The sequence below is a fragment of the Streptomyces sp. CY-1 genome, assembly GCF_047218265.1.
In the GTDB taxonomy this organism is placed as follows: Bacteria; Actinomycetota; Actinomycetes; order Streptomycetales; family Streptomycetaceae; genus Streptomyces; species Streptomyces niphimycinicus.
The window spans coordinates 4,570,109-4,797,168 of sequence record NZ_CP178393.1 but is presented as its reverse complement, the minus strand read 5'-3'; the positions used below and the strand labels follow the sequence as shown (position 1 = coordinate 4,797,168).

General features: G+C 70.7%; 209 protein-coding genes, 3 tRNA genes, 1 other RNA gene and 5 pseudogenes (2 of these 218 running past the window's edge). 117 read left to right on the top strand and 101 right to left on the bottom strand.

Translation table 11 applies throughout. The features are described from left to right. On the top strand, positions 1–1,166 hold the final stretch of the coding sequence (locus tag ACK1X7_RS20385; RefSeq protein ID WP_413115471.1) for a DUF262 domain-containing protein. Its footprint begins 1,291 nt before the window's first position; 1,166 of the gene's 2,457 nt are visible here — the last part of the coding sequence; the start codon falls outside the window, past its left edge; its stop codon occupies positions 1,164–1,166. Between the two features lie 34 nt (positions 1,167–1,200). Then, a pseudogene (locus tag ACK1X7_RS20380) lies at positions 1,201–1,287 on the top strand (transporter); the annotation flags it as partial. Positions 1,288–1,936: 649 nt separating this feature from the next. Here the strand turns inward: ACK1X7_RS20380 and ACK1X7_RS20375 are convergent. From ACK1X7_RS20375 to ACK1X7_RS20365, 3 genes are all read right to left on the bottom strand, one after another. Next, the gene (locus ACK1X7_RS20375) at positions 1,937–2,860 is read right to left on the bottom strand and encodes a hypothetical protein (RefSeq protein WP_413115470.1); all 924 of its coding nucleotides are present in this window, start codon (positions 2,858–2,860) and stop codon (positions 1,937–1,939) included. Then, positions 2,857–7,341 (bottom strand): SNF2-related protein, encoded by a 4,485-nt coding sequence (locus tag ACK1X7_RS20370; protein WP_413115469.1) that lies wholly within the window; start codon positions 7,339–7,341, stop codon positions 2,857–2,859. The genes ACK1X7_RS20375 and ACK1X7_RS20370 overlap by 4 nt, the downstream gene beginning before the upstream one ends. Before the next feature lie 385 nt (positions 7,342–7,726). Beyond that, positions 7,727–8,467: a zinc finger domain-containing protein gene (locus ACK1X7_RS20365; protein WP_413115468.1), complete on the bottom strand. Its 741-nt coding sequence runs from the start codon at positions 8,465–8,467 to the stop codon at positions 7,727–7,729. A gap of 257 nt (positions 8,468–8,724) precedes the next feature. Here ACK1X7_RS20365 and ACK1X7_RS20360 point away from each other — a divergent pair, with 257 nt between their 5' ends. Continuing rightward, positions 8,725–9,324, top strand: a complete 600-nt coding sequence (locus ACK1X7_RS20360; protein WP_413115467.1) for an SLOG family protein — start codon at positions 8,725–8,727, stop codon at positions 9,322–9,324. Here ACK1X7_RS20360 and ACK1X7_RS20355 read toward each other — a convergent pair. The 4 genes from ACK1X7_RS20355 to ACK1X7_RS20340 all read right to left on the bottom strand — a co-directional run bounded on the left by ACK1X7_RS20355 (position 9,218) and on the right by ACK1X7_RS20340 (position 13,311). Next, entirely contained in the window at positions 9,218–9,715 is a 498-nt protein-coding gene (locus tag ACK1X7_RS20355; RefSeq protein ID WP_413116977.1) for a hypothetical protein, read from the bottom strand. The genes ACK1X7_RS20360 and ACK1X7_RS20355 overlap by 107 nt on opposite strands. Positions 9,716–10,058: 343 nt before the next feature. Next, the gene (locus ACK1X7_RS20350; protein WP_413115466.1) at positions 10,059–11,174 is read right to left on the bottom strand and encodes a DnaB-like helicase N-terminal domain-containing protein; all 1,116 of its coding nucleotides are present in this window, start codon (positions 11,172–11,174) and stop codon (positions 10,059–10,061) included. Beyond that, positions 11,174–12,496 carry a DNA cytosine methyltransferase gene (locus tag ACK1X7_RS20345; RefSeq protein ID WP_413115465.1) on the bottom strand — a complete coding sequence of 441 codons (1,323 nt, stop codon included), beginning with the start codon at positions 12,494–12,496 and terminating at the stop codon, positions 11,174–11,176. The genes ACK1X7_RS20350 and ACK1X7_RS20345 overlap by 1 nt, the downstream gene beginning before the upstream one ends. Further along, positions 12,436–13,311, bottom strand: coding sequence for a hypothetical protein (locus ACK1X7_RS20340; RefSeq protein WP_413115464.1), 876 nt, complete (start codon positions 13,309–13,311; stop codon positions 12,436–12,438). The genes ACK1X7_RS20345 and ACK1X7_RS20340 overlap by 61 nt, the downstream gene beginning before the upstream one ends. A 955-nt stretch (positions 13,312–14,266) precedes the next feature. On the opposite strand from ACK1X7_RS20340, the gene ACK1X7_RS20335 reads away from it, so the two are divergent. Next, the gene (locus ACK1X7_RS20335) at positions 14,267–14,821 is read left to right on the top strand and encodes a hypothetical protein (protein ID WP_413115463.1); all 555 of its coding nucleotides are present in this window, start codon (positions 14,267–14,269) and stop codon (positions 14,819–14,821) included. 24 nt (positions 14,822–14,845) lie between these two features. Here the strand turns inward: ACK1X7_RS20335 and ACK1X7_RS20330 are convergent, their stop codons facing one another. From ACK1X7_RS20330 to ACK1X7_RS20280, 11 genes are all read right to left on the bottom strand, one after another. Then, positions 14,846–15,574, bottom strand: a complete 729-nt coding sequence (locus ACK1X7_RS20330; RefSeq protein ID WP_413115462.1) for a DUF317 domain-containing protein — start codon at positions 15,572–15,574, stop codon at positions 14,846–14,848. Beyond that, positions 15,571–15,777 (bottom strand): hypothetical protein, encoded by a 207-nt coding sequence (locus ACK1X7_RS20325; protein WP_413115461.1) that lies wholly within the window; start codon positions 15,775–15,777, stop codon positions 15,571–15,573. Before ACK1X7_RS20325 ends, ACK1X7_RS20330 begins: the two co-directional genes overlap by 4 nt. 26 nt (positions 15,778–15,803) lie before the next feature. Further along, positions 15,804–16,193: a hypothetical protein gene (locus tag ACK1X7_RS20320; protein WP_413115460.1), complete on the bottom strand. Its 390-nt coding sequence runs from the start codon at positions 16,191–16,193 to the stop codon at positions 15,804–15,806. A gap of 258 nt (positions 16,194–16,451) precedes the next feature. Further along, positions 16,452–18,245 (bottom strand): type IV secretory system conjugative DNA transfer family protein, encoded by a 1,794-nt coding sequence (locus tag ACK1X7_RS20315; protein ID WP_413115459.1) that lies wholly within the window; start codon positions 18,243–18,245, stop codon positions 16,452–16,454. A gap of 30 nt (positions 18,246–18,275) precedes the next feature. Then, positions 18,276–18,848 carry a DUF317 domain-containing protein gene (locus tag ACK1X7_RS20310; RefSeq protein ID WP_413115458.1) on the bottom strand — a complete coding sequence of 191 codons (573 nt, stop codon included), beginning with the start codon at positions 18,846–18,848 and terminating at the stop codon, positions 18,276–18,278. 208 nt (positions 18,849–19,056) lie between these two features. Further along, positions 19,057–19,356, bottom strand: coding sequence for a hypothetical protein (locus ACK1X7_RS20305; RefSeq protein ID WP_413115457.1), 300 nt, complete (start codon positions 19,354–19,356; stop codon positions 19,057–19,059). Positions 19,357–19,646: 290 nt separating this feature from the next. Continuing rightward, a complete protein-coding gene (locus tag ACK1X7_RS20300) occupies positions 19,647–20,471 on the bottom strand; it encodes a DUF317 domain-containing protein (protein ID WP_413115456.1) in 825 nt (274 codons plus the stop codon). After that, on the bottom strand, positions 20,468–20,824 hold the full coding sequence (locus ACK1X7_RS20295; protein WP_413115455.1) for a hypothetical protein: 357 nt from the start codon (positions 20,822–20,824) through the stop codon (positions 20,468–20,470). The genes ACK1X7_RS20300 and ACK1X7_RS20295 overlap by 4 nt, the downstream gene beginning before the upstream one ends. Positions 20,825–20,853: 29 nt before the next feature. Then, a complete protein-coding gene (locus ACK1X7_RS20290; protein ID WP_413115454.1) occupies positions 20,854–21,657 on the bottom strand; it encodes a DUF317 domain-containing protein in 804 nt (267 codons plus the stop codon). Further along, a complete protein-coding gene (locus tag ACK1X7_RS20285; RefSeq protein WP_413115453.1) occupies positions 21,654–22,037 on the bottom strand; it encodes a hypothetical protein in 384 nt (127 codons plus the stop codon). The genes ACK1X7_RS20290 and ACK1X7_RS20285 overlap by 4 nt, the downstream gene beginning before the upstream one ends. Positions 22,038–22,314: 277 nt before the next feature. After that, on the bottom strand, positions 22,315–22,722 hold the full coding sequence (locus ACK1X7_RS20280) for a hypothetical protein (protein WP_413115452.1): 408 nt from the start codon (positions 22,720–22,722) through the stop codon (positions 22,315–22,317). Positions 22,723–23,070: 348 nt separating this feature from the next. Between ACK1X7_RS20280 and ACK1X7_RS20275 the strand changes: the two genes are divergently transcribed. Beyond that, the gene (locus ACK1X7_RS20275) at positions 23,071–23,763 is read left to right on the top strand and encodes a hypothetical protein (protein WP_413115451.1); all 693 of its coding nucleotides are present in this window, start codon (positions 23,071–23,073) and stop codon (positions 23,761–23,763) included. A gap of 95 nt (positions 23,764–23,858) precedes the next feature. On the opposite strand, the gene ACK1X7_RS20270 is transcribed toward ACK1X7_RS20275, so the two are convergent. From ACK1X7_RS20270 to ACK1X7_RS20205, 14 genes are all read right to left on the bottom strand, one after another. Then, positions 23,859–24,620, bottom strand: a complete 762-nt coding sequence (locus ACK1X7_RS20270; protein WP_413115450.1) for a hypothetical protein — start codon at positions 24,618–24,620, stop codon at positions 23,859–23,861. 23 nt (positions 24,621–24,643) lie between these two features. Then, the gene (locus ACK1X7_RS20265) at positions 24,644–25,336 is read right to left on the bottom strand and encodes a hypothetical protein (RefSeq protein WP_413115449.1); all 693 of its coding nucleotides are present in this window, start codon (positions 25,334–25,336) and stop codon (positions 24,644–24,646) included. 537 nt (positions 25,337–25,873) lie between these two features. Beyond that, positions 25,874–26,299 (bottom strand): hypothetical protein, encoded by a 426-nt coding sequence (locus ACK1X7_RS20260; RefSeq protein WP_413115448.1) that lies wholly within the window; start codon positions 26,297–26,299, stop codon positions 25,874–25,876. Between the two features lie 1,379 nt (positions 26,300–27,678). Then, positions 27,679–28,176, bottom strand: coding sequence for a hypothetical protein (locus ACK1X7_RS20255; RefSeq protein ID WP_413115447.1), 498 nt, complete (start codon positions 28,174–28,176; stop codon positions 27,679–27,681). Beyond that, positions 28,118–28,720, bottom strand: a complete 603-nt coding sequence (locus ACK1X7_RS20250) for a hypothetical protein (protein WP_413115446.1) — start codon at positions 28,718–28,720, stop codon at positions 28,118–28,120. Before ACK1X7_RS20250 ends, ACK1X7_RS20255 begins: the two co-directional genes overlap by 59 nt. A gap of 555 nt (positions 28,721–29,275) precedes the next feature. Next, positions 29,276–30,466 carry a hypothetical protein gene (locus ACK1X7_RS20245; RefSeq protein WP_413115445.1) on the bottom strand — a complete coding sequence of 397 codons (1,191 nt, stop codon included), beginning with the start codon at positions 30,464–30,466 and terminating at the stop codon, positions 29,276–29,278. Continuing rightward, positions 30,463–30,924 carry a hypothetical protein gene (locus tag ACK1X7_RS20240; RefSeq protein WP_413115444.1) on the bottom strand — a complete coding sequence of 154 codons (462 nt, stop codon included), beginning with the start codon at positions 30,922–30,924 and terminating at the stop codon, positions 30,463–30,465. The genes ACK1X7_RS20245 and ACK1X7_RS20240 overlap by 4 nt, the downstream gene beginning before the upstream one ends. Positions 30,925–31,628: 704 nt before the next feature. Beyond that, positions 31,629–33,140 carry a VirB4 family type IV secretion system protein gene (locus ACK1X7_RS20235; protein WP_413115443.1) on the bottom strand — a complete coding sequence of 504 codons (1,512 nt, stop codon included), beginning with the start codon at positions 33,138–33,140 and terminating at the stop codon, positions 31,629–31,631. A 27-nt stretch (positions 33,141–33,167) separates the two neighbouring features. Continuing rightward, a complete protein-coding gene (locus tag ACK1X7_RS20230) occupies positions 33,168–33,632 on the bottom strand; it encodes a DUF6238 family protein (protein ID WP_413115442.1) in 465 nt (154 codons plus the stop codon). Positions 33,633–33,738: 106 nt separating this feature from the next. Then, positions 33,739–35,211 (bottom strand): SCO6880 family protein, encoded by a 1,473-nt coding sequence (locus ACK1X7_RS20225; RefSeq protein WP_413115441.1) that lies wholly within the window; start codon positions 35,209–35,211, stop codon positions 33,739–33,741. An 82-nt stretch (positions 35,212–35,293) separates the two neighbouring features. Then, the gene (locus ACK1X7_RS20220) at positions 35,294–36,673 is read right to left on the bottom strand and encodes an SCO6881 family protein (RefSeq protein WP_413115440.1); all 1,380 of its coding nucleotides are present in this window, start codon (positions 36,671–36,673) and stop codon (positions 35,294–35,296) included. Between the two features lie 33 nt (positions 36,674–36,706). Beyond that, positions 36,707–37,399 (bottom strand): hypothetical protein, encoded by a 693-nt coding sequence (locus ACK1X7_RS20215; RefSeq protein WP_413115439.1) that lies wholly within the window; start codon positions 37,397–37,399, stop codon positions 36,707–36,709. Continuing rightward, positions 37,399–37,713, bottom strand: coding sequence for a DUF6112 family protein (locus ACK1X7_RS20210; protein ID WP_237511551.1), 315 nt, complete (start codon positions 37,711–37,713; stop codon positions 37,399–37,401). Before ACK1X7_RS20210 ends, ACK1X7_RS20215 begins: the two co-directional genes overlap by 1 nt. A gap of 537 nt (positions 37,714–38,250) precedes the next feature. Then, positions 38,251–39,384 (bottom strand): C40 family peptidase, encoded by a 1,134-nt coding sequence (locus tag ACK1X7_RS20205; protein WP_413115438.1) that lies wholly within the window; start codon positions 39,382–39,384, stop codon positions 38,251–38,253. Between the two features lie 509 nt (positions 39,385–39,893). Here ACK1X7_RS20205 and ACK1X7_RS20200 point away from each other — a divergent pair. The 10 genes and pseudogenes from ACK1X7_RS20200 (at position 39,894) to ACK1X7_RS20155 (ending at position 46,855) form a co-directional block, all read left to right on the top strand. Further along, positions 39,894–40,649 carry a DNA-methyltransferase gene (locus ACK1X7_RS20200; RefSeq protein WP_413115437.1) on the top strand — a complete coding sequence of 252 codons (756 nt, stop codon included), beginning with the start codon at positions 39,894–39,896 and terminating at the stop codon, positions 40,647–40,649. Between the two features lie 250 nt (positions 40,650–40,899). Beyond that, on the top strand, positions 40,900–41,451 hold the full coding sequence (locus tag ACK1X7_RS20195; RefSeq protein ID WP_413116893.1) for a DUF4913 domain-containing protein: 552 nt from the start codon (positions 40,900–40,902) through the stop codon (positions 41,449–41,451). Continuing rightward, on the top strand, positions 41,448–41,933 hold the full coding sequence (locus ACK1X7_RS20190; protein ID WP_413115436.1) for a hypothetical protein: 486 nt from the start codon (positions 41,448–41,450) through the stop codon (positions 41,931–41,933). Before ACK1X7_RS20195 ends, ACK1X7_RS20190 begins: the two co-directional genes overlap by 4 nt. An 18-nt stretch (positions 41,934–41,951) precedes the next feature. Then, a complete protein-coding gene (locus tag ACK1X7_RS20185; protein WP_413115435.1) occupies positions 41,952–42,650 on the top strand; it encodes a hypothetical protein in 699 nt (232 codons plus the stop codon). A gap of 17 nt (positions 42,651–42,667) precedes the next feature. After that, complete coding sequence (locus tag ACK1X7_RS20180) at positions 42,668–43,411, top strand: hypothetical protein (RefSeq protein ID WP_413115434.1); 744 nt, start codon at positions 42,668–42,670, stop codon at positions 43,409–43,411. Between the two features lie 182 nt (positions 43,412–43,593). Next, positions 43,594–43,908 carry an SH3 domain-containing protein gene (locus ACK1X7_RS20175; protein WP_413116892.1) on the top strand — a complete coding sequence of 105 codons (315 nt, stop codon included), beginning with the start codon at positions 43,594–43,596 and terminating at the stop codon, positions 43,906–43,908. 98 nt (positions 43,909–44,006) lie between these two features. Next, a complete protein-coding gene (locus ACK1X7_RS20170; RefSeq protein ID WP_413115433.1) occupies positions 44,007–44,489 on the top strand; it encodes a hypothetical protein in 483 nt (160 codons plus the stop codon). Next, positions 44,486–44,929, top strand: a pseudogene (locus tag ACK1X7_RS20165) (hypothetical protein). The gene ACK1X7_RS20170 and the pseudogene ACK1X7_RS20165 overlap by 4 nt, the downstream one beginning before the upstream one ends. Positions 44,930–44,939: 10 nt before the next feature. Further along, positions 44,940–45,191: pseudogene (locus tag ACK1X7_RS20160) on the top strand (hypothetical protein); the annotation flags it as partial. Between the two features lie 20 nt (positions 45,192–45,211). Then, on the top strand, positions 45,212–46,855 hold the full coding sequence (locus ACK1X7_RS20155) for a hypothetical protein (RefSeq protein ID WP_413115432.1): 1,644 nt from the start codon (positions 45,212–45,214) through the stop codon (positions 46,853–46,855). Positions 46,856–47,006: 151 nt separating this feature from the next. Here ACK1X7_RS20155 and ACK1X7_RS20150 read toward each other — a convergent pair whose 3' ends face one another. The 4 genes from ACK1X7_RS20150 to ACK1X7_RS20135 form a co-directional block, all read right to left on the bottom strand. After that, positions 47,007–48,068, bottom strand: a complete 1,062-nt coding sequence (locus ACK1X7_RS20150) for an FkbM family methyltransferase (RefSeq protein WP_385140738.1) — start codon at positions 48,066–48,068, stop codon at positions 47,007–47,009. Further along, positions 48,041–49,885 carry a stealth family protein gene (locus ACK1X7_RS20145; protein WP_385140735.1) on the bottom strand — a complete coding sequence of 615 codons (1,845 nt, stop codon included), beginning with the start codon at positions 49,883–49,885 and terminating at the stop codon, positions 48,041–48,043. The genes ACK1X7_RS20150 and ACK1X7_RS20145 overlap by 28 nt, the downstream gene beginning before the upstream one ends. An 89-nt stretch (positions 49,886–49,974) precedes the next feature. Beyond that, positions 49,975–52,431: a bifunctional glycosyltransferase/CDP-glycerol:glycerophosphate glycerophosphotransferase gene (locus ACK1X7_RS20140; RefSeq protein ID WP_413115431.1), complete on the bottom strand. Its 2,457-nt coding sequence runs from the start codon at positions 52,429–52,431 to the stop codon at positions 49,975–49,977. 153 nt (positions 52,432–52,584) lie between these two features. Beyond that, on the bottom strand, positions 52,585–53,619 hold the full coding sequence (locus tag ACK1X7_RS20135; protein ID WP_385140729.1) for an Lrp/AsnC family transcriptional regulator: 1,035 nt from the start codon (positions 53,617–53,619) through the stop codon (positions 52,585–52,587). A 134-nt stretch (positions 53,620–53,753) separates the two neighbouring features. On the opposite strand from ACK1X7_RS20135, the gene ACK1X7_RS20130 reads away from it, so the two are divergent. The 6 genes and pseudogenes from ACK1X7_RS20130 to ACK1X7_RS20105 all read left to right on the top strand — a co-directional run. Further along, the gene (locus ACK1X7_RS20130) at positions 53,754–53,981 is read left to right on the top strand and encodes a hypothetical protein (RefSeq protein WP_385140726.1); all 228 of its coding nucleotides are present in this window, start codon (positions 53,754–53,756) and stop codon (positions 53,979–53,981) included. Then, positions 53,981–55,486, top strand: a complete 1,506-nt coding sequence (locus ACK1X7_RS20125) for a sodium:solute symporter family protein (protein ID WP_413115430.1) — start codon at positions 53,981–53,983, stop codon at positions 55,484–55,486. Before ACK1X7_RS20130 ends, ACK1X7_RS20125 begins: the two co-directional genes overlap by 1 nt. Positions 55,487–55,497: 11 nt before the next feature. After that, positions 55,498–57,216, top strand: a complete 1,719-nt coding sequence (locus tag ACK1X7_RS20120; protein ID WP_413115429.1) for an amidohydrolase — start codon at positions 55,498–55,500, stop codon at positions 57,214–57,216. Between the two features lie 163 nt (positions 57,217–57,379). Further along, positions 57,380–57,931: a TIGR03086 family metal-binding protein gene (locus tag ACK1X7_RS20115; protein WP_385140718.1), complete on the top strand. Its 552-nt coding sequence runs from the start codon at positions 57,380–57,382 to the stop codon at positions 57,929–57,931. Positions 57,932–58,006: 75 nt separating this feature from the next. Continuing rightward, positions 58,007–58,294 (top strand): hypothetical protein, encoded by a 288-nt coding sequence (locus tag ACK1X7_RS20110; protein ID WP_385140715.1) that lies wholly within the window; start codon positions 58,007–58,009, stop codon positions 58,292–58,294. A gap of 119 nt (positions 58,295–58,413) precedes the next feature. Continuing rightward, positions 58,414–58,473 (top strand): annotated as a pseudogene (locus ACK1X7_RS20105) (hypothetical protein); the annotation flags it as partial. 105 nt (positions 58,474–58,578) lie between these two features. Here ACK1X7_RS20105 and ACK1X7_RS20100 read toward each other — a convergent pair. Continuing rightward, the gene (locus ACK1X7_RS20100; RefSeq protein ID WP_385140712.1) at positions 58,579–59,175 is read right to left on the bottom strand and encodes a short chain dehydrogenase; all 597 of its coding nucleotides are present in this window, start codon (positions 59,173–59,175) and stop codon (positions 58,579–58,581) included. A gap of 70 nt (positions 59,176–59,245) precedes the next feature. Here ACK1X7_RS20100 and ACK1X7_RS20095 point away from each other — a divergent pair, with 70 nt between their 5' ends. From ACK1X7_RS20095 to ACK1X7_RS20085, 3 genes are all read left to right on the top strand, one after another. Further along, positions 59,246–60,112 carry a LysR family transcriptional regulator gene (locus ACK1X7_RS20095; RefSeq protein WP_385140709.1) on the top strand — a complete coding sequence of 289 codons (867 nt, stop codon included), beginning with the start codon at positions 59,246–59,248 and terminating at the stop codon, positions 60,110–60,112. 297 nt (positions 60,113–60,409) lie between these two features. Beyond that, positions 60,410–60,934: a hypothetical protein gene (locus tag ACK1X7_RS20090; RefSeq protein WP_413115428.1), complete on the top strand. Its 525-nt coding sequence runs from the start codon at positions 60,410–60,412 to the stop codon at positions 60,932–60,934. Beyond that, on the top strand, positions 60,921–61,241 hold the full coding sequence (locus tag ACK1X7_RS20085) for a winged helix-turn-helix domain-containing protein (RefSeq protein ID WP_385140703.1): 321 nt from the start codon (positions 60,921–60,923) through the stop codon (positions 61,239–61,241). Before ACK1X7_RS20090 ends, ACK1X7_RS20085 begins: the two co-directional genes overlap by 14 nt. On the opposite strand, the gene ACK1X7_RS20080 is transcribed toward ACK1X7_RS20085, so the two are convergent. Then, positions 61,242–62,207 carry a DMT family transporter gene (locus tag ACK1X7_RS20080; protein ID WP_413115427.1) on the bottom strand — a complete coding sequence of 322 codons (966 nt, stop codon included), beginning with the start codon at positions 62,205–62,207 and terminating at the stop codon, positions 61,242–61,244. A gap of 40 nt (positions 62,208–62,247) precedes the next feature. Here ACK1X7_RS20080 and ACK1X7_RS20075 point away from each other — a divergent pair, with 40 nt between their 5' ends. Further along, positions 62,248–62,772 (top strand): MarR family winged helix-turn-helix transcriptional regulator, encoded by a 525-nt coding sequence (locus tag ACK1X7_RS20075; RefSeq protein WP_385140697.1) that lies wholly within the window; start codon positions 62,248–62,250, stop codon positions 62,770–62,772. 554 nt (positions 62,773–63,326) lie between these two features. Here the strand turns inward: ACK1X7_RS20075 and ACK1X7_RS20070 are convergent. The 9 genes from ACK1X7_RS20070 to ACK1X7_RS20030 all read right to left on the bottom strand — a co-directional run bounded on the left by ACK1X7_RS20070 (position 63,327) and on the right by ACK1X7_RS20030 (position 76,490). Beyond that, positions 63,327–63,869 carry a DUF4232 domain-containing protein gene (locus ACK1X7_RS20070; RefSeq protein WP_385140693.1) on the bottom strand — a complete coding sequence of 181 codons (543 nt, stop codon included), beginning with the start codon at positions 63,867–63,869 and terminating at the stop codon, positions 63,327–63,329. A 177-nt stretch (positions 63,870–64,046) separates the two neighbouring features. Further along, entirely contained in the window at positions 64,047–64,460 is a 414-nt protein-coding gene (locus tag ACK1X7_RS20065; protein ID WP_390794947.1) for a Dabb family protein, read from the bottom strand. Between the two features lie 36 nt (positions 64,461–64,496). Beyond that, complete coding sequence (locus ACK1X7_RS20060; protein WP_385140687.1) at positions 64,497–65,108, bottom strand: ABC transporter permease; 612 nt, start codon at positions 65,106–65,108, stop codon at positions 64,497–64,499. Between the two features lie 252 nt (positions 65,109–65,360). Beyond that, positions 65,361–66,404, bottom strand: coding sequence for a medium chain dehydrogenase/reductase family protein (locus ACK1X7_RS20055; RefSeq protein WP_413115426.1), 1,044 nt, complete (start codon positions 66,402–66,404; stop codon positions 65,361–65,363). A gap of 312 nt (positions 66,405–66,716) precedes the next feature. Further along, positions 66,717–67,376 (bottom strand): TetR/AcrR family transcriptional regulator, encoded by a 660-nt coding sequence (locus ACK1X7_RS20050; RefSeq protein WP_385140681.1) that lies wholly within the window; start codon positions 67,374–67,376, stop codon positions 66,717–66,719. 203 nt (positions 67,377–67,579) lie between these two features. Beyond that, positions 67,580–68,461: a carbohydrate ABC transporter permease gene (locus ACK1X7_RS20045; RefSeq protein ID WP_078641777.1), complete on the bottom strand. Its 882-nt coding sequence runs from the start codon at positions 68,459–68,461 to the stop codon at positions 67,580–67,582. Next, on the bottom strand, positions 68,458–69,831 hold the full coding sequence (locus ACK1X7_RS20040) for a carbohydrate ABC transporter permease (protein ID WP_385140678.1): 1,374 nt from the start codon (positions 69,829–69,831) through the stop codon (positions 68,458–68,460). The genes ACK1X7_RS20045 and ACK1X7_RS20040 overlap by 4 nt, the downstream gene beginning before the upstream one ends. Before the next feature lie 24 nt (positions 69,832–69,855). After that, complete coding sequence (locus ACK1X7_RS20035) at positions 69,856–71,214, bottom strand: ABC transporter substrate-binding protein (protein WP_385140675.1); 1,359 nt, start codon at positions 71,212–71,214, stop codon at positions 69,856–69,858. A 308-nt stretch (positions 71,215–71,522) separates the two neighbouring features. Continuing rightward, positions 71,523–76,490 carry an FtsK/SpoIIIE domain-containing protein gene (locus ACK1X7_RS20030; protein WP_413115425.1) on the bottom strand — a complete coding sequence of 1,656 codons (4,968 nt, stop codon included), beginning with the start codon at positions 76,488–76,490 and terminating at the stop codon, positions 71,523–71,525. 523 nt (positions 76,491–77,013) lie between these two features. Between ACK1X7_RS20030 and ACK1X7_RS20025 the strand changes: the two genes are divergently transcribed. The 4 genes from ACK1X7_RS20025 (at position 77,014) to ACK1X7_RS20010 (ending at position 82,421) form a co-directional block, all read left to right on the top strand. Further along, the gene (locus tag ACK1X7_RS20025; protein WP_413115424.1) at positions 77,014–78,723 is read left to right on the top strand and encodes a serine/threonine-protein kinase; all 1,710 of its coding nucleotides are present in this window, start codon (positions 77,014–77,016) and stop codon (positions 78,721–78,723) included. 232 nt (positions 78,724–78,955) lie between these two features. Further along, positions 78,956–80,305, top strand: a complete 1,350-nt coding sequence (locus tag ACK1X7_RS20020) for a serine/threonine-protein kinase (protein ID WP_413115423.1) — start codon at positions 78,956–78,958, stop codon at positions 80,303–80,305. Positions 80,306–80,345: 40 nt separating this feature from the next. Then, entirely contained in the window at positions 80,346–81,458 is a 1,113-nt protein-coding gene (gene prfB / locus ACK1X7_RS20015) for a peptide chain release factor 2 (protein ID WP_237514878.1), read from the top strand. 291 nt (positions 81,459–81,749) lie between these two features. Next, positions 81,750–82,421 (top strand): hypothetical protein, encoded by a 672-nt coding sequence (locus ACK1X7_RS20010; protein WP_390794944.1) that lies wholly within the window; start codon positions 81,750–81,752, stop codon positions 82,419–82,421. 125 nt (positions 82,422–82,546) lie between these two features. Here ACK1X7_RS20010 and ACK1X7_RS20005 read toward each other — a convergent pair whose 3' ends face one another. Next, positions 82,547–82,741, bottom strand: coding sequence for a hypothetical protein (locus tag ACK1X7_RS20005; protein ID WP_014061128.1), 195 nt, complete (start codon positions 82,739–82,741; stop codon positions 82,547–82,549). A gap of 326 nt (positions 82,742–83,067) precedes the next feature. Between ACK1X7_RS20005 and ftsE the strand changes: the two genes are divergently transcribed. From ftsE to ssrA, 5 genes are all read left to right on the top strand, one after another. Further along, on the top strand, positions 83,068–83,757 hold the full coding sequence (ftsE, locus tag ACK1X7_RS20000) for a cell division ATP-binding protein FtsE (protein ID WP_078641768.1): 690 nt from the start codon (positions 83,068–83,070) through the stop codon (positions 83,755–83,757). Positions 83,758–83,766: 9 nt separating this feature from the next. Next, positions 83,767–84,678, top strand: coding sequence for a permease-like cell division protein FtsX (ftsX, locus tag ACK1X7_RS19995; RefSeq protein WP_020870885.1), 912 nt, complete (start codon positions 83,767–83,769; stop codon positions 84,676–84,678). Between the two features lie 68 nt (positions 84,679–84,746). Next, entirely contained in the window at positions 84,747–85,958 is a 1,212-nt protein-coding gene (locus ACK1X7_RS19990) for a S41 family peptidase (protein ID WP_385140659.1), read from the top strand. Positions 85,959–85,976: 18 nt separating this feature from the next. Continuing rightward, complete coding sequence (gene smpB / locus ACK1X7_RS19985; RefSeq protein ID WP_211125280.1) at positions 85,977–86,456, top strand: SsrA-binding protein SmpB; 480 nt, start codon at positions 85,977–85,979, stop codon at positions 86,454–86,456. Between the two features lie 190 nt (positions 86,457–86,646). Next, positions 86,647–87,016, top strand: a transfer-messenger RNA (tmRNA) gene (ssrA, locus tag ACK1X7_RS19980). Between the two features lie 67 nt (positions 87,017–87,083). Here the strand turns inward: ssrA and tgmC are convergent. The 3 genes from tgmC to tgmA are packed head-to-tail and all read right to left on the bottom strand — an operon-like array spanning position 87,084 to position 89,513. Continuing rightward, entirely contained in the window at positions 87,084–88,259 is a 1,176-nt protein-coding gene (gene tgmC / locus ACK1X7_RS19975) for an ATP-grasp peptide maturase system methyltransferase (RefSeq protein ID WP_398160320.1), read from the bottom strand. Next, the gene (tgmB, locus tag ACK1X7_RS19970; RefSeq protein WP_390794942.1) at positions 88,237–89,226 is read right to left on the bottom strand and encodes an ATP-grasp ribosomal peptide maturase; all 990 of its coding nucleotides are present in this window, start codon (positions 89,224–89,226) and stop codon (positions 88,237–88,239) included. The genes tgmC and tgmB overlap by 23 nt, the downstream gene beginning before the upstream one ends. Positions 89,227–89,234: 8 nt before the next feature. Beyond that, positions 89,235–89,513: a putative ATP-grasp-modified RiPP gene (tgmA, locus tag ACK1X7_RS19965; RefSeq protein WP_398160322.1), complete on the bottom strand. Its 279-nt coding sequence runs from the start codon at positions 89,511–89,513 to the stop codon at positions 89,235–89,237. 146 nt (positions 89,514–89,659) lie between these two features. Between tgmA and ACK1X7_RS19960 the strand changes: the two genes are divergently transcribed. Further along, the gene (locus tag ACK1X7_RS19960) at positions 89,660–90,952 is read left to right on the top strand and encodes a helix-turn-helix domain-containing protein (protein WP_398160323.1); all 1,293 of its coding nucleotides are present in this window, start codon (positions 89,660–89,662) and stop codon (positions 90,950–90,952) included. Between the two features lie 300 nt (positions 90,953–91,252). On the opposite strand, the gene ACK1X7_RS19955 is transcribed toward ACK1X7_RS19960, so the two are convergent. After that, on the bottom strand, positions 91,253–92,191 hold the full coding sequence (locus ACK1X7_RS19955; protein ID WP_385140646.1) for a zinc-binding dehydrogenase: 939 nt from the start codon (positions 92,189–92,191) through the stop codon (positions 91,253–91,255). 98 nt (positions 92,192–92,289) lie between these two features. On the opposite strand from ACK1X7_RS19955, the gene ACK1X7_RS19950 reads away from it, so the two are divergent. Continuing rightward, a complete protein-coding gene (locus ACK1X7_RS19950) occupies positions 92,290–92,982 on the top strand; it encodes a TetR/AcrR family transcriptional regulator (RefSeq protein ID WP_385140644.1) in 693 nt (230 codons plus the stop codon). Positions 92,983–93,001: 19 nt separating this feature from the next. On the opposite strand, the gene ACK1X7_RS19945 is transcribed toward ACK1X7_RS19950, so the two are convergent. Then, positions 93,002–93,403, bottom strand: coding sequence for a DUF3592 domain-containing protein (locus tag ACK1X7_RS19945; protein ID WP_385140641.1), 402 nt, complete (start codon positions 93,401–93,403; stop codon positions 93,002–93,004). 124 nt (positions 93,404–93,527) lie between these two features. Between ACK1X7_RS19945 and dacB the strand changes: the two genes are divergently transcribed. Further along, complete coding sequence (gene dacB / locus ACK1X7_RS19940; protein WP_385140638.1) at positions 93,528–95,102, top strand: D-alanyl-D-alanine carboxypeptidase/D-alanyl-D-alanine endopeptidase; 1,575 nt, start codon at positions 93,528–93,530, stop codon at positions 95,100–95,102. A 9-nt stretch (positions 95,103–95,111) separates the two neighbouring features. Here dacB and yicI read toward each other — a convergent pair whose 3' ends face one another. The 5 genes from yicI to ACK1X7_RS19915 form a co-directional block, all read right to left on the bottom strand. Further along, positions 95,112–97,379, bottom strand: a complete 2,268-nt coding sequence (gene yicI / locus ACK1X7_RS19935; RefSeq protein WP_385140636.1) for an alpha-xylosidase — start codon at positions 97,377–97,379, stop codon at positions 95,112–95,114. Between the two features lie 19 nt (positions 97,380–97,398). Next, positions 97,399–98,163, bottom strand: a complete 765-nt coding sequence (locus ACK1X7_RS19930) for a carbohydrate ABC transporter permease (protein WP_050994104.1) — start codon at positions 98,161–98,163, stop codon at positions 97,399–97,401. Between the two features lie 71 nt (positions 98,164–98,234). Continuing rightward, the gene (locus ACK1X7_RS19925) at positions 98,235–99,155 is read right to left on the bottom strand and encodes a carbohydrate ABC transporter permease (RefSeq protein ID WP_385140633.1); all 921 of its coding nucleotides are present in this window, start codon (positions 99,153–99,155) and stop codon (positions 98,235–98,237) included. After that, positions 99,152–100,456 (bottom strand): extracellular solute-binding protein, encoded by a 1,305-nt coding sequence (locus ACK1X7_RS19920; RefSeq protein ID WP_385140631.1) that lies wholly within the window; start codon positions 100,454–100,456, stop codon positions 99,152–99,154. Before ACK1X7_RS19920 ends, ACK1X7_RS19925 begins: the two co-directional genes overlap by 4 nt. A 182-nt stretch (positions 100,457–100,638) precedes the next feature. Continuing rightward, on the bottom strand, positions 100,639–102,075 hold the full coding sequence (locus tag ACK1X7_RS19915; protein ID WP_413115422.1) for an MFS transporter: 1,437 nt from the start codon (positions 102,073–102,075) through the stop codon (positions 100,639–100,641). Positions 102,076–102,189: 114 nt separating this feature from the next. Between ACK1X7_RS19915 and ACK1X7_RS19910 the strand changes: the two genes are divergently transcribed. Next, complete coding sequence (locus tag ACK1X7_RS19910; RefSeq protein WP_390794939.1) at positions 102,190–103,167, top strand: LysR family transcriptional regulator; 978 nt, start codon at positions 102,190–102,192, stop codon at positions 103,165–103,167. Between the two features lie 188 nt (positions 103,168–103,355). Here ACK1X7_RS19910 and ACK1X7_RS19905 read toward each other — a convergent pair whose 3' ends face one another. Next, positions 103,356–103,775: a DUF6247 family protein gene (locus ACK1X7_RS19905; RefSeq protein WP_413115421.1), complete on the bottom strand. Its 420-nt coding sequence runs from the start codon at positions 103,773–103,775 to the stop codon at positions 103,356–103,358. A gap of 409 nt (positions 103,776–104,184) precedes the next feature. Here ACK1X7_RS19905 and ACK1X7_RS19900 point away from each other — a divergent pair, with 409 nt between their 5' ends. The 6 genes from ACK1X7_RS19900 (at position 104,185) to ACK1X7_RS19875 (ending at position 112,218) form a co-directional block, all read left to right on the top strand. Next, positions 104,185–105,588: a nitrate/nitrite transporter gene (locus tag ACK1X7_RS19900; RefSeq protein WP_413115420.1), complete on the top strand. Its 1,404-nt coding sequence runs from the start codon at positions 104,185–104,187 to the stop codon at positions 105,586–105,588. 213 nt (positions 105,589–105,801) lie between these two features. Continuing rightward, positions 105,802–106,968: a uroporphyrinogen-III synthase gene (locus tag ACK1X7_RS19895; RefSeq protein WP_385140615.1), complete on the top strand. Its 1,167-nt coding sequence runs from the start codon at positions 105,802–105,804 to the stop codon at positions 106,966–106,968. A 547-nt stretch (positions 106,969–107,515) separates the two neighbouring features. After that, positions 107,516–108,118 carry a CGNR zinc finger domain-containing protein gene (locus tag ACK1X7_RS19890; protein WP_385156635.1) on the top strand — a complete coding sequence of 201 codons (603 nt, stop codon included), beginning with the start codon at positions 107,516–107,518 and terminating at the stop codon, positions 108,116–108,118. Positions 108,119–108,367: 249 nt separating this feature from the next. Further along, a complete protein-coding gene (locus ACK1X7_RS19885) occupies positions 108,368–108,889 on the top strand; it encodes a sigma-70 family RNA polymerase sigma factor (RefSeq protein ID WP_385156633.1) in 522 nt (173 codons plus the stop codon). Next, entirely contained in the window at positions 108,886–109,644 is a 759-nt protein-coding gene (locus ACK1X7_RS19880) for an anti-sigma factor family protein (RefSeq protein ID WP_385156630.1), read from the top strand. Before ACK1X7_RS19885 ends, ACK1X7_RS19880 begins: the two co-directional genes overlap by 4 nt. A 63-nt stretch (positions 109,645–109,707) precedes the next feature. Next, entirely contained in the window at positions 109,708–112,218 is a 2,511-nt protein-coding gene (locus ACK1X7_RS19875; RefSeq protein ID WP_413115419.1) for a HelD family protein, read from the top strand. 205 nt (positions 112,219–112,423) lie between these two features. Here the strand turns inward: ACK1X7_RS19875 and ACK1X7_RS19870 are convergent, their stop codons facing one another. Further along, on the bottom strand, positions 112,424–112,633 hold the full coding sequence (locus tag ACK1X7_RS19870; protein WP_014061093.1) for a cold-shock protein: 210 nt from the start codon (positions 112,631–112,633) through the stop codon (positions 112,424–112,426). Between the two features lie 268 nt (positions 112,634–112,901). Here ACK1X7_RS19870 and ACK1X7_RS19865 point away from each other — a divergent pair, with 268 nt between their 5' ends. Continuing rightward, positions 112,902–114,323, top strand: a complete 1,422-nt coding sequence (locus ACK1X7_RS19865) for an NAD-dependent malic enzyme (RefSeq protein ID WP_208519704.1) — start codon at positions 112,902–112,904, stop codon at positions 114,321–114,323. Positions 114,324–114,578: 255 nt separating this feature from the next. Then, on the top strand, positions 114,579–114,860 hold the full coding sequence (locus ACK1X7_RS19860; RefSeq protein WP_009717479.1) for an HU family DNA-binding protein: 282 nt from the start codon (positions 114,579–114,581) through the stop codon (positions 114,858–114,860). 380 nt (positions 114,861–115,240) lie between these two features. Here ACK1X7_RS19860 and murA read toward each other — a convergent pair whose 3' ends face one another. Further along, a complete protein-coding gene (murA, locus tag ACK1X7_RS19855; protein WP_385153111.1) occupies positions 115,241–116,584 on the bottom strand; it encodes a UDP-N-acetylglucosamine 1-carboxyvinyltransferase in 1,344 nt (447 codons plus the stop codon). Between the two features lie 254 nt (positions 116,585–116,838). Between murA and ACK1X7_RS19850 the strand changes: the two genes are divergently transcribed. The 11 genes from ACK1X7_RS19850 (at position 116,839) to ACK1X7_RS19800 (ending at position 130,074) form a co-directional block, all read left to right on the top strand. Further along, a complete protein-coding gene (locus ACK1X7_RS19850) occupies positions 116,839–117,426 on the top strand; it encodes a YqgE/AlgH family protein (RefSeq protein ID WP_078647448.1) in 588 nt (195 codons plus the stop codon). 21 nt (positions 117,427–117,447) lie between these two features. Then, complete coding sequence (locus ACK1X7_RS19845) at positions 117,448–117,735, top strand: DUF3039 domain-containing protein (protein ID WP_075200572.1); 288 nt, start codon at positions 117,448–117,450, stop codon at positions 117,733–117,735. A gap of 146 nt (positions 117,736–117,881) precedes the next feature. Beyond that, positions 117,882–118,292, top strand: a complete 411-nt coding sequence (locus tag ACK1X7_RS19840; protein ID WP_390794934.1) for a hypothetical protein — start codon at positions 117,882–117,884, stop codon at positions 118,290–118,292. 157 nt (positions 118,293–118,449) lie between these two features. Beyond that, a complete protein-coding gene (locus ACK1X7_RS19835) occupies positions 118,450–119,787 on the top strand; it encodes an extracellular solute-binding protein (protein ID WP_385153105.1) in 1,338 nt (445 codons plus the stop codon). Further along, the gene (locus ACK1X7_RS19830; RefSeq protein ID WP_413115418.1) at positions 119,784–120,782 is read left to right on the top strand and encodes a carbohydrate ABC transporter permease; all 999 of its coding nucleotides are present in this window, start codon (positions 119,784–119,786) and stop codon (positions 120,780–120,782) included. The genes ACK1X7_RS19835 and ACK1X7_RS19830 overlap by 4 nt, the downstream gene beginning before the upstream one ends. Then, positions 120,779–121,648, top strand: coding sequence for a carbohydrate ABC transporter permease (locus tag ACK1X7_RS19825; RefSeq protein WP_385153099.1), 870 nt, complete (start codon positions 120,779–120,781; stop codon positions 121,646–121,648). Before ACK1X7_RS19830 ends, ACK1X7_RS19825 begins: the two co-directional genes overlap by 4 nt. 99 nt (positions 121,649–121,747) lie before the next feature. After that, positions 121,748–123,403, top strand: a complete 1,656-nt coding sequence (locus ACK1X7_RS19820) for a beta-N-acetylhexosaminidase (protein ID WP_413115417.1) — start codon at positions 121,748–121,750, stop codon at positions 123,401–123,403. A 324-nt stretch (positions 123,404–123,727) separates the two neighbouring features. After that, positions 123,728–124,627 (top strand): FAD binding domain-containing protein, encoded by a 900-nt coding sequence (locus ACK1X7_RS19815; protein WP_385153093.1) that lies wholly within the window; start codon positions 123,728–123,730, stop codon positions 124,625–124,627. Then, entirely contained in the window at positions 124,624–126,792 is a 2,169-nt protein-coding gene (locus tag ACK1X7_RS19810; RefSeq protein ID WP_385153090.1) for a 2Fe-2S iron-sulfur cluster-binding protein, read from the top strand. Before ACK1X7_RS19815 ends, ACK1X7_RS19810 begins: the two co-directional genes overlap by 4 nt. Continuing rightward, the gene (locus ACK1X7_RS19805) at positions 126,789–129,110 is read left to right on the top strand and encodes a xanthine dehydrogenase family protein molybdopterin-binding subunit (RefSeq protein ID WP_385153087.1); all 2,322 of its coding nucleotides are present in this window, start codon (positions 126,789–126,791) and stop codon (positions 129,108–129,110) included. The genes ACK1X7_RS19810 and ACK1X7_RS19805 overlap by 4 nt, the downstream gene beginning before the upstream one ends. 163 nt (positions 129,111–129,273) lie before the next feature. After that, positions 129,274–130,074, top strand: coding sequence for a polysaccharide deacetylase family protein (locus ACK1X7_RS19800; RefSeq protein WP_385153114.1), 801 nt, complete (start codon positions 129,274–129,276; stop codon positions 130,072–130,074). Between the two features lie 52 nt (positions 130,075–130,126). Here the strand turns inward: ACK1X7_RS19800 and gntA are convergent, their stop codons facing one another. The 4 genes from gntA to ACK1X7_RS19780 form a co-directional block, all read right to left on the bottom strand. Beyond that, entirely contained in the window at positions 130,127–130,819 is a 693-nt protein-coding gene (gene gntA, locus ACK1X7_RS19795) for a guanitoxin biosynthesis heme-dependent pre-guanitoxin N-hydroxylase GntA (protein WP_385153084.1), read from the bottom strand. 273 nt (positions 130,820–131,092) lie between these two features. Further along, a complete protein-coding gene (locus tag ACK1X7_RS19790) occupies positions 131,093–135,148 on the bottom strand; it encodes an amino acid adenylation domain-containing protein (protein ID WP_413115416.1) in 4,056 nt (1,351 codons plus the stop codon). 319 nt (positions 135,149–135,467) lie between these two features. Beyond that, positions 135,468–135,542 (bottom strand) — tRNA-Cys (locus ACK1X7_RS19785). Positions 135,543–135,756: 214 nt separating this feature from the next. Continuing rightward, the gene (locus ACK1X7_RS19780; RefSeq protein ID WP_413115415.1) at positions 135,757–136,632 is read right to left on the bottom strand and encodes an alpha/beta fold hydrolase; all 876 of its coding nucleotides are present in this window, start codon (positions 136,630–136,632) and stop codon (positions 135,757–135,759) included. 202 nt (positions 136,633–136,834) lie between these two features. On the opposite strand from ACK1X7_RS19780, the gene ACK1X7_RS19775 reads away from it, so the two are divergent. From ACK1X7_RS19775 to ACK1X7_RS19735, 9 genes are all read left to right on the top strand, one after another. Then, positions 136,835–137,740 (top strand): LysR family transcriptional regulator, encoded by a 906-nt coding sequence (locus tag ACK1X7_RS19775; RefSeq protein WP_385154261.1) that lies wholly within the window; start codon positions 136,835–136,837, stop codon positions 137,738–137,740. A 100-nt stretch (positions 137,741–137,840) separates the two neighbouring features. Continuing rightward, positions 137,841–138,437, top strand: coding sequence for a cysteine dioxygenase (locus ACK1X7_RS19770; RefSeq protein ID WP_390794929.1), 597 nt, complete (start codon positions 137,841–137,843; stop codon positions 138,435–138,437). A 2-nt stretch (positions 138,438–138,439) separates the two neighbouring features. Next, positions 138,440–139,504: a YeiH family protein gene (locus ACK1X7_RS19765; protein ID WP_385154264.1), complete on the top strand. Its 1,065-nt coding sequence runs from the start codon at positions 138,440–138,442 to the stop codon at positions 139,502–139,504. 147 nt (positions 139,505–139,651) lie between these two features. Then, positions 139,652–141,175 carry an MFS transporter gene (locus tag ACK1X7_RS19760; RefSeq protein ID WP_390794928.1) on the top strand — a complete coding sequence of 508 codons (1,524 nt, stop codon included), beginning with the start codon at positions 139,652–139,654 and terminating at the stop codon, positions 141,173–141,175. A gap of 32 nt (positions 141,176–141,207) precedes the next feature. Next, entirely contained in the window at positions 141,208–141,405 is a 198-nt protein-coding gene (locus tag ACK1X7_RS19755; RefSeq protein WP_382955998.1) for an Arc family DNA-binding protein, read from the top strand. Then, the gene (locus ACK1X7_RS19750) at positions 141,405–141,779 is read left to right on the top strand and encodes a type II toxin-antitoxin system death-on-curing family toxin (RefSeq protein WP_385154253.1); all 375 of its coding nucleotides are present in this window, start codon (positions 141,405–141,407) and stop codon (positions 141,777–141,779) included. Before ACK1X7_RS19755 ends, ACK1X7_RS19750 begins: the two co-directional genes overlap by 1 nt. Positions 141,780–141,890: 111 nt before the next feature. Next, positions 141,891–143,687: a DEAD/DEAH box helicase gene (locus tag ACK1X7_RS19745; protein WP_390794927.1), complete on the top strand. Its 1,797-nt coding sequence runs from the start codon at positions 141,891–141,893 to the stop codon at positions 143,685–143,687. Between the two features lie 630 nt (positions 143,688–144,317). After that, a complete protein-coding gene (locus tag ACK1X7_RS19740) occupies positions 144,318–144,959 on the top strand; it encodes an IclR family transcriptional regulator (RefSeq protein WP_361495099.1) in 642 nt (213 codons plus the stop codon). Positions 144,960–145,065: 106 nt separating this feature from the next. Beyond that, the gene (locus ACK1X7_RS19735) at positions 145,066–145,851 is read left to right on the top strand and encodes a S16 family serine protease (RefSeq protein WP_361495097.1); all 786 of its coding nucleotides are present in this window, start codon (positions 145,066–145,068) and stop codon (positions 145,849–145,851) included. Here ACK1X7_RS19735 and ACK1X7_RS19730 read toward each other — a convergent pair. From ACK1X7_RS19730 to ACK1X7_RS19715, 4 genes are all read right to left on the bottom strand, one after another. Further along, positions 145,790–147,196, bottom strand: coding sequence for an MFS transporter (locus ACK1X7_RS19730; protein WP_390794926.1), 1,407 nt, complete (start codon positions 147,194–147,196; stop codon positions 145,790–145,792). The genes ACK1X7_RS19735 and ACK1X7_RS19730 overlap by 62 nt on opposite strands. Position 147,197: 1 nt before the next feature. Then, positions 147,198–147,413 (bottom strand): hypothetical protein, encoded by a 216-nt coding sequence (locus ACK1X7_RS19725; RefSeq protein ID WP_385154246.1) that lies wholly within the window; start codon positions 147,411–147,413, stop codon positions 147,198–147,200. A 23-nt stretch (positions 147,414–147,436) separates the two neighbouring features. Further along, a complete protein-coding gene (locus ACK1X7_RS19720; RefSeq protein WP_390794925.1) occupies positions 147,437–148,033 on the bottom strand; it encodes an ArsR/SmtB family transcription factor in 597 nt (198 codons plus the stop codon). Positions 148,034–148,128: 95 nt separating this feature from the next. Continuing rightward, positions 148,129–148,596, bottom strand: coding sequence for an Lrp/AsnC family transcriptional regulator (locus ACK1X7_RS19715; protein ID WP_216340813.1), 468 nt, complete (start codon positions 148,594–148,596; stop codon positions 148,129–148,131). A 157-nt stretch (positions 148,597–148,753) separates the two neighbouring features. Here ACK1X7_RS19715 and hppD point away from each other — a divergent pair, with 157 nt between their 5' ends. The 3 genes from hppD to ACK1X7_RS19700 all read left to right on the top strand — a co-directional run bounded on the left by hppD (position 148,754) and on the right by ACK1X7_RS19700 (position 152,569). Beyond that, complete coding sequence (gene hppD / locus ACK1X7_RS19710; protein WP_390794924.1) at positions 148,754–149,902, top strand: 4-hydroxyphenylpyruvate dioxygenase; 1,149 nt, start codon at positions 148,754–148,756, stop codon at positions 149,900–149,902. Between the two features lie 230 nt (positions 149,903–150,132). Next, the gene (locus ACK1X7_RS19705) at positions 150,133–151,128 is read left to right on the top strand and encodes a teichoic acid biosynthesis protein C (protein ID WP_385152351.1); all 996 of its coding nucleotides are present in this window, start codon (positions 150,133–150,135) and stop codon (positions 151,126–151,128) included. Positions 151,129–151,201: 73 nt separating this feature from the next. Then, the gene (locus tag ACK1X7_RS19700; protein WP_390794923.1) at positions 151,202–152,569 is read left to right on the top strand and encodes an FAD-binding oxidoreductase; all 1,368 of its coding nucleotides are present in this window, start codon (positions 151,202–151,204) and stop codon (positions 152,567–152,569) included. Between the two features lie 102 nt (positions 152,570–152,671). On the opposite strand, the gene ACK1X7_RS19695 is transcribed toward ACK1X7_RS19700, so the two are convergent. Both ACK1X7_RS19695 and ACK1X7_RS19690 read right to left on the bottom strand, forming a co-directional pair. Beyond that, entirely contained in the window at positions 152,672–153,721 is a 1,050-nt protein-coding gene (locus ACK1X7_RS19695; RefSeq protein ID WP_216340817.1) for an NAD(P)-dependent alcohol dehydrogenase, read from the bottom strand. Positions 153,722–153,894: 173 nt separating this feature from the next. Further along, the gene (locus ACK1X7_RS19690) at positions 153,895–154,815 is read right to left on the bottom strand and encodes a helix-turn-helix transcriptional regulator (RefSeq protein ID WP_385152345.1); all 921 of its coding nucleotides are present in this window, start codon (positions 154,813–154,815) and stop codon (positions 153,895–153,897) included. Positions 154,816–155,118: 303 nt separating this feature from the next. Here ACK1X7_RS19690 and ACK1X7_RS19685 point away from each other — a divergent pair, with 303 nt between their 5' ends. From ACK1X7_RS19685 to ACK1X7_RS19675, 3 genes are all read left to right on the top strand, one after another. Continuing rightward, the gene (locus ACK1X7_RS19685; RefSeq protein ID WP_398160337.1) at positions 155,119–156,873 is read left to right on the top strand and encodes an RDD family protein; all 1,755 of its coding nucleotides are present in this window, start codon (positions 155,119–155,121) and stop codon (positions 156,871–156,873) included. Positions 156,874–157,111: 238 nt separating this feature from the next. Next, a complete protein-coding gene (locus tag ACK1X7_RS19680) occupies positions 157,112–157,687 on the top strand; it encodes an RDD family protein (RefSeq protein WP_385152339.1) in 576 nt (191 codons plus the stop codon). 162 nt (positions 157,688–157,849) lie between these two features. Continuing rightward, a complete protein-coding gene (locus ACK1X7_RS19675) occupies positions 157,850–158,356 on the top strand; it encodes an RDD family protein (RefSeq protein WP_216340829.1) in 507 nt (168 codons plus the stop codon). Here ACK1X7_RS19675 and ACK1X7_RS19670 read toward each other — a convergent pair. Beyond that, positions 158,342–158,623, bottom strand: a complete 282-nt coding sequence (locus ACK1X7_RS19670) for a hypothetical protein (protein WP_385152336.1) — start codon at positions 158,621–158,623, stop codon at positions 158,342–158,344. The two genes, ACK1X7_RS19675 and ACK1X7_RS19670, sit on opposite strands and share 15 nt — an antisense overlap. Before the next feature lie 316 nt (positions 158,624–158,939). On the opposite strand from ACK1X7_RS19670, the gene ACK1X7_RS19665 reads away from it, so the two are divergent. Both ACK1X7_RS19665 and ACK1X7_RS19660 read left to right on the top strand, forming a co-directional pair. Further along, on the top strand, positions 158,940–161,327 hold the full coding sequence (locus tag ACK1X7_RS19665; protein WP_390794921.1) for an immune inhibitor A domain-containing protein: 2,388 nt from the start codon (positions 158,940–158,942) through the stop codon (positions 161,325–161,327). 133 nt (positions 161,328–161,460) lie between these two features. After that, positions 161,461–161,775 (top strand): hypothetical protein, encoded by a 315-nt coding sequence (locus ACK1X7_RS19660; RefSeq protein WP_216340832.1) that lies wholly within the window; start codon positions 161,461–161,463, stop codon positions 161,773–161,775. A 145-nt stretch (positions 161,776–161,920) separates the two neighbouring features. Here the strand turns inward: ACK1X7_RS19660 and ACK1X7_RS19655 are convergent, their stop codons facing one another. Beyond that, positions 161,921–162,505: a nicotinamidase gene (locus ACK1X7_RS19655; protein WP_413115414.1), complete on the bottom strand. Its 585-nt coding sequence runs from the start codon at positions 162,503–162,505 to the stop codon at positions 161,921–161,923. A gap of 71 nt (positions 162,506–162,576) precedes the next feature. Next, complete coding sequence (locus ACK1X7_RS19650) at positions 162,577–163,911, bottom strand: nicotinate phosphoribosyltransferase (RefSeq protein ID WP_385152327.1); 1,335 nt, start codon at positions 163,909–163,911, stop codon at positions 162,577–162,579. Positions 163,912–163,994: 83 nt separating this feature from the next. On the opposite strand from ACK1X7_RS19650, the gene clpS reads away from it, so the two are divergent. The 8 genes from clpS (at position 163,995) to ACK1X7_RS19610 (ending at position 169,584) form a co-directional block, all read left to right on the top strand. Further along, on the top strand, positions 163,995–164,306 hold the full coding sequence (gene clpS, locus ACK1X7_RS19645; RefSeq protein WP_203348453.1) for an ATP-dependent Clp protease adapter ClpS: 312 nt from the start codon (positions 163,995–163,997) through the stop codon (positions 164,304–164,306). Then, positions 164,306–164,917: a DUF2017 domain-containing protein gene (locus tag ACK1X7_RS19640; protein ID WP_385152325.1), complete on the top strand. Its 612-nt coding sequence runs from the start codon at positions 164,306–164,308 to the stop codon at positions 164,915–164,917. The genes clpS and ACK1X7_RS19640 overlap by 1 nt, the downstream gene beginning before the upstream one ends. Before the next feature lie 212 nt (positions 164,918–165,129). Next, complete coding sequence (locus ACK1X7_RS19635) at positions 165,130–166,542, top strand: amino acid permease (protein ID WP_385152322.1); 1,413 nt, start codon at positions 165,130–165,132, stop codon at positions 166,540–166,542. Between the two features lie 88 nt (positions 166,543–166,630). Then, entirely contained in the window at positions 166,631–167,056 is a 426-nt protein-coding gene (locus tag ACK1X7_RS19630) for a Mov34/MPN/PAD-1 family protein (RefSeq protein ID WP_385145563.1), read from the top strand. A gap of 91 nt (positions 167,057–167,147) precedes the next feature. Then, on the top strand, positions 167,148–167,264 hold the full coding sequence (locus ACK1X7_RS19625) for a putative leader peptide (protein WP_014061047.1): 117 nt from the start codon (positions 167,148–167,150) through the stop codon (positions 167,262–167,264). A gap of 93 nt (positions 167,265–167,357) precedes the next feature. After that, positions 167,358–167,690: a MoaD/ThiS family protein gene (locus ACK1X7_RS19620; RefSeq protein WP_390794920.1), complete on the top strand. Its 333-nt coding sequence runs from the start codon at positions 167,358–167,360 to the stop codon at positions 167,688–167,690. Then, positions 167,690–168,640 (top strand): PLP-dependent cysteine synthase family protein, encoded by a 951-nt coding sequence (locus ACK1X7_RS19615; RefSeq protein ID WP_361512525.1) that lies wholly within the window; start codon positions 167,690–167,692, stop codon positions 168,638–168,640. The genes ACK1X7_RS19620 and ACK1X7_RS19615 overlap by 1 nt, the downstream gene beginning before the upstream one ends. Before the next feature lie 191 nt (positions 168,641–168,831). Continuing rightward, complete coding sequence (locus tag ACK1X7_RS19610; protein WP_086706504.1) at positions 168,832–169,584, top strand: MBL fold metallo-hydrolase; 753 nt, start codon at positions 168,832–168,834, stop codon at positions 169,582–169,584. A gap of 81 nt (positions 169,585–169,665) precedes the next feature. On the opposite strand, the gene ACK1X7_RS19605 is transcribed toward ACK1X7_RS19610, so the two are convergent. Both ACK1X7_RS19605 and ACK1X7_RS19600 read right to left on the bottom strand, forming a co-directional pair. Next, entirely contained in the window at positions 169,666–170,907 is a 1,242-nt protein-coding gene (locus ACK1X7_RS19605) for an IS30 family transposase (protein WP_413115268.1), read from the bottom strand. Positions 170,908–170,993: 86 nt separating this feature from the next. Beyond that, positions 170,994–172,244 carry a PTS transporter subunit EIIC gene (locus tag ACK1X7_RS19600; protein ID WP_385145553.1) on the bottom strand — a complete coding sequence of 417 codons (1,251 nt, stop codon included), beginning with the start codon at positions 172,242–172,244 and terminating at the stop codon, positions 170,994–170,996. 198 nt (positions 172,245–172,442) lie between these two features. Between ACK1X7_RS19600 and ACK1X7_RS19595 the strand changes: the two genes are divergently transcribed. From ACK1X7_RS19595 to rdgB, 4 genes are all read left to right on the top strand, one after another. Further along, complete coding sequence (locus ACK1X7_RS19595; RefSeq protein WP_044574606.1) at positions 172,443–172,676, top strand: glucose PTS transporter subunit EIIB; 234 nt, start codon at positions 172,443–172,445, stop codon at positions 172,674–172,676. Positions 172,677–172,827: 151 nt separating this feature from the next. Next, complete coding sequence (gene rph, locus ACK1X7_RS19590; RefSeq protein WP_208519755.1) at positions 172,828–173,559, top strand: ribonuclease PH; 732 nt, start codon at positions 172,828–172,830, stop codon at positions 173,557–173,559. Between the two features lie 79 nt (positions 173,560–173,638). Beyond that, positions 173,639–174,034, top strand: coding sequence for a hypothetical protein (locus ACK1X7_RS19585; protein ID WP_413115413.1), 396 nt, complete (start codon positions 173,639–173,641; stop codon positions 174,032–174,034). Positions 174,035–174,057: 23 nt separating this feature from the next. Further along, on the top strand, positions 174,058–174,693 hold the full coding sequence (gene rdgB / locus ACK1X7_RS19580) for an RdgB/HAM1 family non-canonical purine NTP pyrophosphatase (RefSeq protein WP_385145549.1): 636 nt from the start codon (positions 174,058–174,060) through the stop codon (positions 174,691–174,693). A 66-nt stretch (positions 174,694–174,759) separates the two neighbouring features. Here rdgB and ACK1X7_RS19575 read toward each other — a convergent pair. Continuing rightward, positions 174,760–174,843 (bottom strand) — tRNA-Leu (locus ACK1X7_RS19575). Positions 174,844–174,901: 58 nt separating this feature from the next. After that, positions 174,902–175,369 carry a thioredoxin-dependent thiol peroxidase gene (gene bcp / locus ACK1X7_RS19570; protein WP_361495225.1) on the bottom strand — a complete coding sequence of 156 codons (468 nt, stop codon included), beginning with the start codon at positions 175,367–175,369 and terminating at the stop codon, positions 174,902–174,904. Between the two features lie 139 nt (positions 175,370–175,508). On the opposite strand from bcp, the gene ACK1X7_RS19565 reads away from it, so the two are divergent. Both ACK1X7_RS19565 and ACK1X7_RS19560 read left to right on the top strand, forming a co-directional pair. Next, on the top strand, positions 175,509–175,871 hold the full coding sequence (locus ACK1X7_RS19565; protein ID WP_216340847.1) for a DUF3618 domain-containing protein: 363 nt from the start codon (positions 175,509–175,511) through the stop codon (positions 175,869–175,871). Positions 175,872–176,020: 149 nt separating this feature from the next. Beyond that, on the top strand, positions 176,021–176,323 hold the full coding sequence (locus ACK1X7_RS19560) for a GroES family chaperonin (RefSeq protein WP_052393151.1): 303 nt from the start codon (positions 176,021–176,023) through the stop codon (positions 176,321–176,323). 128 nt (positions 176,324–176,451) lie between these two features. Here the strand turns inward: ACK1X7_RS19560 and ACK1X7_RS19555 are convergent, their stop codons facing one another. Further along, positions 176,452–178,794 (bottom strand): transglycosylase domain-containing protein, encoded by a 2,343-nt coding sequence (locus ACK1X7_RS19555; protein WP_385145547.1) that lies wholly within the window; start codon positions 178,792–178,794, stop codon positions 176,452–176,454. A 278-nt stretch (positions 178,795–179,072) separates the two neighbouring features. On the opposite strand from ACK1X7_RS19555, the gene ACK1X7_RS19550 reads away from it, so the two are divergent. The 4 genes from ACK1X7_RS19550 to ACK1X7_RS19535 all read left to right on the top strand — a co-directional run bounded on the left by ACK1X7_RS19550 (position 179,073) and on the right by ACK1X7_RS19535 (position 182,552). Further along, entirely contained in the window at positions 179,073–179,873 is an 801-nt protein-coding gene (locus ACK1X7_RS19550; protein ID WP_385145545.1) for an ABC transporter permease, read from the top strand. A 46-nt stretch (positions 179,874–179,919) separates the two neighbouring features. After that, the gene (locus ACK1X7_RS19545) at positions 179,920–180,684 is read left to right on the top strand and encodes an ABC transporter permease (RefSeq protein WP_385145561.1); all 765 of its coding nucleotides are present in this window, start codon (positions 179,920–179,922) and stop codon (positions 180,682–180,684) included. A gap of 19 nt (positions 180,685–180,703) precedes the next feature. Then, on the top strand, positions 180,704–181,672 hold the full coding sequence (locus ACK1X7_RS19540; protein ID WP_390793522.1) for an ABC transporter ATP-binding protein: 969 nt from the start codon (positions 180,704–180,706) through the stop codon (positions 181,670–181,672). Between the two features lie 76 nt (positions 181,673–181,748). Continuing rightward, positions 181,749–182,552, top strand: coding sequence for a DUF1707 SHOCT-like domain-containing protein (locus ACK1X7_RS19535; protein WP_398160340.1), 804 nt, complete (start codon positions 181,749–181,751; stop codon positions 182,550–182,552). 58 nt (positions 182,553–182,610) lie between these two features. Here ACK1X7_RS19535 and ACK1X7_RS19530 read toward each other — a convergent pair whose 3' ends face one another. Next, positions 182,611–183,918: an SGNH/GDSL hydrolase family protein gene (locus tag ACK1X7_RS19530; RefSeq protein ID WP_385145539.1), complete on the bottom strand. Its 1,308-nt coding sequence runs from the start codon at positions 183,916–183,918 to the stop codon at positions 182,611–182,613. A 277-nt stretch (positions 183,919–184,195) separates the two neighbouring features. Here ACK1X7_RS19530 and ACK1X7_RS19525 point away from each other — a divergent pair, with 277 nt between their 5' ends. The 6 genes from ACK1X7_RS19525 (at position 184,196) to ACK1X7_RS19500 (ending at position 188,682) form a co-directional block, all read left to right on the top strand. Beyond that, positions 184,196–185,518, top strand: coding sequence for a DUF445 domain-containing protein (locus tag ACK1X7_RS19525; protein ID WP_385145537.1), 1,323 nt, complete (start codon positions 184,196–184,198; stop codon positions 185,516–185,518). Positions 185,519–185,567: 49 nt separating this feature from the next. Then, a complete protein-coding gene (locus tag ACK1X7_RS19520; protein ID WP_413115412.1) occupies positions 185,568–186,332 on the top strand; it encodes a class E sortase in 765 nt (254 codons plus the stop codon). A 205-nt stretch (positions 186,333–186,537) separates the two neighbouring features. Further along, on the top strand, positions 186,538–186,858 hold the full coding sequence (locus ACK1X7_RS19515; protein ID WP_385145533.1) for a DUF6412 domain-containing protein: 321 nt from the start codon (positions 186,538–186,540) through the stop codon (positions 186,856–186,858). A gap of 167 nt (positions 186,859–187,025) precedes the next feature. After that, on the top strand, positions 187,026–187,184 hold the full coding sequence (locus tag ACK1X7_RS19510) for a hypothetical protein (RefSeq protein ID WP_413115411.1): 159 nt from the start codon (positions 187,026–187,028) through the stop codon (positions 187,182–187,184). Beyond that, a complete protein-coding gene (locus ACK1X7_RS19505) occupies positions 187,174–187,689 on the top strand; it encodes a YidC/Oxa1 family membrane protein insertase (protein ID WP_413115410.1) in 516 nt (171 codons plus the stop codon). The genes ACK1X7_RS19510 and ACK1X7_RS19505 overlap by 11 nt, the downstream gene beginning before the upstream one ends. A gap of 126 nt (positions 187,690–187,815) precedes the next feature. Beyond that, positions 187,816–188,682: a fumarylacetoacetate hydrolase family protein gene (locus ACK1X7_RS19500; RefSeq protein ID WP_413115409.1), complete on the top strand. Its 867-nt coding sequence runs from the start codon at positions 187,816–187,818 to the stop codon at positions 188,680–188,682. A 93-nt stretch (positions 188,683–188,775) separates the two neighbouring features. Here the strand turns inward: ACK1X7_RS19500 and ACK1X7_RS19495 are convergent, their stop codons facing one another. Next, positions 188,776–189,252, bottom strand: a complete 477-nt coding sequence (locus tag ACK1X7_RS19495) for a heme-degrading domain-containing protein (RefSeq protein WP_398160342.1) — start codon at positions 189,250–189,252, stop codon at positions 188,776–188,778. Next, a complete protein-coding gene (locus tag ACK1X7_RS19490; RefSeq protein ID WP_385145526.1) occupies positions 189,249–190,349 on the bottom strand; it encodes a Gfo/Idh/MocA family protein in 1,101 nt (366 codons plus the stop codon). The genes ACK1X7_RS19495 and ACK1X7_RS19490 overlap by 4 nt, the downstream gene beginning before the upstream one ends. 68 nt (positions 190,350–190,417) lie before the next feature. On the opposite strand from ACK1X7_RS19490, the gene ACK1X7_RS19485 reads away from it, so the two are divergent. Both ACK1X7_RS19485 and ACK1X7_RS19480 read left to right on the top strand, forming a co-directional pair. After that, on the top strand, positions 190,418–191,581 hold the full coding sequence (locus ACK1X7_RS19485) for an ROK family transcriptional regulator (RefSeq protein WP_385145559.1): 1,164 nt from the start codon (positions 190,418–190,420) through the stop codon (positions 191,579–191,581). Between the two features lie 116 nt (positions 191,582–191,697). Further along, the gene (locus ACK1X7_RS19480) at positions 191,698–193,494 is read left to right on the top strand and encodes a hypothetical protein (RefSeq protein ID WP_413115408.1); all 1,797 of its coding nucleotides are present in this window, start codon (positions 191,698–191,700) and stop codon (positions 193,492–193,494) included. Positions 193,495–193,518: 24 nt separating this feature from the next. Here ACK1X7_RS19480 and ACK1X7_RS19475 read toward each other — a convergent pair whose 3' ends face one another. After that, positions 193,519–193,707 carry an antitoxin gene (locus tag ACK1X7_RS19475; RefSeq protein WP_211125359.1) on the bottom strand — a complete coding sequence of 63 codons (189 nt, stop codon included), beginning with the start codon at positions 193,705–193,707 and terminating at the stop codon, positions 193,519–193,521. Positions 193,708–193,915: 208 nt separating this feature from the next. Here ACK1X7_RS19475 and ACK1X7_RS19470 point away from each other — a divergent pair, with 208 nt between their 5' ends. From ACK1X7_RS19470 to ACK1X7_RS19455, 4 genes are all read left to right on the top strand, one after another. After that, on the top strand, positions 193,916–194,698 hold the full coding sequence (locus ACK1X7_RS19470) for an HAD-IIA family hydrolase (protein WP_385145522.1): 783 nt from the start codon (positions 193,916–193,918) through the stop codon (positions 194,696–194,698). A 117-nt stretch (positions 194,699–194,815) separates the two neighbouring features. After that, positions 194,816–195,382 carry a hypothetical protein gene (locus ACK1X7_RS19465; protein WP_413115407.1) on the top strand — a complete coding sequence of 189 codons (567 nt, stop codon included), beginning with the start codon at positions 194,816–194,818 and terminating at the stop codon, positions 195,380–195,382. Positions 195,383–195,387: 5 nt separating this feature from the next. After that, positions 195,388–196,116, top strand: coding sequence for a class F sortase (locus tag ACK1X7_RS19460; protein WP_385145518.1), 729 nt, complete (start codon positions 195,388–195,390; stop codon positions 196,114–196,116). A 198-nt stretch (positions 196,117–196,314) separates the two neighbouring features. Next, positions 196,315–197,388 carry a glycoside hydrolase family 6 protein gene (locus ACK1X7_RS19455; protein WP_385145516.1) on the top strand — a complete coding sequence of 358 codons (1,074 nt, stop codon included), beginning with the start codon at positions 196,315–196,317 and terminating at the stop codon, positions 197,386–197,388. Positions 197,389–197,423: 35 nt separating this feature from the next. Here the strand turns inward: ACK1X7_RS19455 and ACK1X7_RS19450 are convergent, their stop codons facing one another. From ACK1X7_RS19450 to ACK1X7_RS19430, 5 genes and pseudogenes are all read right to left on the bottom strand, one after another. Further along, complete coding sequence (locus tag ACK1X7_RS19450; protein ID WP_390793526.1) at positions 197,424–199,373, bottom strand: galactose oxidase-like domain-containing protein; 1,950 nt, start codon at positions 199,371–199,373, stop codon at positions 197,424–197,426. Positions 199,374–199,376: 3 nt separating this feature from the next. After that, positions 199,377–201,218: a glycosyltransferase family 2 protein gene (locus ACK1X7_RS19445; RefSeq protein ID WP_390793527.1), complete on the bottom strand. Its 1,842-nt coding sequence runs from the start codon at positions 201,216–201,218 to the stop codon at positions 199,377–199,379. 548 nt (positions 201,219–201,766) lie between these two features. After that, complete coding sequence (locus ACK1X7_RS19440) at positions 201,767–202,447, bottom strand: FadR/GntR family transcriptional regulator (RefSeq protein WP_390793528.1); 681 nt, start codon at positions 202,445–202,447, stop codon at positions 201,767–201,769. Positions 202,448–202,537: 90 nt separating this feature from the next. Beyond that, positions 202,538–202,786 carry a DUF397 domain-containing protein gene (locus ACK1X7_RS19435; RefSeq protein WP_385144415.1) on the bottom strand — a complete coding sequence of 83 codons (249 nt, stop codon included), beginning with the start codon at positions 202,784–202,786 and terminating at the stop codon, positions 202,538–202,540. Beyond that, a pseudogene (locus tag ACK1X7_RS19430) lies at positions 202,783–203,616 on the bottom strand (helix-turn-helix domain-containing protein). Before ACK1X7_RS19430 ends, ACK1X7_RS19435 begins: the two are co-directional and overlap by 4 nt. Positions 203,617–203,723: 107 nt before the next feature. Between ACK1X7_RS19430 and ACK1X7_RS19425 the strand changes: the two are divergent. Next, positions 203,724–204,158 (top strand): ATP-binding protein, encoded by a 435-nt coding sequence (locus ACK1X7_RS19425; RefSeq protein ID WP_413115406.1) that lies wholly within the window; start codon positions 203,724–203,726, stop codon positions 204,156–204,158. Positions 204,159–204,729: 571 nt separating this feature from the next. Beyond that, positions 204,730–205,320 carry a choice-of-anchor C family protein gene (locus tag ACK1X7_RS19420; RefSeq protein WP_390793530.1) on the top strand — a complete coding sequence of 197 codons (591 nt, stop codon included), beginning with the start codon at positions 204,730–204,732 and terminating at the stop codon, positions 205,318–205,320. 102 nt (positions 205,321–205,422) lie between these two features. On the opposite strand, the gene ACK1X7_RS19415 is transcribed toward ACK1X7_RS19420, so the two are convergent. From ACK1X7_RS19415 to ACK1X7_RS19395, 5 genes are all read right to left on the bottom strand, one after another. Further along, complete coding sequence (locus ACK1X7_RS19415; RefSeq protein WP_385144423.1) at positions 205,423–206,199, bottom strand: hypothetical protein; 777 nt, start codon at positions 206,197–206,199, stop codon at positions 205,423–205,425. Beyond that, complete coding sequence (locus ACK1X7_RS19410) at positions 206,200–206,709, bottom strand: hypothetical protein (RefSeq protein WP_385144425.1); 510 nt, start codon at positions 206,707–206,709, stop codon at positions 206,200–206,202. Further along, the gene (locus tag ACK1X7_RS19405; RefSeq protein ID WP_413115405.1) at positions 206,706–208,949 is read right to left on the bottom strand and encodes a glycoside hydrolase domain-containing protein; all 2,244 of its coding nucleotides are present in this window, start codon (positions 208,947–208,949) and stop codon (positions 206,706–206,708) included. Before ACK1X7_RS19405 ends, ACK1X7_RS19410 begins: the two co-directional genes overlap by 4 nt. A gap of 30 nt (positions 208,950–208,979) precedes the next feature. Beyond that, on the bottom strand, positions 208,980–209,507 hold the full coding sequence (locus ACK1X7_RS19400) for a hypothetical protein (RefSeq protein ID WP_385144429.1): 528 nt from the start codon (positions 209,505–209,507) through the stop codon (positions 208,980–208,982). A 378-nt stretch (positions 209,508–209,885) separates the two neighbouring features. Beyond that, positions 209,886–210,536, bottom strand: a complete 651-nt coding sequence (locus ACK1X7_RS19395) for a TMEM175 family protein (RefSeq protein WP_390793532.1) — start codon at positions 210,534–210,536, stop codon at positions 209,886–209,888. A gap of 158 nt (positions 210,537–210,694) precedes the next feature. Here ACK1X7_RS19395 and ACK1X7_RS19390 point away from each other — a divergent pair, with 158 nt between their 5' ends. Then, positions 210,695–211,357: a hypothetical protein gene (locus ACK1X7_RS19390; protein WP_385144433.1), complete on the top strand. Its 663-nt coding sequence runs from the start codon at positions 210,695–210,697 to the stop codon at positions 211,355–211,357. Between the two features lie 19 nt (positions 211,358–211,376). On the opposite strand, the gene ACK1X7_RS19385 is transcribed toward ACK1X7_RS19390, so the two are convergent. Both ACK1X7_RS19385 and ACK1X7_RS19380 read right to left on the bottom strand, forming a co-directional pair. Beyond that, entirely contained in the window at positions 211,377–211,919 is a 543-nt protein-coding gene (locus ACK1X7_RS19385) for a PadR family transcriptional regulator (protein WP_398160348.1), read from the bottom strand. A 61-nt stretch (positions 211,920–211,980) separates the two neighbouring features. Then, positions 211,981–212,057: transfer RNA gene (locus ACK1X7_RS19380), tRNA-Lys, on the bottom strand. 173 nt (positions 212,058–212,230) lie between these two features. On the opposite strand from ACK1X7_RS19380, the gene ACK1X7_RS19375 reads away from it, so the two are divergent. Next, entirely contained in the window at positions 212,231–212,824 is a 594-nt protein-coding gene (locus ACK1X7_RS19375) for a lytic polysaccharide monooxygenase auxiliary activity family 9 protein (protein WP_385144437.1), read from the top strand. Between the two features lie 73 nt (positions 212,825–212,897). Here the strand turns inward: ACK1X7_RS19375 and ACK1X7_RS19370 are convergent, their stop codons facing one another. Then, complete coding sequence (locus ACK1X7_RS19370; protein ID WP_382956116.1) at positions 212,898–213,107, bottom strand: DUF397 domain-containing protein; 210 nt, start codon at positions 213,105–213,107, stop codon at positions 212,898–212,900. 17 nt (positions 213,108–213,124) lie between these two features. Continuing rightward, positions 213,125–214,009: a DUF5753 domain-containing protein gene (locus tag ACK1X7_RS19365; protein ID WP_385144439.1), complete on the bottom strand. Its 885-nt coding sequence runs from the start codon at positions 214,007–214,009 to the stop codon at positions 213,125–213,127. A gap of 154 nt (positions 214,010–214,163) precedes the next feature. On the opposite strand from ACK1X7_RS19365, the gene ACK1X7_RS19360 reads away from it, so the two are divergent. From ACK1X7_RS19360 to ACK1X7_RS19335, 6 genes are all read left to right on the top strand, one after another. Next, positions 214,164–214,565 carry an ATP-binding protein gene (locus ACK1X7_RS19360; protein WP_385144441.1) on the top strand — a complete coding sequence of 134 codons (402 nt, stop codon included), beginning with the start codon at positions 214,164–214,166 and terminating at the stop codon, positions 214,563–214,565. A gap of 49 nt (positions 214,566–214,614) precedes the next feature. Then, positions 214,615–215,004 (top strand): hypothetical protein, encoded by a 390-nt coding sequence (locus tag ACK1X7_RS19355; RefSeq protein WP_385144443.1) that lies wholly within the window; start codon positions 214,615–214,617, stop codon positions 215,002–215,004. A gap of 391 nt (positions 215,005–215,395) precedes the next feature. Beyond that, positions 215,396–216,217 (top strand): helix-turn-helix transcriptional regulator, encoded by an 822-nt coding sequence (locus tag ACK1X7_RS19350; protein ID WP_413115404.1) that lies wholly within the window; start codon positions 215,396–215,398, stop codon positions 216,215–216,217. A gap of 53 nt (positions 216,218–216,270) precedes the next feature. After that, positions 216,271–217,215 (top strand): helix-turn-helix transcriptional regulator, encoded by a 945-nt coding sequence (locus tag ACK1X7_RS19345; protein WP_413115403.1) that lies wholly within the window; start codon positions 216,271–216,273, stop codon positions 217,213–217,215. Positions 217,216–217,703: 488 nt separating this feature from the next. After that, complete coding sequence (locus tag ACK1X7_RS19340; RefSeq protein WP_253209705.1) at positions 217,704–218,267, top strand: ABC transporter permease; 564 nt, start codon at positions 217,704–217,706, stop codon at positions 218,265–218,267. Positions 218,268–218,351: 84 nt separating this feature from the next. After that, positions 218,352–219,353: an ABC transporter substrate-binding protein gene (locus ACK1X7_RS19335; RefSeq protein WP_385144449.1), complete on the top strand. Its 1,002-nt coding sequence runs from the start codon at positions 218,352–218,354 to the stop codon at positions 219,351–219,353. Between the two features lie 31 nt (positions 219,354–219,384). On the opposite strand, the gene ACK1X7_RS19330 is transcribed toward ACK1X7_RS19335, so the two are convergent. The 4 genes from ACK1X7_RS19330 to ACK1X7_RS19315 form a co-directional block, all read right to left on the bottom strand. Further along, complete coding sequence (locus ACK1X7_RS19330) at positions 219,385–220,662, bottom strand: MFS transporter (RefSeq protein ID WP_413115402.1); 1,278 nt, start codon at positions 220,660–220,662, stop codon at positions 219,385–219,387. Continuing rightward, positions 220,659–221,441, bottom strand: a complete 783-nt coding sequence (locus tag ACK1X7_RS19325; protein WP_385144453.1) for an LLM class F420-dependent oxidoreductase — start codon at positions 221,439–221,441, stop codon at positions 220,659–220,661. The genes ACK1X7_RS19330 and ACK1X7_RS19325 overlap by 4 nt, the downstream gene beginning before the upstream one ends. A 123-nt stretch (positions 221,442–221,564) precedes the next feature. Next, entirely contained in the window at positions 221,565–222,581 is a 1,017-nt protein-coding gene (locus ACK1X7_RS19320) for a zinc-dependent alcohol dehydrogenase (RefSeq protein WP_413115401.1), read from the bottom strand. A 75-nt stretch (positions 222,582–222,656) separates the two neighbouring features. Beyond that, positions 222,657–224,222 carry an MFS transporter gene (locus ACK1X7_RS19315; RefSeq protein WP_385144457.1) on the bottom strand — a complete coding sequence of 522 codons (1,566 nt, stop codon included), beginning with the start codon at positions 224,220–224,222 and terminating at the stop codon, positions 222,657–222,659. 346 nt (positions 224,223–224,568) lie between these two features. On the opposite strand from ACK1X7_RS19315, the gene ACK1X7_RS19310 reads away from it, so the two are divergent. The 3 genes from ACK1X7_RS19310 to ACK1X7_RS19300 form a co-directional block, all read left to right on the top strand. Continuing rightward, complete coding sequence (locus tag ACK1X7_RS19310; RefSeq protein ID WP_385144459.1) at positions 224,569–225,318, top strand: helix-turn-helix transcriptional regulator; 750 nt, start codon at positions 224,569–224,571, stop codon at positions 225,316–225,318. Positions 225,319–225,604: 286 nt separating this feature from the next. Beyond that, entirely contained in the window at positions 225,605–225,856 is a 252-nt protein-coding gene (locus ACK1X7_RS19305) for an acyl carrier protein (protein WP_216347199.1), read from the top strand. A gap of 38 nt (positions 225,857–225,894) precedes the next feature. Further along, positions 225,895–227,060, top strand: partial view of a beta-ketoacyl-[acyl-carrier-protein] synthase family protein gene (locus ACK1X7_RS19300; RefSeq protein ID WP_385144461.1) — the 5' portion only. The gene runs 76 nt beyond the window's last position; 1,166 of the gene's 1,242 nt are visible here — the first part of the coding sequence; its start codon is at positions 225,895–225,897; its stop codon lies off the right edge, out of view.

The following is a 227,060-nucleotide window of genomic DNA, read 5'->3' as shown; positions in this document are numbered from 1 at the left end:
ACCTACGCGACACTGCGGCCTTTGTTGGGAATACGTGGGAGCCTGCGAACAACTCTCCTCGCGCGCTACCCGGGCTAGAAGCGGCCGCCATGACGGACACCGTGAAATTGTGTCTGGCCTTCCTTAATTCGCTCAATCACACCATTGCCATCGCGCCGCTCGTGCGCTTCTACTCCGAGGCTGTCCACGCGGACGAAGGGGAGGTGAGGGAAAAGCGCATCGCTGAATTCGAGAAGGCGATCAAGGCAATCACTGCCTTCACGGTCTTCTGGCGAGCAACCCGACGGGGCACGGGCAACATCGACAGCCAGTACCGGGCGGTCATGGCTGGCCCCTCGCTCACGGGAATGAGTCCGCTCGCTCGCCAGTCGGCAGGGTCCGGTGCATCGAACTCTGCTTCGGTCGTCGACGCCGAGGCGCTGAAGAAGGAACTTGCAGCGCGCTTGTTGCACCCTAAGCACGGCGCCATCCCAAACTTGCCCTCGTTCCTGGCGGATGCTTCTGCGCTGCCGCTCTACAAAATTGCCCGCCCGCTGACGCGTTTCCTCCTTCTGGCTGCGTATCACGACACAATTGAAGATCCGGGGAATCCGGGACTGATCATCCAAGGCAAGGCGGGGGTCGCCTCGTGCTTCACTGCAGACGGTTGGGCGGACGAGACGCACCTCACGGTCGAACACATCGCACCGCAGCAAGCCACGAGCGGGTGGGACGAGGAGTTCTACAGCGATAAGGAGACCGTCCACAAGCTGGGCAATCTGGTCCTGGCACCAAACGCTGCCAACGCGTCCCTCAGTTCACGGCCTTGGAATGAGAAGAAAGTCCTGTATACGGCACTTGGTGCCCCGACGGCCGACGACGCCAAGTCGATCCTCACCAGTTCCGGCTTGACTTTCGCGCAGTCGACTGAAGATCTCGCGGCCCTGTCGCGTTACCTCCCGCACCTGCGTGCACTGGGCCAGTGTGAGGACGAGTTGAATCCAGCGTTCATGGATCAGCGCGCTGAAGTCCTCCTGCGTCTGGCCTACACACGACTCAAGGGGTGGCTCGGCCTGGAGCTGTCTGACTCCAGTAGTGATCTGGTGGTCAAGGTCGACGACGTGGAAATCGAGAACGGTGAGCTCGACGAGAGTGAGGATGCCGGTGCAGCGGTTGGAACGGCTTAGCTCCACGGGCCAGGTGGGTGGCGCTACGGCCCGGACGGGTGATCTTGAGGTCCAGCTTCGTACGTCGAGGAACTTGGAGCGGGTGCAGGATCTGTTCCGGGCCAGCTACGCGGCGGCGTGATCGGCTGCCGGTGCCGGCCTCTTGGCGGCTGCGTTTCGCGACGTGTCTGTGGTCGTAGGTGAGCCTCTCGGCATGCGGGCAGGGCGTCGCGGTGGACGAACAATGGTGCGCGGGATCGCTGGTTTGGCCAACCGGCGATCCCGCGCTATGTTGCCCCGCTCTTGTGTGCCAATGATCAGCGTGAACCGCTGGCGGCTGGGCTGGCCGCGACCGCCGGTCGTCCGACCAGGTCCGTTCTCTGTCAAGTTCTACCTGTCGAGCCCTCAGTGGCTCAGGTGGTGGTGCCGGGGGACTGAGGTGGCGTCGGGGTGGAGGCGACTACGTAGGGGGCTGTCCTCGTGGGGCACCAACGCCTTCTTGCAGTCTGTTAGGGAGCCTGACGGAGCGCTTGTTCGCCGAGCATCGTGTCCTGCCAGAAGGAGATGTCTTTCAGGGTTCGGTCTGGATGTGGCCAATGACGTCCTGTTACTCCTGCTGCCCGAGCGAAGAGTTTTTTCAACGGTCCCGAGCGGCGCGCGATCGGTGTGAGCCCGAGGAAGGCGTTCTCCTCGGGTATGGGTCGTCGGCGGCCGACCAGAGCCACCCGACTTTTCCTTTAGCATCTGCTCCATCCTGTTTAAGGGAAGTGGCGCCTGGGATGAGGCGACCGTCACGCAGTAGGTTTCTGCTGGACGCCACCGCAGCTGGATGTGTACGCCGAGATCTGTTCTCGTAGATCGGCGATGTCGATGCCCAATCGCTCGGCCATCTCGGGTAGCCGGATGCCGGGGACTGTTGCGGCGAGGCGGAGTGCGTCCTCGTGCAGTGCGCACTCCAGCGGGGTGGCGTCCCGTAGGTGTGCCCGTGCCTGTGACGCGGCGTCGCTGATGAGTGCATGGATCTGTTCCGGCTCGGGTGCAGGTGCGGGAGGAGCCGTGGGTGCCGGGAGGCTGGGTACCGGTTTGTCGGTCAGATCGGGTGTGTAGGCGGGCAGCAGGGGTGGTTCGGCGCATTCGCGATACCAGGCCCATGCATGGTGGGCGGGGATGCGAACCTTTCCGCCGGGCCTCGTGCCGGTGGCAGTGACGGGCTGGTCCGTGCCGGTGGCGGGGTGCTCCGTGGGGTGTTTGGGGAGTCCGCGCAGAGTGGCGAAGTCGGTGGGGCGGGCGGTCAGGCGTGCGGTGATGGCATGGGTGAGGGCGGCAATGTGGCGGCACGGTGGGGTTCCGCAGTTGCAACTGAGGGAGAACTCTCCGGACGCGGGCTGGGTAGGCACACCGCCGGTGTGGTCCGGGTTCGTCAGGCATTCGGGGAGCTTGCCGGTGCGGATGGCTTGGTGGTGGCCGCAGGTGGGTGAGGCCGCTTGCCAGGCTGTGATCTGAGTGTCGGTGAGGACTGGCAGGTTGATCGTCGGGTGTGCTGGTGTGGTGTGGTGGCGGTCGGTGGCGGTGGCGCTGACTCGGCCTGGGCTGAGGATGAGGTGGGTGAGACCGCCTGCGGACAGATCGTTGTGGCCGGCGAGCCAGAGGGCCTCGTCGTTGATGGCGGCGCGGAGGAGAGTTTCCCAGGCGTGGGCCCATGTGTTCGGGGTCATCGTTGTGCTCCCAGGGCGATCAGGTCGGTGATCTGTTCGTCGGTGAGTTCAGTGAGGGCGGAGTAGCCGTCGGCGAGGACGGCGTCGGCGAGGGCTCGTTTATGTTTGAGGAGCTCGTCGACGCGGTCCTCCAGGGTGTTCTCCGTGATGAGCGGGTGCACGGTGACGGTGCGCTGCTGGCCTAGGCGATGAGCGCGGTCGATGGCCTGGCTCTCCTTGGCCGGGTTCCAGGGGCGGTCGAAGAGCACGACGTGGTTGGCCTGGGTGAGGGTGAGGCCGGTGCCGCCGGCTTTGACAGTCATCACCATGAGCTGGCCGGAGCGGGCCTGGAAGGTGTCGATGATGCGCTGGCGTTCGCGTACGGAGGGGATGTCGCCGCTGTAGTAGAGAGGGTCGTGGCCGTGGGTGCGCAGGTGCCGTAGGAGGAGCTTGGCCATGGAACGGTACCGGGTGAAAATCAGCGCGGCTTCATCGGGCGCGGTCAGGACGGGCAGCAGGTCGTCGAGTGCGCCGATCTTGCCGGAGCGGGATGCCGCCTGCTCGGGGTCGTAGTCGTCCTCCAGGGGGTCCTTGTGGTACTGGGCCGGTGAGTTGCAAATCTGCTGCAGTTTGTTGAACAACTCCAGCAACAGACCTTTGCGGTGGACTCCTTGGGCGTCACGAATGGCCTGGAGCGTGTCGTCGGCGACCTGTTGATAGAGCTCGATCTGTTCGTGAGTGAGGCTGACGATGCGCGGCCGGATGTCCTTGGGTGGCAGCTCGGTCAGGATGCCCGGGTCGCTCTTGCGGCGGCGCAGCATGAACGCGCTCATAAGGCCGGACAGCCGTGTGGTGCGCTCGGTGTCGGCGATGTTGTCCTCGATGGGGCGGGCGAACTGGTCGCGGAAGACGCGCTGTGTGCCGAACAGCCCGGGGTTGAGCCAGTCCATGAGGGCCCATGCCTCGGTGAGGTTGTTCTCGACTGGGGTGCCGGTCAGTGCCACTCGGACGGTGGCCTTGATTCGGCGCAGGGCGCGAGCGGTTGCGGTGCGGTGGTTCTTGACCATCTGGGCTTCGTCGGCGACGACCAGGTCGAAGGGCATCAGGGCCAGCAGGTCGACGTCACGGCGGAGCGTTTCATAGCTGGTGATGACGATCATGCGGGAGGTGGCGTCTTCGAGGGTGCGGTCGGCTCCCAGGTAGCGCAGGGTCGGCACGGTCGGGGCGAATCGCTGGACTTCTCGTTCCCAGTTGATGACGACGGAGGCAGGGCAGACGATCAGGGTCGGCCCCGTGGCGGCGGACGTGGATTCCCGGCGGTGCAGGTGCAGGGCCAGAGCGGTTAGCGTTTTGCCCAGGCCCATGTCGTCGGCGAGCATCGCGCCGAAGCCCGCGTTGGTGGTGTTCGCCAGCCAGGCCAGGCCGAGCTGTTGGTAGTCGCGCAGGGTTGCCTGCAAGTCCCCCGGCTCGCGGACGGGTGTCGTGCGGGAGCCGGTGCGCAGAAACTCCACGAGGTCGGCGAGAGCGGCCGTCGGCTCGCAGGGCATGTCCTGCCCGTCGATGTTGATGGCTCCGGTTAGGGACGCGCGGAGGGCTTGGTCGGAGGAGATCGGGCCGATGTGACGGTCAGCTGCACGGCGGGCGGTGTCTTCGTCGACCATTACCCACTGATCGCGGACCTTGGTCAGCGGCCGCGGCGCCTGGCCGATAACGTCCATCTCCTGGTCGGAGAGGTCGTCGTCGCCGAGCGACATCTGCCACCGGCCGTCCAGCACGTCGTCGAGGGAAAACCGCGGCCGCGGCACGGCCGCAGACGCGTTGCCCCCTGCCCCGACCACAACTCGTGTGCGCAGCAGGTTGGTCCATTGCTGGGGCCAGTGCACGCTCAGGCCGACCCGTTCCAGTTCGTCCCGTGTGGCGCCCAGCAGCAGGACGGCCTCGCTGGCGAGCAGCGTGAGCCGGTCGGGCACCGGGCACTCCAGTAGCCGCCCGACCGGTTTCCACACCTCGGCGATGCGCCGCAACCGTCGGCGGATGTGCCCCAGCAGGGCCTCGTCTTCGGCCACCTTGGCGGTCTGCTGGAACAGCTGTTGCTGACGGCTGTGCGCGGTGGGCTGGGCGAACAGTAGCTCAGCCCACAACAGTTCCGTGTCGTCGGGGCTGGCCCTCTTCGGGGCGTGTACGGACAGCTTCAAGTCCACCGGCGGCACCTCGGCGCGATCGTCCTCGGCACGATCGGCCCACTGGTGCAGTGCGGCACTGCCCTGCTGCCGCGGAACGGGGGTGGCGAAGGGCGTGTTCCCCAAGACGGTTGAGGCGCCGGGGCCGCGCAGCATCGCTTCGGCGACGGCGTCGAGCCCGGCGTGGATCGCGACGCGCGGTGCCCACAATTGGTAGGGCCGGGCGTCAGTTGCTGCCCCGCAGTGTGCGGCGGGCATCATGACCTGACGCAACTGCCGTGCGCGGCTGCGTTCGTTCTCGTTGAGCGGGCCCAAGCGCCACACGTCGACACCGTGGCTGTTCAGCGTCGGATACACCCGACCGTCGGCCACCACGGCCAGCCCCAGCTGGATCGCCTGACGCCACAGCCGGACGGATGGGGCCATCCTTTCGCTGTCAGATGTCCGGGCCATGGCGTTGGCCAGCAGTCGCACAGGCACCTGCCAGCACTTCACCAGGCGGGGGCCGACCGCAATGCCCTGGCCGGGCAGGACGAGATCGGCCGTGCAGCATCTGATCGGCTTGTGGCAGGAACTCTCCACCGAGGTCCCGTCGACCCGGTAGAGCAGGAAACGGCCGGCGCCGTCCTGCAGATCAATGGTGATCTCCAGACCCTGCCGCAGCAGTTCGACCAGCGCGTCCTCGGCGGCTGCCGCCTCATCGCGGCCAGCGCGGGGACCGGCCGGATTCCGGTGGGCACCCATGGCTCCCGCGCCGGCGGCCGCCGCGGCCACCGACTCCGGAGCGGGGAGAGCACCGCGGTCACCGTTGTGTCCCTCCACCGGAGTGGCCAGCAATTCGATCATCGCCTCGGCGGCCTGGCGTTGCGCGTCGCGCTTGTTGGGCCCGTGGCCCACGGTCTCCAGCCACTCCGCGCAGACCTTGCAGGTGATCCGTGCCTCGAATCCTGCGGAGTCCTTGGCGGGGTCCGCGATGGTCAATTTGCTAATGTTGCCAGTCTGTTTTAGCTCGTTCAGGAGCATCAGCGGGTTTTTGCCGCCGAGTTCGGGCACTGGGATGCGACCCAGGCGCAGACCTCGGCCTGCCTTCACGGCACGCTGAACGGTCTCAAGCAGTTGGCCCGCGGCCGTCAACCGCGTGCTGGAGCGGCCGAGTCCTCGCCCGGTGACGGTGAGGAGTTCACCGCGGTGCACGCAGGCGGCAACGCACACGAACAACGGCTCAAGCCCTGTGATGCCGGGCGCGCTTTTGAAGACGAGCTCGCTGATCACACCGGATTCGGCCAGTGCCTTCAGCTGCTCCTGCGGATCCTTCTCCTGCGCGGGCCCGTTGCCCGTCGCAGCGTGGGGTCCGTTGCGCTGAACCGGCAGTGGCGCCTGCACCGGCAGGCCGGCCAGCTGGGCCAGCAGCCGGATTGCGGCAGCTCCGCGCGCCTGCCGCTTGTTGTTGCGCCATGGACCTAGCTCGCTGATCTCCTCCCCGTCGACAACGCAGGTCGCGCGCATCCTGAAGAGCGGCGGGCCGGGTTCGCTCTTGCGTACCTCTTCCGCATAGGAAGGCGTCGGCCCGTAGCGCAGTGACTGATGCAAAGTCAGCACAGCCACGGCGACGGCGGCATCGTGAGCCGCAGCCAAGGCCGCCTCGCGAGCGGGCTGCCATGCTGCCGCCCGGGCGGTGAACAATACGGCGTGCAGGTCGCGCGGGATCAGCTCTCCGGCGTTGATCCGCAGCACGATCTCGGCTACCTCCGCGGGCGCGATCTGGGGGCGGTCCAGAGCCTCCTGCAGACGGGTCGGGAAGGACACGTCCCGGGCTTGGGCCGGTGGCGAGGACGATGAGAAGCGGCCGGCCGGCACCCATCCGGACAGGGTGCTGTCCTGCTCGACTGGCTCGGCTCCGCAGAGGTGTCCGAGCAGACTCACGGCCGCGCTCTGATGGGCGGCCTTGCGGCTGGGGCGCGTCACTACGGCGCCATGGGCGTGCAGACCAGGCTGCCGCCACCCAGCTTGAGCGCTGAACATCTGCGGGTTCGAATCGGGTACCTCGCGGATCACGAAGGCCGACGGGATGCCGATGTCCTGGCAGTGGGTGTGGAGCACGGAGGCTGCCAGCTCAGGGCGTGCCGAGACGATCGTCCACGCACCGGAGACGGCCGCCTGGGAGGACGGGAGCGACGAGGCCCGCATCAACAGCAGGCGCAGATCCTTGATGCCGAGGCGTCCCGAGCCGCCACGTGCGGCGGCCTCAGCGGCGAGCTCGGCAGGCACGTGGCGGTTTTCCCACGCTGCCTCCAACAGCCTGGAGAACACATGCGGATCCACCGACTCAAGAGCAACACCGGAGTCGGACGCGGGATGTGGCACATGAACGGCGGAACTCGACGGACTTGGCGGTACGGAGGCCATCTCAACCCTCACGGAGAAACACGAGGAAATGGGACAGCAGATAGCAAAGCACCCTAGATATGCCCGGCCCCGGCAGACAAGATCCGCCGCGGTATCGAGCAGGACGCCGTCGACCAGCAAGTTCTTGCACGCGGCGGCCAGCAGGGAGAACCAGAACACGCCACCGGCGACCGACCCTTTCGGGGGACGGAACATCGGGACCGTGTGGTTCACCTGTCAGGAGGACCGCGCGCGGCGCGTCCTCACGCATGCCCCTGCTCCGGCAGCAGTCAGTGCACGCCAAAAGACGCCGCTGAACCGCTCATAGGCGCAGCCACTCGATCGTGTCGGACAGTTCTTGGTGCTCCGGTGAGCTCTGGACGGCGTTGACGCGCTTCTTGTGGAATGCGACCGCTTGGCCGTTCCTGTTCGTGCAGCTCTCGCCCAAGGCGGCATCGCAGTAGCCGCATCTCAGAGTCAACGGCAGCTGTTCGAGTTCGCTCTTGAGGCCCGTGAGTCGCGCATGCCGGTGGGTGTGGCACGCGAAGACTCCCTCGGCAGTCGTACAGGTGGTGCCGCCGTCTACGGGGTAGCCGCACAGTTCACCATCGCGCGGATCGTGATGTGCGCACCGTTCGCTTCCCCTGCGCCGCTTGAACGGGCAGCGCAGCCCGCCGGAGTACTCCACCCACCGGGAGTCCTCGAGTTCCTCGTCCAACGTCACGGTGCACCGCTCCGGGAAGGGATCCTGTACACCATCGGGCAGCGGCCACTGGTGCTCAACGCAACGCTGGTTCGCCGCGCTGACGAACACCCCGCACGGTCCCCATGTCGGGTGGTTGGAGTAGCGCCCCGTGCGCGACGACGCCCAGTGGCATACGGGCCGGAGAACAGCCTCCAACTTGTCCCGTAGCTGACGGGCCTCAGGAATGGGCACGTACTGCAGGAGCCGGAAGGCTTCCTCAACCTCTTGGGCGGAGATCTCGACGCGCCGAGCGGCACCATTGCGCCTGCGTGCGATCACGCGTGCCGGCTTGGGTGGAGTGGGGATGGTCCTCGACATGGAGGCGATTTGTACCGCAACGCGGCGATGCCGACGCGATGTACACGCCGACACCGCCCACGCTGCAAAAGATCAGCGCCTGAGCGCTGCAAGCGCATCTTAGCCGCAATTCTCGTCGAACCGATGGAAGGCGGGCGTGTCAAGCAGACCGATGGGCCGACTCGGCTGCTGGAGCAGGCCAGCCTGCTCGCCTTGACGCGGAATGCCCCGGCCCATCCCGGTCAGGAGACGCCCGAACGCTGACGACTGCACCCTCGATGTTCCGAAGTGCAGCGGACAGGGCCCGTGTTAGCCCAGCAGCCGCAGAGCCTCTCTTCGAACGATTCTGGGTCTCGCAGGCCAAGAGAAAGCGCCCAGCGCATTTCATTGGCAACAGACACCCGAATCGAGGCGCGGTGATGACGCTGGTGCTGGATGAGCCGCGGGTGCTGGTGTGCGGGAGCCTCCGATGGGCGTGGACGGAGACGGCCGAGACTGTGCGGGACCGCCTGCTGGCCCGTCATAGTGAGGACCTGGTCGTGATCGAGGGTGCCGCGACTGGGGCTGATACCGCAGCGCATGCCTGGTGTGAGCGGCAGGGCTTCAGCCTGAACCGGCATCGCTGTCGTCGGAGGCCGCCGCTGGCACTGCACAGTGCTGATCCGGGCTCAGCCCCGGCACAGAGCGGGCAACCCGCGCGGCATCGACAGCACGGGCCCTCGGCACCCAGGAGACGCGCCAGCCAGTCACAGTGCCTCCCTCCTGCTTCCTTCAACATGTTGAATGCAACAGGGAAGGTCCGCCACTTCTCCCAGTCGTCGTTTGCGGCGAGGAATAGGTCGAGGATGGCGTCGTGGTCGCCTGGGGCGGCGGCGTAGGCAGGCACGATTTTCGGTACGGTGTGGGAGATTCGGGTTCGCCGGGTGGTGTGCCGAGGGATGTGCAGGCTTCGGCGGCCTCGCGCTCGGTGTCGGTCGTCGGCGCGGGTCCGGGGCGCATGGTGGCGCCATGGAGCCGTTCGAAGGATGCCAGGGCCTGGGCCGGTGAGTCGAAGATGTCGGCGACTTGGCGCAGGTGGTTTTGCCCATGGAGGTAGACGCTTTTGCGGCTGTCGAGATAAGTGCCGACGGCGACGGTGGTGTGGCTGTCCTCGGCGTGGGCGTGGATGAGGAGCCGCCCGCGGCGGATGTCGTCGTACAGCTTTTGGGCCTCGCCTGAGACCTCACGGACTTCCCGGCGGGTGCACCAGGGCATGGGGTAGTTGGCCACTCCCAATCTTCGTCGATCGCCTCGCGGAGTCGGTCGGTGATCTCGATGGTGATCCCCTCGCTGGTCAGGGTGTGGGCGGCCTTCTCGGCCCAGTAGGGCTCCTCGCGGTCGATGCGGGCCATGACCAGAGTGTGGTCGTTGAGGGCTTCGAAACCGTGGGCGGTCAGGAGGCCGCGGGCCAGATCGTGCCGGGTGCCGGTGAGGGTGGCGGTCACGGCGCTGGAGTTGCCGGGGGTGGGTGTCGGGGCGGACGTGTGCGTCGATGGAGGGCATCGTCACGAAGGGGTGCTCTCTGCTGCCGGTGGCCGGACCATGAAGGCTCGGTCATCGGTGGGTTCGGGGGTCAGCGGGAGAGGCGGGTGATGGGTGGGGCTGTGGTCCGGGGCGGGCCGGCCCGAGGCGGCTTCGTTGCCTTGGTCGCCGTGGGTCTGGTCGTCAGTGTCGGTGAGGTGGCGTGGTGCCAGCGGGTGCGTGCGGCGGACAGGTCGGCGAGTGCGCGGCGGCTGCCGACGACGAGCTGGTACGGGGTGGTGGTCGGGTCGTCGGTAAACGCCTCGATGCGCCGGCCGACGTGGTGGGCGGTGGCGAGGAGGGAGCGCTGGAGTATGCGCTCGGCCCAGTGCTCCGGGGAACCGACCGGTGCTCCGAGGAGATCGAGCAGCTCGGTCGGTTGGGCACCGGAGGCGAGGAGGCCGCGATGCTGGGCTTCCCACAGGACTGTCACCGGGTCGACGGGGGAGTGGCGCCGGGCCAGGGCGGTCAGGCACTGCCAGAGCCCGGAGTGCAGGGGGCGGGTGAAGTCGTCGGGGGCCAGCCATCGCATCTGCTCGATGTCGCCGGGGTGTGCGGTCGCGGTCGCGAGCAGTAGCCGCTCTTCGTCGACCGCTTCCTCATCGTCAAGGGCGGTCGCTGGCGGTGAGGGCGTGCGGGGCAGCGGGATGGAGTGCTGAGGAAACTTCGCGGCGATGTCGCCCACGACGGCGGCGAGGGCGTCGGCTTCGGCGAGGGTGGTGGGCGCGGGGTGTGCGAGCGAGGTGTCCCGCGCGGTCTGTGCGAGGCGCTGGGCGGCGGCGCGCAGGAGGCGGCGTGCGTGCTCTGCCTCGATCATCCGGGCGTACGCGGGCGCGTGCCGGGGCCATGGGCAGACCTGGATCAGGCCGTGCAGGTAGGAGGCGGTCAGGCCGCGGGTTTGCTTGCAGGCGGTGGTGAGCACCGTGTTGAGCCACGTGGTGTTCTTGGCGTGCTGGGCCGGGTCGGGGGCTGGCAGGGAGCGGATTGCGTCGAACAGGGCGGTGTGTGCGGCGGTGGAGAACGCGTCAGGGTCGATGCCGGTCACGTTGTCTAGCTGCTGTGGTTCGAGGAGGAGGGCGCCGAGGAGAGCCTGCTCGATGTAGAACTCCGGCTGCGGCGACGGAATCGTGTTGAGGTCGTCCTCGTCGGGATCGGGAGTGCGGTGCATCAGGCGGCCAGGGTGAAGTCGTCCGGGTTGAGGGGAACGCGCAGGTGCGGGGCGAGGAGGTGGGCCGCCAGCAACGGAGGGACGGCGTTGCCGATCTGGGAGAACTGCTGGCCCTTGTTGCCGGCCCACGGGTAGTTGGCGGGGAAGGTCTGCAGCACCCCCGCCTCGCGGGCGGTGATCCGGATCGGCTCCGGCACAGATGGAGACTCCGCGCCCTCTGGCCGCGCGGCGTCGGGTTCGGCGACCCAGGTGCATTCGTTCGCGCGATGCCCGAAAAACAGCGTCCCCGCAGGCTCGGAGAGCGGCCGGACCGTGGCGTTGGCCTGGTTGTTGCTCCGCAGGGACCAGACCCAGCGGTGCGCCTCGGCCGTGAAGGGGGGCGCCTTGGCGGGCCGGTGGTCCCGGGGTGCGCGGCGGGTGGCCCAGGCGGTTTCTTCCCGGCGGGGCTGCGGTGCGGTCCCGTCCGGGCGCGGTGTCCAGGTGCCGCGGTCACGGGCGTTGGACAGGGCCTTGCGGGAGCCGGAGGGGAAGGGTTCAGGGCCGCCTCCTGGTCCGCCGCCGGCGCAGACGGTGGGGACGGGCCGGTCGGTGGCGCCCCAGCCCAGGGCGTCGGCCATGCTGGTCCAGCGGGCGCGGCCAGGCCCGAACAGGCTCTCGGGCTCGGGGACTCGGGCGTGGGTCGGCGCAGGAGGTCCGGCGGTCCGGAAGCGGGAGGCGATCAGGATCGCCCGTCTCCTGGTCTGTGGTACCCCGTAGTCGGCGGCGTTGAGGATGCCGGTCCATGCGGAAAAGCCCCAGCGGCGCAGTACCGCCGTGTAGTGCTTCCACAGGGGCAGGACGTCCGGTACCTCTTCCATGGCGACCCACTCCGGCTCGCCGGCCGTGTGCAGGGCGTGGAGGTAGCGCATGGGTTCGGCGGCCAGCAGAGAGCGTTTGTCCTGGCAGGAGGAGAGGAGCTGTTCGCGGGTGTCGCGTCCGGCGGCGAGGTCGTCGACCGCCTGGTGCACGAGCGGCTGGTCCACCAGGCCGAGGCGCTTGCCGGCCATCGACCATGCCTGACACGGCGGACTCGCGATCAGTCCTCGTGTCCGGCCGACCCACGGCCAGGTCGGATACAGCGCCACGTCGGTCTGGATGGTCAACTGCCCGGCGGCGGCGCGAGTCTTGCAGGCCCATTCGTCCCACTCCAGACCGACGTCCCCCATGCCCAGGACGGTCAGTGCGTGGCTCCACCCGCCCGGACCCGCGAAAAGGTCCAGGATCAAGAGGCCAGCCCGAAGTCGTCCCGCGTCAGCTCCGGTGCCTCGCTGCGGCAGGCCCATGAGGAACAGCCGTCGACCACACCCTGTTCCCATTGCTCCAGTGCTGGTTCGGGGGCGTTGATTTCCTGCTGCCGGGCGGCCCATTCGGAGGCGGTGACGTGATCGATAGGGGCTTCATCGAGGGGAAGGCGGGAGCGGTGGAGGAATGCTTCGCCCAGGAGTCGATTCCCGGTCGCGTTGGCGCGGGCGTTTCCCTTCCGGATGGCCTTGTCGAACGTGACGACATTCGTCCATTCCTCCGGTGAGGTGTCTCTGATGTGTCTCCACTGCGCGTTTCCGTGGAATGGGCATCCGAGACAGCTTGATTTCGGGGTGTCGGCCAGTCCGAGCGTGGTCAGGTAGCGGACGCAGTCAGCCCGAGACCATCCCATCTCGATGAGCGGATGCCGCTCGTCCATGTACTTGACGTCAGCGTCTTTGGCCCGGTGGAACTCATCGGTGGAGATGCCCACCCACTGTTCGACGAACACGCCCTTCGGGATGCGTGCCGGATAGGGGTATCCGAGAAGTTCCCGAACCTTCTTCTTGATCAGTTTGATTTTGTATTCGCCGGTGCACTGCCGTCGGGTCATCCCTGTTTTGCCGTCCTTGTTCAGGATATGGAGGGGCATAGAGGCGAACCGATGATCAGGGTTGAGCGCGTCCACTCGAATGTTTCCGGAGGAGACACGCAGGACGGGTATGCCTGCCGGTTCTGCAATCTCCCTTTCCAGACGGTCGAGGTGAGCGTAAACGGCTTTCGGTTCCCATCCCGTGTCGGCAAAAATAGCGTAGTCGACTTTAGGGAGGACTCCTTCGGCTGACAGTGCGAGCATGGCGCTAGATTGAATTCCTGCACCTCTGTCACCTATTCGGGGCTGTTGCATTCGGCTCTTGTAAATGGAATCTGGCATTAATGGTCACTCGGGTCTGTGAATGCCCCGCGCTATTGGGGGCGATGGGTCTGAGCTCTGGCAGCCGTTGAGGGCTTGCGATGGGGCTTCGAACCTGTTACTGGATCCAGCAGCACTACGGCATCAGGCTGGCTCGTCGCCCAGCGGCGGACCGAAGCCGAGGAGTTGCGAGCGGTCCGACGGAGCTGTCCGCGGCATCTGGAGCATCAGATGATTCCGATAGCCCCGGGTCTGGGCATCGGTCCGCTGTCGCGTGACGACGAGACTGGTAGCAACCGCCTGTCCTGCCCCGCCCCGCGCTACCGGGTATCCCTTCCGGGTAGCGGAAACCTCTTTGTGGTGGACAGATGCTCAAGGCCAACCGGCTGCCTGGCGCTCGAAGTTGGCGCTCGCTGTGCTGCCGCTCGTGGCAAGATGCGGCGTCGTGACGGTCATGAACGACAGCCGGCGTATCGACCGGCTCACCCGCGACTTGCGTCGGCTAGGTGTCAGTCGGCGGGTTCCAGGGCGTGTACGCGTGGCGATCAGGCGTCGTACGCACTTGCGGTCGTGGTTGCTCTACTCCAGCTTCGTCGCGGTGCTCGGTATTGCGCTATTTATCGGGTCATGGGCAAAGGGGGGAGTGAGAACGCCGCAGGCAGCGCACCGATGGTACCTATCGCCGTCGTTTGCTTCAGATCCGTCGGAGTCGTACGGCCAGGCGTATAACGGTGCGGCGTGGGTTCTTGCCTATCTCGAAATCCCCCTCGGACTCGTGTTTTGTCTGGCTCTCGTTTCGTTGGTGGCATCCAATGTGCTGGAAGGGGAGCGCAGAAGCCCCTGGGGAGGTCGCTCTGGTGTGGCGTGGCTGCGTGCCGCACGCAGATACGCACTCGTGATGGAGATCGCTGACGCCATATCCGCTTGCGCCGAGGCACGGGCAGCCGGTGGCGAGATGCGAGCTGTAGCGCTCCGGAAGGTGTCCAAGCAGCTGGGACCCGTCATGCGAGGACTGAGAACGGCGCACCGTCAGCGAAGCAGCGTGCCTCGATGGTCTCAACGCCGAAAAGCCCTTGATCTCCACGCAAGGCAGGTAACGGCCGCACTGCGCAAGGCGGAAGCCCGCCTCGACTCGGAACCCGACGCCGCGTTGAGGCATATGGCGGACATGCTCCTTACGATCGCCGAGCGGTATTGCGAAGCCCGAGTGGGAGCCTTGCTGGATGAGGCCCAGCTCGAAGACGTCCGGCCAGCACCTGACCGCGAGTGGATCCGCATCGCGGTCGCCGCCATTCTCGTGGCCGGTGCTGTCACCGGCATCGCCAAGCTTGGCCTGCCGGATAGCGCCGAGCCAATCGTCATGCTCTGCTCATGTCTACTCATCCTGGCGATCATCTGGAACCGCAAGGTCCGACGTGCACTCGATCTTCTGGGTCTCGTTCTGGGGCCGTGAACACGACCGGGGCCGGGGCAGGTGTCAGCGGCGGCGCGCGGCGCGGCCGAGCTGGACGGCGGCGTGGTGGACATGCGGATTCATGGCGGCGCCGCGGACGGGTGTGATGAGCGCGTCGTCCAGCTCCTGCACGAGGTAGGGGACGTCGCGGAAGGCCCGCTCCACGGGCGCGGTCGTCGCAAGGTGGGCGAAGAACTGAGTGACGAGCTGTTCGGGGGTGTCCTGTGTGAAGGTCGCCTGCCACTGGGTGTCGATCCCGTCGAAGACGGAGTGCTCGAATCGCCAAGAGGTCTCGTGTCCAGGGATGTGCTGCAGGCGGCAGTGGCCATCCGGTGAGGTGAGCGTGCCGTCGTCGGCCGGCTGCCAGTGGTTCAACTCGGCGATCAGGGCGGGGGCGCTGGTCGTGAGCGGGATCCGGTCGGCGTGGCGGCGGTCGCCGATCAGCTGGGGCAGGGACTGCGTGACAGCGGCGATGGCCTCGATCGGGGTCTGCCGACTGAACCGCGCCTCCCAGTACGGCTCGTGGTGAGCGATCGTCCACCATCTGCCACGCGGATGGCTGGGGTTGAAGTCGAGGAACAGACTGCCGTCAAGACTGTCGATGGCTACGTGCCCGGTCGCGGCGTCGTGCTGTGAGGGCCAGCCGAAGAGGTGGATCAGTGGGCCGAGGGCATCACCGAGCCGGTCCAGCCCGCTGCTGGCCAGATGACGCGGGGAGACAAGGACGCGGTCCGTCGGGGCGAAGCCGGTCACCGCGCGCGCCCCGTGGCCGGCGGCGCCGCAGCGGGAGCGTGTCTCACCAGCTTGTTCGCGGCCAGGATCTTTGAGGTGAGCTGATGCCGGACTTCGGTGCCGGGTGCAGGGGCGGGCGAGCGGACTGCATTGCACAGGTCCCCGAGCTCGCTGCCGAGGTCGCGCAGTGGGACGATCTCGGCTTGCAGGTCGATCTGGCGCATGGTGCTCCGGGCGGGATGGACGGTGGTCAGTGGCTGCGCCGCTTGGCCTGAGCGGCGGACGGCGGTGTGGGTGCGGCACCGGGGCGGGGCCGGGCTGGCGGGATGTCCTGCACGGTGGCCAGACCGAGGTCGATGCGCACGCTGAGACCAGCGGTGTAGAGGTGGGCCTCGGCGCGGACGACGGCGCCCAGTGCGTCGTGTTCGTCTGACCCGGGTGGCAGCTCGTACTGTCCTTCGGCTCCCGCGGGCGTGAAGCCGTACTGGAGGAGGATGGCGTGCACGCTGTCGGTGGTGGTGGTCGCGGTGACGGTGCCGTCAGCGAAGCGGATGGACACCTCAGGCCGTTCGCTTCGCGCGCCCGCGCCGTGCTGACGGGTGGTCCAGGCAAGGTCGACGAGATCCAGCGTGTGGGCCATCAGCCCGTAGACGGCGATGCCAGCGCGCTCGTGTGCGTCTTGGGTGGCTTCGGGCGGCAGGAGGTAGAGGGTGCGGCCCTGGTGCTCGCGAGCGATGAACAGCGGTCAGATAGCGGGCGGCGTTGTGGAGGGGCTGGTTGAGGACGACGAACGTGTGCCCGTCGCCGGCCGACCCGATGAAGACGTCGTTGTGGTCGGTGAGGGCCATGGTGCTCCGCGTGATTCAGGTCGGTGAACGGGTACCGAGGCCGAGCCCCGTTATGCGGCTGTGCCGTAGTCGCTCTGCTGGGGCGCGGACTTGGCGACGGCGCGGACGGTGATGGCCTTTGACGCGTGGGCGGACGCTGCGGACAGCTCCTCTGCTCCGGGCTCCAGGTACCACGGGCGCAGGTCGAGCATGGCGGCGCGCATGCCGGTGGCGAAGCACAGGGCCGTGCCCTTGGGCAGGGCGCGGATGGCGTCGGCGGGCAGGATCCGCTCCTGGCGCATCGAGACGGAGGTGGACTTGCCGGACTCGGAGTGGGAGGTGGAGGTGGTCTCGACGTCGTGGTCGCCGATCAGCCGGGACAGCTTGTCGGCGAAGTCCGGATCATCGATGCCGGAGCCGATGACCTTCACCGTCGAGGCAGACCACATGGCATCCATGCCCGCGTCCCCCCAGACCTTCTGTCCCTGCCGGTATGACTGCAGGATGGTGATCGGAATGATCCCGCGGCTGCCGAGGTGGGAATACAGATCCGGCAGGTCACTGATCTTGCAGACGTTGGCAGCCTCATCGAGGACCGCAAGCATCGGCGGGTCGAGGCGTCCCCCGGCGCGCTCGGCGCGGGCAGTCGCGGCACGCATGACGGAGTCCGCGCACGCGGCGATCAGCGCCGAGGCGCCGCCGCCTCCGTCCTTCGACAGCAGGTAGAGCGTGTCGGTGCTGCCCACGAACTCGGACGGCTTGAATTCCGGGGCGTCCGCTTGCGGGGTGACCCAGGCGGCGATCTGGGAGTTCAGCAGTGCCGCGGCGTACTGGCGGGCCGTCTCGTAGATTCCATCCCGTGTCTCCGGCGGGCCCTCGACGGTTCCTTTGAGCTGGGCTGCGACCGCGGTGAAACCGTGGTCACGCAGGATGTCCAGCGGGGTTCGGTCAGCGGGGGCGGCGAGCCAGGCCGTCACATCGGTGATCGGGCGGTCGTCCAGGGCAGCGGCGAGGAAGAGTTGGGAGAGGACGTTGGATCCGGCCTTGGACCAGAAGTCGCCCTGCTGGGAGGCGTCCACGGACGCGGCGAGGAAGTGGCCGGCGAGCCGGGTGGCACCGTCGAGGGTTTTGGCGTCCGCCAAGGGATTCCACCACATGGTGCGCTCGGCGTGGGCGATCTGCTGCGGATCCATCGACCACGTCTGGCCGGCCTGGGCCCGGGCGTCGAGTGTTGCGGTGTACGCGTCGCCCGCCGCTTTGTTCGAGGTCAGCAGGACCGGGCCGGGTGCGTTGAGGATCGAGGGAATCGCCAGCGCCGTGGTTTTGCCGGACCGCGGCGCCATGATCGCGACGGCGACGTCCTCGTAGCCCATGCGGACCTCGTGCTTCGTCCCCTGCAGGTTGCCAAGGAGGATGCCGGTGTCCTTCGCGTCGATGTGTTTGGCGGTCTTCAGACTCGGGCGCAGGGACCGGGCTTTGTCAGTGATCGCCTTGGCCATCAGCGGCTCGATGTCTCGGGCTTTGGCCATCCCGGCGATCTTCTTCCGGCCGCCGCCGCTGCTGTTCTTGTGCTGGGCCCACAGGAGGCCGACCGCAGTGCCCAGCACGAGGAGGACGGTGACGGGGACGATGCGTGCGCCGATCAGCAGGGACGTTTCCCCTGCGCCGGGCCAGACCTGCTCGGGGCGGAGCAGGGCGTTGGTCGGCTGGTAGGGGGCCCAGTCGGCGCCGGTGAGGTATGCGGCGATGTTGCCGGACAGCCAGGCGAGATGGGACAGGGGGACGACGACGGCGAGCACGCCGATCAGGAGGCGCAGGACGAGGTCGTACCCGTCGGTGTTGCTGTTGGAGGAGGAAGGGGGCACGGGTGATGTGCTTCCGGGAGGGGAGGGGGATCAGCGGCTGCGGTTGTTCTTGGCCGGCGGCTGCCGCGAGGGGACCTGGATCGTCGGCGGGGTGGTGTGCCGGGCAGCGAGGGAACGGACGCGTTCTTGCAGCGCCCTGGCGACGTACACGGCGGGCACGTCCGTGGTCCTATGGGTGACGATGTTCGGGTCGCGGGTCGGGAGACTGCGCCCGCTGTCGATGCGCGGCACAGGGGTGGGATCGGCGAGAGCGGTGGTGAACGCGGCGACCAGGCGGGCGGGAGAGTGCGCGCCGAAGCGGGCCTGCCACACCGGCCGGTCCGGGGCGAGCGTGGCGGTGACGAACCAGGCGCCCGGTTCGTCCGCGCTGCCCAGCCGCTGGAGGTACGCGGTGCCGTCGGGCGACACGAGGCCGTTGCCCGCAGCGGCGGGCGACCAACCGCTCTGTCGGAGCGGCTCCAACGGATCGGAGGGTGCGCCCGCCGGCGGGGCCGGGTCGGTGAGGGCGTCGGTGGTGGCGGCGATGAGTTCGACGGGGGTGCGGGCGCCGAAGCTCGCGTACCAACGGGCCTGTCCGGCTCCGCAGCGTGGCTGAGCGTCCACCACTGGCCGTCGGGGTCGGGCTCCAGGCGCAGGAGCGTCTTCTGGTCGGGGCTGGAGAGCAGGACGCGGGGCATCAGGGGGTCGTTGCCGTGGCTCCAGCCGCAGGCGTGGTGGAGGGGGACGGTGATCCAGGCGGGGTCACCGCCGCCGGCGAGGTGACGCGGGGAGATGAAGCCGACCTCGATGGTCTCGGGATTCAGGGGCATGCTCACTTCCGTGCCGCACTTCGCCGAACGGATGCGGAGGCCGGTATGGGGACCAGAGACGAACGGCCCTTGCGAGCGACGGTGTTGATTTCCCGGAGCGCCTTGCCGTGGGTGGCCCAGTCGTCGAGGTAGCTCCACGATTCGGCGTGATGCTCGGCGAGGGCGTCGTCGAAGTCGGCTGTGCCGGGCTTGGCGGTGGCGGGCAGGGCGTCTCGGGTCGCCAGCCACTGCTCGTGCAGTTCGTCGAGCCGGTCGAGGGCGGTGTGCAGGACACCCAACTGGTAGACCCAGCGGCTCTGCACGGTGTTCTCCGGCAGGTGGGCCAGCTGTGTCTCGGCCGTGGTCAGCAGGTGACGGGCGCCGTAGCGGAGCGGCTCGAATGCCGTGAGGGTGTCGGCGTCGCGTTGGCTCTGGCGGAGACCGTAGGCGTGGTCGTCGTGGGGCCAGCCGTCGAGGTCGGTGTGCTCCTCGGAGTAGGCGTCCCAGGCGTCGAGGATCTCCTTGCTGTCGCGGATGAAGCCGTCGAGGTGGCGCAGGAACTCGCGGTGGGCGGTGGGATCGAGGGAGATGGTGGCGGGGTCCTCTCGCGGGATCAGCGGCGAGCAGCAGGGCGGGGAGTGCCGACCGTGACTGGGGTGGCCGTTGTGGGGTTCGGCTGCTGTTGGCGGCGGGCGGCGCGTGCCTGCGCGCGGACGGTGTCGAGGCGGGCGGTGTGCGCCTCGACGACCTGTTCGGGGGTGAGGGGGCTTGGTTTCTGCACGACGCTGTGGTGGGCGGTGCGGTCGAACAAGCCGCGCCGCAGCGGGGCTTGGTTGGCGAGCGCGGCGACGAAGGCGTTCATCAGGTGAGCGGGTGCGTGGCCGTCGATCCAGGCGTGCCAGATCCGGGGACCCATCGAGGTGCCGTAACCCGGCTCGCGGGTTTCGACGTGCCAGTGCCACGCGTGGTGCCTGCCACCGTCGTGGCGCTGACGGACACTGCACATGCCGTCCGGCGAGATGGCGGCCTTCTCATCGTCGATCGTCCAGCCCGCGGCTTTCAGTACGTCGAAGGGGTCCGGCTGCTGTGTGGGCGGTGGGCCGATGAGGGCGTCGGTGAGGCTGCCGAGGATCTCGGCGGGGAGGAGTTCGCCGAACTCGGCATACCAGCCGCGCTCGGTGTCGGTGGACTCGCCCTGTAGCCGCCACCACGCGGAGGTGGCGGACTGCGGGTCGAACTGGAGGGTGAGCCGGTGATTCCGGCTGCGCAGGACGATTTCGGGGCTCAGCGGGTCGGATGTGCGGGTCCATCCGGCGGCGGCCAGGCCATGGGTGACGTGACGGGCATCCCCGGGGCCGGCCAGGTGACGGGGACTGGTATCGAACGGGACCCGCCAGAGGTGGGTGTCGGCGAAGGCGTCGAGCTGCCGCCTGTTCACCGGCACTGGCCACCCCCCAACATGGGCGACGGGGTCTTCGCGTACAGGTCGCGGAGGTCATCCAGGACGTAGTGGAGGGTGTACTGGTCGGCCTGCTCCCACGCGGCCGTGCGCAACTCGGTGATCAGAAGGTCGACCTGCGCAGTGCGCGGCGTGTCCGAGTGGTCCTGTACGGCGCGGGCGAGGGCGCGCAGGCCGTCGGCGAGTTGAACGGGCAGGCCCGTGTACTCGTCGAGAAGGGGCTCGACGAGGGCGAGGGCCTCCACGGGGTCGGGGTTCTCGCGCAGGTAGTCGGTGAGGTCCGACAAGGTCTCGGTCGCGATGCGGATGGTGTCCGGGGTGAGTACGGACATCGGGCTCCTCGGGTGATCGGTGTTGGCGGTCAGCGGCGGGTCCGGGCTCCGCCGGCCGTGGTGTAGGGACGGGCGGTGGTGCGTGGCCAGGTGCTCCGGGCGCTGTTGGCCGCCCAGGTGGCAGCGCGGGCGGCCGTGATCCGAGCCTGTTGCCATGCCCTGAGCTGGGAGGGTTTGACGGAAACCGACCAGGTGCGGATCTGCGCGCTGTGCGGGACGCGCCCGCGTGGGCGCATCACGGGATCGGGGCTGGCGAGTTCGGCCGAGAAGGCTTGCACCAGATGCATCGGGGTGGTGGGTGAGAAATGGGCTGTCCAGCCGTTGCCCTGCTTGTCCTTTGCTCCGGTCCACCACATCGCCGTGCCGTCGGGGCTGTGGTGGTACTGCATCCACGCGGTGCCGTCGGGGCTGGTCGCCGTGTAGTGCGCGTCCTCGAAGCGCGTGTGCCAGTTCTGTTCCTTCAGGGGTGCCCAGACATTGGGGGCGTGGGCGGAGCGGGGGCGGGTGAGGGCGTCGGTCAGGCCGGCGATGATCTCCACCGGTGTCTGCCGGGCCAGGTGCGCCGACCATTCGCCGTTGGGGCCGTCCGCTTGGCCGTGGATGGTCCACCCGCCGGGCAGGACGTAGGGGTCGTAGGCGACACGGATGGTGCGGTCCGGGCTCTCCATGAACAGGGGACCGCCCGTCTTGGATTTGTCGCGCCAGCCCGAGGCGCGCAGGAATTCCGAGACGTGCCGGAGGTCGCCGCCGCCGGCGAGGGCACGGGGCTGGACGAGGTAGTGCTGCTCGGCCTGCTCGCCTGGCCCCCAGCCTGGCCATTGCTTTTTCCTCACCGGTGCCGCCGGATGACCAGCGGTGCGGATGCTGGGGGCTTCGCCGCGGTGGTGGCGGGCTGGGTGCCGATGTGCTGGAGGGTGTCCTTGTGTTCGTCCAGGTCGAGGGCGACGTCGTGCAGTTCGTTCGAGGCGCGGCCCAGGGCGAGCCACACCTCCGCCGGGAGGGCGCCTCGTTCTGCCTGGTCCTTGGCGAACACGCTGCTGGTGGCGACGAGGCGGGTGATGCCACCGAGGACTCCAACGTCCGGGTCGAGGACGCGGGCGATGACCTGCGCTGCCTGGGGCGGGGGGAGCTGAGAGAGGTGGTCGGCGAGCTGGCCGAGCTGGCGGGTGATCTCGTCGGCCAGTCTCACCGGGCAGGGGGTGGGGTGGGACATGCTCCTCCGGGTCAGGGGGACGGTCAGTGGTGGTGGCGGTGGCCGACGCGTTGGGTCTCGGCGAGTGCGGCCTCTGGGCGAGCATCGGTCAGCGGGGAGGAGCGGTCGGGGCCGGTCGGGATGCAGGCACGCAGGTAGCGGCGGAACAGGGAGGTCGCGAGTCGGGGCTTGAGCCGGTGGCTGATCGGTGGGGGTGTGCGGGCTGCTACGGGTTTCTCCCGGAGATTGAGCGCTGTGGGGGGCGGCCCCGGCGGGTGCCGGGGCCGCCTGGGCGGTCTTACGGGGTGCGCCGGGCCGGTGCGGGGCGCGAGGGGGAGCTGGCCGGTGCCGGATGCTGCGCGGCAGGGCGGGCCGCGCGGGTGCGGACGTTGTGCACGGCCTGCCGGTAGACGGCTTCGTCGAAGACGTCGGGCGTGCAGTTGACCTCGTACCCGGCCAGGAGCAGGGCGGGGATGGCACGGGTCGCCAGGCGCTTCTGCTCGTCGGCACCGAGGTGTTCGGGCACGGTGTGCCAGATGTACAGCGGCGCTCCCGTGGGGTATTCGTGGCGTTCCAGGCCGAGCTGTTCCAGCAGGTCGTGGAGCTTGGCGGGGGCGCCGGTGGGGGTGTCGGCGTGGATGGTGGTGGTCAGGGGTTTGACGTAGATCTCGACGTCCGTGCCGTATTCGTCGGCCAGGTTGGCCATGTGGCTCTCTCCGGGTTCAGCGGTGCGTCCAGGTCAAGTTGCTGCTGCTCAAGTCGGTGCTGGGGGCGGTGGCTCGGCGCGACAGGTGTCGTGCACGTAGGTGGTTTCTGTTGGCAGCCGGTGGATTCCCCCACCCCCCACGCAGGGGCGGGCCGTCGTCGCTCCGCGCCCAGCCCGACGCGAGCTCGCTCACGACATGAGCGGAGCCCGGGATTGCCTCGAAAGGTTCGGCGATTCGGGAGGGGTCCCGTGGCAGGGCCGTACCGTCTGTGACGGAGGTGGGACATGGCCGGATGGGGCGCGACGGAGTGGGGCATGGCGCGAGGGCCGAGAGGTGGTCGGCTGCGGGTGGTGGTGAGCGTCGGGATGCTGGTGGCCTTGGCGGGGTGTTCGGGTGCCTCGGACGACTCGGACAAGGAGTCTCCCCAGGAGGCGGCCACGGCTCGGAAATCCCCGGTGACCGCTTCGCGTTCGCCTTCACCTTCTCCGTCTCCGACGCCGAGCGCCGAGTCGATCGCCCAGGCATGCGGTGATACGCGGTTCGACGCTGACGATGTCCTTCCCTGGAATCCGGCGGCGCCTGCCTACACCGGTGGCGGAACGCACAGCGTCACGTTGTTCAAGGGCGGTCCCGACTTTGACGAGTCGGGCACGGAGTCGGATGCCGAAGCCGATGACGAGCCGAAGTTGCCCGATAAATGGGCTTCTTTCGGTGATCCGGAGCTGATCGTCTGCGAATTTCTGGCTAAGGAATCCGTGGGGGGCCAGCTGATCACATGCGAGTACGAGGAGCTGGGTGGTGACGGATCTGTCAGCACCCGTGTGCCGGTGTACTCGGCGGGATACAGCTATCGGGTGCTCGAGGCCAAGACAGGCCGGTTGGTGGATACGTTCAACCTGAGCGGTTCAGTGAGTGGTTGGGATTCCTGCCCGGTCGAGCAGAGCGACATCGCGTCCAGTGATGCGGCGTATCAGCACGTTTCCAGCCGTGACTTGGCCAAACGACTGCGTTCCCTGGTCGAGGGGCCCACAGGGGACTGAGACGAAGGGCAGCCCGCCCCTGGAGGCACGGTCCGCGCCCCAGGGCGAGGCCAGGTCCCGGCGGTCCAGCACCCAGAAGTCGGGCTCCGTCTGTTTCATCGAGCCCTGGTGGCCGACGTACGGCTGCCGACTGCGGAGGGCGACGTGGAGGCTGGGGCGGGGGTGGGCGCGGTCCGGCCTGCGGGGTGCTGGAGGGCGGTGCCGATGCCGAGCGCGTCGAGCTGCGGGCCGATCGCGCGCAGGGCGCGCGCCTGCGCCCTGGTGTCATCCCCGCTGAGGCGGTAGATGCCGCTCGGCGGGTCCTGGATGAAGCCGTTGGCCACGAGGACGGCGCCGGCACGGTCGCCGACGGGGGCCGTGGCGACGCTGCCGTCTGGCTGCCAGGTCAGGACGACCCGGTCCGGCTGGGAGGGCCGGATGCCGCCGCCCAGGGCGTTGTGCCGGACCTGGGTGAGCGCGCTGTCGTAGCGGGCGAGCAGGTCGCCGGCGACCCGCTCGGCGCTCAGGAACGGGTCGTCCGCCAGGGCTATGCCGTTGGGCTCGGGAACGGCGCGGTATGCCTCATCGGGCAGGGCCGGTGGGGCGACGGCGGCGATGAGGTATCCGTTCTGCCGGTCGTGCCGGTCCAGCAGGACGAGCTGGGCGCCGTCGGAGCGGCTCAGGACAGCCGCCTGCTGAAGCGGGCGTTCGGCGAGGGAGGCGGCGACCAGGTCCAGGTCCCAGATGCGGTCGGCCAGTTCGGCGAGGTCGTCCTTGGCGTCCGGCGGGAGGTGCGTGCTGGTCCAGGCGTCCGGGAGTTCGCCGGCGAGGACGTCGGCGTACGAGGCGAGGCGCTCGGAGGTGTCGTGGTCGTGCATGGTGTCCTTGGGCGAGGTGGGAGTCAGCGGCGCAGTCCGGGGATGACCGCTGGCGGGGCCGGGAGCGTGCGCGGCGGGGGCGGGCAGGCGCACACGGCGGAGCGTTCGCGTTCGGCGGCGGGAACCTCGTAAGTGCAGGTGCTGCGGCCGGGGTGCGGGGCGTGCCGGTCGGCGAGCGTGTTGCGGGTGTGGGCGAGGTCGCTGCGGATGACGCGGAGGTGCTCGTCCGCGAGGTAGCGCAGGCGCCGGGCGGTGTAGGGGTCGGACGCCTGGCCGAGTCCGTCGTGGAAGTCGGCGGTGGCGGTGAGGACGTCGTCCAGAGCGGCGAGGATGCCGTCGTGGGCGGCGGTCAGCTCGGTCAGGGCGTCGGCCGCCTCGTCGGTGGTGGTGGCCTCGCGGATCCGCTCGGCGAGGTGGGCGACGGAGGAGCCCAGCGGCAGGTAACTGGCTGGACGGGCGTCGGTGTCGAAGTCGGTGTCGCAGTCGATGTGGTATCCGGCGGCCCGGAGGCGGGCGACGGCGTCGGTGGCGAGACGGGTCTCGTCGTCCTGGGTGAGGCCGGTGGGGGCGCGGTGGTAGGTCTCGTGGAGGCGGACGACGGCGATGAACCCCGCGCGCTGCAGGACGCTGTGTGCTTCGGAGTCACCGCCGCGGGCGAGGAGTTCATCGGAGTGCGGGTCGCGGCGGATGTTCAGGAAGCGGTCGGTACGGAGCAAAGAGATGTTTCTCCTACGGCGATCGGTGGGCGGTGTGCCGGGCGGCGAGCGGTAGGGCGGTGACCCGGGGCTGGAGCCGGTGGCCTGCGGTGGTGTCCAGGTCCTGCTGGATGGCGTGGAGGCGGCGGACGATCAGTTCTAGGCGGTGCGCCGTGTCGGTGCCGACGGCTCCCGGTTGGCGGGCGATCCGGTGCGCGGTGTGTTCGACGAGTCCGCGGACTGTGGCCAGTGGGCCGGCGTGTTCGTCGGCGAGCTGCGTGAGGACGCTTGCGAGCTGGGCCGCTGCCGTGGGCGCCGTACGGCTGGCGGTCCGCGCCGTGGGCCTGGTGCGTACCGGGGATATCAGATGCAGGTCCTGCTCGATACGGCGCGCCTCGTCCGAGAGGCGCCGCAGTATGTCCGCGGGCAGGGCTTGCCACGCGCCGTTGAAGGTGGATCAGGTCGAGGCGTCCGGGCTGGGCGTGAACGGCGATCCAGCGGGCTCCAGCGCCTCGGCGAGCGAGTCGTGAGTATGGGTCCGCTCGTGCAGGTGGGGGATCACCGGCCGCCCCGAATGTCGGCGATGTGCACGAGCTGGTTGAGGGCGGTGGTGGTGTACCAGCCGCAGTCGATCAGCTCGTCGCGGCTGGCGAACCGCGCAAGGAGCGCGTCCTCCATGGCCCGCAGGTAGATCAGGCAGTCCGGGCAGCGGCGCGAGAGGTGCACGAGGTAGCGGGGGTGGCCGGTGACGTAGGACTGGGCGCCGCCGGTCGCATCACGCAGCCGCCACCCGTCCTCGTCGGTCGGGGTGTGCCACGACGGGGCGACAACGCGCATCGCATCTCCCCACAGTTCCCCGCCGGCCACCCCCTTGATGACGACGACGGTGTCACCGGCCTGGAAGTGCTGGTGCGTGATGTCCCGGTCAGGGGTGAGCGGGTCAGGCGTCGGCGCGAAGGCCGAATTGGGCGGGGTCTGGGACACGCGGTTCCTTCCACGCGATCGGTGGCGGGGTGGGAGGAACAATGGTCCGGAGGAACGCCGGTTTGGCTAACCGGCGTTTCCCGGCTATGTTCCCCCGCCGTCAGCGGAACGGGTTCTCCGTACCGCGGTCGTTCTCGCCTGCGGCGTGGAGAAGTTTTTGAGCTGGTCAGTGCCGCCCGTGTCGCGCTGGTCGATCCACCTTGCGCCTGGGTGATCGCTCGGGCCTTCTTCTCCAACTCCGACCAGTCGGCTTCGTCCCAGGTGTCTCGACAGCGTGGATGTCGGCCGCTGCGTGGTCGATGACCCTGCCCAAAGCGCAGGCCAGCATAGGCGGCCCGTACGACGAGTGACTGTGATCCAATTCACTTACGTGTATGGGCGGGAAGGCCGGAGCCCGCTCGCCCGGATCCACGCTTGGCGCTTAATGCATGCAACAGGGTGCGTGACCTGCGGATTTTCATCAGGCCCAAAGGTGGTAATTATTTCGATGTTGCAAGGTGTGGTATCCGCTAATTTACCCACGGAGGTGGGGGCGTCAAGTTTTGCGTGTCATGCCACGCCGAGAGCCGTGCGGCCGTGAGTCGATCCGCGCCTCGGATGGTAGGTTAAGCCTGCCTACCTTTTCCGGGTGTTCTTAGGATCGGAAAGGGGGTGATAGACGTGCAGAGTGCTGGTCAAGAATCGCTTGTGGAGCCGAAGCAGTCACGGTCCTGGCGTCGCCTGTGGGCTCGCTGGCGCCGACGGCTGAGGTCTGCGGTTCTCGTAGCGCAACTCGGCCTGATCGCCGTGCGAATCGCACATACGATCAAGTCGTGGCTGGCTTGACCAGGATGTATTGGCAGGAGCCCGTCGCACGCGACGGGCTCCTGCGTCGCATCCACGTCTAGCCCTGGCGGGGCCTGTCGTTGCTTGGCGGCGGCGCAGGCCCCGTCTTCATGCGGATGACTCTTAAGACTCTACCACTCAAAGTCATTTTGCCTGAGATCCCCAAATTGATTTCCGGCTTCACTTTTCTTTGCCCCGTCGTCATAAATTACTGTCTGAAGCCGGATCTGTCCGTAAGTCTTCGTTTTTTGTCCCGCCGCGTGTGCGCCCATGGAAATTTCGGCGCAGTTTTCTCGCCCGCCATCCATTTGGGTGACGGGATGAGAATTCGTGCTGTCCCGCTATGCGCGATTGGTGCGGCGCCGGGGTCCGGGCCCGTCTTCGTTTGGGCGTCCACGGTTCCGTCTCCCCGCAGGTCTGACCCCTGCTCAAAGGAAGTTGTATGTACAGTCAGCCACGAGGCATCGGCAGCTCGGGCGGACGGCCTCACTCACCCATTGGAGTGATGGGTATTCATTTCCGCGCCGACCGACTTACCGCCGACGTGGTGGCGGTCAGCGGAACGGGTTCTGCGTCCCGCGGTCTGTCTCACCGGCTGCGTCGAGGAGTTCGAGCAGGTCAGTGTTGTCTGCGTCCCGCTGGTCGATCCACCAGCCGGCCCGGGTGATCGCTCGGGCTTTCTCCTCCAATTCCGCCCAGTCCGCCTCGTCCCAAGTCCCTTCGATGACCAGCGCGGTGTGCGCGGCCGTCATCAGCTGGTGGCGGGATCGCTCACCCCAGCCCAGGGCCTTGGCGGGGCCTTCCAGCTGCGGCATGTCGAACTGCTTGGCCCACGCGAGGGCAGCCTCCTGCTCGGCGGCGCGCTTGGTTGCGAGCCACTCTTCCTTGGACTCGGTGTCGGCGTCGCGCGCCGCCTTCCAGCAGTCGGTGCAGTCCCGGCCTGCGAGCCAGCGGGCGAATCCGGCCCGCTTGTCGGCAGGGCGGCCGGAGAGGTCATGAACCACCTGGTGGGAGCAGGCGTGCTCCACGGTCCATTGCGTACGGACGGCCATAAATGGATCTCCTCAAAAGGGTTGGGAAGTAGGGGAGCGCGGCCCAGATCAGGGCGTCTTGTGTCCGCCCTCGGAGCGGGCGGCGATGCCGGCCGCGCTGCACGTGCCGGGCGCAGCCGAGACGTCGGCGCGCGGTGAGAAGGACGGCGAGAGCGAAGGTCGCGCCGGTGGTGGGGAGTGCCGCGCTGGCGAGTGGCTGTTCGGCGAGGCGTCCGGCGAGGGCGGTGCAGGCGGACTGCCCGGCGCCGATCGAGCGGATCAGCCACGCGTACGCCTCGCTGGTGCGGTCCGCAGGGGTGAGGGCGTCGGTGGTGACGTAGGCGCAGGCGACCACGACGGTCAGGAACGCACCGGGCACCGTGACCGCGGCGGTGGCCGCGTACGGGCCCGGGAGGGCAAGCAGCGGCAGCCACCCGGTCAGGAACGCGGCTGTGTCGGTGATCAGTTGCCTGGTGGTGGTGCCCGACCAGATGCAGCTTCCGTGGATGAGGCCGCCGAGGAAGCTGCCGGTCGAGAACGCGGCGGGAAGGATCCCGGAGAGCATGTCCTGGTGGTGGTGCTCTCGGCCATGCGATGGACCACACGTTCATGGCGCCGATCGCAAACCCGATGCCGGTGAGTGCGGTGAACAGCAGCAGCACGGCGAGGGTGGCCAGCGGCCGTGTCAGGGCCGTCTCCTGGCTTCCGGATCGTTCCAAGGGCGGCGTAGTCAGGCCGCCGCCGCCGACGATGGCCGTGGCGAGGCCGGGTCCGCCGTAGGGTCCGGCCAGGGGCAGGGTCACCAGGAGGGCTGAGTTGAGCAGGGCGGCCGGGAGGTGCACCGCGCTTGGGCCGTGGCGGTCCATGAGGCGTCCCTTGACCGGCTGTGCGAGCGCGGAGGACAGTCCGTACAGGGCGCTGAGCATGCCGCCGAAGGCGATGCTGCTGCCGCTCGCGGTAGCCCACAGGAGGATGGCGACGGGCGCCATGCCCTTGGGGAGCCGGCCGGTGAGGGTGCCGCCGAGGAGGCGAGCGACGTCGGGGCTGCCCAGCACCGCGCCGTAGGTGATGCGCGGGGCCGGGGGTGCGGTTCAGGGACAACGGGTGCTTTCTCGGTGGCTTAGCGGTGGAGGGCGGGCGTGCTGGCGAGGGGCGGCGGCGTGGGTGGTGTGGTCTCCACGGCGGGGCGTGGGCGGACCCGCAGCACGGGGGTGCGGTGGGGCGGCAGGACGGCGACGGTCGCGCCGAGGTCCTCGGCCGCCTCCTCGACTTCGCGGGTGAGGAACTCGATCTGCCGGCCCAGAGCCGAGAGGCGTGCGGCGATCTGGCGGCCCTGCACGGTCTCCAGAGCGCTGGCGAACTGACCGCTCGTTTCCAGGAGTTCCTGTAGACGGACCATCGGGCCCGCGTCGTAGCCGCGCTGGGTGGCGCCGAGGAGGGCGTTGGACGCATCACCGGCGTGCTGGGCCTCGACGACATCCCGGGTGAGTTCCTGCAGCGAGATTTCGGGTGCGAGCGCTGGGCGGTTGAACTCTGATACATCGGCGCGCAGCACACCGGGCGGGACCGGTGCCGGCAGCGCCTGCCCCGCCTCGTATTCGTGGGCATAGTGCCCGATCACCTGGCAGCCCGGTACGTCCGGGTCGCCTCGCAGCGCGACCACAGTCGAGTCGTCGTCTTCGATCAGATGAGCCAGGGTGATCGGCTGCCCGTCGGCGGCATACCACGAATCGGTCAGCTCCAGCTCGCCTCGCCTCTGCGCGGCCTGGGCCCTCTCGGTCCACATCCGCTGTTCCTCTCCGGTCAGCGGGGCCTTGTGGTGCTGGCCATCGCTCTGCTCGGCGAGGTTGCTGGCGATGACACTGTGATCCGCCCAGGCGACGAGGTGCGGCCACAAGGCCGAGTGCTGCGCGCGTTCGGCTGCGGAGCCGGGGTCGGCCGGCTGGTCGAGGGCCCGGCGGATCTCGGCGGTGGAGGCGGCCAGGCCGTCCAGCACGGCCCGCCACCCGGCCAGGTGCCGGGCAGGTGGCAGCGCGTCGAGTGCGCGGCGTGCGGCATCGAGCAGAACGTCGGCGTGCGGGGCGAGGTGGGCGGTGTACGCCGCCACCGCCGCCTTGTCGCGGTGGGCGCGTGCGGCTGCCGCGGCACTTGCGTGGACGGTGCGGCCGTAGCGGTCGCGTGTCATGTCGAGCGCGGTTTCGGTCTCGTGGTCGATCCCAGCCATCCGCAGCCGGAAATCGCACGCAGCGTTGGCGAGTTCGGATGCCACCGGCAAGAGGCCGTCGGGGGCTGAATCGCTTGCGGGCGTCATCGGGACCGCCCGCCGCCCGAGGCCGTCAGGTGGACGGTCGGTGCGTAGGTGGGCTTCGACGGGACCGGCCGGGCTGCCGAAGGGGAGGTGGTGGGCGGTGTGGCGCGACGCTGAGTCGTTCGGCCGGCGGCGGCCTGGGCGAGACGGCTACGGCGCTCCAGGAGTCCGTTCGGCCGGACCGGGCGTGGCGGGGCGGCGGAGAGTGCCGGGTCGAGGCGAATGTCGGCCTGCACGGTGTAGCCCTGGCGGCGAAGATCGTGGACGGCCTGGCGGGTCCGGCGGGGACCGTCGCGCTCGGGCTCGCTGAGCCGGAACAGCCCTGGTTCACCGGGAACGGGTTCGAACTGCTCGCGCTCCAGGTACCAGTGGGCGAGGTGCGCGGGCATGGAGGAGGTGAAGGAGGCGACGAAACCGTGTTCCTCGTGGTCGCCGAAGGCAAAGTGGGTGCCGCGTTGCAAGGGGGCGGGGGCTCCTCGGGGCGTGGGGTGGAAGGGGCGGTGGCTGCGGCGCGCAGGCCGGGCCGCGGGGAGGAGGCGGGCTGGCGCGATGACGGGCAGGGCCGGGGGTTTCATGAGCTTCTAGCGGTTGCGGGTAGGGCCGTCAGCTTGTTCGTGCCCTGTCTGAGCTGGTGAGCTGGGGTTCTGCAGGTGGGGTCGGCTCGGGATGACTAGCGCCCCCGTCTTTGCGATGGTGCGTGAGGTGGCACCGGCGGTGAGGCCGCCGGGTGGTGTGGGGCAGACGCTGGGTGGGCCCCTTCCCCGCGGCCCGGGAGGGCCTGACCCTCTTCGCTGAACTGCATGTCCACGAACTCGGTGTGGGCGCGGCCGTCGGAGGTGAGCTGTGTGGATCCCCAACGCTTGAAGACGCCCTCGGTCTCCAGCCATTCCCCACCGGGGCCGGTGACTTCCGAGTGGACGACCAGCACCCACTCGCCTTGGACGGGCTCGGGGCGAGGAGGGTGGCCCCCGTGTTCGCGGTAGGCGGCGATCAGATCTTCGAGGGCGGCGATGTCATCTGGGGTCAGGGCGCGGTGATCTATGTAGGAGAAGGCCATCGACATATCCGTGTTGTCAGCGGTGTTCAGTTGCGGTGGCGGTGTGGTGGAGAGCCGGCCGTTCCGGTACGCGTCGCGCTGTGCGTCAACCGGAGTGAACTCAGCGCCTCAATTCATCCGCGCGTCCGTATCGAACAGTTGTGCCTCTTGAGGGTGGAGGAGGTGTTGGACGATGAAAGATCGTCCGGAGACTTTCCACAGGCCACGCCCTCGGTTGAGGTGGGCGATGGCGTCCATTTCGACGGAGGTCAGGCCGAGCAGCGAGGCCGCGGCGTGGAGTTGGTCGGTCTCCTGGCGGTAGATGATGCGGGTGGAGCAGTCCGCGAGGAGTCCCTCGGCCAGGGCCCGGCCGCGGGATCCGGCGTCGCCGGCGGCGAGCAGGTCGGACAGGCGGTGGATCACCATGAGGTTCGCGATGCCGAGCCCGCGGCTGAGCTTCCACTGGGCCTGCATGCGCTGGAGCAGACCGACGTGCCGCATCAACCGCCACGCCTCGTCGTACACGATCCAGCGTCGGCCGCCGTTCGGATCGGAGAGGGCGGATTCCATCCAGGCGGAGGCGCAGGTCATCGCCAGGACGAGGGCGGTGTCATCCCCGGAGCCGCCCAGCCGGGACAGGTCGATGGTGAGCATCGGCGCGGTCGGGTCGAAGGCGACGGTGGAAGGGGCGTCGAACATGCCGGCCAGGTCACCGTGGACGAGGCGGCGCATCGCGTGGGCCAGGTCGCGGGCGGCATCGCCGAGTTGGCCCGACATCATCCCGGCAGCCTCGTCGAGCGCACTGGGGTTGTTGAGGGTGGCGGCGACATCGCCGAGGAGCGGGGTGCGGCCGATGTCGGCGGCGCGGGCGACGACGGTGTCCAGGGCGACGTCCAAGGCGGTGTGCTCCATGGGCATCAGGTCCCGGCCCAGGACCGTCCGGGCCAGGGAGCCGAGCAGGAGCAGGCGCCGTTTGCGGATCTCGCCGACCCAGTCGGCCTCCGCAACGCTGGCCGGGCGCGGGGCCGCGTCCAGAGGGTTCAGGCGCCCGGGCAGGCCGGGGCCGAGAGCGACAGACCGGCCGCCGAGGGCTTCCGCCACCGGCGTCCACTCACCCTTCGGGTCGCACGGCACGTAGACGCGGTATCCGAAGGCCACCGAACGCAGCGCGAAGCTCTTGGCCAGCGCGCTCTTGCCCTGGCCGATCACCCCGGCGAGCAGGAGGTTCGGGTTGGTGAAACCCTCCACGCGGCCGTACAGCGCGAACGGATCGAACACAAATGACGCTTCCGCGTGGACGTCGCGCCCGATGTAGATACCCCCGGCGCCGAGTCCGCCCTCGGCCAGGAACGGATACGCGCCGGCTGCCACGGCCGTCGTCATGCGGTGGGCGGGCAGCTTCAGCCGGTTCGCACGCGCGGAGGCGGGCCCGGAACGTCCGCTCGGCGGGTAGAGCGCGGCGGGCATCTCATGCTTGGCGGATGTGCTCTCGGCCTGGTGGGCGCTGTCCGCTCGGGCCTTGGCGGTGGCCTCGGCGAGCTGACGGCGGGCGGCCTTGCGGCTGGCGCGGTTGGTGCCGTGGGGGGTGAAGAGCGGTCTGGCGGAGGCGCGGCGGGCACGCCGGGCGGGCCGGTGGGGCATGGGGGCCCTCGATTCTGCCGGTGGTGCTCATCGCACGCAGGCCGTGGTATGCGGGCGGAGGTCGGTGGGGGTGGTCTTGCGGCGGACGACATGCCCGGCGGCGAGGTGGCGCTGGCAGATCGTCAGCACGGGTGGTCCCTCGGGCAGCCGCTCGGGATGGCACGCGCTCGGCTCGGTGTCTGCTTCCGCTGCGATGCTGGGCAGCAGGTGGAAGGCGGAGTGGACTTCGCTGGTGGCCTGCCAGAGGCGGGTGTGCGCGGTGGCCAGGTGACGGCCGGCGGCGGGGTGTGTCGGCCGGGTGTTTTCGGCGAGGCGGTCCAGGAGCTGAAGGAGGGCGGTGAGGTGGGCGTGCAGCACGTCGAGGTGCAGGCGGTCCGCTCGCCGGGAGGAGTTCGCGTCCGACGGTGCCAGGGTCCGGGTGTGGTGGCGAATGCCGGCGCTCGCGGCGCGGAGGTAGGGGTGCGCGTCGTCCGAAGGTGTGCGGGAGGTCAAAGGTGGTGGTCCTTCCTGCCGGGAGGCAGGGGCGGCGATGGGTGGTTCGTCGCGGATGAGCGAAGAGCAGCGGGCCAGAGTGCTGGCCGGTGAGGACGTGCCCGGCTCACAGGGCGGTCCGGGCGAGCGGGAGCGCGGAGAGGACGAAGGCGTCCGGCTGCTGGTAGTGGAGCCGTCGCAGATCGACGCCGGAGGTGACGGCGTGGGTCTCGATCTGTGCGCAGGCGGCGTCCAGGAGGGCATCGGTCTCAGCGGTGACGGTGACCAGTCCGGTCAGGGCCACGTCCGCGTGCCCGGCGATGAGCTGCCGTTCCCGCAGTTTGACGTCGGCGTACTCGACGGAGTCTTCCTCGCTGTCGACTTGCCCGCGGCGGGCGCGCTCGTTGGCGTCGGCGATGATCGCGGCCTTCTTCCGCTGGACGTCCCGCAGCGCGGACTCGAGCCCCTGCGGCACGTATATAAGGGACAGGCTGCGCCGCACGCCGGCGGTGAACATGATCCCGTGCAGGAACCCGGCCCCCATCTCGGTCCTCGGCCAGTTCTCCACCCAGTACGTCGCGTGGCGTGCGCTGTCGGTGGCGAGGCGGTCGTACTCCTCGAACTGGACGATGGGCCCGGCGGCGGCGGGATCGGCCTCGGCACGGCCGGTCTCGGACCACTGATGGAGCGCGGCGAGCGCCTTCGGGTCGTAGGCGGTGCGGATGACGGCGGCGATCTCCCGCGCGGTCAGCCACCCGGTGACCTGGAGTCCGGCGTTGCGGGCGGCCTGGGCGATGGACGCGGTGGTCTGCTCCATGACGGTGAACGCCGCGGGCAGCCCTCCGCCGGCCTGGCTGATCAGGCGCCGGGCGGCCTTGAGATCGAGGGAGATGGCGAGGTAGGTCTCGTGCGGGGCGGCGGCGGGGCCGGCCGAGGCGACCAGGTCGGCATACACCTGCCCCGCCACCGGACTCTGGGGCTGGCCCTGTTGGGCCCAGTGGCGGGCGAGGGTGTCCCCGGAGTCGGGGACGGTGCGTTCCAGAATTTGCACGGTGGCGATGTGCCCGGTGCGGGCGATGCCCGCGAGCGCGCGTCCCCAGCTGCTCACGTTGTGGTTCTGGGTCGCGGGGTCGAGGAGGGCGAAGGCACGGGCGCTGACGCGGGCGATGGCGGTCAGGGTCTTTTGGTGCGGGTCGTGTACGGCGGCGGCGCCGTTGGCGGAGTCGCCGGGGGTGACCACTTTGAGGGAGGCGGCGGTGCCAGGCAGGTGGAGGACGCCGTCCTGTCGGGGCCGGGTGACGGGACGGGCGAGCCAGAGGGTCTGGCCGGTACGGCGGCGGTGTGCGTAGCGGGCGACGATCGGCGCCCAGTCGATCAGGGAGCGGCCGTGCCGGCGGATCGCGACGAGCGCACCGGATGCCACCCACAGCGGGGCCAGGGCGACGGCGCCGAGCAGTCCGGTGGAGACCACCGTCAACAGCAGAAGCGCCAACGTGCACGAAACAAGGATGAGCTGGGGCAGGGAGAGGCCGAGGAGGATGCCGCGGCGGGACCGGTGCGGGAACTTCACCGTGACCGGGGCGACCGAGAGATCAGTCAAGGGGACGGGTCCTGGAGGCGCGGGTGGAACCCGGGGGCGGGAGGTGGCGTGCACCTCCCGCCCCCGGTAGTCGGGTGGGGGATCACAGGCCGGCCGGAGGCGGCGGTGAGGCCGACCCGCTGGGCGTGGCGTTGTGTGAGCCTGGGGTCGGGGGTGCGCCCTGTGGCGGCGGGGCCGTGGTCGGCGGAGCGGACTGCCATCCACAGCCCTGGCCGGACGCGGCGCTGGCCCCGGATCCGCCCGGCCTCGGTGCGCCGCCCACCTGGCCACTGGTGTCGTCGGACACGCTGGTCGGCGCGGGCTGGACGGCCTTGTCGAGACCGGACTTGATGGCATCGCCACCGCCCGTGCCGCCGTCTTGTGAATCTTCCTTGCCGTCCCCGCTGCCACCGGTCGGGTTGGCGGCGATGTCGCCGGGGAAGCCGCCTGTGCCCGCGGCGTCGGGGCCTTGCGGGGCGATGCCTGTTCCGGCTGCCGAACTGCTGGTTCCGGCGGTGGCGACAGCGGCGGCGGCCTTGCGGGTGGCTTGATCGGCGTGCTGCTTGGCGAGCCGGGCGCCAGCGCCACCGGCACGGTGAATCGATTCTCCGTCCGTGCCCTCAGCCGCCCAGTGGACGAACTTGAAGGTGGCGTAGGGGCAGAGCAGCACGAGGATCATGATGACGATGCCGGACATGACGTCGGCGAGGGCGGCGGTGCCGTCCGTGGCCTCGGTCTTGCCCATGGCGGCGATGCCGAGGACGAAGATGACGGTCATCAGCAGTTTGCTGAACACCAGGGTGGCGGTGGCCTCGATCCATCCGCGCCGCCAGCGGCGGGTGACCTCCCACCCACCACCGGCACCTGCGAAGACAGCAAGGGTGACGAGGACGAGGATGCCGACCTTGCGGACCATCATCACGCACCAGTAGAGGAAGGCTCCGATCGCGGCGCCGATGCCGACGAAGGCGGCCACGAGCCATCCCATCGCGGAGAGGCCCGCGATCTGGGAGACCTTGACGATGCGGCGGACCGCGGATGCGATCGACAGGTGGGACGTTTGGAAGAGCCCGTCGGACAGGGCATCGGTGACTTCGATGGCGACGGTGGTCAGGGAGATGGCGCAGAAGACGAACAGAACGCCGGAGGCGGTGCCGCTGACGGCCTGGGTAAGGGCTTGTCCGTCGCGTCGGACGGCGGCTCTGATCAGCTGTGCGCAGAAGGTGCCGACGAGGATGGTCAGGCCGATCGGCAGCAGCATCTGATAGTTGTCCCGGAACCAGGCCGCGTTCAGGTCGACGTTGGTGGTGGTGTTCACGGCTTTTGCCGCGAGGTCGGCTGCCGCTGCGGCGAGTTCTCCGGCGCTCTTGGCCATCCAGTCGCCGATCACCTTGCCGGGATTGGAGACGAAGTCGACCGCGCCCTTGGCCCCGCTGCCGATCGCGCATACCTTGTCCGCGACGGGGAGGTCGCAGAAGCCCATGGGATGTGTCCCCCCTTTCTCAGTCGGGACAGGTCACTGGGTGACCTGGGGAGCGATGGCGGCCAGGGAGCAGTCGTGGCCTGGTCGGCACTGCACGGCCAGGGTCACGGCGCGACCCTCAGTGCCGCCGCCGTGCTGCTTCCAGCCGATGTGCTGCTTGCCGTTGACGGTGACGACGTAGATGTATGCCTCGGTGATCGCGGACGGTTCGTCGGCCAGGGCCTGCTTGAACGCGGAGGGGTAGTGGCCTTCGGCGACGCTGGCGGTGGCGTGCTGGTCCTGGTCGGCCATCCGCGACCACAGCACCGGATCGGGCACCTGGCCCGAGACCGAGGCCCAGTCGGCGTACTCGGTCTCCTTGGTCATCCAGGAGCGCATACCGGCGAGTTGCTGGTCGCGGCTGGTGTCGCGGGTGTCGTAGGACCACAGCATCTGCGCCGCCGCCTTGGCGTAGGCGACCGGCTCGGAAATCTGCGGAGCCTTGGGCACCGACCCGGATCCGGAAGAAGGCTTCGGGGCGACCTCGGAGGAGGACGGGCTGTCAGCCGGGAGGGGTACGGCGGTGTCCGGAGTCTGGTGGCCGTTCCCGCTGCCGGTCAGCAGGGCGACGACCCCGGCGATGGCGAGCAGGACGGCGACGACGGAGGCGACGATCGCGATGCGCCCCTTGGCAGACCAGCCCGCGCCGTACGAGGACAGCAAAAAGGAGGGGAGTCGTTTGCGCATCAGTGAACCTGCGACCCGAGGTCCGAGAAGAAGGCCACGATGCCGTTCGCGGCGCCCAGACCGAGCGCGGCGCCCGCGGCGACGACCGCGCCCTTCTTGCCGTTGGCTTCGGCCTGGTGGCCACCGGTGTGGTGTCCCCAGGCCCACACGCCGAGTGAGACGGCGAGGGCGCCGACGACGGCGATGATCCCGAACATGTTGATGCTGTTGACGACGTTCTTCAGCACGCTCAGGCCCGGTAGTCCGCCGCCCTTGGGCGAGATTCCTGGGTCGTAGGCGAGCTGGATGACGCGGTCTGCGAGAGGGACGGACATAGAGGTGGCGGGGGCTCCTTGCATACGCGGGCCAGGCGAGGGCCGGCAGGAAGGGAAAGCGGAGGGGGAAGTGCGCTCGGGGCGCGGAAGTGGCCGCGGCGGCGGCCCCCCGGAGCGGTGCCGGGCTGTAGGTTCCGGTCGGGAATATCAGTCGGCTGCGCTGTGACGAGCAAGGTTCGGTGACTGTCCGGCCGATTTGTCAGGATCCTCTGTTGATCGACCCCACAGGGCCCCGACCGATTTGTCGGCGGATCTGTCCGGCGGGTCTGTCGCTTCCTGCGCGTCGGCCGCTGAACGGGAGGGCCGGACCGGCGAACCGTCCGACCACTTGTCCACACGGAAGAGGGACTGCGGCACAGATACCGGTGTGTCGGCTTCCGACCAGGGGTAGCCTGCCGAAGAGACAGGACGCCCAGGTGGAAGCGGGGCTGACCTGCGGCGGCAGGAGCCGCCAACGGCGGCCCCAAACCGACAAGTTGCCGACAGAATGCTCGGACAACGACAACTTGAATCGGAACCTACAAGTGCGGGGCGGCGTCAGAGCACGCGGCGGGCGGCGAGAATCGTCCAGTCCTTGATCGGGGTGATCCGGACCGGCTTGCTGGTGCGCGGCGCCTCGATCGCGAGGCCCTCGCCCATGTACATGCCGACGTGCTCAGGCCGGGCGGCGGTGCCGCGGCTGAAGATCAGGTCACCCGGCTTAAGCTGGGCGGGCGAGACCGCCTTGCCTTCGTTGACCTGCGTGTACGTGGTGCGGGTGAGCGTGATGCCGGCGTGAGCGTACGCCTGCTGCATCAAGCTGGAGCAGTCGCAGCGGCCCATGGGGTCGGGGCCGTGCGCGTTGGTGCAGGACCCGCCCCACTGGTAGAGCGTGCCGAGCTGGTGCATCGCCCACGCGATGGCCTTGCGCGCCTTCGGGTCGGCGTTGTTCGGGATCGCATAGCCCTTGGGGACGCTTCCCTCGGGGATGCGGCCGAAGCCGGAACCGTCCTGGCCCGGCGCGCAGCCGCTGGTGCCGGTCGACGGTTGCTTGCCCTGGTCCGCATCCTTGCCGTCCGCGTCGTTACCCCTGCCGGGGAAGGTCTTGGCGATGGCCTCCTGCAGTGCGGTGGCCAGGTTCTCCCACTGCGCGTACGCGTCCGGCAGCCCGGACTTCTGCACGGCTTGGGCGGCCTGGGTGACGGTCATCTGCTGCCAGCCGTCCACCTTGAGCAAGTGCTTGTAGAACTGCTCGCTCGCGTAGACCGGGTCGCGGATTTGCTGGGCGCTGCCCCAGCCCTGGGAGGGACGCTGCTGGAACAGGCCGAGGGAGTCGCGGTCTCCGGAGTTGAGGTTGCGCAGCCGGCTCTCCTGCATCGCCGTGGCAAGGGCTACGACCTGTCCCTTCTTGGGCACGTCGAGCGAGAGGCCGGCGGCCACGATGGTCTGGGCGTTGGGGACCTGTTCGCCGGGCAGATCCAGGCCCTCGATGCGGATGTTCTTGTCGGACGCGCCGTCGAGGATCTTGGTGACCTGTCCGGCAACCTTGTCGGTGTCGATGTCGGTCAGGCAGTTGCTGAGGGAGCCACTGCTGTGCACGGCGTCGGCGGAGGAGACCAGCATCATGCCGGTGCCGGCGATCAGGATCGGGGAGAGGAAGACGACGCCGATGCCGGCGGCGAGCGCCTTCAACCGGAGCGGACCGCGCGCCGGTCAGCGATGTCGGGCAGGGGCGGATGGCGAGAGGTCATGGGCGTGTCCTTCGGGGTGCGGTGTCCGGCGTGCCGCGTGCGCGAGCGTGGTGGAAGGGCGCGGCGGGGGTGGGCGATCGAGGGCGGGCCGGTGTGGGCGAGTTGCCGCTCGCTCCGTGTGGCCGGGCCGTGAGCTAGGTGTGCCGGGGCAGGGGGTATCTCCGTGAGGCGTGGCGGGGAGTAGCCAGCGGCGGTGTGCGCCGGGCGGTTGAAAAACAGTAGGCGCGGATCGGCGGTTGACCAAAAAGTCGGCGTGAGGTGCCGGAATCCGGCACCCCGGCACGGCACTTCTTGGTCGTCAGCGGATTCGCCTCTACAGTTTTTGGACTCCCCCTTGCCCCTCCTCAGTCTGCGGCCCTGGGCTTCTGCATGCCCACTTCCGGCCCGCGAGGACTCCTGTGCGAGGCGGCTATTTTTCTCCGCGATTCCGACCCGAATTGGGGTTCCTCTTTGCCTTTTTCCCTGCACCAGGGTGACGCCCTGGCTGTTCTCGCCGGCCTTCCGGACGGCTGCGTCGACTCCGTCATCACCGACCCGCCGTACAACAGCGGGGGTCGTACCGCGAAGGAGCGCACCACCCGCTCCGCGAAGCAGAAGTACACCTCCGCCGATTCCAAGAACAACCTCGCCGACTTCACCGGCGAGAACATGGACCAAAGGTCCTACTCGTTCTGGCTGACGCAGATCATGACCGAAGCGCACCGTCTGACGAAGACCGGCGGGACCGCGTTGCTGTTCACCGACTGGCGTCAACTCCCGACTACGACGGACGCGATTCAGGCGGCCGGGTGGCTGTGGCGCGGTGTGCTGGCCTGGTACAAGCCGCAGGCCAGGCCCCAGAAGGGCCGGTTCACCCAGAACTGCGAATTCATCGTCTGGGCCAGCAAGGGGCCGATCGACGGTTCCCGGAATCCGGTCTATCTGCCCGGCATGTACTCGGCGTCGCAGCCCTCGGGAGCGAAGCGCCGGCACATCACGCAGAAGCCGGTCGAGGTGATGCGCGAGCTGGTCAAGATCAGCCCCGAGGGCGGCACGGTGCTGGATTTCTGCGCCGGCTCCGGCTCCACGGGCGTGGCCGCCCTGCTGGAAGGCCGGGACTTCATCGGCGTGGAGAAGACCGAGCACTACGCGTCGATCGCGGCCGACCGGCTCACCGAGACGATCCGCGCAACCCTCACCCAGGACGACGTAGTCCTCGCCATCTAAGCCGCGACCGCGCATTCCGCAACGCGAAGCCGCACACCTTTTCCGTCCTTGGCTGATCCCGCCGGGGCATGCGTGTAATCCGATGGCCGGTCCGTGCCTCACCGCTTCCACTTACCTGTCATTTCACCTCTCGTAGGAGGCCGTACTTTTCATGCCCGAATCTATAGAACCCGCGGCCGAGGGGGAGTTGGAGCCGGTTCGCGTTCCGGACCCGCATCTGGAGGGAATCGAGGCGAGCGTCCGGCGGCTCATGGAGCAGTCGGCGCAACAGGCCCAGCAGCTCGACCACCTCGCGTCCACCCCGGCGCCGGGCGGATCGCCGTTCGCCGCGTTCGGCATGCCGGGACTCGGCGGGCCGCCTCCCGCCGCTCCGCCGGAGCCCCGCCCGATCCTGGAACTCGACGGAGAAGAGCGCGAGGACGAACTCGACGCCCTGTCAGACTGGGTCGACGACTTCTTCCTCCCGGTCTACGGGGCGGAGGTCACCACCGCGGCGCCCTGGTGCCAGCAGTGGCAGGAGCACGACGACGTCGTGGCCTGGCTCCACGCCCTGTGGCTCGCCTACCAGCAGCACAAGGACCCCGAAGCCGGGCTCTCCGGGCTGTTCGTGTGGCACCGGGACTTCCTCACTCACGCCGTTGCGGCGATCCGCGCACCAGGCGGGTCGCTATCGGCCTGCATGACCTCTCCCGACCGGCCCGCGCACCGTCTTCTGCCCGGCCCGCCGCCGTCCGTGCGCGCGCAGACGGCGTCCACGGCGGAGGCCGCCGGGACCGCCGAGCCGGACGAGCCGACGGCATGACCGCGGAAGTGGGACAGCCCGCCTTCGGACTGAGCTTCGACCCCCGGGCGCTGACCGATCTCCTCCAGGCCCCCAGTGATATCCGCGACCTCACCCTCGCCTACCTACAGGACGTCGTGAACGCGCAGCGCTTCGGGCTACGCCTCGACGGCGACCTGGAGGGCTATCGCAAGCTGTTCGTGGACTCCCGGAAGGACTGGCGCGTCGTCTACGGCGTCCGTCCGGCACCCGCGGACTCCGCGCACCAGAAGGAGATCCACGTCGTCGCGATCCGGCCGCGTGCGGGCAACGACGTCTACGACGAGGTCGGCCGACGCCTGGGGATGACCCGCCGGCCGCTGAGCGCCCGCACCCACGCGGCCCGCTCCCGTTCCCCGCAGCTGACCACCCGCACTCCCGCGCCCCAGCCCGGTCCGCCGCCCACCGCACTGCCGGGCCTGCCCCCTCCCGCACAGAACCCCGCGCACCATCACACCCGCTGAACGCCCGGAGCGTCACCTATGCCCCCTGAACCCGCGCCCACACCAGCCCGGCGTGCGGTCTCCTCTCTCGACCATCGCATCGAAGCCGTCATCGGCCACGACATCGACACCCTGTGGGCCCACCGCGACCGCGGCGTCCTCGACGAGCCACACGCCCACCTGGTCGACCGGCACCGCGAGTTGGCCAAGGCCCAGACCGGCGTCATCTTCTACCTCCGCCTCCTCAACCGCCTCTCCAGCGGCGAGTTCGACGTCGATCACGCCCTGTTCACACGCATCGACCGGACCGTGGACCAGCTTCATGAGGCCACCGACACGCGGGAGGCTGCTGCCCGGAACGTGCTCGCCGCCCTGGAGCCGATCGAGGCCGCAGCGGCGGCCTCCGCACCCGACGCGCAGCAGCTCTCGACGGACGACCAGGCGGCGCTGCTGGCCATCGCCGGCGGCGCCAAGCTCTACGAACACCTGCTGACCGGCCGGATGTCCGTCACAGCCGCCTCCGGAACCCGCATCCTTCACGCCACGCTGCAGCGGCTGGAGGACGCCGGCCTGGTCGTCTGGAATACCGGCCACCCCGTGCACGCCGGCCAGCCGGTCTCACTCACCGACGCCGGACGCGCCGCGCTGTCCGCCGCCCGACGGACGCCCACGACCCAGACGCCGACGGCCCCGGCTCGACCCGGCACATCGCCCTCCACCCCGGCACAGCGGCGCTGAACTCCACCGAAAGACCCTTGTTGTCTCCTACCGGACCAGCGGCGGCTCGGAAGCCCATCTCGCACGTCGACTTCGAGCTGGATGAATTCGATGCCGACGAGGAGAGGTACCTCGACTTCTACCGCAAGGTCGCCGTCCACGAGGACATGCTCGTCCCCCTCGCCCAACACCACGACGGTGCGCATAGCTACTACGTCCTGTTCGACCGCACCGCCACCTGGGGGCACCCCGGCATGCCCCAGGTGCTCGCCGTACATTTGCAACGGGATTACGAGAAGCGGACGTTCAGCGTCGAGCAGGCCCCTCTGCCGCTGCCCGCGATGGCACAGTCGTGGCTCATCCACCGTGGCTGTCCGCACAGTGCCATCGGCCTCGACCCCGAGCTGGGCCCACCGCCGGCGGATGAGGCGACGCGTGCGCTGGAGCGACGCCTCGCGGGCGACGGCGACCACTACGCCATGGGCTATTCCTACACCTGCGACGACCCCGACGACATGGTCACCGTCGTGGCCCTGCGCGCCCTGGACGAGCGAGCTCCCAGCCCAGTCCGCGTCATCGTCGAAGAGGTCGACACCGACGCGTGGACGCACACCCTGCGTGAGGGCGGCTTCGACACGGTCGAAGACGCCTTGCAGTGGTGCGACGACCGGCTCACCGGCGAAGCCGGCCCCCTGCCACCGGTCCGCCCGGCAGCCGCAGCAAGCCGCCCAGCCCGTGTCGCGAAAGCCCCGGGGCCGCGCCCGCCCGGCCGATCGCGCTGAGTTCCGCAGCCTTCGAGAGCGGCGAAACATAGCCGACGATCGCCGGTTACCCAAACCGGCGATTCTCCGGACTCTTATACAGCCGCCGCGACAACTCCCGCGGGCGCCATTCCACGCAATCCTTCTGCCTTCACGGAGGTTTCTTCCGCATGCGCTCCACCCGAATTGCCATATCCACGGCCATGCTCGGCGCGCTCGCCCTGCCGGTGCTCTCCGCCACCACCGCCAGTGCGGCACCCGCCGCCGTCTCCGCAGCCCCCGCGAGTGACTGCTCGTCCCTGCCGCCACTGCCGTACGCGGTACACGCCAAGGCCGTGACCATCCGGTCCAAGGCCAGCTCGAAGTCCACCGCGCTCGGCGTGCTCTACAAGAGCCACAAGTTCAGCGTGTCCAAGAAGAGCGGCAACTGGCTCTACATCACGGACAAGTCCACCGGGGTCAAGGGGTGGGTGTCCGGCACGTACGTCTACCGCGACATCCAGATGTGCCTGGACTGACAGGAATTCAGCAGCCGCCCGTCAGTCGCTGAGCCGCCGGGTACGGCCGCCCCTCACATTCCCCCAGGCATCGGCCTTCCCAGAACAGGAGTTTCCCCTTGTCCGACGGAACATCCGATGAGGCTGAGGATGTCGTGGACGTGCTCACCGAACGGATCGAAGCGCGCTTCGCCACGGACATGGACCAGATGAAGGCGGCCGTCGCCGCCGCGCCGACCGCGAATCCTGACGCCACCGATGTCGTCAGGTGGCACGGCCTTCTCATCGAGGCCCAGTCCGATCTCGACCGCGCGGAAGACGACCTCCTCGCCGCGCTGGAAACCCAGCCCAGTGAGGTCGACGACCCGACGATGGACCTCGCACACCGTGTAAACGCGGCCGTCACTGCACGCGACGGCCGAGCCATGGTCGTGCGGTGGCTCCTCGACCCGGACGCTCCAGGCAAGAACGACCTCGCCGCCGAACGGCTCGCCCGCCTTCGCCATCGAACCGGGCCTGCGCTGCAGACCAGCGCTCCCCACCAACCCGCAGGTACACCCGCGCCGACCTCGGCGTGGCGGGCGGGAAAGCCCGTCCGATGAGCCGGGTCAAGGCCAGCACCATGGACGCCGATCTGCAGAAGCTCTTCGGGAAACCGGTTCCCGAGCTGTACGAGGCAGCAGTCGGCCCCGATGCCTCTCCTGCGCTCGCCCGTGCCCTGGAACTGCGCTCCTTCCTGGCTCTGACCGAGGAGCAGGTCGCCCGCGTCCGAGACCGCGTGCGCGCGGACATGGACCCGGACCGCGACATGGGCGAGCTGTCGGCGGACAAGCTCCGCTTCGACGCGCAATAGCTGGAAGCAGCACTAGACGCCCGCGACGGCTACCGCGCCGCGATCGGCGAGCTGCTGCGCACCATGCCCCCGCCCGACCAGCAGGCCCGGCCCGTCCGCACGACGCAGCTCAGGGCCACCGCATCCCTACCCCCGTCCGCCGCCCCGGCACCTCAGCGTGCCGGGGCGGCCCAGGCTCGTCGACCCTGAAAGCTCCCGCTTGTCTCACCTCACGTCCAGCGAGATAGCCGGACGGATCGAGGACCTGTACGGCGCGCCGCTCGCCGATCTCGAAGCTCACGCCCAGGACCAGCCGCCCGGCATGCTCTCCGCTCTGCTCGGTATGCACGACGATCTCGCCCTCGCCGAGCGCAGCATCGACTTCCACCGCGATCATCTCGCCCGGCTCGTCCACCCCGAGCGGCAGATCGGCCGGCAGGAGGTCTCCCACCTCCTCGACGGTTCACGTCGGACGAGTCCGCGACGTACCAGATGGCACGGCGGACCCTCCCTCAGATCCGCGACGCACTCGGCACCGTGGACGCCGTCCACGGCCTCTACTACCTCCTGATGCACCCGCTCCTGGCGCTGCACCCCTCCGAGGTGACCATGCGTCTGCCCTCGGTCCTGGCCGCCGTGGCCGCCTCGGCCCTGGTAGCGGCCCTGGGCTGCCGCCTGGCCCGCCCACGGGTGGGCCTGTGGGCCGGACTCCTCTACGCGACCACCCCCGTGGTCACCCACTACGCCCAGGAGGGCCGCTCCTACGCACTGGTCGCGGCAGCGGCGGCCTGGGCGACGTACCTGCTGGTGAGCGCGGCGGGACTGGCGGTGGGGGCGGAGAAGGTGGGCGTTACGGGGGCCGCGGCGGGGGGTGCCCCGGGGGTGGCCTCGGCGGACCGGCCCGCGCAGGGTCAGGCGCCCCCGCTCGGGCCCGGGGCGGTGTCCGGAGCGACCGGGGACGCCCGCTCGGCCGCCCCCGCCCGAGTGGCCGGGGAGGCGGGCAGGGCGGCGCCGGGCAGACGCGTCCGTTCGGCCGTACTGGTACGCGGCGGTGTGCCTCGCGTCGCGCGGTGGGCCGCCTCGGCGCCGGGGCCGGAGCGGGCGGCGTCGGGGGCGGGGTGGCGGTGGGCGGCGTACGGAGGTGTGGTGGCCGTGACCGCTCTGCTGCACGTCTTCGCGGTGCTCATGCTCGCCGCGCACGCCCTGACGCTGCTCGTCTCGCGCGCCCCGCGCCGGGTGTGTTGGGGCTGGGGGAGCGCGGCGGCCGGGGCGTTGGCCGCGGTGGTGCCGCTGGCGGTGCTGGCCCGGCGGCAGAGCGCGCAGATCGCCTGGATCCGCCATCCGACGCCGGGTCGGCTGTGGGCGGTGGTCGAGGAGTTCGCGGGCCCCAGCGCGCTCGTCCTGGCCCTCAACCTCCTCCTGATCGCGGTCGCTGTGGTCCGCCCCCGGTGGCGTTCGCTGACCGCGGTGGCCTTGCCCCTCTTCTGCGTCCCGCCCGTCCTCCTCTTCGCCCTCGCCCTCCACCGCCCCTGCTTCCACGAGCGCTATCTCCTCTTCGCCCTGGCGGGCATCCCCCTGCTGGCGGCGGCGGGCGTGGACCGGCTGGCGGAGGCGGTGACCGACTGGCGCCACGCCGTGGAGTGCAGGCGCCGCGCCGTGGTGGGCAGGCGCCGGGCCGTGGTCGTGGCGGCCGGGGTCCTCGTGGTCGGGTGCGGCTTCGTCTGGCAGCTTCCGCTGCACCAGCGGGAGCGGGAGCCGTTGAGCCGTCAGGACAACCTGGCGGCGCTGGCCGCAGCGGTGGGCAGGCTCACCCGGCCGGGCGAGCCGGTGCTGTACGACCCGCCCAAGGAACGGCGGATCGCGATCGCCTATCCACGCCCCCTCGCCGGGCTGCGCGACATCGCGCTGGGGACGCCCGGCCCCGCCTCCGGCACGCTCTACGGGGTCGACGTCGGCCCCGCCGAGCTGCTGCGGCGGCTCGGCGGGGCACGGTCGGCATGGCTGATCGCGGCCGATGAGCCGGAGACCCGCCGGGCGAAGACGACTGTGCTGACCGGACGCTTCCGACTGGCGTACTCGCTGTGCCTGCCCGGCATCCGGCTGGAGCACTATGTGCGAGCGGGGCCCGCAGGCTGAGACCGGGGCCCGGGGCGTCACCGCTGACCGAGGGCCTCGGGCGGTCGCCCGCACGGCGAGTCGCTCCGGGGTTCGAGGCGGAGCCCCGGCCGGGGGTCAGGGGGCGGAGCCCCCTGGTTCGGGGAGGGGCGGGGTGGGGAAAGTTGCCCCCTCACCCCCGCAGCGAACCGCTGCCCGTCGCCTGCGCGCCAGGCGCCCGCCGCGCCGGGACGACGGCCCGCCGGGCCAGCGCGGCCGCCCCCGCCAGCCGCAGCAGCCCCGTACGGGGCACCCGCGTCGCACCCCGCGGCGAGCGGTAAGGCGCGTTCCAGCCGTAAGGGAACGACGCCTTGTCCGTGCTGATGATGTTCGTCGTCTCGTCGCACGCCAGAATCGCGATCAGCCACCGCCGCACCGCCCGGTGGAAGGCGGGGGTCAGCGGTCGCGGGGCCAGCAGCCAGTCGCGGCACTGGCCGCTGACCGCGGACCGGTAGGTCGTCTCGTCGTAGCGGTGCCAGGGCGACTCCGGGGTGATCGGGTGGAGTCCGTAGTCCATGGCGGTCAGCGGCACGAGGGCGGTGCGCAGCGCGTTGTGGTCGGCGCCGGGGAGGAGTTCGCACACGATCCAGGGGCGGTGACGGCGGACTGTCTCGTACGACCCGCGCAATACCGCCGCCTCGAAGGTCTCCACGTCGATCTTGATCAGATGCGGGGTGATGCCGCGCTCCCCGGTGAACGCGTCGACCGTCGTGACCGGCACCGTCACCGACTCGGTGTGCCGGCGGTGGGCCGGGTTGAGCGAGTTGGAGGACTCCGACTTATGGGAGAAGTACAGCTCGGCGGTGCCCGGTTCGGCGGCCAGCGCGGTCTGCTGCACCTCGAAGCCGAGGCGGTTGCAGTCCCGGATCCGGCGGCAGAGCGCGGCCGTCTCCGGGGTCGGCTCGAAGGCGATGGCCCGCGGCCCGCGCCCGCCGTTCCCGTACACCGCGCTGATCAGCGCCGAGTACAGCCCGATATGCGCGCCGATGTCGTACACCACGCTGCCCGCGGGCGCCTGCTGGGCCAGGGCCAGCAAGGTGGCCTGGGTGGTCGGCTCGTAGCCCGCGAGCCCGGCGCGCCGCAACTGCCGCTGTACGGCGGTCTGTTTGCGGCTGAGCACATTGAGCGCCCGCGGATACGGCCCGCCCGCCTCGAGGACGTCCGGGTTCAGGGGAAGGGTGATGGCGAGGGGCATGGCTGCCGCGTCTCCTGTCGGGTGACGGCCCGCTCCAGCGGGCTGGGGAGGGGGAAGTAGGCGTCGAGGAAGGGGCGGACCAGAGCCAACTGGTCCTCGAGGTCGTGCTCGGAGGAGACCGTGTCGTTGAGGCAGAACGCCTGGCAGTGGCGCGCCCGCAGCAGTTTGGCCAGCCGGGCGCGGATGGTGGGCTGGGCCAGGTCGAAGTAGTCGTAGCGCAGGTGGGCGGGGACCGCGCGTCCGGTCAGGAAGGCGTAGTAGTGGTGGAGCGAGGACGGTACGGAGATGTCCGACGTCGACCGCACCCGGCTGGCCATGGTCGCGCGCACCGCGTCCGGGAACTCCTTCTCGATCTCGGCCAGCACGCTGGTGCGCAGGGCGTGCGGGGTGTGCTTCATCTTCTGGGTGACGGCCGGGCCGAACCGTTCCTCCAGCAGCGCCCGGTTGTTCTTGCCCGCCGCCGATACGGGCACGTCGCCGGGGCCCACGGGGGTCAGCGGGATCAGCGCGCGGGACGGGAAGAACTTGGAGACGCCGTTGGCCAGGAAGAAGTCCTGCGGGGTGACCGGTGAGCCGAGGAAGACATCGTCGTTGAAGTAGAGGAAGTGCTCGGCGAGTCCGTCGATGTGGTGCAGCCGGGTCTCGATGGCGTGGGAGTTGAAGGTGGGCAGCACACTGGCGTCGTCGAAGATGTCGTGGTGGTCCACGACGGTGATCCCCGGGTGCGAGACGGCGAGCCAGTCGGGCACCTGGCGGTCGGTCACCAGATAGATATGGCGCACCCAGGGGGCGTACAGATAGAGCGAGCGCAGGGAGTAGCGCAGCTCGTCGCGGTTGGCGTAGCGGGCGGCGTTGGCGGCCTGGGCGTGATAGCCCGCGCCCGCGAGGGCCGCCCGCCGCCGCTGCCACTGCGGATCCGAGCCGTCGACCCAGGTGTAGACGACGTCGATGGGGAAGCGGACCTCGTCCGGCAGCCGGGTGAGGAACTCCGGGCGGGTACGCACCAGCGGCCCCGGCTGCCAGCCGATGGCCGGGGCGAGCCGGGTGAACACCTGGTCCGGGGCGCGGACCGGCTCGCCCACCAGCGGCACCGAGGCGGTCGTACGGTTGAAGCGCGGCGCGATCAGCACCCGTTCCTCGCCCTGCCCGCCGGGCTCCCAGAACTCGATGTCGCAGCCGTGCGCCGGGCCGAGGACCAGCCGTCCGCCCGGCCCGGCGTGGAACCGGGTGAAGCGGACCACGGGGGCGGCGGCCAGCCGCCGCCAGGCCCGTCGCGTACCGCCGAGCCGGGGCGGGGCCGCCGTCGCCCGGTCCCGGCTCGGGGGCAGCGAGACATACCCGGCCTCCTCGGCGCAGAGCGCGGACAGCGCCTTGACCACCTCCGCCCGCTGATCGGCCCGGACGCCCACGGCCGAGCCGACGTTGCTGTGGCAGCGGACCACGAAGTGGTCGATCCGCGCCCGGTCCAGCGCCTCGCACACCAGCCGCAGATTCTCTCCGCGCGCGAACAGCGGGGTGGGGGAGGGGGTCAGGGTCACCACGAGGGCGCCCCGTCGGCTTGTGACCACCATCCGGCCGGACCCCGCCAGCAGCCCGGCCCGCCGCATCCGCCGCCGCGCCCGGCGCAGCCGCAGCGCCCCGGAGACGGCCGACAGCCCGCCGAGGCCCCGCAAGGCCGCCCGGCGCAGCCCGGGGCCGGTCACGGCGACGACCGCGCGGCGCAGTGGCAGCGGGACCGTACTCCGGTATCCGCGCACCAGCGGCGGCGGGTCGGCGAGCCATGGGCGGGGGGCGGCGGGCGGTGCGGTGAGGGGCATCGTGCGTCCTGGGTCGGGGCGTCGGGACGGCGGGCGCGGGGTCCTCGCGGCGGGTGGGGCGCGGGGGCCGCCGGTGGGGTTGGCGGGGGCTAGTGGGGGCGGCTCCGGTGGGGGAGTGAGGTGGTGGGGGCGACGGCGGGTGTGGTGACCGGTGGGGCGCACACCACTCCGGCGCGCCGCGCCGCCAGGGGCTCGGCGGCCCGGTCAGAACCGGCAGAACCGGCAGGGGAACCGGCAGAACCGGCGGGAACGTTCGGAAGGCCGCGGACGGCGGCAGGGGCGGGGCGGCGCTCGGCGAGTGGGACGACGGGCGGCAGCAGTACGTGGCGCTCGCCGAGGAACACCCGGCGCACCACGCGTTCGGCCGCCCGCCCGTCGTCGTACGGGCAGAAGCGGGCCCGGAACGCGGCGCGCAGCGCGGCCGAGCGCGGACCGCACCAGGTGCCGTCGGCGAAGAGGGCGATCAGCTCGTCCTCGGTGCGGGAGACCGGGCCGGGCGGGGCGGCGGTGATGTCGAAGTAGGTGCCACGGGCGGCGCGGTAGGCGTCCCAGTCGTCGGCGTGGATGACGATGGGGCGGTCGAGGTTGGCGTAGTCGAACATGAGGGACGAGTAGTCGGTGAGCAGCGCGTCGGCCGCCAGGCACAGCTCCTCCACCCGGCCGTACCCCGAGACGTCGAGCACCCGCCCGTGCCCGGAGACGTCAAGTCGTCCGTACCCCGGGACGTCCACCCCCCGCCCGCCGGAACTCACCACGCCCGTGGCCGGTACATGGAAGTAGTGCGCCCTGACCAGCAGGGTGAACCCGGGGCCCAGCGCGCGGGCCACCCGCTCCACATCCAGCCGTGGCACATGGCGGCGCTGGTAGTCGCGGTGGGTCGGCGCGTACAGCACGGCGACGGTACCGGCGGGGATGCCCAGCCGGGCGCGCAGCCGGGCCACCTCGTCCTCGGTGGTGTGCTGGAAGATGTCGTTGCGCGGGGCGCCGTAGGGGAGCGTGGTGTAGCCGGAGGGGTAGACCCGCTGCCAGACCAGGGTGGTGTGGCGGTTGGCGGAGAGGCTGTAGTCCCAGCGGTCGACCCGTTCCATCAACTTGCCGAAGTCCATGCCGCGCGCGGCGGCCGGGCGGTCCCGCAGATCCAGGCCCATGTGCTTGAGCGGGGTGCCGTGGTGGGTCTGGAGATGGATCTGATCGGGCCGTTTGCGCATCCCCTGGGTGAAGTTGACGTTGTTGACGAGGAAGCGGGCGCGGGCCAGCGCCGTCCAGTACGCGGCCGAGCCGGGGTGCAGCCGCCGCACCCCGGGCGGCAGGGTGTGCGCGTACTCGGGGGTGGTGATCCAGGCGGTGCGCAGCCCCGGCGCCAGCTCGCGGACCTTCGCCTCGATCGCCGCCGGGTGGCAGGCGTAGCCCCGATGCCAGTACGCGGCGAAGACGGCGAGCCCGGGATCGACGGACCGGCACCGCTGCACCCGGTAGTGCAGCCACAGCGCCGCGCGGCGGGCCCTCGCGTACGCCGTAAGGCCGCATTGGGCGGCCCGCCGCCGCACCCGGTCGGCGCCGCGCAGCAGGTGGTACGCCCGGCGGGCGCCCAGCCGCAGCAGCAGACCCCGCCATCGGGCGCGGCCGGGCGGGGTGGCCGCGCCGAGCGGCCGGTAGCGGCGGTGGTGCGCGCTCGCCCGGCGGAAGAACTCGGCCCGGGCCCGCACCGGCAGCCGCCCCGGCGCGGCGGCGATCACACCGAAGTGGTCGACCATCCGCTGGAACAGCGCCGGGCGCCAGTGGGCCAGCCCGGGCCGGGCGTCGAGAAACCGGAACACCCGGTCGTACTGCTCGAACACATCGAGGTGGCGACGGCTGGTGGTGCGCAGGATCCCGCCGCGCCGCCGCTGCCGGTAGTGGACGCACACCCGGTCCAGGACGGCGATGGACTCGGCGGTGAGCAGCACGGGAAAGGTCCAGGGGGTGTCCTCGTAGAAGCCGGACGGAAAGGCGAAGCCCTCCTTGCGGACGAAGTCCCGGCGGTACGCCTTGTTCCAGGCGACCATCAGCAGCCGCAGCAGCTCGGGCCGCTGGTCGAGCCGGAAGACCTGGCGGGCGTGAGGGTCCTCGGGATCCTCGGGATCCCCCTGCCGGAGCAGCCCGGCCCGGACGTTGCGCACGGCCTCGCCCGTCCAGTCCACCCGCGCGTAGTCGAAGACCAGCACCTGCGGCTCGCCGGTCCGCGCCAGCCGGTCGGCGATGGCGCGCAGCGAGCCGGGGGCGAGGGTGTCATCGCCGTCGAGGAAGAGCAGATAGTCGCCGGTGGCCCGGCGGATCCCGGCGTTCCGGGCCCGGCCGAGCCCCGCGTTCTCCGGCAGATGCACGGGCCGCACCCGGGGGTCGCATGCCGCCGCCTCGTCGATGATCGCGCCGCAGGCGTCCGGGGAGTGGTCGTCGACCGCGATCAGCTCAAGATCCGTGAAGTCCTGCTCCAGCACGGACCGCAGACAGTCGTTCAGATACGGCTGGACCTCGTATGCGGGCACGATGACGCTGAACCGGGGCACGGCGCATCCCATCGGTCGACGCGGCAATGATGATTTCTCACACCATCATCTGAACGCCTGTGGATGGGGTGGCGACGTGGCGGACCGCCCCGCAAAAGCCCCCGTTCGGCCCAGCCCACAACGGCACTTTTCGGAAGGTGAACGGCGCCGCCGTCACACTGCGGCAGGGGCCCGCCACAGGTCGATGGGGACGGGGCGCACCGCCCGGCCCTCGCCATCCAGAATCCAGCCCATCCGCTTGAAGTTCGCCAGCGTGAGCGACCGGTCGACCAATGTGATCTCCGGGAACCGCTCGACCAGGTACTCCTCCAGCCGCCGGCTGTCCGGCACCGACCGCACCCAGCCGTTGACCACCAGGTTGTGCGCCGAGGAGATCGAGGCGCACATCCGCACCGCCGGCACCCCGGACAACGCGGAGCCCACTCTCGCCAACGCGGCCGAAGGAACGTTCATCCGGTAGGTGACGAACACGGGGTAGTTGGACCGTGAGTGCGCGATCTCGCACCGTGGCACCAGCACGCCGGTGCGGAGCAGCCGCGAGGTGCGCCGCCGCGCGGTGGACTCGCTCATCCCCGTACGCTGTGCCAGTTCCTGGTAGCCGAGCCGTCCGTCGTGGCCGAGCGCCAGCATCAGCGGGATGTCCTCGGGTGCGGGGGTGGGGTCGGGCTCCTGGACCGCCGGGTCGTCGCGGCCATCGAGCATGACCTGCCGCTGGTCGCGGTCCAGCGCCCGCAGGTCCCAGCGGGACCCCTCGGTGAGCAGCTCGGTGACGATCTGACTGCGGGTGGCCAGTACCCCGTCCAGGCGGCCGATCACGTCGGTGAGGAGCCGGGAGAGCGCTGCCAGGTCCGAGACCAGCACGGTGAGCAGCAGGTCCTGCTGCCCCGAGGTGTGTTCCACGCTGGCCACCTGTGGTTGTTCCACCAGCCCGGCCACCACCGAGGACAGCCGCGAGGGCACGCAGTCCACCTCGACGAACGCCTCCACATGGTGCCGGGCGATGAAGCCGCCGCCGTACGCGGTCACCCAGGCCAGCCGGGCCTCCGCGAGCCGCTCCCAGCGCCGGGCGGCGGTGACCGGGCTGATGCCCAGCGCCCGGCCGACCAGCGCCCAGGAGGCCCGCGGCGCGGTCTGTAGCGCGGTGACGAGCGCGAGGTCCGTCTCGTCCAGATCGGCGGAAAACTTCATGCGCGCTATCTGAATGCCGGTTTGCTGCAAAATCAAGGCCCTGTTGCCAGCGAGGGCCGATGCTGCTGCGACCCGATCCCGCCTCGCAGCCAACGACGCGGGCTGGAACCCTTTCCGGAGTCCGGAGCACAAACATGCCCCTTGCGCTGACACTTCTCGCCGTGCCCGTGGTGGCACTACTGGCGGCCGTGTGGCTGCCGTTCGTGAACGGTCCCCAGTTGTGGCTGGGGCTGCCCTCGCTGCTGGTCTGGTCCGTCGGGTGGGTGCTCGCACTGACCCCCGCGCTGGCCTACGTGGAGCGCTGCCGCAACGCCGGCGCCACTGCCGCCGCCACTGCCACCGCCACCGGGGAGGAGCGCTGATGTCCGTCACGCTGCTCGTCTGCGTCCTGGGCATGGTCGCCATCGGCGCCCTCGGTCTGCTCGGCCGCCGTCGGCCCGCCGCCAGCCTGGAGGAGTGGAGCGTCGGGGGACGCAACTTCGGCGCGTTCACCACCTGGCTGCTCCAGGCCGGCGAGATCTACACCACCTTCACCTTCCTCGGCCTCGCCGGACTCGCCTGCACCTCGGGTGTGGCCGTCACCTACGCGCTGCCCTACCTGCCGCTCGCCTATGTGGGCCTGTACGCCATCGCGCCCGTCATCTGGCGGATGGGACGCGACCGTGGCTACCTCACCCAGGGCGACTTCTTCGCCGACCGCTACGGAAGCCGCCTGTTCGGCGGGCTCACCTCCGTCCTCGGCGTGGTCTTCCTGCTGCCGTACCTGCAACTCCAGATCACCGGACTCGGTCTGGTCATCCAGTTGGCCACCGGCAACAAGGACGCCGGCACCCCCGCCATGATCGCGGCCTCGGTGCTGGTGGTCGCCTTCGTGCTGTGGTCCGGCATCCACGGCGTCGCCAAGGCGGCCTACCTCAAGGACGCCCTGATGGTGGTCGCGCTGCTGGCGATGCTGGTGATGGTCCCCGCGCACTACAACGGCGGCATCGGCCACCTCGGCGCCGCGCTGCGCGAGCACCACTCGGAGCTGCTGAGCGTGCCCGCCGGTGGACCGTTCGGCCAGGTGTGGTTCTTCACCGCCATGCTCACCAGCCTCTTCAGCGTCCTCTTCCTGACGATGCCGCAGGGCTGGGCCCCCGTATTGGCGGCCGGCAGCGAGCAGGCGCTGCGCAAGAACAGCATCTGGATACCGGTGTACGGCGCCACCCAGGCCATCCCGATGATCGTCGGTTTCACCGCGCTGACCACGCTCGGCGGCGCGGCCTCGGCCAACGGCAACGGCGTCCTGTTGCAGTTGGCCTCCGGCGCGATGCCCGACTGGCTGCTCGGCGTCATCGCGGTGGCCGCGGCCGCGACCGCCATGGTGCCCTCGGCGGGCATCGTGCTCGGCATGTCCACCCTGGTCGCCCGCAATGTGCTGCGCCCGCGCGGCGCCCGCGCCGGGCTGCTGGTCAACCACGGCACGGTCGTCATCGCGGTCACCCTCGCACTGGTGCTCGGGATCACCCGCCCCGACGCGCTGGCCAATCTCCTGCTGCTCACGTACAGCGGTCTGGGACAGATGGCGCCCGCCACCGCCGCCGCGCTCACCCGCCGCCCGCTGCTGCGTGCCTGGTCGGCCGGCGCCGGCATCGTCGCCGGCGAGGCGGTACTGATCTGGCTGACCTTCGGCGATTCCTACCACGGCGCCATCAGCACCGGGCTGATCGCATTGGCCGTCAACGTCGTGGTCGCGGGCGCCGTGGAACTGGTGCTGCGGGCCCGCGGCGGTGCACCCGTACTCCCGGACGGGCCGTCCGCCCCCTCATCCGCCTCCGCCCCCTCATCCGCCTCCGCCCCCTCATCCGCCTCCGCCCCCACAGTCTGAGGAGCACGCCCATGACAAACCCAGCCGCCGCTCCGCGGTCCGCCTCCCCGGTGTCGGCCGCCGCGTCGCACTCCCCGGTGTCGGCCGCCGCGTCGCACTCCCCGGTGTCGGCCGCCGCGTCGCACCGGCCGGAGAGGGTGCGGATCTTCCACGCCCGCGCGATCACCACCCTCGCCGGACCGCAGACCCAGGCCCTTGCCGTCCTGGCCGGCCGGATCGTCGCCACCGGTGGTCTGGCCGAGCTGTCCGCGGCCTTTCCCACCGCCGACCGCACCGACCTCGGCGACGGCCACGTCGTACCCGGCTTCCACGACGCGCACTGCCATCCCTCCTGCCTCGCCGAGACCAAGCTGCGCCTTCACCTGGGCAGCGGAGACACCTCCCGGCCGCCGCGTGAGCGCATCGCCGCCGCCATCGCGGCCACCCCGCCCGGCGGCTGGGTGACCGTCGAGGGTTACGACCCGCGCGCCGACCCCGGGGGCCGACTCGACCGAGCCGCCCTGGACGCCCTCGCCCCGGGCCGTCCGGTGGTGGTCATCCACTTCTCCTGCCATATGGCCGTCGCCAACTCGCCCGCGCTGGAACTCGCCGGGTTCCGGGACGGCGACCCCGCCCCGGCCGGTGGCGACCTGGGCCGGGACGCCACCGGGCGGCTGGACGGCTGGATATACGAGCGGGCCTGGTTCGACGAGTGGTACCGGGCGGTCGGCGAGCCCGAGTTCCTGCCCAGCCACGGCATCGAGGACCTCGTCGAGCCGCTGGCAGAGGTCTGCGCCGACCTGCACGCCACCGGTATCACCTCATGGTGCGACGCCTTGGTCACCCCCAAGGAGCTGCGGCTGTACCAGCTCGCGTCCGAGCGCGGGCGGCTGACCGCCCGCGTCGGCATGCTGCTGTGGTTCCGCTACCTCGACGAGTTGCGCCGGGCCGGGCTGCGCGCGGGCTTCGGTGACGAGTGGGTGCGGGTGGTCGGCGTGAAGCTGATGGCCGACGGTGCGCTGGCGGGCGGCACCTGTCTGTGCAGCAGGCCGTACCGGGCGGAGACCGGCGGTGACAACGGCATCCAGGTGATGGGCGACGAGGAGTTGGCGGCCACGGTGGAGGCGGCGCACGCCGCCGGGCTGCGGGTAGGCGTCCATGCCAACGGTGACCTGGCGGTCGGCAAGGTGCTGGACGCCATCGAACGGGCCCGCGCCCTGCATCCGCGGAACACGGTCAACCACCGGATCGAGCATTGCAGCATGGTGGACGACGCCCTGATCGAACGGATCCGCCGCAGCGGGGTCACCCCGGTCCCGTTCGGCTCCTTCGTCCACGGGCACGGCGCCAAGCTCATCGGCTACTACGGCGACGAGCGCGCCGAGCGGGTGTGCGCACACCGCGACCTGCTGGACGCCGGTATCACTGTCGCGGGCTCCTCCGACTATCCGGCCGGACCGCTCAACCCGCTGCTCGCCGTCCAGACCATGGTCACCCGGCGCACCGCGGACGGCCGGGTACTCGGCGCCGACCAGCGGCTGACGGTTGCCCAGGCGCTCGAGGTGTACACCGCCGGATCCGCTCACGCCACCGGCGAGTCCCACCTCAAGGGCCGTCTGGCACCGGGGATGCTCGCCGACTTCGTGGTGCTCGGCGCCAGTCCCTTCGACACCGACCCGGACGGCATCTCCGAGATCCCCGTCCGATCCACCTGGGTCGGCGGCCGCCGGGTGTGGTCCGCCGAGTCCTGACGCCTGCGGCCGCGCTCGCCACCGGGTTCGGACACCACGCTGGCCACCGGCTTCAGACACCAGGAGCGGGCCCAGGCCCCCGGTGGAGAAGCAGACCGATGAATTCTTGTTCCGCGGGGCGTCTGCCCATGTGACCGCAGGGCACGACCGAGGAGAAGAATCCGTGATCGACCTGAAGCCGGCCTGCCACCGGATGATCGACGTGCTGGCAGGCGTGAGCGATGAGCAGCTCACCAGTCCTACTCGCTGTACCGAATACACCGTCCGTGACCTCATCATCCACGTTGACGGGGCTTCCCAGGGATTCTCCGGCATCGCTCGCAAGGACGTCGGCACAGCCGCCGCCGAGCCGGCTGCCGCGAACCTTGACGACGACTGGCGGGGAAGCGTCGCCGAGAACGTGCGGGCACTCGGCGACGCCTGGGACGACCCGGCGGCCTGGCAGGGCAGGACCGACGCCGCGGGCGTCGACCTGCCGAATGACACATGGGGGAAGATCGCGCTCACCGAGATAGTGGTGCACGGCTGGGACATCGCCAGGGCCACCGACCAGCCCTTCGACCTCCCCGACGACACGCTGCGAGCCTGCTACGCCCACGTAGCCACATTCGTCCCGAACGCTCCTGTCGAGGGCCTGTGGGGCCCGGCCGTCGAGGTCCCCACCGACGCTTCGCTCCTCGACCGGATCGTGGCCATCACTGGTCGGCACCCGTAGCGTCGGTCTCACGGCAGCACTTCGAGGCGCGACGAGATCGCTCGATCTCCGCGGGTGACAGAAGACCCTGAATGCGTGGAGGAAGTCGGCGACCTTGCCCGGCATATCGAGGGCGACCGGCAACTCCGGGGCCAGAGTGTGCTGATGGTCGGTGGTGTGCTGGGGCAGGAGGTCGGCGACGGCCGTGCGGATGGCGCCCCGGCTGACGTCGTGCTCGCGGGCCAGGCCGGCGGTGGACCGGCCGCCCCGTCGAGCACGTCGAGGATGTGCCCGGTGCCGCGTACGAGGCGGAACATCTCGGAGATGTGCACGGTGTCGCCCGGCCGCGCGTACGTGAGCAGCTCGCCGAACTTCGGGTGCTGAAGCGGGTGGAGACGGCTGGAGGTACCGGCGTCCTCCTCGAAGACGACTGGGCCGTCGATCCCGGCCTCGTCGAGGACGAGGTTCTGACGGTCGGTCGACACCCGCTGGTAGACCAGCTCATGGGCAAGCTGGAGGACTTCGGAATCAGCCGGTCGACGACCTCGTTCGTCGTCCCGCTCGGCTACTCCTTCAACACCGACGGCTCGGTGCTGTACCAGGCCGCCGCCGTCGTGGACGGCTCCGAAAAGCGCCGGGAGGCCAAACGCGGCCCGGGCGACCCGCCGCTACAGCGCGTAGACCTGGCCGGTCTGGGCGCCCTCGACGGAGCGGACGTAGACCTGGGCGACGTCGGCGAGATCAACCGATCCCATGCCGGGGAAGTAGTCCCCGTAGGAGGAGAGGCTCTCGGTGACGACGGTGGGGCTGACCGCGTTGATGCGCTGCGGGGCGATCTCGATGGCGGCGGCGCGCACGAACGCCTCCACCGCGCCGTTGGCCATGGAGGCGGCGGCGCCCGTGGGGATCGGCTCGCGTGCCAGTACGCCCGTGATCAGAGTGAAGGAGCCGCGCTCGGCGATGCGGGCTACGCCCTGCAGGACCAGGTCGATCTGGCTGAGCACCTTGCCTTGGAAGGCGGCCAGGCAGTCCTTGCGTGTCATTTCCGTGACCGGCTTGAACGGCACGTCACCGGCAGCGCTGACCACCGCGTCCACACGGCCGGCGCACTCGTACATCGCGGCGGTCTGAGCGGGGTCGGTGACGTCGTACCGCAGGTCGCCGCCGGTGCGCCCGACGGCAAGGACCTCATGGCCTCGGGCGGACAGTTCCTTGTGCACGGCCGTGCCGAGCGTGCCAGTGGCACCGATGAGCAGAATCTTCATGTCAGCGACGCTAGGCCCGGCCCACCGGGGCAGGGAAATGCCGTTTGCGAAGCGCTTATGCTTGGCGGTTATGAATGTCGAGCTGCGGCATCTGCGAGCACTGGCCGCGATCGGCGACGAGGGCACCATCACCGGCGCCGCCGCCGCTCTGCACATCAGCCAGCCCGCCCTGTCCCGGACCCTGGAGCAACTGGAGAACCGGCTCGGCACGCGCCTGGTGGAGCGCACCACCCGCCGACTCGCCCTCACCGACGCCGGTCGCCTGCTGCACGAGCGCGCTCACCTGATCCTCAAGCAACTGGACGATGCGCTGTCGGAGGCCCAGGCGGGGCCGCGGCCGCTGCGGATCGGCTTCGCCTGGGCGGCCCTCGGCGACCGTACCGTGCCGTTGCTGCGGGCCTGGCGTGACCAGCACCCCGACATTCCGGTGCGGGTACACCGCCGGGACGATCCCGAAGCGGCGCTCCGCCGGGGCGAGATCGACGCCGTCTTCCTGCGTACTGCGCCCACGGCCGATGCCGAGCTGATGACCGAGGAGCTCTACCGGGAGCGCCGTCTGGCCGCCGTGTCGGACAGCGATCCGCTGGTCGGCCGTTCCGTTGTGCGTCTGGCCGACCTTGCCGACCGGTTGGTCGTGCTCTGCGCCACCGCCGCCAGCACGGCCGACCTCTGGCCCCGCGGGCAGCGGCCCGCCGCCATCGAGGTGGCCAACGTCGACGAGTGGCTCACCACGATCGCCACCGGAGAAGCGGTCGGCGCCACCGCGGAAGCCACCGAGCACAGCCACCCGCATCCCGGTGTCCGCTACCTGCCCCTCGCGGACTCCGCCCCCGTGACGGTGCGCCTGGTCTGGCCGCGCACCCCTACGCATCCCGCCACCCGCACCTTCCTCAAGCATGTGCGGCGCATGATCGGCGCTGCCGAACCCGGGCTGTAACGGGCGGCGTCCGTCGCGTCTCTCGCCGCCGGATTCACTCGTTCAGCCCAACGAGCCACCGGCTCCATAGCAACGGGCCAGGTCAGGGGCTACTCCGTTGGTTTTCGGCGAGTACTACTGGGACCCCTGCCACAGCAAAGCCGAGGCGATTGGCCTCACCGCTGGTGGTCGCAGCCGTCGCAAGTCCGCCAGGGAAGGACATGACTGTCCTGGCGTTGACTATTCCACTTGGGCGAACTAGTTTCCTAGACGGAAACTAGTTCTGTTGGAGCATGCCCAAGCGCCTGGAGGTACCCCATGTCCGACCGCGTCACCCCGCCCGCCGAGGCCGCCCGCGCACTGCGCGACATCGAGCGGCGCCGCGAACAAGCCCGCGCCTCGGAGCAGCAATCCCGCTGGGTCGGCGTCGTGTTCGGGGTCGCGATCTTCGCCGAACTGGCGGCACCCGACTTCTTCGGTGACGGCGTGCGCTCCGGGATCTCGCTCGCGGTCACCGCGCTGATCGTGGCGTACGCGGTGATGCTGCGAACCCCCCGCGGCGGCGCCCTCCTGGGTCGGCCCACCCGCGTACGCAGGAGCGAGATCTCCCCGCGTTTCGCACGGGTGGCCCAACTGACGATCGCCGCCGTCGTGCTGCTCGGCTTCGTCGGCGCACTGTTCATGCCGGACCACCTGTTCCCGTACGCGGGGACGGTGGCGGGCGCCGTGCTCGGCGCCACCCTCATCCTCTTCGGCCGCAGTCTTCAGCGGGGCCTGAACTCCCTGGCGATGCGCGGCGACGGTATGGACGGCATGAACGGTCTCGCCCATGGATCCCGCTGACTTCGACACCGCCCTGCTCGACCCGACGCGGCTGTCGATCGTGTCGCTGCTGGTGAGTGTCGAGTGGGCCGAATTCGGATGGGTGCGCGAGACGGTGGGAATGTCGCCTTCCGCACTCTCCAAGCAGGTCAGCACGCTTGAGACCCGGGGCTATGTCGAGGTGAAGAAGGGCTACGTCGGCAAACGTCCCCGAACCTGGCTCGCCCTCACCCCGACCGGACGGGCCGCACTCGAAAGACATGTGGCGGCGCTGCACCGCGTCGTGGAGGAGTCCCGGCGGGCGGCCGCGGAGCGCCCCGACGCCTGATCAGCCGTGGCGGGGCCGCTCCGCGGCTGGATCACATGCGTGCGCCGCCGAGGCGGGCGTCTGATTCGGTGCGGGGGAGCTGGCGTTCCCGCCGTTGGCCGCCCGACCTCCGACGCGTCGCCGGACGCGCGTGGGGCGCCCCAGGGCGACGCCCGCCAGGACCATGGCCAGCCCGCATATCTGCTGAAGGGTCAGCGCCTCTCCGGCGACCGCCGTGCCGAGCAGCACGCCCGTAACGGGGTTGAGGAGTCCGATCAGGCCCACGGTGCCCGCGGGCAGATGCCGCAGTCCGGTGAACCAGGCGGTGAAGGCCAGGGCGGTGGCCACCAGGGCGACGTAGCAGAACGCGACGCATGCGGATGGCGAGAGCGCGGGCGGAGCGCCCTCCACGGCCGCGGCCACCGGAAGCAGGAACAGTCCGCCGGCGGTGAGCTGCCAGGCGGTCGAGGCGAGCAGATCGGCGTCGCCGCTCCACCGCTTGGTGAGGATGTGGCCGAAGGATGACACCAGTACGGCCGTCCCCGAGGCGAGAATCCCCCGCACGCTCGCCCCTGCCCCCATGAGCAACATCAGACATACCCCGGCGAGCCCGATCACGGCCCCGGACAGATGCGCGGTCCGGGGCCGCTCGGACACCAGGGGCCATGCGATGAACATCATCGTCAGCGGGGACACCGCCATGACCGTCGATGCGACGCTCGTCGGCAGCAACTGAGAGGCGGCGTAGACCAGGACGAAGAACACGCTCACATTGAGCAGCCCCAGCACGGCGGACCGCCGCCACCACACCCCGCGAGGCCGTCGCCGCCGCAGGGCCAGCAGCGCGAGCCCCGCGGGCAGCGCCCGTAGGGCGGCCCCGTACAGCGGGTGGTCCGCCGGGAGGAACTCGCGGGTGACGTAGTAGTTGGCCCCCCAGGCCACCGGCGCGACGGCGGTCAGCGCTACCCAACGCACATTGGCTTCCATGGAAGACAATATAGCTTCCCGGGAAGCTATATTGTCTTCCATGGAGGACCGAGAACCGATGGACCATGTGGCCCGCATCCAGGCAGAGTGGCGCCGCGAGCGACCCGAGATCGACGTCACCCCGCAAGGAGTGATCGGCCGACTGCACCGCCTGGCCGACCGGCTCGGCGAAGAACTCCGCCTCGTCTACAGCCGCTACGGCTTGAGCGAGGGAGAGTTCGACGTGCTGTGCGCGATCCGCCGCGCAGGCGAGCCATACGAACGCGCCCCCGGCGAACTCGCCGTGCACACCATGGTCACCACCGGCGCGATGACCAAGAGAATCGATCGCCTGGAACGCGCCGGCCTCGTCACCCGCCGCCGCTCCACCGGCGACCAACGAGGCCGCATCGTCGCCCTGACCACCCCCGGCCTGGAGCTGATCGACCAAGCCTTCGCCGACCACATGCGCAACGAACGCCGCCTACTGGATCTCCTGACGCCCACCGACGCCTCGGCCCTGGAAACGCTCCTGACGACGTGGCTCTCCTCCATGGAGCACCCCCACCCGCCCGACAGCGACTGACCGACCCGCCGCTCAGCAGGCCGTCCGCAGATCCTTCCCGGAGGCGGTGGCCGTGGGTTGTTCGGGTGCGGCTCGGCAGTCGCGGCAGCGGCCGCCGTTCGCGGAACGGAAGGCGCGGTCGCAGCCGTGGCAGGTGCGCCAGGGGAAAACGGGCGGTGGGCTGGGCGAGCCACCGCCCCTCGGGGCGTCGTAGAAGTAGGTGCGGGTGCGGATGACGCCCCTGGGGCCGCGTTCCCGCCGTCGCTCCAGGTAGCCGGCGGGTCTCCAAATCGGTCAGGCCCTCGATCGGGATGCCAGTCCCGGCCGGGGGCCGTCGTCTGTTTGCGGTTGTGTTGCGGTGAACGTAATGACCGGCGTGCTTCGCCCGCAAGCTGGTCACTCGTACGGGTGACCAGGAGGAAGGGTGGGTGGGCGGGTAGTTCTTTATCCCGGTTCTTTGGGGGAGTTCGCGGCCCGCCGGGCCCTCGCGTACGAGGGTCCGGCGGGCCCGGAATGACGACGCGGACCGGCCCCTGGCCGACTCAGGGACGGCGGTGAGGGGCTGTCCGGCTTGGTTACAGGCCGACCGGGTTGAGGTAGGTGCCGGGGTGGGTGGCGCCGTCCTGCTTGAGGATCTGGCCGCCGAACGGCCACTTCAGGGTGAAGTGCTCCGTCTCGTTCGGCGGGGTGACCAGGAACTTCGCCGGAACGAACTTCTCCTTCTGCGGCGTGGAATCGGCCACCGGGAGCAGGTTGATGCTGAAGTCCGTCGTGTCTCCCGGCTCCAGGACCATCTTTTCGGGCGCCTTGGAGGAGCGTGCCAGCGACCAGGTGCCGTCAGTCCCCTGAGCGCCGATCATGTCGACACCGGCGAAGCCGGACAGGGTGCAGGTGCGCGTGCTCTTGTTGCTGAACCAGATGTGCGCCTGGGTTTGCCTCTCGGTCTGATCCATCTCCGGCCTCGCGTCCTCGCCCATGGCGAAGCCGGCCTTCAGGTCGGCGGTGTGGCAGCGGGTCGGCGCGGCCTTGGCGGTGGCGGCCGAGGCCGGGATGGCCGTAGCGGCAGCGCCCGCGACGACGAGGGCCGCAAGGGCCACGGCGGTCAGCTTGTTCTTCATGAAGTTCGGGGATCCCCTCGCATACGAATCGGCGCGCGAAGTCAGTCGGCGCCTGCGCACCGGAAGATGCGCGGTGCCCTGGGGAGGTTCCGTATGCCGGAGAGCCTATTTCGGACAACCAGGCTCCCAAGTGTGGCCGTATGACGAGGACTTGCTGGGGGCGGGCTCGGCCGCAGGTCAACTCCTGTGCGCGAGAGCGCTGCTGCCGGTGTGGGAGTCGAGGCCGGACAGCAGCTCGGCGAGCCCGGGGTCGGCTTCGTAGTGCCGCTTCTGTAGCTCTGCGATCTTGGCGCCCAGTTCTGGGTGAGGGGTGTCGGAGATGTCGAAGCTCTCGAACCTTTCGATCAGAGGGAAGGCGACCCGTTCCGATGTCACATGCACCGGGTGGATGAGGTACTCCCAGTACGCGTCCAGATCTTCCAGGGCGAACACCGCACTCCAGTCGAAGTCGCTGGTGTATTCGCGGCCGAAGATGAACGATTTCACCGCGGGGATGGCCCGGCCCTGGTCCTTGAGGCAGTCCAGCGCCTCGTCGATCTGCTGGGAGGTGATGCCTTTCCTGAGCTTCATGCGGATGCCGTGGTAGATCATCGGGTTCTCCTTGCGGTGGTGGGTGAAGGCGGGTGGTCAGCGGAGGCCGAGGCGGCGGCGTTCGAGGGCGGTGGCGAGGGCGTAGGCGCCGCCGCCGGCGATGGCGAGGACCCAGTAGAGGCCGGGGGTGCCGAAGAAGAGCGCGGCGGTGGAGGTCAGCGCGAGCCAGACGCCGAGACCGTAGTGCAGGACGTTGCGGCGTGCGGCGCCTTCGCTGACGTAGATCAGGCCGACGATGAGGCCGGATCCGGTGGGCCAGAGCATGGACTGTAGGTCGGGCGCATCGACGGCGGACGACAGGCCGGTGATGGCGAGGAACAGGGCGGCGAAGCCGATGAGCCAGGAGGCGCCGAGCAGTTTGCCGGACAGGAGGTCCGGCCCCGTGGCGCCGCGCTGGGCGCGCAGGGCGGCGCGGGTGGCTTGGATGGTGCCGACCGCGAGTCCGGCGCCGAGGAGTGCCATGGGCAGCCAGGCGGGCAGATCGAGCAGCGGGCTGGTGCCCTTGGAGAGCGCGGCCGAGCCGTGCCCGAATACGTAGGCGAGTCCGAAGCCGATATAGGCCGCGCGGTTGTCGACCTCGACCGGTGAGCGCGTCGCAGCGGCGGTGTTGGGGGCGGTGACCTGGGGGACGGCGGTGGCGAGGGGCATGACGGAACCTCCGGGGCGGTGGTGGGGTGAACTGACGAGACGGACGGACCGGCAGAGGTGGCCGAGAGTCGGCACGGGTACGTACGTGGTCCGGGAAGCTGCCCGTGTATCGGGCTGAGTCGGTGGTGCGTGGCGGTGGGCCGCGATACGCCGCGCGGCAGTCGGTGGTGCGTTGCGGTGGCCGTGAGATGCCGCGCGGCATCAGCGCGTCGGCCGCCGTGGTCTTAGGCGTGCGGGATGAGAACGCGCCGGTCAGGCCCCCGGGACGAGGATGACCTTGCCGATGACGGTGCGGGACTCGGCGAGTGCCAGCGCCGATGCGGCGTCGTGCAGCGGGATCTGGGCGGCGATCTGCGGGGTGAGGACGCCGTTGGCCACCAGGCGCAGCACCTCGGTGAGGTCCTCCGTCAGTCGGCGCTGCCATTCCGCCCGGCGGCGTCGGCCCGCCCAGAAGTTGTAGAAGTGCGCGCTCCTGCCGTTGGGCATCGAGTTCCACGCCGCGAGCTGCGCGAACAGCTTCAGCACCGGCAGTTGCGAGCTGCCCTCTTCGTTCTTCGTCGCCGCGGTGCCGTACGAGACCAGGGTTCCGCCCCGGCGCAGCAGCCGCCACGACTGCACCAGTCCGGGGCCGCCGACGTGGTCGAAGACCGCGTCGACGCCGTCCGGCGCCAACTCCCGGATCTGGTCGTACATGTCCGGGTCGTGGTAGTCGACCGGGATCGCGCCCAGTTCGCGCACGCTCGCGTGGTGCCGCGCCGAGGCCATGCCGATCACCGTGATCCCGGCGTGCCAGGCCAACTGCACGAGGATGGAGCCGACACCGCCGTTGGCGCCCAGCACCACCACGGTTCCGCCGGGGCGCACCTTGGCCATCCGGTGCAGCATCTGCCAGGCGGTGATCCCGTTGACGACCACGGTCTCCGCGGTGGCCGCGTCCATGCCGTCCGGCACCGGCGTCAGTTCCGCGGCGTCGATCAGCAGATGACTGGCCCATGCGCCGACCTTGGTGACCGCGGCGAACCGGCGTCCGGTCAGCCCGGCGTCCACACCGGGCCCCGTCGCGGTGACGGTGCCCACCACGTCGTACCCGGGCACAAAGGGGAACGCCGGCTGGTCGTAGTACTTGCCGCGGCGCATCTGCTGCTCGGCGAAGCTGACTCCGGTCGCGTCCATCCGCAGGAGGACCTGGCCCTTGTCGGGAGCGGGAAGGTCGCGGGTCCGGACCTCCAGGCCGCTCGGCTCGACCGCGCCGGGCAGGACGATCTCGGTGGCGCGGGTGGCGACCGGCGTACTCATGGGGGCTCCTTGAGGCTTCGGCTGTGTGCTCACGGCAGTAAGGCTACGCATGTAAGTCGAGTGCGACAAGAGGCTACGGTGATAAACTTCGCGCTGTAAGGTTACGGAGTGAAGAAGGTCGGTGCGGCCCGGTGTCCTCGATGGCGGCAAGCCTGTGTGACCCCGGGCGCCGTGCGGGGCGGGGGTGCTGTCGCCGATGGCGCGTCCGTCGTCCCTGGCGGGCGTGCGGGGTGCGCGGGGTGTGCGGGTGTGCGGGTGTGCGGGTGCGCGGGGTGCCCGGAGATGGCGATCAGGCGTTGCCCGGGGCGGTGATCAGGCGTCTTTGAGGCAGGTGATCCTGGCGATGATGGAGTCGGCGATGCTCTCCTCGGACCAGGGGAAGGCCCGGATGACGGCACGCTGGTGCGCGAGGCCGTGCAGGCTGAGCCACAGCGTGATCGCGTCGAGCCCCGGGTCGCTGATGGCGCACTGGCCCGCGGCGGCGCAGTCCGTGAGTACGTCGACGAGTACCTGTATGGCCGTCGAGCCGAGGCTGACGAGGTCTTCCTCGGTCAGGGAGTTGTCGCCCAGGGTCGGCATCCAGAGGCCGCCGAACATCGTGCGGTAGCGCTCGGGGTGGCTCTTCGCGAAGGCGAGGTAGGACCGGCAGACGGCGTAGAGCTGTTCTCGCGGGTCGTCACCGGCCTCCTGTGCGACCGAGCGCAGGAGGGTTGCCAGTTCGGTGAATTCCCGCTGTACGACGGCCAGCATGATGGCCGGCTGGTCGGGGAAGTGCGGGTAGATCGACGGGGCGGCGATGCCCACCTTGCGGGCGACCGACCGCAGGGTGATGGCGTGTTCGTCGCCGGTCTCGTCGAGCAGTGCCGCGGCGGCGGAGATGATGTCCTCGCGCAGGCGGCTGCCCTCGCCGCGACGGTTGCGCGTGCGCGCCCGTTTCGGTGCGGCCGGGTCTGCCGTGCTGGTCTTCTCCACTCCGTAACCTTACATCGCGAAGTCTATTGGTGTGAACCTCTCACCGCTCTCGACTTACATTCGTAGCCTTACGGTCGTAAGTATGCGCGGGAGGGGCGGCCCTTTCTCCCCAGTCAGGGGCGGCCCCGCACCCCCGAGCAAGGGGCGGCCCGGCACCCCCAGTGAGGGGCGCCGGGCCGAGGTGAGCCAGGGGTGGTGCGGGGTTATTTCACCGCGCCCGCCATCACTCCCGCCACGAACTGCCGCTGGAAGGCGAAGAAGACCGCCAGCGGGATCAGCATCGAGACGAAGGCGCCCGGGCCGAGGATGTCGATGTTGTTGCCGAACTGCCGGACCTGCTGCTGGAGGGCGACCGTGATCGGCGGGTTGCCGCTGTCCGCGAAGATCAGGGCGACCAGCATGTCGTTCCAGACCCACAGGAACTGGAAGATGCCCAGCGAGGCGATGGCCGGGCCGCCCAGCGGCATCACGACGCGCAGGAACAGCCGCAGTTCGCCCGCGCCGTCCAGGCGGGCCGCCTCCAGCAGTTCGCGGGGGATCTCCGCGAAGAAGTTCCGCAGCAGGAAGATCGCGAAGGGCAGGCCGAAGGCGGTGTGGAAGAGGACCACGCCCGTGGTGGTCTGGAAGATGCCGATCTCGCCGAAGAGCTTTGCCACCGGGATCAGCGCGACCTGGACCGGGACGACCAGCAGGCCGACCACGATGAGGAACCACCAGTCGCGGCCGGGGAAGTCCATCCAGGCGAAGGCGTAACCGGCGAAGGCGCCGATCACCACGACCAGCAGGGTCGCCGGGACGGTGATCGCGAGGGTGGTCCACAGCGAGTCGGTGATCTGCTGGTTGCCCAGGATCTTGTCGTAGCCGCTGAAGGTGAGCTGTCCGGGGTCGGTGAAGACCTTCCACCAGCCCGAGAGGTCCACCTCGGCCGGGTCCCGCAGGGAGGACAGCAGCAGTCCGGCGGTCGGCATCAGCCACAGCAGGCCGATCAGGAGGAGGACGACCCGCATCACCCCGCCGCCGGCGCGGGCGGCGATCCGCGCGACCAGGGACTGCTTCGCCTGTACGACCGTGTCCGCGCTGGTCATCGGCGGCTCTCCCTTCGGATCCGGCGGATGTTGATGAACATGATGGGCAGCACGAGCAACAGCAGCAGTACGGCGATGGCGCTGCCGAGACCCTGGTTGACATCGGTGCCGAAGGACGACTGGAAGAGCTGGAGCGCCAGCACATTGGCGTCGTCCTGCGAGGGGCCCGGCGCGATGATGTACACCAGGTCGAAGATCTTCATCACGTTGATCATCAGGGTGACGACGACGACCGAGAGCACCGGCGCCAGCATCGGCACCGTGATCCGCCGGAAGACCTGCCACTCGGTGGCGCCGTCCATCCGCGCGGCCTCCATCAGCTCACGCGGCACCCCCGCGAGCCCCGCCGCGATCAGCACCATCGCGAAACCGGCCCAGATCCAGACGTACGCCCCGATGATGGCCGGGGTGACGATGGACGGGCCGAGCCAGTCCACGCCGTTGTAGGGCTGGGCGAAGTTCCAGGCGGGCAGCCGCAGTTGGGCGCCCTCGGCCTTGGCGGGGAGGGTGTACGTACCGTCCGACGCCGATGTCGTCCGGGCGACGACCTTGCCGTCCTTGACCGCCTCGATCTTGAGGTCGGCCATCGCCTTCTCGCCCTTGTCGATGGTGCCCTGCTCGCCCCCGCCGCCCCGGGTGAAGTCGAACCAGACGGTGCCGGTCACCTTCCCCGGCTCGGCCTTGGCGGCCTTGGCGTCCTGCGCCCCGCTGATGTCCCCGCGCTTGGCCGCGACCAGCGGCAGCGAGGCGGGGGTGCCGGCGCGCACGGTGTCCCGGGTGGTGAACGAGCCGTTCGACGCCTCGGTCAGCCCGGCGGTGGGACGCGGATGGGCGCCGGGGAACGGCGGCGACTCGCTGAAGGAGTCATGGACGCTCACCCACATGGCGTTGGCCACGCCCTTGTCCGGGTCCTGCTCGTAGACCAGCCGGAAGATGATGCCCGCCGCCAGCATCGAGATCGCCATCGGCATGAAGACGACCAGTTTGAAGGCGGTGGCCCAGCGCACCCGTTCGGTGAGCACGGCGAAGATCAGGCCCAGGGCGGTGGAGACGGTCGGGGCCAGGATCAGCCAGATGATGTTGTTCTTGATCGCCGTCTTGGTGGCGTCGTCGGAGAACATCTCCTGGTAGTTGTCCAGGCCGACGAAGCCATTGCCCGAGGCGTCGAAGAAGCTCCGGTAGACGGAGTAGCCGATCGGATAGACGACGAGTGCCCCGAGCAGCACCAGGGCGGGCAGCAGGAACACCGCCGCCAGCCAGGGGCGGGTGCCCATGACGCTCTTCCGCTTCTTGGCGCCCGGTCGCTGTGCCGGTGGGGCGGACGATGCCCGGCCAGGTGTGGCCGCGCCGTCCGCTGTCGCGGTCGACATGATGTGGTTCTCCCGGTCGAGTGGTCAGTTCTTGTACGCCTTGGCGGCATCCGCTTCCAACTGGCGCTGAATGCCTTCGACATTCCTCGGGTTCTTGAGGAAGTCCTGGAGCGCTTTCCATTCGCCCTGGGCCGGCTTGCCGCCGAAGGAGGCGGGAGCCTGGTCGGACATGTCGAACCGGAAGTCATTGCCCGCCGCGATCAGCGCTTGTGCGATCTTGCGCATCGAGGCATTGGGATAGGCGCTGAACTTGACGTTTTTGTTCGCCGAGATGAACCCGCCGGACTGGGCCCAGATCGTCCCGGCGTCCGGGGAGGCGAGGAAGGTGAGCAGCGCCTGCGCCGCCTTGCTGTTCTTCAGCGCCACACCGACGTCGCCGCCGGTCACCACCGGTGCCTTGGCGCCCACCGCGGGGAACGGGAACACCTTCGCGTCCTCGTCCAGCTCCGCGCCCGCGTCGGCGACGTTGGCGGCGACGAAGTCGGCCTCGAAGACCATGCCCGCGTCCGGCTCGGCCTTGTTGCCGAACGCCTTGGTGACCGAGTCCGGGAACGCGGTCTGGAGCGCGCCGCTCCGGCCACCCGCGACCAGACCCTTGGTGCCCCACAGCTCGGCCAGCGTCTCGAGCGCCTTCTTCACCGACGGATCGGTCCACTTGATCTTGTGCTGGGCGAGCTGGTCGTACTTCTCCGGGCCCGCCTGGGAGAGATAGACGTTCTCGAACCAGTCGGTGAGCGTCCAGCCGTCCTGGCCGCCGATCGCGACCGCGTCGGTGCCGGAGTCGGAGATCAACTGGGCCTGGGCCAGGAATTCCCGCCAGGTCTTCGGCACCTTGGCGCCCGCGTAGTCGAACGCGGAGGTGTTGTACCAGAGCAGGGATTTGTTGCTGGTCTTGAAATACACCCCGTAGGGCTTGCCTTCGTAGGAGCCGAGGTCCTGCCAGCCCTTGGCGTAGTTCTTGGCCAGCTCGGCACTGGCTTCGGGGCCGAGCGGCTTGGCCCAGCCCTTCTGGGCGAACTCGCGCATCACGCCGACCTGTCCGACCATCGCGACATCCGGCGGGGCGCCGCCCGCGACCTTCGAGCCGACGAAGCCCGCCATGTCGTCACCGCTGGGTACGAAGGAGACCTTGGCGCCGGTGCGCTTCTCGAACTCCTTCAGCACCTTGGTGAAGTTCTCCTGCTCGGTGCCCGTCCATACCGCGGTGACCTGGAGTTTCTGCCCCTTGAGGCTCGGCAGCTTCACGGTGTTCGGCGGCGGACCGCCGCTTACCGTGTCTCCGTCGTCACCGCCGCAGCCCGCGGCGGTGAGCATGAGTGCTCCCGCCGCCAGCAGGGCCACCGCAGCTCGTGTCGAACGCTTCGCAGGAAGCGATACGTGCATCCCCGTTTTCCCTCCGATGCCGACCGCCCCCGTGCGGCCGTGTCCCGTGCGAGTAGTCCTACGCCCGGTCACCGAACGTGGCAATACTGCGTCCGGCGTTCACTCACGGATCGTGACCGGGCCGTGATGAACGATCGGCAGAGAACGGGGCAGGTGGGTCAGGCGGGGCAGACGGGAGGTTGGGCAGAACGGGCCGGAAAGCCGGTCAGGAGCGACGGGATCGTACGGGAACGGTCAGGAAACGGACAGGGTGCGGGCTGCGGCGGTCAGGGGCGGGGCGAGGGCGAGGCAGGGGTGGTCTTGGGCGGTCAGATCAGCGCGGGTGCGGTGGGCGCGTCCGCCGACTGCGCGGCGCGCTGGAGCGCACTGGCGAGAAGTGCGAGGTCGGTGGGGCCGTTGCCCAGCTCGCGCAGCGGCCGACGGGCGGGCGGATCGCCCATCCGCCGCCACTCCAGTGGCACGACGGTGGGCCGCTGGGTGGCGGTGCGCGGTATCCGTCCGGTCACCCGGCCCGCCTGAAACGGCGTTCCCCCGGTGTCCTCCGGGCGGAACAACCGCCCACGGCCCGGGGCCGGGTCGCCGCCCGGGGCGGCTGCGGCTGCGGGGGTGGATGTGACCGAGCGTGGCGATGCGGCGGGGGTGGGGGCCGTATCGGGCCGCTCGGACCTCAGAGGCCGCTCGGGCTCCCCTGGGCGGTGCGTGGAGTGGGTGGGGGCCGTGGGGTGTGCGGGGTTCAGCGGGCGCGGGTCCAGGACGATGCGGAGTCCGGCCCGCTCGACGGCCACCGTGTCCGCCGTACGGTCCGGGCGGCCGGACGCCACGACCAGATGCACCCCGAGGCGGGCGCCGTCGCGGGCGATCGCCTCCAGGGCGCGGACGACCGAACCGGCCGCCGGGCGGCCGGGACTGCCGAGGGCCGGGGCCACCAGCGCGTCGAAGTCGTCGACGAGCACGACGAGACGGGGGAGGAAGGGGCGCGGGCGGGCGGCTGCCGCTGCCGCGCTCGCGGTGCGCTGAGCGCGCAGATTGAGGGTGTGGAGGGTGTCGCTGGGCGGCGGGTCGATATCGCCGGGCGGGCGGGGCGCGACGACGCGGGCGGAAGCGGGGCCGGGGGCGCCTGGGGTGCTGCTCGGGGTGCCCGGGGTGCCCGGGGTGCTCGGGGTGTTTGGGGTGCCGCTCGGGTCGGCGGCGCCGTCACCGCCACCTCCGCCGCCCTCGCCGTCGCCGTGGTGGGGCCGGGCGTGCCAGGCGGTGAAGTCCAGCCGGTCCAGCAGCTCGGCGCGGCGCTTGAGCTCCGAGCTGAGCGCCTGCGCGAACTCCCGCATCCGTACCGGGTCGCTGGCCACCAGATGCGTCGAGACATGCGGCAGATCCGTGCACACCCGCAGCCCCTCGCCCGCTCCCGCTCCGGCTCCGGCTCCGTCGATGAGGATGAGTTCGAGGCGGTCCGGCCGTTCGGCGGCCGCGAGCGAGGCGGCGAACGAGCGCAGCAGCTCCGTCTTACCGGTGCCCGCCGTGCCGTCGATCAGCGCGTGCGGACCGTCGGCGGCCAGATCGACCGCGAGCGCGCCGCGCGGGCCGGCGCCGAGCACCGCCAGCGCCCGGCCGCCCGCCGGGACCTCGTCCGCCGCGGCCGCCCAACGGGCCAGCAGCGACGCGGGCGTGGCCCGCGCCAGGCCCAACTCGTCCAGCAGCCGCGCCGAGTCCGGCAGCGGAACGGTCGGCGGGCTGTCGGAGCCGCCGAACGCGCCGCCCTGCGCGGAGGCGGCCGGGCGCAGGGGCGCGAGCGCCCGCGCGAACCGCTCGGCCCACGCCGCCGACACCGCGTCCACGGTCACGGTCGTGGCGGCGCCGGTCGCACCGGTGAGCCCGGAGACCCCGGTGGCCCCCGTGACCCCGGCGATGCCGGACGCGGCTCGGTCCCCGTCCCTGTCTCCGTGCCTGTCCCTGTCCCCGTCCTCGTCGTCCCGCTTCCCGTGGACGATCTGTAGCCCCGTGGCCACATCGCCGCTCAGCACGGCCGCCACCCCGGAGGCCGCGAAGGCCGCGGACGCGGCACAGGCCGCCTCATAGCTCATCGGCAGCGGGGACGCGGGCGACGCGGCGGGCGCCTCGGCCAGACAGAGCAGATGGATCCCGGCAGCGGAGCCGGTCACCGCCAGCCGGCCGAGCGTGTCGTGCAGCGCGGCCGGACCGGGCGCGCCGTCCACGACCACCACGGTGCGCGGCCCGACGTGGCGCGCCGCCGCGGACGCCGCGGCGGCGGGGGAGGCGCTCGCCCAGCCGGGGCCCAGCGGCCCGTCCTCCAGCCGCCGGGTCAACTCGTCGGTACGGGCCGTGGCCTGCTCCCCGTCGTACGCGAGCAGCAACCGGCAGTCCTGCCCGCGCAACGGCTGGACCTGCGGCAGCCAGCCGAGCCACGACCACTCCGCCAGCCGCTCCTCGCCGCTGATCAGCACGATCTCCAGCGCGGCCGGTGAGTGCAGCGCCGCGAGTTGCGCCACGACGGACCGGGCGAGCCCCGCCACCCGCGCCCGCGGCCCCGCCAGCCCCAGCGAACCGCACTGCCGCAGATCGACGGTCACGGGCGCGGCGGTCAGCAACCCGCCGTCCGCCGCCAGTTGGTCGGCCGACCCGAGCCGCACGGTGAGCGTGTCCGGATGCCCCTGGGCGCGCTCCCACAACCGGGAGCCCGGGCCCAGCGCCGTCATCAACACGGTGGCCGGATCCGGCCACCGCCGCTGCAACACCTCCGCCTCCGCCGCCGCCCGCTCCGCCGCGCCCCGCGCACCCCCGTCCTGCCGCCCCCCGCCCCGCTCGGCCGCCTTCCCCCCGGCCAACTGCCGCACCCAGGCCCCTATCCCCCGCCGCCGCGCCTGCGCCCCCGGCGCATCCAGCGCATAGCCCCCGGCATGCGTACGATCCCCCACCCCACGCCGCCCAGGCCCACCGGCCCCGAAGCCTCCGGCCCGCGGCCGCCCGGCGTCGGCCGAGCGATCGCCCGGGCCGCGTCCGCCGCGCTGCCCACCTCCGGCGGGAGCCCCGCCCTGGCCCGCGTGGCCGGGGCCGGCCGAGCTGTGGCCGCCGCGCGGCCCGGCGCCCGACTGGCCGCCGGGGTAGGGGGTGCGCTGTCCGGAAGCGGCTGATGGGCCGTCGTACGGCGCTCCCTGGTAGCCCGCGTCGGCGGGCTGTCCGCCGGTGGCGGAGGGCCCCTGGTCGTACGGCTGCCCCCCGCGCCGGGTGGCGCCGTAACCCGCGCCCGGCTGTCGCCCGGAGTCGGCGTCACCGTCGTGACGGCTGTGGCCCGCGTCCGCGCCGCCGTATGGGGAGCCGCCGGGGCTCGCGTCGGCGGGCTGGTTGCCGGCGGACCAGGGCCGCTGCGGGCGTCGGCCGCGTCCGTCCGTGTCGCCGCGCCCTTGGCTGGGCTGCCCCCCGCGCGGGGCGGCGCCGTAGCCCGCGTCGCCCTCGCCCTGCCGCCCGCGGCCCGCGCCGCCGTACGGCGAGTCGCCGGGATAGGCGTCGCCGGGAGCCGCGCCGTGGCCTGTGCGGCCGGGGTCGGCCGAGCGGTCGGCCGGGCCGTGCCCGGCGCGCGGCCCCGGCCGCCCGCCGGGGTACGCGCGCTCGGGTGTTTCGCCGCGCCCTTGACCGTGCGGCTGGCCGCCGCCGCTGCCCGTGCCGGGCCGGTCCTGGGCGGACCGCTCGGGCTGCCCCGCCGGGCCGCGTCCGGCGGCTCCCGGCCGGGGGATGCGCTCGCCGCGTCGGGTGGGGGCGGTGGACGGGTCGTCGTACGGCTGGTCGCCGGGGGCCGAGGGCCTTCGCGGGTCCCGGCCGCGTCCGTCCGTTTCGCCGTGTCCTTCGTCACGTGGCCGCTCGCCCCGCCGACCGGTACCCGTGGCGCCGTAGGGCGAGCCGCCCGGGCTTACCGAGCCGTCGGTCGGCCAGTGGCCGTCCTGCCAGTCCTGGTCCTCGTGGCCGGACCCGCGACCGCCCGCGCCACCGCGCCTCCCGGCGGCGGCCCCCTCGCCGGGGTGCCATCCGTCGTCCCGCTGGCCGTGGGTGCCCGCCCCGCCCCGGGCCCCGGCGCCCGAGCCGCGCGCTCCGGGGGCTCCCGTGCCGGGACCCCAGCCGTCGTCTTCCCGGTGGCCTTGGGCGCCGGCTCCGCCCCGGGCCCCGGTGCCTGAGCCGCCACGCGCTCCGGTGGGTCCCGTGCCGGGACTCCAGCCATCGTTGTCCCGCTGGCCGGGGGCGCCCGCCCCGTCCCGCGCCCCGGTGGGCCCCGCGCCCCAGTTCTCCTCGCCCCGGCGGGGGTCCCGGGGGCCGGTGCCCGCGCCCTCCTCGTACCGTCCGGGCGCTGAGTGAGGCTCGTCACCCGGCTGGGCTACTCGGGTCCAGCCGGTGCCGGGGTGGTGGCCGGCGGGTGTCCAGGTGCCCTCGCTGGAGTGCGTGGGGGCGGGCTGGGGGGCGCCGGTCCAGGGGCCCTCCGCGTGGGTGGGGTGGTCCCCGGCGGGCGTGACGCGGAGGTGGCCCTCCCCGTCGGCGTGGACCGGAAGGCGCGAGGGGGCCGAGGGGGCCGACGGGAACCCGGACGTCGCGGAGGGGACGCGCAGCCGCAGGGCGGACTCGCCGATGCGCAGCAGCGCCCCCGGCTCCAGCGGCACCGGATGGGGGCCCACGGGGACGCCGTCGGCGGCGGTGCCGTTGGTCGAGCCGAGGTCGGCGATGGTCACGCGGCCGTCCTCGGCGACCGTGACCGCGCAGTGCAGCCGGGAGACGTCGGGGTCGTCCAGGGGAACGTCCGCGTCGGCGGAGCGGCCGATGCGGACCTGGCCGCCGTGGAGCAGATGGACGCCGCCCGCGTCGGGCCCCGCGACCACGTCCAGATGGACCGTGGCGTCGGCCACGGCGGTCTCAGGGAGGCCGGGATAGCCGGGGTAGTGGCCGGAGTAGGGGTCGGCCGGGGCGTGCAGGGAGAGCACCGCGCCGTCCACCAGCGGCGGCTCGCCGAGCGCACAGCGCTGCGGGTCCAGCCGCTCACCCCCCGCGTACAGCACCACCGCGCCGCCGCCACCGCTGCCGCCCCCCGCCTCGTACCCGGCCGCGGCGACCGCGTCGGCGAGCCCACCGGCCACCGAGGCGAGGGCCGTGCCGACAGGGGCGGTGACCAGGACGTCCACCGCGCCCATAAGGGCATGCGGCGCGGACGCGGGCGCAGGATGGTGGCCGGAACGGCCCGGGTGGGCGCTGCGCGGCCCGAGGACGGTCAGCCGAATCTGCATCGCCGTCAACGGTCCCTTCTGTCCGGGGGGCCGGGCAGGGGTGCCGACCCCCACCACCGCCCCCAGGCCCTTCGGCACGTACAGGTCCGTACGGGGTCGTACGGGTCACGGAGCGTGAGCCCCCAGCCGCTCGGCGCTTCCGTGCTGCCTGCATCCTCGCACCTGCCACCGACACTTCGCCCGCCGCCCGGCGCCACATGATCTTGATTGGTCGGCTAGTCGGCCGAAACTGGCTGATTGCGACCGGAACGGCCGCCCTTGAGACTTCCGGCGGTGCCCAATCGAGCGGCGATCGAGCGGCCCGGACCGCCACCGGCAACCATCTGCCCGGATCACACGTCTTCCCCGGCGCCGGACCCTCATGTGGTGATCGGATAGGGCTCATCGTGCGTCGCCATTACAGTGGGGCGGACGAGCACCACAAGCGGACCGTCAAGCAGAGCAGCAAGCAGGGCGGTAAGCAGAGCAGCAAGCAGACCATCGCAGTCCACCGAAGTAAGACCACGATCAGGGAGCGCATGACGTGCGGCCGGTAGGCAGCAAGTACCTGCTCGAGGAGCCGCTCGGGCGCGGAGCCACGGGCACCGTATGGCGGGCGAGCCAGCGGGAGGCGGCGGGGGCCGAGGCCGCCGTGGCCGGGCAGCCCGGCGAGACCGTCGCGATCAAGGTCCTCAAGGAGGAGCTCGCGAACGACGCGGACATCGTCATGCGCTTTCTCCGCGAGCGCTCGGTGCTGCTGCGGCTCACCCACCCCAATATCGTCCGCACCCGTGACCTGGTGGTCGAGGGTGATCTGCTGGCCCTGGTCATGGACCTGATCGACGGTCCGGATCTGCACAAATACCTGCGCAGCAACGGCCCGTTCACCCCCGTCGCCGCATCCCTCCTCACCGCCCAGATCGCGGACGCGCTCGCCGCCAGCCACGCCGACGGCGTCGTGCACCGCGACCTCAAGCCCGCCAACGTGCTGCTCGCGGGCACCGGCGAGGGCCAGGAAATGCACCCGATGCTGACCGACTTCGGCATCGCGCGCCTGGCCGACTCGCCCGGCCTCACCCGCACCCAGGAGTTCGTCGGCACCCCCGCCTATGTGGCGCCGGAGTCCGCCGAGGGCCGTCCGCAGACCTCCGCCGTGGACATCTACGGCGCGGGCATCATGCTCTACGAGCTGGTCACCGGCCGTCCGCCGTTCGCCGGCAACACCGCCCTCGAGGTCCTCCACCGCCACCTCAGCGAGGAGCCGCGCCGCCCCTCGACCGTGCCCGAGCCGCTGTGGACCGTCATAGAGCGCTGTCTGCGCAAACGGCCCGAGGAGCGCCCCAGCGCCGAGAGCCTGGCCCGTGCGCTGCGCGTGGTCGCCGCCGGTGTCGGGGTGCACGCCTCCGCCGCGCAGGCCGAGGCGGCGCTCGGCGTCGCCGCGCTGCTCGCCCCGGACCCGGCGCCCGCGCCGGTCCCGGACACCGCGCCCGCGGACTCGGCCGACCCGACCCAGGTGCTCCCGAACACAGCGGGGGGCGCCCCCTCGTACGACCCGGCCGCGGCCACCAATGTGATGCCGACCACGGGGGCGAACGCCGACCCCACCCAGGTGCTGCCGACCGGCTCCGGCCCGGCCGGAGGCGCCGATCCGACGCGCGCCATGCCGCCCGTGCCGCCGGGCCAGGACGATCCGCACCCCTGGCAGAACCAGTTGCGCGCGGCCCGCGACCGCAATGAGCAGACGCAGGTCCAGTACCTCGACCCGAGCCAGGACCCGCTGCGCCGCCGCCCGCACCGCCCCGCGCCCCAGCAGCCGTATCAGCAGCAGCAATACCAGCAGCCGCAGCAGTATCAGCAGCCCCAGCAGCCGCCCCAGCAGCCGCCTCAGCGCCAGCGGGGCCGCCAGCAGCCGCCGCCGTACGCCCAGCAGCAGCCGCAGCAGTACGCCCCGGCGCCGCATCACCCCCAGCAGCCCCAGCCGCAGCGCTACGCCCCGCCGCCGCAGCAGCCGGAGCCGCGCCAGGAGCCCCGGCAGCGCGGCTCCAGCCCCAACCGGATGAAGATCCCGGGCCTGGGGTGCCTCAAGGGCTGTCTGTTCGTGATCGTGGTCCTGATCATCGGCTCCTGGCTGGTCTGGGAGCTGACCCCGCTCAAGGACTGGATCGCCGAGGGGCAGAGCTACTGGGACGCGGTCACCGGCTGGGCCAAGGACGTCCAGCAGTGGATCGAGGACCTCGGCGGCCCCAGTAGCTGATCCGTCGGCATCACCGATCACCGATCACCGTCCCCGTTTCCGGCCCGACTCTCCGGCCCGATCCTGGCCTCCTCACCTCCGACTCACCTCCGACTACGGTGATTTGTCGACATCCGAAGGGTGTTTTCCGCCGCAGAAGTGACAGTTGGCGTTGTCTGGTGCACCCAACGCGCCAGTAGCCGCGTAGCTTTGTCGCCAACGTGCCCCCCTTGTCGGAGGATTCGGAGCAGTCTTGTCACGGAAGATCGGCAGTCGGTACACCGCGCACCAGCTCCTGGGGCGCGGCAGCGCCGGCACGGTGTGGCTGGGCGAGGGACCCGAGGGCCCCGTCGCCATCAAGCTCCTGCGCGAGGACCTCTCCTCCGACCAGGAGCTCGTGGAGCGCTTCGTCCAGGAGCGCACCGTACTGCTCGGCCTCGACCACCCCCGGGTGGTCGGGGTGCGCGACCTGGTGGTCGACGGCAATGACCTCGCGCTGGTCATGGACCTGATCCGCGGTACGGATCTGCGCACCCGCCTCGACCGCGAGCGCCGGCTCGCCCCCGAGGCCGCCGTCGCGATCGCGGTGGACATCGCCGACGCGCTGTCCGCCGCGCACGCCGCCGGGGTCGTCCACCGCGACGTCAAGCCGGAGAACGTACTGCTGGACATGGGGGGCCCGCTCGGCCCCGGCGGTGCGCATCCCGCCCTGCTCACCGACTTCGGCATCGCCCGCCTGGTGGACGAGCCGACCCCGATCCGCGCCCAGTCGGCCCGCGACCGGGCCTCCTCCCAGGGCCGCTCGCCGAACCCGCGCAGCGTGATCGGCACCCCGGACTATCTCGCCCCCGAGATCGTCGAGGGGCTGCCGCCCCGGGCCAGCGTGGATGTGTACGCCCTCGCGACCGTCCTCTACGAGATGCTGGCGGGCTTCACGCCCTTCGGCGGCGGCCATCCGGGCGCGATCCTGCGCCGCCATGTGACCGAGACCGTGGCGCCGCTGCCCGGGATCCCCGACGAGCTGTGGCAGCTCCTCCTCCAGTGCCTGGCCAAGGCACCCGCCTCGCGGCTGCGCGCCTCCGAGCTGGCCGCCCGGCTGCGCGAGCTGCTGCCCAGCCTGGCCGGATATCCGCCGCTGGACATCGACGAGCCCGATGAGCAGCAGGAGGGCGAGCAGCGGGAGGGCGCGGAGGCGGAGACTCCGCACCGCGGTGTCTCCGTGCCCGCCGCCGGGCCCACCCCCACCCCCACGCCGACGCCCTCGCGGCGGCGCGGCGCGGTGCCGCTGGTCCCCGGGGCGGTGCCGGACTCCAGCCGCGAGACCCACACCAGCATGCGGGTGCCCAGCGCGGACGAGCTGGCGGGCGGCGCCCATGGCACCGCCCGCGCCCCCCGGGTGCACGGCCAGCGCAGGGCGGGCTCGGCCCGTAACCTCGCGGTCGCGGGCGCGCTGCGCCGCCGCCGGCTCAAGGTGGCCGCGATCACGCTGGCCGCCCTGGTCGCGGTGGGGCTCGGCGGCTGGCTGGTGGCGGGCGGCGACGACGGCGGCGAGTCGCCCAAGGGCGGCGAGCACTCCGTCTCCCAGGACCCCGGTACGCCATGACCGGGGACGGCCAGTCTTCGGTAGCGGTTACGCTGGTCCCGTGGCAGTCGTCGATGTATCCGAAGAGCTGAAGTCCCTCTCCTCGACCATGGGGTCGATCGAGGCCGTCCTGGACCTCGACAAGATGAGGGCCGACATCGCCGTGCTCGAGGAGCAGGCGGCGGCCCCGTCCCTGTGGGACGACCCGGAGAACGCGCAGAAGATCACCAGCAAGCTCTCCTATCTCCAGGGGCATCTGCGCCGGGCAGAGGAGCTGCGCGGCCGGATCGACGATCTCGAGGTGCTGTTCGAGCTCGCCGACGCCGAGGGCGACGCGGACGCCCGCGCCGAGGCCGAGGCCGAGCTGGAGGCCGTGCGCAAGGCGGTCGACGAGATGGAGGTGCGCACCCTCCTGTCCGGCGAGTACGACTCCCGCGAGGCGGTCGTGAACATCCGGGCCGAGGCGGGCGGGGTGGACGCCGCCGACTTCGCCGAGCAGCTCCAGCGGATGTATCTGCGCTGGGCCGAGCGCCACGGCTACAAGACCGAGATCTACGAGACGTCGTACGCGGAGGAGGCCGGCATCAAGTCGACCACCTTCGCCGTGCAGATCCCGTACGCCTACGGGACGCTCTCCGTCGAGCAGGGCACCCATCGCCTGGTGCGGATCTCGCCGTTCGACAACCAGGGCCGCCGCCAGACCTCCTTCGCGGGCGTCGAGGTGCTGCCGGTCGTCGAGCAGACCGACCACATCGAGATCGACGAGTCCGAGCTGCGGGTGGATGTCTACCGCTCCTCGGGCCCCGGCGGCCAGGGCGTCAACACCACCGACTCCGCGGTGCGGTTGACCCACATCCCCACCGGCATCGTCGTCTCCTGTCAGAACGAGCGCTCGCAGATCCAGAACAAGGCGACCGCGATGAACGTCCTCCAGGCCAAGCTGCTCGAGCGGCGCCGCCAGGAGGAGCAGGCCAAGATGGACGCGCTCAAGGGCGACGGCGGCAATTCCTGGGGCAACCAGATGCGTTCGTACGTCCTGCACCCGTACCAGATGGTCAAGGACCTGCGCACCGAGTTCGAGGTCGGCAATCCGCAGGCGGTGCTCGACGGTGAGCTCGACGGCTTCCTGGAGGCCGGAATCCGCTGGCGCAAGCAGCAGGAGCAGGGGAAGTAACCTTCCCGCTCCGCCCCCAACGGGCCCCGTACACCACGGTTTTGGTCACAGTCCTGTACCCATGCATGCCGCATCCACTTCCATAGCGGACATCTCGCATGCAATGGCCTTGACGATGATCTGAAAACTGGGAAGGCTGACGCGCGGCATGCGTATGACTGGGGCGCGTGTGAACGGGGGCCGGCGGACCGCCTCAGAGGGATGGGGACCGCGGAGAATGCGACACCCCGAGCCGTTGCCCCGTGCATAGCTGCTCCATCGACGAGTACAGCTACTGGGGGTAGCAGGCAGATGACGAAGAAGACGCGGCTGCGCGTTGCGCGCATAGCTGCCGGTGCGGTGATCGCCGCCGGCGCATCGCTCACCGCCGCCGGCGCCGCATCGGCCGTTGGTGTTGACGTCGGTATCGGCGGCGTGAACGTTTCGGCGAACGCGGACGAGAAGGGTCTGGACGTCGGCGTCGGCATCGGCAAGGACGACCCGACCGAGGACCCGACCGACGAGCCGACCTCGATCCCGACGGGCGAGCCGACCGACAAGCCGACTCCGCCGACCAGCGAGCCGACTCCGCCGACGGGTGAGCCGACTCCGCCGACCAGCGAGCCGACCGAGCCCACCCAGCCGCCGACCGGCGAGCCGACGGATGAGCCGACCGGCCAGCCCACCGACGAGCCCACCGGTGAGCCGACCGCCGCGCCGAGCTCGCCCGGCCAGGGTGGCGGCAGCGGTGGTGGCGATGACAGCACCTGCACGGTGGACCTCGACAGCACCAACTGCGACGACAACACCGGCACCGACAACGTCGGCTCCAAGCCGGTGGAGCAGGGCAAGGCCAAGGAGCAGTTGGCCGAGACCGGTTCCTCCGAGACCACGTTCCTGCTGGTCGGCGCCGCGACGATGATCGCCGGCGGTATCGGCTTCCGCTTTGTGCCGCGTCTGGTGAACCGCAACAACGTCGCCTGATCGCGCGCTACGCACGGTAAGGGGCCCGGAGCTCTCCAGAGCTCCGGGCCCCTTGTGTGTTCAGAGGGTGCGCCGTGCGTTCAGAGGGTGTGCCACACCCGAAGTACAGTATGCGTAACGCTGCGTTATGCCGTCGCCATCTCATGCGCGAGCACGGCCACCGTGATGAGCGCCACCAGCAGCGCTATCAGCGCGGCCGGCGTCAGCCCACCGAAGATGCCGTCCTGCTGGAGGCGCTCCCTGCTGGCCCGGCAGACCGGGCAGCGGCCCTCGCTGACGGGGCTCGCGCAGTTGGCGCAGACGAGCCTGTCGTACGTCATGCGCTTTCTCCTCCCGCGCGGCGGTGCCGCAGTAGACACGGGACCAACGCCCAGCGAAATGGGTTGGTTCCCCTTCCACTGTGCCAGCTTCCGTCCGGTTCGGCGCGCCCCGCACGATTCCGTGCCGCATCCGTACCGGTTTCGTGGCCGTTTCCGCCGCCACGACAGGCGGTTTGTCAACCGTTTGACCCCAATAGTGCAGTGAAGAAACCCACCCGCGCCGGACGGCGGACTGCGCGCCCGCGTGCGCTTCGCGTATGGTCACGCTCACCGACGGGAGCCGCTTCGGCAGCCCGTACCGCTACCCAGGTCACCGTGGTGCTCCAGTGATCCGATTCGACAACGTATCCAAGACATACCCCAAGCAGAACCGTCCCGCACTCCGGGATGTCTCGCTCGAGATCGAGAAGGGCGAGTTCGTCTTCCTCGTGGGCTCCTCGGGGTCGGGAAAGTCCACTTTCCTCCGGCTGCTCCTCCGCGAGGAGCGCGCCAGCCATGGCGCGGTCCATGTGCTCGGCAAAGATCTCGCGCGGCTGTCCAACTGGAAGGTGCCGCAGATGCGCCGCCAGTTGGGGACCGTCTTCCAGGATTTCCGGCTGCTCCCCAACAAGACGGTCGGGGAGAATGTCGCCTTCGCGCTCGAGGTGATCGGCAAGCCGCGCACCGCCATTCGGAAAACCGTCCCCGAGGTGCTCGATCTGGTGGGACTGGGTGGTAAGGACGACCGTATGCCCGGCGAGCTCTCCGGTGGTGAACAGCAGCGGGTGGCCATCGCCCGGGCGTTCGTCAACCGTCCGATGCTGCTGATCGCCGACGAGCCGACGGGAAACCTGGACCCGCAGACGTCCGTCGGCATCATGAAGCTGCTGGACCGGATCAACCGGACCGGCACCACCGTCGTCATGGCGACACACGACCAGCAGATCGTGGACCAGATGCGCAAGCGCGTGATCGAACTTGAGAAGGGCCGCCTCGTCCGCGACCAGTCCCGCGGCGTCTACGGCTACCAGCACTGAAAGGACGCCATGCGCGCCCAGTTCGTCCTGTCGGAGATCGGCGTCGGTCTCCGCCGCAATCTCACGATGACCTTCGCGGTCATCGTCTCCGTCGCCCTCTCGCTCGCCCTGTTCGGCGGGTCCCTGCTCATGCGCGAGCAGGTGAGCACGATGAAGGGCTACTGGTACGACAAGGTCAACGTCTCGATCTTCCTCTGCAACAAGAACGACAAGGAGACCTCGGCCAACTGCGCCAAGGGCGCGGTCACCGAGGCCCAGAAGCAGGAGATCGAGTCCGAGCTCAAGCAGATGAACATCGTCGAGTCGGTGCACTTCGAGACCAGTGAGGAGGCGTACAAGCACTACAAGGAGCAGTTCGGCGACTCGCCGCTGGCCGATTCCCTGACCCCGGACCAGATGCAGGAGTCCTTCCGCATCAAGCTGAAGGACCCCGAGCGCTATGACGTCATCTCCACGGCCTTCGCCGCCCGCCCCGGGGTGCAGGAGGTCCAGGATCAAAAGGCCCTGGTCGACGACCTGTTCAATCTGCTCAACGGCATGAACTTCGCGGCGCTCGGCGTGATGACGCTGATGCTGATCGTCGCGTTGATGCTGATCGTCAACACGGTGCGGGTGTCGGCGTTCAGCCGCCGCCGGGAGACCGGGATCATGCGATTGGTCGGCGCGTCCAGCTTCTATATCCAGATGCCGTTCATCATGGAGGCCGCCATCGCGGGGCTGCTGGGCGCGGGCTTCGCCTGTGTACTGCTGGTGAGCGGGCAGTACTTCCTGGTCAACAACTGGCTGGTGGACAAGATCGATGTGATCAACTTCATCGGCTGGGACGCGGTGCTCGCCAAGCTGCCGCTGGTGCTCGCGATTGGCCTGCTCATGCCCGCGCTCGCGGCGTTCTTCGCGTTGCGCAAGTACCTCAAGGTGTGACATTCGCCTACGGCGCCGTACCGGACAACCCCCGGTACGGCGCCTGTTGGTGCCCTACACTCACCGGCATGTCGGGCCCGTGTTTGTTCGTCCAGCCCCGCCGCATTCGCCGCGGGGCCGCCCTGACATTGGTCTTCGTGAGCGTGCTCGCCACCGGGGCGGCCGTCGGTTCCTGGGGCGCCCAGCCCGGACCGCGCCATGACCCCCAGCCCGTCGGGATGCCCGCTCATGCCTATGTCGGCGCGGTCGAGAGCGACCAGGTCAAGGCGGCCGCGGCGGCGGCCGAGGAGGACGGGAAGTCCGGTTCGAAGGCCGCCCGCGAGGTGGTCAGCCGCAGCGGAGACCGGTGGGGCGCGGTCTACAGCGCCCGTGAGTACGAGGGCTTCCGCCAGAACCTCGACGGTGCGTACGTCGGCGTCGGCATCTCCGCCCACCGGGACGCCCATGGGCGGATCGCGGTCGAGCGCGTCGAGCCCGGCAGCCCCGCCCAGAAGGCCGGGATCCGGGCCGATGACCGGCTGCGCACGGTCGACGGCGAGAACGTGACCGGGCGGCCGGTCACCGAGGTCGTGGCCCTGCTGCGCGGCCCCGCCGACGGCTCCCCGGGCACCCGGGTGGAGCTCGGGCTGCGGCGTGGTGGACAGAACTGGACGCAAGAGCTCCGCCGGGCCCGGCTGGCCACGGACCCGGTGAGCGTCGACCGGCTCAGCGGTTACGACGACCACAGACCCGGCGCCGTGCGGATCAAGGTCGACTCGTTCACCAAGGGCACCGGGGAGCGGATCCGGCGGGCGGTGCGCTCCATCCCCCCGGGCGACGGCATCCTGCTCGATCTGCGCGGCAACTCCGGCGGGCTGGTCTCCGAGGCCGTCACCGCCGCCTCCTCCCTCCTCGACGGCGGCCTGGTCGCCACCTATGACGTCCGTGGTGACCAGCGCGTTCTCGACGCGCGGCCGGGCGGCGACACCGACAGCCCACTGGTGGTGCTGGTCGACGGCGGCACCATGAGCGCCGCCGAGCTGCTCACCGGCGCCCTCCAGGACCGCGGCCGCGCCGTGGTCGTCGGCTCCCGCACCTTCGGCAAGGGCTCGGTGCAGATGCCCAGCGAACTGCCCGACGGCTCGGTCGCCGAGCTCACCGTGGGCCACTACCGGACCCCGGCCGGTCGTAACGTCGACGGCGAGGGCATCGCACCGGATCTGAGGGTCAAGGGCGACGACGGCCCGTCGGCCGAGGCCCGGGCGCGCACAGTATTGAGTGGCCTCGGGGGCGGGTCCTAGTGCGAGAATGGCCTGGCTATGGCTAAAGAGACGGGTCGCAAGCTGATCGCGCAGAACAAGAAGGCGCGGCACGACTATCACATCCTGGACACGTACGAGTGCGGTCTGGTGCTGACCGGGACCGAGGTGAAGTCGCTGCGCCAGGGGCGCGCCTCGCTCGTGGACGGCTTCGCCCAGCTCGACGGCGGCGAGGCATGGCTGCACAACGTCCACATCCCCGAGTACAGCCAGGGGACCTGGACCAATCACTCGGCGCGCCGCCGGCGGAAGCTGCTGCTGCACCGGGCGGAGATCGACAAGCTGATCGGCAAGACCCAGGAGACCGGGCACACCCTGGTGCCGCTGGCCCTGTACTTCAAGGACGGCCGGGCCAAGGTCGAGATCGCGCTGGCCAAGGGCAAGAAGGAGTACGACAAGCGCCAGACGCTCCGCGAGCGGCAGGACCGCCGGGAGTCCGAACGGGCGATGTCCGCGGCACGGCGGCGCCAGCGCGCCTGACCGGGCCCGGCGGGCTCCGACCAGCGGGGCGGCCCTGACCAGCGGGGCGGCCCTGACCAACCCAGCGGGGCCTGACCAGCCGGGCACGCGCCCCGGGCGACGGGAATGATGTGGCCCCGTCGCGCGTTGTTCACCTATGATGGCGCTGTGCCCCTCCGAGGGCGCGGCACCACCTTTGAAAACACCACATGGGGATGATCGGTTTCGACAGCGGCTGTCGAAGCAGGAGAAGCGAGCCGAGGAAGCGGCAATGATCTCGTTAACCATATGTCGCAACCAATAATCGCCAACACCAAGCGCGATTCCTTCGCCCTCGCTGCCTAAGTAGCGACTTGCGAAGTGTCAGCCCGGGGCTGTTCCCGACCCGGATCCTGGCATCAGCTAGGGAACTAAACCACTAAGCCCGGTCACGGGGCGTAGTGGGAAATCAAACAGTGACTGAGCCCGTCGGAGACTTGTCCGCGTGATCTCCGGGGCCGAGAAAATCACAGCGGACTGCGCTCGGAGAAGTCCTGATTCCACACCGGTGGACGCGGGTTCGATTCCCGCCATCTCCACTCATCCCATGTACGACGAGGGCCCCGCCGGCAGGCGGGGCCCTCGTCGTGTTCCGGTGCTCATCGGTGCTCAGACGAGCCGGTGTTCCCAGCGCAGTGCGGGCCGGTCGCCGATCCGGTACGTATGCGAGCGGGGGGTGACGCGGAGCCGCACGGTGCTGATGTCGGGACGTCCGTCGTCCTGCCAGGCGATGAGCGTCCGCTCGATGTCGTCCCACAGCGTCACCGGTCCGCCTTGCCGGACGGTCCAACCGGAGCCGTTCTCGGTGAACGCGGCGAAGGATTCGCGGTCGGCATCGAATACGTAGGGCTGCCGGTGGCCATCGCTTCGGGCAGCGCGTACGAGCTGGGCGCCGGGCGCGGCGAGCTGCGCGAGGAAGGCGGGCATCCACTCCTCCAGCAGGGTCGGCGGCACTTTCGCCGCACGCTCGCTGTCGGCGTAGGCGGTGCGGGCCGAGAGGTCCCCGGCGAGCGGTACCACGGCCTGGGAGCGCGCCTGCATGAACGACGACTCCCCGATGATCCGTCCCTCGGCTGTGCCGTCCTCGTTCACGGTGACCTTGGCGAGGCCGGTGCCGTATGCCCATGAGCCGGGCGCGAGGGTGGTGAGGATGGTGCCGCCCGGCTTGGTCTGGCGTACCCAGGTGTGGGGGATGCGGCGTACCGCGCATGTGGCGATGACGCGGTCGTAGGGGGCGCGGCGTGGGTGGCCGAGGAGTCCGTCGCCGGTCACGGTCCATGTGGAGTATCCGGCGGCCTCCAGGGCGGCATCCGCACGGGCGGCCACGCCCGGGTCCACCTCGACCGTGGTGACGTTGTCTTCTCCGAGCCGGTGGCACATCAGGGCGGTGGAGTAGCCGGTGCCGGTGCCGATCTCCAGCGCGGTGTGACCGTCCTCGATGTCCAGGGCCTCGATCATGCCGACGACGGTGACGGGCGTGGTGGAGGATGACGTAGGCACGCCAGGGACAGGTGCGGCGGCCTGGTCGGCCGTGAGGTGCCCGTCCAATTGCGTCACCAGGGACTCGTCGCGGTAGGCGATCTTGGACCATTCCTTCGGGTCGGTGCCGAGCGCGGTCACCGGCCGCCAGTGTGCGCCGTCGGTGGGCAGGAACACGCCGGGCTGGAGGAACAGTTCACGGGGTACGGCCTCGACCGCTGCGCGCCACCTCGGATGGGTGAGGACTCCGGTCTCCTGGAGCCGGTCGGCGAGGTCACGTCGCTCAGTCGCGGTATCGGGCATCATCGGGGTTGTCTCCTTGAGCGAGCAGGTCGGCGAAGGCGGCGGCCATCGGCAGACCGGTCTTCTCCTCCAGCCACCCCCATTGGCCGTTCGGGTTCAGCTCCAGCCACTGGGGTTCGCCGTCGCGGTCCAGGGCGAGATCAAAGCTTCCGGAGGGGATGCCGAAATGGTCGAGGCAGGCGAGTAGCGCCCTTTCCAGCCGACTCGGCAGGTCTACCACGGTGTACGACAGCGCGGAGTAGTCCTTGCGCCAGTCCAGCAGGCCCGAGTCGATGCGGACGGCGAACGACTGCCGGCCGACGACCAGCACCCGGAGGTCGGCCACTTTGTCCACACGGGCCTGGAACAGGTGCGGCGCCACGGCCGCGGAGTCGTCCACCTCGTCGGCGGTGACTGGCTCGGCCCAGCTCGTAAGGCCGATACCGGCTCGCTCGTACGGGGTCCATCGCAGCGTCTTGCTGATCACCCGCCGGTGTGTGGTGATGAACTGGCGTGCCTCACCAGGATCGTTAGTGATCAAGGTCGCGGGCACGGTGAGGCCGCAGCGTACGGCTGCGGCGAGTTGGGCGGGTTTGTAGTCGGCTGCCGCATTGCTGGCGGGGTGGTTGACCCACAAGGGATGGTCGAGGGAGTAGAGGGTGCCTGCGAGCCCGTGGCGGACCTGCGCGGCGGCATAGCGTGCGTCGTCCGCGTCCAGGCGGTCGAAGGCGGGCCAGATGGGGCGGCGCCAGTACACGGCCCTTAGGTGCTCCAAGTCGGCGGTCCTCGATGGGATACGTAACTGCCCGGCCACCGGGGCGGAGGCCGGGCAGCCGCCGAACCGGGCCGTGACCGTCAGATCCCCGACCGGGAGGTCTGCGGGGTTGAAGCGGACCACCGGAACATCGCGCTGGCTGAGGTGGGTGATCACCATGTCGGCGGTGATGTCGAGCGGTTCGGTGACCACCAGGACCGGTTGCGTGTCGGCCATCGGAGCTGTCAGTCCTGCTGGGAGTCCTGGTCGGAGCCCGCGTCGTTGCGCGAGTCCAGGTTCGTCACGGTCGATGTCGAGGTGGCCGAGCTGGTGCCGTGCCTGCCCATCTCGACCGCCAGGCCGTCACGGTCGCGGAACACGCCGGTCTGGGTGTCCGGGTCGATGGTGACGGTGGTGAACGGCATCTCCGCCGTCGTGGGATACGGGCCGAGTCGGCGCAGGCCCCACGGGCGGCCGCATGCCGTGGGAAACGCCCGGCCCGCCGCCGGGCGTGACATCACCATCGCGGCCCGCCGCCTCGTGCGGGAGCGTGAGACGACGGGCCGCACACCGTGTGCCGAATGCGCATATGGCGTGCTTCCATACGCCCTCCCCACCCGCCTGCGGTACCCCTAGGGTCGTCAGTTCCGTTGTTCCGTAGGAGGTACCTATGGACGTTCGTACAGCGAGAGTTGACATCGGGTCGATCCTTCGCGGCGCCCGCTGCGCTGCCCGCCTCACCCAGGCGCAAGTCGGCCAGGCGTGTGGTTACTCCGCGTCGGCCGTCTCCCGGATCGAGTCCGGCCGGATGCGGCTCGACTACCACGCCCTGGCGCAGTTCGCAGCGTTCCTGAACGTCCCACTCGACCGGCTGACCGTGACTCCTGTGCCGGGCCCACCCACGGTCGATACGGTGGAGCGTCCATCGGACGAGGAGGATGCGGTGCGTCGTAGGGAACTGCTCACCGGTGCGTTGGCGGCCGGAGCGACGGCTTTTGTGAGCGGCGCCCGGGCCGATGCGGCGTCCGGCCCATTCGACCCGGCGGCCGGCCTCGAGGATGCTCTCTTCCGGCTTCCCTCCGCTGCCCCGGCTCCGCCGGCCCGTCTTGTTCAGCAGACAGCGGCCGCACGGCGGGACTTCCGCGCCGCTCGCTACACCTCTCTCGGCCGCGCGCTCCCGGGTCTGCTGGCCGCGGTCTCGGCGACGCGGGACGCGTCGAGCGGGCGGGCGCGAGAGGAGGCGAGCATGGTGCTCGCACGGGCATATGTGCTGGCCGCCGAGTTGGCGCTGAAGCAGCACAACGACGCGGCCTGGGTGGCTGCCGACCGGGCGCTGACCGCTGCCCGGGCCAGTGGCCACCCGGTTCCGATCGGGGAGTCTTCCCGGGTCCTCGCGATCACCATGCGGCGGTCGGGGCGGTGCGCGGCCGCGGTGCGGCTGCTCACTCAGGAGGCGGCCGATCTGGATGTCGGCCGGTCGCCGACCGGGGCTGTGCGTACGACGCTGATGTTGACGGCCGCGTACACAGCGGCCACCGGCAGGGACCGTGCCACGGCGCTGGACCTGCTGGACGAGGCCCAGGAGGAGACGGAGCGGCGCCAGGCGGTGCCGGGGCTGTTCACCGTGGATGCCAGCCGGACGCAGGTGGACGTCTACCGGATCGGCGTGCTCAACGCACTCGGCACGCCCGATGAGGGTGTGAAGGTCGCCGCGAGGCTGAACATCGACCGCATGCCGACGGCGGAGCGCCGTGCCCGCGCCTGGACGGATACGGCCCGCATGTGGCACGCCCTCGGCGACCAGCCGCAGACCTTCGCGGCGCTCCGCAAGGTGGAGCGGGAGGCGCCGCAGGAAGTGCGGCGGCCGGCGCTTCGGGCCCTGACGGCGGACCTGTTGTACCGGCCCGCCCGCGTACCGGGTGTGCGGGAATTCGCGGCCCGCACCGGGGCCCTGCCCGGCTGACGCGCTGCTGGACATCTATCGGGAGTGCTGGGCGCACAAGCTCCATCTGCCGCATTACGCACCCGAGGCGTTCGGGGAGCGGCCGCGGCGGCATGCCGGGGAGCCGGGGTGGGAGGCCGTGGTGGCGTACGGGGCCGGTGAGCCCGTTGGCCATATCTAGGCCAACCGGCTCACCAGGGCGGGAAGGTGCGGGCCCTGTACGCCTCGTGGGGGTACGCGGTGGTGGGCACCGCGCGGTCCTCGGCGGAGGCGCCGGTGCTGACGGTGATGGTGCGCCTCACCCGCGCGTAGGGTCGGCGTTCAGCCGGTGGACCGGCCGATGTCCAGGACCGCCTTGCCGTGGAGACGGCGGTCCAGCAGGGCGGTGACGGCCTCCTCGGCTCGGTTCCAGCCGCCGCGCCAGGTGATCTGGGGGTCCAGGTCGCCCGTCGCGACGCGCTCCGCGAGCCAGGTGAGGTCCGCGCCGATGTCGGGGCGGTCCAGCAGGTAGAAGGTGACGATCGAGCGGTTGTGGCGGCCTTCGTTGCCGTAGAGGGCGCCGAAGGGGAAGGTCTCGGGCTGGCCCGTGACATGGCCGACGGAGACCAGGGTGCCGTGTGCGGCGAGTTTGTCGTATGCCGCTACCAACTGGGGTCCGCCGACGTTGTCGACCACTCCGTGCACCGGCTCGTCGATCTCCGTCGGGTCCTTGACCACCTGGTGGGCGCCCAGTGTCCGCAGGCCGTTGCCGTGGGCGGCCGGGTCGCCGGTGGAGGCGATGACATGGGCGCCGCCGAGCCGGGCGAGCTGGACGGCGTAGCGGCCGACGCCGCCGGTGGCGCCCGTGATCAGGATGCGGCGGCCGAGGGTGTCGCCGATCCGGCGCAGGGCGCGCAGGGCGCTGCCGCCCGCGACCGGGATGGTGCTGATCGCGCCGGGGTCGGCACCGGTGGGCGGGACGCCGAGCATCGCGGTGTCCACCGCGCGCAGTTCCGCCCAGCCGCCGTCCGCGCCCAGGGTGACGACGGGGGTTCCGGCGGCCGGTCCGGAGCCGTCGGCGGCCGCGCGCTCGACCACTCCGGCGGCGTCCCAGCCCAGCACGGTGCCTTCGGGGGCCTCGGTCCGGTGGGCGACCTCGCCGTAGTTGAGGGAGGTGGCGGTCACCCGGACCAGGGCCTGGTGGGGGGCGGGTTCGGGGTCGGCGGTCTCGCCGAGGCGGAGGCCGGAGGGGGCGGAGTGGTCAACGAGCAGGGCGCGCATGGCGGTTCGCCTTTCGATGAAGGGTGACGATCACAGTTATGCCACTGAGTGGCAAAAGCGCGCAAGTGGCACCACTGCCGACGGCTACACTTTTCGCCGTGACTGCCGCTCCCAGCTCCTCACTGCGCGAACGCAAGAAGCGGCGCACCCGTCAGGCGCTGATAGACACCGCGCTGGAGCTGTTCACCCGGCGCGGCTTCGGCGGGGTGACGCTGGATGAGCTGTGCGAGGAGGTGGAGGTCTCCAAGCGCACCTTCTTCCGCACCTTCACCAGCAAGGAAGATGTCGCGATGGCCCCCGACCAGGACCTGTGGCGGGCCTTCCTGGAGGAGCTGGAGACCGCGGACCCGGGCGCGCTGCCCGTGGTGGAGCTGGGGCGGGACGCGCTGCTGGCCGCGCTGGAGCGGATGGACGACGAGGGCTGGGCCCGGCGGATGCTGCTCAGCCGGCGGCTGGCCGAGCGGACCCCCTCGATGGGCGCGCACGGCCTCCAGTTCTGCGAGGCCACCACGCAGGAGGCGCTGGCGATCCTGCACCGCCGGTTCGGCCTCGGCGGGCCGGGCGACCTGCGGCCGCGGCTGGCGGTGGACATGCTGGTCGCCGCGTTCCACGGGGCGCTGGCGAGCTGGGTGGCGCAGGCCCAAGAGGCCGACGGGGCGGGCGGGGCGCGCGGGGCGGGCCGTACCGAGCCGCCCACCGCCGAGGAGCTGGCCGCCCGCCTCCGCCAGGCCGTCGCCACCCTCCCCGGCAGCCTCGCCCTGACGGCCGCGCCCAGTGGGGACGGCGGTTGAGGTTCGGCCCGGCCGCCGGTCAGGTGAAGGCGATCACCAGGCCGAGGCCGAGGAAGAGCGAGCCGATCAGGGTCATGCCCACCGCCGGGCCCACCATCTGGCGCCGCATGTACACCCGGGCCTTGTGCGAGCTGCCCGGGAGGTACACCACGTCCACTCTCCGGCCGGTCGCCAGCCCCATCCCCAAGCCCTGGATCGCGGTCGTGAACTCCACCAGGTAGCCGTGGTGGTCGTGGAACCGGATGACCGGCGTCTGGGTCGTGCTCTCGTCCCGGCGGTTGACGATGTTGGCGACCACCAGCCCCTCCGTACGGAGCCCCTCGCGGCGCAGCCGCCGCACCAGCCGGACGTCGCGGACGGCGCAGGCGTGGATGAGCAGGCCGACCGCGATACACAGCAGATCGGCTCCGGGCACGGCCATCGATGAACCGCCTCTCGTCGTGTTCGCATCCCCCGCTCGCCACAGGAGACGCGTTGATCCGGAGCGTCGGTTGCCGGCCCCGCGCTCTGTCGCGAAATGACGGGGTGCGGGATCCTCCCGTGACATGAGCAGACCCATGAAGCGTCGTGTGAGCGGCTGGATCTGGCCCCTCGTCATCGGACTCGCCTGCACCCTCACCTGGAGCTCGCCCGCCGGTGCGGACACCTCCCGCGCCGGGATCGGCGACGCCCTCGACACGATCCTGGCCGACCCCCTGCTGAAGGGCGGCGCGGCCGGGGTGGTGGTCGCCGACGCCGACTCCGGCGCCGCCCTCTACCGGCACCGGGCCGACGACCGGCTGATGCCCGCCTCCAACACCAAGCTGTTCACCTCGGCCGCCGCCATGGGGCTGCTCGGCCCCGACCACCGCTTCGACACCGATGTCCTGGCCGACGGCAGCCGCCACGGCCGTACGCTCCGGGGCGATCTGTATCTGCGCGGCACCGGTGACCCCACGATGCTCGCGGGCGACTACGACCGCTTGGCCAAGGGCGTCGCCGACGCGGGCATCAGCAAGGTCACCGGGCGGCTGATCGCCGATGACACCCGCTTCGACGCGCAGCGGGTGGGCCGCTCCTGGGCGGCCGACGACGAGTCCTCGTACTACGCGGCGCAGATCTCCGCGCTGACCCTCGCCCCCGACACCGACTACGACGCGGGCAGCGTCATCGTCGAGGTCGCCCCGGGCGCGGCCGCCGGTGACCGGCCGAAGGTCACCGTCACGCCGCCGAACTCCTACGTACGGATCGACAACCGCGCGACCACCGGAAGCGGCGGCCTCACCGTCGAGCGCGGGCACGGCTCCAACACCATCACCGTCAGCGGCGCGATTCCGGCCGGGGCGGCGACCGCCAAGGAGTGGGTCAGCGTCTGGGAGCCCACCGGCTACGCCGCCTCGGTCTTCGCCGACGCCCTCCACCGGCACGGCGTCCGGGTGGCCGGGCCCACCCGCCTGGGCCGGGCCGCTCCGGCGGACGCCCGGACGCTCGCCGCGCACCGCTCCATGCCGCTCAAGGAACTGCTGATCCCCTTCATGAAGCTGTCCAACAACATCCACGCCGAGGCGCTCACCAAGGCCATCGGTTACGAGACAGCCGGTCGCGGCACCTGGGACGCGGGGCTCGGTGCCATCGCCGACTGGCTGAAGAAACAGGGCGTGGACACCGGCGCGGTGCGCCAGGTCGACGGCTCGGGGCTGTCCCGGATGGACAACATCGCGGCCGGGCGCCTCACCGAGCTGCTGCTGTCGGTGCGCCACGAGCCCTGGTACGCCGACTGGTACGCCTCGCTGCCGGTGGCCTGCGCCCCGGACCGGTTCGTGGGCGGCACGCTGCGGACGCGGATGTGCTCCACCCCGGCGGCCGGTAACGCACGCGGCAAGACCGGCTCCCTGACCGGCGCCTCCGCGCTCTCCGGCTATGTCACCGACGCGGACGGCAGGGAGCTGGTCTACAGCGTCGTCCTCAACAACTACCTCGCGGACTCGGTGAAGAGCCTGGAGGACGCGATCGTGGTGACGCTCGCGAAGTCCGGCGAGGGCCATGCGGAGGCGGTGCGGCCCCGTGCCGTACGGGGCGCCACGGACGCCACGGCCGACGCCGGACTCGAATGCGCCTGGGCCAAGCCCCGGCGCTGCTGAGCCGTAGCGTCAGAGCGGCAGCCTCACCACCGCCGTCCCCGCCGCCGCGTCAGCCGACGCGCCGCCGGCCACCTCCAGCCGCCAGGGCGCCGAGGTGCCGGTGGCCTCGGCGCGCAGCTCCGCCCCGTCCCGTACGACGGTGAAGGTGGCGGCCGTCGTGCCGTCCGGGCGCGGCACCCGCACCGTGACCGGGCGGCCCGCCGCCGGTTCGTACACCCGCAGCGTGATCCCGTCCGCCCAGTCGGCGTCGGGGCGGTCGTCGGCCGCCCCGAACGGGATCACCGCGCCGGGCCGGGCCAGCAGCGGGACGCTGAGGAAGCCGTGGGTCTCGCGCACCCAGCGCGGGCCGTGCACCGTCCGCCCGCTGGGCACATGCGTCCAGACGCCCTCGGGCACGTAGTAGCTCACCTCGCCCTCGTCGTCGAAGACCGGGGCGACCAGCAGATCGCCGCCGAGCATGTACTGCCGCTCCAGGCCCGCGCATCCCGGGTCGTCGGGGAACTCCAGCACCATGGCGCGCATCACCGGGACCCCCTCGGTGTGCGCCTGCCGCGCCGCCTCGTACAGATACGGCATCAGCCGCAGCTTCAGCCGGGTGAAGTGGCGCAGCACCTCGACCGACTCCTCGTCGAAGTGCCAGGGCACCCGGTAGGAGGACGAGCCGTGCAGTCTGCTGTGCGAGGACAGCAGCCCGAAGGCGATCCACCGCTTGAACAGGGCCGGGTCCGGGGTGCCCTCGAAGCCGCCGATGTCATGGCTCCAGAAGCCGAAGCCGGAAAGACCCAGCGAGAGCCCGCCGCGCAGCGATTCGGCCATCGCCTCGTAGGTGGACTCGCAGTCGCCGCCCCAGTGCACCGGGAACCGCTGGCCGCCCGCCGTGGCCGAGCGCGCGAAGACCACCGCCTCGCGCTCACCGCGCCGCTCGCGCAGCACCTCGTGGACGGTGCGGTTGTAGAGGTGGGTGTAGTAGTTGTGCATCCGCTCGGGGTCGGAGCCGTCCGCGTACACCACATCGGTGGGCACCCGCTCGCCGAAGTCGGTCTTGAAGCAGTCCACGCCCATGTCCAGCAGCGCGGTCAGTTTGGCCGCGTACCAGGCGCGGGCGTCGGCGTTGGTGAAGTCCACCAGCGCCATGCCCGGCTGCCACAGATCCCACTGCCACACCGAGCCGTCCGGCCGCTTGAGCAGATAACCGGCCGCCTTGCCCTCGGCGAAGAGCGGGGAGCGCTGGCCGATGTACGGATTGATCCAGAGGCAGATCCGCAGGTCCCGTTCGCGCAGCCGGCGCAGCATGCCCTCCGGGTCGGGGAAGACCCGCGGATCCCAGGTGAAGTCGCACCACTGGTACTCGCGCATCCAGAAGCAGTCGAAGTGGAAGACGGACAGCGGCAGTCCGCGCTCCGCCATGCCGTCCACGAAGCCGGTGACCGTCTCCTCGTCGTAGGAGGTGGTGAAGGAGGTGGACAGCCACAGCCCGAAGGACCACGCGGGCGGCAGCGCGGGGCGGCCGGTGAGCGCGGTGTAGCGGCGCAGGATCTCCTTGGGGGTGGGGCCGTGGATGACGTAGTACGTCAGCTCCTGGTCCTCGGCGCTGAACTGGATCCGGGAGACCGCCTCCGAACCGACCTCGAAGGAGACCCGGCCGGGGTGGTCGACGAAGACGCCGTAGCCCGCGTCGGTGAGGAAGAACGGGACGTTCTTGTACGCCTGTTCGGTGGCGGTGCCGCCGTCGGCGTTCCAGATGTCGGTGGTCTGGCCGTTCCGCACCAGCGGGCCGAAGCGCTCGCCGAGGCCGTAGACGGAGGTGCCGACCCGCAGCGCGAGCCGTTCGCGCAGGTGGTGGTGGCCGTCGGGGGTCTCCATGATGCCCATGTCCTTGGCGCCGCTGCTGGTGAGCGTGCGCCCGGCGGCTTCTAGGTCCATCCGCCAGGGCCCGGTGCGGGCGAAGCGCACCGAGAGCGCGCCCGAGGTGAGCCGGGCCTCCTCGGCGTCGCAGCTCACCTCGGTGTCGCACTCCTGGCGGGCGATCTCGAAGGACGGGCCGCGCTCCACTCCGCCGGCGAAGTGGGTGATCCGGATGGCGATGACATCGGGCATGGGGGAGGCGCAGGTCAGGGTGAGGGCCGGGCCCTTGAGCAGATCGCCGCGGTGGCGGACGGGATGGGTGGGGGCGTGGACGGTGAGGGTGCCGGGGCCGGTCTCCACATCGAGCACCCCTTGCGGGTACGCGGCGCGGACGCCCTCGCGCAGCCTCCAGTAGCCATCGCTGAACTTCATGCGAATGCGGCCCTCCTCGTCATTTGACCGCGCCCATGGCGATGCCACGGGTCAGGGTCCGCTGGAAGATCAGGAAGAAGCAGAACGCGGGGAGCACCCCGAGCAGGGCGGCCGCGTTGGTCATGGTGGCGTCCATCAGCCGCTGGCCCTGGAGGACGCCGAGCGCCACCGAGACCGTCTGGTTGTCGTTGGAGATCAGCATCACCAGGGGCAGCAGGAACTCGTTCCAGGTCCAGATGAAGAAGAAGACCAGCAGCACCCCGAGGGTGGGGCGGCTGACCGGCACCACCACCCGCCACAGCACCTGCCACTTGTTGGCGCCGTCGATCCGGGCCGCCTCGATGACCTCCTTGGGGAAGGCGCCGAGCACGGAGGAGAGCAGATAGGTGCCGAACGCCGACTGGATCACGGTGAAGACGATGATCACGCTCAGCCGGGTGTCGTACAGGCCCACCTGCTTGGACAGGTAGTAGACGGGATAGACCAGGGCCTCCTGCGGCAGCATGTTGGCCAGGACGAAGAAGGCCAGCACCCAGGGGCGGCCCTTGACCCGCCCGATGCCGATCGCATACGCGTTGAGCACCGACAGCAGTGCGGCGAGCACCGCCACCGAGCCGGAGATCAGCGCGGAGTTGAACAGCTTCCGGCCGAAGTCGACCCGCTGCCAGAAGTCCCGCAGCCCGTCCAGATGGATCCCCTCGGGCAGGCTCAGCGGGCCGTTCGCGGAGTACTCGGCGGGCGATTTCACCGCGTTGAGGGCCACCACGAGGAACGGCAGCACCATGAGTACGGCCGCCACGCTCAGCGCGGCCAGCACCGGAAAGCGGGCCGGGGCCTGGTGTCGCTCGAGGGCGTTCACCGCTGCTCGTCCTCCGCCCGGGTTTGCAGGCGCAAGGCCACCAGGGCCAGCGCCAGGATGATCACGGTGAGGGCGGTGGAGACCGCGGAGCCGTAGCCGACCTGCGTCTTCTCGAAGAAGGACTGGAAGGAGAAGTACGAGGGGACATTGGTGGCCCCACCGGGCCCGCCCTTGGTGAGCACATACACCGCGCCGAAGACCTTGAGCGCCGCGATGGTGCACCACAGCAGCACGACGGAGATCTCCGGGCGGATCTGCGGCAGCGTCACATGCCAGAACCGCCGCCACCACGAGGCCCCGTCCAGCTCGGCCGCCTCGTGCAGGGACGGGTCGGCGCGCTGGAGCCCCGCCATGAAGACCACCAGCGGAAAGCCGAGCTGGACCCAGACCATCACGGCCATCACGCTGTAGAGCGCGAAGTCCGGGTCGCCCAGCCAGTCATGGCGCAGCGAGCCGAGGCCGACGGCGTCCAGGGCCTCGTTCAGCGCGCCGCCCTCCGGGGCCAGGATCCAGCTCCAGACGATCCCGGCCACCGCGATCGGCAGCACCTGCGGCAGATAGAAGCAGGCGCGCAGCACGCTCGCGGTGCGGGTGCCGATGTGCTTGGCGACGTAGTCGAAGAGCGCGGCGGCCAGCACCAGGCCCAGCGCGGTGGGGAGCACGGCCATCGCCACCACCATGGCCAGGCTGTGCCGGAAGGACTCCCAGAAGGCGGAGTCGTCCAGCAGGGCGCGGTAGTTGTCCAGCCCGGCCCACTTCGGGCTGCCCACCCCCTGCCAGTGGGTGAGGCTGATCCCGGTGTTCATCAGGAACGGGACGACGATGACGGCGAGGAAGGCGAGCGCGCCGGGGAGCAGGAACAGGGCGTACGGATACTCGCGGCGCCGTAGCGGCGGTGCCTTGCTGTGGGCGCTCATCCCTTCGGCGCGCCCGCGTCGTACGCCTTCTTCAGCGCGTCCAGATACCCGTCGGGATCCGCGCTGCCGGTGATCAGCTTCTGGGTCTCGGAGACGAGGGTGTCGTAGAAGCCGGGGACCGGCCAGTCGGGGTAGAAGGCCAGGCCGTCGCTGTCGGCGTAGGCGGTGAAGTCCTGGATCAGGCTCTTGGACTGGGGGTCGGTGATGGCCGATGGATCGGCGGCCACGGGCACTCCGCCGTGGTTGCCGAGGGTGTTCTGGATGCCCTTCTTCATCGTGATGTCGATGAAGTCGTAGGCGAGCTCCTTGTTCTTGGCGCCCTTGGGGACGACCCAGAGATTGCCGCCGGAGCCGAGGGTGAGCTTGGAGCCGGGGAAGGGGAAGGTGCCCCACCGGTCCTTCATCTCGGAGGTGAAGCGGCCGAACCACCAACTGCCGGAGAAGAACATCGGGTACTTTCCGGCGATGAAGGCCGCGCCCGCGTCCTCCGCCTTGGCGCCACTCGAACTCCCCGCGATATAGCCCTTCTTCACCCAGTCGGCGAAGGTGGTGGCGCCATAGGTCCAGGCGGCGTCGTGGAAGTCCGGCTTGCCCTTGTACCGCTCGTAGGCGTCCACCCAGGAGCGGTCGGCCTTGGTGAGGGCGAGCTGGTAGACGTACTGGTGGGCGGGGTATTCGGCGCCCGCGCTGGCGAGCGGGGTGACGCCCTTGTCCTTGAACGCCGCAAGGGCGGCGGTGAATTCGGCGAAGGTGGCCGGGACCTTGATGTGGTGCTTCTCGAAGAGGGTCTTGTTGTAGAAGACCATCGTGTACTCGGCGTAGTTGGGGATCCCGTACCAGTTGCCGGAGCCCATCACGCCCTGTGCGTCGTAGCGGCTGGTGGTGCGCACCCCGGGGCTGAGCGGCTTGTCCCAGCCGCGTTTGGTGACCTGCGGCGTGAGGTCGGTGAGCAGGCCCTGTTTGGAGAGCAGCCCGGTGGTGGCGTTGCCCTTGTTGTACTCCATCAGGTCGGGTGCGTCACCGGAGTTGAGGACCATCGAGGCGGTCTTCTGGATCTGTTCGAAGCCCTTCTCCTCGACCTTCACCGTGACGCCTGGATGGCTCTTCTTGAACTCCTCGATGGCCTGCTTCCAGGCGATGCCCATGGCGCTGTTGGGCGCCTCGTAGTGCCACAGCCTGAGCGACTTGCCGTCCCCGGCCTCGTCCCCGCCACCCCCGCAACCCGCCATGACCAGGGCTCCCGCGAGCGCGGCCGCGATGACGGCCACCGTTCGTTTCGTCCGTTTCCGTGCCGTCAACATCCGCTGCCTCCGGGAGGGTGGGAAGGAATGGCGCACGTGCAACGTTCGTCGAAGCGCTTCGATGGGGAGAGGTATACGAGGGGTGAGCGAGATATGTCAATGCCGTTGATAAAACGGGCGCGAGCGGGCAGGGGTGGTGCGGCGCAACTGGGCGGGGATCTCCGTGTGTCGCGGCGATCTGGTCATGGCCGGCTCTCCGAGGCGGGTGCCTGCGGTACGGACCGTGGCGAGGCCCGCAGACAACGCCGCCCCGACCAGGCGATGGCGAAGGCGAGGGCGGCCGCCAGCGCCGGGGTGAGGTAGGCCGAGGTGGGGGCCAGGTGGTCCACCGTCCAGCCGCCCACCGCGGCGCCCGTGGAGATGCCGATGAGCAGACCGGTGTACACGGTGGTCATCCCCTCGTTGAGGCGGGCGGCGGGGAGCAGACGGTGCACCAGGGTCATGCCGGTGATCATCGTGGGGGCCGTGGCCATGCCCGCCAGGAAGAGCAGCGGGGCGAGGGTGGCGAGGCTGTGGGCGGTCAGGAGGGGGAGGACGGCCAGGGCCATCGCGGCCACCCCCGCCACCAGGCGCCCTCCGGCCGTACCGCGCGGTGGCAGCGCACCGAAGACCAGCCCGGCGGCGCAGGAACCGGCGGCCTGGAGGGCGAGGACGGCGCTGCTCGCCGTGGAGCCCCCGTACGAGCCGACGGCGGCGACCGTCGCCACCTCCATCGAGCCGAAGACCGCGCCGGTCGCGAGGAAGGTCAACAGGACGACGCGCAGGGCGGGGGTGCCGAGCACGCGGCCCCGGGCGGCGTGCGGTTCCGGCGCCGGTTCGGTGCGGCGCTGCGCGGCGAACAGCAGGGTGCCGGTGAGCAGCAGCGCCGCCGCCGTGACCAGCCCCGCCTCGGGGAGCACCGCGGTGCACAGCACCATGGCCAGCGCGGGCCCGGCCATGAAGCAGACCTCGTCCACGACCTGTTCGAAGGAGGCGGCGGTGTGCCGGGCGGCCGGGTCGTCGCGGTGCAGCGCGGCCCAGCGGGCGCGGGTCATCGCGCCCAGGCCGGGCACGCCGGACGAGCCCGCCGCGCAGCAGAACAGCGTCCAGGCCGGGGCGCCGAAGTGGACGCACAGCACCATGGCGGTCGCCCCGGCCACGAAGACGAGGACGGCGGGGACCGCGACCCTGGCCTGCCCGTACCGGTCGACCAGCCGCCCCAGCAGCGGCCCCGCGAGCGCCGTCACCGCGACTCCGGCCGCCGAGACGGCGCCCGCGAGTGCGTACGAGTCCCGCACCGTGGCGATCATCAGCACCGTGGAGACGCCGAGCATCGAGCCCGGCAGCCGTCCGACAAGGGCCGCGAGCGTGAAGGCGAGCGCGCCGGGGGCGGCGAAGAGCCGTCGGTACGGGGCGAGCGGCGACCGGCGGCGGCGCGGCGGGGCGGGGGCGGCGCCGGGCCGGGAGGCGGGGCCGGAGCCGGGACGGGCGGGACGGGGGAGGACGGGCCGGGAGTCGGGACGGGCGGGACGGGGGAGGACGGGCCGGGAGTCGGGGCGGGAGGGACGCGGCACGACGGGCCGGGAGGCGGGGCGGGAGGGACGCGGCACGACGGGCCGGGAGGCGAGGAAGAGGATCACCCCCATACGGTCGCGGGGCCGCCCGGGGCCGGTCCAACACCTGATCCGGGCCCATTCACGCATATCCGTTGTCAATGCCGAGCGGGTGAAGGATCGAGGATCGCGTCGGTCACCATGGTGCGCGTGAACCGGGACATCGAATCGCGCCTGCTGCGCGCCTTCACCGCCGTCGCCGACGAACTGCACTTCACCCGCGCCGCCGCCCGCCTCTACGTCGCCCAGCAGGCCCTCAGCCGCGACATCCGGCGCCTGGAGCGGGAGTTGGGCGCGGAGCTGTTCGTGCGCACCACCCGCCAGGTCGCCCTCACGGCCGCGGGTGAGCGGCTGCTCCCGTACGCCCGGCGGGTGCTCCAGGCCCAGGACGACCTGGCGGCGGCCTTCAGCGGGGCCGAGCGCCGCCCGCTGCTGGTGGACGTGGGCGCCCCGGTGAGCACGGGGAACCGGGTGCTGACGGAGGCGCGGCACCGCCTCGGCCCCGAGACCGAACTGGTGGCCCGCTTCCACAGCGGCCTGGCCGGGGCCGCCGCCGAACTCCTCGCCGGCCGCCTCGACGTCTCCTTCGGCCGGGCCCACGGCCTCGACCCCGCCGTGCTCGCCCGGCTGGAACACCGCCTCATCCGCTATGAGCGCATCGCCGTGGTCCTGCGCGAAGACCATCCGCTGGCCGGGCTCGAGGAGATCCCGCTGGCCGCGCTCGCGGGCGAGACCCTGTACGCGGCGGCGGGCAATCCCACCACCACCGAGTGGACCGACCTGGCCGCACAGCTCTTCGCGGGGCGCGGGATCGCGATGGCGGAGCCGTTCCCGGAGATCGAGGGGGACGAGGAGTTCATCCGGGTGGTGACCAAGCGCCGCTGGTCGGTGCTGGCCAGCGAGGTGTTCATCCACCTCCCCGGCACGGTGCTACGCCCCCTCACCGACCCGGTCCCGCTCTCTCCGGTCTCCCTGCTCTGGCGCCGCGACCTGCGCCACCCCGGCCTGGACGCCCTCCACGCGGCGGCCCGCACGCTCGCCGCCACGTCCGACTGGCTCGCCCGCCCACCGGGCGCCTGGCTGCCACGCCCGGAGGCGGGCGTGATGATCGGAGATTGACGCGGTTGATGTAGACGCGCATGCGATGCGGAATCACCTGGTACCAGACGAGCATCGTCTCGACGCTGTACGTGCGCAGGCGATGGGGTTCGGGGTCGTCATCGAGGAGACCGTCCGGGCCAGCCCCTGGGCCGCGAGATCGGCCAGAGCGCTGCCGATCACCTCGACCGCGCGCCGGTCCGCGTCCTTCATGCCGCCGACGACCCACTCGGCGTCGGGGTTGTACTCCCAGGCCCAGCCGACGGTGTCCTCGACGCCTTCGCCCCGTGTGTTGACCCGGCGGCCCCGGCCTCGGCGGATGCCTCGCGGAGGATGCGGGCGATGGTCTGCTGCGCGGAACGGAACTCCTCTTCCGTGGCCCGCGGATCGCCGGTGACCCGCTCCGCCTCACGCATGGCGTGGAACCTCCCGGGGAGGCGTTCGATCGCGACGACCGTCGCCCACTTCTCCAGGAACAGCCGCATCGGCGTGGTCGAAGCGGTCTGCACGGCGCGGTCGAACGCCTCGCCCAACTCGCGGTCGAACTCGGCGATGCGCGCCAGGTCGAGCCGTTTGACCGCTTCCCGCAAGGCGTCCCGCGTCATCGGCGGCTGCGGGATGACGGGCACGTGCGGGTGGTCCGGCTGGCTGCGGGATGACGGGCACGTGCGGGTGGTCCGGCTGGCTGCTCATGCGATCCTCCGGCGGGGCGGGCGGGGGTGCACCGCGTACGGTACCGGGCGATACCTCGCGTCGCGTATGCGATGGCTACGACTCCACCGCATGAGGGAATCCCCGGGGTCCCGGGGGCTCGGGGTCCCGGAGTCCCAGGGGCTCGGGACCCCGGGCCCGTGCCCCGAGGCCCGGCACCCCGGCACCCCGGCCCCCGGCACCGGGGCCCCGCGCCCCCGGAAAACCCCTCACCGACCCCCGCCCCCGCAGGTGAGTGCAAGGTTTCGTCCGTGTCACCTGCCGCCACAGCGCGGTAATGCGCCGTCCCTACCGTCGGGCAGCGACACCGAGAACTGTGGAGGCGTGATGACTGCCCCGACCACCACCGCCGCACGCGAGGGGGGCCGCTGGATCGAGCAGTGGGACCCGGAGGACGAGACCTTCTGGAGGGAGAAGGGGGAGCGGATCGCCACCCGGAATCTGGTCTTCTCGATCCTCTCCGAGCACATCGGGTTCTCCATCTGGAGCCTGTGGTCGGTGATGGTCCTGTTCATGGGGCCGGAGTACGGCGTCGACGCGGCCGGGAAGTTCTTCCTGGTGGCGATGCCCACGCTGGTCGGCGGGATCCTTCGGGTCCCGTACACCTTCGCCGTCGCGCGGTTCGGCGGGCGCAACTGGACGGTCATCAGCGCGGCGACGCTGCTCGTACCCGCGGTCGCCGCCGCCGTGGTGCTGGAACCCGGGACCTCCTACACCACCTTCATGGTGGTCGCGGCGCTCACCGGTGTCGGCGGCGGCAACTTCGCCTCGTCCATGACCAACATCAACTCCTTCTATCCGCTCAGGAAGAAGGGCTGGGCGCTCGGGCTCAACGCGGGCGGCGGCAATATCGGTGTGCCCGTGATCCAGTTGATCGGGCTGCTGGTCATCGGCACCGCCGGGGCGGCCCATCCGCGGCTCGTGCTCGCCGTCTACATTCCGCTGATCGTGGTCGCGGCGGTGCTCTCGGCGCTGTTCATGGACAATTTGGCGCCGGTGCGCAACGACTCCGGGGCGGCCAAGGAAGCGGCGCGGGACGCCCACACCTGGATCATGTCGCTGCTCTACATCGGCACCTTCGGCTCGTTCATCGGCTACAGCTTCGCCTTCGGTCTGGTGCTTCAGAACCAGTTCGACCGCACCCCGCTTCAGGCCGCCTCGCTCACCTTCATCGGGCCGCTGCTCGGTTCGCTCATCCGCCCCGTCGGCGGGCGGCTCGCCGACACCTACGGCGGCGCGAAGATCACCCTGTGGAACTTCGCCGCCATGGCCGCCGCGACCCTCGTGGTCGTCTACGCCTCCGCGCAGAAGTCCCTGCCCATCTTCCTCACCGGCTTCATCGCCCTCTTCGTCCTCAGCGGGCTCGGCAACGGCGCCACCTTCAAGATGATCCCCGGCATCTTCCAGGCCAAGGCCCTCGCCCGGGGCCTCGCGGGCGAGGAGGCCGCCTCCTACGGGCGGCGGCTCTCGGGCGCGGCGATGGGGCTGATCGGGGCGGTCGGCGCGCTCGGCGGGCTCGGGATCAACCTCGTCTTCCGGGAGTCGTTCGCCCGCGCCCACTCCGGCACTCCCGCCTTCGTCTCCTTCCTCGCCTTCTACGCCGTATGCTCCGCGGCCACCTGGGCCGTATACCTCCGCGGTGCTCGCCCGGCCTCGGCGCTGGCGCCCGGCGCCGAGCCGGACACGCATGATCCGCGGCCGGAGCGGCAAGCCGCGTACGCGGATGTCTGAGCGGCGATCCGCTTGCGCGGATGTCTGAGCGGCTCGGGGCGTACGGTCGGCTGGGGAAGCCCCCCGGCCCCCGGGCCCCCGGGCCTCCGCCCTTGGCCGTACGCTCCGTTACAGGTGGGAAACCTCCGTGAACCGCCACCGTCACGGGACGGCGACAGGATGCGGAACGGAGGCGCCCATACGCGAGTGAATCGGGAGATCGGGACGAGAGCCATGCACCGAGAACAGACCGGAGCCGCGGGCGACGAAGCCCCCGTCGGCCCGCTCGCCGGATTCACCGTGGGGGTCACCGCGGCACGGCGCGCGGATGAGCTGGGCGCGCTGCTGCGGCGGCGCGGCGCGGCCGTGATGCACGCGCCGGCGCTGCGGATCGTGCCGCTGGCCGACGACTCCGAACTCCTGGCCGCCACCAAGCAGTTGATCGACCACGCCCCGCATGTCGTCATCGCCACCACCGCCATCGGCTTCCGCGGCTGGGTCGAGGCCGCCGACGGCTGGGGCCTGGGCGACGCGCTGCTGGACCGGCTGCGCGAGGTGCGGCTGCTGGCCCGAGGGCCCAAGGTACGCGGGGCGATCCGGGCCGCCGGGCTCACCGAGGAGTGGTCACCGCCCTCCGAGTCCATGGCCGAGGTGCTCGACCGGCTGCTGGAGGAGGGCGTCGAGGGGCAGCGCATCGCCATCCAACTGCACGGCGAGCCGCTGCCCGGCTTCGTCGAGTCGCTGCGCGCCGGGGGAGCGGAGGTGGTCGGGGTGCCGGTCTACCGCTGGATGCCACCGGAGGACATCGGGCCCGTGGACCGACTGCTGGACGCGACGGTCGCCCGCGCCTTGGACGCCGTCACCTTCACCAGCGCCCCCGCCGCCGCGAGCCTGCTGGACCGGGCCGAACGGCGCGGCATGCGCGAGGAACTCCTGGACGCGCTCCGCCATGACGTGCTGGCGGCCTGCGTCGGCCCGGTCACCGCGCTCCCGCTGGAGGCCCACGACATACCCACCTCCCAGCCCGAACGGTTCCGCCTTGGCCCCCTCGTCCAACTGCTGACCGCGGAACTCCCGGGCCGGGTCCGCCCGTTGCCGGTCGCCGGGCGACGCCTGGAGATCCGCGGCCACGCGGTGGTCGTCGACGGCGAACTCCGTACCGTGCCACCTGCGGGGATGGCTCTGCTCCGCGCCCTGGCCCGGCGCCCCGGCTGGGTCGTGGCCCGCGCGGAACTCCTGCGCTCCCTGCCGGGCGCGGGCCGCGACGAACACGCGGTGGAAACGGCGATGGCCCGCCTGCGTACGGCCCTCGGCTCCCCCAAGCTCATCCAGACCGTGGTCAAGCGGGGGTACAGGCTGGCGCTGGACCCGTCGGCCGAAACGAAGTACGCGGACGCGTAGCGGCTCACCGGGGGCGTGGTGTGCCTGCTGTTCGTGGTGGGTGGCGGGTGCGGGGCCTCCGGGGCGGCGCCCTGGACCGTATATTTACGGCGCCATTGACCGGGGACGTGAGGTGGGCCGGAGATTGGCGCCACAAATACACGTAAGCGTCCAGGACACCACCCCTGCGACCCCGCCCCCTCCCGTCTCGTCGGCGTCCGCGCGCCGGTGGTGTGAATGCAGCCTCTCCGGCGTTTGAGGAGTGGGGCGAGGGGCGGAGCCGGGAATTCAGCCCCTCCGGCGTTTGAGGAGCGGGGTCCGGGGCGGAGCCCCGGCGGGGGTCCAGGGGGCGGAGCCCCATGGTTTCGGGAAGGGGCGGGGTGGGGGACCTTCCGCCGGAGGCGCGCACGGCCCGCACCCGGTGTGCGGCCCGGTGTCACCCCGGCGGAGCCCAAAGCGTTCGCGAGGCGTTCGCCCCACCTCGCCCCCGAAGGGGTTCCGGGGGACACGCGGGGCGGGCACTCTGAAGGGTGACCGGATCGGGCCTTCCCCAAGGGGTGACAGGAACATGGCGGCGGCGTCGGGCTACGACCTGCGGTTCGACTCGGGACGGATCTGCCTGGACCTGGTGGCCACCGTCGGTGGCCGGCTCAGCGAGACGCCCGTCGAGCGGCTCGGTGGTGTGGAGCCCCTCAGGGCCTGGCTGCTCGGTGCCGGCCTGGTGCCCGGTGGCACGCCGCTCGATGTCGTGGATCACCGCTGGCTCGTCCGCTTCCGGGCGGCCCGCGATCTGCTGCACCGCATCGTCCACACCGAGGTCGAGGGCCACGCCGCCGGAGCCGATCTGGAGCGGATGAACGCGCTGGCCGCCACCGCCCCGCCCGCCCTGCGTGCCGTACGGACCCCCGACGGCGCCCTGGTGCGTGCCCTCGCCGGGAAGCCCGACTGCGGTGCGTTGCTCTCCCAGATCGCCCGGGACGCGGTGCAGTTGCTCACCGACCCGGTGGCCCGGGGGCAGTTGCGGCGCTGTGAGGGGGAGACCTGTTCGCTGGTCTACCTCGACACCTCGCGCGGTCGCCGGAGGCGCTGGTGCTCCAGTGAAATCTGCGGAAACCGCGAACGAGTTGCCCGGCACCGCCGTCGTCTAAACCCAAACTTCAGCAAAGCATGAACCAGATCCGGACATGACACAGGCCCCGGATGGGGGGACCGGGGCCTGCGGGGCGGATTTGGGGAGGGAGCCCTTCCTGATGGCCGACACCCGCCCGGCGTCGGCCTACTCGGTCTCAAGTACGCATCGCACAGGGGGAGATGTTCAGCCCGGAATTGGGACGTACATCACACGGTGGCCGATGAACGCCGAGCGTTTCCAGCCCGTACCCCCCTCGACCCGGCGGCTTGCGTACGCAAAGATGCCCTCGTGACCGAGAGGACGACACCGGACGACGCGCTCATGCGCGCGCTCTACGCGGAGCACGCAGGCCCGCTTCTCGCCTTCGTCCTGCGCCTGGTCGCGGGCGACCGGCAGCGTGCCGAGGACGTGGTCCAGGAGACCTTGCTCCGGGCCTGGCGCAACGCAGACCAACTCCAGCGCTCCGGCGGGTCGGTACGGCCGTGGCTGGTGACCGTGGCCCGCCGCATCGTCATCGACGGCCACCGGCAACGCCGGGCACGTCCCCAGGAAGTGGACGCGGCACCGCTCCATGTGATGCCCGCCGCGGACGACATCGACCGGGCATTGCGCCAGATGACCATTTCCGATGCGTTGAATGACCTCACCGATGCACATAGAGCGGCCCTCGTGGAGACATACTTCAAGGGACGGACGGTGAGTGAGGCGGCCGAGGTGCTGGGCGTTCCCGCCGGGACGGTAAGGTCCCGGGTCTTCTACGCGCTGCGCTCCCTGAAGCTCTCGCTCGAGGAACGGGGGGTTACGGCATGATGCCGGCAGCGGACGACCAGCAGCACACCGCGGTCGGCGCCTATGTGCTCGGAGTGCTCGACCCCGCCGACGCGGCGCGCTTCGAGGACCACCTGATCGGGTGCGAGCGGTGCGCCGCCGAGCTCGACGAGCTGATGGGCCTCCCGCCCCTGCTGGCCGAGTACGCCACCGCCGCCGACGGCACCGCGCTCCCGGATCCGTCGGTGGTCACCGCCCGCCCCGGGCCCGAACTGCTCGACCGGCTCCTGGACGATGTCACGGTCAGCCGTAAGGCATCCGGCAGAAGGCGGCTCTACCTCGTCGCCGCGGCCGCCGTCCTCATCGTCGGCGGCCCGCTCGCGGGAGCGGCGCTCACCGCGAGTTCCGACGACGGCAAGACCCAGCCGGTGGCGTCCACCTCCCAGCAGGTGTACGAGCAGGGCAAGAAGTTCAGCGCGGTGGACCCGGTCACCAAGGTGGACGCGTCCGTCTCGCTCCAGCAGAAGGGCTGGGGCACCTCCGTCGCCCTCAAGCTGGGCAACCTCAAGGGGCCGCGCACCTGCGACCTGGTGGCCATCGGCAAGGACGGCCACGAGGAGACCATCACCACCTGGGCCGTGCCCACATCGGGCTACGGCATCACGGACGGGGACGGTTCGCGCTGGAGCAAGGAGCCGCTGTACGCCCAGGGCGGCGCCGCCATGAACACCGACGACATCGAGCGTTTCGAGGTCCGCACGCTGGACGGCCGGCGGCTGGCCGAGGTCAGGCTCTGAGAATCCCTCTCCCCGGGGGTGTACGGTTGACGGCTGCCCTTAAGAACACAGAAGGGGGCCTGGGTGGCCGCGCAGAACGCCACGCATGACGACCGGACGGCACCGCGGCGGGACAGCGGGGACGGGGTCCGGGACCGCGAGATCCGGATCGAGCAGACGCATCTGGACCGGGTGTACCACCGCCTCGAGGAGAAGATCCACGAGGCGGAGTTCCTCATGGACGACGCCGCCAAACGCGGCCAGGTCGGTACGCCCGGGGCGCTCGCCGAACGGGACGCCCAGGTCTTCCGGGCCGGGGTCCACCTCAACCGGCTGAACAGCGAGTTCGAGGACTTCCTCTTCGGCCGCATCGATCTGCTGCCGGGCAAGGACGGCGAGCGCGGCCCGGACGGCGCGTACACCTCCGTCGAGCCCGCCGACGACGCCATCCGCACCGGCCCGGACGGCGACCGCGCGGAGATCGCCGAAACCCTGCACATCGGCCGCATCGGCGTGCTCGACGCCGACTACGCCCCGCTGGTGATCGACTGGCGGGCGCCCGCCGCCGCGCCCTTCTACCGCTCGACCCCGGTGGCCCCCGGCCGGGTCGTCCGCCGCCGGGTGATCCGCAGCAAGGGCCGCCGGGTGCTCGGCGTCGAGGACGACCTGCTGCGCCCGGAGCTGAGCGCCACCCTCGACGGCAGTGCGCTGCCGGTGGTCGGCGACGGCGCGCTGATGGCCGCGCTCGGCCAGGCCCGCGGCCACACCATGCGGGACATCGTCGCCTCCATCCAGGCCGAGCAGGACCAGGTGATCCGCGCCCCCGCCGCCTCCATCACCGAGGTCGAGGGCGGCCCCGGCACCGGGAAGACGGCGGTCGCGCTGCACCGCGCGGCGTACCTCCTCTACCAGGACCGGCGGCGCTACGCGGGCGGCATCCTCGTGGTCAGCCCCACCCCGCTGCTGGTCGCCTACACCGAGGGCGTGCTGCCCTCACTGGGCGAGGAGGGCCAGGTGGCCATCCGCGCGGTGGGCTCCCTGGTGGAGGGCGCCGAGGCCACCACGTACGACACCCCGGCCGTGGCCCGCGTCAAGGGCTCCTCCCGGATGCTGAGGGTGCTGCGCAAGGCCGCCCGCGGCGCGCTGGAGATGCCGCGAGCCGCTGCCGCGTCGGCCTCGACATCGGACCATGCGTCAGACCCCTCGTCGGCCTCGCCGTCGGACGACGGCCAGTTGACCCTCGACGTGGCGCTCGGCGCCCCCGCCGCCCCGTCGAACGACGGCGGCAGACCCGGCGCGGGCTCCGGGACCAGACCCGGCGGCCCGCCCGAGCGGCTGCGCGTGGTCGCCTTCGGCGCCCGGATCGAGCTGGACGCCGATGAGCTGCGCCGCATCCGCCAGAACGTGCTGGGCGGCACCGCCCCCGTCAACCTGCTGCGCCCCCGCGCCCGCCGGCTGCTCCTGGACGCGCTGTGGACCCGCTCCGGCGCGCCCCGCCGCTACACCGACCCCGAGCTGGCCGCCGAGGCGCGCGAGGGCTTCGACGAGGACATCTCCTCCGAGGACGTCTTCCAGGAGTTCCTGGACGCCTGGTGGCCCGAGCTCACCCCCCGCTCCGTCCTGGCCGCCATGGCCGACGAGAAGCGGCTGGGGCGCTGGTCGCGGCGGGTGCTCAACCCCCGCGAGGTCCGCCAGGTGGCCCGGTCGCTCGCCCGGCTCGGCCCGGACGGGCAGGGCCCGCTCTCGGTCCACGACGTCGCGCTGCTGGACGAGCTGAACACCCTGCTGGGCCTCCCCGCCCGCCCCGCCACCCCCCGCGAGGTGGATCCGCTGGACCAGTTGACCGGTCTGGAGGAGCTGACCACCTACGCCGACCGGGCCGGCCCCCGCCGCGGCCGCGCCGACCGGGCCGAGCGGGAGCGCGCCGACTACGCCCACGTCATCGTCGACGAGGCGCAGGACCTCACCCCCATGCAGTGGCGGATGGTGGGACGGCGTGGCCGCCACGCCACCTGGACGGTGGTCGGCGACCCGGCCCAGAGTTCCTGGTCCGACCCGGACGAGGCGGGGCGGGCCCGGGACGAGGCGCTCGGCAGCCGCCCGCGCCGCCGCTTCACCCTCACCGTCAACTACCGCAACCCGTCCGAGATCGCCGAACTGGCCACCAGGGTCCTCACGCTGGCGATGCCCGGCACCCCCGCGCCCGAGGCGGTCCGCTCCACGGGCGTGCGGCCGCGCTTCGCACCGGGCGTGGACGGCGACCTCGGCGCGGCCGCGCGCCGGGAGGCGCTCCGGCTGCTGGACGAGGTGGACGGCACCGTCGGCGTCGTCGTCGCGATGAACCGCCGCGAGCAGGCCCGTCAGTGGCTGACCGGCCTGGGCCACCGGGTGGTGGCGCTGGGCAGCCTGGAGGCGAAGGGGCTGGAGTACGACGCGACGGTCGTGGTCTCGCCCGCCGAGATCGCCGACGAGTCACCGGCGGGGCTACGGGTGCTGTACGTGGCGCTCACCCGGGCGACCCAGCGGCTGACGGTGGTGTCGGGGACCCGCGACGAGCCGGACGCCCACGGCGTCCCCGACCTGCTGCGGGAGTGAATCTCCCGCAGGGCCCGGGCGGGGGCGAAATCAACCCCCGGGAGGGGAATCCCTTCCCGGACCTGTTTGTTAGCCTTGATGTGGCACCGGCCCGATCCAAGCCCCCGGGCCCAACCTTCGTCGCTTCGAGCGACCACTTGCCGCGAGGCGAGCATGGCGGGTCGGTGCCACCCTTCTCTTCCGAAGAGGTCCGCGCCGGGCGGTGTCAGCCGCCCAGGATGCGGACCTCTTCCGCTTGCGGGCCCTTGCGGCCCTGCACGATCTGGAATTCGACCCGCTGCTCGTCGACCAGGCTGCGGTAGCCGCTGCCGTCGATCGAGCTGTAGTGGACGAAGACGTCCGGTCCGCCGTCCTCCTGGGCGATGAAGCCGTAGCCCTTCTCGGCGTTGAACCACTTCACGGTGCCCTGAGCCATGCCCGCGCTCCTCTTGTCTCTTCCTCCGACGCTGTAGCGCGCCAGAGCCTAGGACGGCGGATGCGGCGGACGGCCCGCCTCGCCAGGCGTTCCCGCGAAGGAGTGGGGGTTTCCACTCGGGTGACCCCACTCTGCTATGTCAGAACAATATGTCCGAAAGTCGGGCCGGGTTACCCCGTACCGAGAGGTAGGTGCAACTATCTGAGGCGTGGCCCGGCATTCCCGCGGCCCGGACAGCATGTACCAGGGAAAGCAGAGGAAGCAGGCCATGGCAACGGCGCCCAGCGTCTCGTACTCGATGACGGTCCGACTGGAGGTGCCCGCGAGCGGTACCGCGGTCAGCCAGCTCACCACGGCCGTGGAGTCCTCCGGCGGCTCGGTCACGGGCCTCGATGTGACCGCTTCCGGCCACGAGAAGCTCCGTATCGACGTCACCATCGCCGCCACCTCGACCGCGCACGCCCAGGAAATCGTGGAGAAGCTGCGGGGCATCGAAGGTGTCTCGCTCGGCAAGGTCTCCGACCGTACGTTCCTGATGCACCTCGGCGGCAAGATCGAGATGTCGTCGAAACACCCCATCCGCAACCGTGACGACCTCTCCATGGTCTACACCCCGGGCGTCGCCCGGGTCTGCCAGGCCATCGCGGAGAACCCCGAGGACGCCCGGCGCCTCACCATCAAGCGCAACAGTGTGGCCGTCGTCACCGACGGCTCCGCGGTCCTGGGCCTCGGCAACATCGGCCCCAAGGCCGCTCTGCCGGTCATGGAGGGCAAGGCGGCCCTCTTCAAGCGGTTCGCGGGCATCGACGCCTGGCCGATCTGCCTGGACACCCAGGACACCGACGAGATCGTCGCGATCGTGAAGGCCATCGCCCCCGGCTTCGCGGGGATCAACCTGGAGGACATCTCCGCCCCCCGCTGCTTCGAGATCGAGGCGCGGCTGCGCGAGTCCGTGGACATCCCGGTCTTCCACGACGACCAGCACGGCACCGCGATCGTGGTGCTGGCCGCGCTCACCAACGCGCTGCGGGTGGTCGACAAGAAGATCGAGGATGTGCGGGTCGTCATGTCCGGCGCGGGCGCCGCCGGCACCGCCATCCTGCGGCTGCTGATCGCCGCGGGCGTGCGGCACGCGGTGGTCGCCGACATCCACGGCGTGGTGCACGCCGGGCGCGAGGACCTGGTCTCCGCCGACCCGGAGTCCCCGCTGCGCTGGATCGCCGACAACACCAACCCGGAGGGCGTCACGGGCACCCTGCGCGAGGCCGTGCGCGGCGCGGACGTCTTCATCGGCGTCTCGGCCCCGAACGTGCTCTCCGGCGACGACGTGGCCGCCATGGCGGACGGCGCGATCGTCTTCGCGCTGGCCAACCCCGACCCCGAGGTGGACCCGGCGATCGCCCGCCAGACCGCCGCGGTGGTGGCCACCGGACGCTCGGACTTCCCGAACCAGATCAACAACGTGCTGGTGTTCCCGGGCGTTTTCCGTGGTTTGCTGGACGCGCAGTCGCGTACGGTGAACACCGAGATGATGCTGGCCGCTGCCGGCGCGCTCGCGGACGTCGTCCACGACGACGAGCTCAATGCCAACTACATCATTCCGAGCGTCTTCAACGACAAGGTCGCGGGGGCGGTCGCCGGAGCCGTACGGGACGCGGCGCGCCCTGTGACCGGTACCACTGCGGTCTAGGCCCGGCACGGCGCGTCGCGCGCTGTGGGGTCCCGGAGGCAGCCATAGGGTGGCGGGCAGGAAAACGACCGCCACGGCGCTTTTCGTGTGACTCTCGAGGGCTCCGGATTGGCTTTCCCGCCACAGGTGCGGGCAGGATGCGTTCCGGGCGCGAGGGTCTGAACAGCAGACCCGGGTCCGGGGACTGTCCGAGGGCCCTGGCAGCATCGGCTTCGATCTCACGCCTCATTGGCAAGATGAACACGGGAGTACAACATGAACCGCAGTGAGCTGGTGGCCGCTCTGTCCGAGCGCGCCGAGGTGACCCGGAAGGACGCCGACGCCGTGCTGGCCGCCCTCGCCGAGGTGACCGGTGAGGTCGTCGCGAAGGGCGACGAGAAGGTCACCATCCCCGGCTTCCTGACCTTCGAGCGCACCCACCGTGCCGCTCGCACCGCGCGCAACCCGCAGACCGGTGAGCCGATCGAGATCCCGGCCGGCTACAGCGTGAAGGTCTCCGCGGGCTCCAAGCTCAAGGAAGCCGCCAAGGGCAAGTAAGCCCTCGCGAACGAAAGGGGCGGTCACCCGAGGGTGACCGCCCCTTTTGGCGCTCCTACGGGCCCAGAGGCCCGTCTACGAGGCGTACGGCGCCCGAGTCCGCCGCTACGCCCGAGCCCGACGCCTCGTAGCGCCTGGCTCGGGCGTAGCGGCCGGCTCGGGCGCCACCGCGTCTATGCGGGGGTGGTGCCGCCCGGGAGCTCTACCTTCGCGCCGAGCTCGACCAACTTCTCCATGCTGCATCCCCCCGGGGGGGTAACCCCCGGACCCCCAGCCGGGGGGGCGTCGTCGTGGTTTGGGGTGTGGGATGGGGCAGCCCGCCCCGGGCGCCGGGGCGGGCTGTGGTGGTCGGGGCCCGGCCGTCGGGTCGGGGAGGGGGTTTATGCGGGGGTGGTGCCGCCCGGGAGCTCTACCTTCGCGCCGAGCTCGACCAACTTCTCCATGAAGTTCTCGTAGCCGCGGTTGATCAGGTCGATGCCGTGGACCCGTGAGGTGCCCTGGGCCGCCAGGGCCGCGATCAGGTAGGAGAAGCCGCCGCGGAGGTCGGGGATGATCAGGTCGGCGCCCTGGAGCTTGGTGGGGCCGGAGACGACCGCGGAGTGCAGGAAGTTGCGCTGGCCGAAGCGGCAGGCCGAGCCGCCCAGGCATTCGCGGTAGAGCTGGATGTGGGCGCCCATCTGGTTGAGCGCCGAGGTGAAGCCCAGCCGCGACTCGTAGACCGTCTCGTGGACGATGGACAGGCCCGACGCCTGGGTCAGGGCCACCACCAGCGGCTGCTGCCAGTCGGTCTGGAAGCCGGGGTGGACGTCGGTCTCCAGGGCGATCGCGTTGAGCTTGCCGCCGGGGTGCCAGAACCGTATGCCCTCGTCGCCGATGTCGAAGGCGCCGCCCACCTTGCGGTAGGTGTTCAGGAAGGTCATCATCTCGCGCTGCCGGGCGCCGCGCACATAGATGCTGCCCTCGGTCGCCAGCGCCGCGCTCGCCCAGGAGGCGGCCTCCAGGCGGTCCGGGAGGGCGCGGTGGTTGTAGCCGCCGAGCTTGTCGACACCGGTGATCCGGATCGTCCGGTCGGTGTCCATGGAGATGATGGCGCCCATCTTCTGAAGGACGCAGATGAGGTCCTCGATCTCCGGCTCGACCGCCGCGTTGGAGAGTTCCGTCACACCCTCGGCGAGCACCGCCGTCAGCAGCACCTGCTCGGTGGAGCCCACCGAGGGGTACGGCAGCCGGATCTTGGTGCCGCGCAGCCGGTGCGGGGCCTCCAGGTACTGGCCGTCCGCCCGCTTCTCGATCGTCGCGCCGAACTGGCGCAGCACGTCGAAGTGGAAGTCGATCGGCCGGCCGCCGATGTCACAGCCGCCCAGGCCGGGGATGAAGGCGTGGCCGAGGCGGTGCAGCAGCGGGCCGCAGAAGAGGATCGGGATCCGCGAGGAACCGGCGTGCGCGTCGATGTCGGCGACATTGGCGCTCTCCACATGCGTGGGGTCGAGCACCAGCTCACCGGACTCGTCACCGGGGCGCACCGTCACGCCGTGCAGTTGCAGCAGCCCGCGCACCACCCGCACATCGCGGATGTCGGGGACGTTGCGCAGCCGGCTGGGCCCACTGCCGAGCAGGGCGGCCACCATGGCCTTCGGCACGAGGTTCTTCGCGCCGCGCACACGGATCTCGCCTTCGAGCGGGGTGCCGCCGTGGACGAGCAGGACATCGTTCGAGCGGGTCATCGGGTCTCGCGTTCCTGAGACGGGCAGGGCCAAAAGGCACAGAGGCCAAAGGGCAAGAGTAATGGCCCTGGAGACCGCCTCCGTAAGACTCTTGCGCGCATCGGGTCCTCCCGTGTGGGCGGCAACACGTTCCGTCCCCCTCGAAGAGCCCACAGTCACGTGCGCCGCATCTGCTGTCTTGCGCCCCGACCTGCTCTCATACGGGACTCGTCTTCCACTCCCCCTCCGACCCGGATATGGGGGATCATGTGGCCATGACCGAGGTGTCCTCGCTCACAGGACGGCTGCTTGTCGCGACACCGGCGCTTGCTGACCCGAACTTCGACCGCGCGGTGGTGCTCCTCCTCGATCACGACGAGGAGGGCTCGCTCGGTGTGGTCCTGAACCGCCCGACCCCGGTGGGGGTGGGCGACATCCTGGAGTCGTGGGCCGAGCTGGCCGGGGAGCCGGGGGTGGTCTTCCAGGGCGGTCCGGTCTCGCTGGACTCCGCGCTGGGCGTGGCCGTCGTCCCGGGCGAATCGGGGCGGTCCGCGGCGCGCACCGAGGACGGGCCACTCGGCTGGCGCAGAGTGCACGGGGCGATCGGGCTGGTCGACCTGGAGGCGCCGCCGGAGCTGCTGGCGGCCGCCGTGGGGTCGTTGCGGATCTTCGCCGGTTACGCGGGCTGGGGGCCCGGTCAGCTCGAGGACGAGCTCGCCGAGGGCGCGTGGTATGTCGTGGAGTCCGAGCCGGGCGATGTGTCCTCGCCCGCCCCCGAGCGGCTGTGGCGTGCGGTGCTGCGCCGCCAGCGCAGTGAGCTGGCCATGGTCGCCACGTATCCGGACGACCCTTCTCTCAACTAGGCATGAGTACCCTAGGGCTGTATGAGCACTCTTGAACCCGAGCGCGGGGCAGGCACGGGGACCCTCGTTGAGCCGACACCTCAGGTGTCGCACGGTGACGGCGACCACGAGCGCTATGCCCACTATGTACAGAAAGACAAGATCATGGAGAGCGCCCTCTCCGGATCTCCCGTCGTCGCACTGTGCGGCAAGGTCTGGGTCCCGGGCCGTGACCCGAAGAAGTACCCGGTGTGTCCCATGTGCAAGGAGATCTTCGAGGGCATGGGCGCCGGCGGTGACAAGGGCAAGGACGGCGACGGCAAGAAGTAGCCGGTCCGGGGGCCCCAGGCCCTGACGGACAAGCCTCGCGCGACAGACGGTTCGCCCGGCCCGCGACCCCACTCGGGGGTCGCGGGCCGGGCATGCCGTGCTTGTGCGCCCTGCCGTGCGCCGGATGACCCCAGTAGGGTCGGCCCATGAGCGGGCGTACGGAGAACGGGGCGGCGCGGGCCGCCTATCTGGTGTTCGGGGCGCGTGAGGTCGACGAGCCCGATGCGGAAGGCGCCAGCGCCTACTGCCAGTTCGAGAAGGACTGGGACGCCCAGCTCGAACAGTGCGGGCGGCTGGCCGCCGAGCGGGGCTACCGGCCCGCCGGAAGCTGTGTGATGTCGGTCGCGCAGCCGACCCTTCCCAGACTTCTGGAGTGGGCGGCCGACCCGGGCTGTGATGTGGTGCTGGTGGCCAGCGACCACGTCCTGGAGCGGATCCGGAAGACCTGGCCCGACTGGGACCGGGTGATCGCGCGCCTGGAGGAAGCGGGTGCGCGGGTGGAAGCCGTGCCGTATGTTGAACCCGCCTATCCGGGTGAAGAGTTACCGCGTCGCTAGCGCGAAGTCCGTTGCGCCATACAGCGGTTCGGCTCATTTGGTCACGGAGTGGTTCAGACCTCTTGTGGGGTCGCTCAAGGTTCCCTAGCCTCACGCATATTGTGCTGAGCGAAACATGCGTTGCATATGTTGCAACGCCAAATGTTTAAGGGTCCTCATGAAGTCGTCCCATCTCTCCGTGTTCTCCCGCTTGTCCTCGCGCGTCACCGTGCCCGTGGCGGCACTGACCCTGGCGGGGCTGGCCGCGACCGGATGCGCTCCGTCCACCTCCGACAACAGCTCCGACAAGGACGAGAAGAGCGGCAAGCTGCGCGTCTGGCTCTTCCAGGAGGTCAACAACGCGCCCAAGAAGAAGGTGATCGACGAGGCGGTCGCCGGCTTCGAGAAGGAGCATGACGGGACCGAGGTCGAGGTGACCTACATCCCGATCGACACCCGGGCGCAGAAGATCAAGGCGGCTTTCAACGACCCCAAGAGCGCTCCCGACGTCATCGAGTACGGCAACACCGACACCGCCGGTTACGTCAAGGACGGCGGGCTGCTGGACATCAGCAAGGAGTTCGGCGCCTGGGGCGACTCGACGAACATCGACCCCACCGCGAAGTACTCGCTGACCATCGGCGGCAAGGTCTACGGCGCTCCGCTCTTCGTCGGCGTCCGGGCGCTGTACTACCGGACGGACGTCTTCAAGGACCTCGACCTGGAGCCCCCGACCACCCAGGACGAACTGATTGCGACCGCGAAGAAGATCCGCGCGGAGCGGTCGGATCTGTACGGTCTCGCGGTCGGCGGCGCCTACACCTACGGCGCGATGCCCTTCATCTGGGCCAACGGCGGCGACCTCGCCAGCGAGAAGGGCAAGTTCGGCTCGAACGAGTACGAGTCGGCCATCGACAGCGCCAACGCCCAGAAGGGCGTCAAGGCGTACACCTCGCTCTTCGGCAACGACAACTGCCCGGCCGCCAAGTGCGCCCAGTGGGGCGGCAACGACACCATCGAGGCGTTCGCCTCGGGCAAGGCGGGCATGGCGATCGGCGGCGACTTCAGCCGCCAGGCCATCGAGGCGGGCAAGGTCAAGGGCAAGTACAAGGTCGTGCCGCTGCCGGGTGTGAAGAAGGGCGACATCGCCCCGGCCTTCGCGGGCGGCAACAACGTCGGGGTGCTCAAGAGCACCACGCACCGCACGCTCGCCGTGGACCTGCTCCAGACGCTCTCCGGCAAGCAGACCCAGCGCAAGCTCTACGACGCCATGGGCTTCCTGCCGACCTTCACCGATGTGCGCGGCGATGTGGCCCAGAAGGACCCCTTCGTGAAGCCCTTCGTGAAGACCCTCAACGACAGCGCCAAGTTCGTGCCCGCCTCGCCCGGCTGGGCGGCCATCGACGCGCAGCTCGTCCTGCCCACCATGTTCCAGGAGATCGTCAGCGGCCGTAAGAACGTGGAGACCGCCACCAAGGACGCCGCGAAGAAGATGGACGAGGCATTCCAGCAGTGAGCTCCGGCACCGCACAGCACGCCCGGCGCGCCCCCGCCAAGGGCCGCCGGCCCCGGCCGGGCCCCGTCGTCCCGGCCGGGGGCCGAGCCAGGAAGGGCTCCCGGCGGGGAGCCTGGACGCCCTGGCTCTATCTGGCCCCGGCGCTCGTCGTCCTGGGCGGGCTGCTCGTCTACCCGATCTACCAGCTCGGTCTGATCTCCTTCCTGGAGTACACCCAGGCGCAGGTCAGCGGCGGTGAGCCGACCACCTTCCAGGGATTCGCCAACTACGCCGAGCTGTTCCGCGACGGCGAGTTCTGGAACGTCGTCGTGGCCACGCTGCTCTTCGCCACCGTCTGCGTGGTGTCGACCCTCGCGGTCGGCTGCGCGCTCGCGGTGCTGCTGACGCGCGTACGGGCCATTCCGCGGCTGGCGCTGATGCTGGCCGCGCTCGGCGCCTGGGCCACCCCGGCGATCACCGGCTCGACGGTCTGGGTCTTCCTCTTCGACCCCGACTTCGGGCCGGTGAACAAGATCCTGGTGTGGTTCGGGCTCTCCGGGTTCGAGAACTACTCCTGGACCTACGACCGCTACAGCGCCTTCGCCCTGGTGCTGTTCGAGGTCGTGTGGTGCTCGTTCCCGTTCGTGATGGTCACCGTCTACGCGGGCATCAAGGCCATCCCCACCGAGGTGCTGGAGGCCGCCGCCCTCGACGGCGCCTCCACCTGGCGGATCTGGCGCACCATCATGGCGCCGATGCTGCGGCCGATCCTCGTCGTGGTGACCATCCAGTCCATCATCTGGGACTTCAAGGTCTTCACCCAGATCTACGTGATGACCGACGGCGGCGGGATCGCGCGCCAGAACATGGTGCTCAACGTGTACGCGTACCAGAAGGCGTTCGCGTCCTCGCAGTACAGCCTGGGCTCGGCGATCGGCGTGGTGATGCTGCTCATCCTGCTGGTCGTGACGCTGGTCTATCTGCGGCTGCTGCGACGCCAGGGAGAAGAACTGTGAGCCACTCGCGCGTCTCGCTGCGCATCCGCCGTCCCTGGCGCTTCGCCGCCGAGGCCACCGCCCTGATCGTGGCGGCCGTGGTCGCCTTCCCGCTGTACTGGATGGTGCTCTCGGCCTTCAAGCCCGAGGGGGAGATCCAGTCCACCGAGCCCCGGCCGTGGACGACGGCCCCCTCGCTGGACTCCTTCCGGCGCGTCTTCCAGCAGGAGGACTTCGGGCGCTACTTCCTCAACAGCCTCCTGGTGGCCGGGGTGGTGGTGGTCGCCTCGGCGCTGATCGCCTTCCTCGCGGCCACGGCGGTCGCCCGCTTCCGGTTCCGCTTCCGCACCACGCTGCTGATCATGTTCCTGGTCGCGCAGATGGTGCCGATCGAGGCACTGACCATCCCGCTGTTCTTCCTGATGCGCGATCTGGGGGAGTCGGTGCCGGGGATCGGGCTCAACACCCTGGGCTCGCTGATCCTGCCGCATATCGCCTTCTCGCTGCCGTTCGCCATCTGGATGCTGCGCGGCTTCGTCAAGGCCGTGCCCGAGGCGCTGGAGGAGGCGGCCTATCTCGACGGGGCCAGCCGCTCCCGCTTCCTGTGGCAGATCCTCTTCCCGCTGGTCTTCCCCGGACTGGTCGCGACGAGCGTCTTCTCCTTCATCTCCACCTGGAACGACTTCCTGTTCGCCAAGTCCTTCATCATCAGCGCGACCGAGAACTCCACCCTTCCGATGGCGCTGCTGGTCTTCTTCAAGGCCGAGGGCAACGACTGGGGAGGCATCATGGCGGCGTCCACCGTCATGACCATCCCCGTACTGGTCTTCTTCGTCCTCGTACAGCGCCGACTGGTCTCCGGTCTCGGCGGCGCCGTGAAGGACTGACGGAGAGAAGGGCTGACGGGGAGAAGGACCGACGAAGAAGGCCGGCGAACGGACCGACAAGGGCTTTCAACGCGCCGACAAGGGCCGATGAGGGAGCAGATGCCACACGACGCCGCGGGACTGATCCCCGCGCCCCGCCATGACCAGAGCCGTACGGGCCGCGCGGGCGCGCGGATCCACCCGCGGCACACCGCCCTGGCCGCCGCCCCCGGCACCGAGGGCGTGGCGCGCCTGCTGCGCACCACCCTCGGCCAGGCGCTCGGCCTGTCCCTGCCGGACGGCGAACCCGGCGGCCCCGACACCCTCACGCTGCGGATCGACGCCGCGCTGGAGCCCGAGGGCTACCGGCTCACCGTCGCCGACGGCCGGGTGGAGATCGCGGGCGGCACGGCCGCGGGCGTCCACTGGGGCACCCAGACGCTCCGTCAGTTGCTGGGCCCCGACGCCTTCCGCCGCGCCCCGCTCAGGGACGCGGAGACCGGCTGGGAGCTGGCGGAGCGGACGGTCGAGGACGCGCCGCGGTTCGCCTGGCGCGGGCTGATGCTGGATGTGGCCCGTCACTTCATGCCCAAGGACGGCGTCTTCGCCTATCTCGACCTGCTCGCCGCCCACAAGCTCAATGTCTTCCACTTCCACCTCACCGACGACCAGGGCTGGCGCGTCGAGATCCGCCGCTATCCCAAGCTGACCGAGACCGGCGCCTGGCGTGAGCGCACCAAGCTCGGCCACCGGGCGTCCCCGCTGTGGGACGAGCGGCCGCACGGCGGCTACTACACCCAGGACGACATCCGCGAGATCGTCGCCTACGCCGCCGAGCGGCATATCACCGTCGTGCCGGAGATCGACATTCCCGGGCATTCACAGGCCGCCATCGCCGCGTACCCGGAGCTGGGCAACACCGATGTCATCGACACCGCCTCCCTCGGAGTCTGGACCACCTGGGGCGTCAACCCGAACGTACTCGCCCCCACCGACAACACGCTCCGCTTCTTCGAGCATGTGCTGGAAGAGGTGCTGGAGCTGTTCCCCGGCACCTTCGTCCACATCGGCGGCGACGAGTGCCCCAAGGACCAGTGGAAGGCGTCCCCGGCCGCCCAGGAGCGCATCCGCGCGCAGGGTCTCGCCGACGAGGACGAGCTCCAGAGCTGGTTCATCCGCCACTTCGGCCACTGGCTCGCCGAGCGCGGTCGGCGGCTGATCGGCTGGGACGAGATCCTCGAGGGCGGCGCGGCCGACGCCCCGCTGCCGGAGGGCGCCGCGGTCTCCTCCTGGCGCGGTTACGCGGGCGGGATCGCCGCCGCACGGGCCGGCCATGACGTCGTCATGTGCCCCGAGCAGCAGGTGTACTTCGACCACCGGCAGGCTCCGGGCGAGGACGAGCCGGTTCCGATCGGCTACGTCCGCACCCTGGAGGATGTCTATCGCTTCGAACCGGTTCCACCACAGCTCACCGGAGCCGACGCGGACCGGGTGCTGGGCGCCCAGGCCAATGTCTGGACCGAGGTGATGGAGGACCGGCGGCGCGTCGACTACCAGACCTTCCCCCGGCTCGCCGCCTTCGCCGAGGTCGTCTGGTCGGCGCTGCCGCCCTCGTCCGAACGGGACTTCGGGGCGTTCCAGGGGCGCATGGAGGCACATTACGCGCGTTTGGACGCGCTCGGCGTGAGCTACCGCCCGCCCGCCGGGCCGCTCCCCTGGCAGCGGCGCCCCGGCCTGCTCGGACGCCCGCGCGAGGGAGCGCCCCCGATCGTATGAGCCGCCCCGCCGCGGCCGGGAGCACCCCCGGTCGCGGCCGGGGGACCGGGCCCTGAAAAAGGTGCGCGCCGACGCTCCGCCGCCCCTGCGAGCGTAGTCCCTCCGGCGCAAGACCAAATCGCACAAGGGTCCCTGAAACGTGGCAATCCACTCTCGCCGGAGACGTCGCCCCAAACCCGTACCATCCCCCAGGTCAGGGACGGATCCACGGATCACGGACCCCCACGACGGCGGGCTCGCAAGATGTGCCAGAGTTGCCACGTCCGGGCTGTCAGCACGTACCGTACGGCGCAACAGCCGGGACACCGGGGAAGGGGCAGCGGGTTGACCACGCACGCACCGCAGGCGGCGCACACGGTGACGTTGCCGGGCACGCTCGACGAGGCCGTGGCGGCACTGGCCGCCATGCCCGCCGCCGTGCCCGTGGCGGGCGGTACCGATCTGATGGCCGCGGTCAACTCCGGCCTGCTGCGGCCCGCCGCGCTCGTCGGCCTCGGCCGGATCAGCGAAATCCGGGGCTGGCGCTATCTGGACGGGCACGCCCTCCTCGGCGCCGGACTCACCCACGCCCGGATGGGCCGCCCCGACTTCGCCGCGCTGATCCCGGCGCTGGCCGCGGCCGCGCGGGCCGCCGGGCCACCGCAGATCCGCAACGCGGGCACCCTCGGCGGCAACATCGTCACCGCCGCCCCCACCGGCGACGCGCTGCCGGTGCTCGCCGCGCTGGAGGCCACGGTCATCATCGCCGGGCCCGAGGGGTCCCGCCGCGAGATCCCGGTCAGCCATCTGCTCGCCGGGGTGGATCTGCTGAACCCCGGTGAACTCGTCGGATTCGTCCGGGTTCCGCTGCTGCACGCCCCGCAGACCTTCATCAAGGCCACCGGGCGTACCGGGCCCGGCCGGGCCACCGCCTCCGTCGCCCTGGTCCTGGACCCCGCGCGGCGCGGGGTGCGCTGTGCGGTCGGGGCGGTCGCGCCGATGCCGCTGCGCCCCCTGGACGCCGAGCGCTGGGTCGCCTCGCTCATCGACTGGGACGGCGACCGCGGCCATCTCGATCCGCAGGTCACCACCGCTTTCGGCGAGTACGTCGCCGCCGCGTGCATCCCCGATCCGCTGCCCCCGCAGGATGGAACCGAGCCGGTCCCCCTGCCGCCTGCCGCGATCCACCTGAGGCGTACCGTGGCGGCCCTGGCCCGCCGAGCTCTGGGGAGGGCACTCGCGTGAGTGATGAACAGCAGCCGCACCGGCCGGATCCGGGAAGCGGATGGCAGCCGATGCCGCACGGCCCGGAGTACGACGCCGAGTCGACGGCGTTCGTGCAACTGCCGCCGGACTACGCCCACCCGGACCCGACCGATCCGTCCGGCCGTTGGGACCCACTCGCGGCGCCCGGCACCGGCTACGCGCCCCCGCCGATGGACGTGGGGCACGGTGACCCGTCCCACGGCGGCCAGTGGCAGCCGTCCGGCCATGGCCAGGGCACGGCCCACGACCAGGGCATGACCGGGCACTGGACCACCGCGGAGACCGACGGCGGCTATCTGTACGGCGGCCACCACGATCCGCACGGCGCCGTCCAGTGGCCGGTGCCCACCGAGGACCAGCAGGGCCACCACCCGCCGCACACCGGCCACTGGCCCGCTCCGGCGGCCGAGGAACCGGTGGACGACTGGCCGGTCGACGACTGGCCGGTGCCCGCCTCGTCCGACAACGGCGCGGGCGGGCCGGTGCAGACCAGCCAGTGGACCATCCCGGTCGCGGGCGACGAGGGTGTGGACGAGACCGGTGAGTACCGGGTCGACGACCACCCCGGCCCGGCCGCGTCTCCTTACGGCGGCCACGCGGACGACCCTCAGGACCCGCAGACGACGGCCCAGTTGCGGATGCCCTTCGCCGCGCCGACGCCCCGGCAGCAGCCCCACCAGCCCCACCAGCCGCACCAGCCCGTGCCCGGGCAGCAGCAGGGGCACAGCGGCCAGTGGTCGGTTCCGGCCGCCGAGGAGGGCGCGGAGGACTCCGGGGAGTACGCGGTCGAGGGCCACCCGGGCCCGGCCGCGGCCGCCCCGTCGGCCACGCCCACCCAGCCGCCCGCCCGCCGCCGGCTGCGCATGCCCGACCGGCAGGACCCGGCGTGGCCGGGGCCCTCCGCCGGGGACTCGGGCGAGTTCGCGGCCGAGGGGCACCAGGGGCTGCACACCCCGCCCCGTGGCACCCCGCCCCACGGCACCACCCCCCACGACAGCCCGGCGCCCGGTGAGCGGACGCCCGCGGACGACCCCGGGCGGCGGTCCGGCGGCCCGGCCGCCGGGGACTCCGGTGAGTTCCCGGTCGACGGTCAGCACGCCGGGCTGGAGACCCCGCCGCACGGCAGCCCGGCGCCCGGGCTGCCCCAGGAGACGAGCTGGCCCGGCGCGTTCGCGGACGACCGGTTCGCGGGCGAGGCCCATGGGCACGCCCCGCACCCCGGCCCCGAGGCCGACGCGGGCCGCACCGAAGCGCCCGAGGCCGCGCCGGACGCCGCGGAGGCTCCCGCCGACGCGCTGCCGGACGCCGCCGAGGCGGAGCCCGCCGAGCCCGCGGCCGAGCCCGAACCGGATCCGGCCGAGGGCGAGTTCGCGGCCCCTGAGGCCGCCGGGGCGCCCGCCCCGGCCGAAACCCCGACGGACGCGCCCGAGGCCGCTGACGCCCCCGCCGAGCCCCGTACGGACCCCGGTTCCGTCGAGGCCCAGGCCGACCCGGTCGTCGCCGACGAGCAGCCGAGCCACAGCGAGCATCCGCTCGCCTCCTACGTGCTGCGCGTCAACGGCGCCGACCGCCCCGTCACCGACGTCTGGATCGGCGAGTCGCTGCTCTACGTCCTGCGCGAGCGCCTCGGCCTCGCCGGGGCCAAGGACGGCTGCTCACAGGGCGAGTGCGGGGCCTGCTCGGTGCAGGTCGACGGGCGGCTCGTGGCCTCCTGCCTGGTGCCCGCCGCCACCGCCGCGGGCAGCGAGGTCCGCACCGTCGAGGGCCTGGCCACCGGCGGCCGGCCCTCCGACGTCCAGCGGGCGCTCGCCGAGTGCGGGGCCGTGCAGTGCGGCTTCTGCGTGCCCGGGCTCGCGATGACCATGCATGACCTCCTCGAGGGCAACCACGCCCCCACCGACCAGGAGACCCGCCAGGCGATCTCCGGCAACCTCTGCCGCTGCTCCGGCTATCGCGGGATCCTCGACGCCGTACGCGAGGTCGTCGCGGGCCGCGAGGCGGCCGACGAGGCGGCGCAGGCGGAGCCGGACGGCGGAGCCGACGCCCACCAGGACCCGGCCCGTATCCCGCACCAGACGGGACCGCACGGCATCACCGGCAACGGGAGCGTCAACGGAAGCGGTAGCGGAAGGGCATCGGCATGACCGGAATCGCGGACGGCGGGGGCGCCGTCACCGCCACCCCCGCCGCCGGAACGCCCGTCCAGCCCCCGTCCACCATGGGCCTCGGGGTGTCCCTGCCGCCCGCCGACTCGGCGGCCAAGACCTCGGGCACCTTCCCGTACGCGGCCGACCTGTGGGCCGAGGGGCTGCTGTGGGCCGCGGTGCTGCGCTCCCCGCACCCGCACGCCCGCATCGTCTCCATCGACACCACGCAGGCCGACGAGATGCCCGGCGTACGGGCCGTGGTGACCCACGCCGACGTGCCCGGCGACGCCTCCCACGGCCGCCGGGTCGCCGACCGTCCGGTCTTCGCCAAGGACCTGGTCCGCCACCACGGCGAGCCCATCGCCGCGGTCGCCGCCGACCACCCCGACACGGCCCGGCTGGCGGCCGCCGCCATCGCCGTCGAGTACGAGGTGCTGGAGCCGGTCACCGACCCCGAGCAGGCGTTCTCCGCCGAGCCGCTGCACCCCGACGGCAATCTGGTCCGCCATATCCCGCTGTCCTTCGGCGACCCGGACGTGGTCGGCGAGGTCATCGCCGAGGGGCTGTACCGCATCGGCCGTCAGGACCCGGCGCCCATCGGCGCCGAGGCGGGCCTTGCCGTGCCGCGCCCCGACGGCGGGGTGGAGATCTACACCGCCTCCACCGATCCGCACGCCGACCGCGACCTGGCCGCCGCCTGCTTCGGTCTTGAGCCGGAGCGGGTGAAGGTCGTCGTCACCGGCGTCCCCGGCGCCATGGGCGAGCGCGAGGACCCGGGGATGCAGTTGCCGCTCGGGCTGCTGGCGCTGCGCACCGGCCATCCGGTGAAGCTGGCCGCCACCCGTGAGGAGTCCTTCCTCGGCCACGCCCACCGCCACCCCACCCTGCTGCGCTACCGCCATCACGCGGACTCCCAGGGCAAGCTGGTCAAGGTCGAGGCGCAGATCCTGCTGGACGCGGGGGCCTACGCCGACTCCTCGGGGGACACCCTGGCCGCCGCCGTCTCCTTCGCCTGCGGCCCCTACGTCGTCCCGCACGCCTTCATCGAGGGCTGGGCGGTGCGCACCAACAACCCGCCCTCCGGCCATGTGCGCGGCGAGGGCGCGATGCAGGTGTGCGCGGCGTACGAGGGCCAGATGGACAAGCTGGCGGCCAAGCTGGGCATCGACCCGCTCGAGATCCGGATGCGCAATGTGATGGCCACCGGCGATCTGCTGCCCACCGGACAGACGGTCACCTGCCCGGCCCCGGTCGCCGAACTGCTGCAAGCCGTAAGGGACGCACCACTGCCCGCCCTCCCCAAGGACGACCCCGAGGAGGAGTGGCTGCTGCCGGGCGGCCTGGAGGGCGCGGGCGACCCGGCCGCGGTGCGGCGCGGGGTCGGCTACGCCCTGGGCATGGTCCATATGCTCGGCGCAGAGGGGGCCGACGAGGTCTCCACCGCCACCGTCAAGGTCACCGGCCCGGTGGCCACCGTGATCTGCGCGGCCGTCGACACCGGCCAGGGCTTCGCCACCCTGGCCCGCCAGATCGTCCAGGACGTCCTCGGTATCGAGGAGGTCCATATCGCGCCCATCGACACCGATCAGCCCCCGGCCGGGCCCGCCTCGCGCGGCCGCCACACCTGGGTCTCCGGCGGTGCGGTCGAGCGGGCCGCGAAGATGGTCCGCACCCAGCTCCTACAGCCCCTCGCGCATACCTTCGGCATGTCGACCGAGCTGCTCAGCATCGCCGACGGCAAGATCACCTCCTATGACGGGGTGCTCAGCACCACCGTCGAGGAGGCGCTGGAGGGCAAGGAGCTGTGGGCCACCGCGCAGTGCCGTCCGCATCCCACCGAGCCGCTGGACGAGACCGGGCAGGGTGACGCCTTCGTCGGGCTCGCCTACTGCGCGGTGCGTGCCGTGGTGGACGTCGACATCGAGATCGGCGCGGTAAGGGTCGTCGACATGACGGTGGCGCAGGACGTGGGCCGGATCCTCAACCCGCGGCAACTGAGGGCCCGTATCGAGGCGGGCGTCGCCCAGGGCATCGGCGCGGCCCTCACCGAGAACCTGCGCACCTCGCGCGGTGTGGTCCGGCACCCGGACCTGACCGGCTACGCCCTGCCGACCGCCCTGGACGTCCCCGACATCCGCATCGTCAAGCTGATCGAGGAGCGGGACGTGGTGGCCCCCTTCGGCGCCAAGCCGGTCAGCGCGGTGCCGGTGGTCACCTCCCCGGCGGCGGTGGCGGCGGCGGTCCGCGCGGCCACCGGGCGTCCGGTCAACCGCCTCCCGATCCGCCCCCAGGCGGCGGTCGTCAACCGGGGCTGAGCGCTCCGCGGGAAGTGCCGCGAGGTGCGGTCGTCCAGCCGCGGCGGAGCCGCACACGCGGCGCGGGATTGTCCGAGACGTGTAACAGAGGGATCCCTCCCCGCCCCAATTCCATCCTCATGTTTGCGAAAGCGACACAGGAGACATGGGGAGCGAGGCGGACATGGCGCGGCACCGGATCATGGGGGCGAATGGCCGAGTGGTGGTGGCGGCGTTGGGCGTGGCGGGGGTGACCGCCCTGGCCGCCGTGTGGACCGCCCAGGCCGGAACCTTCTCGGGGCCGGGTGCGTCACCGAAGCCGAAGCCGACGCCGATCGTGGGCCAGACCTCCAAGCCGGACCCCGAACTGCCCGCTCCCGTGGTCAACATGGACATAGCCCACGGCTCCGACAAGGGCGCCAAGGGCGTCAACATCACCATCGACGACGGTCCGGATCCGACCTGGACCCCGCGGGTCCTCCAGGTGCTCAGGGCCAACGGCGTCAAGGCCACCTTCTGCATGGTCGGTCCGCAGGCCCAGGCCCATCCGGACCTGGTCAAGGATGTGGTCGCGGACGGACACCGGCTGTGCGACCACTCCATATCGCACGACACGACGATGGGCGGCAAGTCACCCGCCTACCAGTCCAAGGAGATCCTCGACGCCCAGCGAATGATCACCAAGGCGTCGGGGGGCGTCAAGCCGCTCTACTACCGTGCCCCGGGCGGTGCGTTCACCCCGTATAGCCGTCAGATCGCCGCCTCGCAGGGCATGCGGCCGCTGGGCTGGAACGTGGACTCCGAGGACTTCAAGCAGCCGGGGGTCGCGGCCATGGTCAACACCGTCAAGAACGAGATCTCCAGCGGCCCCACCGTGCTCTTCCACGACGCGGGCGGCGACCGCGGCCAGACGGTCGAGGCGCTGGGCCAGGTCCTGCCGTGGCTGAAGCAGCAGGGATACAGCTTCGGTTTCCCGGTGCGCTGACGATCGTTCCCGCGGCCCGCGTCCCCATGGAAGGGGACGCGGCCGGGCCCTCTCAGGCCGGGGACGGACCCGTCAGCGCGGGCTCGCGCTCGCCCCCGCGGGCCGCGAACGGGCACTGCCAGTCCGCGGGCTTCGGGCGGCCGGAGTAGCGGCGGGCCTCGGAGAGCTCCTCGTACTCGAGCAGGTTGGGGTTTATGTCGCCCTGGAGCTGGATGTCCTGCTTGCGGATCTTCTCGGCGAGCCGGTCCCACATCTTGGCGCCCTTGATGCGGTCGAACTGCTCATGCGAGTTGAAGGCCAGCATCGGGAAGGGAGGGCGGCGGCCCCAGCGGCGGTGGGTCTCGTGCAGGCCGATGACGAAGAAGGGGTGACCGGCGACGCTGTAGGCGAAATCCCTGGCCTGCGGATCGGACGAACAGCCCTCGGCCCAGCGATATGACCGGGAGTCCTGTTCGTGGAGAAGCTGGAGCTGTTCCCACAGCAGCTCCTCGAACCGCAGCTCATCCACCCCGCGAGGTTGCTCGAAGGTCGCGATGAAGCTCGTGAACGACCGGTGGCTCCAGTCGGCCGAGTCCACGAAATCCGCGAGATCGAGTGCCATCAGCCGGGCCGAATGGTCGGATCCCATCAGGTCGTAGTGACGATGGGTGATGCCGCCCTTGCGCCAGGCGGACCGTCCGGCCAGGCAGGCGAATCGTTCCCCCAGAATGAACCGCTCGACCTCGTCCGTCGCGTCCACTGTCATGGCCAGCCTTCCTTCCAACTACGTGCCTCCTCGCCGGGAGCTCATCTCCTTCTCCACATGAAGGCGCCCACCCTGCTCACCTGCGCAGGAGCGCAGGAGAACGAGATGGGGCGCCTGGCTGAATTGTGATCGGCGAGGACCCGATCGGCGAAATCCGGCTGCGGGCCGCCGTCCCGGAGGGCGGGGTGGCGCGCCATTTCGAACAGCGAAGTGTTCCCCGGGCCGGGCCGCCTCCGAGGGAGCGGCCCGGCCCGGACCCTGAGCCCCGGCCCATCAGCTCCGGGCGCGGTCCAGCGCCGCCGCCACCACCGGGCCGATCCGGGCCAGGGACTCCTCCCGCATCATCCGGTAGTGGTGGTCGGGGACGCCGTGCACCGTAAGGGCGCCGTCCACGAAGGAGAGCCAGGCGTCCGCCACATGCAGCGGATCGCGCCGGTAGCCGGGGATCTCCTCCATGGCCCGGAACACCAGCATGTCGCCCTGGAACCGGTCGGGCGCGAACTTCCGCATCAGCTCCTGGTCGTTGAGCAGGATGTCGAGCAGCGGGAAGCTGGCCTCGCCCTCCAGCAGCCGGGCGGGCAGCCCGGTCTCCCGGCAGAGGTCCGCCACCAGGTCGGCGGTGCCGTCCGCGCCGTCGGGGTGCGCCTCCAGCCAGCCCGGGGCGAAGATGTCGCCGCCGCCGATGTCGTCGAGCAGCACCCCCAGCCACTGACGCTTGCCGAGCTCCGGTGCCTCGGGCAGCGCCTGGGCGTTGTCGGGGTAGGCGTCGATCACGGCCAGCACGGGGACCTCCTCGCCGTCGGCCTGTAGCCGGGTGGCCATGGCGTGCGCGATCAGCCCGCCGAAGGACCAGCCGAGCAGATGGTACGGACCGGCCGGCTGGACGGTCCGGATCTGCCGCAGATAGTCGGCGGCCATCTCCTCGACGCTCGCCGGGAGGACGTCCGGTTCGGTCAGCCCGCGCGCCTGGAGGGCGTACACCGGCTGGTCCGGGGCGAGATGGCGGAGCAGCCCGGTGTACGACCAGCCGAGGCCGCCGCCGGGGTGGACGCAGAACAGCGGCGGGCGCCGCCCCTCGCCGCGCAGCGGCAGCAGGATGTCCAGCGGCTGCTGCCGCTGCGCCTCGGCCGGTCCCGCGGCGTCCAGGCGGGCCACCAGCCGGGCGACGGTCGGCGCCTCGAAGAGGTCGCGCATCGACAGCTCGGTGGCCAGCGCGGCGCGGGCCTGGCTGGCCAGCTTGGAGGCGAGCAGCGAATGACCGCCGAGCAGGAAGAAGTCGTCGTCGATGGTGACGCCGTCGACGCCCAGGACCTCGCCGAAGAGCGCGCACAGCGTCTCCTCGCGCGGGGTGCGGGGCGCCCGTCCGCCCGTGGCGGCCTCGAAGGAGGGCGCGGGCAGCGCGGCCCGGTCCAGCTTGCCGTTGGCGTCCAGGGGGAGGGTGCCGAGCACCACGACCGCGCTGGGCACCAGGTGCTCGGGCAGCGTCTCGCCCAGCGCCTCGCGGGCCGCGGCGGCGTCCGGCGGGGTGTCCCCGGCGGCCGTCACATAGGCGACCAGCCGCTGGTCGCCGGGCCGGTCGGTGCGGACCGCCGCGGCGGCCTCGGCGACCTGGGGGAGCGTCCGCAGCGCCGCCTCCACCTCGCCCAGTTCGATACGGAAACCGCGCAACTGGACCTGGCCGTCGGTGCGGCCCACGTACTCGACGTCGCCGTCCGGCAGCCGGCGGGCCAGATCGCCGGTGCGGTACATCCGGGTGCCGGGCGGGCCGTAGGGGTCGGCCACGAACCGCTCGGCGGTCAGGGCCCGGCGGCCCAGATAGCCGCGGGCCAACTGCGCCCCGGACACGTACAGCTCGCCGGTGACCCCGGCCGGGCACGGCTTGAGCGCGGTGTCGAGGACGTACATCCGGGTGTTCCACACCGGCCGCCCGATCGGCACCGGCCCCTCGCCGCCGGGCGCGGAGGGGTGGTGGGCGATCTGGATGGTGGTCTCGGTGGGTCCGTAGAGGTTGTTCAGCGGCACGCCGGGGAACCGCTCGTGGAACCGCTCGGCGGTCTCGCGCGGCAGCGCCTCACCGCCGCTGGAGGCCCGCCGCAGGACGCCCGCGCAGGCGTCGGCGGCGGCCGGGTCGGCGAGGAACGCCTGGAGCATCGACGGTACGAACTGGAGCGCGGTGATGCCCTGTTCGCGCACCGTGCGCGCCAGATACGCCGGGTCCTTGTGGCCGCCGGGCTTGGCGACCACCAGGGTCGCGCCGCTGAGCAGCGGCCAGAAGAACTCGCAGACCGAGGCGTCGAACCCGGCCGGGGTCTTCTGGAGCATCCGGTCCCCGGGGGCCAGGCGATAGGCGTCCTGCATCCACTCCAGGCAGTTGGCGACGGCCCGGTGGGGCACCAGGACGCCCTTGGGGCGGCCGGTGGAGCCCGAGGTGTAGATGATGTACGCGGGGTGCTCGGGGTCGATCGCCACCGCCGGAGCGGACACGTTCGCCGCGCCCCCGGTGCCCGTGATGTCCACGACGTCCAGCAGCAGCAGCTTCCCCACACCGTGGCGCGCGGGCAGCGCCCCGGCGCTGTCGGAGCGGGTGACCACGAGGGCCGGGTCCGCGTCGTCGAGCATGTACGCCAGCCGCTCGGCCGGGTAGTCCAGGTCCAGGGGCAGATACGCGGCCCCCGTCTTCAGCACCGCGATCAGCGTGATGACCAGGTCGGCCGAGCGGGGCAGGGCCACGCCGACGGTGCGCTCGGGCCCGGCGCCGTGTGCGATGAGCACCCGGGCCAGCCGGTTCGCCGCCCGGTCCAGCTCGGCGTAGCTGAGCCCGGTGTCATCCACGGTGTCGGCGCTGACCAGGGCCCGGGCGTCGGGGGTCCGGGCGGCCTGGGCCGCCAGCAGCTCCGGGAGGAGGGCGCCGGAGGTCGGATGCGCCGTCTCGCCCGGTGCGTCCAGGACCCGCTCGCGCTCCTCGGCGGACAGCAGCTCCAGGGAGCCGACCGTGCGCTGGAGGTCGGAGATGTCGGAGAGGGAGCGCAGCAGGCCGAGATAGCGCTCCCGGTGGGCGATGAGGGCGTCCTCGGTGTAGAGGTTGGAATTGGCGTTGAGGTCGATGCGGATACCGGTGCCGTCGGACCGGTCGTATCCCATGATCGAGAGGTCCTCGACGGTTCCGTTGGAGAGGTTGTGGCCCTTGACCCGGTGACCGGCGAAGTGGAAGTCGTAGTCGTACGTCATGATGTTGACGTGCGGGCCGAGCAATCCGTTTCCGCCGTCCGGAAGTCGCAGATCCCGGGCCAGGTCGATACGGCGGTAACGCTGATGCCGCAGGGCCTGCCTGACTTCCCGTGAGATCTGCCGTACCAGCTCCCGTATTCGCATATCGGCGCGCACCTGTATGCGCAGCGGCACCACATTGGCGAACATCCCCGGAATGGAACGGGCGGTGGCATCGGTACGGCCCGAGACCGGCAGCGTCAGAATGATGTCCGATTTACCGGTCAATCGATGCAGATAAAGGGAGGTCGCTGCGATGATCATAGCCGACCAGTGGGTGGCGTATTTACGCGCGGCGGCCCGCAGCTCGACCGCTTCCTCCTCGGTCAGGTAGGCGGTCTGCCGGAGGACGGTGGAAAGTTCCCTGGTGGGGTGGGTGGAAAGCCGCGCGGGGCGCGGGGAATCGCCGACGTGTTCCAGCCAGTACGCGCGGTCTTTGGCGAAATCCGGCGAGGCCCGGTATTCCGCGTCCTGGTCCACCATCGCCTGGAGCGAGCCGAAGACCGTTTCCCCCTCGGCCGCTTCCCCTCCGGCCGGTTCCCCCTCGGCCGGTTCGGTCCCCGTCATGAGCGCGGTGTACAACTCGGCGGTCCGCCGGCCCAGCAGGGCGGCCGATCCGGCGTCCGAGACGATGTGGTGGGTGCCCTGGTACCAGAGGAAGCACTCGGGCTCCACCTTCAGCAGGGCGAAGGAGAACGCCGGATAGTCGCCCAGCTTGAGCGCCCCCGTGGCCAGGTCGTTCTTCATCCACCGCTCGGCCGCGGCCCAGGGGTCGGCCTCGCCGGTGAGATCCAGCTTGGGCAGCTCCCAGTCGGTCACCGGGTCCAGGATCTGCCAGGGCTCCCCGTCGTCCTCGCCGACCCGCACGTTGTAGGGCTCGGCCTCCGCCACGGCCCGGCGCAGCGCCCGTTCGAATATCTCGGTGTCTATCGGTCCTTGTATCTCCAGGTACTCGCCGACCCTGAAGGTGGTGCTCTCCGGCGGCTCCAGCTTCTCAATGAACCAGATCTCACTCTGGCCGGTCGAGAGCGGCAGTCGGGCGGCCGGTGCGGCGGGCTGCACATTTCCCCCATTGAGGATGGAACCACGGTCGAAAAAGGTGCCTGTCGACCGGGAGTCGTTTTCCGCGCGGCCGCAGGCACCACACTGACCCTATGAGACGGAATTGCACTCAGTGAGGGGGTCAGGAGACCGTTCGGTGGCGAGAGTGTGAAAATCGCCGAAGCCCTAGGGATTTACCTGGGGTATCCCGGTGCCGAGACGGCCGGATGGCGTGGATGAGCATGCGTCAGGAGGGCGCGTGTGTCCAGAGCATGTCCAAGAGTTCACCCAGCGGCAACACATTGCGCGGACGTCCATGAGGACGCCCGCGCAAGGTGTGTGGAGGCCGTGGCGGGAATCGAACCCACGTAACTCGATTTGCAGTCGAGCCCCTCAACCACTCGGGCACACGGCCGTTGTCGTGCTCTGTTCCCGACGATAGGACGGGGGTGGGGCGGGCACAACGGTGAGGCGGGGGCTGCCATACGACTGACACACTGCGTTCATGGCGGCCGGATGGCGGCCGGATGGGCCCGCTCGGTTACGGCCGCCAGGGGCGTGCCGGGCCTCGGCTCACGGCGTCCGGTTCACGGCGTCCGGTTCACGGCGTCCGGCTCACGGCGTCCGGTTCACGGGGCGGGGCGAGCCACCAGGAAGTCCTCGACCACCTGGCGGAAGAGATCCGGGTCGTCGACCCACGGATAGTGGCCCACCCCGGGCAGGGGCCGCACCTGCCCGTCCGGGAAGGACTCGGCGACCAGCTCCCCGGCCCGCATCCCGGTCACCGCGTCCCGGTCGCCGGTGATCGCCAGCACCGGGCACGGCACCTCGCGCAGCCGGGCCAGCACCGCGCGCCGCCCCGCCTCGTCGACGCCCTGCCAGAAACCGGCCCGCGGCACCGGCCCGAGCTGCTCGCCCTCGCTCTCGGCATGCGCCCGCTGGGGCTCCTCCCAGCGGCCGTACGCCATGGGGGCGGCCTGGAGCAGCAGCCTGCGCACCTCGGCGAGGTCGGTGGTGTCGGGCAGCAACTGGACCGCCGTATACGCCTCCTGCCACCAGGGCTCGTCGGCGCGGGACTCGAAGATCTCCCGGGCGTCCTCGGGGAGTTCGCCCTGGAGCCGTGCGCCCGGGCAGACCACGATCAGCCGGCCGAGCCGCTCGGGGTGGGCGGCCGCGTACGCCTGGGCCGTCGCGGCGGCCGCGTCATGGGCGAGCAGCGGGAAGCGGGCGAGGTCCAGATGGCGGCGGAGCGCCTCGAGGTCCTCGGCGAGCCCCGGGAAGGCGTAGCCACTGGGGTCGACGGCCGGCGGGGAGTCCCCGGTGCCGCGGCTGTCGGGGATGACGAGGGTGTGATGGGCGTTCAGTCCGCCGAGGTCGCCCAGATACGCGGCGCTGCGCCCCGGCCCGCCCGCCAGACAGATCAGCGGCGGGCCCGCTGAGCCGTCCCGGGCCTCCAGGGCGCGGTAGGCCAGCTCGGTTCCGTCGTACGAGGTGTAGTGCGGCATGGTGTCAGCTTGCCCCAGCATCGTCATCTTGACCGTGCTTGGCCGGGGGGCGTGGTGTGCCGGATGTGGCGCGTGTGCCGTGACCGGCCGTCCGTGTGCCGCGGCCCGCGGTCTGCGTGACGCAAAAGCTCCGGTTGGGGCGATCTTGCGCGGACCCAAATTACGCTTATGGTTTCCGTCCGCTTCTCCGTATGATGCGAATGTGTTCGATTCCCGGCACGTCAAGACGTTCCATGAGGTGGTCCGCTCCGGCTCCTATTCCGGGGCCGCCCGCGCGCTCGGCTACACCCAGCCGGCCATCACCCAGCAGATGAAGGCGCTGGAACGGGCCGTCGGCAGTCCGCTGTTCATCCGGGTCGGCCGGGGGATGCGGCTGACCGAGGCGGGGGAGACCCTCGCCCGTCACGCCGACACCATCCTGACCAGCATCGCCACCGCCCAGCAGCAGATGGGCGCCATCACCCGGCTGCGCTCGGGCCGGGTGCGGGTCTGCGCCTTCCCCAGCGCCAACGCGACCCTCATCCCCGAGGCCATGGCCCGGCTCGCCGCCGCCCATCCGGGGGTGCGGGTGGAGCTGCTGGAGGGCGAGCCGCCGGACTCGCTGGGGCGGGTGGTGCGCGGGGAGTGCGACATCACGCTCGCCTTCACCTATCCCGGGCTGCGCGAGGAGACCCCCGCCGAGCTGGTGGAGATCCCGCTGCTGGAGGACCAGCTCACGGTGCTGCTGCCGAGCGGGCATCCGCTGGCCAGACGGCGGGCGGTCAAGCTGGCGGAGCTGAGCGAGGAGCGCTGGATCGCCGGATGCCTGCGGTGCCGCGCCAACTTCCTGCACGAATGCGCGGAGCAGGGCTTCGCCCCGGACATCGCCTTCACCACCGACGACAATCTGGTGGTGCAGAGCATGGTCGCGGCGGGGCTGGGCGTGGCGATGATGCCGGGGCTGGTGCTCTCGTTCCTGTGCCACCAGAAGGTCGCCGGGCGCGCCCTGGACCCCGCCTCGCGCCGCCATGTCTCGGCGTATGTGCTGCGCGAACATCTGGAGATACCGGCCACCGCGCGGGTGCTGGAGGAGCTGAAGACCGTGGCGGGGAACCGGGTGGGGTGCTGAGCCCGGCCGTGTGCTGACCGCTCATCCATAAGCGTAACTTGGGACGGGCTCAAGAATCTGTCGTTGGACGTGATGGAGCGGGCGGCGGGACGCTGCCACCATGAGCACCCCGACCGCGTATCCGTCCTCCCGTCTTCTCACGGCACGCCTCGGCGAGCTCGTCGGCGACGTCCGCGAGGCCGTCGACCGGGGGCTGGCGCCCGATGTGACCGCCTATCTGGTCGGCGAGCGGCTCGCCCCCCACCTCGGCGCGGCCGATCTGCTCACCCCGGGGCAGTGCGAGGGCGACCCCGACCGCTACCGCCAGCACGTTCTGCACGCCGAGCCCGACGGCAGCTTCTCGATCGTCGCGCTGGTGTGGCTGCCCGGTCAGCGCACGGCGATCCATGACCATGTGTCCTGGTGTGTGACCGGCGTCCACGAGGGCGAGGAGCACGAGCGGCGCTACCGCCTCGTCCCCGACGGTCCGGGTTCCCGGCTGATCGCGGTGGAGGACGTGGTCAACCCGCGGGGCGCGGTGTGCGGTTTCGCGCCGCCCGGAGATATCCACAGGGTGTGGAACGCCTGTGGGACGAAGGCGATATCGATCCATGTCTACGGCGCGGACATCGCCCGCCTGGGCAGCAGTGTCCGACGGGTCTACGACCTCCCGACGGCGGACGAGGTCCAGGGCCTTCCGACGGCGGACGGCCAGTGACGCTGACCGCCGCGCCCGGCCGGGCGCGGCAGGCTGCCGGATGGCGGCCGCCCGCCACGGCGTACGGGCTCGGGCTCGCCGTGGCCGGGGTCGCGGCCGCCTGGGGCGTCCACTGGCTGCTGCCCGCCGTACCCCTGCTGACCGCCTCCGTGGTGCTGGGCATCGTCGCGGCCCATCTGCCGGGGGCGCGCGGACTCGTCCGGGGCGTCTGCCGTGCCGGGCTCTCCTTCGCCGGGAAGCGGCTGATGCGGCTCGGCATCGTGCTGCTCGGCCTCAAGCTCAGCCTGAACGATGTGCTGGGCCTCGGCTGGGCCACCGTGGCGATGATCCTGGGCGTGGTCACGGCCACCTTCTTCGGCACCTGGTGGCTCGGCCGCCGGATGGGGCTGCGCGGCGATCAGCCGCTGCTGATCGCGACCGGCTACTCGATCTGCGGGGCCTCCGCGATCGGCGCGGTGAGCGAGGTGTCGGACAGCGACGAGCGCGATGTGGCCACCTCCGTGGCGCTGGTGACACTGTGCGGCACCCTCGCCATCGCCGTCCTGCCGCTGCTTCAGCACCCCTTGGGGCTGGACGACGTGGCGTTCGGCCGGTGGGTGGGGGCGAGCGTGCACGACGTGGGCCAGGTCGTGGCCACCGCGCAGACCGCCGGGCCCGCGGCGCTGGGCGACGCGGTACTGGTCAAGCTGGTGCGGGTGGCCCTGCTCGCCCCGCTGGTCGCGGCGCTCGCGGCGTCCGTACGGGCGCGGGGGCGCGCCAGGGCGGCGGCGGGCGAGGGGACGGCGACGGGCGAGGCGGCGAAGCGGCGGCCGCCGCTGGTGCCGCTGTTCGTCCTCGGCTTCCTCGCGATGACCGCCCTGCGCAGCACGGACCTCCTGTCCGCCACCGCGCTGGACACCGCCGCCACGGCCCAGGAACTCCTCCTCGCCGCCGCCCTCTTCGGCCTCGGCAGCGCCGTTCACCTCCCCTCCCTCACCCGCACCGGCGCCCGGGTCGCGGCACTGGGACTGTGCTCGTGGGTGGTGATCGCGGGAGCGTCGTACGCGGGGGTCCTGCTCACGACGTAAGACGCGGGGCGCGGCCATCGATTGCCGGGGCCAGGGTTGTGTCGGCCAGGGCCCGCTTCGCGGGCATCGCGCCCTAGGGCCAACGGCCGAGTGCGGTTCCGTCCCGCGACAGGTGTGACGTCCCGGAACGCCACTTACTCTGACGCCATGACCCCTCGCGACCCGCATGACGCCGACGCCGCCGTCACGGACAGCGCCGCCCCCCTGCCGCCCCGGGCGTCCCCCGTCCCTCCCGCGCCGCAAGACGGAGACCCGGACCTGGATCCGGACCTGGACCCGGGTCTGGAGGGCGGCGGCGACACCGGCGACACCGTACTGGGGCGGCGCTTCCGCGCCCTCACCCTCGGCATCGTCACCGTCGTCTCCCTCATCGCCTTCGAGGCGAGCGCGGTCAATACGGCGATGCCGGTCGCGGCCCGCGCGCTGCACGGGGTCGAGCTCTACGCGTACGCCTTCTCCGCCTACTTCACCACGAGCCTGTTCGCGATGGCGCTGTCGGGGGAGTGGTGCGACCGCAAGGGGCCGCTGGCGCCGCTGTTCACCGGGATCGCGGCGTTCGCCGCCGGGCTGCTGGTGGCCGGTTCGGCGCAGCAGATGTGGATGTTCGTGGGCGGGCGCGCGGTGCAGGGGATAGGCGGCGGGCTGGTGATCGTCGCGCTGTATGTGGTGGTCGGCCGCGCCTATCCGCAGCGGCTCCAGCCCGCCGTGCTGGCGTCGTTCTCCGCCGCCTGGGTGCTGCCGGTCATCGTCGGCCCGCTCGCCGCCGGGACCGTCACCGAACAGGTCGGCTGGCGGTGGGTGTTCCTGGCCATCCCGGTGCTGGTGCTGCCGCCGCTCGCGGTGATGCTGCCCGCGCTGCGCGCCCTGCCCCCGAGCGAGCGCTCCGCGGGCATGAACCGCCGCCGCATCCTCCTCGCGCTCGCCGTCGCGGCCGGCGCCGGACTGCTTCAGTACGCGGGCCAGGACCTCAACTGGCTCTCGCTCGTCCCGGCCGCCGCCGGTCTCGCCCTGCTCGTCCCCTGTGTGCTGCGGCTGCTCCCCGAGGGCACCTTCCGCGCGGCCCGCGGACTGCCGTCGGTGATCCTGCTGCGCGGGGTGGCGGCGGGGTCCTTCCTGGGGGCGGAGAGTTTCGTTCCGCTGATGCTGGTGACCCAGCGCGACCTGTCCGCGACCGCCGCCGGGCTCTCCCTCACCGGCGGCGGGCTCACCTGGGCCCTGGGCTCGTACACCCAGAGCCGCCCCCGCCTGGAGCCGCACCGCGAACGGCTGATGGGTCTCGGCATGCTCTTCATCGCCGTGTCCATCGCCGCGGTGCTCCTGGCCCTCATCGACTCCGTCCCGGCCTGGATCGTGGCCGTGGCCTGGGTGATCGGCGGCTATGGGATGGGGCTGGCCATCTCCAGCGGGAGCGTGCTGCTGCTGAAGCTCTCGCGGCCGGAGGACGCGGGCAGCAACTCCGCCTCCCTCCAGGTCTCCGACGCGCTCGGCAACATCACGCTGGTCGGCCTCAGCGGTGTCCTCTTCGTCTCCTTCGGTGGCGGCGACATCGCAGCCACCGGCTCGACGGCCTCCCACCAGCCGGCCGCCTTCGGGGCGGTCTATGTGGCGATGGCGGCGGTGGCGCTGATGGGGGCGTGGGTGACGACGCGGTTGCGGCCAGAAATCCGTTAGCACCACCTGGTACCACGCGGTACCATCAGCTCATGGCAGCACTGAATCTACGCTTTACGGACGAGGAGCTCGACGCCTTGCGCAAGCGCGCGGAGGCGGAGGGCCGGAGCATGCAGTCGTTCGCCCACGACGCGGTGATCTCTGCGATCAATGAGCACTCCCGGCTGTTCAACGAGGCCGCCGCCCATGTGTTGCGGGTGAGTGATGAGCTCAACCGGAGGCTTGCCTGATGCACTACCTCACCCTGCCCGAGCTGCTCAATCTCGCCGAGCGCCTCGAGGCCGATGAGGTGCGCGACTACGGACTGCTGGAGTCTGCTCTGGCCCGTCCGCAGGCGAGCGTGTTCGGTCAGGATGCCTACTCGGACGTGTGGCAGAAGGCGGCGGCGCTGATGGAGTCGCTGGCCCGCAACCATGCCTTGGTGGACGGCAACAAGCGGCTCTCCTGGTACGCGACCTGGGTCTTCCTCCACATCAACGGACACCCACTGAACGCGGACTTCGACGTCGACGAGGCCGAGCGCTTCGTGCTGAGCGTCTGCCAGGGCGAGCTGGACGTGCCGAAGATCGCGGAGGGGCTGACCCGGTTCACCAACGGGATGTGAGTCTGATCCCACCCTCGGGTGGGATCAGCCCGTACCCCCGAGCGTGAACGACGGCACCGGTAGGCTGACGCGGTTCCCGATCGACCTCGCCGAGCCAGCCCGACGGAGACCGTGAGTACTACTGCCGCCTCCACCAGCCATCACCTCTCGCCCGCCTTCCCCGGCCGGGCTCCTTGGGGTACCGCGAGCAAGCTGCGCGCCTGGCAGCAGGGCGCGTTGGACAAGTACATCCAGGAGCAGCCGCGGGACTTCCTCGCGGTCGCGACCCCCGGCGCCGGGAAGACCACCTTCGCGCTGACCCTCGCCTCCTGGCTGCTGCACCACCATGTCGTCCAGCAGGTGACGGTCGTCGCGCCGACCGAGCATCTGAAGAAGCAGTGGGCGGAGGCCGCCGCCCGGATCGGCATCAAGCTGGATCCGGAGTACAGCGCGGGTCCGCTCAGCCGGGAGTACCACGGGATCGCCGTCACCTACGCGGGCGTCGGCGTCCGGCCCATGCTGCACCGCAACCGGATCGAGCAGCGCAAGACCCTCGTCATCCTCGACGAGATCCACCACGCCGGCGACTCCCGCTCCTGGGGCGAGGCGTGTCTGGAGGCGTTCGAGCCGGCGACCCGGCGGCTGGCGCTCACCGGCACCCCGTTCCGGTCCGACACCAACCCCATCCCCTTCGTCACCTACGAAGAGGGCAACGACGGGATCCGGCGCTCCTCCGCCGACTACACCTACGGCTACGGCAACGCGCTCTCCGACGGAGTGGTGCGCCCCGTCATCTTCCTCTCCTACAGCGGCAATATGCGCTGGCGCACCAAGGCGGGCGACGAGCTCGAGGCGCGGCTCGGCGAGCCGATGACCAAGGACGCCGTCTCCCAGGCGTGGCGCACCGCGCTCGATCCGCGCGGCGACTGGATGCCGAATGTGCTGCGCGCCGCCGACCAGCGGCTGTCCGAGGTCCGCAAGGGCATCCCGGACGCGGGGGCCCTCGTCATCGCCGCCGACCAGGACTCGGCCCGTGCGTACGCCAAGCTGATCCGCGAGATCACCGGCGACAAGGCGACGCTCGTGCTCTCCGACGAGGCGGCGGCGTCCCAGCGGATCGAGGACTTCAGCCACTCCGACGACCGCTGGATGGTCGCGGTCCGCATGGTGTCGGAGGGGGTGGACGTGCCCCGGCTGGCGGTCGGGGTCTACGCGACCACCATCTCCACCCCGCTCTTCTTCGCCCAGGCCGTCGGCCGTTTCGTACGGTCGCGGCGGCGCGGCGAGACCGCGTCCGTCTTCCTCCCCACCATCCCGATGCTGCTCGGCTTCGCGGGCGAGATGGAGGTCGAGCGCGACCACGTCCTGGACAAGCCGAAGAAGGACGGTGAGGAGGAGAACCCGTACGCGGAGGAGGAGAAGCTCCTCGAGGAGGCCGAGAAGCAGCAGGACGAGGACACCGGCGAACAGGACCAACTCCCCTTCGAAGCACTGGAGTCGGACGCGGTCTTCGACCGGGTGCTGTACGACGGCGCCGAGTTCGGCATGCAGGCGCATCCGGGCAGCGAGGAAGAGCAGGACTACCTCGGCATCCCCGGGCTGCTCGAACCCGACCAGGTGCAGATGCTGCTCCAGAAGCGGCAGGCCAAGCAGATCGCCCACAGCCGCAAGAAGCCGGACGAGGAGGCGGATCTGCTGGAGCTCCCGGCGGAGCGGCGGCCGGTGGTCACCCACAAGGAGCTGCTGGAGCTGCGCAAGCAGCTCAACACGCTGGTCGGGGCGTATGTCCACCAGAGCGGCAAGCCGCATGGCGTGATCCACACCGAGCTGCGCCGGGTCTGCGGCGGCCCGCCGAGCGCGGAGGCGACGGCGGGGCAGATCCGCGAGCGGATCAAGAAGGTTCAGGAGTGGGCGACGCGCATGCGCTGACGCGTGGGTTTTTCCCGCCCCTGGCCCCGAGCCTGGGGCGGAGCCCCGGACGCCCCTTGGTCCGCCGGCGTGCCGGGGCGGCGGGTCTTTCCCCTCCCCGCCCCTTCCCGCAGTGTCGATGTGCGGCTCCGCCGGGTGGCAGGGGCTCCGCCCCTGGGCCCGGGCTCGGGGGCGGAGCCCCGGACACTCCTCGGCGCGCGACGTCGATGTGCGGCTCGGCCGCGTGGCAGGGGCTTCGCTCCTGGACCCCCGGGGTCTGGGGCGGAGCCCCAGTTGTGGGAAGGGGCGGGGAGGGGAACAGCCCGCCGCAGGCGTTCCGCGCCGCGCAACCCCTTTTCGAAAAATTTCATGAACCGGTCGCAGGCCCCTCTCATGGATCCGGGCAAACCGGGATGGTTTGGGGCGCTCTCGCGCTGCATGCTTTGGCAGCTCTGCTCGGATTCTGGACAAACCCTTCCGCAAAGCGGACCGGCTCGCTAGCGTTCGGGCACGCACACGCCCCGTGGCAGCGCCGCCGCGGAGCGCAGCCGGTGCGTGACCACCGCGACCGGCGGCCTCTTCGCGCGCCGTCGTCGGGACCGGCGGGACACCGCGCGAAGCGCCGCCACTCATCACCGAGGAGGGGGCGTCGTGACCGCGGAGACCTCTCAGACGCTCGATCGGGGACTGCGTGTCCTCAAACTGCTCGCCGACACCGACCACGGGCTGACCGTGACCGAGCTGTCCAACAAGCTCGGCGTCAATCGCACCGTGGTCTACCGGCTGCTGGCCACCCTTGAGCAGCACACCCTCGTCCGCCGGGACATCGGCGGGCGGGCGCGCGTCGGGCTGGGGGTGCTACAGCTCGGCCGCCAGGTGCATCCGCTCGTACGGGAGGCGGCGCTGCCCGCGCTGCGCTCCCTCGCCGAGGACGTCGGCGCGACCGCCCACCTCACCCTGGTCGACGGCACCGAGGCCCTCGCCGTGGCGGTCGTCGAGCCGACCTGGACCGACTACCACGTGGCCTACCGGGCCGGATTCCGGCATCCGCTCGACCGGGGCGCCGCCGGGCGCGCGATCCTCGCCGCCCGCGCCGGCCGCCCCGACGACCCCGGGTACGCCCTCACCCACGGCGAACTGGAGGCGGGCGCGAGCGGCGCGGCCGCCCCGCTCATCGGGGTGACCGGGATAGAGGGCAGCGTCGGAGTCGTCATGCTGTGCGACTCGGTACCGGACCGGGTCGGCCCACGGGTCGTCGACGCGGCCCGAGAGGTCTCGGACGCCCTGAGCTGAGCGCGCGGGGACAGCGGAGCGGCCCGGGGCATGGCGATGTGACGCCGTCATGCCCGGTAGCCGGGGTGGCGCCTCATCCGTCTCGGCGGTCAACTAGATTCGCACCATGCCTGCCGTCTCCCCCCGCGCCCGCATCCTCGCGCTCTGCTCCGCGCCCGTGCTCGCCCTGCTCGCGGTGGCCGCGTTCGCGCCGCTGCCGTTCACCGTGGCCCAGCCCGGTTCGACCGTGAACGTCCTCGGCGCAGACCGCGGCAAGCAGGTGATCAGCGTCTCGGGGAGCGGCACCCGCAAGACCAGCGGGCAGCTCCGGATGACGACGATCCTGGCCACCGGTCCGGACGCCACCGTGCGGCTGAAGGACGTGATCAGCGGCTGGTTCGCCACCGACCGTGCCGTCATGCCGCATGACTCGGTCTACGTCGGCGGCACCACCAAGGAGATCGAGCGGCACAACGCCGAGGAGATGCGGGAGTCCCAGTCCTCGGCCACCACCGCCGCGCTCGGCTATCTCCACCGCTCCCCGCGCGACGTCAAGGTCACCCTGCGGCTGGCCGACGTCGGCGGGCCGAGCGCCGGGCTGCTCTTCTCCCTCGGCGTGATCGACAAGCTGGACGGGGACGGCCGCGGCGGGGATCTCACCGGCGGCCGGACGATCGCGGGCACCGGCACCATCGACGCCAAGGGCAAGGTCGGGGCCGTGGGCGGGGTCCCGCTGAAGACGCAGGCCGCCAAGCGGGACGGCGCCACGGTCTTCCTGGTGCCGAAGGCCGAATGCGCCGACGCCACCGCCGAACTGCCCAAGGGGCTGCGGCTGATCCCCGTCACCACCCTCAAGGGTGCGGTGACGGCTCTGCGGGCGCTGCGGTCGGGCGGCGCGGTCCCGCACTGCTGAGCGGTGCCGCCGCCCGCTCCTCGACCGCTGCCCGCTCCTCGACCGCCGTCTTCTCGTCCACCGTCGTTCCCTTGTCCACCGCCGCCCCCTCGTCCATCCCGCGCCACGCCGGGAAGACCAGCGGGCTGAGCGTGGCCAGGAAGTAGACCCCGCCCGTCACCAGGAAGGCGGCGGTCAGCCCCACCCCCTCCACCAGACATCCGGCCGCGAGTCCACCCAGCGGCATCACCACCCACACCCCCGCGGTGAGCGCGCCCGAGACCCGGCTGCGCAGCTCATCGGGGACGGCCTCGTAGGTCACCGTGGTCAGGATCGGGTTGAGCATTCCCGCCGCGACCCCACTGGCCGCCATCGTCACCGCGAGCGGGGACACACCGGGGACGAACGCGGCGATCAGAAAGCGCGGCAGCCCGCACACCAGGAAGCTCACCGCGAAGACGGTCCGGCGCGAGAAGCGGTCGCCCACCGCCCCGTACAGCAGCGCCCCCACCAGCGCACCGCCGCCGAACAGCGCCGTGAGCAGCCCCAGTTGGACCGAACCGCCCAGGTGCCGCTCGGCGTGGACGGGCAGCAGTACGGACGACAGGCCCTGGTCGAGGCCGTTGGTGACCATGACCATCAGCACGATGGCCAGCAGCAGCCGGTGGTGCAGCAGAAAGCGGTACCCCTCGCGCAGCTCCGCGCGGTAGGCGCGAGCGGACACCGGCACGACGGGCTTGCGCGGCGCGGCGGCGGGCAGCCCGCGCAGCCCCGCCATGATCAGCAGCGCGGAGGCCGCGAACGTCGCCGCGTCCAGCAGCAGTACGGAAGGCGGGCCGAGCAGCGCGATCAGCAGCCCGCCGACCGCCGCGCCCAGCATCCGGGCCCCGCGCGAGGCCCCGTCGTAGAAGCTGGCGGCGCGGCTGAGGGTGGTGCCCGCCCGCTCGGCCAGCGCGGGGACGAGCACCTGGCGGGCGGTCTCGCCCGGTGCGTGGAGCAGTCCGCAGAACGCCATCAGCGCGCACAACTGCCAGAACCGCAGCAGCCCGGCGAAGTGCAGCACCGGAATCGTGGCGATGGCCACCCCGCACAGCGCGTCGGAGGCGATGGAGACCCGCCGGCGGCCGACCCGGTCGATCACCGGCCCGCCGATCACGGCGGAGACGACCACCGGCAGGGTCGCGCAGAAGGATACGAAACCGGCCTTGGCCGCGCTGCCCGTGGTCTCCAGGACGAACCACGGGACGGCGATCAGGGTGAGGGAATTGCCCGCTATGGAGACGGTGTTGGCGGCGAGGACGAGTAAGAGTGGTCTTCGGTCCCCGCTGTTTCCCCGGAGCTCTCTGTCCCCTGTGTCGTCGGCCATGTCAGTGGTCGAATCGCGCCGTCAGACCGGATTGCGGCAGCCGCGGCGTGGCCAGCCGCAGCCCGACCTCCACCAGCGTCCAGCCGACCCGGGCGCGCAGCACCCGGGCGCGGGCGGGGCGGGTCCGGCGGTGGGGCCGGGGCGCCTCGCGGGCCTCGTCGCGCAGGCGCTCGGCGCGTATGTGGTGCAGCCACAGATGGATCTCGTCGCCGTACATATGTCGTTCCCCCCAGGGATCGGTCAGTCCTCTTCGCGCGGGAAGGCATGCAGATGGACGCGGTACGGGGCGGAGCCCTCGGTGTCCCGGTCCACCTCCTTCTCGCGGTAGCTCTCGATCACTTCGTGCACTTTGTCGCGCATTTCGCGGGCGAGTTCGGGCGTGAGACGCATGGCGAAGTCGCTCATGTCCGAAGCGCTACGCCATGCTGAGGGCCAGTCGTGCATGGTGCTGAACCAGGTGGACAGGTCCTGGCCGTGGATGGTGGCCCACTCGTGGAGCAGGGTGTTCATCGCTCCGCGTACGGCTGGGTCGGGGCTGGTCAGAAACCTGTCGGTACCCACTCGCACGCCCCGCTGCGCCGCCTTCCACCACCGCTCCCGCCCCTTGCCCCGTTCCGGATCGTCCTTGACGAAGCCGTGGGCGGCTAGCTGTCGCAGATGGTAGCTCGTGGCGCCGCTGGACTCGCCCAATCGATCGGCCAGTTGGGACGCGGTGGCCGGTCCGTATTCGCGTAGCGCCCCGAGCAGACGTATCCGTAGCGGATGCGCTAGCCCGCGCAGGGAGCGGGGATCGAGCACCCGGACGTCGTCGGGCGCAGGCTCTTCGTTCTGTGCCATGGGCGGCAGCGTAAGCATGCAAAGACTCAGTTGCAACACTTTCTTTGCAACTGGGTCTTTGGAACCGCTTCAGGAACCTCTCTTCGCCCCGGCCCTCAGTCCCGCGCCGCCTGCCGCACCAACGGAATGATCCGCAGCGGCACCGGGTTCTCCATCACGATCGTCGTCGAGGCCCGGACGATCCCCTCGAACCCCACCACCAGGTCGATCACCCGCTGAAGGTCGGCGTTGGAGCGGGCCACCAATCGGCACAGCATGTCCCCGTGGCCCGTCGTGGTGTGCAGCTCCAGTACCTCGGGAACGGTCGCCAGATGGGCCCGTACGTCCGGCCCCTGCCCCTGCCTGATCTCCAGCGTCGCGAACGCGGTGACCGGATAGCCGAGCGCCGCCGGGTCCACCTCGGGGCCGAAGCCCCGGATCACCCCCTGTGCCCGCAGCCGGTCCAGCCGCGCCTGCGCCGTGCCGCGGGCGACACCGAGGCGGCGCGACGCCTCCAGTACGCCTATCCGCGGTTCCTCGGCGAGCAGCTCGATCAGGCGGGCGTCGAGCCCGTCGATTCCCATCCGGTCCCCCCTTGAGGTCTCCGTGCTCCCTGACGTCATCTGTGACGGTAGTCACCCTGTACAGGATGCTCTATGGCTGTCCGCTCTGGCTATACACACTGACCAGCGTTTTCGCGAAGTGTTGCGCACCTTGAGCCATGGGAGGACGCTGCGGAGTATGACTGAGACGACAGAGATGCTGAAGCAGGGGGACGCCCGGCACGCCGACCCGTTCCCCGTGAAGGGGATGGACGCGGTCGTCTTCGCGGTCGGCAACGCGAAGCAGGCCGCGCACTACTACGCCACCGCCTTCGGGATGAAGCTCGTCGCCTACTCCGGTCCGGAGAACGGCAGCCGGGAGACGGCCAGTTACGTCCTCGTCTCGGGCAGCGCCCGCTTCGTGTTCACCTCCGTCATCAAACCGGTGAGCGCCTGGGGCCGCTTCCTGGCCGAGCATGTCGCCGAGCACGGCGACGGGGTGATCGACCTCGCGGTGGAGGTGCCGGACGCGCGCGCCGCGTACGCGTACGCCGTCGAGCACGGCGCCGCCGGGATCGAGGAGCCGCATGAGCTGGGGGACGAGCACGGCACGGTGGTGGTGGCCTCGATCCGCACCTACGGCGACACCCGCCACACCCTCGTCGAGCGCACCGGCTACGACGGCCCGTACCTGCCCGGCTTCGCGGAGGCCGAGCCGATCGTCGACCCGCCCGCGCGGCGGAACTTCCAGGCCATCGACCACTGCGTCGGCAATGTGGAGCTCGGCCGGATGGACGAGTGGGTCGGCTTCTACAACGACGTCATGGGCTTCACCAACATGAAGGAGTTCGTGGGCGACGACATCGCCACCGAGTACTCCGCGCTGATGTCGAAGGTCGTGGCGGACGGCACCCGCAAGGTGAAGTTCCCGCTCAACGAGCCCGCGGTCGGCAAGAAGAAGTCGCAGATCGACGAGTATCTGGAGTTCTACGGCGGCCCCGGCGTCCAGCACATCGCGCTCGCCACCAACGACATCGTCGCCACGGTGCGGGCGATGCGCGCGGCCGGGGTGCGGTTCCTGGACACCCCGGACTCGTACTACGAGACCCTGGGGGAGTGGGTCGGCGACACCCGCGTCCCGGTGGAGACCCTCCACGAGCTGAAGATCCTCGCCGACCGTGACGAGGACGGCTATCTGCTCCAGATCTTCACCAAGCCGGTCCAGGACCGGCCGACGGTCTTCTTCGAGCTGATCGAGCGGCATGGCTCGATGGGCTTCGGCAAGGGCAACTTCAAGGCGCTCTTCGAGGCGATCGAGCGCGAGCAGGAGAAGCGCGGCAACCTCTGACGGTCACGCGACGGTCATGCGGGGGGTGGTGGGCCGCGGCCCACCACCCTGCGGTCCCCGTTCCCCCGCACCCGTGCGCACATGCGCAGCTCATGCCAGAAAACCCGAACACCTGAATGGGAGCGCTTCCCCACCGTCTACACTCTCGGCGATCTGTTCACTCCAACACGGCGTGATCGCATGGGAGTTGTCGAGTATCAATGCACACGGAAAAGTACACTGCGGGTCGTTTGACCAGGCGTAGGTTCACCCTCGGCGGGGGCGTGGCCGCGGCCGGTGCGCTCGGTGCCTTCGCCGCCCGCGCGGGGGCCGCCACCGTGGCGGGGGGCCGGTTCGATCTGTCGGTGCCCTCCACCCAGCTTCTCCGCGAGAAGACCCCGCACAACGCCACCGTGCTGCAATCCTTCGCGTTCGATGACGTGGGCGGCCATCTCTACACCGTCCAGCTCATGCAGGGCGGGATCCAGCTCAGCGGGGAGTCCGCCCCCGTCTCCGGCGCCGACCGCGCCGCCCATGGCGATCTGTGCCTCACCAAGCTGTCCCTGGCCGGTGCGGAGCTGGGCTCCATGTATCTCAAGGGATTCGGGCACGGCGTCGCGATGGGCTGCGAGCCGGTCGGCTCCGCCGCGTATCTGTGGACCGAGTCGGACGCCAACCCCGACTCCGGCTACGGCCGCGCCATCAGCCGCTTCAAGTTCGCCGATGGCACCGTGCTGTCCTCCGGCTCGTCCTCGCTGGTCAAGCACCGCCCGGTGGCGGGCTCCACCAGCAACCAGCCCGCCGTCGACATGCTCAACCGCCGGCTGCTGCTGCGCTACCGCCTCGGCGGCGAGGCCCGCTACCGGCTGATGAGCCTCTCCGGCGTCAGCGCGGGCGACTACACCCCGGTGTACGACGACATACCCCAGACCGGCGTCGAGGACGGCGAGGTCTTCCAGGGCTTCACGGTCCTCGGCGACTACGCGTACCAGTTGACCGGCACCGCCTACACCGACGAGGACGGCGCCAACCCGCCCTCCGGCCACGGCAACACCTATGTCTCCTGTATCGATCTGCGCACCGGCGAACTCGTCCAGCGCGCCCGCACCGAGGCCGCCTACTCGCTGAGCTACCGCGAGCCCGAGGGCCTGGCCGTCCAGTTGTCCAGCCCCCGCCGGCTGTGCATGGGCTTCGCCTCGGGCGCCGCCGGAGACCGTAAGGTCAGCGTCTACTACAAGGCGCAGTAGACCGGCGATTCCGCGGTAACCCATCCGCTGCCGCGATCTTCCCCGCACGCTTCCCGGGTGCGAGGCTGGACATATGACGGACCTCATCGAGCTGCTGCGGGAGGGCCTCCCCGAGGAGGCCGTGCTGACCGACCCGGATGTGACCGGGGCGTACGCACACGACATGGCGAGCTTCTGCGAGGCGGGCGCGCCCGCCGTCGTCGTCCTCCCGCGCACCGTCGAGCAGGTGCAGCACGTCTGCCGCACCGCCACCGCGCTGCGCGTCCCGGTCGTGCCCCAGGGCGCGCGCACCGGCCTGTCGGGCGCGGCCAACGCGTCCGAGGGCTGCATCGTGCTGTCCCTGGCCAAGATGGACCGGATCCTGGAGATCAACCCGGTCGACCGGATCGCGGTCGTCGAACCGGGCGTGATCAACGCGACCCTGTCCCGGGCCGTCATGGAGAAGGGCCTCTACTATCCGCCGGACCCCTCGAGCTGGGAGCAGTGCACGATCGGCGGCAACATCGGCACCGCGTCCGGCGGGCTGTGCTGTGTGAAGTACGGCGTCACCGCCGAGTACGTCCTCGGGCTCGATGTCGTGCTGGCCGACGGGCGGCTGCTGAAGACCGGCCGCCGCACCGCCAAGGGCGTCGCGGGCTATGACCTGACCCGGCTGTTCGTCGGCTCCGAGGGCAGCCTCGGTATCGTCGTCGGCGCGGTCCTCGCCCTCAAGCCCGCCCCGCTGGAACAGCTCGTCCTGGCCGCCGAGTTCCCCTCCACCGCGTCCGCCTGCGACGCCATCTGCCGGATCATGGAGCGCGGCCATGCCCCCTCGCTGCTGGAGCTGATGGACCGCACGAGCGTCCGCGCGGTCAACGCGATGGGGAACATGGGCCTCCCGGAGTCCACCGAGGCCCTGCTGATGGCGGCGTTCGACACCCCGGACCCGGCCCCCGACCTCGCCGCCGTCGCCGAGCTGTGCACGGCGGCCGGCGCGACGGAGGTGGTCCCGGCCGAGGACGCCGCCGAGTCCGACATGCTGCTCCAGGCCCGCCGGATGACGCTTCCGGCGCTGGAGGCGGTCAAGGGCGTCACCATGATCGACGACGTCTGTGTGCCCCGATCCCGGCTCGCCGAGATGATCGACGGCACGGCCGCCATCGCCGAGAAGCACGGCCTCACCATCGGCGTCGTGGCCCACGCCGGGGACGGCAACACCCATCCGACGGTGTGCTTCGACCCGGCCGACCCCGACGAGTCGCGGCGGGCCCGGGAGTCGTTCGACGAGATCATGGCGCTGGGCCTGGAGCTGGGCGGCACCATCACCGGTGAGCATGGCGTCGGCGTCCTCAAGCGGGAGTGGCTGGCGCGTGAACTGGGGCCGGTGGGGGTGGAGTTGCAGCAAGGGATCAAGCAGGTCTTCGATCCGCTGGGCCTGCTCAACCCCGGCAAACTGTTCTGAGGCCGCCCGGACCCGGGGGTGGTCCGGACGGCCTCGGCTTCAGAACCTGATCACGCCGTCGGCGAGGCGATGTCGATCAGGCATTCGGCGATGCGGCGTCGATCACGCCTTCAGGGAGGCGATGTCGATCACGAAGCGGTACCGCACATCGCTGCTCACGACGCGCTCGTACGCCTCGTTGATCTGGTCGCCGTTGATCACCTCGATCTCCGCACCGAGCCCGTGCTCGGCGCAGAAGTCCAGCATCTCCTGTGTCTCCCGGATGCTGCCGATCTTCGACCCGGCCATCGACTTGCGGCCCATGATCAGCGAGAACTGGCTGAAGGCGCTGGGGTTCTCCGGCGCGCCCACGTGCACCAGCGTGCCGTCGACCTTCAGCAGCGACAGGTAGCCGTCCAGCGGCAGGTTCGCCGAGGTCGTGTTGACGATCAGGTCGAAGGTGCCGGCCAGCTCGGTGAAGGTGGAGTCGTCACCGGTGGCGTAGAAGTGGTCGGCGCCCAGCCGCAGCCCGTCGTCCTTCTTGCGGAGCGTCTGGCTCAGCACGGTCACCTCGGCGCCCATGGCATGGGCGATCTTCACGCCCATGTGGCCGAGGCCGCCCAGGCCGACGATGGCGACCTTCTTGCCGGGCCCGGCGTTCCAGTGGGCGAGCGGGGAGTAGAGGGTGATCCCGGCGCACAGCAGCGGGGCGGCGATGTCCAGCGAGATCCCCTCGGGGATGCGCAGGGCGTAGTTCTCGTCCACCACGATGTGGGTGCTGTAGCCGCCGTAGGTGGGGGCGCCGTCGTACTCCGTGCCGTTGTACGTCTGCACCTCGCCCTTGAGGCAGAACTGCTCCTCGCCCGCGAGGCAGTTGGCGCACTCACGGCAGGAGTCGACGAAGCAGCCCACGCCGACCCGGTCGCCCACGGCGTACTTGGTCACACCGGGGCCGACCTCGGCGACCACACCGGCGATCTCATGGCCGGGCACCATCGGGAACTGGGCGGCGCCCCATTCCTCGCGGGCCTGGTGGATGTCGGAGTGGCAGATACCGGCGTAGGCGATCTCGATGAGGATGTCGTGCTCGCGCAGTGCGCGGCGCTCGACGGTGGTCTTTTCCAGCGGGGCCTTCGGAGCGGGGGCTGCGTAGGCGGTGACGCTGGTGGTCATAGAACTGTCTCCCTAGGGGAAATGAGGGGAATGCGATGAATGTGGGGGGTGGCAGGCATGGGGGTGGTCAGGCGGATGGTGCGAATGGCGTGAAAGGGAGAGTTGGTGTGAAGAGGGATTGGTGCGAAAAGGGGGTTGGTGTGAAAGGGGGGTGTGAAAGGGGGGCTGTGAGATCAGGGGGAGACGTCGGAGGACGGTCCCCCCGAAGGACGCGCATCGGACGAGGGCGCGGAGGAACGGGCGGAAGGGGGCGCGGTCCAGCTCGCCAGCAGCCGCAGGGCCGCCTCGGAGGGAGAGCCGGGCTCGACCGTGTAGATGCACAGCGCCTGGTCGGGATCGCCGGGAACGGTCACGTTCTCGTAGGACAGCGTCATGTCCCCGACCACCGGATGGTGGTAGCGCTTGACGCCGTGGGTCTTCTCCCGCACGTTGTGGTCCGCCCACCACTTGCGGAAGTCCGCGCTCTTGATGGTGAGCTCGCCCACCAGCTCGGTCAGCCGGGGGTCCTCGGGATGGCGCCCGGCTTCCAGCCGGAGGGAGGCCACCATCTCCGACGCGACCGTCTCCCAGTCCGTCCACAGCGAACGGGCCGCCTCGTCGAGGAACATGAAACGGGCCATGTTGCGCTCGTGGTACGGGAGCGCCTCGAAGTCGATGATCAGTGCCCGGGCCAACTGGTTGGAGGCCAGGACATCGCCCCTGCGCCCGAGGACGAAGGCCGGTGAGATCCCGTCCAGCGTCCGCAGCAGTGCGTGCACCCCGGGCCGCACCCGCTGGGGGCGGGGCGGCCGGCGGCGCACCGTGCGCCGGGGGCGCGGCCGGGTCAGCTCGAAGAGATACGCGCGCTCGGTGTCGTCGAGTCGCAGCGCACGGGCCACGGCGTCCAGCACGGTCTCCGACACATTGAGGTGCCGGCCCTGCTCCAGCCGCGTGTAGTAGTCCGTGCTCACCCCGGCGAGCTGCGCCAGCTCCTCGCGGCGCAGCCCCGGCACTCGACGGGGGCTGTCGTTGGTCACGCTCACGCCCACGTCCCCAGGGCTCAGGCGAGCCCTGCGGGTCCGCAGGAACTCACTGAGCTCGGTATTGCGGTCCATGGGTTCCAGTATTGGGAACGGAAATGCCATCCGAGCGTGTCAGAGTAGGTCTGTTGAACCTAGGCCGGGTGGTGCCAGGCGGGCCGTCGCCGCTCGTAAGGCTCTGTGGCGCTCGCACGGGAGAGTGGTGGCGAGGAGCTGTGGGCGCCGTCGGCGGGCCGGTCTGATAGACCATGACAGCGCGCGTTCCGGGTTGCACAGCGGCTCCTGTACGGCAAACTGCTTACGCCCCCCTCACCGCGAGGCACCGTAAAGGCGCAGCGCAGTACAGCACGGCCGAGCAGATATGGGACATCGGAGATCATGAGCGCCCCTACCTCAGGATCCGCGGACGGCAGCTCCATTCCTGGCTTTTATCCTGATCCGTCCATCCCCGGTTACATCCGTTACTGGAACGGTGCCGCCTGGGTGCCCGGCACCAGCCGTCCCGCCCCGGCCGCGGGCGAGGCCATGCCCGCGCCGCCGCCCGGCATCACCCATACCCAGGTGATCAGCCCGGCGCCGGACGAGACGGGCCCGATGTTCCTGGACGAGGAGCCGGCGCCGCGGCCCGCGGAGGAGACCGGCAGCGCACTGCCCGAGCTGCGCCGGAGCGCCGAGATGGACGTCCGGGGCGCGGGCGGGCCGCCCGAGGCCGCGGCCGGCGGCATGGGGGCGCAGCCGGTGCCGCCCGGCGGCGTCCCGGCGTCCGTCGACTGGAACGATCCCCAGCGGCTGTACGGCACCCGTCCCGATGCCGGGTCGGCCTGGCAGGCGGACGCGTCCCGGCAGGGCGGATTCGGCGGTGAGCAGGACCACCGGGTCTCCTGGGGCTCGGAGACGGACGCCCCCGGCGACGCCCAGGCCGGCGGTGGGCAGGCCGGTGGCGCCCAGGCCGATGGCGGGCAGCGGCCCGGGGTGCCCGACCCTCGGCGGGCGGGCCCGGGCGAGGGCGCCGGTCGCGATGAGGGCACGTTGACCATGCGCGCGGGCGCGAGCGGGGGGACGGTGGACCGCTCGACGCAGGCCCTGCCGCCGGTGCGCCGGGCCCCGGAGCTGCCCTCGGCGGACGACGGCGGGACGCCCGCCGCGGCGAGTGACGGGACGATGACGATCCGCGCGGTGGGGCGCGGCGATGGAGCGGCACCTACGACGGGCCAGGGGCAGCGTCAGGAGCAGGGGCAGCGTCACGGCCAGGGCCAGGAGCAGGGCCGGAACCCGGAGTCCGGCCGCGACGACGGGACGATGGCGATCCGGGCGATCGGCCGCGGCGGCTCGCGCAAGGGTGCCGAAGCGGCACCCCCGGCCCAGTCCCCGCACAAGCCCCCGCACCAGCCCCAGCAGCCCCAGCAGACACACCAGCCTCAGCAGCCGTACCAGTCCCAGCAGTCCCAGCGGCCCTTCGGTGGCATCCCCGCCCAGGGCGGCGGCCCGGCCTGGCAGCAGCAGGGGCACCCGTTCGCCCAGCAGCCCGGCCCGGCGCAGGGCGCGCCACAGGCCGCACCGCATGGCGCCCCGCCGGGCGCGCCCGAGGGCGTCATCCCCTGGAAGCCGCCCGTCGACAACCCCTTCCTCCAGGCCGCCCAGGCCCAGGGACGGCCCGCCCCGCTCGGCCGCCGCCTCGCCGCCCGGCTGATCGACACGGTCGTGCTGCTCGGCGTGGTCGGCGCCGTCGCGTTCCCGCTGTGGGGCAGGGCGAGCGACCACATCGACGAGAAGGTCGAGACGGCCAAGCAGAGCGGCGAGACCGTCACGGTCTACTTCCTGGACGGCACCACCAGCGGCTATCTCGGCATCGTCCTCGGGCTGCTGCTCGTCCTCGGCATCGTCCTGGAGACGCTGCCGACCGCCAAGTGGGGCCGCACGCTGGGCAAGAAACTGAGCGGGGTGCGGGTGCTGGACATCGAGGGGCACGACACCCCTTCCTTCGGCGCCGCGCTGCGCCGCTGGCTGGTCTACTCGGTGCTGGGGGTGCTCGTCATCGGTGTGCTGAACGTGCTGTGGTGCCTGTTCGACCGCCCGTGGCGGCAGTGCTGGCACGACAAGGCGGCCCGCACCTTCATCGCGGCGGCCGACTGAGCGCTCCGCCGGCAGTGTCGCGATGCGTCGTCGGCCGACTGCGGCGCCGTCGTGGCTGGTCGCCCACGCGGCACCGCGGCCGGCTGAACACGGCCGCGGCCGTGCTGAGCGGCGCCGCTTCCCTCCCGACCCCTGAGCCGTCGCCCCGCCCGCCTCCGCTGAGGCGGATGGACGATCCCGGTCGCCCGAACGGTGCGCGCCGGATGCGACCGGCCCGGCTCCGGGGTCGACTCGGGCCATGAGCACCGACCAGCCGCCCCCCGGGCCCGATGAGCCCCGGGACGGGGACAGCAGCGATCCGTTCGCCAAATATCCGCGGGCGAACGGCTCCCCGTACGGGGACCACACCGCCGGAGCCGAGCCGTACGCCGGGATGCCGCCGCTCGCGCACCTCGGCCGCCGTCTGATCGCCCGGATCATCGACGCGCTGCTCATCGGCATCCCGGTCGGGCTCGTGCTGAGCGCGATCGCGGGCGGCTACGACCCGGTCGACGGCAGCGCCCGTTCGACCATCGTCACGCTGATCTACGTCCTGATCTACTTCGTCTACGAGGGGCTGATGCTGACCCGGGACGGCCAGACCGTCGGCAAGAAGGCGATGCGGATCCGGGTCGCCCTGCTGGCGAACGGCCAGCCGCCGGCCGGCCAGGCGGGCTGGGTGCGCGCGGGGGTGTACGCCCTGCCCGAGATCGTGCCCTGCTGTGGCTTCGTCTTCTGGCTGATCAATGTGTTGTGGTGCACCTGGGACCGGCCCTACCGGCAGTGCCTGCACGACAAGGCGGCCAAGACCCTGGTGGTCTCGGCCGTGCCCTGAGCCCCCGGGCCCCCGGACCTCTGAGCCCCCGGGCCCCCGAGTCCCCAGGGCCCTGAGTCCCCCGGCCCCCGAGCCCTTCAGCCCCCGAGCCCTTCAGCCCCCGCGCCCCCGAGGTGACACCCTGAGCTTCCGGTCCACCGGGAGCGCTGATGTAATCGGGGCATGGCCCCCGACCCGCTGTCCTCGCCCCCGCACGCGTTCCCCGCCGGGATGCCCCCGCTGGCCACCCCTGGTCAGCGCTTCGCCGCCCGGCTCATCGACATCGTCGTCCTCGGCGTCATCTGGACGGTGGCACTCATCGCGACCGGCGCGCTCCAGTACACGATGAACCACCCGGGCGAGCAGCACATGGGCAAGGTGACCCTCGCGCTCATCATCACGATGGCCGTCTACTTCGGCTACGAGGGCGTCATGCTGGCCCGCAGCGGACAGACGCTCGGCAAGAGGGCGCTGCGCATCCGGGTGGCGATGCTCTCCGACGGGGATGTGCCGGCCGGTCAGGGCTGGGTCCGCGCGGCGGTCTACGTACTGCCCGGGATGCTGATCCCGCTGCTCGTCGGCACGGTCTTCTGGCTGGTCAACTCGGCCTCACTGCTGTGGGACAAGCCGTTCCAGCGCTGTCTGCACGACAAGGCCGCGCGGACCGTGGTGGTCTCAGCCGCGCATTGAGTCGGCGTGCGCCCTGGTGCGCGCCCCCGCCGCGTCGGCCGGTCCGGACCCCGCCGCGGGGCTGCTGGTGCGCACGGTGCGGCTGGGGCGGGAGACCCGGACCACCGGCACGGTGACGGCGACGAGAAGCCCGGATGCGAGCCCGACCACGGTGACCACCGCGATACCGAGTCCCGATCGGGTCTGGGACAGCAGCAGCATGGCGAAGGTCGAAAGAACGACGGTGGCCGAACCATAGACAAGCTGTGCAGGAGTCGGACGCGGCATGGCGGTATCCGTCCTCAAGGGCGATATGCAGGGGGCATGGGCCGGGCTGATGTGACCGTCAGCTCGACTCTACGGTGGTGAATGCCCGAGGGGAACGGAAGTAAGCGTGACCTCACCCCCGGCGCCGTTGCACAGGGGGCGCACGGAATCATCGGCTGTTCCAACCGGCGCGCACGGCGCTCCCGTTGCTGTCCGTTAACCGGAACGCCGGGATCGCAGAACGTACTTGTCCCATCAGTCCAAGTCAAGGTCTGTCTTTTCTCCTGCCACTCCGGTCAAATGTCCGGCACCGGTGTGAAAGGGGAGGACTGAGCGAGTGAACAGCCAATGGAGAACGGCCAGATCGGCCGCCATAGCCACCGTGGTGGCCGCGCTCGGCGCGGCGGCACTCTCGACTGGCATGGCTCAGGCGGACGCGCCGTCTACGCGTGTTGAGCGCCATGATCCGGCGCCCGCGAAGACGGATGTCCAGCACGATCTCGAGGGCCCGTACAGCAAGCAGCAGGAAGCGCAGCGCCAGGAGGCGCTGCGTCAGGTCATCTCCGGCGACACCAAGGCGACCACGCGCGGGGCGTCGAAGGTGGTGAAGCTCGGCAAGGGCAAGTATGTCGAGCTGGCCCGGGAGAAGACCGACAAGATCTTCACCATCCTGGTCGAGTTCGGCGACAAGGTGGACGACACCACCATGTACGACCCGGACGGTGACGGCCCCAAGCCGCCGGTGAAGAAGTACGGCGGCGAGCCGGGCCCGGCGCACAACACCATCGCCCAGCCGGACCGCGCCAACGACAACAGCACGGCCTGGCAGAAGGACTACAACCGCGAGCACTTCCAGGACCTCTACTTCTCCAAGGACAAGAAGAAGCAGTCCCTGAAGAAGTACTACGAGAAGCAGTCCTCGGGCCGCTACTCCGTGGACGGCGAGGTCTCCGACTGGGTCAAGGTCGACTGGAACGAGGCCCGGTACGGCTCCAACTACTGCGGCGACACCAACTGCGCCAACGCCTGGGACCTGATCCGCGACGGCGTCAACCAGTGGGCCAAGGACCAGAAGGCGGCCGGCCGTACCGACGCGCAGATCAAGGCGGACCTGGCCAAGTACGACCAGTGGGACCGCTACGACTACGACGCCGACGGCAACTTCAACGAGCCCGACGGCTATATCGACCACTTCCAGATCGTCCACGCCGGTGAGGACGAGTCCGCGGGCGGCGGCGCCGAGGGCGAGAACGCCATCTGGGCGCACCGCTGGTACGCGTACGGCACCGACGCGGGCAACACCGGCCCGGGCGACAACAAGTCGGGCGGTACCCAGATCGGCGACACCGGGATCTGGGTCGGCGACTACACGATGCAGCCGGAGAACGGCGGCCTCGGTGTCTTCGCCCATGAGTACGGCCATGACCTGGGCCTGCCGGACGAGTACGACACCACCGGTAAGGGGGAGTCGTCCGTCGCCTACTGGTCGCTGATGTCCGCGGGGTCCTGGCTCGGCACCGGTAAGGACGCCATCGGCGATCTGCCCGGCGATATGAACGCCTGGGACAAGCTCCAGTTGGGGTGGCTGAACTACGCCTCGGCCAAGGCCGGGAAGAAGTCGACCCACACGCTCGGGGTCGCGGAGTACAACACCAAGAACAAGCAGGCGCTGGTCGTCGAGTTGCCCGCCAAGCCCGTCACCACCGAGGTGGTCGCCCCCGCCGAGGGCACCAAGCAGTGGTGGAGCGGGATGGGGGACGACCTGAAGAACACCCTGACCCGGTCCGTGGACCTCACCGGTAAGTCCAAGGCCGGCCTGGACCTGAAGGGCTGGTGGGACATCGAGGAGAACTTCGACTACCTCTACACCGAGGTCTCCACCGACGGCGGCGCCAACTGGACGCCGATCGACGGTACGGCGGACGGCAAGGCCATTCCGCGTGACGCCGGTGACAAGCCCGCGCTGACCGGCACCGCCGGGGCGTACAAGAAGCTCTCCTTCCCGCTGGACGCCTACGCGGGCAAGAAGATCGAGCTCCGCTTCCGCTACCAGACCGACGGCGGTGTGGCGCAGAAGGGCTTCGCGGCCGACGCGATCACCCTGACCGCCGATGGCGCCCCGGTCTTCAGCGACGGCGCCGAGGGCGATGACAACGGCTGGACCGCGAACGGCTTCTCGCGCATCGGCGCGTCCTTCAGCAAGGACTACCCGCAGTACTACATCGCCGAGAACCGCCAGTACGTGTCGTACGACACCACCCTGAAGACCGGTCCGTACAACTTCGGCTGGGCCTCCTCCCGGCCCGACTGGGTCGAGCACTTCCCGTACCAGAACGGCCTGCTGATCTGGCAGTGGGACACCTCGCAGCCGGACAACAACGTCGGCGTCCACCCGGGCAGCGGTCTGATCCTGCCGATCGACGCGCACGCCACCCCCGAGAAGTGGGCGGACGGCGCGCTGATGCGCAACCGGATCCAGGCGTACGACTCGCCCTTCAGCCGGCTCCCGTCGGACGGCTTCACGCTGCACAAGGACGGTAAGGCCGCCAAGGTGAAGCCGAAGCCGGGCATCCCGGTCTTCGACGATCACAAGGGGACGTACTGGGACAAGGGTAATCCGACCGGCAGTGTGAAGATTGCTGACACCAACACCCGGATCAAGATCCTCAAGGAGCTCCCGGGCGGCTCGACGATGACCGTCCAGGTCGGACCGTCCGCCTCCTAGATCCACACCGTCTGCGTTATCGCAGGTCAGAGCGGCAGCGGCCGTCGCCCCCTAGCGGGCGGCGGCCGTTCGCGTTTAGATGCCCCTACGACCAACTTGTTGACACGACGTCTCACGGGGGACATGACCCGCAATGGCCAACGGAGGATTCACCAAGCTGCCCGGCGGCAGCGTGGTGGTCGCACTGACGCTGCCGAGCCCGCTGGGCGAGGGCGGCGTCCGCGTCCTGGTACACGCCATGAACCGCCAGCGCGCCCTGACCAGGCTGCGCAATCTCGGGCTTCGCGCCGTCTATCTGCGCGGCAATATGGCCCCGCCGACACCCGACGAGGTGACGGCGGTGCTGCACCATCCCGACGGGCTGGTCTGGCGCACCGCGCCGGACCGGGGAGGGGAGCTGTGGCATCCGATCGCCGCGCTGCTCAGACCGGCGGCCCCGGCCTCGTAGCCCGGAGCCCCTCCTGAGGCCCGGGCCCTGCGGCCGCCCTCCGAGCCCCTCATGGCGCCGAGCCCCTCCGTGGCGCCGGGGCCCGGAGGGCGGCCGCAGGGGCCGCCAGGGCGGCTGGGAGGCGCCCAGAGCGCCTCCGGTGCCCTCAGACGACCGGCTTGCCGCTGAGCTCGACCCCGGCCGTCCGCAGCTCCTCCAGGGCGCGCTCGGTCGTGCCCGGGGAGACGCCCGCGGTCAGGTCCAGCAGGACATGCGTGGCGAACCCCTCGCGGCGCGCGTCCAGCGCGGTGGCCCGCACGCAGTGGTCGGTGGCGATGCCCACCACGTCCACCTCGGTCACCTCCCGCTCGCGCAGCCACTGGGCGAGCGAGGTGTCGTGCTCGTCGATGCCCTCGAAACCGCTGTACGCCGCCTGGTACGCGCCCTTGTCGAAGACCGCCTCGATCGCGCCGGAGGCGACGGCGGGCGCGAAGTTCGGGTGGAACCCGACACCCTCGGTGCCCGCGACGCAGTGCACCGGCCAGGAGTGCTCATAGTCCGGGTTGTCCGAGAAGTGATCGCCCGGCGCGATGTGGTGATCACGCGTGGCGACGATATGGCGGTAACCGGGCGTGGCCTCCCCGATCAGATCGGTGATCGCGGCGGCGACATCCGCGCCCCCCGTCACCGCGAGGCTTCCGCCTTCGCAGAAGTCGTTCTGGATGTCCACGACGATCAGTGCCCGGTGCATGTCACCGAGGGTAGACACTCCACGTCGATTGCGGCAGTGGGCATGCCCCGCGTTCCCCCTCATGACGCTCCTCAGGCCGGCAGGTACTCGGTGGGCAGGACCGGTTCGCCGCGCGAGAGCTGGGTCGCCGACAGCGGCAGCCCGGCCCGGGCCGCGATATGCCGGTCCCGCGCCGCGTCCAGCGGCTCCCGGCCCACGATCTCGCCGCCGCGCACCAGCTCCACCAGCAACTGATGGCCCGCCAGCTCCTCGGGGACCGCACCGGTGCCGATCACCTCGGCCTCGGCCACACCGTGCTCGTCCACCCGCCGGGCCGCCCATTTGCGGCCGCCCACCGAGGACTTCGCGCCCATGGACTTCTTGGCCACCGGCAGCAGCGGCGCGCCCGGGGTGTCCGAACCGGCCCGCGCGACCAGCTTGTAGACCATCGAGCAGGTGGGGTGGCCGCTGCCGGTGACCAACTGGGTGCCGACCCCGTACGCGTCCACGGGGGCCGCGGCCAGCGAGGCGATCGCGTACTCGTCCAGATCGCTGGTCACCGTGATCCTGGTGTTCTTGGCGCCCAGCTCGTCGAGCTGCTGGCGCACCCGGTGGGCGAGCAGCAGCAGATCGCCGGAGTCGATTCTCACGGCGCCCAGGTCCGTGCCGGCCACCTCCACGGCGGTGCGCACCGCCTCGGCGACGTCATAGGTGTCCACCAGCAGGGTGGTGCCGCTGCCGTGCGCCTGGACCTGCGCCGTGAAGGCGTCCCGCTCGCTGTCGTGCAGCAGGGTGAAGGCATGGGCGCTGGTGCCCACGGTGGGGATGTTGTAGCGGAATCCGGCCGCGAGGTCGGAGGTGGTGGCGAAGCCGCCGACGTAGGCGGCGCGGGCGGCGGCCACGGCGGCCAGCTCATGGGTGCGGCGGGCGCCCATCTCGATGAGCGGCCGGCCGCCGGCGGCGGTGGACATCCGGGACGCGGCGGCGGCCACCGCGGAGTCGTGGTTGAAGATGGAGAGGATGACCGTCTCCAGCAGTACCGCCTCGGCGAAGGTGCCCTCCACCCGCATGATCGGCGAGCCGGGGAAGTAGACCTCGCCCTCGGGGTAGCCCCAGATGTCGCCGCGGAAGCGGTAGTCGGCGAGCCAGGTGAGGGTCGGCTCGTCCACGATCCGCTGCTGGGCGAGGAAGTCCAGGACGTCGCTGTCGAAGCGGAAGTTCTCGACGGCGTCCAGCACCCGCCCGGTGCCCGCGACGACTCCGTAGCGGCGGCCCTCGGGGAGGCGCCTGGTGAATACCTCGAAGACCGAGCGGCGGTCGGCGGTGCCCGCCCGCAGCGCGGCCTGCAACATGGTGAGTTCGTACCGGTCGGTGAAGAGTGCGGTCGACGGCACGTCCACCGGCAGTCCCAAGTCCGCAGTGTCCATGGTTGACGATGCTACCTCCCGTACTCGTCAGAGTGACGAGATCTGGGTGCCGGTTTATGCGGCGGCCAGTGCCGGGTGGCAGCATGGGACGTGTGAGTGTCACGCCCGTGGAGATCGAACGTCCCGAAACCCGTGAAGCGCCGATGTCGGTGCCCGAGCCCGACGTTCCCTGGGTGACGGTGGTGCACAACGACCCCGTCAATCTCATGAGCTATGTGACCTACGTCTTCCAGAGCTATTTCGGCTATTCCAAGGACAAGGCGCACCGTTTGATGCTCGACGTCCACCACAAGGGCCGCGCGATCGTCTCGAGCGGCAGCCGCGAGGAGATGGAGCGCGACGTGCAGGCGATGCACGGCTACGGCCTGTGGGCGACCCTCCAGCAGGAGCGCTGATGTCGGGACGGTTCGAGCCGCTGCCCGGCGGCGGTGCCTCCCTCGTGCTGGACGAGGTCGAGATCTCCATTCTGCGCAGCCTGGCCATGCAGCTCGCCGAGCTGATCGGCCCGGGTGACCAGCCCGCCGAGGGCGGTGACCCCCTGGACGCGCTCTTCGCCGACGGCCCCAGCAAACCGCCGGCCGATCCGGCGCTCGCCCGGCTGTTCCCGGACGCCTACCGCGCCCCGGACCAGGAGCTGGGGCCGCGGGAGGAGAAGGAGGCGCGGGAGGCGTCCGCGGAGTTCCGCCGCTTCACCGAGAACGACCTGCGGGCCCGCAAGCGCGACGACGCCCTGACGGTGGTGCGCGATCTGGACTCGCTGGCCTCCGGGGCGTCCGCCGGGGCCCCGGGCGTGCTGGAGCTGGCGCCGCAGAAGGCCCGGCACTGGCTGACCGCCCTCAATGACCTGCGGCTGGCCATCGGGACCCGGCTGGAGGTCACCGACGAGGACGACGGCGGTGACCTGCTGCGGCTGCCCGACTCCGATCCGCGCAAGCCGATGGTGATGGCGTACTTCTGGCTCGGCGGGCTTCAGGAGACCCTGGTCGAGACCCTGATGCCGGAATAACTCCCTCCGGCGATTACTGAGTGTTCGTTTAGAGGATGCTCAACTCCGGATAACGATCGCATCACCGCGACCGTTAGCTTTGTCGTGCGGAATAGCCTTTGTCCGCTTCTTCCTGTGGTGTGCACCACATGCGGCTTGTTCGATCAGTGTTGCCGTCGTGATAAATCTTCACGATCGCCAGCCAGCCGCCACAGGGAGAAAGGCGCAGCAATATGACCTCAGCGGCTCCTGAAGAGGGCTACGAGCGCGGACTGGGCAGTCGCCAGATCCAGATGATCGCTATCGGCGGCGCCATCGGCGTCGGCCTGTTCATGGGCGCCGGGGCGAACATCGCCAAGGCCGGCCCGAGCATCATCCTGATGTACGCCCTCGCGGGTGTGGTCATCTTCTTCATTATGCGAGCACTCGGTGAGCTGCTCCTCTACCGCCCGGTCTCCGGGTCCTTCGCGGAGTACGCCCGTGAGTTCCTCGGTCCGTTCTTCGGCTACGTCACGGGGTGGACGTACTGGCTGATGTGGGTGGTGACCGGCATGGCCGAGCTCACGGCCGCCGCCATCTACATCCACTTCTGGTTCCCCTCGATCCCGCAGTGGGTCAGCGCCCTGGTCTTCCTGGTGGTGCTGTTCGGGGTCAACCTGATCTCGGTCAAGCTCTTCGGCGAGGTCGAGTTCTGGTTCTCGATGGTCAAGGTCACCGCCATCATCGGCATGATCGTGATCGGTCTGGGCGTGCTCACCCTCGGCTTCTCCGACGCCGGTGACACCGCGGCCGCCTCCAACCTCTGGTCGCACGGCGGGTTCTTCCCCAACGGCATCGGCGACAGCCTGATGACCCTCCAGGGTGTGATGTTCGCCTATCTCTCCGTCGAGCTGGTCGGCGTCACCGCGGGCGAGTCCGAGGACCCCGAGAAGACCCTGCCCAAGGCGATCAACACCCTGCCCTGGCGCATCATCATCTTCTACGTCGGCTCCCTCCTGGTGCTGCTCGCCGTCGTCAAGTGGACCGAGTTCTCGGCCGGCGAGAGCCCCTTCGTGCACGCCTTCTCCAAGATCGGCATCCCGTTCGCGGCGGGCATCGTCAACTTCGTCGTGCTCACCGCGGCCCTGTCCTCCTGTAACTCCGGGATGTACTCCACCGGCCGGATGCTGCGCGGCCTGGCCGCCAACAGCGAGGCCCCGAAGATCTTCGGCAGGCTGAACGCCCGTAAGACCCCGGCCGTCGGTATCACCGTCTCGGTGCTGCTGATGGGCATCGGGGTGGTCCTCAACTACGTGGTCCCGGAGAAGGCGTTCACCTACGTCACCTCGGTGGCCACGGCCGCGGGCATCTGGGCCTGGGCGATGATCCTCGTCAGCCATATCCGCTACCGCAAGGCGGTGACCTCCGGTCGCCTGCCCGCCTCGTCCTTCCCGGCTCCGGGCGGCGCCGTCTTCAGTTGGGTGGCGCTGATCTTCCTGATCTTCGTGACCGGCCTGATCGCGTACGACAAGGACGCCCGGGTCTGTCTGTACGTGGGCGCCGGCTGGGCCGTGCTCCTGGCGATCGGCTGGTTCGTCCTGAAGTCGCGCGCCGGTGCGCAGCCGGGTGCCCCGGCCGAGGCGGAGCCGGAGTACGCGCGCAAGTAACGACGTAATCCGTATCGCTTTTCGGGCGCCGTATCTCAGCAGGCGGGCTCCGGACCACTGTCCGGAGCCCGCCTCCTATTCTTCTGCCATGCTGACCATCACCCAGGCGCTCCACGACCAGATCGTCGCCCATGCCCGGGCCGACCACCCCGACGAGGCTTGCGGCGTGATCGCGGGCCCGGCCGGAACCGGCCGCCCCGAGCGGTTCATCCCGATGCTGAACGCGGCCCGCTCGCCCACCTTCTACGAGTTCGACTCGGGTGACCTGCTCAAGCTCTACCGCGAGATGGACGACCGGGACGAGGAGCCGGTGGTCATCTACCACTCGCACACCGCCACCGAGGCATACCCCTCCCGCACCGATATCTCCTACGCCAATGAGCCCGGTGCCCACTACGTCCTGGTCTCCACGGCCGAATGCGGCAATGACGAGGGTCCCGTCCAGTTCCGGTCCTTCCGGATCGTGGACGGCGAGGTCACCGAGGAAGAGGTCGAGATCGTCCCGGGCACCTGAGTGACCTGCACGTCTCGTATCACGGTCGTTACCCGTCCGTATCACGGGATGACCTACCGGAGCCCGGACCGGGAATCGATACGATGATTCCATGGTTTTCGATGACGTGAGCGAGAAGACGCCGGGCATGCTGCTCGTGGCGCGGCTCCACGTCGACCTGTGCCGGCTCGCCAGCGCGATGTGTCCGCGCCGCGCCGTGGCCGCCTGAGCGCGCGCCCGAGACGCCCCGACGCCCTTCGACGACGCCCTCCCGGCCGCTCCGGCCCGGGAGACCACCCCGCCCTCCGACAGGAGCTTAAGAATGGCCATCGAGGTCCGCATCCCGACCATCCTCCGCACCTACACCGACGGCCAGAAGGCGGTCGAGGGCAGCGGGACCACGCTCGCCGAGCTCTTCACCGACCTCGAGACCCGGCATACCGGAATCCAGGAGCGCCTGGTCGACGGCGGTGAGCTGCGCCGCTTCGTCAACGTCTATCTGAACGACGAGGACGTCCGCTTCCTCGACGGCATCTCCACCAAGCTCGCGGACGGCGACAGCGTGACGATTCTCCCGGCCGTCGCAGGTGGGGCTCTCGGGGCGGAGCCCCGTCCTGCTGGGGTGGCGGTCGGGCGACGGGCGGGCATGCTCTGATGCGGTACGACAGTCCCTTGGCAGCGGTCGGCAATACGCCGCTCGTCCGGCTGCCGCGGCTCTCGCCCTCCTCCGACGTACGGATCTGGGCCAAGCTGGAGGACCGCAACCCGACCGGCTCGATCAAGGACCGCCCCGCGCTCCATATGATCGAACAGGCCGAGAAGGACGGCCGGTTGACCCCCGGCTGCACCATCCTCGAGCCCACCTCCGGCAACACCGGTATCTCGCTCGCGATGGCCGCCAAGCTCAAGGGCTACCGCATCGTCTGCGTGATGCCGGAGAACACCAGCGAGGAGCGGCGCCAGCTTCTCGCCATGTGGGGCGCGGAGATCATCTCCTCGCCCGCCGCCGGCGGCTCCAACACCGCCGTACGGGTGGCCAAGGAGCTGGCGGAGCAGCACCCCGACTGGGTGATGCTGTACCAGTACGGAAACCCCGACAACGCCGGTGCCCACTACGCCACCACCGGCCCCGAGATCCTCGCCGACCTGCCCTCCCTCACCCACTTCGTCGCGGGTCTTGGCACCACCGGCACCCTGATGGGCGTCGGCCGCTTCCTGCGCGAGAACAAGCCGGACGTCCAGATCGTCGCGGCCGAACCGCGCTACGACGACGTCGTCTACGGACTCCGCAACCTGGACGAGGGGTTCGTCCCCGAGCTGTACGACGAGTCCGTGCTGACCACCCGCTTCTCCGTCGGCTCCGAGGACGCGGTGACCCGAACCCGCGAACTCCTCGCCCAGGAAGGCATTTTCGCGGGCGTGTCGACCGGCGCGGCCCTGCACGCCGCCATCGGTGTCGCCGGAAAGGCGGTCAAGGCCGGGCAGAGCGCCGATGTGGTCTTCATCGTCGCCGACGGTGGCTGGAAGTACCTCTCCACCGGTGTCTACACGGCGGCCACCACCGAGGAGGCGATCGCGACGCTGCACGGCCAGCTCTGGGCGTAGCCCTTCGGGCCGATCGGCCGGCGGGGGGCACGGCCGGGCGCTACCCGGCTCCGTCCTGGTGATTCCGCCCACAACGCGGGCCCGTGGAGGAGCTGCCTGGGCTTTTGCGCCTTACGCTCGTGGGCACCGCATGACCCCCCGCACCGCCCATGGCCTTCGGCATGGGGACCCCTCAAGGAGGTTCCTGCTTCATGAAGCTCACCGTCGTCGGATGCTCAGGGTCGTTCCCGTCCGCGGAATCGGCCTGCTCGAGCTACCTCGTAGAGGCCGACGGCTTCCGGCTGCTCCTCGACATGGGCAATGGCGCCCTTGGCGAGTTGCAGCGCCACTGCGGTCTCTACGACCTCGACGCTGTACTGCTGTCCCATCTCCACCCCGATCACTTCATCGACATGTGCGGATACTTCGTCGCGCGCTACTACCGGCACGACGGTGGCCGCGCCGAGGCGATCCCCGTCTACGGCCCCGAGGACACCGAGCGGCGGCTGGTCCAGGCGTACGACGACCTGCCCGATGAGAAGTCGATGCGTGAGGTCTTCGACTTCCGCACCCTGACCCCGGGCAGCTTCGACATCGGCCCCTTCACCATCCGCGCCGAGCGCGTCTGCCACCCCGTGGAGGCGTTCGGCTTCCGGATCGAGTACGGCGGCCGCTCGCTGGTCTACTCGGGCGACACCGGCCCCTGTGAGGCCCTGGTGGACCTGGCCCGGGGCGGCGACCTCTTCCTGTGCGAGGCGGCCTTCACGCACGGCAAGGAGGACATCCCGGAGCTGCACCTCAACGGCCGCCAGGCGGGTGAACACGCGCTGCGGGCCGGGGTCGGGAGCCTGGTGCTCACCCATATCCCGCCGTGGACGGACCCCCAGATCAACCAGCGCGACGCCCAGGCGGTCTTCGGCGGCCCGGTGGAGCTGGCCAAGGCGGGCGCGGTCTACGAGGTCTAGGCGCCGTACGCGGCCCCGTACAACGTCGCGAAGGCCCCGGAACCGAATGGCGGATTCCAGGGGTCGTTGCAACACAAGTGATCAACTGGCTGTGGCCAGGAGCTTAGCGAGGCGCTCGGCTGGGGTTGCCCAGTCGAGCGTTTTGCGTGGGCGGCTGTTGAGTTCGGCGGCGACGGTGTCGAGGTGGTCCCGGGCGTGGACGGAGAGGTCGGTGCCTTTGGGGAAGTACTGCCGTAGCAGGCCGTTGGTGTTCTCGTTGGAGCCGCGCTGCCAGGGGCTGGCCGGGTCGCAGAAGTAGACCGGGATGTCGGTGGCGAGAGTGAACTCGTGGTGGCGGCCCATCTCGGTGCCCTGGTCCCAGGTCAGCGACCGCCGCAGATGGGCGGGCAACGTCTGGACGGTGTCCACCAGGGCGTCGCGGACCAGCTCGGTGCTGCGGCCGTCGGGTAGGTGCAGGAGCATCACGTAGCGGGTGGAACGCTCGACGAGGGTGCCGATGGCGGAGCCACCGTCCTTCCCGATGATCAGGTCGCCTTCCCAGTGTCCGGGCACTGCCCGGTCCTCCGCCTCGGCGGGACGCTCGCTGATCATGGCCATCGGCTCGCGGAAACGCGGCTGGCGCCGCTGGGCCTGGCGGCGGGGCTTGCGCCGCACCCGGCCCGTGCGCAGTGCCCTGGCCAGCTCCCGGCGCAGTTCACCGCGGCCCTGGACGTAGAGGGCCTGGTAGACCGTCTCGTGGACCACGTGCATCTCCGGCCGGTCGGGGAACCGGGCCCGCAGGGCCTGGCAGATCTGTTCCGGGCTCCACCGTAGGTCCAGGTGATGCTGGATGAAGTTCCTCAGCAGCGCGTTCTGGCCGATCTTCCCGGGCTTGGGCCGGGGCCGGCGGGCGTCGGCGCGGGCCTGCGCGGCGTAGGGGCGGTAGGCCCAGCGGGAGGCATCCCCGCGCAGCGGTATGCCGTTGCGGCGTATCTCCCGGCTGACCGTGGAGGGGCTGCGACCCAGCTCGGCGGCTATGGCCCGGATCGTGGCCTTCTCCCGCAGCCGGTCGGCGATGTAGATCCGCTCGGTCTCCCGCAGGTACCGGGACGGGCCCGCCGGGGGCGCCATCGGCCGCTGAGCCGGGGACGCCCCCTTCGTCCTGCCGGACGGGGTGCGGCCATTTCGCCACCGCTTGCCGGTGCGGTAGTTGATCCCGACGATCCGGCACGCTTCGTAGCTGGTCAGGCCCTGGTCCATGAGCCGGAAGTATTCCTCCCGCTCACGGACCAGCTTCTTACGGCCTTGGGCCACCGTCCGTACCTTGCGGATCTCGAACTCCATCGCACCCCTTGAGCTGGGGTGTTGCGACGACTCCTAGAACCCAAGAATCGGTTCCGGGGCCTTCGCGCGGGGCGCGGGCCGACGGTCTACGCCTTGGTGAGGTCCTCGACCTCTTCCTCGGGCTCACGGCCCGGGGTGGGCAGATCGAACTTGGTGATCGCGAAGCGGAAGACCACGTAGTAGACCACCGCGAAGACCAGCCCCACCGGGATGATCAGCAGTGGTTTGGTCGCATGGCTCCAGTTCAGCGCGTAGTCGATGAACCCCGCGGAGAAGTTGAAGCCCGCGTGCACGCCCAGGGCCCAGGTGATCGCCATCGAGAGGGCGGTCAGCACCGCGTGGATCACGTAGAGCAGCGGCGCGATGAACATGAACGAGAACTCGATCGGCTCGGTCACGCCCGTGACGAACGAGGTCAGCGCCAGCGAGACCATCATGCCGAGCACGGCCTTGCGGCGCTCGGGGCGGGCGGTGTGCGCCATGGCCAGGGCGGCGGCCGGCAGGCCGAACATCATGATCGGGAAGAAGCCGGACATGAACATGCCCGCGCTCGGGTCACCGGCCAGGAAGCGGCTGAGGTCGCCGTGCACCGTGTCGCCGGCCGCGTTGGTGAAGTCGCCGAGCTGGAACCAGGCCACGGTGTTCACGAACTGGTGCATGCCGATCGGGATCAGGGCGCGGTTGACGGCGCCGAAGAGGGCCGATCCCGCGGAGCCGAGCCCGGTCATCCACTCGCCGAAGTTGCTGATGCCGTCGCCGATGGGCTCCCAGACCAGGCCGAAGAAGACACCCACCACGATGCCGGTGAAGGCCATGATGATCGGCACCAGCCGGCGGCCGTTGAAGAAGCCGAGCCAGTCCACCAGCCGGGTGCGGTGGAATCGCTGCCACAGCACCGCGGTGAGCAGCCCCATGATGATGCCGCCGAGCACCCCGGGGTCGTTGAACTTGGCCGGTATGTCCTCGCCCTTCTGGATCACCGCGTCGGCGACCGGGAACGCCTCCAGCACCTTGCTGTAGACCAGGAACCCGACCACGGCGGCCAGCGCGGTGGAGCCGTCCGACTTCTTGGCGAACCCGATGGCCACGCCGACGCAGAACAGCAGCGGAAGGGCACCGGTGAGCGCGCCACCGGCGTTGTTGAACACGGCGGCGACCTTGTCCCAGCCCAGTCCGTCGGCGCCGAACACATCGGGCTGTCCGAGCCGGACCATGATTCCGGCGGCGGGCAGGACCGCGATCGGCAACTGAAGGCTGCGGCCGACCTTCTGCAGTCCTTGGAACAGGCCGGCACCCCGCTTCTGGGCGGGCGCCGCCTGGGCGGTGGCCGTACTCATCGGATTCCTCCTGGTGAGGCGGGCTCTCGGGGGAAAGGGACGGCCCGCTCTATGGTCTAAACCACATGTGGTGTAGACCTGTTGTAGCACGTAGGGATCCGATGAAGGAATCTATCGTTCCAAGTGACGTGTAACGTCTTCGCCCGCATAATGGTGTAGACCACTTGCCGTACGGCGAACGGACGACAGGGAGCGAACATGGCCAGCAAGGCTGAGAAGATCGTCGAGGGGCTCGGCGGCATCGACAACATCATCGAGGTCGAGGGGTGCATCACCCGCCTCCGCACCGAGGTCAAGGACGTCTCGCTGGTCGACGAGGCCCTGCTGAAGGCCGCGGGCGCCCATGGCGTGGTGAAGATGGGCAGCGCGATCCAGGTGGTCATCGGCACCGACGCGGACCCCGTCGCCGCCGAGATCGAAGACCTGATGTGAGCGCCCCGGACCTGAGGTGACCGGCCGAGACCTGGGGTGACCGGCCGAGACCTGAGGTGACCTGCCGGGCCGCCCGGAGCGCCGTCCCCCGGGAGCGGGGCCCTCGCCGCACGCGGACCGGGGGCCTCCGCGATGCCGATAGGCTCATCTCATGTCTCGTATCGACGGCCGCACCCCTGACCAGCTCCGCCCCGTGACCATCGAGCGCGGATGGAGCAAGCATGCCGAGGGCTCGGTCCTCGTCTCCTTCGGCGATACGCGGGTCCTGTGCACCGCGAGCGTCACCGAGGGCGTGCCGCGCTGGCGCAAGGGCAGCGGCGAGGGCTGGGTCACCGCGGAGTACGCGATGCTGCCGCGCTCCACCAACACCCGGGGCGACCGCGAGTCCGTCCGCGGCAAGATCGGCGGCCGTACCCATGAGATCTCCCGTCTCATCGGCCGCTCGCTGCGTGCGGTGATCGACTACAAGGCGCTCGGCGAGAACACCATCGTCCTGGACTGCGATGTCCTCCAGGCCGACGGCGGCACCCGCACCGCCGCCATCACCGGCGCCTATGTGGCCCTGGCCGACGCCATCGGCTGGGCCCGGGGCAAGAAGCTCATCAAGGCCACCCGGCAGCCGCTGACCGGCACCGTCTCCGCCGTCAGCGTCGGCATCGTCGGCGGCGTCCCCCTGCTCGACCTCTGCTACGAGGAGGATGTGCGCGCCGAGACCGATATGAACGTGGTCTGTACCGGTGACGGACGCTTCGTCGAGGTGCAGGGCACGGCGGAGGGCGAGCCCTTCGCCCGCGAGGAGCTGAACGGACTGCTGGACCTCGCCGTGGCCGGCTGCGAGACCCTGGCCGGGATCCAGCGCGCGGCGCTGGCCCAGGAGATGTGACGAGGGCACCGAGCAACCGTCGCGCGGCGCCCGGCGTTTAGTCAGGTACCAGCACCGTTCCCGGGGAAGGACCCACTCCATGGCGCCGCGCCACCGTCACCGCCGTACCACCGCCGTCACCGCTCTCGTCGCCATCGCGCTCGTCGTGCCGGTCACCGTCGGCTGCTCCGCGGTGGAGAAGGCCCTCGACTGCGCCCAGCTCGCGGTCGAGATATCCAACGACGTGGACGACCTCCAGGACGCCCTGACCGGCGCCGCGGTCAATCCGCAGGACGCCGACAAGATCCTTGACTCTCTCGACAAGGACATCGACAAGGTGGGCGATCGCACCGACAACGCGGATGTCGGCAAGGCCGTGGACGACCTCCAGAAGGCCCTGGACAACGTCCAGAAGTCCGTGGACAGCGGCAAGCACCCGGACATGAGCCCGGTCAGGGACGCGGCGGGCGAGCTGACCGGTGTCTGCAAGCCCTGACCTGCCCTCGATAATCGAGAGCTATGCAGCAACACACTGAGGGACACCGCCCGCACCCCCGCCGTCTGGTCCTCGCGACCCGCAACGCCTACAAGATCACCGAACTGCGCTCGATCCTGGGCGAGATCGGCCTGGACGCCGAACTCGTCGGCGCCGACGCCTATCCGGAGGTCCCGGACGTCAAGGAGACCGGCGTGACCTTCGCGGAGAACGCCCTCCTCAAGGCCCACGCCCTGGCGCAGGCCACCGGCCACCCCGCCATCGCCGACGACTCCGGCCTGTGCGTGGACGTCCTCGGCGGCGCCCCCGGCATCTTCTCGGCCCGCTGGTCGGGCCGGCACGGCGACGACCGCGCCAATCTCGACCTCCTGCTCGCGCAGATCTCCGACGTCCCCGACGAACACCGCGGCGCCCACTTCGCCTGCGCCGCCGCCCTCGCCCTCCCCGACGGCACCGAGCGCGTCGTCTCCGGCCGGCTCACCGGCACGCTCCGTCATGAGCCCGTGGGCGGCGGGGGGTTCGGCTACGACCCCATCCTCCAGCCGCACGGCGAGACCCGCACCTGTGCCGAACTGGACCCCGAGGAGAAGAACGCCATCAGCCACCGCGGCAAGGCGTTCCGCGCCATCGCGCCGATCGTCCGCGAACTCCTGGGGTGAGCGGCCCCGTAGGACGCCGCAGGCCCGGCCCGCGATGATGCGGGCCGGGCCTGCGTTCACCCGGCGTGCGGCCGGAGGGACTCGAACCCTCACGGGAGTTACCCCACTGGGACCTAAACCCAGCATGACTGCCAATTCCATCACGGCCGCTCGGCACGGTCATGGTACTGCCTGGTGAACGGGGTCCGGGGCGGCGGCCCCGGGTCCGTCACAGCCCCAGGTCTTTGATGATCTTGGCTACGTGGCCGGTGGCCTTCACGTTGTACAGGGCGCGCTCGACCTTGCCCTGCTCGTCGACGATGACGGTGGAGCGGATCACGCCGATGACCGTCTTGCCGTAGAGCTTCTTCTCGCCGAAGGCGCCGTACGCCTCCAGGGTCTCCTTGGCGGGGTCGGCGAGGAGCGTGACCTTCAGGTCCTCCTGGTCGCGGAACTTGGCCAGCTTCTCGGGCTTGTCGGGGGAGATGCCGATGACGTCGTAGCCGTGGCCGGAGAGGAAGGCGAGGTTGTCGGTGAAGTCGCACGCCTGCTTGGTGCAGCCGGGGGTGAGGGCGGCGGGGTAGAAGTAGACGATCACCTTACGGCCGGCGTGGTCGGCGAGCGAGACCTCCTTGCCGTCCGCGTCGGGGAGGGTGAAGGCGGGGGCGGTGTCGCCGGGCTGAAGTCGCTCGCTCATGGTCTGGTGCTCCTCGTGGCGTCGGGGGTACGTACCCGACATTAGCCAGCTTCCCGTCCGGGGGTGCCGTGGGGCGGGGAGGAGGGCGAGCTGACAGACTGTCCATCACGAATCATCGAGACTGTACGGAGGCAGCGCGGTGTCGGATGCCAGGACCCCTGCGCAGATCGAGGCGGACATCGCCCGCAGGCGGCAGGAGCTCGCCGTGACGCTCGACGAGATCGGGGTGCGGATGCACCCGAAGACGATCATCGGGGACGCGAAGGCGAAGGCGGCGTCGGCCGTGGACCGTACCGCCGGGCGGGCCTATGTGTCCGCAAACCGCGTGGTGACGGGCGTACGGGGCCAGTTGGTGTCGGAGGAGGGCCGGCCTCGTATGGAGCGGATCGTGCCGGTCGCGCTCGCCGTGGCCGGGCTGGTCGGGCTGCTCGCGCTCTCGGCGAGGTCCTCCCGGTCCGCCAAGGCGTCCCGCTCCTCGCGGTGCGCCAAGCGGCACCGCTGAGCGGAGGGCGACCGGCGCCGCTGAGCGAAGGAGCCCCGCGCCGCTGAGCGAAGGAGCCCGGCACCGGCCCTGAGGCGTCATCGCGCCGTCCGGCCAGGTACGGTCATGGCGTGAGTGCGAACACGACCCATGACAAGCTGCCCATCCGGATGCTGCACGACCGTGTGCTGGTCCGCACCGACATTCCGGAGGGCGAGCGCCGCTCGTCCGGCGGCATCGTCATCCCCGCCACCGCGGCGGTCGGCCGGCGGCTGGCCTGGGCCGAGGTGGTCGCGGTCGGGCAGAGCGTACGGACCGTGGAGCCCGGTGACCGGGTGCTCTACGACCCGGAGGACCGGGCCGAGGTCGAGGTCCGCGGGGTCGCCTACGTCCTGATGCGGGAGCGCGATCTGCACGCGGTGGCCGCCGAGCGGCTGGAGGGCGCCGAGGACTCCACGGGGCTCTACCTGTAGGGACCTGTAGGGACCTGTAGGGACCTGTAGGGAACGGGGCTCTGCCGGTAGGGATACCGCGGGATCGGACATGACAGAGGGTGGTGACGGTCTCCGTCACCACCCTCCGCTGTTCGCGGTCCGCGGTCTCAGCCGCCCACCGGCCCCCCTGGGTCGCCCGGATCGCCACCCGGATCACCCGGCCCGCCCGGGCCCGGCTCCGTCGTCGGCCCCCCGGTGGGGATGTCCGTCGGCGGCGTGGGGACGGTCGGGGGCGTGGTGGGCTGCGTCGGCGGGGCGTCGGTCGGCGCCGTGGGGACCGAGGTGTCCGGCGGGGCGTCGGTCGGGGGAGTGGTGACCACCGGCGGCAGGGAGCCCGGCGGCTGCTGGCCGGGCTGGGAGCCGTCGGGGGTGCTCGCCCCGTCCTCCAGCCGCAGATCGAACTCGGCCGGTGGCTTGCCGTCCAGCGCGCCCGATGTGTACTGCGCCCAGATCTCGGCGGGGTAGCCGCCGCCGTTGATCCGCTCCAGGCCCGTCGCCCCGTACAGCGGCTTCTGCACGCCGGTATTGGAGTCCTGGCCCATCACCGCGACCACGGTCGCCAGATCCGGGGTGTAGCCCGCGAACCAGGCGGCCTTGTCCTCCTCCGCGGTGCCCGTCTTGCCCGCCGCCGGGCGCTCGGCGGCCTGGGCGGCGGTGCCGGTGCCGCCGTCGACCACGCTTTGAAGTATCGAGGTGGTGGTGTCGGCGGCGCCGCGCGGGATGGCCTGCCGGTTCTCCCGGTCCGGGAGATTCACCCGCGCACCGTCCTTGGTGACCTTCTCGACCAGGCTGTACTTGCCGTGCTCGCCGTGGTTGGCGAGGGTCGCGTACGCCTCGGTCATGTCCAGCACGCTCGCGGTGGCGGGGCCGAGCGCGATGGAGGGGGAGGCGTGCAGATCGGGGGTGTTCCTGGGGACGCCCAGGTCGATGGCGGTCTGCCTGACCTTGGCGGGGCCGACGTCCTGGGCCATCTGCGCGTACACCGAGTTCACCGAGTTGTCGGTGGCCGTGGTGACGTCGATGTCGCCGTAGTCGACGTCGTCCTCGTTGGCCGGGGAGTAGCCGGTGGGCCCCTCCGGGCCGACGACCTCCCGCTTGTTGTCGCCGTTGTAGAGGGTGTCCGGGGTGATCGTCTGACCGTCCTGGGTGGTGGACCCGTAGCGCACCGCCGAGGTGAAGACGAATGGCTTGAACGTGGATCCCACCTGGTAGTCACGGCGGGTCGCGTTGTTGACGAACTGCTTGGTGTAGTCGATCCCGCCGTAGAGCGCGACCACCTTCCCGGTCTTCGGGTCGATCGAGGCGCCGCCCGCGCGCACATAGCGGTCGACCTTGCGGTCCTTTGGGCTGAGCTTGCTCATCAGCCGGTCGCGCACGGCCTCCGCGAAGGCGTCCTGCTTCTTCTTGTCGATCGTGGTGGTGATGCGGTAGCCGCCGCGCGCCAGGGTCTGCTCGTCGATGATCCCGTTGCTGGTGAGGTAGTCCTCCACGGCCTCGACGAGATAGCCGCGCTGGCCGGACATGCCCGAGGCGACCCTGGCGTCGGAGGGCGTGGGGAAGGTCATCTTCTGCCGGTCGGCCCTGGTCAGCCAGCCCTTCTTGACCATGCCGTCCAGGACGTAGTGCCAGCGGCCCGTGGCCCGCCCCTTGTTCTGCGGATGGGCGACGACGTCGTAGGCGCTGGGGGCGTTCAGCAGGGTCGCCAGATACGCGCCCTGGGCGGTGTCCAGCTCGCCGATGTCCTTGCCGTAGTACGCCTGGGCGGCGGCCTGGATGCCGTAGGCGTTGCGCCCGAAGTAGCTGGTGTTGAGGTAGCCCTCGAGGATCTTGTCCTTGCTCACCTCCCGGTCCAGCTTGATCGCGATGAAGAACTCCTTGGCCTTACGGGTGACCGTCTGTTCCTGGTCCAGGTAGTAGTTCTTCACATACTGCTGGGTGATGGTGGAGCCGGACTGCTTGCCCTTGCCGGTGGCGGTGTTCCAGGCGGCCCGGACCATCGCCTCGGGGTTGATGGCCGACTCCGAGTAGAAGTCCCGGTCCTCGGCCGCCAGCACCGCGTGCTGGATCCGCTTGGGGATCTGGCTGAGCTGGACGTTCTCCCGGTTGACCTTGCCCTCGCGGGCGAGCTGGGAGCCGTCGGAGTAGAGGAAGACATTGCTCTGGGCGATGGCGGCTCTGTTGGCCGGGGGGATGTCGACGAGCAGATAGCCGGTGACGAGCCCGCCCGCGATCAGCAGCACGATCAGGAGGAAGCCTCCGAGGACCATGCGCCAGGTGGGCAGCAGCCGGCGCCATCCGGTGCGCTGGGGACGGCCCTTTCTGCCCTTGGCCGGTTTGCCCGCCGGGAGGCCGTCCGCGCGGTGCGGCGTGTCGTGGTTGCCATCGTCGATGCCCGGCCGGGCATCCGTTCCGGCCGCGCCACCGTCGATCAACTGGGGCTCGTCGCTCATGTCTCCTGAGACTCCTCAGCCGCCGTCGAGGGTTGCACGGCGGCAGGATCGTGCACGGTCGGGCGATTCGCGTCGTACGCCCGATAAAACACTGTCGCATCATCCGTTCCGGGCCGAGGACGTGGCGCGCACCCGTGACTGGTCTGTGACCGGCCACATGGATGATTCCGCTCACACCATCCGGTGAATATTGCCTGGCCGTCACTCCGGTCACCCCACTAGGCTCCGGATTTTGGCGCCGGCCGGGCGCCGAGGTCGGGGGAGGGAGGGGCGGGCGGATGCGGCTGTACGCGGCCGTCGCGGTCAGCGGCTTCAAACGCTACGCGACGTATCGGGTCGCCACCGTGGCCGGGGTCTTCACCAATACCGTTTTCGGCTTCATCCTCGCCTACACCTACACCGCGCTGTGGGACGAGCGGCCGCATCTCGGCGGCTACGACCTCGATCAGGCGCTGACCTTCGTCTGGCTCGGCCAGGCGCTGCTGGCGGCCGTAGCGCTGATGGGCGGCGGCTTCCAGGAGGAGCTCCAGGACCGCATCCGCTCCGGTGACATCGCCGTGGACCTCTACCGCCCCGTCGACCTCCAGTCGTGGTGGCTGGCCACCGAGCTGGGCCGGGCGCTGTTCCAACTGCTGGGGCGCGGTGTGGTGCCGATGGGGATCGGGGCGCTGGTCTTCGAGCTCCGGCTGCCCGCCTCGCCGCTGACCTGGCTGTGGTTCCTGCTGTCGGTGGTGCTCGCGGTGTGCGTCGGCTTCGCGGTGCGCTATCTGGTGTCGCTCGCCTCCTTCTGGCTGCTCGACGGGACGGGGCTGTCCATGCTCAGCGGGCTGCTGTGCCTGTTCTTCTCCGGGATGATCCTGCCGCTCAACGTCTTCCCCGGGCAGCTCGGCGAGATCGCCCGCGCGCTGCCCTGGGCGGCGATGCTCCAGGTGCCCGCGGATGTCTTCCTGGAGGAGCACCGGGGGGCGGGGCTGCTGGGGGCGTTCGCCTTCCAGGCGGGGTGGATGGTGGTGCTGCTGGCGGCGGGGCGGGTGCTCCAGTCGGTGGCGACCCGGAAGGTGGTGGTCCAGGGTGGCTGAGTCGGCCGTGTCCACCGGGCTGCGGGCCTACGTCCTGATCGTCGGGATGTGGGTGCGCTCCACGATGGCGTACCGCACCTCGTTCCTGATCATGACGCTGGGGAACCTCCTCGCGACCGGTCTGGACTTCGTGGCGATCGCGCTGATGTTCACCCATATCGGGCAACTGGGCGGCTTCACCCTTGACGAGGTCGCCTTCCTCTACGGCACCACCAGCGTCGCCTTCGGCCTGGCCGATCTCACGCTGGGCACCATGGGGCGGCTGGGCCAGCGGGTGCGCGACGGCACGATGGACACCCTGCTGGTGCGGCCGGTGCCGATACTCGCCCAGGTCGCCGCCGACCGCTTCGCGCTGCGCCGGCTGGGCCGGATCACCCAGGGGGCGGCGCTGCTCGGCTGGTCGCTGAGCCGGCTGGACATCGACTGGACGCTGGACCGGGCGCTGCTGCTGCCGGTGATGCTGCTGAGCGGGGGTGCCATCTTCGGGGCGCTGTTCGTGCTCGGCGGCGCCTTCCAGTTCTGGGCCAAGGACGCCTCCGAGGTGCAGAACGCCTTCACCTTCGGCGGGACCACGCTGCTGGAGTACCCGCCGACGGTCTTCGGCAAGGAACTGCTGCGGGGCGTCACCTTCGTCATCCCGCTGGCCTTCGTCAACTGGCTCCCGGCGCTGCACATTCTGGGCCGCCCCGATCCGCTGGGGCTCCCGGCCCGGATCGGCTTCGCGGCGCCGCTGGTCGCCTGCGGCTGCTGTGCGGTGGCGGGGCTGGCCTGGCGGGCGGGGCTGCGGGCGTATCAGAGCACGGGGAGCTGAACGGGGAGTTGAGGGGAGGATGGCCATGGACGATCTGATCGAGCTCGACGGTGTCGAGAAGGTGTTCCAGGTGCGGCGCAGAGCCGGGCTGATGCGCCGTGAGCGCCGCGAGGTGCGCGCCGTGGACGGCATCAGCTTCCGGGTGCCGCGCGGCGAGATGGTGGGCTACATCGGCCCGAACGGCGCCGGGAAGTCCACCACGATCAAGATGCTGACCGGGATCCTGGTGCCCAGCGGCGGACGGCTGAGGGTCGCCGGAATCGACCCCTCCAGGGAGCGGACGCGGCTCGCCCGCCGGATCGGGGTGGTCTTCGGGCAGCGCACCACTCTGTGGTGGGATCTGCCGCTGCGCGATTCATACGCGCTGGTGCGGCGGATGTACCGGATCCCCGACGACCGCTACCGGGAGAACCTGGACCGCTGTGTGGAACTGCTCAACCTGGGCGAGCTGTTGGACGTGCCGGTGCGTCAGCTCTCGCTCGGCCAGCGGATGCGCGGCGATATCGCGGCCGCCCTGCTGCACGACCCCGAGGTGCTCTATCTCGACGAGCCGACCATCGGGCTCGATGTGGTCAGCAAGGCGAAGGTGCGGCAGTTCCTGCGCGATGTGAACGCCGAGCAGGGCACCACCGTGCTGCTCACCACCCACGATCTGACCGATATCGAACTGCTGTGCAAGCGGGTGATGGTCATCGACCACGGCCGGCTGGTCTACGACGGCGGGCTGGACGGGCTGCACGCGGTGGGGGAGAGCGAACGCACCCTCGTGGTCGACCTGGAGCAGGAGCTGCCGCCCATCGAGATCCCCGGCTCCCGGACGGTGCGGGTCGAGGGGCCCCGGCAGTGGCTGGCCTTCCCAGCGACCAGCAGCGCGGCGCCGATCGTCGCGGCGGTCGCCGACGGCTATCCGCTGGTGGACCTCTCGGTGCGGGAGCCCGAGATCGAGGACGTGATCGCGAGGATGCTGCACGGCGGGCGCGGAGCGTGAGTACGGGAGACGGATCGGGGGCGGACCCGCGTACGAGATACGGGCCACGGCCGGTGCCCGCCGTTAGTCTGTCCGTATGACGAGCGCTGGTTCTTCCCAGGGGGCGAGCCCCGACCTCCCGGACCCGGCCGGGATGCGGGCCTCCGACGCCGAGCGGGAGCGGATCGCGGAGGTCCTCCGCGAAGCCGTCGCCGAAGGCCGCCTGGACATGGAGGAGTTCGACGAGCGGCTGAACGCGGCCTACACGGCGCGCACCCACGGCGAGTTGGAGCCGCTGGTACGGGACCTCCCGGTGCCCGGCGGCGCCGCTCCGGCCCCGCCGGCCCCGGCCGATCCGGGCGGCTGGAGGGAGCGCATCGGCGGCACCCCGACGTCCAGCATGGGGATCGCGATCATGGGGGGCTTCCAGCGCAAGGGCACCTGGACCGTGCCGCGCCGCTTCACCGCGTTCACGCTCATGGGCGGCGGTGAGATCGATCTGCGCGAAGCCCGCTTCGAGGACCGTGAGGTCGTCATCCGCTGCTTCGCCCTCATGGGCGGTGTGCAGATCACCGTGGAGCCGGGCGTCGACACGCATGTCAGCGGCATCGGCATCATGGGCGGCTTCGACCACAGCGGAGGGGTCGAGGGCGAGCCCGGCGCGCCGCGGGTGACCGTCACCGGCCTCGCGCTCTTCGGCGGGGTCAGCGTCGAGCGCAAGCTCCGTAAGGAGGAGCACAAGCGGCTCAAGGAGGAGCGCCGCCGGGTGAAGGCGGAGCGCAGGGACGAGCTGCGCACCGAGCGCCGGGAACTGCGGGGCGCACGGCGCGACGGGCGCCGTGAGGAGCGGGAGGAGCGCCGGCTGTCCCTGGAGAAGGACCGCCGCCGCGACGACTACTAGGGCTGTTACGGCGGCCCGCTCCAGGGGGCGGCGAGAGGCTCCGGCCCGAGCCTCCGGCCTACAGCTCGGCCGCCGTGCGGCCCCGCAGATGGTCCAGGTCCAGCGCCCGCGCCATCGCCCGGTAGCCGTTGTCGCTCGGGTGCAGATGGTCGCCCGAGTCGTACATCGGGCGCAGCCGCAGCGGGCTGATCGGGTCGCGCAGCGCCTTGTCGAAGTCCACGACCTCGTCGAAGACCCTTCCGGCCCGGATCCGCGCGTTCACCTGCTCGCGTACGGCGTCGAGCTGGGGTGTGTAGCCCCGGTGCCCGTAGAAGGGCGTCAGGGTGGCTCCGATGACCCGCAGGCCGCGGGCGTGGGCCTGCTCGGTCAGCCGCCTCAGGCCCCATACGATCCGGTCGGGGTCGGTCTCATGGGGGATGCGCAGTATGTCGTTGACACCCAGTTCGACGACCACGGCCTTGACGCCCGTACGGGACAGCACATCGCGGTCGAAGCGGGAGAGCCCGCTGGGGTTGTTGGGCGGGTACTGCGTGCCGTCGCTCAGCACGCGGTTGCCGCTGATGCCCTGGTTGAGCACGCCGAAGCGGGGCGCGCCGGGCTCGCTGCGCAGCCGCTCGGCGAGGAAGTCGGTCCACCGGTGGTTGGCCCCGGCGGTGGAGGTGATGCCGTCGGTGATCGAGTCGCCCAGCACCGCGACCGCGCCCTCGGCCTGCTTGGACCACACGTCCACACCGGTCAGATAGCGCCAGTAAGGGCTCTGCTGGGTGTAGGCGGCGCCCGCGGTGTCCTCCGTACGGTCGCCACGCGCCATGTACGACGTCTGGCGGGCGTGCGGATGGTAGGTGACCGAGCCGGACGCCTGCGGGGTGTAGGTGGTGACCAGCAGATCGGCCGCGTCCGGGACGGCGAGCCGCACCGGGTCGCTGGTGATGGCCTTGCCGGGCGGGATCGTCGCCCAGGAGCGGTTGTTGAAGGCGAGGCGGCGCATGGTGCCGGCCGCTGCGGTGGGGTTGCTGGGCGCGGCGGCAAGCGCCAGCGAGGCATGCGTGATCGTCAGCGGACGGCTGCTGTAGAAGTTGGAGAGCTGGATGCGGGCGCTGGTGCCGCCGATGGTGGTGTGCACCACGTTCCGTATCGACATGCCCGACAGGCCGCGCAGCGTCCTCGGCTCGGCGGCCGCCGCCGAGGTGGACCAGGTGCCCACCCAGGACCCGGCCGAGGCCGGGTCGGCCGCGCCGCGGGCCCCCTGCGCACGGGAGTCCGTACCGCCGTTGTCGCCACCGAGCCCGATGAATATCGCGGTGGAGACGAGGATCACCACAGCCGCCAGCGCAGCGAGCACGGCATACCCCGTGCGTCTGGGCATTGGGGGCATGCTCATGAGCGGGTTGTCTCCTCGGGCGGACGGAGCCCGGGGCTCCGGAAGTGGACGGGAACGGCGGGTGGTATCCGGCAGCGCCGATGCGGTCCGGTCGGTCACTCATGATCCCATGGCGGGACCCGGCTCCGCCTGTCGGCCTGCCCCCAATGGTCTGGGTCGCTCCCCCAGACAGACGACGGGAACTCACCGTTCGTTCCACCCATGGGCGACTGAGACCGGAAAGAGACAATGCATGAGGGGACGGGTCGACCGGGTGGAGCGTATGGAGCGAAGAACGACTGGTGAGACGGCGGCCCCGCCGTCCCGGGGCGCGGCCGTGCCCTTTGTCACGGACAGTCCCCTGGACGTGGAGCGGCGGCGCGGAGTGCGCCGGATGAAGGCGCTCGCCACCGGCATGCTGCTCGGTGTCGCACTGGTGTACGTGCTCGCCACCTGGGCGCGCTCCTCCGGTATCGGCGGCTGGACCGGCTATGTCGCCGCGGCCGCCGAGGCGGGCATGGTGGGCGCCCTGGCCGACTGGTTCGCGGTCACCGCGCTCTTCCGGCGGCCCATGGGGCTGCCGATTCCCCATACGGCGATCATCCCCACCAAGAAGGACCAGCTCGGGGCCAGCCTCGGGGAGTTCGTCGGGGAGAACTTCCTCTCCGGCGACGTCGTGCGGATGCGGCTGCGCGCGGTCGGCATCGGCAGCCGGCTCGGCACCTGGCTCGTCCAGCCCGAGCATGCCGAGCGGGTGACGGCCGAGCTGGCGACCGCGCTGCGCGGCGCGCTCACGGTGCTGCGCGACTCCGATGTGCAGGCGGTGGTGGGCGAGGCGATCACCCGCCGGGCGGACGCCCAGGAGGTCGCGCCGGGCCTGGGCAAGCTCCTGGAGCGCGTTGTCGCGGAGGGCGGCCACCGCCGCGCCGTGGACCTGGTGTGCCTGCGCGCCCACGACTGGCTGGTGGAGCACAACGACTCGGTGATGCAGGCCGTGACCGGCGGCGCCCCCGGCTGGACGCCGCGGTTCGTGGACCGCAAGGTCGGCGACCGCGTCTACAGGGAACTGCTGCGCTTCGTCACCGAGATGCGCGATATGCCCGCCCATCCGGCGCGCGGCGCCCTGGACCGCTTCCTCACCGACTTCGCCGGGGATCTCCAGTCCGACACCGACACCCGGGCGCGGGTGGAGCGGGTCAAGAGCGAGGTGCTGGGGCGCGGCGACGTCCAGGACATCATCGCCACGGCCTGGGCCTCGGTGCGGGCGATGATCGTCACGGCGGCCGAGGACGAGCGCAGCGAGCTGCGGCAGCGGGCGCGGGCGGCGATTCTCTCGCTGGGCAGCCGGATGGTGACGGACCAACGGCTGCGGGACAAGGTCGACGGCTGGCTGGAGGACGCCGCCGTCTATGTGGTGACGACGTATCGGGACGAGATCACCTCACTGATCACCGAGACGGTGGCGGGCTGGGACGCGGAGCACACCTCGCGGAAGATCGAGGCCCATATCGGCCGGGATCTTCAGTTCATCCGGATCAACGGCACGGTGGTGGGCGCCCTGGCCGGGCTGGTGATCTATACGGTCTCGCGGGCGATGGGCGGATAGCCGCGCCCTGTCTCTGGCAGGTGCGCGCGGCCTGGCCTATGGTGCGCGCGTGCGACGTCGTCGAGGGCGGGCCGTGCTCGCCCGGGGGCTGTGGACGGCCGGTGAACTCGCCGTCACCCTCGGGCTCGTGGTGCTGCTCCTGGTCGTCCACCAACTGTGGTGGACCAACCGGCAGGCCAGGGCGGGCGCACGGCATGAGGTGGGCGTACTGGAGCGGCAATGGCGCGACGGGGCCGCCGAGTCCGCGACACCGGCGCCGGGGGCGACGCGGTCCTCCGATTCCCCTCCTGGGGACGGACGCGACCGTGAGCGGGCGACCGGGGGCGGCGGCCAGGGGCCGCGCCGGGACCAGGCGTACGCCGTGCTCCGGATCCCGCGTATCGGCCTTACGGTGCCCATCGCGGAGGGCATCGGCCGCGCGGCGGTGCTCAACAAGGGGTATGTGGGCCACTATCCGCGCACCGCCCAGCCGGGCCAGGCGGGCAATGTCGCCCTCGCGGGCCACCGCAACACCCACGGCGAGCCCTTCCGGCAGTTGGACGAGGTGCGCCCGGGCGACACGGTGCGCATCGACACCGCCGACGCCCGCTACACGTACACGGTCGAGCGCACCCTGCCGCGCACCTCGCCCGCCGACGGCGCGGTGGTCGCCCGGGTGCCGTACAGCTCCGCCCATCCCCGCTACCGCTACACCGAACCGGGCTACTACCTCACGCTGACGACCTGCACCCCCGAATTCACCTCCCGCTACCGCCTGGTGGTCTGGGCCCGGCTGCGGGCCGCCGCCCCACGGGACCCGGGCGGGGGCCACTGAGCGCTCCGCTGGAATGTGCCGTGATGTGCAGTGATGTGCCGTCGTTCGTCCGCGGCGCCGTCGTGGCTGGTCCCACGCGGCGGAGCCGCACATTGACACAGCCCCGCGCCCCTTCGGGGCGCATCCGACCGCACCGGACTTCATCGAGGCCGCTTAGACTGACGGGGAGCCTGGAGGGGAGACCGGCCGGGAGAGGGGTGTGACGGTGTCGCGACGACTCGAAGCGCTGCGCATGCAGCTCGGCGTCTGCCTGTTTCTGCTGACCGGGGTTCTGCCGGTGCAGAGCGGGACCGTCAGCGCCGTCGCCCTCGCCGCCACCGTGGCGGCCACGGCCGCCGTCGCCACCGCGCTGCTGACCTGCGCGATCCTCGCCTCCCGCGGCCGAATACCCGCCCCCGCCGGGCGGATTCGCACCGCGATACGGGACCGTGAGCGCCGTACGGCGTTCCTGCCCCAGCGGGATCCCGACGCCTCGGGACGCCCGAGGCCGCGAGCGCCGGGCCGTCGGCTGCCGACGGCCGCGTAGGCGCACCCATTTCGCTGTACGGCGGAACCCCCAGCCGCTCCGGTGTTTGAGGAGCGGGGGCCGGGGCGGAGCCCCCGGAAGCTCCAGCATGCGTACCGCCGCGCCACGCGGCTCGTCACGCCGATGTCTTCCTCACTCCGGCACGACGAGACCCGCGGAGGGCTCCCATGTCCTTTTTCTCTTCCCTCGGCTCCCTGCTGACCACCATGGCGGGCGGCCTCGACCCGCTCTTCGGCGCGTCCGCGGCGGCGGCCGCCATCGTCCTGTTCACGCTGTGCGTCCGCGCCGCCGCTGCATCCCCTCGCCCGTGCCGCGGTGCGCGGTGAGAAGGCGCGGGCCGCGCTCGCGCCGAAGCTCACGGAGCTGAGCCGCAAGCACAAGGGCGACCCCGAGCGGCTGCGGCGCGCCATGGCGGAGCTGCGGGCCAAGGAGGGCGCGTCACCGCTGGCGGGCTGTCTCCCGGCGCTCGCCCAGCTTCCGGTCTTCTTCGTGATGTACCACGTGTTCTCCACCGGCAGCGGCGCCGGAGACCTCCTCGACCACACCCTCGCCGGGGCCCCGCTCGGCGCCCGGTGGGGCGGGGCGTTCAGCGGTGCGCCGGGTCTGGTCTACCTCGGGCTGTTCGCGGTGATCGCGGCCGTGGCGACCTGGACGTATCTCCGCGCCCGCAGGACGACCGTCCCCGGGGCGCCCGGAGTGGCCCGGGCGCTGCCGCTGCTCTCCTTCGGGACCCTCGTCACCGCCGCCGTGGTCCCGCTGGCGGCGGCGCTGTACCTGGCGACCAGCACCACCTGGACGGCGGTGGAACGGGCCCTGCTGCACCGCGGATGACGGCAGTCACGAGTGAAACCGCTGTCCCAGTCCGTGAATGAGGTCTTGCGGGCTGGACGCCCCTGAAGGGAGGATCGATCAGCCGGTAGGCGCCTCGCACCGGCCTGTGACCTCGGGAGTCTTGGGATGAAACTGCTGCGAGTCGGACCGGCGGGCGCGGAACGCCCCGCGCTGCTCGATCAGAACGGCACCTTGCGCGATCTGTCCGCCCTGGTCCCGGACATCGACGGCGCCCTCCTCGCCGACGAGGTCGCCCTCGCGCGGCTGCGCGCGGCGGCGGCCGGGGAGGGCGACGACGCGCTGCCCGTGATCGAGGACGGCGGGGTGCGGATCGGCCCGCCGCTCGGCCGGATCGGCAAGATCGTGTGCATCGGGCTGAACTACCACGACCACGCCGCCGAGACCGGCGCCACCGCCCCCGAAGAGCCCATCATCTTCATGAAGGCCCCGGACACGGTCGTCGGCCCCGATGACACGGTCCTCGTGCCGCGCGGCAGCGTGAAGACCGACTGGGAGGTCGAACTCGCCGTCGTCATCGGCCGCACCGCCCGCTACCTCGACTCCGACGAGGCCGCCCTCGCCTCGGTCGCGGGCTATGCGATCGCCCATGACGTCTCCGAGCGCGCCTTCCAGATCGAGCGCGGCGGCCAGTGGGACAAGGGCAAGAACTGCGAGACGTTCAACCCCCTGGGCCCCTGGCTGGTGACCGCCGACGAGATCCCCGATCCGCAGGCCCTGGGCCTGCGTCTGTGGGTCAACGGCGAGGTCAAGCAGGACGGCACCACCGCGGACCAGATCTTCGGCGTGGCCCAGGTGGTCCGCTACCTCAGCCAGTTCATGACCCTCTACCCCGGCGATGTCATCAACACCGGCACCCCGGCGGGCGTGGCCATGGGCCGCCCCGAGCCCAAGCCGTACCTCCGCTCCGGCGATGTCGTCGAGCTCGAGATCGACGGACTGGGGCGCCAGCGCCAGGAGTTCAAGGACGCGTAGCCGGATGCCGGTCTCGGATGCCGGGCCCGGATGCCGGGCGGGCGGCCCCGTCGGGGCCGCCCCTCCGCGCGGCCGTCTCGAGCCGTCGTCGCCTCAGGCCGTCGTCGGCAGATAGCGCTCGAGCGCCTCCACCACCAGTGCGTGGTCCTCGGCCTGCGGCAGCCCCGAGACGGCGACCGCGCCGATGACGCCCGTGCCCGTCACATGGAGGGGGAAGGCGCCGCCGTGCGCGGCGTACCGGTCGGGGTCGAGGCGGGAGGACTCCTCGAAACTGGCGCCCTTGGCGCGGAAGCGGGCGCCGACGAGGTACGAACTCGCCCCGTAGCGCTCCACGACCCGGCACTTGCGCTCCAGCCAGGCGTCGTTGTCGGGCGAGGTGCCCGGCAGGGCGCGGTGGAAGAGCCGCTGACCGGCCCGGTGGATGCCGATCGTGACGGCGGCGCCGCGCTCCTGGGCCAGGTCGGCGATGAGACAGCCAAGACGCCAGGCGTCGTCGTTGTCGAAGCGGGGCAGGCGCAGTCGGCGCTCCTGCTCCTCGATGCGGGATATCAGCTTGGCGTGCTCGCTCATGCGGGGACCTCGATCCGGACGGTACGGCGCTCCGCGGCCGACAGCCGGGCAGCCTCCAGCACATGCAGGGCGGCCGCGGCCTCGGCGGCGGTGACCGGCGGCGGGGTGCCGTCGCGGAGGGCGGCGGCGACGGCGGCGTAGTACGCGGGGTAGTCGCCCCGGAGGGTCGGCACCGGGACCCCGCCGCCGGTCAGCGGGGACTCTCCGGCGCCCAGCCGGCCCCATTCGCTCTCCGGCTCGGTGCCCCATTCGACGGACGGGTCGCCCGGGCGCAGCCCCTCGCGCAGGGCGGCCTCCTGCGGGTCGAGGCCGTACTTCACATAGCCCGAACCGCTGCCCAGCACCCGGAAGCGCGGGCCGAGCTGGGCGGTGATCGCGCTCATCCACAGATGGGAGCGGACGCCGCTGGTGTGGGTGAGCGCGATGAAGGTGTCGTCGTCGGTTTGCGCCCCCGGGCGGCGCACATCGACCTCGGCGTAGACGGAGTCGACGGGGCCGAAGAGGGTGAGCGCCTGGTCGACGAGGTGGCTGCCCAGGTCGTACAGCAGCCCGCCGACCTCGGCCGGGTCGCCGGACTCCCGCCAGCCGCCCTTGAGCTGCGGCCGCCACCGCTCGAAGCGGGACTCGAAGCGCTGTACGTCGCCGAGCGCGCCCTCGGCGAGCAGCGCGCGCAGGGTGCGGAAGTCGTTGTCCCAGCGGCGGTTCTGGAAGACGCTCAGCAGCAGCCCGCGGGCCTCGGCGAGCGCGGCCAGCTCCTCGGCCTCGGCGGCGGTCGCGGCCAGCGGCTTGTCCACCACGACCGGCAGCCCCGCATCGAGGGCGGCGCGGGCGAGCGGCACATGGGTGCGGTTCGGGGACGCGATGACGATCAGGTCCAGCTCATCCGCCCGGCCCCACAGCTCATCGGCGGAGTCCGCGAGACGGATATCGGGGAACTCGGCGCGTGCCTGCCGCTGCCGCTCCGGGCTGGAGGTGACGATGGTGTCCAGGACCAGTCCCTCGGTGGCCGCGATCAAGGGGGCGTGGAAGACGGATCCGGCCAGGCCGTAGCCGATCAGTCCCACGCGGACGGTGCTGCTGTCATCCATGGCATCCATGAGGGCCACTTTGGCAACAGTGTTGCTAAAGCGCAAGCGATGGCCACAATGGAGGGGTGAACAGCACCATGTCGGGGGCGGCCGGGCCCGGAGCCAATCTGACCGCCCTGCGCAGCCATAACGCCGCGCTCATCCTGCGTCTGCTGCGCGACGCGGGCGAGGACGGCGTCAGCCGACCGGAGCTGGCCGCCCACACCGGCCTCACCCCGCAGGCCGTCAGCAAGATCACGGCGCGGCTGAGGACCGAGGGGCTGGCGGTGGAGGCCGGTCAGCGCGCCTCGACCGGCGGCAAACCGCCCGCCGTGCTCCGCCTGGTCCCGGGCGCCCGCCATGCGATCGGGCTTCAGCTCGACCGCGATGAGCTGACGGCCGTCCTCGTCGACCTCGCGGGCACGCCGGTCGCCGCCCGCACCGCGCCCTTCGACTTCGGCGCGCGGGCGGAGGAGGCGCTCGCGGCGGCCACCGCCGAGGTCAGGGCGCTCCTCGCGGACGCCGGGACCGGCCTTACGGGGACCGGCACGGAGACCGGCGGCGCGACCGGCGGCGTGGCGGGTGGCGCGGCGGGCGGCGGGCTGCTCGGTGGGCTGCTCGGCGTCGGCGTCGCCACGCCCGGACCGCTCGACCACGGCTCGGGCGTACTGCACCGCGTCACCGGCTTCCCCCAGTGGGACGGCTTCCCGCTGCGCGACGCGCTCGCCGAGCGGCTCGCCCTGCCCGTCGTCCTCGACAAGGACACCAACGCCGCGGCGCTCGGGCTGGTGACCACCGGGACCGCCGCGTCGGCCGCGTATCTCCATCTGGGCACGGGGCTCGGCGCCGGTCTGATGCTCGGCGGAGAGGTGTACCGGGGGGCGCGGACCGACGCGGGGGAGTTCGGGCATCAGGTGATCCAGCTCGACGGGCCGCCCTGCGAATGCGGCAACCGCGGCTGCCTGGAGGCGCTGTGCCTGGCCGCCGTCGCACGCGGCGACCATACGGACGCGGCGCGGCTGCTCGGCGTCGGCGCGGCCAACCTCGTACGGCTCCTCGACATCGACCGGGTGCTGCTGGGCGGCCGGGTGGTGCTGGCCGATCCCGAGCCCTACGTTCACGGTGTGGCCACGATGATCGCCGAGGACTCCGCCCGCGCCAGCCGCCTCCCCGTGCCCGTGGATGTCGTACAGCGGGGCGGGCGGGCCGTGGTCGAGGGCGCCGCCCGGCTCGTACTCGCACCGCTGTTCGCACTGGGCTGATCGAGGGGGATCCTGACCGCCAGTCGGGGGCAATCCGGGCCTGGTGCGGTGTGTCGGCGTGCGGACGCGGAATGTAGCGCAGTGCTCGGGGAAACCCCGCACAGCAGAGGTCACTCATGCGCTTGCCCACCGCACTGTCCCTACGAGCTGTCCTTCCGGCGGCCGCGCTCGCGTTCGCCCCCGCCCTCTATGGAATCCCGGTGTACGCCGCCGAGGCCGACTCCGCCGCCTGCGGGGGCCGGAACGCCTCCGACTTCCCGATCGAGGCCCATCTGCGCGATGGGCCGGATCAGTACGCCCGGGGCGGCGGCTGGCGCGGCTGGCACCTCGAACTGCGCAACGCCACGGACACCGGCTGCCGTGCCATCCACCCCATCGCCGTTCTGGTCGACCAGGCCCGTGAACTGCGGCCCCGGCATATTGGTTTCGAGTTCCTGGACCCGTCCGCGGAGGGCGGTGCCACCTGGCGGGCCGTCCCCTTCCAGACGACGGACGAGGACGAGAACATCGGGGTCTTCGACAACAGCCATTTCAAGGGTTTCACCGTGCCCGCGCACAAGACCGTCGATGTGCAGGTGCGCACGCGTTTCACCGAGGACGCGCCCGAGGGGCCGGTGACCGCCAACGCCATCGCCGTACAGCGGCGCGCGGACGACGGCGACTGGGTGGGGCAGTCGAACGACTACGAATTCCGCATCGGCACGGCGGCGACGACGGGGGCGAGCGGTTTGGGCACGGGCACGGGTGCGGGTACCGGGACGGGCGCGGAGTCCGGGACGGGCGCGGAGTCCGGGACGGGGGTCGAGGCCCAGACGGGCACCGGACCGCGGACGAGGGCCGCTACGGGTGCCGTCAGGGATAGGGAGACGGACGCCGGTGTCGACGCCGGAGCCGCTACCGACGGAGCTGCCGAGACCAAGCCCGCGCCGCAGCCGACCACCCGCTCCAAGAGCCCCACGGCCGCTCCGACGCGAACGCCCGAGCAGGCCCGGCCCTCCGCCGAGCCGAGCCGGACACCGAGCCCCGGCGCAAGCCATAAGGAGAGCCATCCGGCCGCGGTGCCGCCCCGTGCCGACAGCGACGCTGATGCCGACGTAGACACCGATCCCAGTGCCGGAACGGACACGGAGACCGGAGCGGACGCCGATACGGATACGGGTGCGGACACGGGTACCGCTACCGAGCCGGGTGCGGATGCCGACACCGACACCGGCATGGACGCCGACGCGGACGCGGACCTCGGCGCGGACGCGAGCACCGGAGCGGACGCCGATACGGATACGGGTGCGGACACGGGTACCGCTACCGAGCCGGGTGCGGATGCCGACACCGACACCGGCATGGACGCCGACGCGGACGCGGACCTCGGCGCGGACGCGAGCGCTGATGCCGACACGGGTACCGGGACCGACACGGGTACCGACACCGACACGGGCGCCGACACCGACACGGGCGCCGACACCGAGGCAGGTACGGACACCGAGGCGGACGCCGACGCCGACGCCGGTACCGGTACCGACCTGGACGAGGGCCTCGACGCGGACAGCGACCTCGGTACCGGCACCGACCTGGGCACCGACACCGAGCTGGGCACGGAGACCGACACCGACGACCCCAGCGCCGAATCCGACCTGGGCACCGAGACCGACCCCGGCGCTGAAACGGACCCGGGCACCGACCCCGGAGCCGAGACCGACCCCGGACGCGAGTCCCAAGCCGACCCCAGCACCGACCCCAGCACCGGCACCGACGGACGCCATGAGCAGGACGGCGGCCACGAGCGCGAGCGGATCCCCGAACTCGCCGCGACGGGCCGTCATACCGCCCTGCTCGCGGGGCTCGGCGTCATCAGCGCCGCGCTCGTGACCTGTGGCACCGTCCTCGTGGTGAAGACCCGGCGCTCGGGGACCTGAAGCCCCGATGTCCCCGATGTCGAGCTACTGGCCCCGGGGCCCCTCGCCCCGGCGGCGCAGCTCGTCGTCGATCTTGTCCGAGCCGGACTGGATCTGCTCCGAGTACTTGCCGCCCGTCTTCTTGTCAGCGGCCTCGGCCCCCTTACGAGTGCCCTTCCGAGCCTTGTCGGGGTTCTTGCTGATCGCGCCCTTGAGCTTGTCCATCATGCCCATCGCGGCCTCCTTACGGTCCGGCTCGTTCCAGGGAGGGGTGGAATCCGCCCCTCCTCAGGATCAGACACCTGTGCGGATCTGTCGCGCTGGGACGGGGCGCGAACGGACGGCGAACGCATTGTGCTCCCGGACACGGGGGTCTCCCCAAGACTTTCCCCGGTTAGGCTGAGGTCGTCGCCAAAGGTCGATTCCGAGCGGAGAGCAACCAGTGGCAGAGCGCAAGCCGATCGAGTCATGGCTCACCGACATGGACGGCGTCCTGATGCACGAGGGCATACCGGTGCCGGGTGCCGATGCCTTCGTCAAGCGGCTGCGCGAGTCCGGCACGCCCTTCCTGGTGCTCACCAACAACTCCATCTACACCCCGCGCGACCTCCACGCCCGGCTGTCCCGGATCGGGCTGGACGTCCCGGTGGCCAACATCTGGACGTCGGCGCTGGCCAGCGCCCAGTTCCTGGACGAGCAGCGCCCCGGCGGCACCGCGTATGTGATCGGGGAGGCGGGGCTGACCACCGCGCTGCACGACATCGGCTACGTCCTTACGGATGTCGAGCCGGACTATGTGGTGCTCGGCGAGACCCGTACGTACAGCTTCGAGGCGCTCACCAAGGCCATCCGGCTGATCAACGACGGTGCGCGGTTCATCGCCACCAACCCCGATGAGATCGGCCCCTCCGCGGAGGGTGCGCTGCCCGCCACCGGCTCCGTGGCCGCGCTGATCACCAAGGCCACCGGCCAGAAGCCGTACTTCGTCGGCAAGCCCAATCCGCTGATGATGCGCTCCGGGCTGAACGCGATCGGTGCCCACTCCGAGTCCAGCGCGATGATCGGCGACCGGATGGACACCGATGTCCGGGCCGGGCTCGAGGCCGGTATGGAAACCTTCCTGGTGCTCACCGGGGTGACCAAGGCGGCAGAGGTGGACCGGTACCCGTACCGCCCGTCCACGGTCGTCGACTCCATCGCGGACCTCGTGGAACGCATCGCCTGACCCGGCGAGGGACCCTGCCTGACCGGCCGGGAACCCCCGGATGGCGCAGTAGGCGCCCGCAGCGGATGCGGGCCCCCGCCGGGCGCGTGAGCCTCTTGGTATCGGGAGGTTCTCACCATGCGCATCGTCGCACTCACTCTCTGTACCGCAGCATGCGCCGCCGTCGCGGCGGTGACGGCCGCCGCCCCGGCCCTCGCCGACCAGCGCCACTCCGCCACCACCACGATCCGGATCAGTCCACACGCCCTCGCCCCCGGCGCCGAGGTCGAGGTCTGGGCCTTCGGCTGCCCCGACCGGGAGGCCACCGCCTCGTCACCGGTGTTCGTGGACGACGCGGAGCTGACGCCCGAGGGGAACGCGCTCTTCAGCGAGGCGACGATCCGCTCGACGGCGACCAAGGGGGCGCACCGGGTCACCGTCGACTGCGCGGACGGCCTCGCGAGCGGGGACCGTGAGGACGGTAAGGGCACCATGGGAGGGGTCTCCCTCGCCGTGGAACGCCCGCCCTCGCCCGTCGCCCCCGTCCGCGCGGGCGGCGGCGGCACCGCGCCCGACGAGACCCGGGCACGCGATGACATCGGCGGCGCGGAGGCGTACGGCCTGGTGCTCTCGGGCGGTACGGCCCTTGCCGTCGGCGGCCTCGCGGTCCACCGCCGCCGCCATCCCTCCGGTACGGCGGGCTGATCGCCATGGACTTGGACACCGAGATGGACGGGAACGTGGACGGGAATCGCTTCTCCGGCCTCGGACGGCTGGCCACCGGGGTGGCCTGGGTGGCGCTGCTGCTCGGCCTGTGGATGTGGGGCCGGGACACCACGGAGGGAACGGGCGGTCCGGCCCCGATGACCGGGGACGTGGCCGCGGTCGGACGGCCGCCCACCCATCCGCTGCCCCCGGCGCACGTCCCGCTGGCGGCCGCGCGGCCGAAGCGGGTCGTGATCGAGGCGGCGGGGGTCCGCGCCCCCATCGTCGCCAGCGGCCTCGACCGCGACGGAGCCGTGCGGCCCCCGTCCGTCAGCCGCCCCGGCACGGTCGGCTGGTACCGCGCCGGCCCCGAGCCCGGCTCCCCGGGCGCCGCGCTGCTGGTCGGTCACCTGGACACGAAGAGCAAACCGGCGGTCTTCCATGGGCTGAGCGACCTCAAGCGGGGGGAGCGGGTACGGGTCGGGCGATCGGACGGTACGACGGCGGAGTTCACGGTCGAGGACGTCGAGGTGGTGCCGGAGAAGCACTTCGACGCGCGACGGGTGTACGGGTCGCGGTCCCATGACCGTGCGGAGCTGCGGCTGATCACATGCGGAGGGAAGTTCGACCGCTCGACGCGAACGTATACGGCGAACGTCGTCGTCTCGGCCTACCTGACCGGCACGACGGGCTCCGCCCACGGTGTGTCGGCGGGAAGCCGCAATGCGCACTAGGGCTGCGCCCCGGAGCTCGGGGCCGGGCTCCGCCCCGCCCGCCGAGCGCGTCGCGTCATGGCGTACGGGCGAAAAACCGGGTGGGTTGTGGATGAGGCCGCGGTGGTTCGGGGCGGTGTGTAAGGATTGATTCGACCGGTCTTGTCCTGCCGGGGGATTACCGTCTGTTCCCCTGAGCGTGCGCCCAAGGGGGAGTGGATGTACGGCAGTTGCACCGGCCGTTCGCGCCACGTTGCCCGTACCATCCGCGTCCGCACTCGCGCGCTCTCCGGCGCCGGGGCGCTGCTCTCGTGTGTGTTGCTCTCCGGGTGTTTCGGGGCCTCGAAGGGGGACAGCGATCACGCTTCCCTCGCCGGGCAGGCGAAGCAGCGGCCCAAGGCCACGATTCCCTACTGGGTGAATCCGGATGGCAGCGCCGCACGGCAGGTGGCGGCGTATCGGAAGAAGGGGGCGGACGGCGAGGCCAGGCTGATACAGAAGATCGCCGAGCAGCCCGTCGCCGAGTGGCTCGGGGTGGACGATCCGGAGGGGCAGGCGCGAGGGTTCACCGCGGCCGCGGGTCAGGTGAACCGGGACGCGCTGCTGGTCTTCTACAACATCCCGCACCGCGACTGCGGGCAGTACTCCAAGGGCGGCGCCGCCGATGGCAACGCCTATCGCACCTGGCTGGACAAGGCGGTCCGGGGGATCGGCAACCGCCGTGCGACGGTCATCCTGGAGCCCGACGCGCTGCCGCACGTCGTGGACGGCTGTACGCCCAAGCAGTTCCATGAGGAGCGGTACGACTTACTGACCGGCGCTGTGGACAAGCTCAAGGGGCTGCCGCGCACCAAGGTCTATCTGGACGCCGGAAACCCCCACTGGATCAAGGACCCGCGCCGGATGGTCGAGCCGCTGAGGCGGGCCGGTATCCGTAAGGCCGACGGCTTCGCGCTGAACACCTCCAACTACCAGACGACCCAGGAGAACAGGGCGTACGGCAAGAGGCTGTCCGCGCTGACCGGCGGCAAGCCCTTCGTGATCGACACCAGCCGTAACGGCAATGGCCCGGCCCCCGGCAAGAACGACCCGCAGGCGTGGTGCAATCCGAAGGGCCGGGCGCTGGGCGAGCGACCGACCACCGACACCGGGGACAAGCTGGTCGACGCCTATCTGTGGATCAAGCGTCCGGGCGAGTCGGACGGCACCTGCAAGGGCGGTCCCACCGCGGGTCGGTGGTGGCCCCGGTACGCGCTCGATCTCGCCCGTAACGCCCATCGTAAGGACAGCTAGGACGGGCTAGGCCGGCTGGGACAGCCGGCCTGCCGTCACTTCTTCTTCGGCGCGGGCACCTTTACCCACACCGCCTTCGACGGTGTGCCCTGATCGTCCACCGCGTTGAGCATGTACCACCCCGGCGGCATCAGCGACGCGTTCTTCGGCAGTGTCACCGTCACCCCGTCCCTCGTCCGCGTGAAGTCGAGCGCGATCGACCGCTGCTCGACATTGGTCACATGGGTGAAGGACCCGGGCCGGATCAGCCGCATCTTGGTGATCGCCGATGCGTGCGCGGTCCGGTACGTGGTCTTCGCGCCCGGCTTGACCGTCCTGGGCTCGGTGTCGGTGAGCTTCGGACGGGAGTCGCGGAAGAGATACGGCGGGGTGTAGAGGTCGATCTGCTGCTGGAACTCGCCCGGCTTGGTGTTGGCCTTGTCGCCGAAGAGCGAGTCCGAGCCGAAGGTCATGACCCGGCCGTCCGGCAGGAGCAGCGCCCCCGAGTGGTAGTTGCGGCCCACCAGCGGATCGGCCACCGAGCGCGCGGTGTTGGTCTTCGGGGTGTACAGCTCGGCCTTGAGTACGTTGGTGTCACCGCGGCCCCGGTAGTCGCCCGAGCCGTTGGTGGTCAGGACGGTGTCATCGGGCAGGATCACACTGCTCGGATAGCGCGCCTTCGCATACAGCTCCGGACCGTTTTCGAAGCGCGGCTTATCGGCACGCAGATCGGCGATCCGGGTCTTCGCCGTGGACTTGGTGTCCTCGCCGACCCCGCCCCCGCCCAGCACCATGTACCGCTGGTCCTGTGCGGGCGGCAGCAGTACGGACATCGAGGTCTCCAGGGCGTCCGGGTCGCTGATGCCCGGGACCACGTCGAACCGATTGCTCTTCAGGTCCCAGATGCCGGGGGTGCGGCCCTTGTCGTCCGGGCCGTATCCGGCATTCGAGCCGGTGTAGAAGATCCGGCCCTTGCCGGTCAGGAACAGCGCGGGATACGTCGGGAAGAAGCGCTTCTTGGGCAGGTACTTCCACTTCTTGGTCTTGGGGTCGTAGATCTCGTTCTTCCCCGGGACCACCTGGCCGATCTCGTCCAGCCCGGAGACCGCCAGCACCTTGCCGTCCTGAAGGCCGGTCAGGGTCGGGTACCAGCGGGCCTCGTTCATCGGATCGACCGGGATGTACCGCTCGGCCACCGGGTCGAACTCATACGCCTGCTTGATGCCCTGGAAGTCCTTCTTGTCGAACGACAGCTTCTGCGCGATGCCATAGAAGTTCTGCCGGTCCTTGCCCTTCAGCCCGGCGATCCGGTAATTGTCCTCGGTGCCGGTCTGATGCTTCCTTCCCTTGCGCAGCGCCTCCACATAGACCCGCGCCGTGCTCGCGCTGACCGTGACCTTCTTGGTCTTCTTGTTCGTTTTCTTCGTCGCGCGCGGAACGAGAAGCGGGTCCTTGGACACGAAGGTCTTGCCGCTCTCCTTCCCGGTGAAGCGGGTCCCGGCGGGGAAGGTCCTGGGCTTGTCGGGGTTCTCGTTGTGGACGAACATCAGTCCGCCCGCCTTCTCGACATCGCCCTTGAGCTTCTCGTAGCGCTGGGTGCCGCCCGCCACCAGGAGCTTTCCGTCCGGAAGCTGGGAGTGCCCGGAGCAGAAGAGGTCCTTGGGGGTCGGAATGTTGGTGAAGGTGTTCTTCTCCGGGTCCCATAGGACGCTGCGGAAGGATTTGGCGGCGAAGTTCTTGGCGTTGTTCCCGGAGCCGGCCACCAGCAGCACCTTGCCCGTGTGCAGCAGGGCGGCGTGGATCGTATTGATCCGGTATTGCTCGGGGACGTCGACCACATCCCAGTGGCCGTTCTCCGCCTTGTACTCCGGTTGGTTGATTTTGTACGCGTGGTACTTGTCCGAGCTGAAACGGTAGAGAGCCGGGCCGTTCATCCCGGCCAGTACGGTGATCGCCGCCGCACCGATCCCGAAGCGACGGGTGCGGCGACTCGGTCGGTACTTCACTTCTTATCGTCCCCCAAGGGCGGGCTGCGGGTTCCGTTTCTCCTGGCGGACGGTCCACCGCCAGGCGATGATCGGCGCGGCTGTGACAGCCAGGGCAATTGATGCCCAAACGGTCATCGCTGGATGACTGTGACCGAAGTAGAAGGAAGAGGCGAGCGACCCGCCGAAGACCGCCAGGAAGAAAAGATGGGTCCGGAAGGTGCCGAAGAGGGTGTCGGGGCTCGCGGAGTCGCCCTTCGGCGTCACCACGAAGCGGCTCTTGCGGCGCAGTACGGTGTCGAGCAGCGAGCGGGCGTAAATGGGCGCGGCCAGCGCCGACATCACCATTCCGGCGACACCGCCGGACCCCTCCGGCTCATGGGGAGAAACGTTGTGCCGCCGGTTCCAGACATAGAGACCGATCTGGAGGGCGGAGGCATTGCCGTAGAGCATCATCCAGATGGCGGGGTCGATCTCGACGCCGGAGGCGCCGAAGCCCAGGAACAGCGCGCAGCTCAGCGCGGCCAGGATCCAGTTGAGCGCCGACATCGGATAGAAGATCACCAGCAGGGAGTAGTTGAAGAGCCTGCCGGGCGGCAGCGAGAACGGCGCCTTCCAGAACTGCTTGACGATCGTCTCGTAGGTCCCGCGTGACCAGCGCAACTGCTGGGTGAAGAAGTCCGTCCAGGCGTTCGGCCCCTCGCCGACCGCCAGGACGTCGGGGGTGTAGACCGAGCCCCACGGGCGGCCGGTCGCCGGATTGCGGTGGCGGTGCAGCTCGAATCCGGTGGCCATGTCCTCGGTGATCGAGTCGTACAGCCCGCCGATCCCCTTGATGGCGCTGATCCGCACCGCGTTGTTGGTGCCCACGAACATCGGCGCCCGATAGGCGTTCCCGGCCCGCTGGATCAGCGCGTGGAAGAGGAACTGCTGGCTCTCGGCGGCCTTGGTGACGGCCGCGTCATAGTTGCCGTAGACCTGCGGGCCGACGACGAAGGCGATATCCGGATCGCGGAAGTAGCCGAGCATCCGCTCCAGATAGTTGGGCAGCGGCACATGGTCGGTGTCCACGGAGGCGAAGAAGTCGTACTCCTCGCCGTGCGCGTCCAGCCAGGCGTTGTAGTTGCCGTGTTTGGTCCTGGCCCGGTGCGGGCCCTTGGGCTGGTTCCACTTCTCGACGCCCTTACGGGTGAAGTGATAGACGTTCAGCCGTCGGCAGACCTCCCTGACCTCCGGGTCGTCCCCCTCGTCCAGCAGCCAGACATGCATCACGCCGCGGTGCCGGACCCGGATCGCGGCCTCCAGGGTCTTGCGCACCATCTCCAGCGGTTCCTTGCCGGGGACATAGGTGGTGATGAAGGCGACCTTGGTGCCGGTCTCGGGCACGACGGGGACGGGGTCGCGGGCGACGAGCGTCGCATGCGCGTTGGACGCGACGTTCATCGTCCGGAACAACTCGATCAGCCCTATCGAGACCAGCATCACCACGTCCATGACCGCCAGGACCGGGCTGGTGCCCTCCCGGCTGGTCCAGTGCGCGGGCTGCATCAGCCAGATCAGCAGCGCCAGCGAGACCAGCGGCGCGGCGCCGAGCAGCAGCGCCGCGCGGATCCGGTGCGGCTCCTCGGCGAGCAGGCTGCGGTAGCGCACGCGGTACGGAGTGCCTGTGCCGGGCTCGGGCTGGGTCAGTGGTCCGGCGAGCCTGCTGTAGTGCTCGTAGTCGTACTTCGGCAGCGGCCGTCGTCGCCGGGGCCGGGGCCGGTGCGGCCCGGTTTGGTGCTGCCTCGGGATGCGTAGGCGCGTAGTCGTGGACGAGTCGTACCCGCCGTACGACGGATGGCGGGCGCCAGTCGGCGTCGACGTCATGAGTCATCCCCCCGCACGCATGACTGAGTGCGTGCCGTCACGTTCTGTCGGCCCCCGGCCCCCCTTCGGCCGCAGGGGAACGATAGTGGAGGCAGCCGACCTTACGGACATGGAATGGCTACGTTCCGGATCTTTGCATGGTAAACAAAGCCCTGCTGCGGTTCTCCCGCTGGGCGTACCTCAATGATCCGCTGCACCAGGGGAGTTGCCGTCGAAGCGCACCGTGTCAGGGGGTCGAACACCTATCGACGATCGCAAGTGCGAACGATATTTTTATCAGACAAAGGTGGGCAAGGGGTGGGCGTGGACTCCCGGCTTGAAATCGGCCCATGGGGTGTCCGGTGCGTCTTTCCCCTCCCCGCCCCTTCCCGCGGTATCGATGTGCGGCTCCGCCGCGTGGCAGGGGCTGCGCCCCTGGACCCCGGGGTCTGGGGGCGCAGCCCCACCTTCCAGCCCCTCCGGCGGTTGAGGAGCGGGGTCTGGGGCGGAGCCCCAGTTGTGGGAAGGGGCGGGGAGGGGAGCAGCCCGCCGCAGGCGTCACGACCTGCTTAGTCGCGATGCGCCGAACGCAGTCGGATGCGGATGTTCCCGAAGTGGTCGCGGATCGCGTCCTCGGCCCGCAGGGCGTCCCCCGAGCGCACCGACTCCAGGATCTCCCGGTGCTGCTTGCAGGTGACCTTCGGATCGGTGGGCACGTCCACGAGGTCGGTGCGCACCCGGTGGAAGGCGTCCCAGAACGCCTCCAGCACCTCGCTCAGCAGCGTGTTGTCCAGGCTCCCGTAGAGCGCGGCGTGAAACGCCCGGTCCGTCTCGGCTCGCACCGAGCCCTCGGCCGCCTCCGCCTCCATCCGGCGTACGACCGCGTCCAGCTCGGCGAGATCCGCCTCCGGGATGCGGCCTGCCAGCCGGGCGATCAGTCCGGTCTCGACGGCCTCGCGCAGCTCGAGAAGTTCGAGGAGGCTGTCCTCGCCCCGGTAGTGCCCGGCGACGGTACGGAAGATCAACCCCTCGATCATCGGCGCCATCGACATGGGGCCGACGTACGTCCCGAAGCCGTGCCGGATCTCCACCAGCCCCATCGCCTGGAGCGCCTTGAGCGCCTCGCGCACGGAGTTGCGGCTGACGCCGAGCAGCTCCATCAGCTCGGTCTCGGTGGGCAGCGGAGCGCCCGAGCGCAGCCGCTGGTCGATGATCAGCCGCTTGATGCGTTCCTGGATGTCGTTCGTCATCCCCCGCGAATGGGAACGCGAATGCGAACTCGAGTGCGCCGCCACCGCCACCTCCGATCCGAACAGCTTAGCGGCGGCGGCGCGAGCAGGTCAGATGTGCGCGATGAAGGCGGCCCAGGCTTCGGGGGAGACGGTGAGTGGCGTTCGGCCGGTGTCCTTGGAGTCGCGGACGTGCACGGCCGTGGTGCGTATGGCTACCTCGACGCAGTTGTCCCCCTCGCTTCCGCTGTAGCTGCTTTTGGCCCAGCCGGGCTCGGTGAACGCGACCTCGACGCAGTTGTCGCCCGCGCCGCCGCTGTAGCTGCTCTTGAACCAGTCGAGTTCGGTCGTGCCGCTCATAGCGCTCCTCGCATCTGCTCCAGCAGGCTCGTTGTGGCCTGAGGGCTCAGAGCCTGTGAGCGCAGTTTGCCATAGCGCCGAAGCATCGCACTGGCGTCCTTGGGGTCTGTGATCAGCAGGCTGTTCTCCTGGCCCTCGACGTAGCCGACCCACTGGTTGTCCAACGTTTCGGCGAGGTACATGGGTCCCTCGAACCCGAAGTGGTCCTCCTGTCGCAGCGGCATGACTTGGATCTCCACATTGCGGCGTTGCTGCGCTTCAAGGAGGTGATCGAGAAGCGCCTTGGTGACCTCGGATCCCCCGAAGTACCGCTCCAGCAGGGCCTGCTCGATGATGAAGCAGAACGAGGTGTGAGGTCGTTCAGCGAACAATCGTTGCCTGGCCAGACGGGCAGCGACACCCTGCTCGATCTGCTCCTCGGCGTGATGCGGTATACGCCGCTCGAAGATCGCGCGGATATACGGTTCGGGCTGAAGCAGCCCCGGTACTACCCGGCACTCATAAGCGAGGAGCGTCAACGCCTCCTCCTCGATCCCCGCCCACCGTAAGAACCACGACGCCAGCCCCACCTTCCGTGTCAACGTGCGGTACGCCGCGCCCAGCACGCGCGCGGCCGGGGCGCCCAGGACCTCCTCCGCGCGCGGGACCAGCTCCTTCGGCGGGAAGCGCCTGCCCTGTTCCATCTTCGCGACGTACGTCGCCGAGTACCGGACCCGTGGGGCGAACTGCTCCTGCGTCAGCCCCGCCTCGTCCCGTAGCGCCTTAAGGACCGCGCCAAAGGTCTTGAGGCGCTACGACGTTTCCGGTTCGCTGTCTTTTGTCATCCTCATATCGTCACGGGCGGTGACCGATTCGGTCCAGGCGGTGAACTGGTACAGCGAAACTGGGTGGGTGTCGTGCCTGGCAGAGGGCGCCGCCCGGCCGGGACGCTTCCGCCATGACCGCACCACAGGGCCAAGTCCCCGTCACCGTACGTACGTTCGCGCAGCGATTCTCCGCCACCCGGCGCGGCGCCCGGCTCGCCCGGCTGCTGACCGTCCATCAACTCACCGCGTGGGGGTTCGCCCCGGGGGTGGGCGGCTACGACGCGGCGATCCTGGTCGTGGCCGAGCTCTCGGCCAACGCGGTGCTCCATGGGCGCGTACCGGGACGGGACTTCGTGGTCCGGCTGACGTACGACGAGCGGGGCGGCGTCCTGGAGATCGAGGTGAGCGACACCCACGAGAAGTGCCCCGTGCCGAAGGCGTCCTCGTCGGACGACGAGGAGGGGAGGGGGCTGATGCTGGTCGAGGCGGTGGCGGACCGCTGGGGCATCAGGGAGCGAAGGGGGCCGGGCAAGACCGTATGGGCGCGGATCACCGAGGCGAGGTGACTTTGAGCATGGGGCCGGGGGATGGGGGCCGGGGCCTCGCCGCCGGCCGCCGGGCCGGTGGGGGTTGGCGCCGTGGCGGCTCAGCGGTGTGGGGGCTCGAACCGATCCGGGCTGCGGGTCGCCCGGCTTGAACGGCCCCTCCGGGTACCCCCCTAAAAAACGCTTGATCTGAAGCAACTAACTTGTCAAACAGTTTCGAGAGGGGTACCCCACCCCCCGGCAGGCGGTCCGGCAGTCCGGCAACGGCCTCGCCCCGGAAGACCGTAGCCGCCACCGGCGGCCACCTCCGGCCGCCCGGCGCCCGGCGACGCGGCCGAGCCCCCCACCCCCTGCCCCGCTGCTCAATTGCGCCGAAGGCGCGAGACGGCGCCGCGCCAGACCGAGCCGCGCAACTCAACACCCCCTCCCCGAGGGGCGGCCGGCGCGATGGACCGGCGCACCCGCCGCGTCCGCCCCGATGCGCGCCCCGGTGCGCCGGGGCTCCGGCTCTGGCGTGGGTGCCTCCGGTGCGGAAGATTCTGCTGCGCCATCAATTCGGTGCATTGCCGAATGTGTCGCACTGGAGGGGAACATGTCGCCTATTCGCATCTTTGTCTTATCGGTCGCCGTCGCCGGGGTGCTCGCCGGTATGGGGACCGGCACCGCGACGGCCGCCGCCGTCAGCCGTTTCGACGACGGCAGCTTCGAGACGCCCACGGTGGCGGCCAACACGTTCGTGAACCTGGGGACGGGCGCGTCCATCGGGCCGTGGAAGGTCACGGCCGGAAACGTGGACCACATCGGGGACGGCTTCTGGCAGGCGGCCGAGGGGGGCCAGTCCGTGGACCTCAACGGTCAGGGCGCCGGGACCGTGGCGCAGACCTTCACCACGGTCCCGGGGAAGCGGTACTCGGTGACGTACTCCCTGGCCGGCAATCCGGCGGGAGGCCCGACGGTGCGGACCGGGAAGGTGCTGGTGGACGGGCAGAACTTCCAGGACTTCAGCTTCGACGTCACGGGCAAGACGTTCGCGAACATGGGCTATGTGACCCGGGAGGTGACCTTCGTGGCGCGCGGCACCTCCACGACGCTGGCTTTCGCCAGCACCAACGACAGCGCCTACGGGCCGGTCATCGATGACGTCATGGTCCGGGACTGCACGCCCTGTCCCCCCTGCGGCTGATCACGGCAGATCGCGGCTGATCGCGGCTGATCGTGAGAAGGGAGCCCTCGGCGCCCCACGCGCCGGGGGCTCCCCGGTCCTTCGTTGAACTTCGGAACTTCGTCAGGCCGCCGCGCGCTGGCTGCGGGCCAAGGACGTCGCGGCCTTGCGCCGCTTCGGCGCGAGGACGTCGACCGGGGCGCCCGCCCCGCTGCCCGGCGTCTCGCGCCAGCGGCCCAGCCTGGCCACGACCTCGGCCAGCCGCCGATCGCCGGGTTTCACGGCGAGGTAGAAGAGCGACTCGTCCGGCTTCCGGTCGTCCCCGCCCCAGCGGACCACCCCGTCGAGCTCGGCGAGGATGTCGCGGATCACGACCTCCTGGTGGGCGAAGAAGCCGCCCTTGACGCCCCGCGGATAGTGGCCGGGGCGGATCCGGACCGCCGTACCGGACGCCTGGTTGCCCTCCGGCAGCCCCTTGCGGACCGTGCCGGGGCTGCGCCAGCCCACCACATCGCCCTTGCGCAGCTCGTCGATCTCGTAGTGGAACCGGCGGATCACATGGACCAGCACGGCCTCCGGTGCGCCGATGCGGACGGTGACGCCCTCCAGCGGGGTGCCGGGCACCGGACGGGACCAGATGGTTCCGCCGCCGTCGGTGACCTTCTCCATCTCCCAGCCGTTCGGGCTCGGTCTGCCCGTCAGCACCCGGGCCTGGTTCGCCTGGAAGCGGCGGTATGCCTTGCGGATCTCCTCTCCGGTGGGCGTCTTGGAGTGCGAGGACGCGGCGTACGCGGGCGTCGCCAGCAGGGCCGAACCGGGGAGCGAGGCCAGCGCCGCCGCGCCGGCCAGCACACCGGAGCGGATGAGGAGCTGCCTACGCGATGGGTCGAACACGCTCATTCAACGTCCCCTCGTGACGGTAGGGCTGGTGGACCGGTCCTGGTCGCGGGCCACCACGGATACCGCGCCCGTGGCGATCGCCAGGATGAAGGCGATGGCCAGGGCCGGGTTGACGTATCCGGGGACCGCGGCGTCGTAACTTCCGCCCTCGTCGAGATGGCAGGTGAAGCGAAGGGGAAGGTAGTGCGCCTCATAGCGGTCGACCTGAGCCGCCTTCGCCGCGCCGCCCGCCCGGGTGCACTCCTCGCGCATGTTGTCGTTCTCCATGAACATCACGTGGAGTGCGCCCCAGATGTACAGGGCGATGGTCGCGCAGACGGACAGCAGGGCGATTCCCCCGAGCCAGTCGGCCCGGGTCTTCCGGCGGCCGGTGCGCTTGGCGACGCCGGAGCCGAGTATGCCGATCAGGGTGAAGATGACGATGACCCCGATCAGGCAGATGAAGAGCAGCAGGATCGAGTTGTGCCCGCCCGCCGAATCGGCCGCCAGTAGGGAAGGTTCTTCGCTCACCGCATCATCCTGTTGTACTTCTCGAAGATGTAGTAGAGGGGCATGCGCTTCCTGGCATCGGTGAAGGCGGGCTCCTCATATCCCTGGTACCGGCGCAGCACCTCGTAGATCTCGGACTCCTTGTAGTCCAGCGAGGGGCGGCGGATCCCGGTTTCCTGCTCCGCGGCGGTGCCGCCGGGCTTGCCGTCGGCTCCCCAGATATGCGCGTGGCCGACGGAGGTGAGGGCGAAGTCGTTGTCCGTACGGAGCTTGTCCCACACCGAGAAGATGTCGGAGTCCTTGTCCGGGTCCTTCGGGGTGCCGGTCACCAGACCGCTTCTGATGGAGTTGTTCCAGCACAGAACGCCCGCCCGGCCGAACATCTGGCCCACTCCGGTGCTGCTGTCCCGGAACGCGTCCACCTTGGGGAAGTCCTTGGCCCAGTCCGGCACATAGCCGTTGTGGTAGAGCCACACCCCCGCGTCCTTGATCAGGTCCTCGTTGCCGTAGTGCCGGAACTCCCAGAACGCGGTCGTCTGGATGAGCGCCTTGCGCATGCCGTAGGCCCGCGCCGTATTGGTCACGGCGACATCCCTGGCGATGATGGTCTCCAGGCACTGGCCGGTGGTGTAGATCTTGCCGTCGTCCTCGGCGAAGCCGATGGACTGCATATACGACCGGACGTCGGCCAGCAGCCCCGGGTAATACGCCTGGTTGAAGAGGCTGTCCGGCATCGACGCCACCGGCGGGTTGAAGGACCCCTGCCCGGTGTCCAGACCGGAGGCGATGTTGTTGTCGATGTTGATCGAGCCGTCGCCGGAGCCGATGGTCTTGGTGACGATCTGGTCGAAGGCCCAGTTGGGCGGCAGCGGATAGCCGTAGTTCCCGGAGAAGCCGCTGGACATGTCGGAGACGAAGCTCGCCGTGGCATGGCCCGCCTCGGAGGCTCGGATGCACACATTGCGCGGTCCGTAGACCCCGATCTTGTACCGGTTCCCGGCGATGGCCATGCCGTCCACGATGCCCTTGAAATGCGGCAGGACATTGTCGGTGACCTCGTAGTCGTACGCGTCGAAGTCCACGGCGAAGTAGATCCGGGTGCCGTCCTTGAAGCCGTGGTCATCGGCCGCGTTCGCCGCCGCGATGGCCGCCGCGTTGCCGGCGGCGTAGTTGAAGCCCGAGGCGTCACGGCCGAAGGTCTGGTAGATCGGGAAGCATCGGAGCCCGTTGTCGGCGAGGGTCTGGAGTTCGCCGATCTGGATGGCCTTCTCGGGGAGATCGGTGGTGCTGGGGTTGGTGAGATAGCGGCCGATGTACTTGTACCCGGCGGCCTTGAGGGTGTTGGCGCGGGCCTGGGTGATCTTGGTGACGCCGTCGCATGCCTGGCCCTGGCGGTCCTGGTCGCCGTAGGAGACCAGAAGCGAGGCCCAGGTGGAGTAGTCGCCCTTGCCGTTGACCGGCAGCTTGGCGAAGCTCTGGAAGCTGTTCACCGCCGAGCCGAGCGCCGATCCGAATGTGGAGCTGAACGGCACATTGGGCCGCTGGTTCAGGATCATCGCCCCGGAGAACAGCCGCACCCAGGTGCTGGTCTCGCCCGAGGAGACGGGGTGCTGCTTCAGCCCGGACTGGGTGCCGGGGCCGAAGTTTCCGTTGGCCACCCCGTCGGCCATGCCGAGTTCGTACTGCACGGCCAGCAGCATGGACTTGGCGACGGTCCGCGAGTGGTGCCCGTCGCACGGGATGACGAAGTAGTCCTGGCGCTTGATGTAGTTGGCGTTGAGATACTGCTGCACCGTGCGGATATCGGCCCCGCCGTCACCGGTGACGATATAGGCGTCCATGGTGAGCAGCCCCTTGAAGACCTTGGGGACGAGGCTGCCCGCCTCGAAGACGCCCGCCACACCCATGTCGGTCATCAGCCCGGTGATCGAGCCGGCCACCGTGGAGCTGAACACTCCGTCGATTCCGCCGCCGTTGTACCCCTTGCAGTACAGCCCCGACTGCACGATCTTCGTGAACTTGGCCGAGGGCGTCGTACTGGCGTTGAGCTTCGGGTACTTCGACTGAAGCGTGCTCAGGGTGGTGGGGCCGAAGCTGTCGGAGAGGCTGGTGATGCCCAGTTCGTACTGGAGCGCCCGGGTGAGCGCGTACATCACGGTCCAGCTCGTCTTCCCGTCGATCTCGAGTGCCGGAATGCCCAGCTTCCCGGCGTATGTCTCGTTGATGAACTGCTGCGCCCGCATGACCATGGCGTCGGCCATGACGTCTCCTTCAGTGCCGGTTGACGGGGGTCAGTTGCACGCGAAGACGTAGTCGGACTTGTAGTCGATATAGAGGCTGCTGGAGGTCTTGCCCATCTTGGCGGTCACCGGGGCGCAGGCGAGGCTGGAGACATAGACCGGGCCCGCGTACTGGCTGAAGTTGCCCGAGTCGGTGTCGCAGCCGGTGCCGTCCACCTTGCAGACCTTGAGGTACATGTACTGCGAGGCGCCGTAGTTGTTGTCGAGGATCGCACAGCCCTTGCCGCCGTTGGTATAGGAGAACAGCGTGGCCAGGCGCTGGCTCGGGTCGGTGCCGACGGGCAGCGGAATGACCTTGTTGAGCGCGTAGCCGGTGCCGCAGACGGTCGCGGCGGCGGCGGTGGGCGCCGGGTTGGCCTTGGCGAACGCCTTGGTCTCGGCGGAGGCGGTCGGCGCCACCTTGACGCTGGGCGCCGCGGGGCGCTCGGCGGCCGACGCCTGGGGCGCGGTGAGGGTGAGTACGGCCGCCGCGGCGGAGGCGAGGGCGGCACCGACGGTGGATCTGAGGATCGTGGACATGGACGTACCCCTCCCGTAAAGGCTGCTGAAAGCGGAGATCGCCGGGGCCTCTCCCCAAGGCCCGGACGCGGGAACAAGCGCTTTCCGCGCTGTGTCGCACGGAACATATGCACTGGTCATGGCCTTGGACAAGAGGTCTGGGCAAGCCTGGGGAGCGGAGTCGGACCCTCCGCCGGAGGGTCGTCACGGAGGAGGTATGGGGTGCGTCGAAGGACGTCCCCAATGAGGGGATAAAGCGACTCATGTGCAATGAGCTCGGTATACAGAGGGTTGAGATGTGTTGCTGGTCACTATCTCTGGACTCGGCGGGCGGGGGTCCGACTGCCCTGAGGGGTCGTCATAAAGGGGCTCTGTGACCCGAGTTCACCGTCTCCGTGATCACGGGGCGGGGTGTGACGACGCGACCGCCGTGTGCTTGCTCGTGCTGATGTGGTGCCGTCCGAGGCAATACCGGACGGGAACGGCAAGGAGCCACCAGTACTCCGCCGCGTCGGACGAGATGATCACCGCCACCGGCACCGAGCTTCCGAAGACGAGCGCGACACCCGCCGCGTGCTGGAGTGACTGGGTGAACAGCGCGCGCGGGATGTCGCTGCCGCGCAGGCTGGGGCGCTGGAGGAGACGGGTCGCCATCGCCGCGATCAGCAGCGCGGCCACGGCGATCGTGCCGGCGTACAGCGAGGTCGCGATCGCGCTGCCGTGGTACTCCGTGACGATCTTCGTCGGAAACGGCAGGGCGGCGACGAGGGCCATCAGCGCCAGATCCAGGTAGAGCAGCGGGCCGTCCACCGCCTTGGTCATCCGGAACAGCCGGTGATGCGCGATCCACAGTGCTCCGACCACGACAAAGCTGAGCAGATATCCGGCGGCGGACGGGAGCGCCTCCGCCCTCAGCGCGTGCCCGAGTTCGGCCGTGGGGAGATGCTCCGGGACCGTGATCTCCAGGGCGAGGAGCGTGATGGCGATGGCGAAGACCGCGTCGGAGAACGCTTGTATCCGCTCGATGTCGATTCCGTGCAGAGACTTCACCGTCAATGGCTCCTGATTCATTTCGAGTGCGGGCGCGGGTGCGGCCCGGTGGGACTCTGCATACTACGAAGCTGACATGTCAAGTCGCTGGGAATGTGTAGTCACTGCTGCCCAATATCAGCTTTGACATGTCGAGAGTGACATGTAGTTTGAAGCGCATGAGCTTCTTCGAGGTATTGGCCGCCGTGGCGGTCGTCGTGGCCCTCATCGCGCGCCAATTGCGGGGAGAGGCGCTCACCGGCCGGCGGCTGATGCTGCTCCCTGTGGTCCTCACCGTGATCGGCATAGCCGACCTGAGCCGGCACGACCGCCATCCGACCTCCATCGACGTGGTGTGCCTGGTCGTCGGCGCCCTGCTGGCCGCCGGTATCGGCGCGGCCCAGGGTGCGACCATCCGGCTGGAGCGGCGCGCCGGTGTGCTGTGGGCGCGGATGCCGGCGGTCGGCCTGTGGCTGTGGGCCCTGCTGGTGGTCACCCGCGTGGGGATGATGGCCGTCGCCCACGTGGTGGACGCGAAGGTGGCGGCGTCCTCGGCGACCATCCTGCTGATGCTGGGCGTCAACCGGCTCGGACAGGCGCTGGTCCTCGTCCCGCGGGTGATGTCCTCCGGTATGGCGTTCGCCCCGGAGCGGGACGGCAGGACGTTCCCGGAACAGGTGTCACAGCGGTTCGCGCCTCCGCCACTGGATGACGAGGCCCCCGGACGGCCGGGCGGCGCCGGCCCGGCGACGCCGTACGCCGACGGACGTCAGGGCGATCCGCTGGACCTCATCCGCGCTCGCAGGCAGCGGCGGGCGCGCCGGTTGAGCGACTGGAGGTGACGGCCCGCGGTGGCGGGGGCTATGCCGGATCGGGTCCTTGGCGCTTGTTCACGTGCTCGATGGCCCATAGCGCCCAGTCGTGAGTCGCCTGGTACTGGCGCAGGCCGTACTCGGCGGCGAGCTGCCCGAGGGTGTCGCGGCCCTGTCGTGGTTCGGCGTCCTGTTCCTCGCGGAGCCTGCGGAGTTCGGAGATGCGCCCCTCGGTGTGCTCGAGAAGGCCGCGCAGCGCGGTGACGGTCTCGTCCGGCTCCAGCGCTTCGAGCAGGAACAGCCGCAGGACCTGCTCATTGCGCACCACGCCCTGCCCCCATGGCGCGAGCAGCCACTCCCTCAGCTCCTCGCGGCCCTTGTCCGTGACCGCGTAGGTCCGGCTGCGGCGAGCGCCCTCATGCGTCACCTCGACGAGCCCTTGCTCCGCCATCCGGATCAGCTCGGGGTACACGCTCGTATGGCCGGCCTGCCAGGCGTACCGCCCGAGGTCGCGCTCGAACTCCTTGCTCAGTTCGTAGCCGCTCGCGGGCTCGATGGCGAGGAGGCCCAGCAGTGCGTGCGACAGAGACATATGCGAAATCCTAAAGGGCGTCCTCGGAAGCCGAGGACGCCCAGGTCAGCGATATGGGTGCTGGTGCGCCGCCAGGGACTCGAACCCCGGACCCGCTGATTAAGAGTCAGCTGCTCTAACCAACTGAGCTAGCGGCGCCTGCTGACGTGGAAATCCTACCCGACCCCGGACGGTGGTCAGGACGTCGTGAGGCCCGCCGCGGCCTTGCGGCATTGGTATGGACATGACTATTCGCCCTGGATACTCTCAACTTGGTCTAGACCGCCGTGCACGGCTCATCGAAGCACTCCCCACGTCTTCAGGAGCGAAGCATGCGCAAGAAGATCAGCGCCGCCGTCATCGGCATCGGTCTCGCGGCGATCTCCGTCCTCGCGACCGGCGGCAGCGCCTCCAGCCACGGCTACACCGACTCACCCATCAGCCGCCAGAAGCTGTGCGCCAACGGCACGGTGACCGGGTGCGGTGACATCCAGTACGAGCCCCAGAGCGTAGAGGGCCCGAAGGGCTTCCCGTCCGGCGGTCCCGCGGACGGCACCATCTGCGCGGGTGGCAACAGCCGGTTCTCCCAGCTCGACGACCCGCGGGGCGGCAACTGGCCCGCGACCAGGATGACCTCCGGCCAGAGCTACACCTTCAACTGGCGGTTCACGGCCTCCCACGCGACCACGGACTTCAAGTACTACATCACCAAGAACGGCTGGAACCCCAGCCAGAAGCTCACCCGTGCGAGCCTGGAGTCCCAGCCCTTCCTGACCGTTCCGTACAACGGCCAGCGTCCGCCGTCCACGCTCTCCCACTCGGGCACCATCCCGGGCGGTAAGAGCGGCAGACATGTGATTCTCGCCGTGTGGACCATCGCGGACACCTCGAACGCCTTCTATGCCTGCTCGGACGTCCAGTTCTGATCGTTGTCCGGTCGATCCGGTAGTGCGGGTGGGTGCGGTGCCGTCCCGGGACGGCACCGCACCGACGTGACGATCAGGCGTCGAACGCGCCCGCCTTCGCGCTGCGGACGAAGGCGGCCAGAACTGGTGGCACGGTGGTCAGCACGGTGCCGGGGGCGTCGCTCTCGCGCAGTTGGACATGGCCGCCGGTGACGGCGACCTCGACGCATTGGCCCTCGCCCGCGGAGTACGAGGACTTGCGCCAGTGGGGGCGGTGGTGTGTGGCCGCTTCAGAGGTGTTCATATGTGGGGCCCTCTTTCTCATACCAGACCAGCGATGAGGGCCTTCGTGTCATCCGTGGACAGTGCGCAGTCCACGATATGGCCGAAGGCGTCGGCGAAGACATTGACGTCGTCGACTCCTTCGACGTACGAGGGGCCGCGCAGGTTCTCCTGCGTGACCACATCCGGCATCGGACCCGGGAAGGCCACAAGTGTGAACGCGCCCGCGTCCCCCGGGTTGGGCGCCGCGTCGATCGGCATCACCTGGAGCGTGACCGTGGGCCACTGGGCCACCTCCAGCAGCCGCCGCAGTTGAGCGGTCATGATGCCGGGCCGGCCGGGGAACCGGCGGCGCAGCGCCGCCTCATGGATGACGGCCCACAGCCGCAGCGGATGGCGGGAGCGGGTGAGGACGGCCTGGCGGGCCAGCCGCACCTCGGCGAGGGCGTCGACCTCGGTCGCGGTGCGGGCCACGGCGTTCGCCGCGATGGTCTCGCGGGCGTAGTCGGCCGTCTGGAGCAGACCGGGGACGACCAGCGGGGCGTAGTCGCGGACGCTCTCCGCGTCGCTCTCCAGCGAGATGTAGTCGGCGTAGGCGGGGGCGACGACGCCACGGTAGGTCTGCCACCAGCCGCGCTTGCCCGCGTCCTTGGCCAGTCCCTCCAGGGCGATACGGGTGGTGGGGTCGGTGACGGAATAGGCCCTCAGCAGCGTTTCGACCTCGGCGGCGCGGATCGTGGCGTTGGCGTTCTCGATCCGGGAGAGCTTCGGCGCGGTCCAGCGGCGGGCGTCGGCCGATCCGTTCGCCGCCGCGTTGAGCGTCGCTGCCGCCGCGTCCAGTGTCATGCCCGCTTCGGTGCGCAGCTTTCGCAGCGTGGAGCCCAGGCGCCTGCGCCGAACGGTGGGCACTGGCTGGTAGGACATGTCTACAGTCTGTCGTATTGCCAACTACGCCTACCAGCCGGGCATATGCCAGTCTTGTGCGACTGGGTCGAAACATTGCGAGTGGGACGTTCCATAGGCCAGGATCGATAGGGGACACGGCAGCGCGCCGTGGTGTGGAGGGGCCCCGGATCATATGGCTGAGAACATCTCGCAGCGATACGAACTGCGCCTTCGCGCCCATCCACGGATGCTTGCCGACATTCGCCGTGCCGTCGGTGCGCGCCTGCGGCTGTGGGGGCGTGAGGAGTTGATCAGCGCGGCGGGGATGTGCGTCACCGAGCTGCTGTCCAACGTCCATAAGCACGCGGCCTCTCCCGAATGTGTCCTCACCCTGGAGTGGCTTCCGCACGGGATCCGCGCGGCGGTCAGCGACTTCGAGGCGGCGCTGCCGGTGGTCAAGGAGCCGGACTTCCTCTCCGAGAGCGGCCGGGGGATGTTCCTGCTCAGCAAGACCGCCCATGAATGGGGCACGGACCTCACCCCGACGGGCAAGACGGTCTGGTTCACCCTGCGCGCGGAATCGGTGGAACCGTGACCGGCGGCGCCGGTAGCGTGGAGCCGCGCATGAGGGCAGGGGGTGGGCCATGGATCCGGTGACGGCGGGAGCGCTGGTCACGGCGGTGAACGCGGCGGTGTCGGGTGCCGGGGGCGAGGCCGGGCGGCGGGCCCTGGAGTCCTTCGGCACGCTGGTCCGCAGGGTGCTGCGGCGCGGCGAGGGCGAGCCGGCCGGTGAGCCGGAGCCGGTCGCGATTCCGTACGACGACGGCGAGCGGCTGCGGCAGTTGGCCGAGCTGCTGGTCGAACGGGCCCGGCGGGACCCGGAGTTCGGCCGCGATCTGGCCTCCTGGATGCGGGAGCACGGCGAGGCGGCCGGGGAGACCGGGGCCGTGCACAACTCCATCGCGGGCGACGCCCGCATCACCGGGCCGGTCATCCAGGGACGGGACTTCAACGGGCCGATCAGCTTCGGCTGATACCTGCGGCGGCTCCCTGGGCGAGGGGGACCGGGGGAGGGGACGTCCGGTGCCGAGCTGGCAGCAACCGGACACCGGCCGCCACTCCGTGTCGTCGAACGGAGCCGAATCGCTGCGGTCCGTAGTGCCGCCGCATCCGGAACCCCGACTCGCCGGTAACTTGTGGACACGCGCCCCCGGCGCATCGGTGGCGCGACCGCATGAGGCGGGTCGCCGTACCCGATTTTGTCAACTCTTTACCTCACGCCCCGCGTTGACGTGGTAGCTGTGCGCGAATTAGTGTCGTCATGGATTTCGCACAATGCCGCCTCCGCAATTCGGGGCGGCGGAATTGACGAGAATCAGGCCGGTATTCGCATAACCAGGTCACTGTCGCCCGGCAGGGGAAGTCATGGTTGGTCTTGTGGAGGTGTCCGAGCCTTCGCCGCTGAGCACGGAGACTCCCTCGTCAGCCGCCGTCGACTATGTCGAGCACGCGCTGCTGGCCGCCCGTGATCTGATCGAGTCGACGGTCACCCGGCACCGGAGGGAGCTGGCCCAGGACTCCTGGGCGGGGACGGCTCTGGGGAAGGTGCCGCTCGCCGAGGTGGTCGACACCCTGGTCGACTGCGCCGAGCGGACCGTCAACGTGGTGCTGCCGGGCAACGAGGAGCAGACGCGGGCCGTCTGTGCCGCGCTCGCCCGCCCGGCCAGGGGAAGCCGGCGCGCCGTCGTCGTACGGCTGTTGTGCGAGGAGCCGGTGCTGGCCTCCAGCGCGGTACGGGCGCTGGCGCGCAACGATCCGCGGTGCGAGATCCGGATCTGCGACGGCGGGCTGCCGCCACTGCCCGAGGCGCTGCTCATCGACGGCCAGGTGGTCTACCTCAGAAGGGGACCGTCGGAGCCGGGGCGGGGCCAGGGCCAGGCATCGCTTGTCGAGGACGCCGCCACGGTGCGGGCCCTGGAGATGATGTTCGCCGGGACCTGGGGAAACGCCGTCGCGCTCGCGGACCATCCGCGGCTCGGTGGGCGGTTGTGCCCGGAGTCCGTACGGCGGATCCTGGAGTGTCTGCGCACCGGCCACACCGATGAGGTGGCGGCGCGCACGATGCAGGTCTCCTTGCGCACCTACCGCCGGTACGTCGCGGAGATCATGCGGGAGCTGGGGGTCAACTCCCGCTTCCAGGCGGGGGTACGGGCGGTGGAAATGGGGCTGCTGCCCGGCCGTCATTGACGGCGCTCGAGACCTTGACCACGTCACGGGGCGGGAAGTACGGGAATGTCGACATGAAGGACCGCGGACGCGATCCTGGACCGGAGGCCGCGCTCGCGGGGGACATGCTGGAGGGGACGCTACGGGAGGTACGTGACCTCATCGAGTCCACCGTGATCCAGCACCGCGCCCGGCGGAGCCGGGACGCGCGGTTCACCGAGGTGGGGGTGGCGGACGCCGCGTTCCTGGCCGCCGCCGAGGAGGTGATCGGCCAGGCGGGGCGGAGCGTGGACGCCGTCTTCCCCGAGTGCTCGGCCCGGATGGCGCCGGTGCAGGCTGCCCTCGGCGCACTGGTGGAGGACCTCGGCGAGCCGGTCGGGGTGCGGGTGCTGCGCGGCAGATCCGCTCCCGGCTCCGGGCCCGCCAACTCCGGGCCCGCCAACTCCGGGCCCGCCAACTCCGGGCCCGCCGGTTCCGGGCCCACCGGATCCGGGCCCGCCGGATCCGGAACCGGCCCCGGGGCCGCCGTAGCGGCGTCGCACGGGCCCATGCCGCGGCCCATCCCCGGGCCCGCGCCGCCCGCCGAGGCGCCCGCCGCGGCGCCGCCCCCCGTCCAGGTGCGGATCGCGGCGGTGGCGCTGCCCACCGCGGTGATCGCCGACGGCCGGACCGCCCTGGTGTGCACCGAGGCCGAGGAGGGGCGGCAGACCTCGGTCATCGAGGACCCGGTGGTGGTCGCCACCCTCTACGGCATGTTCGGCTCCATCTGGGGCGGCGCGGTGCCCGCCGCCCGCCCGCTCGACTTCGGCAACCGCGCCCGTACCGAAATGGTCCGCCGGGTGCTGGCCCGGCTGCGCGACGGGGTCACCGACGAGGCCGCCGCCCGCGATCTGGCGATCTCGGTGCGTACCTACCGCCGCTATGTCACCGGGATCCTGGAGCTGCTGGAGGCCAACTCCCGTTTCCAGGCGGGGGTGCGCGCCACTGAGCTCGGCATCCTTGGAAATACGTCCACATGATAATTTCGTTTTCCCCATCGACATTGTGATCCGGAGCGTGCTGGCGATAGGTTGCCTGCGGGCGTGCCGAGATCTGGCAACAGCCGGTAATGCAAGGGGATTTGGGGATGACCGAAGGGCACGGAAGGGGCGCGACCGCCACGGCGGGCGCGGACGGCGGGCCGAGTACGGACGAGCCGCATTCACCCCGACCGGGACATGCGCGAAAGACCGGCGACAGCGGCGGAAATGGTGAGAAGTCACGGTCCGATAACAGCCGGAAAATGACCGGAGCGACATCTGGCGCGGCCTCCGCCGACCGGCGGAGAACGCTGTTCCGGGGTGTGCTGCCGCCGCTGGTATTCGGGCTGTTGCTGCTTGTCGTCTGGGACATCGTGACCCGGACCGGCGCCGTTGCGGAGTTCTATCTTCCGGCTCCGCTCGACCTCGCCCGGCATTTCCTCGACGACGTGTTCCACGGTGATCTCGTCGAGTACACCAAGGAGACGGTGTGGGAGGCGCTGGCGGGCAGCGGCATCGGGATCGCGGTGGCGCTGCCGCTCGGCTATCTGATCGCCCGCAGTGAGCTGGCGGCGGCGGCACTCCAGCCCTATGTGGCCGCCTCGCAGGCCATGCCCGCGGTGGCGCTGGCCCCCCTGCTGGCCCTGTGGATCGGCTACGGACTGCTGCCCATCGCGGTCCTCTGCGCGCTGCTGGTCTTCTTCCCCATCCTCGTCAACACCGTGCTGGGGCTGCGTTCACTGGACCCCGATGTGATGGGGGCCGCGCGGGTGGACGGGGTGGGGTGGTGGGGGATGCTCTGGTACATCGAGCTTCCGCTCGCCCTGCCCAGCGTCCTCGCGGGGGTGCGCAACGGCCTCACGCTCTCCATCACCGGCGCGGTCGTCGGCGAATTCGTGATGGGCGGCGACGGACTGGGGCAGTTGCTGTCGGTGCAGCGCCAGGAGGCCGACACCATCGGACTGTTCTCGACGCTCGTCATGCTCGGCCTTCTCGCCGCCGTCCTGTACGGAGTGGTCCGCCTGGTCGAGCGGCTCGTTCAGCGCGACTGACAACTTTCATCCCAGAGGATCCCAGAGGAGAAGTACGTGCGTTTCGTGCAGACGTCCATGAGGCGTGCTCGCAGACACCGGGTCATGGGCGCGGCCCTCGCGTCGATGGTGGCCCTTGCCGCTTTGACCTCATGCGCCGAGGAGCCGAAGAACGCGGGGGCCAAGGGCGGGACAAGCATCACGGTGGGGCTGACCTACACCCCCAACATCCAGTTCTCGCCGTTCTATGTGGCCGCAGAAAAGGGCTACTACAAGGACGCCGGACTCAATGTGACGCTGCGCCACCACGGCGCGGCCGAAGATCTTTTCGGCGCCCTCTCCTCGGGCAAGGAAGATGTGATCTACGCGGGCGGTGACGAGATGCTCCAGGCGCGCGCCAAGAATGTGCCGGTCGTGGACATCGCCACCTTCTACCAGAAATATCCGGTGGGGCTGATCGTGCCCAAGGATTCCGAGATCCGCACCCCCGCCGACCTCAAGGGCCGGAAGATCGGCACACCCGGTCCCTTCGGCGAGACCTATTTCGGTTTGCTGGCGCTCCTCAAGGAGGGCGGCCTTTCCACCAAGGACGCCAAGGTACAGAACATCGGCTTCACCCAGCAGGCGGCCCTCACCGGAAACAAGGTGGAGGGGGTGATGGGCTATCTCAACAATGACGCCGTCTCGTTCAAGGAGGCCGGTAAGGATGTCCGGTCGATTACCCTCGACTCGGGCACGGCCGGAGATCCGCTGGTGGGCGTGGGTCTGGGCGCCAAGAAGAAGACGCTCGACAAGCGCGGGGACGACATCGGGAAGTTCGTCGACGCCTCTTTGCGCGGACTGCGCTATGCCATCGACCACCAGGACGAGGCGATCAAGCTCAGCGAGAAGTACGTACCGGGGCTGCGCGGCGAGAAGCAGCGGAACAACGCCCGCGCCGTGCTCAAGGCCACCGCGCCGCTGATGAGGAACGACCAGGGCGAGCTGGGCGCGATCGACCCGCAGACCTGGACCCGGATGGCCGACTTCATGTACGACCAGGGGCTCCTGGAGAAGACCGTCACGCCGGAGGACGCCTACGACACGTCGTACCTGCCCAAGTCGTAAGTCTTTCGGGAGAGTTCGGGTCGGGCGGTTCTCAGGTGCTCGCCGTCCGGCCGTACAGCGCGGCGGTCACGGTGAACGCGGCCGCCGCGCCCAGTGCGAGCGCCAGCCAGCTTCCCGTCGCCGAGGCGTGGGCGACGATGAACAGCCCGAGCGGCGGCCCGGAGGCCGTGCCCAGATTCCAGGCCAGCGACGCGAGCGCGCTCGCCCGGCCCACCGCTTCCTCGCCCGACCAGCGCAGCAGCAGCGGATAGAAGGCGGAGGAGTACATCAGCTCGCCCGCCGCGAAGACCACCGCGAAGGCCAGCAGCAGCCCGTACCGCACGGCGGCCGGAGCCGCCTCACCGGCCAGCGCCGCGCCCAGGCCGCAGCCGAACGCCACCGCCCACAGCACCGGACCGCCCGCCAGGACCACGGTCTCCGGCAGCCGCTCCAACCGGCCGCGCAGCAGCGGCTGAAGGGCGATCAGGGCGAAGGAGTTGGCCGCCACCACCACGCTGACCCAGCCCAGCGTGACCGCCATCCGGTCGTGCAGCAGCAGCGGTACGGTCGCCTCGATCTGGGTGAAGCCGACGATCGCGAAGAGCGCCTGGGCCAGGATCAGCAGGGCCATGGGACGGGCGCGCAGCAGGGAGCGATAGGTCGGCCCGGGCCCGGACGGCTGGGCGTCGCCGGACCGTTCCTTTGCCTCCTTTGCCTCCGTCGCCTCGGCTCCGGCCCGGGGCCGTACGCCCAGGATCACCGCGATCAGCGGCAGCGCCGCCAGCCCGTTGGCCAGGTACAGCCAGCGCAGCGTGCCCGCCGGGGTGTCCGTGCCGTGCAGCGCGAGCCCCGCCGCGACCGAACCCAGCCCGATCCCGGCGTTGTTGACGATATGCCGGATGGCGAAGGCCGCGCGGCGGCCGCTCTCGGGGACGGCCGTGTCCACGACGCCCACGATCGAGGCGTAGAAGAGCCCGAAGCCGACCCCGACGCACACCCCCGAGGCGAGCACCAGCGGCACCGCGCCGGCCGGTGCCAGCAGGGCGTATCCGGCCGCGAGCGCCGCGGCGCCCAGCGCGCCCACCCGGTGCGGGCCGCCCCGGTCGGCCAGCGGCCCGCCGGCCAGGGCGGCAGCGAAGCTGGCCGCCGCCATCGCGATGAAGTAGCCGCCCGCCGCCCGGCCGCCGAGCCCCAGCAACTGGCTGACGTAGATCGAGGTGAACGGGAAGCACAGCCCATTGCCCAGGCTCGAGAGCAGCAGTGCGCCCATGAGCAGGCCGAAGCGGCGCCCCAGGGGCGTGCGGGGCGCCGTCGCGCGCGGGGCCGTCACGAGGTGAGCGCGGCGCGCACCTTGAGCAGCTCCTCGGCCTTGCGCAGGTCGTACGGGGCCGGGAGGGAGAGCACCACATGGACCGCCCCGGCCTCGGCGAACCCCTCGACCAGCGGCAGTTGGTCCGGATTGACCATCACCGTGCGGGCCACCTGGCCCGGGTCCCGGCCGACCCGCTCGCACCACTGGTCCAGGACGCCGTTCAGCTCGCGGAAGTCGGCGACCGGGTCCTCGGAGGCCCAGCCGTACCAGTTCCACCAGTCGGCCTCGCGGGCCACCAGCTCCAGGGTGCGCCGCCGCCCGGCGCCGCCGATCAGCAGTGGAAGCGGGCCCGCGGGGCCGGGGTTGAGCTTGGCCAGCCGCCCCTTGACGGCGGTGACGGACGCGGCGAAGGCGTCCATGCGCCCGGCCGGTCCGGGGAAGGGCAGCCCGTACTCGGTGTGCTCGGCCTCGAACCAGCCCGCGCCAAGACCCAGCACCAGCCGCCCGCCGCTGAGCTGGTCGACGGTGCGGGCCATGTCCGCCAGCAGATCCGGATTGCGGAACGCGGTGCAGCTCACCAGCGGCCCGATGATGGCCCGCTGGGTCTCGACCGCCATCGCGGACAGCAGCGACCAGCACTCGTAGTGGCGCCCGGCGGGGTCGCCGGTGTGCGGCAGGAAGTGGTCCCAGGTCCACAGCGAGTCGACCCCGAGGGCGTCGGCCTCGCGCCACGCGGTGCGCAGCTCGGCGATTCCGGTGTGCTGGGGGTGGAGTTGCACGCCTACGCGCAGGGACACGGAGGTGAATCCTTTCTGTTGGTGACTGGTGACTGGTGACTGGTGACTGGTGACTGGTGACTGGTGACTGGTGACTGGTGACTGACTGGTGACTGTGCCGGCGATGCGCCCGGCGCGGAGCCGTTACGGCGTGACGACCACGCGGTAGACGGGGGTTTCGGCGGCCTGCTTGAGCGCCTTCTCGACCTCGTCCAGCGGGTAGCGCGCGGTGACCAGCGCCTCCAGCCGCGCGGACAGCCGCCCGCCGCGCAGCAGTTCGGAGGCGGCGCGCCAGTCGTCCGGCTCATGGCTGAAGGAGCCGGTGACGGTCAACTGGCGGCGGTGCACCTCGTAGCCGGGCAGCTCGGCGGGCGGGCCGCCGGGGCCGCCGCCGTAGAGGACGATGGTGCCGCCGTCGGCGACCGCGGCGAGGGCGGCGGCGATGGCCTCCTTGGACGCGATGGTCACGACGACCACGTCCGCCGGGGGCAGCTCGCCGATGTCCTCGGGGGTGACGGCCGCGTCGGCGCCCGCCGCCGCGATGGCGGCCAGCCGCTGCTCGTCCCGTTCCACCACCGCGACGCCGCGGGCCGATAGATGCGCGGCGACGGCGAGGTGGAGATGGCCCATATAGCCGGCGCCGATGACGGTGAGCCGGTCCCCGGCGCGGAAGCCGCCGCGGCGCAGCGAGTGGACCACACAGGCCAGCGGTTCGCCCATGGCGGCGATGGCGGGGTCGGTGTCGCCGGCCGGCCACACCCGTGCGGCGGGCAGCGCGATGTACTCGGCGAGCCCCGCGCCCATGGTGATCGCGCCGTCCTCCCGCTTATGCCCCTGGAGCGCGACACAGATGGCGGTCTGACCGCGCCGGCAGCTTCGGCAGGCCCCGCAGCGCGGCAGTCCGTCGAGGGTGACGAGGGAGCCGACGGCGGGCATGTCCGCCAGCGTGGCGGCCTTGGCGCCGATCCGCTCGACCCAGCCGGAGATCTCATGTCCGGCGGCGGCCGGGTAGACCGTCATCCGGCCCGCGTAGAGATTGGCCTCCATGGTGCAGATACCGCAGGCCGCGATGCGTACCAGCACCTCGGAGTCACCGATGTCGGGGGCAGGTATCTCTCGGATCTCCACCTGGCCTGCCGCCGTGATGACAGTTGTACGCATGTGAACTGCCTTCCGGATTACGGATGTTGTGCCGGGAGGCTATGTCGGGGGGACAGGGGTGGCAAGGAAGAACGATCACATGCTGGATCGCGCACCGGAAGATGTCCGGCGGAACGCCCACCAGATGATCACTGCTCCGGCCGCGGCGGCGGCAGCGCCGACGACGGAGGCCACATGCATGGCGTGGACGAACCCCTCGTCGGCGATGTCCGACAGCCGCGGCAGCCGCATCTTCGCGCCGAGCAGCCGGGTGGCCTCGGGCGATTCCCCGGCGGCGGCCGCGTCACCGGAGGGCAGCCCGCTCAGCCGGGGGGTGACCCGGTCGCGGTAGACGCTGACCAGGACGGAGCCGAGGACCGCCACTCCGAGGACCCCGCCGATCTGCCGCAGCGAGTTGTTGACGGCGGAGCCCGCGCCGGTCCGGTCGGCGGGGAGGATGGCCATGATCGCCTCGGTGGTGGGGGCGACGGCGGCGCCCATGCCCAGGCCCTGGAGGATGAGGAAGACCCAGAACAGCGGCAGTCCGCTGGTCTCGTCCAGGAAGACATAGGCGACGAAGCCGGTGGTGGCGATCAGCATGGCCGCGGTGACCACCGGGCGCACCCCGTGGTTCCGTACCAGCTTGGCCGAGAGGGGGGCGCCCAGCAGCACGCCGAGGGCGACCGGGGCGATCGACAGCCCGCACTCCAGCGGCGTCTGGCCATGGACGCCCTGAAGATAGAAGCTGGTGTAGTACATCGAGCCGTTGAGCCCGAAGAACGTGAGCATGACGGCGACGCTGGCGCCGGTGAAGCGGATGTCGCGGAAGAGCCGGACGTCGAAACTGGGGTTGGCGACGCGCAGTTCGACGAGGACGAAGACCACGACCAGCAGCACGCCCCCGGCCAACGAGGCGACGATGGCCGGATCGGTCCAGTCGTTGCGGTGGCCGCCCTCGATGACGCCCCAGACGATGGCGAAGAGCCCGGCGGTGGAGAGCAGCACGCCGAGCGGGTCGAACTTCTGCCGCACCCGGGTGACCACACCGGGCAGAAAGACGAACGAACCGGCCACGCAGAGCACCACGATCGGCACATTGACCAGGAAGACCGACCCCCACCAGAAGTGGTCGAGCAGCACTCCGCTGAGCATCGGCCCGGTCGCGATCGCGATTCCACTGGAACCCGACCAGATCGCGATGGCGGTGGCCCGGTGCCGTTCGTCGAAGACCTGGGCGATCAGGGCGAGGGTCGCGGGCATGATCAGGGCGCTGCCGATGCCCATCGCGCCGCGGGCCACGATGAGTTCGGTGGCCGAGCCGGAGTAGGCGGCCCAGGCGGAGGCCGCACCGAAGAGGACCATGCCGGTCAGCAGTAAGCGGCGGTGGCCGTAGCGGTCGGCGAGCACTCCGCCGGTGAACAGCAGCACCGCGAAGACCAGGGTGTAGGAGCTGATGCTCCACTGGAGCTGATTGGGGCTCGCCCCGAGACCTTCGTCGGGATCGGCGAGGGTCTTGAGGGCCACATTGAGCACGGTGTTGTCCAGCCACACCGCGAGTTGGGACAGGACGAGCACCGAGAGCGCGAGCCATTGGCGGCCGGTGGGGGAGTGTGCGGAACCGGCCTGCGCGGCATCGGTGGTCGCGGTGTTCTGTGCAGCCATGGGGGCGGCGCCTTTCGGGACCCGAGGGGAGGTGTGGGGGGTCCGCGTCGTATGGCAAGGGATGGCGTGCTGGCTCTAGAGGAAGTTACCAATCCGCCGAGCGGGGGCGCAGCCCCTTGCCGACACGGGGAGGTGTCGTGGCCGGAACGCGAGGGTATTTCCCGGCGGGAAGTGTCCCATAAGGAACGATCTTCCTTGCCGTGTGCCAGGGGGCTCGTTACTGTTCCCGGAAAGGGAACGGGGGTGTCCTTTGAGCCATTTCGGAATTCAACCAAATGGGCGAGTGCCTATTGACGGATTTGACGCGGAGGTGGGCGCGGGGAGAGCGGTTCGAACGGAGCCGGACATGGGGTCGGACAACCTGGAGGAGACTCTGGGCCAGGCGTTACGCCTGCTGGAGTCCGCGGTGCACCACCACCGCCGCTCCGCGCTGGCCTCGGCGTCCGCCGAACTGCCGGTGGCCGGGGAGGCCGTGGCCGGGTGGGTGGCGCGGCTGGTGCTGCGCGCCGAGCGGGATGTGATCTGGAGCCTGCCCGAGGTGACGGGCGAGGACCACGCCCGGCTGGTCGGACAGACGCTCGCCCAACTCGCGGGCAAGGGGGTCAGAACCCGGATGCTCTGCCCGCCGGGCGTCATCCGGGGCGCGGCGTGGCAGCGCTCGGTGGGGACCGTGGCGCACCTGGAGGTGCGCGTCTGCGAGGGGGTGCGGCAGGAGCTGGTGGTCGTGGACGGCGCCGCGGTCATCGCGCCCGACGCCTCGCCGGGTGAGCCCGGCGGCTCCCGCGCCTCGATGATCCAGAACTCGACCGTGGCCGATATGCTGCATCAACTGCTGTGCGGCATGTGGGACACGGCCCAGCGCCCGATGCGGCCCCTGTCGTTCGAGGGCGGTGCGCGCGGCCGGGTGCTGCGCGAGGTGCTGAAGCTGATGGCGGAGGGCTACAAGGACGACGCCGCGGCTCGCAAACTCGGCCTTTCGGTGCGTACCTACCGTCGCTATGTGGCCGACATCATGCGGGACCTACAGGTCGAATCGCGGTTCCAGGCCGGAGTGCGCGCCGTGCGCGCCGGGCTGATGGAGTCCGACCCCGAGTAGGGGCGGACCACACACCCGGGCAGCAGCCGGGTTGTTGGCGGTTTGAACGATATTGGCACGCTTCTGTCCGTCGGCAACCTGGCAGCTTCCTGCAAGATTCCAAGTTCTGACCACGCGGTAACCGGCTGCCGTGTGCAGCTTTATGACACCCGGACCAGTCGAATGCTGGTGTTCACCCGGCATGTGACAGCTAGTGGACTCTGGGGTTGTCCCCTCCCGGACCGGCGCCTAGCGTCAGCGGAAGCTTCGTCGCTTTGCCCATGCCCGAAAATGGAGGTGCGCGGTAATGACCGCCATCGTCGAAGAGCGTCGTGAAACCATCAAGGAAATCGTCACCGATATTCTTGAGATCGACCCCGACGAGGTCACTGAGACCAGTCTCTTCAAAGAAGAGCACGACGCGGATTCACTGCGTGCCATTGAAATACTCGCGGCTTTGGAGAAGACCTTCAATATCGTCATAGACCAGTCCGAACTCAGCCGGATGGTGAACCTTCAAGGCGTCTACGAGGTTGTCTCCGACGCGGCGGGCTGGTGACCGCCGGATCCGGGCGGTCTCTCGGAAGGCAGGGCGAAATGCGTGGTGAGCCGGGTCGCAGGGTCGTCGTCACCGGTCTCGGGGCGGTGTCCGGGATCGGCATCGGCGCGGCGGAATTCCTCGCCGGACTGCGCGCCGGGAAGAGCGCGGCGGGCCCCATCACCGCGTTCGACACGGAGGGCTTCGACCGCTCTACGGCGTGTGAGGTAAAGGATTTCGAGCCGGACCGGTGGATTCGAAATCTCGATGTGCGGACGCTGGGCCGGGCGAGCCGGTTCTCGGTCGCGGCGGCCCGTATGGCGGTGGCCGACGCCGGATTCGCCGAGTCGGAGAGCGCGCTGCGCGACATCCCCTGTCTGATCTCCGTCGGCACGACCGACGGCGAGTCCAGGGACCTGGACCATTTGGTCGAGGAGGAAGTGGACCTGGGGCCCGAGCGGATGGATCCCACGGTCGCCCGGCGGGTGCCCGCCGGACGGCTTTCGAGTGCGATCGCCCAGGAGTTCGGCCTCACCCGGGCCGAGGCGGTCACCCTCCCCACCGCGTGTGCCGCCGGGAACTACGCGATCGGCTACGGCTTCGACGCCATCCGCGCCGGGGACGTGGACCTCGCGCTGTGCGGCGGCGCCGACGCCCTGTGCCGTAAGACCTTCACCGGCTTCTACCGCCTGGGCACCATCGCCCCCGAGCGCTGCCAGCCCTTCGACAAGGACCGCAAGGGCATCCTCACCGGCGAGGGCGCGGGCATCCTGGTGCTGGAGAGCCTGGAGTCGGCGCTGGCCCGGGGCGCCCGTATCTACGCCGAGGTCCTCGGCTACGGACTCAACTGCGACGCGGACCACCCCGTGGCCCCCAACCAGGACAGCGTGGCCCGCTGTATGCGGCTGGCCCTGGACAACGCCCACGTCAAGCCGGAAGAGGTCGACTTCATCTCCGCGCACGGCACCGGCACCAAGGCCAACGACATCACCGAGGCCCGTGCCATCCGCCAGGTGTTCGGGGACACCGCCCCGCCGCGCACGGTCTCCATCAAGTCGATGATCGGCCATTCCATGGGCGCCGCCGGGGCACTGGCCTCGATCGCCTGCGCCCTCGCGCTCACCGAGGGCTTCATCCCACCGACCATCAACCACCAAGAGACCGACCCGGAATGCGGTCTGGACTGTGTGCCCAACCAGGCCGTGGACGCCGATCTGAAGGTGGT

Coding starts and splice junctions, on each gene's coding strand:
- ACK1X7_RS20065 (WP_390794947.1), bottom strand. CDS start 64,460: ATGATCTACCACGGCATCCGCATGAAGCTCAGGAAAGGCATCACCTCC.
- ACK1X7_RS19480 (WP_413115408.1), top strand. CDS start 191,698: ATGCGCTTGCCCACCGCACTGTCCCTACGAGCTGTCCTTCCGGCGGCC.
- ACK1X7_RS19750 (WP_385154253.1), top strand. CDS start 141,405: ATGCACTACCTCACCCTGCCCGAGCTGCTCAATCTCGCCGAGCGCCTC.
- ACK1X7_RS19690 (WP_385152345.1), bottom strand. CDS start 154,815: ATGGACCGCAATACCGAGCTCAGTGAGTTCCTGCGGACCCGCAGGGCT.
- ACK1X7_RS19670 (WP_385152336.1), bottom strand. CDS start 158,623: ATGCCGCGTCCGACTCCTGCACAGCTTGTCTATGGTTCGGCCACCGTC.
- ACK1X7_RS19735 (WP_361495097.1), top strand. CDS start 145,066: ATGCCTGCCGTCTCCCCCCGCGCCCGCATCCTCGCGCTCTGCTCCGCG.
- ACK1X7_RS20150 (WP_385140738.1), bottom strand. CDS start 48,068: ATGCCCCTCGCCATCACCCTTCCCCTGAACCCGGACGTCCTCGAGGCG.
- ACK1X7_RS19715 (WP_216340813.1), bottom strand. CDS start 148,596: ATGGGAATCGACGGGCTCGACGCCCGCCTGATCGAGCTGCTCGCCGAG.
- ACK1X7_RS20255 (WP_413115447.1), bottom strand. CDS start 28,176: ATGGCCGTCCGTACGCAATGGACCGTGGAGCACGCCTGCTCCCACCAG.
- ACK1X7_RS20210 (WP_237511551.1), bottom strand. CDS start 37,713: ATGTCCGTCCCTCTCGCAGACCGCGTCATCCAGCTCGCCTACGACCCA.
- ACK1X7_RS19355 (WP_385144443.1), top strand. CDS start 214,615: ATGGATCCGGTGACGGCGGGAGCGCTGGTCACGGCGGTGAACGCGGCG.
- ACK1X7_RS19400 (WP_385144429.1), bottom strand. CDS start 209,507: ATGTCCACGATCCTCAGATCCACCGTCGGTGCCGCCCTCGCCTCCGCC.
- ACK1X7_RS19595 (WP_044574606.1), top strand. CDS start 172,443: ATGGCCAGCAAGGCTGAGAAGATCGTCGAGGGGCTCGGCGGCATCGAC.
- ACK1X7_RS19660 (WP_216340832.1), top strand. CDS start 161,461: ATGGCCAACGGAGGATTCACCAAGCTGCCCGGCGGCAGCGTGGTGGTC.
- ACK1X7_RS20090 (WP_413115428.1), top strand. CDS start 60,410: ATGTCCGACCGCGTCACCCCGCCCGCCGAGGCCGCCCGCGCACTGCGC.
- ACK1X7_RS19415 (WP_385144423.1), bottom strand. CDS start 206,199: ATGAGCGTGTTCGACCCATCGCGTAGGCAGCTCCTCATCCGCTCCGGT.
- ACK1X7_RS20135 (WP_385140729.1), bottom strand. CDS start 53,619: ATGAAGTTTTCCGCCGATCTGGACGAGACGGACCTCGCGCTCGTCACC.
- ACK1X7_RS19305 (WP_216347199.1), top strand. CDS start 225,605: ATGACCGCCATCGTCGAAGAGCGTCGTGAAACCATCAAGGAAATCGTC.
- ACK1X7_RS19600 (WP_385145553.1), bottom strand. CDS start 172,244: ATGAGTACGGCCACCGCCCAGGCGGCGCCCGCCCAGAAGCGGGGTGCC.
- ACK1X7_RS20375 (WP_413115470.1), bottom strand. CDS start 2,860: ATGACCCCGAACACATGGGCCCACGCCTGGGAAACTCTCCTCCGCGCC.
- ACK1X7_RS20075 (WP_385140697.1), top strand. CDS start 62,248: ATGGAGGACCGAGAACCGATGGACCATGTGGCCCGCATCCAGGCAGAG.
- ACK1X7_RS19630 (WP_385145563.1), top strand. CDS start 166,631: ATGCTGACCATCACCCAGGCGCTCCACGACCAGATCGTCGCCCATGCC.
- ACK1X7_RS19755 (WP_382955998.1), top strand. CDS start 141,208: ATGGCAGCACTGAATCTACGCTTTACGGACGAGGAGCTCGACGCCTTG.
- yicI (WP_385140636.1), bottom strand. CDS start 97,379: ATGAAGTTCAGCGATGGCTACTGGAGGCTGCGCGAGGGCGTCCGCGCC.
- ACK1X7_RS19345 (WP_413115403.1), top strand. CDS start 216,271: ATGAAGGACCGCGGACGCGATCCTGGACCGGAGGCCGCGCTCGCGGGG.
- ACK1X7_RS20010 (WP_390794944.1), top strand. CDS start 81,750: ATGACGAAGAAGACGCGGCTGCGCGTTGCGCGCATAGCTGCCGGTGCG.
- ACK1X7_RS20365 (WP_413115468.1), bottom strand. CDS start 8,467: ATGTCGAGGACCATCCCCACTCCACCCAAGCCGGCACGCGTGATCGCA.
- ACK1X7_RS19625 (WP_014061047.1), top strand. CDS start 167,148: ATGGTTTTCGATGACGTGAGCGAGAAGACGCCGGGCATGCTGCTCGTG.
- ftsX (WP_020870885.1), top strand. CDS start 83,767: ATGCGCGCCCAGTTCGTCCTGTCGGAGATCGGCGTCGGTCTCCGCCGC.
- ACK1X7_RS20345 (WP_413115465.1), bottom strand. CDS start 12,496: ATGGGCCTGCCGCAGCGAGGCACCGGAGCTGACGCGGGACGACTTCGG.
- ACK1X7_RS20125 (WP_413115430.1), top strand. CDS start 53,981: ATGTCCGTCACGCTGCTCGTCTGCGTCCTGGGCATGGTCGCCATCGGC.
- ACK1X7_RS20145 (WP_385140735.1), bottom strand. CDS start 49,885: ATGCCCCTCACCGCACCGCCCGCCGCCCCCCGCCCATGGCTCGCCGAC.
- ACK1X7_RS19675 (WP_216340829.1), top strand. CDS start 157,850: ATGGCCCCCGACCCGCTGTCCTCGCCCCCGCACGCGTTCCCCGCCGGG.
- ACK1X7_RS19465 (WP_413115407.1), top strand. CDS start 194,816: ATGCGCATCGTCGCACTCACTCTCTGTACCGCAGCATGCGCCGCCGTC.
- ACK1X7_RS19920 (WP_385140631.1), bottom strand. CDS start 100,456: ATGTTGACGGCACGGAAACGGACGAAACGAACGGTGGCCGTCATCGCG.
- ACK1X7_RS19960 (WP_398160323.1), top strand. CDS start 89,660: ATGGACGTTCGTACAGCGAGAGTTGACATCGGGTCGATCCTTCGCGGC.
- ACK1X7_RS19425 (WP_413115406.1), top strand. CDS start 203,724: ATGACCGCACCACAGGGCCAAGTCCCCGTCACCGTACGTACGTTCGCG.
- ACK1X7_RS19620 (WP_390794920.1), top strand. CDS start 167,358: ATGGCCATCGAGGTCCGCATCCCGACCATCCTCCGCACCTACACCGAC.
- ACK1X7_RS19460 (WP_385145518.1), top strand. CDS start 195,388: ATGGACTTGGACACCGAGATGGACGGGAACGTGGACGGGAATCGCTTC.
- ACK1X7_RS20335 (WP_413115463.1), top strand. CDS start 14,267: ATGGAGATCGCTGACGCCATATCCGCTTGCGCCGAGGCACGGGCAGCC.
- hppD (WP_390794924.1), top strand. CDS start 148,754: ATGACTGAGACGACAGAGATGCTGAAGCAGGGGGACGCCCGGCACGCC.
- ACK1X7_RS20035 (WP_385140675.1), bottom strand. CDS start 71,214: ATGCACGTATCGCTTCCTGCGAAGCGTTCGACACGAGCTGCGGTGGCC.
- ACK1X7_RS19805 (WP_385153087.1), top strand. CDS start 126,789: ATGACCGGAATCGCGGACGGCGGGGGCGCCGTCACCGCCACCCCCGCC.
- ACK1X7_RS19655 (WP_413115414.1), bottom strand. CDS start 162,505: ATGCACCGGGCACTGATCGTCGTGGACATCCAGAACGACTTCTGCGAA.
- ACK1X7_RS19895 (WP_385140615.1), top strand. CDS start 105,802: ATGCACCGAGAACAGACCGGAGCCGCGGGCGACGAAGCCCCCGTCGGC.
- ACK1X7_RS20235 (WP_413115443.1), bottom strand. CDS start 33,140: ATGCCCCACCGGCCCGCCCGGCGTGCCCGCCGCGCCTCCGCCAGACCG.
- ACK1X7_RS19370 (WP_382956116.1), bottom strand. CDS start 213,107: ATGAACACCTCTGAAGCGGCCACACACCACCGCCCCCACTGGCGCAAG.
- ACK1X7_RS19405 (WP_413115405.1), bottom strand. CDS start 208,949: ATGGCCGACGCCATGGTCATGCGGGCGCAGCAGTTCATCAACGAGACA.
- ACK1X7_RS19760 (WP_390794928.1), top strand. CDS start 139,652: ATGACCCCTCGCGACCCGCATGACGCCGACGCCGCCGTCACGGACAGC.
- ACK1X7_RS20325 (WP_413115461.1), bottom strand. CDS start 15,777: ATGCGCCAGATCGACCTGCAAGCCGAGATCGTCCCACTGCGCGACCTC.
- ACK1X7_RS19615 (WP_361512525.1), top strand. CDS start 167,690: ATGCGGTACGACAGTCCCTTGGCAGCGGTCGGCAATACGCCGCTCGTC.
- ACK1X7_RS19835 (WP_385153105.1), top strand. CDS start 118,450: ATGAAGTCGTCCCATCTCTCCGTGTTCTCCCGCTTGTCCTCGCGCGTC.
- ACK1X7_RS20185 (WP_413115435.1), top strand. CDS start 41,952: ATGCCCCCTGAACCCGCGCCCACACCAGCCCGGCGTGCGGTCTCCTCT.
- ACK1X7_RS20175 (WP_413116892.1), top strand. CDS start 43,594: ATGCTCGGCGCGCTCGCCCTGCCGGTGCTCTCCGCCACCACCGCCAGT.
- ACK1X7_RS19435 (WP_385144415.1), bottom strand. CDS start 202,786: ATGAGCGGCACGACCGAACTCGACTGGTTCAAGAGCAGCTACAGCGGC.
- ACK1X7_RS19560 (WP_052393151.1), top strand. CDS start 176,021: ATGCTGCACGACCGTGTGCTGGTCCGCACCGACATTCCGGAGGGCGAG.
- ACK1X7_RS19780 (WP_413115415.1), bottom strand. CDS start 136,632: ATGCCGCACTACACCTCGTACGACGGAACCGAGCTGGCCTACCGCGCC.
- ACK1X7_RS19540 (WP_390793522.1), top strand. CDS start 180,704: ATGGCCATGGACGATCTGATCGAGCTCGACGGTGTCGAGAAGGTGTTC.
- ACK1X7_RS19535 (WP_398160340.1), top strand. CDS start 181,749: ATGACGAGCGCTGGTTCTTCCCAGGGGGCGAGCCCCGACCTCCCGGAC.
- ACK1X7_RS20190 (WP_413115436.1), top strand. CDS start 41,448: ATGACCGCGGAAGTGGGACAGCCCGCCTTCGGACTGAGCTTCGACCCC.
- ACK1X7_RS20070 (WP_385140693.1), bottom strand. CDS start 63,869: ATGAAGAACAAGCTGACCGCCGTGGCCCTTGCGGCCCTCGTCGTCGCG.
- ACK1X7_RS19860 (WP_009717479.1), top strand. CDS start 114,579: ATGAACCGCAGTGAGCTGGTGGCCGCTCTGTCCGAGCGCGCCGAGGTG.
- ACK1X7_RS19955 (WP_385140646.1), bottom strand. CDS start 92,191: ATGCGCGCCCTGCTCGTTGACCACTCCGCCCCCTCCGGCCTCCGCCTC.
- ACK1X7_RS19485 (WP_385145559.1), top strand. CDS start 190,418: ATGTCGGGGGCGGCCGGGCCCGGAGCCAATCTGACCGCCCTGCGCAGC.
- ACK1X7_RS19800 (WP_385153114.1), top strand. CDS start 129,274: ATGGCGCGGCACCGGATCATGGGGGCGAATGGCCGAGTGGTGGTGGCG.
- ACK1X7_RS19365 (WP_385144439.1), bottom strand. CDS start 214,009: ATGTCCTACCAGCCAGTGCCCACCGTTCGGCGCAGGCGCCTGGGCTCC.
- ACK1X7_RS19850 (WP_078647448.1), top strand. CDS start 116,839: ATGACCGAGGTGTCCTCGCTCACAGGACGGCTGCTTGTCGCGACACCG.
- ACK1X7_RS19335 (WP_385144449.1), top strand. CDS start 218,352: ATGGGCGCGGCCCTCGCGTCGATGGTGGCCCTTGCCGCTTTGACCTCA.
- ACK1X7_RS19730 (WP_390794926.1), bottom strand. CDS start 147,196: ATGGCCGACGACACAGGGGACAGAGAGCTCCGGGGAAACAGCGGGGAC.
- ACK1X7_RS19350 (WP_413115404.1), top strand. CDS start 215,396: ATGGTTGGTCTTGTGGAGGTGTCCGAGCCTTCGCCGCTGAGCACGGAG.
- ACK1X7_RS19550 (WP_385145545.1), top strand. CDS start 179,073: ATGCGGCTGTACGCGGCCGTCGCGGTCAGCGGCTTCAAACGCTACGCG.
- bcp (WP_361495225.1), bottom strand. CDS start 175,369: ATGAGCGAGCGACTTCAGCCCGGCGACACCGCCCCCGCCTTCACCCTC.
- ACK1X7_RS19320 (WP_413115401.1), bottom strand. CDS start 222,581: ATGCGTACAACTGTCATCACGGCGGCAGGCCAGGTGGAGATCCGAGAG.
- ACK1X7_RS20220 (WP_413115440.1), bottom strand. CDS start 36,673: ATGGGCTTCTGCGACCTCCCCGTCGCGGACAAGGTATGCGCGATCGGC.
- ACK1X7_RS19700 (WP_390794923.1), top strand. CDS start 151,202: ATGACGGACCTCATCGAGCTGCTGCGGGAGGGCCTCCCCGAGGAGGCC.
- ACK1X7_RS20285 (WP_413115453.1), bottom strand. CDS start 22,037: ATGTCCCACCCCACCCCCTGCCCGGTGAGACTGGCCGACGAGATCACC.
- ACK1X7_RS20250 (WP_413115446.1), bottom strand. CDS start 28,720: ATGCTCTCCGGGATCCTTCCCGCCGCGTTCTCGACCGGCAGCTTCCTC.
- ACK1X7_RS19495 (WP_398160342.1), bottom strand. CDS start 189,252: ATGAGCGAGCACGCCAAGCTGATATCCCGCATCGAGGAGCAGGAGCGC.
- ACK1X7_RS20120 (WP_413115429.1), top strand. CDS start 55,498: ATGACAAACCCAGCCGCCGCTCCGCGGTCCGCCTCCCCGGTGTCGGCC.
- ACK1X7_RS19585 (WP_413115413.1), top strand. CDS start 173,639: ATGGCGCCGCGCCACCGTCACCGCCGTACCACCGCCGTCACCGCTCTC.
- ACK1X7_RS19530 (WP_385145539.1), bottom strand. CDS start 183,918: ATGCCCAGACGCACGGGGTATGCCGTGCTCGCTGCGCTGGCGGCTGTG.
- ACK1X7_RS19605 (WP_413115268.1), bottom strand. CDS start 170,907: ATGGAGTTCGAGATCCGCAAGGTACGGACGGTGGCCCAAGGCCGTAAG.
- rdgB (WP_385145549.1), top strand. CDS start 174,058: ATGCAGCAACACACTGAGGGACACCGCCCGCACCCCCGCCGTCTGGTC.
- ACK1X7_RS20215 (WP_413115439.1), bottom strand. CDS start 37,399: ATGCGCAAACGACTCCCCTCCTTTTTGCTGTCCTCGTACGGCGCGGGC.
- dacB (WP_385140638.1), top strand. CDS start 93,528: ATGAGCAGACCCATGAAGCGTCGTGTGAGCGGCTGGATCTGGCCCCTC.
- ACK1X7_RS19455 (WP_385145516.1), top strand. CDS start 196,315: ATGTACGGCAGTTGCACCGGCCGTTCGCGCCACGTTGCCCGTACCATC.
- ACK1X7_RS19610 (WP_086706504.1), top strand. CDS start 168,832: ATGAAGCTCACCGTCGTCGGATGCTCAGGGTCGTTCCCGTCCGCGGAA.
- murA (WP_385153111.1), bottom strand. CDS start 116,584: ATGACCCGCTCGAACGATGTCCTGCTCGTCCACGGCGGCACCCCGCTC.
- ACK1X7_RS19310 (WP_385144459.1), top strand. CDS start 224,569: ATGGGGTCGGACAACCTGGAGGAGACTCTGGGCCAGGCGTTACGCCTG.
- ACK1X7_RS20360 (WP_413115467.1), top strand. CDS start 8,725: ATGTTCCGAAGTGCAGCGGACAGGGCCCGTGTTAGCCCAGCAGCCGCA.
- ACK1X7_RS19510 (WP_413115411.1), top strand. CDS start 187,026: ATGTCCTTTTTCTCTTCCCTCGGCTCCCTGCTGACCACCATGGCGGGC.
- ACK1X7_RS19635 (WP_385152322.1), top strand. CDS start 165,130: ATGACCTCAGCGGCTCCTGAAGAGGGCTACGAGCGCGGACTGGGCAGT.
- ACK1X7_RS19685 (WP_398160337.1), top strand. CDS start 155,119: ATGAGCGCCCCTACCTCAGGATCCGCGGACGGCAGCTCCATTCCTGGC.
- ACK1X7_RS19445 (WP_390793527.1), bottom strand. CDS start 201,218: ATGACGTCGACGCCGACTGGCGCCCGCCATCCGTCGTACGGCGGGTAC.
- ACK1X7_RS20350 (WP_413115466.1), bottom strand. CDS start 11,174: ATGCACCGCACTCCCGATCCCGACGAGGACGACCTCAACACGATTCCG.
- ACK1X7_RS19820 (WP_413115417.1), top strand. CDS start 121,748: ATGCCACACGACGCCGCGGGACTGATCCCCGCGCCCCGCCATGACCAG.
- ACK1X7_RS19880 (WP_385156630.1), top strand. CDS start 108,886: ATGATGCCGGCAGCGGACGACCAGCAGCACACCGCGGTCGGCGCCTAT.
- ACK1X7_RS19910 (WP_390794939.1), top strand. CDS start 102,190: ATGGTGCGCGTGAACCGGGACATCGAATCGCGCCTGCTGCGCGCCTTC.
- ACK1X7_RS19375 (WP_385144437.1), top strand. CDS start 212,231: ATGCGCAAGAAGATCAGCGCCGCCGTCATCGGCATCGGTCTCGCGGCG.
- ACK1X7_RS19650 (WP_385152327.1), bottom strand. CDS start 163,911: ATGGACACTGCGGACTTGGGACTGCCGGTGGACGTGCCGTCGACCGCA.
- ACK1X7_RS20270 (WP_413115450.1), bottom strand. CDS start 24,620: ATGCACGACCACGACACCTCCGAGCGCCTCGCCTCGTACGCCGACGTC.
- ACK1X7_RS20040 (WP_385140678.1), bottom strand. CDS start 69,831: ATGTCGACCGCGACAGCGGACGGCGCGGCCACACCTGGCCGGGCATCG.
- tgmA (WP_398160322.1), bottom strand. CDS start 89,513: ATGGTGATGTCACGCCCGGCGGCGGGCCGGGCGTTTCCCACGGCATGC.
- ACK1X7_RS19725 (WP_385154246.1), bottom strand. CDS start 147,413: ATGTACGGCGACGAGATCCATCTGTGGCTGCACCACATACGCGCCGAG.
- ACK1X7_RS20195 (WP_413116893.1), top strand. CDS start 40,900: ATGGAGCAGTCGGCGCAACAGGCCCAGCAGCTCGACCACCTCGCGTCC.
- ACK1X7_RS20045 (WP_078641777.1), bottom strand. CDS start 68,461: ATGACCAGCGCGGACACGGTCGTACAGGCGAAGCAGTCCCTGGTCGCG.
- tgmC (WP_398160320.1), bottom strand. CDS start 88,259: ATGATGCCCGATACCGCGACTGAGCGACGTGACCTCGCCGACCGGCTC.
- ACK1X7_RS20055 (WP_413115426.1), bottom strand. CDS start 66,404: ATGAGTACGCCGGTCGCCACCCGCGCCACCGAGATCGTCCTGCCCGGC.
- ACK1X7_RS19890 (WP_385156635.1), top strand. CDS start 107,516: ATGGCGGCGGCGTCGGGCTACGACCTGCGGTTCGACTCGGGACGGATC.
- ACK1X7_RS19870 (WP_014061093.1), bottom strand. CDS start 112,633: ATGGCTCAGGGCACCGTGAAGTGGTTCAACGCCGAGAAGGGCTACGGC.
- gntA (WP_385153084.1), bottom strand. CDS start 130,819: ATGACAGTGGACGCGACGGACGAGGTCGAGCGGTTCATTCTGGGGGAA.
- ACK1X7_RS19360 (WP_385144441.1), top strand. CDS start 214,164: ATGGCTGAGAACATCTCGCAGCGATACGAACTGCGCCTTCGCGCCCAT.
- ACK1X7_RS20095 (WP_385140709.1), top strand. CDS start 59,246: ATGAATGTCGAGCTGCGGCATCTGCGAGCACTGGCCGCGATCGGCGAC.
- ACK1X7_RS20080 (WP_413115427.1), bottom strand. CDS start 62,207: ATGGAAGCCAATGTGCGTTGGGTAGCGCTGACCGCCGTCGCGCCGGTG.
- ACK1X7_RS19390 (WP_385144433.1), top strand. CDS start 210,695: ATGAGCTTCTTCGAGGTATTGGCCGCCGTGGCGGTCGTCGTGGCCCTC.
- ACK1X7_RS20280 (WP_413115452.1), bottom strand. CDS start 22,722: ATGGCCAACCTGGCCGACGAATACGGCACGGACGTCGAGATCTACGTC.
- ACK1X7_RS20030 (WP_413115425.1), bottom strand. CDS start 76,490: ATGCAGATTCGGCTGACCGTCCTCGGGCCGCGCAGCGCCCACCCGGGC.
- ACK1X7_RS19930 (WP_050994104.1), bottom strand. CDS start 98,163: ATGGTGCTGCCGTTCCTCGTGGTGGCCCTCAACGCGGTGAAATCGCCC.
- rph (WP_208519755.1), top strand. CDS start 172,828: ATGTCTCGTATCGACGGCCGCACCCCTGACCAGCTCCGCCCCGTGACC.
- ACK1X7_RS19695 (WP_216340817.1), bottom strand. CDS start 153,721: ATGACCACCAGCGTCACCGCCTACGCAGCCCCCGCTCCGAAGGCCCCG.
- ACK1X7_RS19865 (WP_208519704.1), top strand. CDS start 112,902: ATGGCAACGGCGCCCAGCGTCTCGTACTCGATGACGGTCCGACTGGAG.
- clpS (WP_203348453.1), top strand. CDS start 163,995: ATGGGACGTGTGAGTGTCACGCCCGTGGAGATCGAACGTCCCGAAACC.
- ACK1X7_RS20060 (WP_385140687.1), bottom strand. CDS start 65,108: ATGCCCCTCGCCACCGCCGTCCCCCAGGTCACCGCCCCCAACACCGCC.
- ACK1X7_RS19945 (WP_385140641.1), bottom strand. CDS start 93,403: ATGGCCGTGCCCGGAGCCGATCTGCTGTGTATCGCGGTCGGCCTGCTC.
- ACK1X7_RS19770 (WP_390794929.1), top strand. CDS start 137,841: ATGAGCACCCCGACCGCGTATCCGTCCTCCCGTCTTCTCACGGCACGC.
- ACK1X7_RS20005 (WP_014061128.1), bottom strand. CDS start 82,741: ATGACGTACGACAGGCTCGTCTGCGCCAACTGCGCGAGCCCCGTCAGC.
- ACK1X7_RS19475 (WP_211125359.1), bottom strand. CDS start 193,707: ATGGGCATGATGGACAAGCTCAAGGGCGCGATCAGCAAGAACCCCGAC.
- tgmB (WP_390794942.1), bottom strand. CDS start 89,226: ATGGCCGACACGCAACCGGTCCTGGTGGTCACCGAACCGCTCGACATC.
- ACK1X7_RS20245 (WP_413115445.1), bottom strand. CDS start 30,466: ATGACGCCCGCAAGCGATTCAGCCCCCGACGGCCTCTTGCCGGTGGCA.
- ACK1X7_RS19440 (WP_390793528.1), bottom strand. CDS start 202,447: ATGACGAACGACATCCAGGAACGCATCAAGCGGCTGATCATCGACCAG.
- ACK1X7_RS19990 (WP_385140659.1), top strand. CDS start 84,747: ATGTCGGGCCCGTGTTTGTTCGTCCAGCCCCGCCGCATTCGCCGCGGG.
- ACK1X7_RS20320 (WP_413115460.1), bottom strand. CDS start 16,193: ATGGCCCACACGCTGGATCTCGTCGACCTTGCCTGGACCACCCGTCAG.
- ACK1X7_RS19640 (WP_385152325.1), top strand. CDS start 164,306: ATGTCGGGACGGTTCGAGCCGCTGCCCGGCGGCGGTGCCTCCCTCGTG.
- ACK1X7_RS19525 (WP_385145537.1), top strand. CDS start 184,196: ATGGAGCGAAGAACGACTGGTGAGACGGCGGCCCCGCCGTCCCGGGGC.
- ACK1X7_RS20155 (WP_413115432.1), top strand. CDS start 45,212: ATGGCACGGCGGACCCTCCCTCAGATCCGCGACGCACTCGGCACCGTG.
- ACK1X7_RS19420 (WP_390793530.1), top strand. CDS start 204,730: ATGTCGCCTATTCGCATCTTTGTCTTATCGGTCGCCGTCGCCGGGGTG.
- ACK1X7_RS20130 (WP_385140726.1), top strand. CDS start 53,754: ATGCCCCTTGCGCTGACACTTCTCGCCGTGCCCGTGGTGGCACTACTG.
- ACK1X7_RS20100 (WP_385140712.1), bottom strand. CDS start 59,175: ATGAAGATTCTGCTCATCGGTGCCACTGGCACGCTCGGCACGGCCGTG.
- smpB (WP_211125280.1), top strand. CDS start 85,977: ATGGCTAAAGAGACGGGTCGCAAGCTGATCGCGCAGAACAAGAAGGCG.
- ACK1X7_RS19315 (WP_385144457.1), bottom strand. CDS start 224,222: ATGGCTGCACAGAACACCGCGACCACCGATGCCGCGCAGGCCGGTTCC.
- ACK1X7_RS19680 (WP_385152339.1), top strand. CDS start 157,112: ATGAGCACCGACCAGCCGCCCCCCGGGCCCGATGAGCCCCGGGACGGG.
- ACK1X7_RS19845 (WP_075200572.1), top strand. CDS start 117,448: ATGAGCACTCTTGAACCCGAGCGCGGGGCAGGCACGGGGACCCTCGTT.
- ACK1X7_RS19925 (WP_385140633.1), bottom strand. CDS start 99,155: ATGAGCGCCCACAGCAAGGCACCGCCGCTACGGCGCCGCGAGTATCCG.
- ACK1X7_RS19545 (WP_385145561.1), top strand. CDS start 179,920: ATGTGGGTGCGCTCCACGATGGCGTACCGCACCTCGTTCCTGATCATG.
- ACK1X7_RS19840 (WP_390794934.1), top strand. CDS start 117,882: ATGAGCGGGCGTACGGAGAACGGGGCGGCGCGGGCCGCCTATCTGGTG.
- ACK1X7_RS19555 (WP_385145547.1), bottom strand. CDS start 178,794: ATGAGCGACGAGCCCCAGTTGATCGACGGTGGCGCGGCCGGAACGGAT.
- ACK1X7_RS20085 (WP_385140703.1), top strand. CDS start 60,921: ATGGATCCCGCTGACTTCGACACCGCCCTGCTCGACCCGACGCGGCTG.
- ACK1X7_RS19720 (WP_390794925.1), bottom strand. CDS start 148,033: ATGGCACAGAACGAAGAGCCTGCGCCCGACGACGTCCGGGTGCTCGAT.
- ACK1X7_RS19500 (WP_413115409.1), top strand. CDS start 187,816: ATGAAACTGCTGCGAGTCGGACCGGCGGGCGCGGAACGCCCCGCGCTG.
- ACK1X7_RS19385 (WP_398160348.1), bottom strand. CDS start 211,919: ATGTCTCTGTCGCACGCACTGCTGGGCCTCCTCGCCATCGAGCCCGCG.
- ACK1X7_RS20295 (WP_413115455.1), bottom strand. CDS start 20,824: ATGTCCGTACTCACCCCGGACACCATCCGCATCGCGACCGAGACCTTG.
- ACK1X7_RS19490 (WP_385145526.1), bottom strand. CDS start 190,349: ATGGATGCCATGGATGACAGCAGCACCGTCCGCGTGGGACTGATCGGC.
- ACK1X7_RS19900 (WP_413115420.1), top strand. CDS start 104,185: ATGACTGCCCCGACCACCACCGCCGCACGCGAGGGGGGCCGCTGGATC.
- ACK1X7_RS20340 (WP_413115464.1), bottom strand. CDS start 13,311: ATGCTCGCACTGTCAGCCGAAGGAGTCCTCCCTAAAGTCGACTACGCT.